Here is a 230,686-nt window from a genome sequence, read left to right as displayed (position 1 = left end):
CCCGTCGAAGCGCGGATCCCAGCCGCGCACCACCACCTGGTACAGCTGCGCGATCGCCGCCTGCGCGTCGCCGCGCGCGGCATAGGCCAGGCCCAGGTCACGAAAGCTCTGTGGCTCCTCCTCGCCCAACCGCAGCACCTGCTCGAACACCGGCACCGCCAGATCGGCACGGCCGGCCTGCAGCAGCCGGTAGCCGAGCACGCGCAGCACGTGGCGGTTCTCCAACTGCAGTTCGGCCAGGTTGGATAGCACGCGTAGGGCCAGGTCGCGCTGGCCGCGCGCAAACAGTACGTCGGCCACATCCAGATAGAACGCCACGCTGTCGGCGTGCGCGGCGCGTTCGCTCAGGTACAACGGATACACCGCGTCAGCGGGGGCCGCACGCAGGCGCCGCGCATACGGCGCATCCGGCTGCCAGGGCTGCAGGGCCAGGGCGATCGCGGGTTCCCCGCTTGCGTCGGTCGCCGGAGCTGAAGCGACCGCGTCGGCAGCAACGGTCATCGCGTCCAGGCCCGCCGGTGCAGCCAGCGTCCGAGCCGGCGCCGGCATCGCAGCAGGAGCCGGCGGCGCTGCCATCGGAAGCGCCAGCGATTCGGACGCCGATGCCATGCGCGCAAGGTTCTGCCCGGTCACCTCGGCGCGGCCTTGCTGCTCCTGCGCGACCAGCTGCGGCGGCGCGCCCTTGGGAAACTGGCGCTGCCACCAGGCGATGCGCTGCGCGAATGCCTCGGCAACCCGGTCGATGCGTTGCTTGCGCGTTTCGACGTGTATCCGCTGCTGTTGCGCCTGCGCACGCGCCACCGCCGCGCGCAGCGCTGGCGGCGCCGGGATGTCGTAGCGGACGTAGTCGTCGACGTTCTCCAGCACCAGCAGCGAGGTCTCGGCGCTGACCAGGCCGAAGCGCGCGGCCAGCGCCTGGCGACGCGCCGCCGAACCCAGCGGATCGGCGGACAGACTGCGCAGCATGGCCCGCGCCCAGGCGCCCGGCACCAGGTCTCCAGGCACGTCATCGACCTGGCGCAACGATAGCCGCACGTGCCGGCGGCTGGCGGCCGTGGCGATCTCCAGGTGCAGCGCCGCATCGGCCCCGAGCAGGCGCCCGGCGATGCGCAGGTAGCCATCGTCGGCGTAGCGCGAATCGGCGACCAGATCGGCGACCTGGCTGCCGTCCATCGCGACCAGTTCGCCGCCACGCTGCAACAGGCGTTCGCTGGCGAGCTTGACTCCCTGCATCCCCTCCAGCGCGATTGCGCGTCCGCCGCGTGCTTCCGCGATCGCCGCCAGGCGTGCGGCATCGGCGTGCACGCCGGCCGAGTCGATCGCATACAGGCGTTGTCCCGGCGCCAGCGGCGGCAGGGTCTGCGTGCCGTAGTTGCCCAGGCCATCGCTGAACAGCAGGTACTCCTGCACCTGCGCCGCCGGTTGCCAGGCGCCCAGCGCGCTGGCGCCGTCGGGCTGCTCGGCCTGCAGCGCCGCCTTCAAGGCGCTCCAGTCGCCGTTGCGCACCTGGAACCTGCGCGGTGCCGCGGCGCGGTCGCGCAGCACGATCAGATCGACCTGGGCCGTGCCGACCGCGGCGAAGTAGCGCTGCAGCAAGGCCAGTTCGGCCGGGATATCGCGCTGCCGCGCAGATCCGGACGCATCCCAGAGCAGGCCGACGCGCTGCGGCAGCGGGCGCGGGGCATGCAGGTCGGCGACCGGCACCAGCGCCTGGAAGTAGCGCTGGCCGTCGTGGATGCCAGTCGCCACGCGCGGCGTCGCACTCGCGCGCAACGATAGCGCCAGTTCCTGCGGCAACTGTGCCGGGGTGCCGGACCAGGTCGCGACATAGCCGTCGTCCGCCGTCGGCAGCAGACGCAGGCCGGGCGCAGCCATCGCAGGCGTGGCGGGCGCTGCCTGCGTGCTCAGCTGCACCTGCAGCGAGCGCGCGCTGGCCGCATACGCCAGCGGCAACCGCCATTGCCAGCCGGCGGCGGTGCGCGGCAGCGATTCGCGATAGACCAGGCGCACATGGCGGCTGCCACGCGCCGGCAGCGGGTAGACGCGCAGCCGGAACTGGTTGCCGGCGGTCTGCTCCAGGAGACCAGGATCCACGCCGCGCCGCTCGACCGCCTCGAACACCTGACGCCCGCGTGCCTTGGGCACCGGCACGGCGTCGCGCATCTGCCCGTCGATGTCCAGGGCGAACCCGCTGAGTTGCTGGCCCTCGCGTAGCGGGAACGTCAGTTGCCCTTCCAGCACCCTGGTATTGGGATTGAAGAATTCCAACTCCACCGTGGTCTCGGCCAGGCCGGCGGCGGCCTGCGCACGCACCGACACCGCGCGCAGTTCGACCGGACGTTCGCCGGCGTCGGTGTGTAGCAGCGGCGCTACCAATTGCCGCTGCGGCACGGACTGCGCTCCGGCCGGGACCGCAGCGAGCACCGACCACGAAAGCAACAACACGCACACGCCTTTGCGCACGATGGACCACATGGATCACTCCTCGATGGGACGGTATGGCTTGAACGTCCGCCGTGGCGCGATGGGGTTGCTTGTGTGCGTCAAGACCTCATGCGATGCGTAACCCCTCTCCCATCAGGAGCGGGGTTAGGGTGAGGGTGCGGCGCACAGCGTGCTGCTTTGGCTGTGCGCGGCTTCGCCCGTACCCTCATCCGCCCCTGCGGGCCACCTTCTCCCGAGGGGAGAAGGGAAAGCAAAGCCCCTCTCCCACCGGGAGAGGGGTTGGGGTGAGGGTACGGCGCGAAGCGGTGCCACACGCGCAAGCAGACCGTAAGGTGCTCAGCTCCCCAGTGGCAGGCAGTGCTCCACCACCAGTTGCACCGCCTCGCCGCCGCGGTAGTCGTCGGCAACCAGCCGATAGGCGATGTGCACGCGGCGGCCAGGTTCGCGACCCTGCCAGCCATTGAAGTGGATCGCGTTCAAGGGCTCCGCGCGGCCGGGGCAGCGCAGGCTCAGCTTGAGATGGCGCTCCTTCAGCACGCGCCACTGCAACACCTCGAATTCGCCGTCGAACAGCGGTTCGGGAAAACCCTGCCCCCACGGCCCGCCCTGTCGCAACGCCTCGGCGTGGCGATGGTCGAGTTCACGCGGATCCAGTGCGCCGTCGCTGAGCAGTTCGGCCTGCAGCAGTTCCGCATCCAGGCTGGCCAGCGCATGCGCGCGGAATACCTGCTCGAACTCGGCCAGCGCGTCCTGGGGCAGGCTCAGGCCCGCGGCCATGGCATGGCCGCCGAACTTCTCCATCAGGCCCGGCCGTTGCGCCTCCACCGCCGCCATCGCGTCGCGGATATGGAAACCGGGAATCGAACGCGCCGAGCCGCGCAACTGGGTGCTGCCCGGCTCGGCCGGAGCGAAGGCGATCACCGGCCGATGCAGACGGTCCTTCATCTTCGAGGCGACCAGGCCGATCACGCCGGGATGCCACTGCGCATCGAACAGGCACACCGCCACCGGCGGCTGCTCGGGCGCGGCCAGCAGCGCCTGCGCCACGACCGCTTCGGCCTCGTCGGTCATCTGCTGCTGCACGGCGCGGCGCTCGGCGTTGATCTCCTCCAGCGTCGCGGCGATCGTGCGCGCCTGCTGCGGGTCTTCGCACAACAGCAGTTCGATGCCCAGGGCCATGTCCTCGAGCCGGCCAGCGGCGTTCAGCCGAGGGGCCAAGGCGAAGCCGATGTCGCTGGCGCTGAGCCGCGCCGGGTCGCGGCCACTGGCTTCGATCAAGGCGCGCAGGCCAAGGCAACCTTCGCCACGCTGCAACCGGCGCAAACCGGCCGAGACCAGCGCGCGGTTGTTCGGGTCCAGCGGTACCAGATCGGCGACGGTGCCGACCGCGACCAGGTCCAGCAGCACGCCCAGGTCCGGCGGCGCCGCCGCGAACGCACCGCACACGCGCAGGTGCCGACGCAGTGCCAGCAGCACGTAGAAGATCACCCCGACGCCGGCCAGCATCTTGCTCGGGAACGCGTCGCCGGCGAGATTCGGATCGACGATGGCGTCGGCCGGCGGCAAGGCCGGCCCCGGCAGGTGATGGTCGGTGACCAGCACCTGCCAGCCCAACGCCTTGGCCGCGGCGACGCCGGCGTGGCAGGCGATACCGTGATCCACCGTGACCAACAAATCCGGCTGCAATGGGGCCAGTTCCGCCACCAGCGCCGGCGACAGCCCGTAGCCGTGGACCATGCGATTGGGCACCGCGTGCAGCACCTGCGCGGCGCCGAGCAGGCGCAGCCCGCGCACTGCCACCGCGCAGGCGGTGGCGCCGTCGCAATCGAAATCGCCGACCACCAGGATGCGCTTGCCCGCGGCGATCGCCTCGGCGAGCAAGGCCACCGCCGCGTCGATGCCGCTCAGCGCGTCCGGCGGCAGCAGTTGCGCCAGCTTGGGCTGCGCCAGGCCACTGTCGTGCGCGCCACGCGCAGCGTAGATGCGCTGCAATAACGGCAACGTGGCCTCGCTCCACGGGCCGCCCGCGGCCGCCACCGGCCGCCGCACGATGCGCGCGAGCGAACTCATGCGTCCAGGCGCGACAGCGGCCGCCGCCACAGGCGCCAGCGTTGCGCGGGGGCGATGCGGAAACAGGTACCGTCCTCGAAATCCAGTTGCAGTTGCTGCAACTCGCCATCGCGCAGCGCCTGCAGCAGCGGCTGCACCACCTCGCCGACGAACTGTTCGGGCGCGCGGAGCTGACGCAGGTCGACCAGCGCATCGACCCGCGGCGCCTGCGCATCGGCCACGCCGGCGGCCTGCGCCAGCGCGCGCAACAGCGGATCGCGGCTGCGCACCTGCGCATGCGCGGTGCCGACCGTGGCCGGCAGGCGGCCGCCGCCCCAGAACCACAGCGAATTGATCGCCGGCTGCCCACGCGCCACGCGCTCGCGGTTCCACGGATGCTGATGCAACACGATCTGCGCCTCGGTCAGCAGCGCACGCCAGCGGCGCGCGTCCTCGCCCTGCGGCAGATGATCGAACAGGTCCGCCCCGAGCACCTGCGCCGGCGCCGCGAATACCGGCAGCACGCTGTCGGCCGGCAGGCGCAGATACCAGCGGGTGGGATCGGGCGCGTGCAGGATCAGCCCGCTCTCGGCGAACACGCCCTGCACCGCTGGCAACAGCGCGTCCAGGTCCACCGCGTCGAGCGGCAGCATGTCGCCATGCGCCATCAGCCGCGCGCCCTGCATGTCCGGCACCACGTAGGCAGGATCGGCGCGCAGCCACAGGCCGTCGCCGGCATCGCCGGCGTCAAGCTGGCGGGTCAGTGCCGCAGCCGGCAGCGATGCCTCCGCCAGTGCGAAATGGCGGCGCAACTGCGCCTCGCCGCCCGGCGTGGCCTGCGTGCGGTCGGCACGGCCGAACGCGCGCGCCACCTCGCCGGCCAGCACGGCGCCGGCCAGGCGCACCCGCTCCGGCAACAGCAAGGTGGCGACCGCCATCGGATCAGCCGACGTAGGCGACGCTGACGATCTCGTACTCGCGGCGTCCGGCCGGGGCGTCGATACTGACGCTGTCGCCTTCCATCTTGCCGATCAGCGCACGCGCCAGCGGCGAGGAGATCGCGATCAGGCCCAGCTTGATGTCCGCTTCCAGATCGCCGACCAGCTGGTAGCGCTTCTCTTCGTCGGTCTCGACATCGGCCAGGGTCACGGTGGCGCCGAACACCACCTTGCTGCCGACCGCCAGCTTGCTGACGTCGATGACCTCGGCGTGCGACAGCTCGCTCTCCAACTGCTTGATGCGGCCTTCGATGAAACCCTGCTGCTCGCGCGCCGCATGGTACTCGGCGTTCTCCTTGAGGTCGCCGTGCGCGCGCGCCTCGGCGATCGCGGTGATGACCTCGGGACGCTTGACCGACTTCAGGTGATCCAGTTCCTCGCGCAACCGCTGCGCGCCTTGCATGGTGATCGGGGCTCTCACGCTTCCAGCTCCTTGTGCAGTTCCTGCAGCGCCCAGACCGGACCGGTGCCGCGGAATTCCAGTGAATGCACCAGCGCACGCGCGCCGGCGACCGTGGTCGAATAGGTGACGCGATGCTGCAAGGCTTCGCGGCGGATCGAGAACGAGTCGGAGATCGCCGCCCGGCCCTCGGTGGTGTTGACGATATACACGATTTCGCCGTTCTTGATCAGATCGACGATGTGCGGGCGGCCCTCGGCGACCTTGTTCACCTGCTCGCACTGCAGGCCGTGCTGCTGCAGCCAGGCGCAGGTGCCGCGGGTGGCGACCAGGGTGTAGCCACGCTCGACCAGCGCCTGCGCCACCGGCAGCACGCGCTGCTTGTCCGGATCGCGCACCGACACGAAGGCCTTGCCCAGCGGCGGCGCCTTGATGCCGCCGGCTTCCTGCGCGCGCGCAAACGCCGCGCCGAAGCTGCGGCCCACGCCCATCACCTCACCGGTGGAACGCATCTCCGGGCCGAGGATCGGATCGACGCCCTGGAACTTGGCGAACGGGAAGATCGCCTCCTTCACCGAGTAGTAGTCGGGCACGATCTCCTTCAGCGCGCCCTGCTCGGCCAGGGTCTTGCCGGCCATGCAGCGCGCGGCGATCTTGGCCAGCGGCACGCCGATCGCCTTGGACACGAACGGCACGGTGCGCGAGGCGCGCGGGTTCACTTCCAGCAGGTAGACGATGTCGTCGCCGGCATCGTTGACCTGCACCGCGAACTGGGTGTTCATCAGCCCGACCACGTTCAGCGCCTTGGCCAGTTCGACCACCTGGCGGCGCAACTCGGCCTGGGTGGCCGGCGACAGCGAGTACGGCGGCAGCGAGCAGGACGAATCGCCCGAATGCACGCCGGCTTCCTCGATGTGCTCCATGACGCCGCCGATCAGCACCTGTCCGTCCTGGTCGGCGATGATGTCCACGTCCACTTCCACCGCGTTGTCGAGGAAGCGGTCCAGCAGCACCGGCGAATCGTTGGAGACCTTGACCGCGTCGCGCACATAGCGCGCCAGGTCGGATTCGCCGTAGACGATCTCCATGGCGCGGCCGCCGAGCACGTAGCTCGGGCGCACCACCAGCGGATAGCCGATCTCGCGCGCCAGCACCAGCGCTTCGTCGGCGTTGCGGGCGATGCGGTTCGGCGGCTGCTTCAGGCCGAGCTTGTCGACCAGCTGCTGGAAACGCTCGCGGTCCTCGGCCAGGTCGATCGAGTCCGGTGAGGTGCCGATCACTGGCACGCCGTTGGCTTCCAGCGCGCGCGCCAGCTTCAGCGGGGTCTGCCCGCCGTACTGCACGATCACGCCCTTGGGCTGCTCCAGCTCGACGATCTCCAGCACGTCTTCCAGGGTCAGCGGCTCGAAGTACAGGCGATCGGAGGTGTCGTAGTCGGTGGACACGGTCTCCGGATTGCAGTTGACCATGATGGTCTCGTAGCCGTCCTCGCGCAGCGCCAGCGCCGCGTGCACGCAGCAGTAGTCGAACTCGATGCCCTGGCCGATGCGGTTGGGACCGCCGCCCAGGATCATGATCTTGTCGCGGTCGCTCGGCGCGGCCTCGCACTCGTCCTCGTAGGTCGAGTACAGGTAGGCGGTGCTGGTGGCGAACTCCGCCGCGCACGAGTCCACCCGCTTGTACACCGGGCGCACCTTGTGCGCGCGGCGCAACGCGCGCACCGCAGCCTCGTTGGTGCCGCACAGCTCGGCCAGGCGCGCGTCGGAGAAACCGGCGCGCTTGAGCGTGCGCAGGCGCGCCGCGTCCAGCGCGCCGAGGCCGTCGGCGGCCAGCTGCGCTTCCTGCGCGATCAGGTCTTCCATCTGGTCGAGGAACCAGGGATCGATGAACGACAGCCCGTGCACCTGCTCCACGCTCATGCCAGCGCGGAAGGCGTCGGCGACGTAGAACAAGCGCTCCGGACCGGGCGCCTTCAACTCACGCTTCAGCGTGGCCAGGTCGTCTTCGCTGCTCAGGTCCAGGCCGGTCGGATCCAGCCCGATCTTGCCGGTCTCCAGGCCGCGCAGCGCCTTCTGCAGCGACTCGGAGAAGGTGCGGCCCATCGCCATCACCTCACCCACCGACTTCATCTGCGTGGTCAGGCGCGCGTCGGCCTGCGGGAACTTCTCGAAGGCGAAGCGCGGAATCTTGGTGACCACGTAGTCGATCGACGGCTCGAACGAGGCCGGGGTCAGCCCGCCGGTGATCTCGTTCTTCAGTTCGTCCAGGGTGTAGCCCACCGCCAGCTTGGCCGCGACCTTGGCGATCGGGAAGCCGGTGGCCTTGGAGGCCAGCGCCGAGGAACGCGACACGCGCGGGTTCATCTCGATCACCACCACGCGGCCGGTCTGCGCGTTGATGCCGAACTGCACGTTGGAGCCGCCGGTGTCCACGCCGATCTTGCGCAGCACCGCGATCGACGCATCACGCAGGCGCTGGTATTCCTTGTCGGTGAGGGTCTGCGCCGGCGCCACGGTGATCGAGTCGCCGGTGTGCACGCCCATCGGGTCCAGGTTCTCGATCGAGCAGACGATGATGCAGTTGTCCGCGGTATCGCGGACCACTTCCATCTCGAACTCCTTCCAGCCCAGCACCGACTCCTCGACCAGCACTTCGCTGGTCGGCGACAGCTCCAGGCCGCGACCGACGATCTCGATCAGTTCCTCGCGGTTGTAGGCGATGCCGCCGCCACTGCCGCCGAGGGTGAAGCTGGGGCGGATGATGGTCGGGTAGCCAACCGTGGCCTGGATCTCCAGCGCCTCTTCCAGGGTGTGCGCCACTGCCGCCTTCGGGCACTCCAGGCCGATCTCGCCCATCGCCACGCGGAACAGTTCGCGGTCCTCGGCCATGCGGATGGCCTCGCGCTTGGCGCCGATCAGTTCGACGCCGTACTTCTCGAGCACGCCGTGGTCGGCCAGGTCCAGCGCGCAGTTCAGCGCGGTCTGCCCGCCCATCGTCGGCAGCAGCGCGTCGGGCTTCTCTTTGGCGATGATCTTCTCGACCGTCTGCCAGTTGATCGGCTCGATGTACACGGCGTCGGCCATGTTCGGGTCGGTCATGATCGTGGCCGGGTTGCTGTTGACCAGCACCACGCGGTAGCCCTCGTCGCGCAGCGCCTTGCACGCCTGCGCGCCGGAGTAGTCGAACTCGCAGGCCTGGCCGATGACGATCGGGCCGGCGCCGATGATGAGGATGGTGTGGAGGTCGGTGCGCTTGGGCATGGGGGGATTCTCAGTAGAGGCGGTCCTGCCACGCCGCGGGGGCGCGCCAGGTGATCTGATCGGACGAACGCGCATCGATCGCGCCATGGTCGACCGCGGCGCGAACCTCGCGCTGCATCGCGGCCCAACTGCTGGCGGTGGCGCCGATGCGCGCGCCGATCCGGTTGTTGTGGGCGTCCATCGCCCGGCTCGCCGTGCCGCGGCCGTCGCGCTCCATGACCGCGGTGACCCAGTCCACGCAGCGCGGCGACAGGGTGTAGGCGACCACGGCGCTGGCCAGGCTGTGGCGGTACGCATCGGCAGGGCCATCGCGTCCGCCCGGCAAGCCGGCGCTGAGCCACTGCGGATACACCGCGCCCAGCACGAAGGCCGGATACGCGGCCAGCACCAGCAACGCCGTGGCCGGCCACCGCCAGCGGCGGGTCGGCGACGGCATGGCCGGCGCTGCGGCCATCAGGCGGCGGCCGCCATCAGCGCGGTGAAGCGATCGAACAGCGGCGCCACGTCGCGCGGACCCGGCGAGGCTTCCGGGTGGCCCTGGAAGCTGAAGGCCGGCGCGTCGGTGAGCGCAATGCCCTGGTTGCTGCCGTCGAACAGCGAGCGATGGGTGACGCGCACATTGGCCGGTAAGGTCGCCTCGTCCACCGCGAAGCCGTGGTTCTGCGAAGTGATCATCACCCGGCCGCTGTCCAGGTCCTGCACAGGATGGTTGGCGCCGTGGTGGCCATGGCCCATCTTCAGGGTCTGCGCGCCGGCGGCCAGCGCCAGCAGCTGGTGGCCCAGGCAGATGCCGAAGGTCGGGATCTTGCGCGCCAGCAGTTCCTTGATCGCGGCGATCGCGTAGTCGCAGGGAGCCGGGTCGCCAGGGCCGTTGGACAGGAACACGCCATGCGGGTTCATCGCCAGTACCTCGGCGACCGGCGTCTGCGCCGGCACCACGGTCACCTCGCAGCCGCGCTCGGCGAGCATGCGCAGGATGTTGTGCTTGACCCCGTAGTCGTAGGCGACGACCTTGAACCTGGGCTCGGCCGTCACGAACGCGTTGCTGTCCAGGTCGAGCTGGCCGTCGCGCCAGGGATAGGCGGTGTCGGTGGAGACCACCTTGGCCAGGTCCATGCCCTTCAGTCCCGGAAACTTGCGCGCTGCTTCCAGTGCGGTGTCCACGTCGACCTCGCCGGCCATCAGCGCGCCGTTCTGCGAGCCTTTCTCGCGCAGGATGCGGGTCAGCTTGCGGGTGTCGATGCCGGCGATGGCGACCACGCCGCGCTGGATCAGCCAGTCCGGCAGCGCCACCTGGTTGCGCCAGTTGCTGGGACGGCGCGGCACGTCGCGCACGATCAGGCCGGCCGACCAGACCTGGGCGGCCTCGTCGTCCTGGTCGGTGCAGCCGGTGTTGCCGATATGCGGATACGTCAGCGTGACCAGTTGGCGGGCGTAGGAGGGATCGGTGAGGATCTCCTGGTAGCCGGTCATGGCGGTGTTGAACACCACTTCGCCGACGGACAGGCCGGCAGCGCCTACGGATTCGCCCTCGAACACGGTGCCGTCTTCAAGGACAAGGATTGCGGGTTGAGTCACGGGGTTCGCCTTGGGGAGAGAGGAACCCTGCCCCACCAACTTGCAGGCTGCAAGAAACCGCGAACTCGGCGCTTCTCCGGGTCCGTGGCGATGGGTAACAGGCGAGCGAGAATTGTACCGGCGCGGGGCGGTCCGCGCCAGCCGTTTATGTGAAAACCACGTTCAGCCGAGCAGGTCGCGCAGCCGGTAGGCCCCGGGCGCACGTCCCGGCAGGCGCGTGGCGGCATGCAGCGCGCCGCGGGCGAAGATGTCGCGGTTGCTGGCGCGGTGCACCAGTTCGACCCGCTCGCCGAGTCCGGCGAACTGCACCAGATGTTCGCCGACGATGTCGCCGGCGCGCAGGCTGGCGTAGCGCGGGGTGGCGCCACCCTGCACTGCCGCGTCGCCGAGGGTCAGCGCGGTGCCGGAGGGTGCGTCCTGCTTGTGCACGTGGTGGGATTCGACGATGTCGCAATCCCAGCCCGGCAGCGCCGCGGCGGCCCGCTCGACCAGATCGTGCAGCACCGCAACGCCCAGGCTGAAGTTCGATGCCCAGATGAAGGGGATGCGCTCGGCGGCCGCAGTCAGCGCCTGCCGCTGCGCCTCCTCCAGCCCGGTGGTGCCCGACACCAGCGCCGCACCGCGCGCCATGCACAGCGCCAACACCGGATCGAAGCCCTGCGGCAGGCTGAAATCGATCGCCACGTCGAAGGCCGGCACCCCGCCCAACTCGGCCGCGGCGAAGTACGGCACCCCGTCGATCACCCGCTGTGCCGGCGCGCGCCGGACCACGGCAGCCACCACCTGCAGCGCCGGGTCCTGCGCGGCCAGCCGCAACAACGCCTGGCCCATCCGGCCGGACGCACCATGGATCAACACACGCAGCGGAGAAGTCGTCATCGGCACAAGGCTAGCGGTTTGCGCGCGGGTGCGACAGAGGGCGCGTGCGCCGGAGACGCACGTGCCCGACGAGGAGCCAGTGCGGCACCTCGGAGGCGGCGATGCTTCACTCGTCGCGGCTGAAGCCGCTCCCACAAGGGGTGGCGACCCTGGAAGTGACCGAAAAGATGGCGGGCGAGGCGCTCAGCACCTGGAACCTAGCACTTGGCACTTGGCACTTGGCACTTGGCGCCAGGAGACATCGCAGCCGATCGGGCATGCCCCTGTCGACGCCACCGCTCCTGCCAAAGAGGAGCGCATACTCGCCGGATCAATCAACCGCCCTACTCGGCCGCCGCCTGGCCCAACAGGCGCTTGTCCCAATCCTCCACCGCGCGCTGTGCCAGGCGCCGCTCGAACAGGGTGCGCCAGTTCGGCACCAGCGGCAGCGCCAGCACCTCCTGCAGTTGCGCCGGGTCGATCTCGCGGCGGTACAGCAGGCCGACCAGGCGTGCCAGCGACCACTGCGGATGCGGGCGCTCCAGCAGGGTCAGACGGTCGCCGGCGGCGACGTTGCCGGGTTGCAGCACGCGGTAGTACCAGCCGGTGCGGCCGCTGTCCTGCACGCGCCGCGCCAACGCGGCCACGCCGAACCGGTCGGACAGCTTCCAGCACGGCTGCCGCGACTGCGACACCTCGACCACGGCCGTGCCCAGGCGCAGACGATCGCCCAGGCACAGGTCGGCTTCGGTCACGCCGCAACTGCTGAGGTTCTCGCCGAACGCGCCCGGCGCGTCCAGCAAGGCATGCGCACCCAGTTCCTCGCGCCAGGCCGGGTAATGATCGCGCGGGTAATGGTGCAAGGCCTAGTCGGGGCCACCATGCACGCGGCGGTCGCCCTGCTCGTCCAGCTCCAGCCCCTCCAGGCCGATGCGCAGGCGCCCGGCCTGCGGCCGCTTGTCGATCGCACTACGGCTGCCTGGGCGGGTGAACGCCTGCGCGCGGCCGACCAGGACCGCATCGATGGTCCACGCCGCAACGGCGGAATCGGACGACGTCATCGACGGAGGCGACGCCGGACTCAGGCCGTCGCGCGCCGATGCGCGGCGACTTCGTCCTGCAACAGCGCACCGAGAATGCGCACGCCGGTCTCGATGCGCTCGGCCGGCACGGTCACGAACGACAGCCGCAGGGTATTGCGCTGCGGCGCGACCGCGAAGAACGGCGCGCCCGGCACGAAGGCGACGTTGCGCTCGATCGCCTTGCTCAGCAGTGCGCTACCGTCCATGCCCTCCGGCAGTTCGACCCAGATGAACATGCCGCCGGCCGGGCGGTTCCAGCGCACCTGCGCCGGGAAATACTTGGCCAGGGCGGCGAGCATCTGCTCACAGCGGCTGGCGTACAGCGCGCGGATGCCGGGAATATGCGCATCCAGGAAGCCGTCCTGCACCGCCTCGTACACGATGCGCTGGCTGAACGATGGCGTGTGCAGATCCGCGGCCTGCTTGGCCTGCACCAGCTTGGCGTGCACCGCTTCCGGCGCCACCAGGTAGCCCAGGCGCAGGCCCGGGGCGAACACCTTGGAGAACGAACCCATGTAGATGGCGCCGTCCGGATTCATCGACAGCAGGCTCGGCAGCGTGTCGCCGCTGTAGCACAGCTCGCCGTAGGGATCGTCCTCGACGATCGGCACCCCGGCCTCGGCCGCACGCGCCACCAGCGCCTGGCGCCGATGCAGCGGCAGGCGCCGCCCGGTCGGATTCTGGAAGTTCGGCAGCACATACATGAAGCGTGCGCCGGCCAGCTGCGCATCGTCCAGCGCGTCCACCACCACGCCGTCGTCGTCCGACTGCATCGCCGCGAACGCCGGCTGGAACAGCGAGAACGCCTGCAGCGCGCCGAGGTAGCTGGGCGTTTCCACCAGCACCTTGCTGCCTTCGTCGATGAACACCTTGCCGAGCAGGTCCAGGCCCTGCTGCGACCCGGTGGTGATCAGCACCTGGCTTGGCCGGATGTGGGCGCCGTCGCGGCTCAGCCGCGCCGCCACCCATTCGCGCAGCAGCAGATAGCCTTCGGTCGGGCCGTACTGCAGCGCCGCCTGCGGCGCATCGCGCAGCACCTTGGCGCAAGCCTCGCGCATACGCTCGACCGGGAAGGTATCCGGCGACGGCAGGCCACCGGCGAAGGAGATCACTTCGGGACGTTCGGTGACCTTGAGGATTTCGCGGATCGCCGAACTGGTCAGCGCCTGCGCACGGCGGGAGAACTGGAATGGGTTGGTCATCGGCATAGGATAGTCGCCGCCCTCGCCGCGCGCATGTGCGGCGCACAAACGGGCGCCGGCCGGCAACGGGTGGCGTGGCTCAGTGCCGCCGCGGCGGCGTCGGCCAGCAGCTGTCGCAACCGCCGCAGGCGCCTGCGCCGGCGGTGGGCGCCGGCGCGATGCGGCGACCGAGGGCCTGCAGCCACGCCGCACGGTTTGGTTTGAGCAGGCGCACGGCGATGGCGCCGCGCAGCGTGCGCGCGGTACCGGGGAACTGCTTCTTCAGCACCACCCAGGCGCTGACCAGCACCGCCAGCGCGATCACCAGGTACTGCAGCAGCAGCGAGGTACTCATCTCAACCGGCTCCCAGCGCCACCGCGACCTGGTAGGTGACCAGCGAAGCCAGATACGCCAGCGCGAACAGGTAGAACGCGGCGAAGCTCATCTGCTTCCAGGAATTGGTCTCGCGCTTGATCGTGGCCAGGGTGGAAATGCACATCGGCGCGTAGATGTACCAGACCAGCAACGACAGCGCGGTGGCCAGCGACCAGCCGTCGTGAATCAGCGGCGACAGCGCCTGCGCGGCGGCATCGTCGTCGGCCGCCGACAGCGCGTAGACCGTCGCCAGCGACGACACCGCCACCTCGCGCGCGGCCAGGCCGGGAATCAGCGCGATGCAGATCTGCCAGTTGAAGCCCAGCGGCGAAAACACCGTGGTCATGGCGTGGCCGATGCGGCCGGCGAAGCTGTAGTCAATCGCCGGCAAGGTGGCGTCGGCCGGCGGCGCCGGGAACGACAGCAGGAACCACAGCAGGATGGTCAGCGCCAGGATGATGCCGCCGACGCGCTTGAGGAAGATCGCCGCACGCTCCCACAGGCCCAGCGCCAGATCGCGCAGGTGCGGCACGCGGTAGGACGGCAGCTCCAGCAACAGCGGATGCTCGCCCTTGTCGCGGCGCCACTTCTTCATCGTCCACGACACCGCCAGCGCACTGGCGATGGCGGCGAAGTACAGGCCGAACAGCACCAGCCCCTGCTGGTTGAACACGCCCCACACCTGCCGCTGCGGAATGAACGCGCCGATCAGCAGCGCGTACACCGGCAGGCGCGCCGAACAGGTCATCAGCGGCGCCACCAGGATGGTGGCCAGGCGGTCGCGCGGGTCCTGGATGCTGCGGGTGGACATGATCCCGGGCACGGCGCAGGCGAAGCTGGACAGCAGCGGGATGAACGACCGCCCGGACAGGCCGGCCGCGGCCATCATGCGGTCGAGCAGGAACGCCGCGCGCGGCAGATAGCCGGATTCCTCCAGCGCCAGGATGAAGGCGAACAGGATCAGGATCTGCGGCAGGAACACCACCACCCCGCCGAGGCCGGCGATGATGCCATCCACCAGCAGGCTGTTCAGCGGCCCCTCCGGCAGGGTTCCGCCGATCCAGGCGCCCAGCGCCTTGGTGCCGCCTTCGATCAGGTCCATCAACGGCGCGGCCCAGGCGTAGACCGCCTGGAAGATCAGGAACATCACCACGGCCAGGGTCAGCAGCCCGGCGACCGGGTGCAGCAGCCAGCGGTCCAGCGCGTCGTCGATGCGCGAGGTGCGGGTCGGCATCGACACCGCCGCCGCCAGGATCGCGCGCACCTGCTGGTGGTAGTCGCCCTGCCCCTCGCTCGGCGCCACCGCCGGCGGCAGTGCCGGCGCCAGCGCGTCCAGCCGCTCGACCAGGGCGCGGGCGCCGTTGCGGCGCACCGCCACGGTCTCGATCACCGGCACGCCCAGCGCCTGCTCCAGCGCCTGGCGGTCGATCTGGATGCCGCGGCGCTGCGCCGCGTCGACCATGTTCAAGGCCACCAGCATCGGCTTGCCCAGCTCGCGCAATTCCAGCGCGAAGCGCAGGTGCAGGCGCAGGTTGGTGGCATCGACCACGCAGACCAGCACGTCCGGCGCCGGCTCGCCCGGGTAGAAGCCGCGGCACAGGTCGCGGGTGATCGCCTCGTCCAGGCTGGCCGGCTGCAGGCTGTAGGCCCCGGGCAGATCCAGCACCGCGAACTCGCGCCCGGACGGCGCGCGGAAGCGGCCCTCCTTGCGCTCGACGGTGACGCCGGCGTAGTTGGCGACCTTCTGCTTGCTGCCGGTCAACTGGTTGAACAGCGCGGTCTTGCCGCAGTTCGGATTGCCGACCAGGGCCAGGCGCAGCGGCGCGGCCACCGCGCTCACGAGCGCACCTCGTCCAGCGCGCCCACCTGCACCCGCGCCGCCTCGCTGCGCCTTAGCGCGAATCGGGTATAGCCCACCTGCACCAGCAGCGGCTCGCCGCCGATCGGCCCGCTGGCCAGCACCTGCACCTGTTCGCCGGCGACGAAGCCCAGCTCGCGCAGACGCCGGGCGATGGCGTCGTTGGGCTGGCGGTCGTGCACGGATTCCACGAGGGCGCTGCTGCGCAACGGCATGTCGGACAACGTCACAGCACGTTCCGTCGATAAGAATGGTTATCAATTGTAGCATCGCCGCGGCGCGTCATGGCGGCGCCGGCACGGCCGGCTATGATCGCCGTATGGCTGCCGTTTTCCCTTTGTACGAGCGTGTTCGATGAGCGATGCCCTGTTGTTGCAACGATCCGGCAAGGTCCTGACCCTGCAGTTGAACCGGCCCGAGGTCCGCAACGCCTTCGACGCCACGCTGATCGCCCAGCTCAGCGACGCCCTGCTGCAGATCGGCGCCGACCGACAAGTGCAGGTGCTGGTCCTGACCGGCGCCGGCGCGGCGTTCTCGGCCGGCGCCGACCTGCAGTGGATGCGCTCGATGGCCGGCGCCGGCGAACAGGAGAACCTGGACGACGCGCTGGCCCTGGCGCGGCTGATGCGCCTGCTCGACGAGTTGCCCAAGCCCACGGTGGCACGGGTGCAGGGTGCCGCGTTCGGCGGCGCGGTGGGCCTGGTCGCCTGCTGCGACATCGCCGTGGCCGCCACCGATGCGCGCTTTGCGCTCAGCGAAAGCCGGCTGGGCCTGCTGCCGGCAGTGATTTCGCCTTACGTCATCGCGGCGATCGGCGCGCGCCAGGCGCGGCGCTGGTTCGCCAGCGCGGAAACCTTCGATGCCGCCACCGCGGCGCAGATCGGTCTGGTCCACCAGGCGGTGGCGCCGGAGGCGCTGGACGCGGCGGTGCAACGCCAGGTCGCCCTGCTCGGCCAGGCCGGGCCGCTGGCCGCCGCGGGCGCCAAGGCCCTGGTGCGGCGGGCCGCCGCCGGTGGCGAGCGTGATGCGCTGGACCAGGCCAACGCCGCCCTGATCGCGCAGTTGCGGGTCTCGGCCGAAGGCCAGGAAGGACTGAATGCGTTCCTGGAGAAACGCGAACCGGCCTGGAGGGCCAGCCCATGAACCCGATCGACCATCTCGGCCTGCGCTGCAGCGACCTCGACCGCAGCCTGGCCTTCTACCGTGCCGCCCTGGCTGCGCTGGACCTGGACGTAGTGATGCAGGTGAGCGCCGAGGAAAGCGGCGGCCAGCGCCACGTCGGTTTCGGCCGCGACGGCAAGCCGAGCTTCTGGATCGCCGACGGCGGCCGCGACGCCGGCGACAACGGCGTGCACGTGGCCTTCGTCGCTTCCAGCCGCGAACAAGTGGACGCGTTCCATCGCGCCGGCCTGGCCGCCGGCGGCCGCGACCACGGCACGCCGGGCCTGCGGCCGCACTACCACCCCGACTACTACGGCGCGTTCCTGCTGGATCCGGACGGCCACAACATCGAAGCGGTCTGCCACCGCCCGGCGTCGGCCTGATCCCGCGCTGCCGCGTTGCGCCGGCCCACATGGCGCCGACCGTTCCTGCCGCTGCTTCACCGCCTCTGCTTATCAGGAATCCCATGACCATCGTCGCTTCCCGCTTCGTGTTCAGTGCACGGTCGACACCGCGCTGCGCGCATCCCCTGCCGCTGCAGGAGCGCTCGCGATGAGCGACAGCGTGCGCATCGTCGAAGTCGGCCCGCGCGACGGCCTGCAGAACGAGAAGGCCTGGGTCGCCACGGAAGACAAGATCGAGCTGATCGCGCGGCTGGGGCGCACCGGCCTGCGCAGCATCGAGGCGACCAGCTTCGTCAGCCCGAAATGGGTCCCGCAGCTGGCCGACGCGGCCGAGGTCTACGGCGGTATCGCGCAGGTGCCTGGCGTGGACTATCCGGTACTGGTGCCGAACCTGCAGGGCTACGAACGCGCCGCCGCGGTCGGCGTGCGCGAGGTGGCGGTGTTCACCGCCGCCTCGGAGACCTTCAACCGCACCAATACCAATGCCGGCATCGACGAATCGCTGGCGCGCTTCGCGCCGGTGCTGGAGCGCGCGGCGGCGGACGGGGTCAAGGTGCGCGGCTACGTGTCCACTGTGCTCGGCTGCCCCTACCAGGGCGACGTCCCGCTGGCCGATGTGGTGCGGGTAGCGCAGCGGTTGCACGCGATGGGCTGCTACGAAATCTCGCTGGGCGACACCATCGGCGTGGGCACGCCGGGCAAGGCGCGGTCGATGCTGCGCGCGGTCGCCGCGGCAGTGCCGATGGCGGCACTGGCGGTGCACTTCCACGATACCTACGGCCAGGCCCTGGCCAACATCGCCGCCTGCCTGGAAGAAGGCGTGCGCGTGGTCGATGCCGCGGTGTCCGGCGCCGGCGGCTGCCCCTACGCCAAGGGCGCCAGCGGCAACGTGGCCAGCGAGGACGTGGTCTATCTGCTGCACGGCAATGGCGTGGACACCGGCATCGACCTGCCGGCGCTGGCCGCGACCGGCCGCTGGCTGGCACAGAAACTGGGCCGGCCGACCGGCAGCAAGGTCGGCCAGGCGCTGGCCGCCGAGACCTGAGCCGCGGCAGTTCCTTACCCGGCGACGGACCCGCGCGCCGCGGCCCGTCACCAATCTCGCCGCGACCGGGCGCCACCCTCTAAACTGGGCGTTTTCCTGGGAGGGAACATCCATGCAGCTTGCCGATCTCAAAGCGGTGGTCACCGGCGGCGTGTCCGGCCTCGGCCTGGCGGTGGCGCAACGCATCGTCGCCGAAGGCGGCAAGGTCGCGCTGTTCGATCTGAACGACGACAAGGGCGCGGCCGCGGTCGCCGCGCTGGGCGCGGACCGTGCCTGCTACCTGCGCACCGACGTCAGCGACGAGGCCCAGGTGGCCGCGCAGCTCGGCGCAGCGCAGGGCTTCCTCGGCGGCCTCAATGCGGCGATCAACTGCGCCGGCATCCTCGGCGCCAGCCGCGTGCTCGGCAAGGAGGCGCCGATGCCGCTGGCCACCTTCCAGGGCACGGTGATAGTCAACCTGGTCGGCAGCTTCAACGTCGCCAAGGCCGCCGCCGACCTGATGCAGCACAACGCCCCGGGCGAGGACGGCGAGCGCGGTGCCATCGTCAACACCGCCAGCGTCGCCGCCTACGAAGGCCAGATCGGCCAGGCCGCCTATGCCGCGTCCAAGGGCGGCGTAGTGGCGATGACCCTGCCGATGGCGCGCGAACTGGCGCGCTTCGGCATCCGCGTCAACACCATCGCCCCGGGCATCTTCTGGACCCCGATGGTCGACGGCATGCCCGAGGCCGTGCAGCAGTCGCTGGCCGCCTCGATCCCGTATCCTTCGCGTCTCGGCCGCCCGGACGAATTCGCCGACACGGTGATGTTCCTGCTGCGCAACCGCTACCTCAACGGCGAAACCATTCGCCTGGACGGCGCGGTGCGGTTGGCGCCCAAGTAGCCGGGATTGGGGATTCGGCATTGGGGATTCGCAAGCGCTCCCCATCCCGCGTCCCTGCCCGGCGCTCTCTAATCCCGACTCCCCAATCCCCAATCCCGGCTCCCAACCCATGAAAGCCAACGAAATCAAGAAAGGCAACGTCGTCGAGTACAACAACGGCGTGTACCAGATCCGCGACATCGAGCGCAGCTCGCCGCAGGGCCGCGGCGGCAACGTGCGCTTCCGCTTCGTGATGTACAGCGTGCCGGGCGGCAACAAGCTCGATGCCAGCTTCGACGGCGACGACGACCTGCGCGAGGTCGAGCTGATGCGCCGCCAGTCCACCTTCTCGTACAAGGACGGCGAGGCCTTCGTGTTCCTCGACGACGAGGACTACACCCCTTACACCCTTGATGCTGACGTGATCGGCGACGCTGCCGGCTACATCACCGACGGCCTCAGCGGCATCTACGTGCAGGTCATCGACGACCAGCCGGTGGCGATCCAGTTGCCGCAGAGCGTGACCCTGGAAGTGATCGAGACGCCGCCGGAACTCAAGGGCGGCACCGCCACCAAACGGCCGAAGCCGGCCAAGCTCAACACCGGCATCGAGATCATGGTGCCCGAGTACATCGGCAACGGCGAGCGCGTGCTGGTCAACACCACCACCGGCGAATTCGCCGGCCGCACCGACTGAGCCCATGCGCGGGCGCCGTGCCAACCACGCCTCCCGCGCCGCGTACGCGCCACGGCGCGCGTGCCTCGGCCTGCTGCTGGCCCTGCCGGCGCTGGCGCTCGCGGCGCCGGTGACGCCGGCCGCGGCGGCCGCGGCCAAGCCCACGTGCACGATTCCGGACGCGGTCGATCCCGAGCACCATGACGGCTTCTGCTCGATGCCCGAGCCGATCCGCGCCTTCGTCGCACGCCAGGACACCTGCAATCACTTCGCCGGCGAAGACGCCTACGACGCGGCGCGGGGGCGCGAACTGGAAAAGGCGATGGCCAAGTATTGCGACGGCAACGAGCAGACCTGGGCGAAGCTGCGCGCGCAGTACCGCCAGGACCCGCCACGCGACGCGTGGCTGCGCCGTTACGGCAAGGATGTCGATCTCGAGGTGCCGTGATGGCGGCTTGCGGGTCGGCGAGGTCATGCCCTCGCGGTAGGACCTCAGCCCTGACGGCCATCGACATCGGTCAATTTCCCCGCTTCGCTCGTCGCGGCCGAAGCCGCTCCTACAGGAGCTGAAGAGACACCGCTTTTCTGTGGGAGGGACTTCAGTCCCGACGACTGGACCTATCGGTCTCCTTTCATTGCGACAAGGCCGTGCCTGCAACCAGCCGATGCAGGGAAATCGACGCCGGCCGCGTCGTAGGAGCGGCTTCAGCCGCGACCGCAGCATCCTCAACCACGCGCGCACTACCTCTCACTTCGCCGCCTCGCTGACCAGCCTGGTAGGCGGCACTACGGCTTCCCACTCCCCTGCTGCAACACCGAAGGCGACCGCAACTGCAGGCCGCCGCCTTCGCGATTGAGCATGCGCAGGCGTGCGCCCAGCGTCGCCAGGTTGGCATCGATCTGCGCCAGTTCCGCCTGCAGCGGCGCCGGCAGCAACCCGCGCAGGCGCGTCTGCAGCGCGGCGCCGTCGACGTGCAGCGCCGCGATCCGTGCCTGTCCCTGCACCTGCAGCCAGGCGCGTTCCTGCGTCTGCGGCAGGCCATAGCCCGGCTGCCCCTGCAGCAGGCTCGCCGGCTGACTGAGCAGGCCTTGCTCGGCCAGCACCGCCCGTACCGCACTGGCGGCATCGCTGGTGTCGGCACCCGCATCGCCCTCGCCCGCACTGGCCATCGCGGTCGGCAGCGGCTTGCCCAGATAGCGCCGCTTCAGCGCATCGCGTCCGCGCTGTTCGGCGCGGCGGCGGGCGGCGTTCTCCAGCAGCAGCAAGGCGGCACTGGCGCGCAGGTCGCCGCGCTGCAGCCACGGCGCGCGCTGCGCGGCCGGCAGGTCCAGCCACGCGTCGACATTGCGGGCCGGCAGCGCCAAGGAACCACGCGCCACGGCAAACATCTCCGCAAAGTGCGCGCTTGCCGCAGGGAAGAAGTAGCCATCGCGCACCGCCGTGTCGGCATCCTCGAAAACCGATGCATCGGCGATGCCGGCGCGGACCAGGCGCCGGCGCAGGCCGGTCGGGCTGATCCCGGACAGGTGCGCGGCCGCCAGCCGCGGCACGCCGTCGTGCAGCAAGGCGTAGGTCTCCACCGCGCAGTTGTTGCTGAGGAAGTAGTAGCGGCCGTCGTAGCTCCAGTGCAGTTGCGCGGCGCGCTCCAGCAGCGCGGCGATCTCTTCGCGCGACAGCCGCAGCGGCAGCGACTGCAGGCCGCGCAGTTGCACCTGGGTGTAGTCGTCCACCACCTGGCGCAGCGGCAGCACGAACAGCCGCGACGGGTAGGAGCCGGTGAGTCCGCGCAGGTTGGAGATCTGCACGTCGTCGACGAAGGCGCGGAACGACAGCACCCGGTGCTCGGCGAGGTCCAGCCGGCATGCCGGCCCCAATGGCCGTCCCGGCGCGCAGATCACCAGGCGCAACATGCTGTGGCCCCAGTGGCTCATCGGCTGTGCATTGCCCTCGGCCAGCAGGTAATCCACCGCGTAGACCCGTGCCGGATCAATCTGCAGCAATGCGTCCGCATCGGCCAGCGCGTCCTGCACGAAGACCTGGCCGGGCGCGCATGCGCTCGTTGGCGGCGTCCACGCCAGGCGCGCGGCGAAGTAGCGGGCCAGCGCCGGGCGGCGGCAGGCGTAGTCCGGATCGAGCAGGAAGTGCTCGAGATTCACCGCCACGAACTCGGCAGGCGACTGCAGTTCGTAGCGATCCGGGCTGCGCTCGGTGAACCGGTTCTCGCCGCGGCGCAGGCCCAGGCGCATCGGGCTCACCTGCCAGCCGGCCAGATCCAGCAGCCGCGGATCGGACGACAGATGCCCGGCCATGGAGCGGTCGTAGAAATGGGCCAGTTCGTGCAGCAAGGCGGCCAGTGTCGGCCGCCGCGCCGGGTCGGCGACCGGATCGGGGTCGCTCCCTGGCGCCGCCATCCAGTCGCGCAGCAGGCGCTTGTTCAACAGCAGGCGCTTGGCCTGCGCGCGCCCGTGCACCTGTGCCGGCAAATCGTCGCGCCATTGCAGCGGCAGCCCTGCGGGCAGGGCCGCGGTCCAGGCCGGCGGCAGCCGCGCCTGCGCCGCGGCCAGCACGGCCTGGCTGGCCATGCGCTCGCCCGGGGTCAGACCGGTGTCATCGACAGAGAGCGGCGCGGCCGCTGCGTGCATCGCAGAGGCCAGCGCCAACAACGTTAGCCACCGCGCGCCCATGGGCCACGGCCGGCGTGCGGTCACAGCGCCAGGATCGCCTGCGCCAGTTCCAGGTCGCTGGCCTGCTGCGCCTGCGGGTTGCGCTCGCGCAGCACGCGCAGCGCCGCTTCCAGTTGCACGCCGCGGATGCGGCCGGCGCTGGCGACGAAGCCGGCCGCATCGTCGCGCGCCTGCAGCACCACCTTGTCGTTGTTGGAACTGCTGTCCGAGGACGCCGAGCTGCCGGCAGAGCCGGCCGAGGCCGAGCCGGCGGAGCTGCCGGCGAAGCTGGACGCCTGCGCGAACGCGGGCAGGATCAGGGCGAACAGCAGGGCGCAGCGCGCGGTCACTCGGGTCATCGCAATCGTTCCAAACAGGATCGTGAAAAGGGGGACGGCCAGCGCCGCGCCGCATAGCCTAGCGGTCCGCCGCGCGCAGCGCCTGAACGCGCCGTGCGGCAGTCGTGCCGCAGGGCTCAGGGATCGAACAGCTTGCCCGGATTGAGCAGCCCGGCCGGATCGAACACACGCTTGACCGCGCGCATCAGCGCGATCTCCTCGGCGCTGCGGGTGCTGTCCAGGTACGGCTTCTTGACCAGGCCGATGCCGTGCTCGGCGGAGATGCTGCCACCGTGCTCGGCCAGCACCTGCGCCAGCAGCTTGGTAACCTGCTCGCAGGCGGCGATGAAATCGGCCGGCGCGGTGGCGTCGGGCTTGAGCACGTTGATGTGCAGGTTGCCGTCGCCGATGTGGCCGAACCACACCACCTCGAACTGCGGGTAGGCCTCGCCGAGCAGCGCCTGGGTGCGCGCCAGGAACGCCGGCATCGCCGAGATCCGCACCGACACGTCGTTCTTGTACGGGGTGTAGCGCGCCACCGCCTCGGTGATGCCTTCGCGCAGGCGCCACAACTGCGCGGCCTGCGCCTCGCTCTGGCTGATCACCCCGTCCAATACCCAGCCCTGCTCCATGCACGCCTCGAACGCCGCCAGCGCCGCGGCCTCCTGCGCCTCGTTGCCGCTGGCGTATTCGGTGACCACGTAATACGGATACACCGTGTCGAACGGCGCCTGCGCGCCGTGCGCCAGCACGTGCTGCAGTGCGCGGTCGGTGAAGAACTCGAACGCCTCCAGCTGCAGCCGGCTACGGAACGCAGCGAACACTTGCATCAGCACCTCGAACGAGGGCAGCGCCAGCAGCATCACGTTGCTCGGCGGCGGCGGATCGGTGAGCCGCAGGGTGGCCTCGACCACGATGCCCAGCGTGCCTTCGGAGCCGATCAGCAACTGGCGGAAATCGTAGCCGCTGGAATTCTTGATCAATCCACGGTTGAGCTCTAGCAGTTCGCCGCTGCCGGTGACCACCTTCAACCCGGCGATCCACTCGCGGGTGTTGCCATAGCGGATCACGCGGATGCCGCCGGCATTGGTGGCGATGTTGCCGCCGATCGAGCACGACCCGCGCGCGGCGAAGTCCACCGGGTACAGCAGGCCATGCTCGCGCGCGGCGTTGTGCACCGCTTCCAGCGGCATGCCCGCCTGCACGGTGAGCGTGCGGTCGACCGGATCGAAGGCCAGCGCCTTGTTCATCCGCTCCAGGCTCAGCACCAGCTCCACGTGTGCGGCCACCGCGCCGCCGGACAGGCCGGTGCGGCCGCCGGAGGGCACCACCGCCACCGCATGGTCGTTGGCCCAGTGCAGCACCGCCTGCACCTCTTCCACCGTCGCCGGCAACGCGATGGCCAGCGGCGCCGGGGTCCAACGCCGGGTCCAGTCGCGACCGTAGTGCTCCAGGTCGGCGGGATCGGTCTTCAGGCGCAGGCCGGGAACGGCAAGGGCCAGGGCATCCAGGCGCGGGTCGGTCATGGGCGGAAAGGTCGAAGCGTAGATAAGCGTTCAAGCGTGCCAGCGTTGTGCGATGCCGTCCAGTTGCTGAGGACGCTGCCTGCTCTTGCGAATCCCCACTCCCGACTCCCGAATCCCGCGCCGCGGCTGCGGCGATCGATACACCTGAAACCTTCCACCGGCGTTGCATCCACGGCCTCCCGGCATCCTATTGCGGCGCACCAAAGCGCGGAGCCATCTGGCATAGTGACCGGCCCGTTGGCCATCGCTCCCTCACTGCAATGTCGCCCAAGAAGACCTCGTTTCCGAAGCAGGATATCCGCGTGCTGCTGCTCGAAGGCATCAGCCAGACCGCCGTCGACGTGTTCCGCGCGGCCGGTTACTCGCAGATCGAGCTGCACGCCAAGTCGCTGCCGGAAGACGAGCTCAAGCAGCGCATCGCCGAGGCGCACATCGTCGGCATCCGCTCGCGCACCCAGCTCAGCGCCGAGGTGCTGGCCCAGGCCAAGCGCCTGATCGCGGTCGGCTGCTTCTGCATCGGCACCAACCAAGTCGACCTGGACGCCGCCGAACTGGCCGGCATCCCCGTGTTCAATGCGCCCTACTCCAACACCCGCAGCGTCGCCGAGCTGGTGATCGCCGAGGCCATCCTGCTGTTGCGCGGCATTCCGCAGAAGAACGCCGAATGCCACCGCGGCGGCTGGTCGAAGTCGGCCGCCGGCAGTCACGAGACGCGCGGCAAGGTGCTGGGCATCGTCGGCTACGGCCACATCGGCACCCAGGTTGGCGTGCTGGCCGAGGCGCTGGGCATGCAGGTGATCTTCCACGACATCGAGACCAAGCTGTCGCTGGGCAACGCCCGCACCGCCACCGATCTGGACGACCTGCTGGCGCGCGCCGACGTGGTCACCCTGCACGTGCCGGAAACCGCGGCCACCCGCAACATGATCGGGGCGGCACAACTGGCGCAGATGAAGCCGGGCGCACACCTGATCAACGCCTCGCGCGGCACGGTGATCGACATCGATGCGCTGGACGCGGCGCTGCGCAGCGGCCACATCGGCGGCGCCGCGGTGGACGTGTTCCCGATCGAACCCAAGGGCAACGGCGACCTGTTCGAATCGCCACTGGCCGCGCACGACAACGTGATCCTGACCCCGCATGTGGGCGGCAGCACGCTGGAAGCGCAGGACAACATCGGCGTGGAAGTGGCGGCCAAGCTGGTGCGCTACAGCGACAACGGCAGCACCCTGTCGGCGGTGAACTTCCCCGAGGTGACCCTGCCCGAGCACGCCGAAAGCCTGCGCCTGTTGCACATCCACCGCAACGTGCCGGGCGTGCTGTCGCAGATCAACGAACTGTTCTCGCGCCACAACGTCAACATCGACGGCCAGTTCCTGCGCACCGACCCCAAGGTCGGCTACGTGGTGATCGACGTCGCCGCCAGCGAGGAACTGGCCGCGGTGCTGAAGGACGAACTGGCGCAGGTGGCGGGGACGTTGCGGACGCGCATTCTTTACTAGCGGGGAATGGGGATTGGGGATTCGTGGGTGCGCTGCGCGCCCGTACCCTCACCCCAACCCCTCTCCCGGGGGGAGAGGGGCTTAGCCATCCGACCGGAGCCGGCTTTTCCTTCTCCCGCCGGGAGAAGGTGCCCCGCAGGGGCGGATGAGGGTACGGGCGCAGCCTTGTGCAGCTAAACACCGCGTGCGCTGCGCGCCCGACCCTCACCCCAACCCCTCTCCCGAGGGGAGAGGGGCTCAGCCATCCGACCGGAGCCGGCTTTTCCTTCTCCCGCCGGGAGAAGGTGCCCCGCAGGGGCGGATGAGGGTACGGGCCCAGCCTCGTGCAGCTAACATCGCGGATGAGGGTCCGCGCGCAGCCTCGTGCAGCTAAACACCGCGTGCGCTGCGCGCTCCGTACCCTCACCCCAACCCCTCTCCCGAGGGGAGAGGGGCTCAGCCATCCAGCCGGAGCCGGCGCTTCCTTCTCCCGCCGGGAGAAGGTGCCCCGCAGGGGCGGATGAGGGTACGGGCGCAGCCTCGTGCAGCTGAAACACCACATGCGCTGCGCGCCCCGCACCCTCACCCCAACCCCTCTCCCGAGGGGAGAGGGGCTAATGCACCGCGTTGCAGCCACTTGCGCGCCATGCGCCGCAGCGACGGATCCAGGTCCGCTTCGTCCAGCAATTCGGTGATTGGGCGCCAGGCCAGGGCCAGCGATTCTTCGCTGACCGCGAACGCCTCGTCGACGCCGGCGCGGACCACGTAGCGCGCGTCGTAATGCCAGTGTCCTGATACCTCGCCGCGGGCGGGAATCCAGTGGCGGTCCAGGTCGAAGATCGCACCATCCTCCAGTGCCAGGCCGGGCAGCCCGGATTCTTCCTCGGCCTCCTTCAGTGCCACCCGCGCCAGATCGCGGTCGCCGTCGGCGTGCCCGCCCAGTTGCAGCCAGCGCTGCAGCTTGCGGTGGTGGGTCAGCAGGGTGCGCGTGCCGTCGGCGCTGACCAGCCAGGCCGAGCCGGTGAGATGGCCATCCAGGCGGTCGCGCACGAACGGATCGGCGGTGTCGTCGAGCAAGGCCAGGAACTGCGCGGCGACCTCGGCCTGGTCCGGGCATTGCCGGGCATGGACCTGCAACTGCTGGCGTAGGGACGGCTCCGGCATCGGCGTTCTCGCGTTCGGGGGCGGCCATTATCGCCGTCCACGGTGCAGCGCGGCTTGTGGCGGCCGGCCGGCTTTGGCATGGTACGACGCTTGCGTCGCCCGCTGCGGGCCCGGCGCTTCGCCATTGCCGGGGCCGCTTGCCCCGTACCGCCACCTGGGGATGCACCGAATGCTCAAGTCTCTGTTGAGGGTCAAGCCGATCGAACCCGCCGGTCACGTCGATGCCGGCGAACCGTTCGAAGGCAGTCTGGAGGGCGAAGGCACCCTCAAACGCACCCTCACCGCCCGGCACCTGATCCTGCTCGGCATCGGCGCGGTGATCGGCGCCGGCATCTTCGTGCTCACCGGCCAGGCCGCGGCCAATCACGCCGGCCCGGCGGTGATGCTGTCGTTCGTGTTCGCCGGCCTGGCCTGCGCCTTCGCCGGCCTGTGCTACGCCGAGTTCGCGGCGATGCTGCCGGTCTCCGGCAGCGCCTACTCGTATTCCTACGCCACGCTCGGCGAAGGCGTGGCCTGGTTCATCGGCTGGTGCCTGGTGCTGGAATACCTGTTCGCCGGCTCCAGCGTCGCGGTCGGCTGGTCGGCCTACCTCATCAGCTTCGTCACCGGCACCCTCGGCCTGCCCTTCCCCGCGGAACTGGCCAGCGCGCCACTGACCTGGACCGGCCACGCGTTCGTGGCCTCGGGCAACATCGTCAACCTGCCGGCGGTGCTGATCGTGGCCGCGGTCAGCACGCTGTGCTACGTCGGCGTCACCCAGTCGGCCTTCGTCAACGCCATCGTGGTGGCGATCAAGGTGTTGGTGATCTGCCTGTTCGTCGGCGTCGGCGTCTTCTACATCAACCCGGACAACTGGCATCCGTTCATCCCGGAAAATACCGGCCCGGGCGAGTTCGGCTGGAGCGGCATCTTCCGCGCGGCCTCCATCGTGTTCTTCTCCTACATCGGCTTCGATGCGGTCTCCACTTCCGCCGGCGAGACCAAGGACCCACAGAAGAACATGCCGATCGGCATCCTGGTGTCGCTGGCCATCTGCACCGTCATCTACATCATCGTCTGCGCGGTGCTGACCGGCCTGCTGCCCTACACCCAACTGGGCACCGCCAAGCCGGTGGCCACCGCGCTGGAGCATTACCCGCAGCTGGCCTGGCTGAAGACCTTCGTCGAGATCGGCGCCATCGCCGGCCTGTCCTCGGTGGTGCTGGTGATGCTGATGGCGCAGCCGCGCATCTTCTACACGATGGCGCGCGATGGCTTGCTGCCGAAGCTGTTCGGCAAGGTCCATCGCCGCTTCCACACCCCGTACGTCGGCACCGTGGTGGTCGGCGTGCTGGCCGCGCTGCTGGCCGGGCTGATCCCGCTGGACGTGCTCGGCGAACTGGTGTCGATGGGCACCCTGCTGGCCTTCGCCACGGTCTGCGTCGGCGTGATGGTGCTGCGCTTCACCCGTCCCGATCTGCCGCGTCCGTTCCGGGTGCCGCTGTTCTGGGCGGTGTGCCCGCTGGGCGCGCTGTTCTGCGTCGGCCTGTTCTTCCAGGCATTCCAGGAGCACTGGAAGGTGTTCGTCGGCTGGACCCTGATCGGCCTGTGCATCTACTTCTTCTACGGCATCCGCAACAGCCGCCTGGCCGCCAAGGCCTGATCCGCTCCCCCGAAGACCGGCGTCCGCGCCGGTCTTCGCGTTCGCCCCCTCTTCCTCGCACGCCGCGTCCGGCTGGAACCGCTCCATGCTCAAACAACTCTTGGCCACCAAACACCCCCATGCCAGCCACGAGGACGCCGGCGGGCTGGGCCTGCAACGCGCGCTCGGCCCCTGGGGCCTGACCGCGCTGGGCATCGGCGCGGTGATCGGCGGCGGCATCTTCGTCATCACCGGGCAGGCCGCGGCCAACCACGCCGGGCCGGCGATCATGCTCTCGTTCGTGCTGGCCGCGGTGTGCTGTGCGTTCTGCGCGCTGGCCTACGCCGAGTTCGCGGCGATGGTGCCGGTCTCCGGCAGCGCCTACACCTACACCTACGCCACCTTCGGCGAGTTGGCGGCCTGGTTCATCGGCTGGATGCTGGTGCTGGAGTACGGCGTGTCGGCCTCGGCGGTGGCGGTCAGCTGGACCGGCTATTTCCTCAGCCTGCTCGACCACTTCGACATCCATCTGCCCGCGGCCCTGGTCAACGCGCCGCTGGACGGCAAGCTGCAGCCCACCGGCGCGATCGCCAACCTGCCCGCCGCCGGCATCGTGCTGCTGCTGACCTGGCTGTGCTACGTCGGCATCCGCAAGTCCTCGGCGATGAACATGGCGATGGTGGTGCTGAAGAGCGGCCTGATCGTGCTGGTCATCGCCGCCGGCTGGAAGTACGTGGACCCGGCCAACTGGCACCCGTTCATCCCGGCCAACGAAGGCCCGGGCAAGTACGGCCTGGACGGCGTGCTGCGCGGCGCGGCGATGGTGTTCTTCGCCTACATCGGCTTCGAGGCGGTGTCGGTGGCGGCGCAGGAATCGCATCGGCCGCAGCGCGACCTGCCGATCGGCATGATCCTGTCGCTGGTGATCTGCACGGTGCTGTACATCGCCATGGCCGCGGTGATGACCGGGCTGCTGCCGTATACGCAACTGGGCACCGACGAACCGGTGGTGACCGCGGTGGCGGCGCATCCGCAGCTGGCCTGGCTGCGCGTGGTGGTGGAGATCGGCGCGCTGATCGGCCTGTCCTCGGTGGTGCTGGTGATGATCATCGGCCAGCCGCGCATCTTCATGATCATCGCCCGCGACGGCCTGCTGCCGCCGGTGTTCACCAAGATCCACCCGACCTACCGCACCCCGCACGTCAACACGGTGATCACCGGCATCGGCATCGCGCTGCTGGCGGCGCTGTTCCCGCTGGACGTGCTGGGCGAACTGACCTCGATGGGCACGCTGATCGCCTTCGCCGCGGTCTGCGCCGGCGTGCTGATCCTGCGCCGTACCCAGCCGGACCTGCCGCGCCCGTTCCGCATCCCCTTTGCCTGGCCGATCTGCATCGCCGGCGTGCTCAGCTGCCTGGCGCTGCTGTCGGCGATGACCGCGCACAACTGGATGCTGATGGCCGGCTGGACGGTGATCGGCCTGGCGATCTACTTCGGCTACGGCTACCGCCACAGCCGCCTGCGCCGCACCGGCCAAGGCTGAGCCATAGCGCCCCTCTGCTTCCGGTAGAGGGTACGGACGCGAAACGCACGCGGCGTTTTGGCTGCACGAGGCTTCGCCCGGACCCTCATCCGCCCCTGCGGGGCACCTTCTCCCGGCGGGAGAAGGGAAAAACAGAGCCCCTCTCCCTCCGGGAGAGGGGTTGGGGTGAGGGTACGGGCGCGAAGCGCATGCGGCGTTTTGGCTGCACGAGGCTTCGCCCGGACCCTCATCCGCCCCTGCGGGGCACCTTCTCCCGACGGGAGAAGGGAAGCGCCAGAGCCCCTCTCCCCCCGGGAGAGGGGTTGGGGTGAGGGTACGGGTGCGAAGCGCACGCGGCGTTTTGGCTGCACGAGGCTTCGCCCGGACCCTCATCCGCCCCTGCGGGGCACCTTCTCCCGGCGGGAGAAGGGAAAAACAGAGCCCCTCTCCCTCCGGGAGAGGGGTTGGGGTGAGGGTACGGCGCGAACAGGTGCTACTGGGTGCACCATCACCTGTCATCCCAATCCAGCCATCAAGCCCTAAACTACGCGCATGAACGCACTGCCTTACGATTCCGAGCGCCTGCGCACGCTGGCGCACCTGCTGATCGACAACATCCGCGAGCTCTCGCAGTCCGGCTGGACGCCCGCCACCAGCAGCAACTTCTCGCACCGCCTGGACGATCGCCATGCGGCGATCACCGTCTCCGGCCGCGACAAGGGCCGGCTGGTGGAGGACGACATCATGGTGGTGGACTTCGACGGCCAGGCCGTCGGCCGGCCGCTGCGCCCGTCCGCCGAAACCTTGCTGCACACCCAGCTGTACCGGCGCTTCCCGGAGGTCGGCTGCATTCTGCACACGCATTCGCCGGTGCAGACCATCGCCTCGCGGCTGTATGCGCCGCAGGGCCACATCCGCCTGGAAGGCTACGAGCTGCTGAAGGCGCTGCACGGCAACCAGACCCACGAGACCGCGGTGGACCTGCCGGTGTTCGCCAACACCCAGGACATGACCGTGCTGGCGGCGCAGGTCGACGCCCTGCTCGACCGCACGCCGCTGTGGGGCTACCTGATCGACGGCCACGGCCTGTACGCCTGGGGCCGCGACATGGCCGAGGCGCGCCGCCACCTCGAAGCCTTCGAATTCCTGCTGCACTGCGAGCTGGAGCTGCGCAAGCTGCGCGCCGCCGGCTGATCCGCCGCGGCGCGACAGCGTTCCAGCGCCGCAACGGCCGCCGGCCGCGCACCTGCTACCCTTTTCATCCCCACTGCCGCTTTCGCCCGCCGCCATGAGCCGACTCCGCATCTTCGCCGACACCACTCCCGACACGCCGCTGTTCGACAGCCGCGAGGGCGACGCGATCGCCGCCGAACTGCGCAAGATCGGCGTCACCTTCGAGCGCTGGCAGGCCAACCAACCGATCGAGGCCGGCGCCACGCCAGAGGCGGTGATGGCCGCCTACAAGGCCGACATCGACCGCCTGGTGGCCGCCAACGGCTTCAAGACCGTGGACGTGGTCAGCATCGCCCCGGACAACCCGCAGCGCGAGGAGATGCGCAAGAAGTTCCTCGACGAGCACTTCCACAAGGAAGACGAGGTGCGCTTCTTCGTCGCCGGCTCCGGCCTGTTCACCCTGCACGTGGATGGCAAGGTCTACGAGATCGAGTGCGTGCAGAACGACCTGATCGCGGTGCCGGACGGCACCCACCACTGGTTCGACATGGGGCCGGAACCGCGCTTCGTCGCGATCCGCTTCTTCACCGAGCCGGATGGCTGGGTCGGCCACTTCACCGGCACCGACATCGCCCAGCGCTTCCCGCGCTACGAGGCGAAGCTGCGCGGCGAGGCGCACTGAGCGATGACCGATCCACGCGTCGTTCTCACCGACATCGAAGGCACCACCAGCAGCATCTCCTTCGTCAAGGATGTGCTGTTCCCTTACGCGCGCCGCGCCCTGCCCGGCTTCGTGCGCGAGCATGGCCAGCAACCGCAGGTGCGGCAGTGGCTGGACGCGGTCGCCACCGAATGCGGCGGCATCTGCACCGATGCGGTGATCGTGGAGACCCTGCAGGGCTGGATCGACCAGGACCGCAAGCACACCGCGCTGAAGGCGCTGCAGGGCATGATCTGGGACGCCGGCTACCGCGATGCCGACTTCACCGCGCACATCTATCCCGATGCCGCGCCGGCGCTGCGCCGCTGGCATGCCGACGGCCGCGCGCTGTACGTGTACTCGTCCGGCTCGGTGCCGGCGCAGAAGCTGTTCTTCGGCCACAGCGATGCTGGCGACCTGCGCGCGCTGTTCTCCGGCTGGTTCGATACCGAGATCGGCGGCAAGCGCGAGCAGCCCAGCTACGCGCGCATCGCCGAGGCGATCGGCGTGGCACCGGCGCAGATCGTGTTCCTGTCCGACGTGGTCGCCGAACTGGATGCGGCCCGCGCCGCCGGGCTGGACACGGTGCTGATCGATCGCCGCGACGATTACCCGCAACCGCGCCAGGGCGAGGCCTGCAACGGCCACCGCCGCGCGGAGAGCTTCGCCGACCTGGGCTTCTGAGCCCGCGCATGCGCAGGCCCGTCGCTGTCTTGATGGCCGCTTTGGCGGCATTGCAGCGCCCGCTCGCCGTGGTGCGCGGCCGGCTGCTGCTGGCCGCCCTGCTGGCGCTGGCGCTGCCCGCCTGCCATTCCGACGCCGGCGCCATGCCGGCCGGCGCGGCCGACACCGCGCAGGACGAGGCGGCGCAGGACCCGGTCGACCAGGCGCAACTGCGGCAGGCGCTGGGGTCGCTGCAGCCACAGCGCCCCGGCATTCCCGACCTGTACGTGGTCGGCTTCGCCGGCGACGCCAGCGAGGACGTGTTCCGCAACGAGGTGCTGTACCTGCGGCAGCTGTTCGCGCAGCGCTTCGGCGCCGCCGGCCGCATCGCCACCCTGATCAACCACGGCGACAATCTCGGCGCGCATGCCTACGCACCGCAGGCGTCCTACGACAACCTGGCCGATACGCTGGAACGCGTCGGCAAGCTGATGGACAAGCGCGAGGACGCGTTGCTGCTGTTCCTGACCAGCCACGGCACCGACCAGCACGAGCTGTATCTGCAGTTCGGTCCCGGCGAGGATGCCGAGTACGACACCATCACCCCGCAGGAACTGCGCCGCCTGCTCGACGACGCCGGCATCCGCAACCGCATCATCGTGATCTCGGCCTGCTACTCCGGTGGCTTCGTGCCGGCGCTGAAGACCGCCGACACCCTGGTGATCACCGCCGCGCGCCGCGACCGGCCCTCGTTCGGCTGCGGCAACACCGCCAGCGCCACCTATTTCGGCCGCGCCTGGCTGATCGATGCGCTGGCGCACACCACCGATCTGGTCGACAGCTATCGCCTGGCCAGTGCCGAGATCAGCGCACGCGAGCAGGCCGAAGGCGAGGCGCCGTCGTATCCGCAGCTCTACGTGGGTGCGCGCATCGGGCAGTGGCTGCAGCGCTGGCGCGCGCAGTTCCCGAACGCCGCCGCACCGCCCTATCCGTATCCGGAGCCCGAGGCGGACGACACAGCGACTGCGACCGATGACGAACCGGACCTTGCGCCCGGGGCCACGCAAGCCACTGCTCCCCCGACGCCCGCAAGACAGGCGCTACCGCCACCGACCGCCACTCCCCCACGCAGTGAGCCACCCTGATCGGTCGAGCAGCGCCGGTACGGCCCCATCCGCGGCGGCCCCGACGATCGGTGTGCCTGACAGGGCCTAGAGCAGGCGTCCGTAGCGAACAATAGATGAGAGTGATTCGCGTTCGATCGTCGATCGCATACGGCCGCTACACTGCGCCCCGCAGCAAGCCCGCCAGCCTTTCGCCAGCCAGCTGCGCACCGATCCGCCCGCCAGCCTTCGCTCGCCAGCCAGGATCCTCTCGTTTCATCGGCCTCCTTCATGGAGGTTTTTTTGTTTCATGCCGACTCCGGACAGGCAGCCGCCGGACCGTGCCGCAGCGATGGTTCACAGCCGTCTCAACAGGTCGATGAGGTGGGTGTTCGGAGCAATCGCCGGGCCTGGGGCGTGTCAAGAACCTGGAGTTCACGCGGCTATCTATCGTAGGCGGATGAGGCCGCCACGCCCCTCTGCAACCCCCGTCTCCGATGAAGAATGGGCCTTCGCCGCGCCCTACCTGGTACTGATGCATCCGCAGGCACGGCAGCGTGCGCTTGATGTTCAACGCATTGCGCTGGATGACACGCGCTGGGGCGCCCTGGCGCTTGATGCCCGATGAGTTTCCGCCGTGGGAGATGGTCTACGAGCAAACCCAGCGGCGGTTGCAGGCTGGCCGCTTTTGAGGCCATGGTCAGCGACTCGCGTTCGATCCTGCGGGTGGCGCAAGGCAAGCAAGGACAGCGCTGCGCCGTGATCCTGGATGGCCGAACGCTGCAGTCCACCTGCGAAAGCGGATCAGCGCCGGCTACGATGGGTGCAACCACAAGAAAGGCTGCAAGGTCCCTATGGCGGTGGCCACTTGTTGGCAGCAGGAGCGCGCGCAGGTGCGATCGCTGGCGCAGGACGTTCAACATGTCGCGGGCAAGACGGTGAAACCCGCTTTCGTCGATCAAGACTACACGGGGCAAAGCCCGGCCGAAGCGGCACAGGAGGAAGGCAGCGAACTGCATGTGCTAAAGCTGGCGGAGGCCAAGAAGGGCGTTGTGCTGCTGTCGCGTCGCCGGGTTTTGGAGCCCAGTTTCGGTTGGGTCGATCGGTTCCGGCGCCTGGCCCGTGACGACGAACGCCTGCCGGAAACCCTTGCAGGACTCCACGTCGTCGTCCTCACCATCCTCATGCTCGGAAACGCTGCTTCTCTACTCCCGAGTTCATAACACGCTCCAACGCTGTCGGCCGAAGCATTCTGCGATGGGGCGCCCATGGCAACTCAAACAATGGAAACGACTTCTATGTCATTGAGCAAGCAAATTGCCGCGCTTCTCCTTTGCCTATTGGGCTGCAGCAGTGTGCTCGCCGCGCCTTCCGTCTGCCCCATGCGACAGAATCAGCCACTTCGCTACATCGATGCATTCGATGGAGAACCACAGGACCTCGCAACGCTCGAACCTGACGTGGCAAAGGAACGATACGGCCACTGGGTTCTCGGCCACATCTACGATGAGGGCCGGTTCGTCACCCTACGCTGCAAGTACGCGGACAAACAAACGCATGATGTAACGCTGACGAAACGCGTGGAGCAGTGCAGCTATTCGATCAATACAAAAAATGTCCTTCGCGTAACGTGCAAATGAGAGTCGGCTCGGCTCTTGGCACGGTGCGCCGGACTGGCGTTCGCCAATGCCATCGCCGATCAGCTCACCGGCTTCATCGCCGACTACACGGCCGGTTCCACTTCGACTTCTGCGCGCAGTGCGCGGCGCCCAGCGCACGCGCATGCCGGGCACCGCCCAGATAGCGGTCGAAAGAACCTGGATCGCGATCGGGCTGGTGTCGCCAGGCCGCGACGCCAGTGCCGCGATCAGGGAGAGGCGTCCTGCAAGCGGTAGCGACCGCTGGCGTGCTGCTCGCCACGCCAGCGGTCGAACGCGCGGACCTCGATGCGGTGCGCGCCCACGTTCAGGTCGGTCGGCAAGGCACCGCGCCACAGGTGCTGCGAAGGAGTCGCTTCCGGCGACCGATCGTAGCCGCGCAGCGCGTCGGCGGCATCGTCGCGCGCGTTCTCGGCGAGCAGCGCCGGGTCGGGCTGTTCGACGCGCTGCATCGGCTTCCAGGCGCCGTCGTCCACGCGGTACTCGACGCGACTGTCGTCCTCGCCCATGTACACGTTCGCGTACACGCCCCAGGCCGGATAGGCGCCGCGGCGCAACACCTTCGGCGCATGCAGGCCGATCTGCGTGTCGTCGGCGGCTCGCGCGGCGTGGTAGGCCAGCGCATAGTCGCCGTCGCGGCGCACGGTCAGCAACGCATAGCCGTTCGGGGTGCCGTCGGCCATGGTCGCGGCGGGAATGCCCTCTGCATCCTTGACCCCGGACCAGAACGCGCCGCAGGCCGCGCCGACGTTGTATTCGTGCAACGGCTGCGCGCCGTGCCAGCCCTCGTCGGCACCGTGGTAGTAGTGACGCTGGGTGTGGCTGTGGCCGCTGAGCACCAGCACGTGCGGGAAGGCCTGCAGCAGCGCGAACAGCCGCGCCCGGTCGACATGCCGGAAGGTCTCCTTGCCGGGCGCCGCGTCGAACAGCGGGATGTGCAGGCCCAGCACCACCAGGCGGTCCTTGGGCACGCCGGCCAGGTAGGCCTGCAGGAATGCGAACTGGTCCGCGCGCAGGCCGCCGATGTACTTGGGCTGCTGCGTCGGCTGGTAGACCACGTCGTCCAGGAACACGAAGCTGGCGCCGCCCTCTTCCACCGCGTAGGTATCGGGGCCGTAGACCGCGCGCCAGCTCGACAGCGAATCGACGTCGTCGGTCGCATCGAAGTTGAGGTCGTGGTTGCCGGGCACGTGGAACCACGGCACGCCGAGCTTGGCGGTTTCCGCATTCAGCGCCGGATACAGCGACAGGTCGTCGCTGACCACGTCGCCCAGGGTGGTGCCGATGCGCGCATGGGTCTTGCCGCGCAGCGGCTCGACGATGTCGCGGGCGTAGTAGCCGACGTCGGTCATCGATGCGGTCTGGGTATCGGCGAACACCAGCACCTCGGTGCTGTCGGCCTTAGGTTGCGCGCGCAGCGCGAAATCCCAGTGGTCGGTGGCACCGCTGGTCGGCGCGATGCCCGGGTACTTGAGCTTGGGCGAGCCGGCCGGTGCGTAGTGCCGCCAGTAGTCCGGCAGCCCGTTGCCGGCGCTGGCGAAGCTGTAGCCGTCGGGCTTGATCACGAACACCGTGCGGCCGGGTTCCACCTGCAGGTGGTAGCGACCCTGCGCATCGGTGCGGACGATGTGCACGCCATCGGAGACCTGCACGCCGGCGATGCCGATATCGCCCGCGCCGCGGCCCGGGGCGTTGTCGCGTTCCTGGTAGACGCTGCCGCTGATCGTCGTGGTCTGCGCCAAGGCGGGAGCAGCGGCAGCCAACAGGCAGGCGAGGACGACGGTGCGCAACATGCGGAACATCCGGGGAAGCCGAGGACCCCCGATTGTAGCCAGCTATGCCGACGCAGCGATGACCGCGTCGGGTCGGCTCAGCGGTGCCGCGCTTCCAGCACCGCCACCGCATCGGCCAGGCCCAGGCCGCGCGCGCGCAGCAGCACGGTCAGGTGGTAGAGCAGATCGGCGGACTCGCCGAGCAGTTCGTCGTCGCCCTGGGCGACGCCGGCCAGCGCGGTCTCCACGCCCTCCTCGCCCACCTTCTGCGCGATGCGCCGCGTGCCTTTCTCGAACAGCTGCGTGGTGTAGCTGCCGGCCGGCCGTTCGCGCTCGCGTTGCGCGACCAGGCGATCGAGCGCGCCAAGGAACTGGCCCGGTGCCTGCGGGAAGCAGCTGTCGCGGCCGAGGTGGCAGGTCGGCCCCTTCGGATGCGCCAGCACCAGCAGGGTGTCGCGGTCGCAATCGGTGTCGATCGCCACCACCTCCAGGACGTGGCCGGAGCTTTCGCCCTTGGTCCACAGCCGCTGCTTGCTGCGGCTGTAGAAGGTGACCTGGCCGCTGCGGCGCGTGGCCGCCAGCGCCTCCTGATTCATGTAGCCCAGCATCAACACGCGCAGGGTCGCGGCGTCCTGCACGACCACCGGCAGCAGGCCGTCGCCCTTGCCCCAATCCAGCGCCGCGTCGGCGACGTTTGCGTCGTCGGAGTGTTCATGCGCCATCGCGCACCTCGATCTGTTGTTGGCGCAGGAAGCGCTTGAGTTCGGGAATGGCGATCGCGCCGCTGTGGAACACGCTGGCGGCCAGTGCGCCGTCGACGTCGGCGCGCTCGAACACGTCGGCGAAGTGCTGCATTTCGCCGGCGCCGCCGGAGGCCACCAACGGCACCTTGCACAGGGCGCGCACTTCGTGCAGTTGGGCGATGTCGTAGCCGCGGCGCACGCCGTCGCTGTCCATGCAGTTGAGCACGATCTCGCCGGCACCCAGGCGCTGCGCCTCCACCACCCAGTCCAGGGTGCGCATGCGCAGCGCCTGGGTCTTGCTCGGGTCGCCGGTGAAGCGGCGCACGCGCCACTGGCCGTCGTCCTCGCGGATCGAATCGATACCGACCACCACGCACTGCACGCCGAACGCCTCGGCCAGCTCGGCGATCAGCGCCGGCCGCTCCAGCGCCGGCGAATTGATCGAGATCTTGTCGGCGCCGGCGTGCAGCACCGCGCGCGCGGTGGCGACTTCGCGGATGCCGCCGGCCACGCAGAACGGGATGTCCAGCAACCGCGCCACCTTCTCGACCCAGGCGTAGTCCACCGAGCGCCCTTCCGGGCTGGCGCCGATGTCGTAGAACACCAGTTCGTCGGCGCCCTGGTCGCGGTAGCGCAGCGCCAGTTCGGCGATGTCGCCCATGTCCACGTGGTCGCGGAACTTGACGCCCTTGACCACGCGCCCCTCGCGCACGTCCAGGCACGGGATGATGCGCCGGCTCAGCATGCCAGCGCCTCGTCCAGGCGCAGCCGCCCTTCCAGCAAGGCCTTGCCGAGGACGGCACCGGCGCAGCCGGCCTCGCGCGCGCCGCGCACGTCGGCGGCGTTGCGGATGCCGCCGGAGGCCTGCACCGCCAACGCCGGCGCGAGCTGGCGCAGGTGCGCGTACAGCGCCAGGTTCGGCCCGGACAGCATGCCGTCGCGGGCGATGTCGGTGCACAGCAGGTGGACCAGCCCGGCCGCGGCGTACTCGCCGGCCAGCGCGTCCAGGCTCAGCGACGAGGTCTCGGTCCAGCCGTGCACCGGCAAGCGCCACACGCCGTGCGCGTCCTGGCGGCTGTCCAGCGCGACGGTGATGCGGTCGGGCCCGAACTCGGCCAGCCATTCCAGCACCGAGTCGCGATCGCGCACCGCCAGCGAGCCGATCAATACGCGGCTGGCGCCGGCATCCAGCAGGTGCTGCACGTCGGCGCGCGAGCGCACGCCACCACCGGTCTGCACCTGCAGCCCGGTCTCGCTGCGGATCCGCTGCAGCAGCGGCGTCAGGGTGTAGCCGCCGGCACGGGCCGCGTCCAGGTCGACCAGGTGCATCCACTGCGCGCCGGCCTCGGCGAAGGCCTGCGCACGGCGCAGCGGATCGTCGCCGTAGTGGGTCTCGCGGGCGTAGTCGCCCTGCGCCAGCCGCACCACGCGGCCGTCGCGGATGTCCAGGGCGGGATAGACGACGAAGCTCATGGGAAATCGGTCTCGAGGAAGTTGCGCAGGATGCGCGCGCCGGTGTCGGCCGAGCGCTCGGGATGGAATTGCGCGCCGCAGCGGCGGCCATGCTGCACCACCGCGGTGAACAGGCCGCCATGGTCGCAGGCGGCGACGGTGTCGGCGGTGACCGGCGCGGCATAGCCGTGCACGAAATAGGCGCTGGCGCCGTCCGGCACGCCCGCCAGCAGCGGCGAGGGCTGCAGCGGCAGCAGTCGGTTCCAGCCCATGTGCGGCACGCGGATGCCCAGCGCCGGCGGCATCCGCCGGACCACGCCGGTCAGCAGGCCCAGGCAATCGACATCGCCCTCCTCCGAGCGCTCGAACAGCAACTGCATGCCCAGGCAGATGCCGAGCAGCGGCACTTGCAGTGCGCGCAACGGCTCCACCAACCCCTGCTCGCGCAGCCGCGCCATCGCATGCGGCGCGGCGCCGACGCCAGGCAGGATCACCCGCTCCGCGCCCTGCAGGCCGGTCGCGTCGCGGACCAGCCGCGCCTCCACGCCCAGCCGCTCCAGCGCATAGCGCACCGAACCGAGGTTGGCGCCGCCGGCGTCGATCAGCGCGACCGTGCTCATCGCGGCCTCCGCACGCAGGCGCCGTCCCGCTGCGCGCCGCCAGCCGGCACGCGCCCGCTCACAGCACGCCCTTGGTCGACGGCAACGCCGCGCCCTCGCGGCGCAGCGCCTGGCGCAGGGCACGCGCCAGCGCCTTGAAGCAGGCCTCGACCTTGTGGTGGTCGTTGTCGCCACGCACGCTCAGATGCAGGTTCAGCCCGGCCGCGTCGCACAGCGAGCGGAAGAAGTGCGGCACCAGCTCGGTGGGCATGTCGCCGACCCGCTCGCGCTTGAACTCGCCTTCGAACACGAAATACGGACGCCCGCTGAAATCCAGCGCCGCGCTGGCCAGGGTCTCGTCCATCGGCAGGGTGAAGCCGTAGCGGCCGATGCCGCGCTTGTCGCCCAACGCCTGGCGCAGCGCCTGCCCAAGGGCCAGGCCAGTGTCTTCGATGGTGTGGTGTTCGTCGATATGCAGGTCGCCCTCGGCGCGCACGTCCAGCGCGAAACCGCCGTGCTTGCCGATCTGCTCGAGCATGTGGTCGAAGAACGGCAGGCCGGTGGCGCAGTGCGGATCGCGCGCCAAGTCCAGGTCGAGTTCCACCGCGATGCGGGTTTCCTTGGTGTCGCGCTGCACCCGCGCGCGCCGCGGCGCATCGGCCAGTGCATGGGCGATGCCGGCCCAGTCCCACTCGCCGCCGAACTGCGCGGTGCGCAACTGGAAGCCGCGGATGCGCAGGTTCTCGGCGAACTGGATGTCGGTGACGCGGTCGCCGACCATCGCCGAGCGCGCCCAGTCGATGCTGCGGTCCTGCAGGTAGGGCAGCATCAGGCCGATGCCGGGCTTGCGCGTGGGCGCGTTGTCGGCCGGCCAGCTGCGGTCGATCAGGACTTCGCGGAACACGATGCCCTGGCTGGCAAAGATCTGCAGCATCAGGTCGTTGGGGCCGTCGAAGGCGGCCTGCGGGTAGGCCTCGCTGCCCAGGCCATCCTGGTTGGTGACGATGACGAACTGGTAGCCGGCATCGCGCAGCTTGAGCATCGCCGGGATCACGCCCTGCACGAAGCGCAGCTTCTCGTAGGCGTCAATCTGGAAGTCGGCCGGCTCCTCGATCAGGGTGCCGTCGCGGTCCACGAACAGGATTGGGGTCATGCCGCCGCCCTCCACGCCTGCAGCGCACCGAGCACGCGCTGGTTCTGCGCCGGCGTGCCCAGGGTGATGCGCAGCGCATCGCCCAGTCCCGGCGCGGCGCGCTGATCGCGCACCACCACCCCGGCCGCCAGCAGCGCCTGGAACGCGCCCTCGGCGTCGTCGAAGCGCAGCAGCAGGAAATTGCCCTGCGACGGATACACCTGGCGCACGCCCGGCATTGCCGCCAGCGCCGCCTGCATGCGCGTGCGCTCGGCGCGCACTTCCTGCACCCGCGCCGCGGTCTGCCGCAGCGGTTCGGGCTGCAGCGCGGCCAGCGCCAACTGCGTGCACGGCGCCGGAATCGGATACGGGGCCTGGCAGCGCCGCAGCACTGCGATCAGCGCCGGGTCGGCGATCACGCAGCCGATCCGCGCCGCCGCCAACGCGTGCGCCTTGGACAGCGTGCGCAGCACCGCCAGGTTGGCGTGGCGCGCCAGCAAGGTCGTGGCCGATGCCTCGTCGGAGAACTCGCCATAGGCTTCGTCCACCACCAGCACCGCACGGCCCTGCAGGCGCTCGGCGGCGCGATCGATGTCGGCCAGCGCGATGGCCGCGCCGCCGGGATTGCCCGGCGAACACAGGAACACCAGCTTGGCCATCTGGCTCAGCGCAGCCTCCACCACCGCGTCCACGTCGGTGAGCAGCCCCTCGGTCGTATCGCGCAATGGCACCTCGACCACGCGTGCATTCTGCAGCCGCGCGCACACCGCGTACATGCCGAACACTGGCGGGGTGATGACGATGGCGTCGCGGCCCGGCTCGCACAGGGCGCGCAGCAACAGATCGATCGCCTCGTCGCTGCCGCGGCCGAGCAGCAGCTGTTCCGGGGTGCAGGCGTACAGCTGCGCCAGTGCGGCGCGCAGCAACGGCGGCTGCGGATCGGGATAGCGGCGATTGCCGGCGTCGCCATCGGCGACATTGGCCCAGGCCGATTCGTTGGCGTTGAGCCAGACTTCGCCCTGCAGCGCACTGCTGCGCGCGGACGAGTAGCCGGCGAAGTCGCGCAGGTCCGGGCGGACCAGCGCCAACACGGCGCGCACGTCGGAGGTCGCGCTCATGCCGCCTTCTCCATGCGCAGCGCCACCGCATTGGCGTGCGCGTCCAGACCCTCGGCACGTGCCATCAGCACCGCGCAACCGCCGATCGTGGCGATGCCGTCGGCGCTGGCGCTCTGCACGCTGACGAAATTCTGGAAGCTGGCCACGCTCACGCCGCTGTAGGCACGCGCGGCGCCGCTGGTCGGCAGCACGTGGTTGGTGCCGCTGCAGTAGTCGCCCAGCGCCTCGGGGGTGTAGTCGCCGAGGAACACCGAGCCGGCGGCCTCGACCCGGTCCAGCCAATCGCGCGGCGCGCGCAGCGCCAGGATCAGGTGTTCCGGCGCATAGCGGTTGCTGATGGCGAACGCGTCTTCCAGTGTGTCCACGCGGATCAGCCGCGACGCGGCCAGCGCCTGCCGGGCGATCGCTGCGCGCGGCAGCGTCGCCAGCTGCCGCTCCAGTTCGCTCTCCTCGGCCTCGATCAGCGCGGCGCTGTCGGACAGCAGCAGCACCTGCGAATCCGGGCCGTGCTCGGCCTGCGACAACAGGTCGGCGGCAACGAAGGCGGCGTTGGCGCCGGCGTCGGCGATCACCAGCACCTCGGACGGACCGGCCGGCATGTCGATCGCCGCCGCGCCGGCCTGCGCCACCTGCTGCTTGGCCTCGGTGACATAGCTGTTGCCGGGGCCGAACAGCTTGTCGCAGGACGGCACGGACTCGGTGCCGAAGCCCATCGCCGCGATCGCCTGGGCGCCGCCGAGCTTGAACACCCGGTCGACCCCGCACAACGTCGCGGCGACCAGCACCGCCGGATCGGCCGAGCCGTCGGCGCGCGGCGGTGTGCACAGCACCACTTCGCGGCAACCGGCCAGCGCCGCCGGCACGCACAGCATCAATGCGGTCGACGGCAGCGGTGCGCTGCCGGCCGGCACGTACAGGCCGACCCGGCCGATCGGCCGCACCACGCGCTCGCAGACCACGCCCGGCGCGGTCTCGACCGCGTACGGCTGCGCCATGCCGGCGCGGTGGAAGGTGTCGATCCGCGCCGCCGCCTCGGCCATCGCTGCGCGCAACGGCGCCGGCACCGCCGCCTCGGCGGCGGTGAACTCGGCGGCGCTCACTTCGAAGGTGTCCAGGACCACGCCGTCGAAGCGCGCGGTGAGTTCGCGCAGGGCGACGTCGCCGCGGTTGTGCACCGCGTTCAACACCTGCGCCACCGCGTTGCGGGTCTGCTCGGCGACGCGCTGCACCGGCCGGGTCAGCGCCTGGGTCCGCTCCTGCGCGTCGAGCGCGCTCCATTCCAATCGATTCATGCCAGCGACCGCTCCACCGTCAACACCATCAATCCCTGCGCGCCCGCGCGCTCCAGTTCCTCCATGCGCTGCCAGGTGATCGCACCGTGGCACATGGTCTGCAATTGCAGCGGGCCATCGGCGTCGCTGGGCAGTTGCACCAGGGGTTCGGCATCGGGCAGCAGCCGCGCCAGGTCGGCGACGCGCTCGCGCGCGGCGCGGAACATCAGCAGCTTGCTGTCGCGCAGCTTGAGCACGCCGTCGAGCCGGCGCAGCAGCATCGCCGCCAGGCCGGCGCGGGCGTCGGCCGGTTCGCGCACCGGACCGGCCAGCACCGCCTCGCTCTCCAGCAGCGTCTCCACCGGCTTGAGCTGGTTGGCGGCCAGGGTGGCGCCGCTGGAGACCAGATCGCAGATCAGGTCGGCGGTACCCAGGCGCGGCGCGATCTCCACCGAACCGGACAGTTCCACCACCTGCGCGGCGATGCCACGCGCGTCCAGCCAGTCGGCCAGCACCGCCGGGTAGCTGGTGGCGATGCGCAGTCCCTGCACCTGCTGCGGGCCGCTCCACTCCCAACTGTCCGGCACCGCCAACATCAGCCGGCACTGCCCGAAGTTGAGCCCGCGCAGGGCGCGATACGCCTCGGGCAGGCCATTGCGACGGCGCTCGCCGGCCTGCTCTTCGAGTTCGTTGCGGCCGACGATGCCGAAGTCGCACACGCCATCGGCGATCAGGCCGGGAATGTCGTCGTCGCGGACCAGCAACAGGTCCACCGGCAACGATTCGCCATAGCAGAACAGCTTGTCGCGGCTCTCGCGCCAGCTCAGCCCGCAGGCGGCCAGCACCGCGCGGGCCGGCTCGGCCAGGCGGCCACTCTTCTGGATCGCGATACGCAGCCGGTCGCGGGCCGGTGCTGCCAGGGAAGCACTCATCAGGACATCTCAGTGGGAATCGGAGGGGCGCGCCGTCTGCCGGCGCAGCGCCGCGGCATAGCCGCCGGCGCCGTATTCCAGGGTCCGTGCGACACGGCCAATGGTGGTGACGCTGACCTGGGTCAGGTCGTGGATCTCGCGATACGGCACACCCTTGAGCAGCAGCGGTACCACCCGCCAGCGGTCGGCCATCGCCTCCAGCTCAGCCGGCGTGCACAGGTCCTGCAGGAACGCCGCCACTTCCTGCGGCTTGCCGAGCTGGGCCAGGGTGCGCGCCAACGCCTTGAACGAGGCGTCGCTGGCGCGGTCTTCTGCGGGGGCGGGACGTTGTTTCATTGCGCTAATGTAATAGCACGCTATTACAAGGTCAAGTTCGTCCGGGTGGTGCCGTCCTACCGTTCAGCCGACAGGTCGCCTGCCGGCCGTTCCGGCGCCCCACCCTGTGCGGCGCGCTCCGAGCCTTCGCGGACGCTACAGCTCGCACAGTTGGAAGGACCACCCGGCGACCGCTAGGATCGGCAACACGACCACCGCCCCTGGAACGCCGCATGCGCCATGCATGTTTTGCCAGCCTCGCCCTGTGCCTGGCGACGCACGCACTGGCGCAACCGCCGCCTCCGACACCTACGGCCGAGATGGCGACAAGCGGCGGCAGCGCGGTCGCCGCGGAAGACTTGCCGATCCGCTCCAGGGCCCAGCTCGAGACCTACCTGCGCGCCCACGCCGACCAGCGCACGCCACTGGACGCGCTCACGCCCGGCGCCCGCGAACGCTTTCTGGATAGCCTCGTCTTCGGTCGTAACGGCCTGGGCGGATTCGCGACGCAGGACCTGCCGAAGTTGACCCGCGCACAGGGCCGCGCATTACTGGCCCTGTTTGGGGTCGAACGCTACGCGGAGACTTTGCCGCGTTGGGCGACGCAGCCGCGCGTTGGCGATCCCGCCGGCCGGATCGGCGACCTGGAGCGCCGCTACAACCGCTACAACCGGAACCTGGACGGCATGGGCCATAGCGGGCGCGATCCCTGGCCCGCGTTGCGCAGCGCCCTGCCCGAGGCCTCCGACCGCGACGCCACCGCGCGGCTGGACGACGACGCGCTGGAGTTGCTGTATCGGGCGGTGGTCGCCACCTATGCGCTGCGCCCCACCCCGGCGGGACTGGATGCCCAACTGCAGGTACTGGCGCAGCTGCGCCGCCGTGGCCAGGCCAGTGCCGAGCAGGTGGATGCCGCCGGCAACGCGCTGCTGCTGGCGCATCGCGTGAAGGAAGCGCAAGACCTGCTGGCCGATGGCGGCAGCGCCGACTGGCCGCAGTGGCTGCGCTTCGACGACCGCCTGGGCGCATCGGCACAGGGGCCGACGCTATGGTCGCTGGACGCCGATGGCCGCACCCTGCGCCGGCAGCGGATCGATCTGCGGCCGCCGCAGATTCTGGTCACCGCCGGCTGCCATTTCGCCGCCGACGCCGCACGCGCCATCGCCGCCGATCCCGAGCTGGGGCCGGCGTTTCGCCGCCATGCGCTGTGGCTGACGCTGCCGCCCGGCCGCGAGGACATGGGCGCGCTGCGCGCCTGGAACCGCGCGCAGCCGCAGACGCCGCTGCACCCGCTCTACGACGTGGAGGAATGGCCGCTGCTGCCGCGCGAAGGCGCATGCCGACGTTCTTCGTGGTGCGCGACGGCAAGGTCGTCGCGCAATTGCAGGGCTGGCCGGCGGACGCTGGTGCGCAGCGCAGGGCACTGAAGGCAATGCTGCAGGATGCGGGCCTGCTGTAGGAGCGGCTTCAGCCGCGACAGGCGTTCCCGGTGATGCGTCGCGGCTGAAGCCGCTCCTACGACATCACCTGCACGCCGGCCGCCGCGACCGGCTCAGGCCATCACCTTGGCCTGCTCCAGTTCCACCTGCAGGGTACTGGCCAGTTCGTCGCGGGCGACCTCGAACTGCTGTTCGCGCAGCAGGTCCTTGACCGCGACCACGCCGCGCGCCAGTTCGTCGTCGCCGGCCAGCACCACGAAGCGGATGCCGGCGCGGGCCGCGTACTGGAACTGCTTGCCGATCTTCTTCGGCTCCATCTGCACTTCGGTGTTGATGCCGCCGGCACGCAGGCGCCGCGCGATGTCCAGCGCGTCGTCCAGCTTGGCCTCGTCCATCAGCGCCACCATCGCCTGCACGCTGCTGGAGGCGATGCCGTCGATCAGCCCGGCCTCGCGCAGCTGCCAGAACAGCCGGGTCAAGCCGATGGAGATGCCCACGCCGGGCAGCTTGGACTTGCTGTAGTGGCTGGCCAGGTCCTCGTAGCGCCCGCCCGAACAGATCGAGCCGATCTGCGGGTAGTCGGTCAGCAGGGTCTCGTAGACGGTGCCGGTGTAGTAGTCCAGGCCGCGGGCGATGGAGAAGTTGAGGCAGTACGCGGTCTCCGGCACGCCCAGCGCCTTGACCAGGGCCAGCACCTCGCGCAGCTCGGCCACGCCCTCGCGCAGGATCGCACTGGACGCCGCATCGGCTTCCAGCGCCTGCAGCCGTGCCAGCGCATCGTCGTGGCCGCTGGAGCGCACCGCGACGAAGTCGAGGATGCGCTGCACCTGCTCGGCCGGGATGCCGAAGCCTTCGCCGGCCAGCGTCTCGCGCACGTAGTCGGCGCCGCGCTTGTCCAGCTTGTCGACCTCGCGCAGCACCGCGAGCTGGCGCTCGCCCTCGGCCACGCCCAGGCTCTCGAAGAAGCCGCGCATCAGCTTGCGGTTGTTCAACTGCACGGCGAAGTCGCCGATGCCCAGTTCGGCAAACACCGCGTGGATCACCGCCAGCACCTCGGCGTCGTAGCGGATGCTCAGCGCGTCCTTGCCGATCACGTCGATGTCGCACTGGTAGAACTCGCGGAAGCGGCCGCGCTGGGCGCGCTCGCCGCGGTACACGCGCTGCATCTGGTAGCGGCGGAACGGGAAGCTCAGCTCGTGCTCGTGCTCGGCCACGTAGCGGGCCAGCGGCACGGTCAGGTCGAAGCGCAGCGCCAGCTCCGGCAGCCCGCCCTCGCCGCCCTCGGCGGCGGCATTGGCCAGCGCGCCGGTGGATTGCACGAAGTACACCTGGCGCTCGGTCTCGCCGCCGGACTTGGTCAGCAGTACGTCGGACAACTCGAACACCGGCGTTTCCACCGGCAGGAACCCGAACCGCTCGTAGTTGCGGCGGATGACGTCCAGCATGCGCTGGAACGCGATCTGCTCGCGCGGCAGCAATTCCATGATGCCGGGCGGCGTACGGGGCTTGATCACGTGCGGAACTCCTGCGATTCGGGGGCGAGCGGGACGCCAATTCTAGCCGCACCGGCCACGCCCGGCCGCATCGGCGTATCATTCGCCGGTGCCGAAGCCGCTGCCACGCCCATGAACAGGCCTCCTTCCGGATTCGCCCTGCCCTACGCCGAACCGGCCGCCCCGCGCGCGCCGCACGGCAACGAATGCCTGCATTGCGCGGTCCGCCACCTGGCGATCTGTTCGGCGCTGGCCTGCGACGAGGTGCAGGCGCTGGAGCGGGTCACCACTTCGCTGACCTACTCCGCCGGCGCTACCCTGGCGCGTACCGGCGAGGCGCGGCAGGCGGTCTATACCGTCACCGCCGGTGCGCTGCGCCTGGTCCGCACCCTCGCCGACGGCCGTCGCCAGGTGGCCGGTTTCGTGCTGCCCGGCGACTACGTGGGCCTGAGCGAATCGGCCAGGCACCGCCACGACATCGAAGCCATCGCCGACAGCCGGGTGTGCCGGGTGTCGGTGGCGCAGATGCAGCAGTTGCGCACCCAGTTCCCGCACCTGGAGCGCAAGCTGCTGCAGCGCGCCTGCCTGGAACTGGACGCGGCACAGGACGCGGCGCTGTCGCTGGCGCGACTGCAGCCGGCGGAGAAACTGGCCGATTTCCTGCTCAAGCTCGCTGCCCGCGCCGCGCGCCAGGGCGACGCCGGCAACAAGGTGGTGCTGCCGATGGGCCGCGGCGACATCGCCGACCATCTCGGCCTGACCATGGAGACGGTCAGCCGCACCTTCACCAAGTTGCGCCAGCAAGGCCTGATCGCGCTGCCGCAACTGCATGTGGTGGAGATCCGCGACTTCGCCGCGCTGCATCGGCTGGCGTCCGACGAAGACTGAGCGGACCGGCGTGGCGATTTTTTCGCCACGCCACCCCAGGCACTGACGCCACGCGGCGCACGGCCACTTATCCACAGGATTCCAGAGGAACGCTCCACATCGCGTGTGGACAACCGCGTTGTGCCCGCTGGCGGCCGACCGATCGCCTGTCTGCTGCCGCGTGCAGCACTGCCGCCGCGCCACCTCTGAACGCTTCAGCCGGCCTTCGCGGCGGCGGCGGCCGAGCGGCATAGACTGCGTGCGCAAGACACCTGCGGCGCCGCCGCGGTGCCGGTGGGGGGGACCACTCGGAGGGCCACTATGGCCGTCGCCATCGAGATGCAACACGCCTCGCGCGCCTGCGTGATGCTTGACCGCGAGCGCGAACTGGAGTTCTGGAAGGCGCATTTCGCACACAGCCCATTCCATCAGCCCGGTTACACGTTCCACGACTACGAGCCGGCGCTCAAGCTGGCCTACGACGCCTACCTCAAGTACCACGGCCAGCGCGTGGAGGACGTGGTCGCGCAACTGCGCGACGTGTTCCTGCGCGACCATCCGCGCTCGCGCCTGGACTGGCTGCAGGTGCGCGGCATCGTCCTGGCCGCCTGGCAGCGGCTGCAGCCCACCGATTGAGCCGGCAGGTGCGCAGCCGCCGCCCGCGCCCCACTCAACCAGCGAGCAGGCGCGCGCGCAGGGCCGCGTAGTCCGGCGCGATCGGCTCGGCCTGCGCCGGCCGCTGCAGCAGCGCCGCCAGGGCCGGCGGCACCGGCACCGGCTGCCCGATCAGCGGCTCCACCACCCCTTCGAACTTGGCCGGATGCGCGGTCGCCGCCACCGCCCAGTCGCCGGCATCGGCCTCGGCGCCCTCGGCGCGCAGTTGCTGCAGCACGTGCAGCGCGGTGGCGGTATGCGGGCAATGCACCTCGCCGTAGCGGCGGAACCGCTCGCCGATGGTCTGGCGGATCTGCGCATCGTCCACCGAGTACGCCTGGAACTGGGTGCGCAAGGTGGCGTCGTCGCCCTGGTACAGCCAGCGCAGGCGCTCGACGTTGCTCGGCGCGCCGACGTCCATCGCATTGGCCAGGGTCGCCACGCTGGGCTGCGGCGCGTAGTCCGCGCCGGCGAAGAAGTCCGGCAGCACGCGGTTGGCATTGGTCGCCAGCACGATCCGGCCCAGCGGCACGCCCAGCGCACGCGCCAGGATCGCGGCCAGCGCATTGCCCAGGTTGCCGGTGGGCACCACCAGATTCAGCGGCTGCGCATGCGCGGCATGGTGCTGCAGTGCTGCGTGCGCGTAGTAGCTCATCTGCGGCAGCAGGCGCCCCAGGCTGATGCTGTTGGCCGAACTCAACGGTGCCTGCGCCTGCAGGTCGGCGTCGTTCAGCGCCTGCTTGACCAGCGTCTGGCAGTCGTCGAAGGAGCCAGCCACGCGCAGCGCATGGATGTTGTCGCCGAAGCAGCCCAGCTGATGCGCCTGGCGCGGCGACACGCGCCCGTCCGGATACAGCACCACCACGCGCAATCCGGGCTGGCGATGGAACGCCGCCGCGACCGCGGCGCCGGTATCGCCGGAGGTGGCGACCAGGATGGTCAGCGGGGTCGCCGCATCGCGCCGCAGCCGCGCCAGGCAGGCGGCCAGGAAGCGCGCGCCGAAGTCCTTGAACGCCGCGGTCGGGCCGTGGAACAGCTCCAGCGCATGGTCGCCGGGCGTGGCCAGCGGCTGCAGCGGTGCGGCAAAGTCGAAGGCTTCGGCGCAGATCGCGGGCAGTTCCGTGGCCAGTGCATCGCCGGCGAAGAACGGCGCCAGCAGCTCCGCGGCGGTCTCGGCGAGGCTGGCGCCGGCACGCAGGTCGCGGGCGGCGGGCATGCGCTCGGGCACGTACAGGCCACCATCGGGGGCGAGGCCGGCAGCGATGGCCTGGCTGAGCGAGACGGGGGGTGCGGCGTGACGGGTGGAGATGAAGTTCATGTTGGTTCCGGTGGCAGGGGAATTCGGTCGCACTGGCATTCTCGGCTTTGGCTGTTGCTTTGGCTGTTGCTCTAGCTGTTGCTGTTGCTTTCGCTGTTGCGCTTCTGCTTCACCCGGGGCCCCCTCGGCGCGGCAGCCGCGGCGGGCGAGTACCCGAAGGGCGACGCGCAGGATGCGCGTCGTTTTTCGCCGGCACATGGATGTGCCGTCGAAAAATGCCCGTCGTGGCTGCGGACCCGGAGCGCGTAGCGCGGAGGGCGCGCTGCGGGGTGTGCTTTCTTTTGGTTACTTTTCTTTGCACAAGCAAAGAAAAGTGACTCGCCGCCAGGCGAAAGCTGTTGCTGCTGATGCTTTTTCCCTATCGGACGAGCGGAACTTGTAGGAGCGGCTTCAACCGCGACCTAGCCGATGGACGAGCACCTGTCGCGGCTGAAGCCGCTCCTACATGGTCTTAAGCAACAACAACAGCAACGGCTTTCGCCCTTGCGGGCGAGTTACTTTTCTTTGCTCGCGCAAAGAAAAGGTAACCAAAAGAAGCGCTTTACCACAGCCGAAGGCTGGTCAAGCGCGCCCTGCCTTCGCGCCCTCCGCGCTGCGCGCTCCGGGTCCGCGTCCATCACGGGGATCCGCGGAAGGGGCATCCTGCCCCTGCCGCGGACGGCGTACATCCATGTACGCCGCCCTTCGGGTGTTTCCCCGCGATGGCCGCCGCTTCGGAAGGGAACCCGGTACGGCAACAGCAACAGCAACAACAAGAGCAACGACCAGAGCAACAGCAACGACAACAGCTACTGCGACAGCAAAAGCAAAAGCAGATTCGAAATCAGCAACAGCAACAGCAACAATAGCGGCAGCGGCAGTAACGACAACAACAAAGGCGTCGACGCGCCGCGCCAACACTCCACTACAGCAACGTCGCGCCCGGACACTGCAACGGCGACACCCAGTGCTGGCTGCCAAAACCGACATCAGCGAAGGCCGCCTGGACCGCCGGGGCCGCGGCCTCGGCCTCGGCACGGCTGGCGAACCAGGCGAATACGCTCGGGCCGGCGCCGGAAATGCCCGCACCCATCGCCCCCGCGGCCAGCGCCGCCGCCTTGGCCGCGTCGAAGCCGACAATCAGCGGCGCGCGCCGTGGCTCGATCAGCACGTCGCGCAAGCCGGCGCGTACCAGTGCCTCATCGCCGGCATGGCAGCCCGCCAGCACCAATGCCAGGTTCGCGCTCTGCGCCACGAACTCGCCAAGCCGGTACTCGCCGGCCAGCGCCGCGCGCGCGTGGCGGGTCTCCAACGTCGCGTCCGGATGCACCAGCAGGCTGTGCCAGCCGCTCGGCACCGGTACCGGCACCATCCGCTCCAGGGTCGACAGCACCAGCCCGCCGAGCAGCATCGGCCCGAGATTGTCGCCATGGCGGCTGCCACTGGCCACCGCCTCGCCGTCCAGCGCGTAGCGATACAGCTGATCGCGCGACAGCGGCGCCTCGAGCAAGGCGTTGGCCGCCACCAGCGCGGCCACGCACGACGCGGCCGAGCCGCCCATGCCGGAGCTGAGCGGGATGCCCTTGTCGATCTCCAGTTCGAAGCCGAACGGCAGCGCCAAGGCCTCGCGCAGCGACATCAGGGCGGCGCCGGCGGTGTTGCGCGCGGCCTCCAGCGGCAAGGCCACGGTGGTGCCGCGGATCGCGACGATGCGCACCTCGGGCGCATCGATGCGGCGCACCGTCACCGTGTCGCCGACGCCCTCCACTGCATAGCCCAGCAGGTCGAAGCCCACCGCCACGTTGGCCACCGAGGCCGGTGCGAACGCACGTGCCTGCGCCGGCAGCGCGGCGGTGCCGATAGCAGCGGCCGGCAGCGTCTGCATCCGGCTCACAGGCGCGCGCCCTCGCCCGCCGCCACCCGCAGCAGGTCGGCGAACACGCCGGCGGCGGTCACTTCCGGGCCAGCGCCCGGCCCCTGCACCACCAGAGGATTGGCGCAGTAGCGGCGGGTGGTGAACTGCACCACGTTGTCGGTGAGGCGCAGGTTGGCGAAGGCATGGTCGGCCGGCAGCTCCACCAGGCCGACGCTGGGCGCATGCCCCGGCACCAGCCGCGCCACGTAGCGCAGCACGCAGCCGCGCGCCTTGGCCGCCTGCAGGCGTTGCGCGAAGGCGGCATCGACTTCGTGCAGGCGCGCCATGAAATCGTCCACGCTGGCCTGGCGCAGCGCTTCCGGCACCAGGCTTTCCACCGCCACGTCCTCCAGGCTCAGTTCGTGCCCGGCCTCGCGCGCCAGGATCACCAGCTTGCGCGCCACGTCGGTACCGGACAGGTCGTCGCGCGGGTCCGGTTCGGTGTAGCCCATGCCGCGCGCCTCGGCGACCAGTTGCGCGAACGGCACGCTGCCGTCGTACTTGTTGAACAACCAGGCCAGGGTGCCGGAGAAGATGCCTTCGATCGCGGTGACGGCGTCGCCGGTATCGACCAGGTCGCGCAAGGTGGTGATCACCGGCAGGCCGGCGCCGACCGTGGCCTCGTAGCGGAAGCGCGCGCCGCTGGCGGCGGCCGCGGCGCGGATGGCGTGGAAGCGCGGCAACGGCCCGGCGCCGGCCTGCTTGTTCGGGGTCACCACATGGATGCCGGCGGCCAGCCAGCCGGCGTAGCGGTCGGCGACGTCGGCGCTGCCGCTGCAGTCGATGATCACCGCATGCGGCAGATGCGCCGACAACAGGTGCGCAGTGAACGCGTCCAGATCGGTCGGCTGCTGTCCGGCCGCCAGCGCCTGCCGCCAGTCGCCGGCGAAGGCACGCGGCTCCAGGCGCATCGTGCTGCGCGAGGCCACCGCGCGCAGGCGCAGGTCGAGGTTGGCCTTGGCCAGCAGCTGCGGCTGCGCCGCACGCAACTGGTCCAGCAGCGCCGCGCCGACGTTGCCCGGCCCGATCACGCCGACCGAGAAGGTCTGCGGCGACAGCCAGAAGCCGGCATGTGCGGCGCGCAGCGCCTTGGTCGCATGCGCGCTGTCGATGGCCACCGAGATGTTGCGCTCGGACGAGCCCTGCGCGATCGCCAGGATGTTGACCTGGGCGCGGCCCAGCGACTCGAACAGGCGCGCGGCCACGCCGGGCTGCCCGGCCATGCCGTCGCCGACCGCGGCCAGCACGCTGATGCCGGTGGTCAGCTGCACGCGCTGCACCTGGCCCACCACCAGCTCGTGGGCGAAGGCCGAGAGCACCGCGTCGCGGGCGCGCTCGGCCTCGTTCTGCCGCACCACGCAGCAGATGGAATGTTCGGACGAGCCCTGCGAAATCATCACCACCGACACCCGCGCATTGCGCAGCGCGGCGAACACGCGCTCGGCGGTGCCGGGCACGCCGATCAGGCCGGTGCCTTCGAGGTTGAGCACGGCCAGATCCGGGCTCAGCGTCAGCCCCTTGATCGGCCCGCTGGTGGCGCTGCTGGCGGTGATGCGGGTGCCCGGATGCTCGGGCTGGAAGGTGTTGCGGATGATGATCGGCAGGCCGCGCTCGATCGCCGGCGACATGGTCTGCGGGTGCACCACCTTGGCGCCGAAGTACGCCAGTTCGCAAGCCTCGTCGTAGCTGAGCGTCTCCAGTTGCACCGCTTCGGGCACCACCCGCGGGTCGGCCGAGAGCACGCCGTCGACGTCGGTCCAGATGTGCAGCTCGGCGGCGTCGAACAGCGCGGCGAAGATCGCGCCGGAGTAGTCGCTGCCGTTGCGGCCGAGGGTGGTGATGCGGCCGGCGCGGTCGCGGGCGACGAAGCCGGTGACCACGATGCGTTGCTGCGGATGCTCCGCGCGCCATTGCGCCAGGCGCTGCGCGCTGGCGGACCAGTCCACGTCCACGCCCAATTCGCCGCGGTCGACCACCAGCACCTCGCGCGCGTCCAGCACCGCGCAGTCCTCGCCCAGCGCACGCAGGTGGTCGCCGAGCAGCTGCGCCGAATACACCTCGCCCAGCCCCTGCACGCGGTCCAGCACTTCGCGCGGCAACTCGCCGATCACCGCAAGTGCGGCAAGGATCTCGGCCAAGTGTTCGAAGCGCGCGTCCAGCCATTCCACCGTGGAGCCGGCATGCTCGCCGAGCAGGGCCACCGCCGCGGCGCGATGGCGGGCGCGGGTCTCGTGCCAGCGCTCGCGCCAGTCGCCGTGGCCGCGCGCAGCGAGCTCGGCCAGGCCGATCAAGGCATCGGTGACGCCCTTCATCGCCGAGACGACGGTGACCTGGAGACGTTCCGGGCGCGCCAGCAGCAGTTGCGCCACATGGCGATAGCGTTCGGCATCGGCCACCGAGGTGCCGCCGAACTTGTGCACGACAGTGGCGGCGGCGAGCGCGGGATCTACAGCGGATTCAAGCGAAGCGGCGACAGCAGGGGGCGACATGGGAGACCTCGGAGTGGAGGCCCCGCTCGCATCAGGCCGAGGGATTCCCCCGCATCCTGATCCGGGTGCGGGGCCGTGGTGTTCGACGATCAGGCGAAGACGACGGGCCGCACCGGGCGAATGGTGAGGGTGGTAATACCGGTGGTAATGCCCGCAGCCACTGCCGCCGCGTGCCGAGGCGAACGCGAAAGCGAGAGGGCGGTGTGGGCAAGGACCTGAGGCATGGACGCAAGAGGACATCATGCGCCGGGGCGCTGTCAAGCGCCGCGTGTGCAAGCGCAGCATCGACCTGCTGGCCGAAGAAAACGGTTGCAAAAGTGACTATCGCGAAAGGCCGGAAAACCCAGCGTTGCGCCGGATCGCGGCGCTTGCGCCTACGCGAAAAACGCCGCGCTCGGCATGTGCGCGAAGACCCTGGCAACCAAGCGCGCGACGCCGTGGCGCCGCGCGCTTGCGCAAGCCTTACTGCTGCTTCTGATCTGCCGGCGGCGTCTGCGGCGGCTGCTGCGGATCCGGATTGGCGGGATCCTGCGGGTTGGTCGGCGGCGGCGTGGTCGGCGAGGTGCCGTCCTGCCCCTGCATCGTGCCTTGGCTGGCATCGGTGCCGGTGGTGCCCGTGGCGGTGCCGCTGGCATCACCGCTGGTGCTGCCGGCCGGTGCGGTGCTGCCGCCCGCCGGGCTGCCGTCGGCGGCGGCGGGCGGGTTGGCCGCATTCGGATCGGTGGTGGGTTGCTCATCGCGCTTGCACGCTGCCAGCGCTGCCATCATCGAACCGACCAAGACCATCTTCATTGCGGTGTTCATGAGTCACTCCTGCTTCGCATAGGGGGTGGAAATCGCCACGTGCGCGCCGACTAGCCGGCGGTCACGCCAAGGCGACCAGGACCGCCGATGCGCGGCGGCGATCGCCCCGCCGCAGTGGGCGGGCGGGGCGCTTGTCGCGGACGTGGCGGATGACTTCGCCATCGACCGTCGCCGCTGCGGCAACGCGGGATCGCGGAGCGAGCCGTCGCGCGCCGCAGTAGCGGACGTACGCAGCCTACGCAGGGCGATGCTCAGGCCGCGTCGGCACAAGGTGTAGAGGACGTTATTGCAAGCCAGGGCGACAACGCGCGATTCAGCGTCGTAGAATCCCCGGCAGGCCAATGGCCCCGTAGCTCAGCTGGATAGAGCGGTCCCCTCCTAAGGGACAGGTCGTGCGTTCGAATCGCGCCGGGGTCACCATTCTTCGTTCATGCCCGCGGCCGCCATGTCGCCAGTGGCCTCCCCCTTAGCTTCCCGATGCAAGCCGCGCCGCGCGGCGGGATGCCTGTGCGTTTTTGCGCTCGCCAGCCGCTTCAGGCCGGCGGCGGCGGCCGGCGGCGTCCGGTCTGCTAAAATTGTCGGCTGCGCGCGCCGCGTCCCCCGCCTGCGGTCGCCTTCCCTGTCGCAACGAACCCAGGAGATTCCATGTCCGCTGACCTGCTCAAGGCGCTCGGCCTTGCCGCCACCAACTCCGGCACCTACCTCGGCAACGGCGAGTGGTCCAGCGCCACCGGCGCCGGCGTGCTGCAGCCGCTGAACCCGTCCAGCAACGCCGTCATCGCCGAGGTGCAGGCCACCACCGAGCAGGACTACGAAACGGTGATGGCCCGCGCCCAGGCCGCGTTCAAGGTCTGGCGCACCACTCCGGCGCCGCGCCGCGGCGAAGCGGTGCGCCTGTGCGGCGAAGCGCTGCGCAAGCACAAGGACGCGCTGGGTTCGCTGGTCGCGCTGGAAATGGGCAAGAGCAAGCCGGAAGGCGACGGCGAAGTGCAGGAGATGATCGACATCGCCGATTTCGCGGTCGGCCAGAGCCGCATGTTGTACGGCTACACCCTGCATTCGGAGCGCCCCGGCCACCGCATGTACGAGCAGTACCAGCCGCTGGGCCTGGTCGGCATCATCAGCGCGTTCAACTTCCCGGTCGCGGTGTGGAGCTGGAACGCGTTCCTGGCGGCGATCTGCGGCGACATCTGCATCTGGAAGCCGTCCAACAAGACCCCGCTGACCGCGATCGCATCGATGAAGATCTGCAACGAGGCGCTGCGCGACGCCGGCTTCCCGGACATCTTCTTCCTGATCAACGACGCCGGCGTGGCCCTGTCCGAGCGCCTGGTCGAGGACACCCGCATCCCGCTGATCAGCTTCACCGGCTCCACCCAGGTCGGCCGCAACGTCGCCGAGAAGTGCGCGCGCCGCCTGGGCCGCTGCCTGCTGGAACTGGGCGGCAACAACGCCATCATCCTCGACGAGAGCGCCGACCTGAAACTGGCGGTGCCCGGCATCGTGTTCGGCGCGGTCGGCACCGCCGGCCAGCGCTGCACCACCACGCGCCGGCTGATCGTGCACGAATCGATCTACGACACCGTGCTGGCGACCCTGGTCAAGGCCTACAGGCAGGTCGAAGGCAAGATCGGCGATCCCACCGACCCGGCCAACCTGATGGGCCCGCTGAACAGCCGCGGCGCGGTCGAGCAGTTCCTGGACTCGATCGCCAAGGCCAAGGCCGCCGGCGGCACCGTCGAGACCGGCGGCACCGCGCTGGACCGTCCGGGCAACTTCGTGCTGCCGGCCATCGTCACCGGGCTGAAGAACAGCGATGAGGTCGTCCAGCACGAGACCTTCGCCCCGATCCTGTACGTGATGAAGTACAGCACCCTGGACGAGGCCATCGACATGCAGAACGGCGTGCCGCAGGGACTGTCCTCGTCGATCTTCACCCAGAACCTGAAGGCGGCGGAGAAGTTCCTGTCCGCGGCCGGCAGCGACTGCGGCATCGCCAACGTCAACATCGGCACCTCCGGCGCCGAGATCGGCGGCGCCTTCGGCGGCGAGAAGGACACCGGCGGCGGCCGCGAGTCCGGCTCGGACGCGTGGAAGGTGTACATGCGCCGGCAGACCAACACGATCAACTACTCCGACTCGCTGCCGCTGGCGCAGGGCATCAAGTTCGATCTGTGACGCGGTGAGTGCGGCGTCCGCACCCTGCGGCCGCCGCCCCCTTTCCTTGTGCAAGGAGCGACAGCGATGAGTCAGGTGCGCGAAACCAATTCCCTGGCGGTGGTCAGCCTGGTCGCCGGCATTCTCGGCTGGACCCTGATGCCGGTGCTGGGCAGCCTCGGCGCGATCGTCACCGGGCACCTGGCCCGGGCGGAGATCCGCCGCCAGCCGCAGCGCTTCCAGGGCGATGGCCTGGCAGTCGGCGGGCTGATCCTGGGCTGGACCGCGGTGGTGCTGGCGGTCCTGGCGGTGCTGGCCTTCGTGGTGTTCTTCGGCGGGCTGGCCTGGTTCGCCAGCACCCAGTCGTGAGCCGGGACGCCGCCGCGCCGCGCGAGCGCTTCAGCGACCGCGTCGCCGACTACGTGCGCTACCGCCCCAGCTATCCGCCGGCGCTGCTGGACTGGGTGCACGGCGAGCTGGGCGTGGCGCGCGTGGCGCTGGTCGCCGACATCGGCGCCGGCACCGGCATCTCCACGCGCCTGTTCCTGCAGGCCGGGCACCCGACCCTGGCGGTGGAGCCGAACGCAGCGATGCGCGAGGCCGCGGTGGCGCTGCTGCAGGACCTGCCAGGCTTCCGCGCCATCGACGGCAGCGCCGAGGCCACCACCCTGGCCGACGCCAGCGTCGATGTGATCAGCGCCGCGCAGGCCTTCCACTGGTTCGACCTGGAGGCGGTGCGCCGCGAATGGGCGCGGGTGCTGCGTCCCGGCGGGCTTGCGCTGGTGTACTGGAACTCGCGCCTGCTCGACGCCACACCGTTCCTGGAAGGCTACGAGCAGTTGCTGCTGGAGTACGGCACCGACTACAGCGCGGTGGCCGAGCGCTACCACGACGATGCCACCATGCAGCGCTGGTTCGGTGCCGGCCTGCGCGGCACCGCGCAGTTCCCCAACGAACAGCGCATGGACTTCGAGGCCCTGCGCGGACGCCTGCTCTCGTCCTCCTACGCGCCGCTGCCCGGCCACCCGCGCCATGCGTCGATGCTGGAAGCGCTGCGCGCGCTGTTCGACCGGCACCAGCGCGACGGCGTCGTCGCGTTCCATTACCGCACCCGCGCCTTCGCCGGGACGCTGAACTGAGCCACACGCCATGTATTCCCTCGCCCGACCGTTCCTGTTCGCCTTCGACGCCGAGCGCGCGCATGCCCTGGGCCTGCGCGCGATCGAGCTGGCCTACCGCACCGGCACCAATCCGCTGCTGGCGCGCACGATCGCGCCGATGCCCACGCGCGCCTTCGGCCTGGACTTCCCCAATCCGGTCGGGCTGGCCGCGGGCCTGGACAAGAACGGCGAGCACATCGACGCGCTGCTGGCGCTGGGCTTCGGCTTCGTCGAGATCGGCACCGTCACCCCGCGCGCGCAGGCCGGCAATCCGCAGCCGCGCATGTTCCGGCTGCCGCGGCAGCAGGCGGTGATCAACCGCATGGGCTTCAACAATCTGGGCGTGGATGCGCTGGTGCGCAACGTCGAGCGCGCGCGGCGCCGGCGCGGCCTGCTCGGCATCAACATCGGCAAGAACAAGGACACCCCGAACGAGGACGCCGCGTCCGACTACCTGCATTGCCTGGAAAAGGTCTACGCGCTGGCCGACTACGTCGTCGTCAACATCTCCTCGCCCAACACCGCCGGCCTGCGCGAACTGCAGGAGGAGCAGGCGCTGCGGCAGTTGATCGCGCGCCTGCGCGAGGCGCAGGAAGCGCTGGCCGCGCGCCACGGCAAGCGCGTGCCGATGCTGGTCAAGGTGGCGCCGGACCTGAGCGACAGCGACATCGACGCGGCGGCGCGGGTGCTGTCGGACTTGCAGGTGGACGGGGTGATCGCCACCAACACCACCGTCGCCCGCCCTGGCCTGGAGCACGAGCCGCTGGGCGCCGAGAGCGGCGGCCTGTCCGGCGCGCCGCTGCTGGGCCAGTCCACCCTGGTGCTGCGCCGGCTGCGCGCGCGCCTGCCCGAGAGCATCCCGCTGATCGGCGTCGGCGGCATCCTCTCCGGCGCCGACGCGGTGGCGAAGATGGCCGCCGGCGCGGCGCTGGTGCAGTGCTACAGCGGGCTGGTGTTCCGCGGGCCGGAGCTGATCGGCGAGTGCGTCGAGGCGATGCGCCGGCGCCGCGAAGCGCCCAGCCGCGGGGACGTGGTCGTCTCATGAGCACCACGGCCTGGTCGCTCACCGCGCAGGCGCCGCTGCAGGCGCTCAACACCTTCCACGTCGCCGCGCAGGCGCCGTGGCTGCTGCAGATCTTCGCGCCCGAGGCGCTGCCCGAGGCACTGCTGGCGCCGGAGCTGGCCGGCGCTGCGCTGTTGCCGCTGGGCAGCGGCAGCAACCTGCTGTTCGCCGGCGATGCGCCCGGCGTGGTGCTGTGCTTCGCCAACCGCAGCATCGACACCCTGGAGCACCGCGCCGACTACGCCATCGTCCGCGCCGGCGCCGGCGTGGGCTGGCACGACCTGGTGATGTGGTCGCTGGCGCAGGGCCTGTCCGGCCTGGAGAACCTGGCGCTGATCCCGGGCACGGTCGGCGCCGCGCCGATCCAGAACATCGGCGCCTACGGCGTGCAGATGGGCGAGTTCGTGCACGTGGTCGAGGCCTACGACCGCGCCGACGCGCGCTTCGTGCGGCTGGACGCGGCCGCCTGCGAGTTCGGCTACCGCGACAGCCTGTTCAAGCGCCAGCCCGACCGTTACCTGATCGCCGCGGTGGAGTTCAACCTGCCGCGGCTGCACGCGCTGCGCCTGGACTATGCCGGCATCGGCGAGGAGCTGCAGGCGATGGGCATCGCCACGCCCGGCGCGCCCGACGTGGCCCAGGCGGTGATCAACATCCGCCGGCGCAAGCTGCCCGACCCGGACGTGCTCGGCAACGCCGGCAGTTTCTTCAAGAACCCGCTGCTGCCGCTGGAACAGGCATTGGCGCTGCAGCACGAACACCCAGCCTTGCCGGTGTTTCCCGGCGACGACGACAGCCAACGCAAGCTGTCGGCGGCGTGGCTGATCGAGGCCTGCGGCTGGAAGGGCTACCGCGAGGGCGACGCCGGCGTCTCCGCCGCGCACGCATTGGTGCTGGTCAACCACGGCCAGGCCAGCGGTGCCGAACTGCTGGCACTGGCGCGGCGCATCACCGCCTCGGTACGCGAGCGCTTCGGCGTGGTCCTGGAACCGGAACCGCGCATCGTCGGCGCGCAGTGGTAGCCGCCGCCACGCCGCTGCGCGCGGCGCTGCTGATGCTGGCCAGCACCATGGCCTTCGGGCTGATGGTGGTGGCGATCCGGTTGGCCTCGGCGCAGTTGTCGACGCTGCAGATCGCCTTCTTCCGCAACCTGTTCGGCCTGCTGTTCCTGCTGCCGATGCTGCTGCGCCCGGGCCGGCCGTGGCCGCGCACCGCGCAGCTGCCGCGCTACCTGCTGCGTACCGCGATCGGCCTGGTGTCGATGCTGGCCGGGTTCTGGGCGATCGGCCACCTGCCGCTGTCGCAGGCGATCGCGCTGTCCTACTCCACCCCGCTGTTCGCGACCCTGGCCGCGGCGCTGTGGCTGGGCGAGACGGTGCGCCTGCGGCGCTGGCTGGCGGTGCTGTGCGGCTTCGTCGGGGTGTTGCTGATCGTGCGCCCCGGCGCCGCCGCGTTCAGCCCCGGCACCCTGGTGGCGGTGCTGGCCGCAGTGATGAGCGCCCTGGTCGCGATCCAGATCAAGCAACTGGCACGCGTGGACGCGGCCAATACGGTGGTGTTCTACACCTACGTGTTCTGGGTGCCGATGTCGCTGCTGCCGGCGCTGTTCGTGTGGCGCTGGCCGCATGGCATCGAATGGCTGTGGCTGCTGGCCACCGGCCTGTTCGGCACCCTCGGGCAGTTGCTGTGGACGCACGCGCTGCGTCTGGGCGAGGTCTCCGCGCTGACCCCGATCAGCTTCACCCAATTGCCGCTGGTGGCGCTGTTCGGCTGGTGGTTGTTCGACGAGACCCCGGACGGCGGCACCGTGCTGGGCGCGCTGGTGATCCTCGGCGCCAACGCCTACATCGCCCATCGCGAGGCCGTGCTGGCGCGGCGCGCGGCGCGCGTCGGTGTCGGTACGCCGCCGACGCTCGACGCCTAGGGGCGCATGACGCCGCGACGCGCTCCGACTTCGCTGCAATCGCCGACACAGGCACAGCGCGCGTTCGCTGCACGCGGCCGATGCCGCTACCATCCTCGCGCACACGCAACCACGGCACGCGGCGCAGGATGAAGACCATCGGCATGATCGGCGGCATGAGCTGGGAATCCACCCTGCCCTACTACCGGCACATCAACGAGACGGTGCGCGCACAGTTGGGCGGCCTGCATTCGGCCAAGCTGCTGCTGCACAGCGTGGACTTCCACGAGATCGCGCAGTATCAGCGCACCGGCGACTGGGATGCGGCCGGCGCCGTATTGGCGGCCTCGGCGCGCGCACTGCAGGCCGGCGGTGCCGATTTCCTGGTGTTGTGCACCAACACCATGCACTGCGTCGCCGACGCGATCGCCGCCGCGGTCCCCTTGCCGCTGCTGCACATCGCCGATGCCACCGCCGACGCGCTGCAGGCCGCCGGCATCGTCCGCGTCGGCCTGCTCGGCACCCGCTTCACCATGGAGCAGGCGTTCTACCGCGAACGGCTGCAGCGGCGCGGCTTCGAGGTGCTGATCCCGGATGCGCCGGCACGCGAGGACGTGCACCGCATCATCTACGAAGAGCTGTGCCAGGGCCTGGTGCAGGCGCCGTCGCGGCTGCGCTACCGCGAAGTGATCGCCGGGCTGCAGGCGCAAGGCGCGGAGGCGGTGATCCTGGGCTGCACCGAGATCGGATTGCTGGTCGGACCTGCCGACGCGGCAGTGCCGCTGTTCGATACGACCGCGCTGCATGCGCGCGCCGCGGCCTTGTATAGCCTGGCCTAGCGATGCGCAGGAACGCCCAGCGATCCGCGGCCATCACCTGCCGCCGCCAAGCCGGCGCCTCGCACGTGCGAACTCCGGTTCGGCTCGGCGCCCTGCTGGTCCTGGCCCTGCTGCTGTGGCCGGTACGCGGCATCGGCGCCGTCGCCATTCCGCCCTACACGCCCAACGTGGTCGATCCCGCCGGCACGCTCAGCGCGGACGACACCCAGCGGATCAACGCGGCACTGCAGCGTCTGCGCGAACGCCAGCACATCTGGGGCGCGGTCTACCTCGTGCCGTCGCTGCAGGACGAACCGATCGAACGCCTGGCCGAACGCGCCTTCCGCACCTGGCGGCTCGGCCGGCAGGGCAGCGACAACGGCCTGCTGCTGGTGCTGGCGATGCAGGACCGGCGTTCGCGCTTCGAAGTCGGCTACGGCCTGGAAGGCGTGCTGCCCGACGTGGTCGCCCGCCACGCGCTGGACGACTACCTGGCCCCGCGCCTGCGCCAGGGCGACACCGCCGACGCCATCGTGGCGGCATTCGACTTCATGGGCCGCGCCGCTGCACAGGATCCCGACGCCATCGCCGAACTGGCGCAACCGGCCGACGAAGAGATGAACTGGCGGCGCGGCGCCATCGCCTGGGCCGGCCTGCTGGTGCTGGTGTGGCTGCTGTTGCCGCTGCGCCAGGCCTGGACCGGCTATCTGGGCGGGCGCCTGCTGCGGCGGCATCCGCGCCTGTCGGCCAAGCCCGAGGAGCTGGTCCAAGACACCACACGCGGCGGTTTCTGGGCGTGGTTCATCCGCCTGTTCCTGAGCGCCAATCCCGGCATCTTCGTGATACTGCTGTCGGCCAGGTCGATGACGATGACGGTGATCTTCCTGGCGCTGGAACTGTTGGTCCTGGTGCTGACCCTGGCCATCGCCGCGCAGCGCTACCGCTCGCCGCAGCGCTACAGCCGCTTCCTGCAGGCGCTCACACGGCGACGCAATGCGCTGATCCGCAAGGGCCATATCGCCGAGACCGCGCCCGGCGTGTTCGCCTACACCGCCGGCTACCATGCTGCGCAAGCCGCCAGGGAACGCGCCGCGGCCGAATCCACAGGATCGTCCTCGTCCTCCTCATCTTCGTCCTCCAGCAGCGACTCGTCCTCCGGCGGCGGCAGCTCCGGTGGCGGCGGCGCGAGTTCGAGCTGGTAGCGTGCGGCGACGCCCCCGCGTCGGCGTCAGCGCGCGTCGGTAGCGGCCAGTGCGCGGCGCGCGCGCCAGCGCGGCCGGCGCTCGCCGCGGAACAGCAGCAGGTACAGCCCCACCACCCACACCAGCGCCGCGCTCCAGCCGCCGAGGATGTCGGAGGGGTAATGCACCCCCAGGTACACCCGCGACACCCCGACCAGCAGGGTGAAGCTGCCGGCCAGCCACAGCACCGGCCAGCGCCAGCGGGTGCGCCAGCTCAGCGCGATCAGCACCGCCGCCAGGGTCATCGAGCCCATCGCGTGGCCGCTGGGAAAACTGAAGGTGTGGTGCTCGGGCGCGATCGACTCCCACAGGCTGGGCCGGTCGCGCTGGAAGAACTGCTTGGCACCCATGTTCAGCAGCGCCGAGCCGATGAAGGACAGTGCGGCGAACAGCGCCTCGCGCCAACGACGCAGGCCCAGCAGCACCAGCACGATCAGCGTGTCCAGCGGAATTACGCCGTACTGGTAGCCGGCCTCGGTGACCACGGTGAAGAAGCGGTCCCAGCCGGGGCTGGTCAGCCCACGCATGCTCCACAGCAGCGGCTCGTCGAAATACAGGTCTTCGAGTGCGTGCACGTCCTCGGCCAGCATCACGAACACGCCCAGCGGCAGCAACACCCCGGCGAACAGCAGTACCACGCGCCACGCGTTCAGCCGCAGCCAGCGGCGCAGGCCGGCCGCCTCGGCGGCGGATTCACCCGGTGCGGCGGACATAGGTACGTTCGACGTAGTCGTCGATCAGTGCGACGAACTCGTGGGCGATGTTCTCGCCGCGCAGGGTCACCTTTTTCTCGCCATCGATGAACACCGGCGCGGCCGGCGCCTCGCCGGTGCCCGGCAGCGAGATGCCGATGTTGGCGTGGCGCGACTCGCCCGGCCCGTTGACCACGCAGCCCATCACCGCCAGGGTCATGCTCTCGGCGCCGGGATGGGTCACCTTCCACTCCGGCATCTTGGCGCGGACGTGGTTCTGCACCACCTTGGCCAGCTCCTGGAAGAACTCGGAGGTGGTGCGGCCGCAGCCCGGGCAGGCGGTGACCAGGGGGGTGAAGGCGCGCTGGCCGGTGGTCTGCAGCAGTTCCTGGGCGACGATCACCTCCTGCGTGCGCGATTGCCCCGGCTCGGGGGTCAGCGAGATACGGATGGTGTCGCCGATGCCTTCCTGCAGCAACACCGCCAACGCCGCGCTGGAGGCGACGATGCCCTTGCTGCCGATGCCGGCCTCGGTCAGGCCCAGGTGCAGGGCGAAGTCCGAGCGCTGCGCCAGGTCGCGGTACACCGCGATCAGCTCCTGCACGCCGCTGACCTTGCAACTGAGCACGATGCGGTCGCGGCCCAGGCCCAGTTCCACCGCACGCTCGGCCGAGTCCAGCGCCGAACGGATCAGCGCTTCGCGCAACACCCGGCCGGCATCCCACGGCACCTCGCGCCGCGAGTTCTCGTCCATCAGCTGCGCGGCCAGCGCCTGGTCCAGCGAACCCCAGTTGGCGCCGATGCGCACCGGCTTGTCGTACTTCAGCGCGAACTCGATCAGCTGCGCGAACTGGGTGTCCTTCTTCTTGCCGAAGCCGACGTTGCCGGGATTGATCCGGTACTTGGCCAGCGCCTCGGCACAGGCCGGCTCGGCGGCCAGCAGCTGATGGCCGTTGTAGTGGAAGTCGCCGATCAGCGGCACCTCGATGCCCATCATCCGCAGCTTGTCGACGATGCGCGGGATCGCCGCCGCCGACTCGGGATTGTTGACGGTCAGGCGCACCAGTTCCGAGCCGGCGCGCCACAGTTCGGCCACCTGCTTGACCGAGGAGGCGACGTCGGCGGTGTCGGTGTTGGTCATCGACTGCACCACCACCGGCTTGCCGCCGCCCATGGTGACGCCGCCGATGCGGACCGGCTGGGTGAGACGGCGCGCCCAGGGCGCGGCATCGGCGGGAGGCGTGGGGCGGCTGACGGCGTCGTACATCTGCCCATTTTAGCCTGCGCGGCGCCTCCTGCCGCATGCACCGGCACCGGCGATTCAGCGAGGCGGCACCGCTGCGACGGTTTGTCGCAGGCAGGCCCCCGGTCCAGCGCATACGATGCGCAGCATGGATTCCACCGACGCCTCCTTCCTGCGCACCCTGTGCAGCCTGCGCTGGCTGGCCACCGCCGGCCAGGCCGCGACGATCCTGGTGGCGACCTGGCCGCTGCAGTTGCCGCTGCCGCAGGCGCCGCTATGGGCCGGCGTGGCGGTGCTGGCGCTGTTCAACCTGTACGCGCAGCTGCGCCTGCGTCATGCCGACTCGGCCGCGCCGGCCACCGCCTTCGGCCACATCCTAGTCGACGTGACGGTGCTGACCTGGATGGTCGGCTGGAGCGGCGGCATCGGCAACGCCTTCGGCTCGCTGTTCCTGGTGCTGATCGCGCTGGCGGTGCTGGCGCTGCCGCTGCGCTGGGCGCTGGCGGTGGCGCTGGCCTGCGTGGCCGGCTATGCGGTCAGCGCGCTGTTCGGCTTGCCCCTGCCGCACGGCCCCTACCAGGCGCTGGACCTGCAGCGCTGGGGCATGGCCGCCAACTTCCTGCTGTCCACCGTGGTGGTGCTGGTGTTCTCCACCCGCCTGGCGATGGCCATGCGCGAACGCGAGCGCGAGCTGGCGCTACTGCGCGAGCGCTTCACCCGCAACGAGGGCATCGTCGCCCTGGCCACCCATGCCGCCTCGGTGGCCCACGAACTGAACACGCCGCTGGCGACGATGACCCTGCTCACCGACGACATCGCCGAGCAGAGCACCCAGCCGGAACTGCGCGAGGACCTGGACACCCTGCGCGAACTGCTGGTGCAGTGCCGCGAACGGGTGCTGGCACTGGCCGCCCCGGCGCAGCGCGCCGGCGGGCGGACCGTGTCGCTGGCGCAGGTGCTGCACCAATGGCAGTTGGTGCGGCCCACCGTGCGCCTGCGCCGCAACGACGACGCGCCGCTGCAACTGCGCATGGAAAGCGCCATCGGCCACCTGCTGCAGGTGCTGCTGAACAACGCCGCCGACGCCGGCGAACGCGCGGGCCATCCGCAGGTGGACCTGAGCGTGCGCGTCACCGGCAGCGAGCTGGTCGGCGAGGTCCGCGACTACGGCGGCGGCTTCGACGCCAACCAGGTCGGCCTGCCGGCCACTCTGTTCCGCAGCGGCAAGCCCGAGAGCATGGGCGTGGGCCTGGCGCTGTCGCATGCGACCATCGAACGCCTGGGCGGCGAGCTGTGGACCGAGCCGGCGCCGGACCATGGCGCCCGGGTCGGCTTCCGCCTGCCGCTGCTCGCCCTGGAGACCTCCGCATGAACACCGACTCCCCGCTGGGCCTGCTGGTCGACGACGATCCGCTGTACCTGCGCACCCTGCAGCGCACCCTCGCCCGCCGCGGCCTGGAGACGCGCACCGCCGACAGCGCCGCCGCCGCGCTGGCGCTGGCCGCCGCCGCGCCGCCGGACTACGCGCTGATCGACCTCAAGCTCGGCGACGAATCCGGCCTGGCGCTGATCCAGCCGCTGCGCGCGATCCGCGCCGACATGCGCATCCTGCTGGTCACCGGCTACGCCAGCATCGCCACCGCGGTGGAGGCGATCAAGCTCGGCGCCGACGACTACCTGCCCAAGCCGGCCACCGTGCCGATGATCCTGCGCGCGATCGGCCTGGAAGCCGAGGAGGAGGAGGACGAGGACGGCAGCGACGTGCCGGACGCGATGACCCCGCTCAGCCGCCTGCAGTGGGAGCACATCCAGCAGGCCATGCACGAGACCGGCGGCAACGTCTCCGCGGCCGCGCGCCTGCTCGGCATGCACCGCCGCTCGCTGCAGCGCAAGCTGGCCAAGCGGCCCAGCCCGCAGCGCGACCCGCCACGCTGAGCCGCGCGGCGGCGGCGTGAACCGCGCCTGGGCCCGGCGCTCAAGTCCCCTGGCGCCGGGCCGCTAACCCGGCATGTTGAAATCTCCCCCACCCGCCTTGCTGGACGAGCCGCAACGGCTCAGCGCCCTGCGCCAGCTGTGCCTGCTGGACACGCCCGCCGACCAGGTGTTCGACCTGGTCACGCAGCTGGCGTCCCGCTACCTGCGGGTGCCGATCGCGCTGGTCTCGCTGATCGACGAACAGCGCCAGTGGTTCAAGTCCCGGGTCGGCCTGGAGGTTGCGCAGACGCCGCGCAGCCAGGCGTTCTGCGCACATGCGATCCACAGCCCGGAACTGATGGTGGTGGCCGACGCGCGCCAGGATCCGCGCTTCCGCGACAACCCGCTGGTCACCGGCCCGCCGTTCATCCGCTTCTACGCAGGTGCCCCGCTGCTGATGGCCGACGGCGCCAGCCTCGGCACGCTGTGCGTGATCGATACCGAGCCGCGCCACGAGTTCGACGAGGTCGCGCGCCGCACCCTGCAGGACCTGCGCGACCTGCTGATGGTCCGCATCGACACGCTGCGCAACAGCGGTTTCGTCGATGCGCTGACCGGCCTGCCCAACCGCAGCCGCTTCAACGACGACCTGACCATGTGGCTGTCGCTGCAGAGCGCGGATCAGCACGACACCGCGGTGGCGATCGACGTGTGCGGCATCGACTATTTCCGCGACATGGTCAAGGCGCTGGGCTGGGAGTACGCCGAGGGCTACCTGCTGGCCACGCGCGACCGCCTGCGCAAGGCGCTGGGCAGCCTGCCGCTGTACCGCATCGACACCACCACCTTCGTGTTCATCATGGAAGGCAGCGACACGGCGCATCTGGAGTACTGGTGCGAGCACGTCTGCGACGCCTTCGCCGCGGCGATCGACCACCAGGGCATTCCGCATGCGGCCAGCCCCTCGCTGGGCGCGGTGCGCCTGGACGGGGCGCTCAGCGCCAATCACACGGTCCGCTCGCTGACCACCGCGGTGGACATGGCGCGCCAGCGCGGGCAGCGCTGGAGCCTGTACGAGCGCAACCACGACGCCAACCAGCGCAATGCCTTCCGGATCCTGGCCGCGTTGCCGGAGGCGCTGGAGACCCGGGGCCAGCTGAGCCTGCACTACCAGCCGCGGGTGAGCCTGCGCAGCGGCGCCTGCGTCGGCGTGGAAGCGCTGCTGCGCTGGCAGCATCCGTTGCTGGGCACGGTGGCGCCGAACGACTTCATCCCGCTGGCCGAAAAGACCGCGCTGATGAGCCGGATCACCGCCTGGGTGCTGCGCGCCGGCATCGCCCAGGCGGCGCTGTGGCGACAGCGCGGTTACACCTTCAGCGTCGCGCTGAACGTGTCGGCGGTGGACCTGGAACAGGCCGACTTCATCACCCGGCTGCAGGCGCTGCTGCAGCAGCATGCGCTGGCGCCCGGCGCGCTGGAGATCGAATTCACCGAGAGCGCGATGATTCGCGATCCGCAGCGCGTGGGCGAAAAGCTGCAGCAGATCAGCGCGCTCGGGGTAAAGATCGCCATCGACGACTTCGGCACCGGCTACAGCAACCTCGGCTATCTGAAGAACATCCCGGCCAGCGCGCTGAAGATCGACCAGTCGTTCATCCGCGCCCTGCCCGGCAGCCGCAGCGACGGCATGCTGGTGCCGTCGATGATCCATCTCGGCCACGACTTCGGCCAGCAAGTGGTGGCCGAGGGCATCGAGAGCGAAACCGTGTACAAGATGCTGCGCGACTGGGGCTGCGACGAAGGCCAGGGCTACTGGATCGCGCGGCCGATGCCGGCCGAGGCGCTCGACGCCTGGCTGGCCGAGCCGTGGCAGAACGGCGACGCCTGAGCGCACCGCGCCACGGCCCGCGCGTGGCTCACCAGAACACCGCGTACAACGCCACCAGGATCGCGATCACCGCCGCGGCGCCGAGCTTGAAGCCCAGCGTGGTGCCGTAGCGCACGTCGTCGGTGCGGATCAGGTCGCGCGCCGGCGCCTGCGGGGTCAGCAGCGACACCAGCACCGCCGCCACCAGCGACAGCACGAACACCAGGCCGATGCGGTCCATGAACGGCAGTTCCGGCCACAGCTTCTTCAGCGCGAACGACAGCAGCACCGAGCCGATCGCCGCGGTCAGCGCGCCGGCCTCGTTGGCGCGCTTCCAGAACAGGCCGAGCATGAAGATCACCACCACGCCCGGGGTGAAGAAGCCGGTGAATTCCTGGATGAACTGGAAGCCCTGGTCGAAGTTGCCCAGCAGCGGCCGCGCGGTGAGGATGCCGATCAGCACCGAGGTCACCGCGGCCACGCGGCCCACCCGCACCAGCTGCGGCTGATCGGCCTGCGGGCGGAACTTGGCGTAGAAGTCCAGGGTGAAGATGGTCGCCACCGAATTGATCTTGGACGCCAGCGAGGCCACGATCGCCGCCACCAGCGCGGCGAACACCAGGCCGAGGATGCCGCTGGGCAACAGCTGCATCATGGTCGGATAGGCCTGGTCCGGCTTGGCCAGGTCCGGCGCCAGCACCACCGCGGCGATGCCCGGCACCACCACCACCACCGGCATCAGCAGCTTCAGGAACGCGGCGAACACCATGCCCTTCTGCGCCTCGCCGATGTCCTTGGCCGCCAGCGCGCGCTGGATGATGTACTGGTTGAAGCCCCAGTAGCTGATGTTCATCACCCACAGGCCGCCGAGCAGAACGCTCAGACCCGGCAGGTCCTTGTAGAACGGGTTGTCCTTGGACAGGATCATGTGGAAGTGCTCCGGGTGCATATTCCACAGGTGGCGGAAGCCGGCGAGCACGCCGGCGCCGTCGCCGATCCGCGACAGGGTCAGGCCGGCGACCAGCAGGCCGCCCAGCACCAGCAAGGTGACCTGCACGATGTCGGTCAGCGCCACCGCCTTCAGTCCGCCGTACAACTGGTAGACCAGCGCGAACACGCCGATCAGCGCCAGCGCCAGGGTCTGGTCCATGCCGGTGACCTGGCTCACCGCGATCGAACCCAGCCACAGGATCGAGGTCAGGTTGACGAACACGTACAGCAGCAGCCAGAACACCGCCATCAGCGTGCGGATCCACTTGCCGTAGCGCTGCTCCAGGAACTGCGGCATGGTGTAGATGCCGTTGCGCAGGAAGATCGGCAGGAAGAACTTGCCGACGATCAGCAACGTCAGCGCCGCCATCCATTCGTAGGAAGCGATCGCCAGGCCGATCGCGTAGCCGGAGCCGGCCATGCCGATGATCTGCTCGGCGGAGATGTTCGCCGCGATCAGCGAGGCGCCGATCGCCCACCACGGCAGGGTCTTGCTGGCCAGGAAGTAGTCCTCGGCGCTCTTGCTGTGCCCGGCCTTCTCCCGCGACACCCATTGCGCAAGCAGGAAGATGCCCGCCAGGTAGACCACCACAATCGCCACATCCAACGTCGCCAACCCCACTGCCTTCTCCTACGGGCCGCAGCCCTGTCGCACCGTTGTCCATGACGCCGCCCGGGTGGGCGGCGCCGCTCGTTCAAGAAAAACGTTTGCCACCGCTCAATGCAGCGGGCAGTCGACCACGCTCTGCGCGTCGTTGCTGCTGCCCAGCGCGATCCGCGACAGCGAAAGATCCAGCGCGCCGTTGCTCTCGATCACCGGCAGGCGCTCGAGCCGGGTCAGGTCGGCGCCGGCCGCCGCGAAGCACTTCAACGGCACGCCGAGCGTGCGCCACTCACCCTTCGGCAGCGCGGCCAGCGCCTTGCCCAGGTCCAGGCGCACGCCGCAGTCATGGCCGCAGGCCACGCCGATGCGGGCGGCAGCGCTGGGCGCCACGTCCACCTTCATGGTCAGGATCAGTTGCACATCGCCATTGCTCTCGCGCGAGACGTCCAGCGGCTTGGGCAACACCAGCGCCACCCCCGACGTGCCGCTGCCAGACCAGACGAAGCGACGCGCATCCTCCTGCGCCTTGTCGTCGATCGCGGTGACCTTCAGCGAGCCGTCGGCCAGCGCGGCCGGAAAGGTCGGCGCCGGCAGGTTGGCCTGAGCGCCGCCGAACAGGATCAGGTTGATGCCCGTCGCCGGCTTGCCACGGTCCAGATACACCCCGCCCACCGCCTGTGCACCGGACACGCCCGAGACCTCGGACAGGCGGCTCAGATCGCCCTTGTCTTCGTAGGTGAGGCCGTAGCCGAAGGCGAACTGCGGGCTGTAGTTCTTCTGCCCGACGTTGTTGGCGAACTGCATCGCATTGCGCGGCCAGGAGAAGCTCAGCTTGCCGTGGCAGTCGTACTGCACGCTGCCGTCGGGCTTGCGCAGCAGCACGTCGGCGACGCCGGCGCCTTCCGAGCCCGGCAACCAGGCCGCGACAAAGGCGTCGGCCGCGTTGATCTCGCGGTTCACCCACAGCGGCCGCCCGCTCAGGAACACCGCCACCACCGGGATGCCTTGCGCCTTCAGCGACTTGATCAGGTCCAGGTCGCTGTCGTCGCCGGGCTTGTACAGCAGCGTGGCGATGTCGCCCTGGAACTCGGCGTAGGGATGTTCGCCGAACACCACCACCGCCACGTCCGGCTTGGTGGTGAACTTGCCGTCCACCGCCAGTTCGGCGCTGCCGCCAGCGGCGCCGACCTGCTGCTGCAGGCCCTCCCAGATGGTGGTGCCGTTGGGGTAATCGGCGCGCTTGGTGCCGGTGCCCTGCCAATTCAGGGTCCAGCCGCCGGCTTGCTTGCCCATGTCGTTGGCGCCGTCGCCGGCCACCAGCAGCTTGAGCTGCGGCTTCAGCGGCAGCAGTTGCTGCTGGTTCTTCAGCAGCACCAGCGATTCGCGCACCGCCTGCCGCGCCACCGCGCGGTGTTCGGACGCGCCGAGCAGCGCGAACTTGCCGCCGAGTGGACGCTGCGACGGCTTGCCGGCCTCGAACAGGCCCAGGCGCAGCTTCACCCGCAGGATGCGCCGCACCGCATCGTCCAGCCGCGCCATCGGGATCTCGCCCGACTTCACCGCCTTCAGTGCGTTCTCGTAGACGCCCTTCCAGCTGTCCGGGGCCATCAGCATGTCCACGCCGGCGTTGAACGCGGCCGGGCAGTCGTCCTTGCGGCAGCCGGGGACCTGGGCGTGGCCGTTCCAGTCACCGACCACGAAGCCGCCGAAATGCATCTGCCCCTTCAGCACGTCGGTCAGCATGACTTTGTTGCCATGCATCTTGACCCCGTTGACGCTGTTGAAAGAGGCCATCACCGTTTGCGCGCCGGCGGCGATCGCCGGCGGATAGCCGGCGCCGTGGATGTCACGCAGTTGCTGTTCGTTGATCCGGGTATCGCCCTGGTCCTTGCCGTCGGTGGTGCCACCGTCGCCGAGGAAGTGCTTGACCGAGGAGATCACGTGCGAGCCGTCCAGGAAACCGGGCGTGCCGGGCACCCCCTGCAGGCCCTCGACCATCTGGCCGGCGTAGCTCGCCACCACCTCGGGCGACTCGGAATAGCCTTCGTAGGTGCGGCCCCAACGGTCGTCCTGCGGCACCGCCACGGTCGGGGCGAAGGTCCACTCCATGCCGGTGGTGCGGGTCTCGGCGGCGGTGATCTCGCCGATCTTGCGCATCAGCGCCGGGTCGCGGGTCGCGCCCAGGCCGATGTTGTGCGGGAACAGCGTGGCGCCGACGATGTTGCTCTGCCCGTGCACCGCGTCGATGCCGAAGATGATCGGGATCGCCGGGCCGGCACCGTCTTTTTGCATGGACGCCGCGTAATACGCATCGGCCAGCGCCAGCCATTGCGCCGGGCTGGCGTCGTACTTGCCGCCGGGATCGGAATTGCCACCGGCCAGCACCGAACCGATGTGGTACTTGCGCACGTCCTCCGGGGTCATGCTGCCGATGTCGCCCTGCACGGTCTGCCCGACCTTCTGCTCCACCGACATCTGCGCCATCAGCGTGGTGATGCGCGCCTCCAGCGCCGGATCCTCCTGCAGCGGCCAGGCCGGGGACGGCCACCGGTCCGGATGGATCGGCGGCGGCGGCGCGGCCGCCGGTGCGACCGGAACGGAGCGACCGGGACCGGCGGCGGCCAACGCCAGCAGGCCAAGCGCAGCGGCCGCGGCCAGCGCAGTGCGAAGCGGCGCGCGCGCGCCAGCAGGCTGTGTATGCAAGAGACTCCCTCCCAGGAACGGCGAACGCATGCCATGTCGCGGCCGGACCGCACACGCCGAGGTACGGCCGGCGCCTACGCTTCCCGAATCGCCCCAAGCCTGTCAACCGCGCCGCGAGGTATGCCCCTATGCCGCAGGGATATCGGCTGACGCTATAGCGATGGAATACCGGGTTTGCTTGTGCGGGGCTGCGTCCGGGTCGTTGACCGCGCTCCCCCACGCCATCGGCCGCCACGGCGTTTGCTGCGCCGCAATATCGCCCGAAGTGCGCACTGCGCAAGGCGGCGTCGCATTTGGCGCAATCGCTGCCGGCCGCGACCGCTCGCAGGTTTCAAACAAATGTCACCAAGCGCGCCTAGGTTGGACCGCGCCGGCGCCGAGGGGGAGTGACCGGTATCCCGCCCGTTCTGGAGAGTCCCCCGATGTCGCACCTCCCTGATTCCGGTCGCCGCCGCGCCCTGCGCCTGCTGGCCGGCACCTCCCTGCTGCCGCTGGGCAGTCTCTCCGCCGCGGCGTTGGCGAGCGCCCCTGCGGCCGCGCGTGGGCCGGACCAGCCCGCGCCGCGGCCAGTCCGCCCGCCACGGTCGCGCCTACGCGCGGTCAGCTTCGACGGCATGGCGGCGCCGTCGCTGGCCGAGCCGGCGGCGATGGCCACCACCAGCGTGCGCTCGCATGTCGACGTGATCCTGCACGACGGCAGCCGCCAGCGGTACGCCCTGGCCTACCGCCCGTTCTTCATGACCGGCGACCAGGTGCCCGACGGCACCGGCGGCACCGTGCTGGCCGGCGGCTACTACGACATCCACAACCGGCCGATCCTGGACCGCTCTGTCCCCGGCAGCGAACGGCCGTTCTTCTCGGATTGTCCGGATGGCTCGTCGCTGCTGACCCTACCGCATGCGCATGTGCCCGGCGTACGCGGCAACACGGTGTTCGCGGTGGTGCAGTTCGAGTACACCACGCGCGATCTTGCCGGCAACGGCACCTATCGCCAGCTGCCGGCGCCGATCGCGGTGCTGACCCTGGACCAGGATCCGCGCAGCGGCCACCTGCGCCTGGTCAAGTACCACAACGTCGACACCTCGGCGGTGCACGGCCTATGGACCACCTGCGGCGCCAGCCTCTCGCCCTGGAACACGCACCTGTCCAGCGAGGAATACGAACCCGATGCCGCCAGCATCGCCGGCAACACCCAGTTCCAGCGTTTCAGCGAACACCTCTACGGCGATCCCACGCGCGCCAATCCGTATCACTACGGGCACCTGCCGGAAGTGACCGTGCACGCCGACGGCAGCGGCAGCATCCGCAAGCACTATTGCCTGGGCCGCATCTCGCATGAACTGGTGCAGGTCATGCCGGACCGGCGCACCGTGTTGATGGGCGACGATGCTAGCAACGGCGGCCTGTTCCTGTTCGTCGCCGATCGCGAGTGCGACCTGGCCAGCGGCACCCTGTACGTGGCGAAGTGGCGACAGCGCTCGGCCAGCGGCCCCGGCGCGGCCACGCTGGAGTGGATCCGCCTGGGCAGCGCCTGCAGCGACGAGATCGAAGCGATGGCCGACGTGCTGCGCATCGGCGACATCATGGACGTGGCCACGCGCGATCCGGGCGACTCCAGCTACACCCGCATTCCCTACAGCGGCGGCTTCAACTGGGTGCGGCTGCGCCCAGGCATGGAGCAGGCCGCCGCCTTCCTGGAAACCCACCGCTATGCCGCACTGTGCGGCGGCAGCTTGGGCTTCACCAAGATGGAAGGCACCACGGTCGATGCCCACGACCGCATCGCCTACTCGGCGATGTCCTACATCCAGGGCAGCATGCTCGACGGCTCCGGCGACATCCGCGTGGAAGGCCCGACCGCCGGCGCGATCTATGCGCTGCCACTGCGCGGCGGCCAGCGCGACCATCTCGGCCAGCCGATCCGCAGCGACTGGGTGCCTGTGTCGATGAGCGCGCCGCCCGCGCTGGTCGGGCGTGATCTGCCTGTGGCCGACGCGCTGGGCAATCTGGCCGACCCGGAGCGCATCGCCAATCCGGATAACATCAAGTTCTCGCAACGCCTGCGCACGCTGTTCATCGGCGAGGACAGCGCCATGCACGTGAACAACTTCCTGTGGGCCTACAACGTCGACACCGGCAAGCTGTCGCGCCTGCTGTCGGTGCCGGCCGGCGCCGAATCCACCGGTCTGCACGCGGTCGACGAGATCCACGGCTGGACCTACGTGATGAGCAACTTCCAGCATCCCGGGGACTGGGAAAGCCCGCTGCACGACAAGGTCAAGGCGCAGCTGGATCCGCTGATCCGCGCCAACTACAAGGACCGCTACGGCGCCGCGGTGGGCTATCTCACCGGCGACCCGGTCGGGCTGCGCCTGGACGAGGTCTAGGGCGCGGTATGCAGCGTGATGACCGATCGCGCGAGCCGCTCGGGCTCGCGCGATCGGATGCTTTATCGCTCAGCCCTGCAACCGCGCCAGCACCGCGCGCGTCACCGGATCGGCGACCTCGGTGGACTGGCCCTGCAGCGCCGGCAGCAACTGGCTGGCCAACTGCTTGCCCAGTTCGACGCCGAACTGGTCGAAGGCGTTGATGCCCCAGACCACCGACTGCACGTACACGCTGTGCTCGTACATCGCGATGAGCGCGCCCAGCGCCTGCGGGGTCAGCGCGTCGAGCAGGATCAGCGTGCTCGGGCGGCCGCCCGGGTAGTCGCGGGCCGGATCGTCGCTGCCCTGCCCGTTCGCCAGCGCCTCGGTCTGCGCCAGCAGGTTGGCCAGCAGTGCCTGGTGGTTGACGGTGTACGGATCGTCGTTGCGGATGCAGCCGATGAAGTCGGCCGGCACGATGCTGGTGCCCTGGTGCAGCGCCTGGAAGAAGCTGTGCTGCACGTCGGTGCCGGCGCCGCCCCACCACACCGGCACGGTGTCGGCCTCGACCGGGCTGCCGTCCAGGCGCACGCGCTTGCCCAGGCTCTCCATCACCAACTGCTGCAGGTAGGCCGGCAGCAGCGCCAGGCGCTGGTCGTAGGTCATCACCGCCTGCGTGGCGTAGCCGAGCAGGTTGCGGTTCCACAGCGTGGTCAGGCCATGCAGCATGGACACGTTGCGCTCTAGCGGCGCGTTCAGGGCGTGGTCGTCGAACTGTGCGGCGCCCTCCAGCAATTGCTCGAAGGCATCGGCACCGATCGCCAGGGCGATCGGGAAGCCCACCGCCGACCACAGCGAATAGCGGCCGCCCACCCAGTCCCACATCGGCAGCACGCGGCCGGCGGCGATGTCGAAGGCCTTGGCGGCGCGCTCGGGGTTGGCGCTGACCGCGTACAGGCGCTCGCTGCCGCCCAGCCAGTCGCGCAGGATCTGGCCGTTGAGCAGGGTTTCCTGGGTACCGAAGGTCTTGGAGATCAGCACGCCGGCGGTACGCGCCGGGTCCAGCGTGGCCAGGGTGCGCTGCATCGCCGCGCCGTCCACGTTGGAGACGAAGTGCACGCGGAAGCGCGCGCCGGCGACCGGACGCAGCGCGTCGGCGACCAGGCGCGGGCCGAGATCGGAGCCGCCGATGCCGACGCTGACGATGTCGGTGACCTCGGTCTGCGCCAAGGCGTCGATCAGCGCGCGCATGCGCTGCTGCACCTCGCGCGCGCTGGCATGGGCCTGGCTGGCCACCGGCGCGCCGGTGAGGTCGCCGCGCAGCGCGGTGTGCAATGCGGCGCGGCCTTCGGTGACGTTGACCGTCTCGCCGCGGAACAGGCGCTGGAAGGCGCCGGCCAGGTCGTGTTCGGCGGCCAGCGCGAGCAGCGCGTCGAGCGCGGCGCGGTCGTACTTCTGCCGGGCGAAATTGAAGTACAGCGGTCCGACCTGCAGCGCCAACGTCTCGGCACGGCCGGGTTCGGCCGCCAGCAGGTCGGGAAGGCGCGCCCCGCGCAAGCGCTGGGCGTGGGAATGCAGTGCGTCGAAACCGGTGGACTGTGTCATGCGGCCTGCTTTGGGATGCTGTGGTTGGTGTGGGTGATCGTGTTGTTGCCGTCCACGTAGACCAGGGTCGGCTGGAAGCGCGCGGCTTCCTCTTCGCTCATGCCGGCGAAGGCGGCGATGATGATCAGGTCGCCGACCTGCACGTGGCGCGCGGCGCCGCCGTTGAGCGAGATGATGCCGCTGCCTTCGTCGGCGCGGATCGCGTAGGTACTGAAGCGCGCGCCGTTGGTGACGTCCCAGATGTGTACCTGCTCGAACTCGCGGATGCCGGTCGCGTCCAGCAGCAGCCCGTCGATGGCGATCGAGCCTTCGTAGTTCAGCTCGGAATGGGTGACGGTGGCGCGGTGGATCTTGGTCTTCAACAGGCTCAGTTGCATGGCACGGGACTGCGGTCAGGAAAGACGTGCAGTTTAGCAGCCGGGCGGTGAAACGGCGGTGGCAGGCGGCGCCCGCCGTAAGCGTCGTAGGAGCGGCTTTAGCCGCGACCGGGCCTGACCGATGAAGGCCCGGTCGCGGCTAAAGCCGCTGCTACGACGGGATCAGGCGACCGCCCTCAGAATTCCAGGTTGTCGATCAGCCGGGTGCGGCCCAGGCGCGCGGCGATCAACGCCACACGCGGGCCGTTGCCGTCCTGCGGCTCGCTCAGGTCTGGCGTGCGCAGCACGCTGTAGTCGACCTCGAAGCCGGCGTCCTGCAACTGCGCGGTCGCCGCCGCCTCCACCTGCGCACGCGGGCGCCCGGCCAGGTGCGCCTCGCGCATCGCCAGCAAGGTGCGGTGGATGTGCGCGGCACGCGGCCGCTCCTCCGCCGACAGATACTGGTTGCGCGAACTCATCGCCAGGCCGTCGGCCTCGCGCACGATGCCGCCGCCCAGGATCTCGATCGGGAACGCCAGGTCGGCCACCATCTGCCGGATCACCGCCAGCTGCTGGTAGTCCTTCTTGCCGATCGCGGCCAGGTCCGGCTGCACCTGGTTGAACAGGCGCGCGACCACGGTGCACACGCCGTCGAAATGGCCCGGCCGGCAGGCGCCTTCCAGCACCTCGCTGACGCCCGGGGTGTGCATGCGCAGCGCCAGTTCCACGCCCAGCGGATACATGCTTTCCACCGTCGGCAGCCACAGCACGTCGCAGCCGGCGCCTTCCAGGCCGCTGGTGTCGGCTTCCGGGGTGCGCGGGTAGCGGGTGAAATCCTCGTTCGGGCCGAACTGCGTCGGATTGACGAACACGCTGGAGACCACGCGGTCGGCGTACTGCCGCGCCAGCATCACCAGCGAGAAATGTCCGGCATGCAGGTTGCCCATGGTCGGCACGAAGGCCACGCGCAGGCCCTGCCGCTTCCAGCCGGAGACGGTGGCGCGCAGTCGCGCCAGGTCGGTGATGGTCTCGATCATTTGGCGTAGGCGTGTTCGGCGTCGGGGAAGGTGCCGGCGCGCACCGCGTCGGCGTAGGCGCGAGCGGCACCGGCGATGGAGCCGCCTTCGGCCAGGAAATCCTTGACGAAGCGCGGGCGGCGATGGCCGCTGTCCAGGCCGAGGAAGTCGTGCATCACCAGCACCTGGCCGTCGCAACCGGGGCCGGCACCGATGCCGATGGTGGGGATGTCGATCTCGGCGGTGATCCGCGCGGCCAGCGGCGACGGCACGCACTCCAGCACCAGCAGCGCGGCGCCGGCCGCGGCGACCGCCTTGGCGTCGGCGAGCAGCCTGGCCGCGGCGGCCTCTTCGCGGCCCTGGATCTTGTAGCCGCCGAAGGTCAGCACCGACTGCGGGGTCAGGCCCAGGTGCGAGCACACCGGGATGTCGCGTTCGCTGAGGAAGCGGATCACCTCCAGCTTGTGCCCGGCGCCCTCCAGCTTGACCATCTCCGCACCGGCCTGCAGCAGCCGGGTCGACGCGTCCAGCGCGCGCTCGGGGGTGGCATCGGACTGGAACGGCAGGTCGGCCACCAGCAGCGCGCGCTGCAGCACCCGCGCCACCGCGGCGGTGTGGTAGGCGATGTCGTCCACGGTCACCGGCAGGGTCGAATCGTGGCCCTGCACCACCATGCCCAGCGAATCGCCGATCAGGATCAGGTCCACGCCGTTGGCGTCGAAGGTCCGCGCGAAGCCGGCGTCGTAGGCGGTCAGCATCACCAGCTTCTGCTGGCGGCGCTTGGCCTCGGCCAGGGCGGGAACGGTCCAGGGCTTGCTGTCGGCGTGACTGCTCATAAGCTCATGTGCTGCGGTAATGAGCCGAGCATTATCTACCGATTGGTGCGATCCCGCCGGTTTCGATGCGGTCGCGTACGTCACGCACCGTTCCATGTCCCGGAATGACCGCGTCCGCGGCGATCTCGACCAGCGGCAGCAGCACGAAGGCGCGCACGTGCAGGAACGGATGCGGCACCTGCAGCAGCCCGGGCAGATCGATCACCGCCTCGGCGTACAGCAGCAGGTCCAGGTCCAGGGTGCGGGGGCCCCAGCGTTCGCCGGGCTGGCGCTGGCGGCCGTGGCGGTGTTCCAGGTCCAGCAGCGCCTGCAGCAGCGCCGGCGCCGGCAGCGTGGTGGTCACCAGCGCCGCGGCGTTGATGAAGTCGGGCTGGTCCTCGCGGCCCCAGGCCGGGCTGCGGTACAGCTGCGAGGCCCGCAGCAGGCAGGTCTGCGGCAGGGTGTCGAGCGCGGCCAGGGCCGCGCGTAGGGTCGCCGCGGCATCGCCGAGGTTGCCACCCAGGCCGATGCAGGCCTGGACCGGCGTCTCCACCACGGCACTCACTCGACGGGCGCGGTGGCGTCCGGACGGCGGCGCCGGCGCCGGCGGCGCTTGGGGGTCTCTTCGCTGTCGGCCGGCGGCGCGAACGCCAGCTCGTCGCCGGCGTAGTCCACCTCCGGATCGAAGCCGCGCGGCGGCGGTGCGTAGCCGGGCTGCTGCTGCAGCTCGCGCCAGTAGGCGATGTCGGCCGCATGCTCGTCCGAGGCCGACTGGCGCACGATCAGGAAATCGAACGCGGCGCGGAAGCGCGGATGCGACAGCGTGCGCATCACCCGCTTGCGCTGGCGCGAGGTGAAGCGCGACTGCAGCAGCCAGATCTCCTGCATCGGCAGCGAGAAGCGCCGCGGCAGCGCCACGGTGCTCAATTGGTGCAGGGTCACCCGGTCGGCGGCGCGGCGTTGCGCCTCCTCCATCTGCATGCCCTGCTTCTGCAGGGTCATCAGCGCGCGGCAGTAGGCCGGCCACAGCAACAGCGCGAACAGGAACGCCGGCGACACCGGCTCGTCGTTGGCGACGCGATTGTCGGTGTTGCGCAGGCCTTCGATCAGCATCCGCCGCAGCGCGCCGCTGCGGTTGGAGCGCAGCGCCGCCGCGCTTTCCGGGAACAGCGCGGCGAGCAGACCGTGCCGCTCCAGCCCCTCGAAGCTGGCCACGCCATGGCCGGACAGGAACAGCTTGAGCACTTCCTCGAACTGCTGCGCCGGCGCGGCCTCGGCCAGCAACCCGGCCAGGCGCGGGATCGGCTCGGCGGTGCCGGCCTCGATCTCGAAGCCGAGCTTGGCCGCCAGGCGCACCGCGCGCAGCATGCGCACCGGATCCTCGCGGTAGCGCTGCTCCGGGTCGCCGATCAGCTTCATCAGCCGTGCCTGCACGTCCTCGAAGCCGCCGGTGTAGTCGCGCACCGAGAAGTCCTCGATGGCGTAGTACAAGGCGTTGCAGGTGAAGTCGCGGCGCACCGCATCGTCCTCGATGCTGCCGTAGACGTTGTCGCGGACCAGGCGGCCGTTGTCCACCTCGCGGTCGCCGCTGCCGTCGTCGACATTGGCGCGGAAGGTGGCGACCTCGATGATCTCGCGGCCGTAGACCACGTGCGCCAGGCGGAAGCGGCGGCCGATCAGGCGGCAGTTGCGGAACAGTTGCTTGACCTGCTCGGGGGTGGCGTCGGTGGCGACGTCGAAGTCCTTGGGCTGCACCTGGACCAGCAGGTCGCGGACCGCGCCGCCGACCAGGTAGGCGCCGAAGCCGGCCTCGCGCAGCCGGTACAGCACGCGCAGGGCGTTGGGGCTGATGTCCTTGCGCGAGATGGGGTGCTGATCGCGCGGGATCGCGCGCAGGGTGAATGGCGATGGAACTGGCGGATTGATGATGGCGCTTCCGTATCGGGTTGCGGGATTGCCGAAGGGCGGCGAGACCCATATACTAGCGCGCTGCAATCGACGCGACCAACGCTCCCTTCGTCTAGTGGTTAGGACGTGGCCCTCTCAAGGCTAAAACAGGGGTTCGAGTCCCCTAGGGAGCGCCATCCTCGCCTCGCCTGCAGCGCGACACAGCAAAAACCCCGCCTTGGCGGGGTTTTTTGCGTTCTGGGGTCGGCGTCTGCGCGCCTCACCCGGGGAGCGCAGGCGCCGAGTCGCCCGCGAACGGGCCGATTCGGGCATCGGCCAGCGCAATCATGCAACCGGCGCGCGACGCGACCGGTCGACGCAGGTCAACGCACCGGCCGGGTGGGTCGTCGCCTGGCCCGCACGGCGTCAGTCGCCAGCCTCGCCGGCGGCGACGGCCACCGGCGCCGACGCGGTCTCTGCCACCGCATCGTGCGCATGCAGGCTTTCCAGATGCCGTACCTGCACCTGTACGTCGGCGTAGCGCGCGCCCAGCGCCTGCTGCAGACGCCGCGCGGCGTCTTCCACGTACATCAGGTTCTCGCCATTGCGACGCGCGAAGGCCTGTTCGTCGGCACGCCGCACCGCCGCCTGCACCGGCGTGGCCAGGGCCTGCTCGGCCAGCGCGATCACGCCCTCCGCGTCGAAGCGCACCGCGCGCGCCGACACGCCGACCCGGACCGAGGCCACGCTGCGCTGGCTATGCGGGGTGGCGTGACTGCCGTGCTGGAGCAGCCAGTCCGCGACCGCCTCGCGCGGGACCGAGACCTGGTCCGCATGCTGCTGCACGAAGGCCTCGCTGAGCAGCTGCCGCGCCAATGCTGCCGAACACGGACAGGTCGAGGAATACAGCACATCCACGCCGAGCCCGAGCCGGACCACGCCGCCGCGCAGTTCGGCGTCGATCCGCAGCGGATACGCCCGCCATCCGGCCAGCCCCGGGCTGCGCAACGCCGGGCGGCGACGCAGCAGCTCCAGGCGCAGCGACACCCGCGCCGCGGTCGAGGCGCAATCGGCATGGCTGTGCACCATCGCCCGCAGCAACTGCGACAGCCGCGACGGCGACAGCGGCTGCTGCGCACACTCGTCGAGGAGGCGGTACAGCCGCGACATATGAATACCCTTGACCTGCGCCGACGGCAGGTCCACGGCGAGCGCGGCCTGCGCCGGCACATGCGCCGCATTCCCGCCCTCGCCCACCTCCAGGCAGATCGGCAACGCGATGCCGTCCATGCCGACCCAATTCAGCGGGGCGGCGATCTGCGAGGGTTCATCGGCGGCGACATCGGGCAACGGCGGGGGGGATGGCAGGTTCATCGGCTGGGCAACGGAACGAAGGAAGGACAGCGGGAAGGCATCGCAATTGTTATAAAGTAACACATCGAACCATCGCGGCGGCGTGCGTCACTCTCGGCACGCTCATGCCCCGGCCGTGCCGTAGACAACGTTGCAACGGGCTGAACCATTCGGCTTCCGTCCGTGTCCACTTGACGCCTTTCCCCTTCCCCCGCAGCGAGTGATGCCATGTCCCACCCGAGGTTCCGTACCGCCCTGCTCACCGGCGCCCTGTGTGCCGCACTCGTCACCACCGCCCACGCCGCGCCCGCGGCAGGCTGGGTCGCCACCGATACCGCCAGCCAGGTCGCCGCGGGCCGCGCCCTCGCCCGCCCCGAGCAAGCGCTGAGCCCGGCGCCGCTGGACGCCACCCTGGACATCAGCATCGTGCTGCGCCCGGCCGATCCGGCCGCGCTGCAGCAGGCCACCGCGGCGCTGACCGCCCAGTCCTCCGCCGATCCGGCGCTGCAGGCCCGGGCCAAGGCCCTGGCCCAGCCGAACGCCGCCGCCCTGCGCCGGGTCCAGGACTACCTGCTCGGCAAGGGCATCGGCGACGTGCGCGTGGCCGGCAACGGCACCCTGCTGCGGGCCCGGGCCAGCGTCGCCGCGATCCAGGCCGCGTTCGACACGGCGATCCGCAGCTACAGCGAGAATGGCCGCCGCTACTACGTCAACGAGGGCGCGGCCAAGGTGCCGGCGGCACTGGCCGGCAGCGTGGCCGGCGTGCTCGGCCTGGACACCGTGCGCAGCGCAGCGGCGCCACAGATCGTCACCCGTCAGGCAGCGCAGGCCATCGCCTCGCCCCAGGCGACGGCGCAGGCCACGCCGGACCTGGTCGCCGTGATGCACCGGGTGGAAGACCTGCCGGTGCTGTACGACGCCGCCAGTCTGCCGGCCGCCACCAACACCACCGCGGCGATCATCGCGGTCGGCAACATGGGCGAGACCCTGCGGCACCTGGCCAGCTTCCAGGCGCAGCACAACCTGCACACGATGGTGCGCGTGGTGCAGACCGCCGATCCGGCCTCGCCCGGCTACCGGCCGACCAACGATCCCTCGGCCGACGTCGAGTGGGACATGGACACGCAGTTGCTGCTCGGCACGTCCGGCGGCCTGAAGACACTGATCATCTACGACATTCCCGACTTTTCATGGAAGAGCATCATCGACGGCATGCAGCGGGCGGCCGACGACAACCTGGCGCGGGTGATCAGCGTCTCGATCTACGGATCGGAAGCGCAGGTGTACCGGGATACCCTGCAGGCGGCCAATGCGGCGCTGAACCAGGCGGTGAGCAACGGCCAGAACTTCGTGTTCTGCAGCGGCGACGACGGGGTCTACCTGCCGCTGAGCGCCAATGCCAACGCGCCGTACTATCCCGACCTGAGCGCCCATCCGGAACAGCGCGAAGTCGCCTTCCCCGCCTCGAGCCCATACGTGATCGCCGTCGGCGCGACCGAATTGCGCACGCCGGCCGGCGCGCCCACCACCTACGGCGAGGAAGTGGTCTGGAACGCGCACCGCGGCCACGGCATCACCCAGGGCGGGCTCAGCAAGATGTACGCCGCGCCCAGCTGGCAGCAGAGCGCGATCCCGAGCATGCTCGGCAACGGCTACCGCGCGGTGCCCGACGTCAGCTTCAACGGCTCCGGCGACAGCAGCGCCTACATCCTGCAGACCGGCAGCACCATCGGCACCGAGGTCAGCGGCTACGTCTACGGCACCAGCGCGGCGGCGCCGACCTTCGCCGGCCTGCTCGCCCGCGTGCTGCAGGCCAACGGCAACCGGGTCGGCTTCGTCGGCCCAGCCCTGTATGCCTATGCCAGGACCGCGGGCAATACGTACGACGTGCTGCTAGGCGACAACGGCCTGTATCGCGACGGCTACCGCGCCGGTCCCGGTTGGGACTATGCGTCCGGCTGGGGCAGCGTGGACATGCTCGCCTTCAGCCGCTACCTGCAGACGCACTGAGCCGGACGCGACGCGCACGACGCGCAGCTTTGACGATGCCGGCGCGCCGCGTGCGCGCCGGCCTTCGCCTCAGCCCTGCATCTGCTCCAGTTCCTTGCCCTTGGTCTCGTACACGTAGCGCAGCACGAAGAACACCGACAGGAACGCGGCCACGGTGTAGATGCCGTAGGCGCCGGCCAGGCCGATGCTGCCGAGCAGGATCGGGAACGTCACGGTGATGGCGAAGTTGGACATCCACTGCGCCGCACCGGCCACCGCCAGCCCGGAACCGCGGATCTGGTTGGGGAACATCTCGCCCAGCATCACCCACATCACCGGGCCCCAGGACATGTTGAAGAAGACCACGTAGACGTTGGCGGCGATCAGCGCCAGCCGGCCCATGCCCGGCGACAGCGCGAGCTTGCCCGCCGCATCCAGCGAGGCGCTGGCGAACGCGAGGGTGACCAGCGCCAGCGACACCGCCATGCCGGCCGAGCCGATCCACAGCAGCGGCTTGCGCCCGATCCGGTCGATCAGCACCACCGTGACCAGGCAGGCGCCGATGCTCAACGCGCCGGACAGCACGTTGATCAACAACGCATCGCTCTCGGCGAAGCCGACCGCCTGCCACAGCACCGCGCCGTAGTAGAACACCACGTTGATGCCCACCAGTTGCTGGAAGGTGGCCAGGCCGATGCCGATCCACACGATCGGACGGATCTTGCCGGTGACCTTGCTGACCAGGTCCGACAACCGCGGCTTGTGCTGGTCGGCCGACAGCGACCCGGAGATCTCGGTCAGCTTGGTCTGCGCGGCACCGGCGCCGTACAGCCGGGTCAGCACCGCCAGCGCCTGTTCGCGGCGTCCCTTCACCACCAGGAAGCGCGGGCTTTCCGGAATCGCCAGCAACAGCAGCAGGAACGCCGTGGACGGCAACGCCTGCATCCAGAACATCCAGCGCCAGGCCGGCTGGCCCAGCCACAACGCCTCGGTGGAGGCGCCGGCGGCCTTGGCCAGCAGGTAGTTGCTGAGGAAGGCGCAGAACAGCCCGCCGATGATGGCGATCTGCTGCACCGTGGCCAGGCGCCCGCGGTAGCGCGCCGAAGCGACCTCGGCGATGTAGGCCGGCGACATCACGCTGGCCGCGCCCACCGCGAAACCGCCCATCATCCGCGCCAGCACGAACACCGCCGAGTTGTGCGCCGCGCCGGCGCCCAGCGCCGACAGCAGGAACAGCGCTGCCGAGACGATCAGCACCGTGCGCCGCCCCCAGCGGTCGGCCAGCGAGCCGGCCAGGAACGCGCCGACCGCACAGCCCAGCAACATCGAGGCGACCTCGAAGCCGGTGCCGGCGGAACTGGACTGGAAGGCCGCCTTGAGGCCATCGACGGTGCCGTTGATGACGCCGCTGTCGAAGCCGAACAGGAAGCCGCCGATGGTGGCGACGCAGCTGATCAGGATGATGAGGCGGGTGTTCTCGCCGGCGTCGGCGTGGCGATCGATCGGAACACTGGACATGGGTTCACCTGGTGGCGTGCAAGAGGAGACGGCTGGCGCGCGGGAAGACGCGTGCGCGGCGGCGGCACCGGGCCGCCGCCGCGCACCGGTTCAGCGCAGCAGGTACTGGTTGATCAGGTTCTCGTAGGCTTCCTGGCGGCCGCTGCGCTGGGTCGGCTCGCCGGCCTGCGCGGCGTGCGCGGCGAGGTCGGCCAGCGTGCTCTTGCCGGCGGCGAAGGCCGCACCGGCGCCGCCGTCGAAGCTGGCGTAGCGCTCGCGGCGCCATTGCTCCAGCGGCGACGTCGTGAGCAACGCGTGCGCGACTTCCAGGCCGCGCGCGAACGCGTCCATGCCGCCGATGTGGGCGATGAACAGGTCCTGCGGATCGGACGACTCGCGGCGCACCTTGGCGTCGAAGTTGAGCCCGCCCGGGGCCAGCCCGCCCTGCCGCAGCACCACCAGCATCGCGCCGACCGTGTCGTACAGGTCGACCGGGAACTGGTCGGTGTCCCAGCCGTTCTGCGGATTGCCGCGGTTGGCGTCGATGCTGCCGAGCAGGCCGGCGTCGCTGGCCACCTGCAGGTCGTGCTCGAAGCTGTGCCCGGACAGCGTGGCGTGGTTGGCCTCGATGTTGAGCTTGAAGTCCTGGTCCAGCCCATGCTGGCGCAGGAAGCCGACCACGGTGGCGCTGTCGAAGTCGTACTGGTGCTTCATCGGCTCCATCGGCTTGGGCTCGATCAGGAAATTGCCCTTGAAGCCGATGCTGCGACCGTAGTCGCGGGCCAGGGTCAAAAACCGCGCCAGGTGCTCCTGCTCGCGCCGCATCTGCGTGTTGTGCAGGCAGGCGTAGCCTTCGCGGCCGCCCCAGAACACGTAGTTCTCCCCGCCCAGTTCCACCGTCGCCTCCAGCGCGGCCTTGACCTGCACCGCCGCGCGCGCGACCACGTCGAAGTCCGGGTTGGTCGCCGCGCCGTTCATGTAGCGCGGGTGCGAGAACAGGTTGGCGGTGCCCCACAGCAGTTTGACGCCCGTGTCGGCCTGGCGCTGCCTGGCGATGCCGACCATGTGCTTGAGATTGTTTTCGTACTGGCCCACGTCCTCGGCGTCCGGCGCCAGGTCCACGTCGTGGAAGCAGTAGTACGGCACGCCGAGCTTGGTGAAGAACTCGAATGCCGCATCGGCCTTGGCCTCGGCCCGGCCCAGCGCGTCGCTGCCGGCGTCCCAGGGATAGGCGCGGGTACCCGGGCCGAACGGATCGGCGCCGTTGCCGCAGAAGCTGTGCCAGTAGGCCACGGCGAAGCGCAGGTGCTCGGCCATGGTCTTGTCGCCGATGCGCTTGCCGGCGTCGTAGACCTTGAACGCCAGCGGATTGTCCGAGGCCTTGCCTTCGAACGGAATGCGACCGATGCCCGGAAAGTAGTCCTTGGCGCCGGTGTAGACGGAAGTGCTCATCACGAAGTCCTGGTGCGTTGCGGGGGAAAGGAAATCACGCGGCGTACAGCGGGCCGATGGCCTGCAGATGCCGCTGGAAGGTCTGGTAGTGCGCCCGGTACTGCGCGCCACGCTGCGCGTCCGGCTGCGCGGACCGTGCCGGGTCGTCCTGCTGGTGCTGCAGCACCACCTCGGCCAGGCTCGCGCGCTCGCCCTGCGCCCAGCCGTCGGCCCACAGCGCCTGCAGCGCGGCGCCGAACGCCGCGCCCTCCGGTTGCGCCGGCACGTGCACCGGCAGCTCGAACAAGTCGGCGATGAGCTGGCGCCAGCCGGCGCTGTTGCTGCCGCCGCCGGTGAGGGAGATCGCATCGAACTGCAGGCCGGCATCGACGAACGCGTCGAAGCCGTTGCGCAGGCTGTAGCTGGCGCCCTCCATCGCCGCGCGATAGAAATGCGCCGGCGTGGTGTTGTGCAGGTCCATGCCGGTCAGGCAGCCACGCGCTGCCGGCAGGTTCGGGGTGCGTTCGCCGTTGAAGAACGGCAGCAGCACCAGTCCGTCGGCACCGGGCTCGGTGGCGGCGAGCAATGCTTCGCCCTGCCCGGTCTTGATGCCGAACAGGCGCGCGATGGTCTCGGTGGCGACCGTGCAGTTCATGGTGCAGATCAGCGGCAGCCAGCCGCCGCTGGAGGAGCAGAACGCGGCCCAGCGTGCGTCGGGGTCCACCACCGGCCGCTCCGCGTAGGCGAACAGCGTGCCGGAGGTGCCCAGGCTCATGCTCAGGCGTCCGGGCACCACATTGCCGGTGCCGATCGCCGCCGTCATGTTGTCGCCGCCGCCGGTGGCCACGCGCACCTCGCGCGGCAGGCCGAGCGTCTGCGCCGCGGCGGCGGAGAGGACGAAACTGGTTTCGGTCGGCACCAGCGGCGGCAGCGCCGCGGCCAGGTCGCGCTGCGGATCGATCGCCTGCAGCAGCGGCGCCGACCACTGCCGCGTGCGCACGTCCAGCCAGCCGCTGCCGGACGCGTCGCCGACCTCGGCGTAGCGCTCGCCGGTGAGCCAGAAATTGACGTAGTCGTGCGGCAGCAGCACCGAGGTCATCGCGGCGTACGCCTCTGGGCGATGCTTGCGCGTCCACGGCAGCTTGGAGGCGGTGTAGCCGGCCAGGATCGGATTGCCGGCCAGCGCCACGCAGCGCTGCGCGCCGCCGACCGCATCCATGATCTCCTCGCACTCGCGCTGGGTGCTGGTGTCGCACCACAGCTTGACCGGCGCGGTGACCTGGCCGTGCGCGTCCAGCGGCACGAAGCCGTGCTGCTGCCCGGACACCGCGATGGCCCGCACCTGCGCCCGCTGCGCGGCGCTCAGCGCGGCGAAGCAGGCGACGATGCCGTCGATCCACCACTGCGCCTGCTGCTCGCGGGTGCCGTCGTCGCGGCTGATCAGTTCCAGCGCATGACCGTGGGTGGCCACCACCTGCCGGCTGTCGGCATCGTAGGCGAGCAGCTTGACGCTCTGCGTGCCCACGTCCAGACCGATGTACAGACTCATTGCCGCACCTGCCACATCTTGCACACACCCACGTCCATCATCGCTCCAGGAGAAAGGCCGGCGTGCGGGGGCCACCCGCCGTGACGCCGAGTGTAGTGCGCACCGCACGCATCACGCAGCGGCGCATGATGACGCCGAGTGCCCCCGCCCTGCCAGCGCGGCTCGCGCGATGGCGCACGCACGCCGTGCATCCGGCTGTCCTGCAGCCAATTCGCGGTCAACGCATGCAGAAGCAGGACACCGATCGAGCCAATGGATGTCACTGCATGCCGTGATGGCGCGTCGCATGCGCGACACGATGGCGAATGGCGCGGTCTCGACTCTGCGCAGGATATGTCTACACACGGCACCGTCTTGATGCGCTGCAGCAGATATAGGAGCACACGCTGCTGCCGCGTCTGCCTCTCCATGCGGACGACGCGCGTGCATGCAGCCCGCCGCGATGATGGCGGCGCAAGGACGATGGCCGTCGCTTCGCTGGCCTCGCGCCACACTCATCCGGCGCCGGCCACACCGGCGCGCCCGGCGCTGACATGCGGCACATCGACGCCCTCACCGCGGTAGTCCACCGTGGCATCGGCCTTGGGCTCCAGCGCACCGGCATCGTCGCGCGGACCATCGACGAAGCGCACGTGGATAGTGCGCCGTTCCTGCATGCCCGGCCAGCGGCCTTCGCGCGCACCGATGCGCAGCACGCCCCTGGCCTGGTCCCATTGCAGCGGGATGCGACTGAACTCGCCCTTTTCGTAGCCGTAGCCGGTGCCGTCGTCCTCGTACAGCGAGAAGCGGCCGTCGGCACCGGTATAGACCACCACGGTCAGCGGTGCGTCCGGGATCTGGTCGACGTACTGCTGCACGCGGGTCATCGGCACGATGGCGCCGGCGCGCACGAACAGCGGCATGCGCTGCAGCGGTGCGGCGGCGTCGATGGTCTGGCCGCCTGCGTGGCGCGCGCCGCTGTTGAAGTCGATCCAGTCGGTACCGGCCGGCAGGTACACCTTGCGCGAGGTCGCACCGAAGCGGGTCACCGGCGCCACCAGGAACGCCGGGCCGAACAGATACTCGTCGTCGATGTCGGCGACCTTCGGGTCGTGCGGGAAGTCCATCGGCAGGCCGCGCATCATCACCCCGTCGTGATGATAGGTGTCGCCGGCGAGCGTGTAGATGTAGGGCAGCAGCGCGTAGCGCAGGCGGCTGTAGTAGGCCATGCTGGCGTAGTACGGCGTGCCTTCCGGCGCGATGTTCCAGATCTCGCGGTACGGGAACTGGCCGTGCGAGCGGAACAGCGGCACGAAGGCGCCGAACTGGAACCAGCGCGTGTTGAGTTCGCGCCACTCGGGCAGATGCGCAGGATCCTGGCTTTCGTAGCGCTTCTCCACGGCGAAGCCGCCGATGTCGAAGGTCCAGTTCGGCAGGCCCGACATCGACAGGTTGACGCCGGCGGAGATCTGCTCGCGCATGTCCTCCCAGCGCGAGGCGATGTCGCCGCTCCACACCGCCACGGCGTTGCGCTGGATGCCGGCGTAACCCTTGCGCGAGAGGATGAACACGCGCTTGCCATCGGCGGCGCGATCGCCGGCGTAGACGCCGTGGGTGTGCGGCAACGGATAGGCATTGAAGAACTCGGTGGACGGCCCCAGCGCGGTCGGGGTGGTGCGCGCCTTGCGCTCGGCGATGTCCAGGTTGGAATGCACGTCGGGCTCGTCGGCGTCCAGCCACCAGGCATCGATGCCCTTGCGGTTGAGCGTCTCGTCGATCTGCCGCCAGTAGATCGCCTGCGCGTCGGCCGCATACGGGTCGTAGAACGCGTTGGTGTAGCCCTTGCCGATCCAGTCCAGTTCGCCCACCTCGACGTTGCGCCGGTAGATGTGTCCGGCCGCGTCCAGCTCCTTGTAGTGGGCGGTGGCCGAATAGAACTTCGGCCAGACCGAGATCATCAGCTGCGCGTGGCTGTCGTGCACCGCCTTGACCATGCCGTCCGGGTCGGGAAAGCGCTCGCGATCGAACGCGTGCGAGCCCCAGGCGTTCTCCGGCCAGTACGACCAGTCGAGCACGATGTTGTCGATCGGCAGTTGCCGCCGGCGGTACTCGGCCAGCGCGCCGAGCAGTTCGTCCTGGGTCTTGTAGCGCTCGCGGCTCTGCCAGAAGCCGTAGGCCCACTTCGGCAGCAACACGGCCTTGCCGGTAAGCGTACGGTAGCCGGCGATGACCTGGTCGGCGTTGTCGCCGGCAACGACGTAGTAGTCGATCATCTGCCCGGCTTCGGACCACAGCGACAGGTCGCCGGCCTCGGCCGCCGGCAGCGGGTCGCGATGCAGCAGCGCGATGTAGCTGGGATCGATCAGGTCCCACTCGACCTTGAGGGTATGCCGCTGGCCGGGCTGCAGCTGCAGCGCGAACTCGTGGTGCCAGGGGTTCCAGTTCTGCCGCCAGCGGTCGACGAGCAGCTTGCCGTCGACCCACAGCCGGGCGTATTCGCTGGCGTAGAGCGAGAAGGTGTGCGTGCCGCCACGCTCGGCCTCGATCTGGCCTTCCCAGCGCACCTGCATGCGGCGCTTGTCGCCGGGCTTGGCGGCAGCAGGAAACTTCGCCAGGTCCTTGATGTACTGGTAGTCGATGTCAGGCTCGCGGCGCTCCAGCACCGGCTTGCCGTCGATCGCGTAGTGCGCGGTGAGCGCGCCCGGCCTGCCTTGCGCGTCGTACAGGCGCAGCGTCGCCGGCAGCGGCTGCAGCCCGCGCGGATCGCCGAAGCGGGTGATCGCGTTGTTGTCCCAGAGGATGCCGTAGTTGCGGCTGGACACCAGGTACGGCACCGCCATGTCCAGGTTGCTCTGCAGCAGCTCGATGTCGCGGCCCTTCTGGTTCATCCAGCCCTGCTGGTGCTGCCCGAATCCGTAGAAGGCCTCGTCGGGCGGCGAGACGAAACGCTGGCGCACACTCAGATAATTGCGCCCCTCGACCTGCAGCGGCACGAAGCTGCGCCCGCCCGCCACTTCCGCCAGCAAGTGCGTGCCCTGCGCATCGGTGAAGCCGACATGGCCGTCGACGGTGGAGACCTGCGCGGTCATCCGGGCGGTCTTGAGCTGCACCGTCTGGCCGTGTTGCTCCAGCGTAAAGCCGGTCTCGCCCTGCACCGGCACCCGCATCAGGCTGGGCGTGCGCTGGAACGCGCCGGTCGGATCGGCGCTGACCCGGACGATGCCGCGGTCGATCACCTGCAGTCGCACCGGCGCTGCGCCCTTGGCGCTGGGATGCACGGTGACGCCGTCGGCATCGCGGGTCACCTCCTGCGCTGCGGCGGACGCGGTGGCCACGCACAACGCCAGCGCCAGCAGGCGCGGCAACGACGGTGGCAGATGAAGGTTCGCGTTGTGCATGGTCACTCCTTGGAGGGTCGCGCAAGACGGCGCCGCAGGCGCCGCCCGGCGTCAGTAGGTCGCCAGCGTGACCCGCAGCAACTGCGGCACGTCGGAGAAGTTGAGCCCGTAATCGGTCTGATCGCCGTTCCAGTTGCGCCGGAACCGCCACTGCTCGCCCTCGTACACGCCCTCCTCGACCCGGTCGTAGAGCATGTTGGCGGTGGCCGCGCTGGCCGGATGCAGGGTCACCCGCGCGTGCTGGGCGGTGATCAGAAAGGTGTCCGGCCCGAGTTCGGCGATCAGCGCCGCGCCGATCGGCGTGGCGTTACCTGGCGGCTCGCCCTGGAACCAGAACTGCGGCACGCCGTAGGTGACGGTGGCGCTCCAACGCGCGTTGAGCGGCAGCTCCTGCACCGCCTGACCCGGCGCCTCGGCGGTACCGTGCAATTTGCCCGCGGCCGCGGCCCGGGCGAACACGCGCATGCCCATGCCCACCGCGCGGTAACCCAGCGTGAACGGCGCCAGCGCCTGCGCGTCCACGCGCTTGGCGCCGAGCGGATAATTGGAGTAGCCGCTGTAATCGATGCCGAAGGTCGACCAGCCGATGCCGTCGTGGCCCAGCGCCGGATACAGATAACGTGCGTACTCGGGGCGGTTGCCGGTCTCGGCGACGAACAGCGCGTTGTCCGCCCGCGCGTAGCGCTGCAGCACCGTGGTGTACAGCGGGTACTCGGGCATGTAGATGTCCGGCGCCAGCAGATCGATGTGCGGCGCCGCCGCCTTCCACACGTCCAGCACGTTGTCGGTGGGGCCGCCGCTGGCGTACTGCCCGGGCTGGCCGGGATTGAACGGGCCGCGCAACGCCGCGTTGACGTAAACCGGCAACGGATACGCGGCCTTGCCGGCCTCGGCGACGCGGTCGATGAAGCGCGCGATGTGCCAGGCATGAAAGATCTCGTCGGCATCGGCGCCGAACACCTGCGCCCAGCTGCCCGGCGGCTTGCCGAGCCGCTGCAGCAGCACCTGCGGCACCGGGCCATCGAACACGCGCTGCGCCATCGGCGAAAAGTCGCGCGCGCTGCCGTAGGTGCCCGGCTCGTTCTCCGCCTGCACCATGATCACCGTGCGCTGCGGATCGGCCTGGCGCAGATGCCGCATGAAGGCGACGAAGGCCTTGCGATCGGCCTCGAGCGTGGCCGGGGCCAGCGGCGACAGCGAGCCCAGGCGTCGTCCATCGTGCGTGACCACGCGCGGGAAGCGCGCGTCGTCGGTCTTGACCCAGTGCGGCGCGTAGTTGGGGCCGTTGTTCTTCCAGGTGCCGAACCACAGCAGCACCAGCCGCACCCGCTGCGTGCGCGCCTGCGCCAACAGCGTGTCGACGAAGGAGAAATCGAAACGCCCCTCCTCCGGCTCCACCTGCTCCCAGGCGATCGGTACCTGCACCGTATTCGGCCCCAGCGCGCGGATTGCCGGCCACACCTGCGCCAGCGCTGCCGGATAGTTGCTGGAATTGTTGACCTGCGCGCCGAGGATCAGGAACGGCGCACCGTCGACCAGCAGCGCGTGGCGGCCGTCGCTGCTGACCAGGCGCGGGATCGGCGCTGGCGCCGATGGCGCAGCGGTGCCGGCAGCGCGCGCATGGGACGGCGGTACATCCGGCGCGGCCTGGCAGGCCGCCAGCAGCAGCGACAGCAGGATCGGCAGCCACCATCCACAACGCGCGCCGCACGGCTGCGATTCAGTGCCTCGCATGCGGCGCGCAGCCTGCCTCACCAGCTGTCGGTGCGGAACGGGCCCACCGGCAACTGCTCGCGGTTGACCAGGTTGGCGTCCTCGGGGTTCTCGCTCCAGGCGTAGCGCAGTGCCTGCGGCTGCGGCACCGCGTCGCTGCGGACCACCACCTGGTCGCCCTCGATGCGCGCCTGCGCCGGATGGAAGCGACGATCGGCACCGGCCAGGGCGAAGCCGCGCACCACGCTGCCGCCGCCACGCACCGCCAGCGCGCTGCCCATCATGTCGAACATCGCGCGTGCCTGGCCATCGGCGAACGTGGCGCGCGCGAACACCGGCGCGCTGTAGACCAGCGTTTCGCCGTAGGCCACGTGCCGCGCGACCAGCGCCAGGCGATGCCCCACGTCCTGCTTGTTGGTGGGATGGATGTTGTCCGGCATGCCGATGTCGATGGTCACCGCCTGTCCGGTCGCCGGCAGCGCCAGCGTCCTGGTCTGCGATTCGCGCAGTTGCGCCCACGGGCTCAGGTCGCCCTGGTCGTTGCCGGCCTTCCAGTTGGCCAGCTGCACCCACAGGAACGGCAGTTGCGGCTGTCCGCGCTCCTGCCGCCATCGCCTGATCATCGCCGCGAACTGCTCGCGGTAGCGCAGCGCGCCATAGGGGTAGGCGTTGCTCTCGCCCTGGTACCAGATCACGCCCTTGACCGGGAACGGCTGCAGCGGATGGATCATCGCGTTGTACAGCAGCGTCGGGATCTGGTTCTTGTCGTCGTTGGCGGCCAGCGTCACCTTGCCCGGCCGGAACTGCCAGTCGCCGGCCAGCGAACGCGGCTGGCCGCCGTCCGGCTGCACGAAGAACGCCGACGCATCGCCGGGAATGCCGCCGAAGCCGCCCGTGTCCAGGATCCGGATCGCGACATGGTTGATGCCGGCACGCAGCGCCGTCGGCGGCACGCGATAGCGGCGCGGCTCGGTGTAGCGTCCTTCGGTATGGCCGACCTCCACGCCGTTGACGTAGGTGGTGTCGGCATCGTCGGCCGGGCCGATGCCTACGACGGCGCCGGCCTTGGCTTCGGCCGCGCTCAAAGTGAAGGTGGTGCGGTACCAGGCGACGCCGTCCATGCCGACGTAGCCGTGCTGCTCCCACAGCCCCGGCAGCGGCTGGCGGTCCCAGTCGCGGTCGTCCAGATCGGCGGCGGCCCAAGTCGTGTCCGTCTGTGCATCCGTGACCTGCGGCCAGCGCGCCAGGCGTCGCTTGGTCTCGCCAAGCTCCTTTGCGTCCTTGGCCTGCATCTGTGCGATGCGCGTGCGCACCTGCGCCGTGTCCACGCCGGGCGAGGCCGCGTCCATCCAGGCTTCGATCGCGCTGCCACCCCAGCTGCTGTCGATGATGCCGATCGGCACCCCGGTATGCTGGCGCAGGTCGCGGGCGAAGAAGTACGCCACCGCCGAAAACGCGCCGGCAGTGGCCGGCGTCGCCGCGACCCAGCTACCGCCGGGCAGCCGCGGCTGCGGCTGCGCCGCCCAGGCCTTGGGTACCTTGAAGTTGCGCAGTTGCGGATCCGTCGCCGCCGCCACTTCGCGCGCGCCGTCGCGCGCCTGCGCCAGCGGCCACTCCATGTTGGACTGGCCACTGGCCAACCACACGTCGCCGATCAGCACGTCGCCGATGCGGCGCTGGCTGCCGTCGCCCTGCACCTCCAGCACGTACGGGCCGCCGGCCGCATGCGCCGGCAACTGCAGTTGCCAGCGACCATCGGCGCCAGCGACCGTGCTGGCACTGGCGCCGTCCAGGCGCACCTGGATACGTGCGCCGGGCGTCGCCCAGCCCCACACCGGAATCGGCGCATCGCGCTGCAGCACCGCGCCGTCGGCGACCAGCAAGGGCAGTTCCAGTGCGGCGGCCGCCGGCCATGACGCGGCGGCCAAGGCCAGCAAGGCAAGGCGGCGAACGGTGCGGAGCAAGGGGACGGCCATGCGTGGATCCTGCATCGGGGAAGGGCCGGCGGCGGCCGGCATCGAGCAGGCAAACCGCGCACCGGATGCTGCGTAGCGCTTACCAGGTGGCGCGCAACACCAGCGAATAGCGGCGATCGTTGACGAACCAACTGCGCGTGTACAGACGGCGGTCGACCTCACCGTCGCTGTACGAGGTCGGCCCCATCAGCACCTTGGTGAGCGAATTGGTGATGTTGTTGGCCTGCACGCCCAACTGCAGGTGCGGCGTGAAGCGGTAGAACACCGAGCCGTCGAGCTGGCCGTAGTCGTCCGACCAGGTCGGCAGCTTGGTCGACACGTCGCTGGCGGTCAGCAGGTAGCGCGAGCGCCAGTTGTAGGCCAGGCGCACCGACAGCGGCCCCTTCTCGTAGATGCCGGCGAGGTTGTAGCTGCGCCGCGACAGGCCTTCCAGCGGCAGCGCCACGCCGGTGACGGTGGTCTTGGTGTAGGGATCGGTGGCCGTGTTCACGCCGCCGCTGCTGTCGACGAAGGTGAAGTTGGCATTGACCCCGAAGCCGCTCATCCAGCCCGGCAGCGAATCGAAGAACTGGGTGTAACCGTACTCGAAGCCGCGGATGCGGCCCTTGTCCATGTTGTACGGGCGCGTCACCAGGAAATCCTGGCCGTTGTAGTTCTCGGTGACGGTCTGGTTGGAGAAGTAGTCCTTGACGCTCTTGTAGAACAGCGTCACATACATCATGTCGCTGCTGTCGAAGTACCACTCCAGCGCCGCGTCGTACTGGTCGGCCTTCATCGGCTTGAGATTGGGATTGCCGGCGGTGCCTGTCCAGTCCTTCAACGAGCCGTCGTCGTTGACGGTCGCGGTCAACAACAGGTACGGCTGCAGTTGAGTGTAGTCCGGCCGCGCCATCGCCTTGGAGGCGGCCAGGCGCAACTGCAGCGCATCGGAGAACTTGAAGCGCAGGTTCAGGCTCGGCAGCACGTCGGTGTAGCTGCCCTGCGCGTTGTTCGGGAAGTACTGCCCGTAGTACTGCGCCTTGAGCGCGTCCGAGGCCGAGGTGCCGGACAGGTTCGGATACTGGCCATAGCCGGAGGCCTCGGTCCTGGTCTGTACCACGCGCACGCCGATGTTGCCGTCCACCGGCACCCCCAGCGCCTCGTCGTTGCCGAAGTACATCACCATGTAGGCCGCCTGGGTGCGCTCGAACTGGCGGTTGGTGTCCTGCAACTGATACTGGTCTGGTGCCCAGCCCCAGCCGCGCAGCGCGACGATCTGCTCGATCAGCGCCGAGGTGCCGGTGTAGTCCTTGACGGTGCTGTTGCGCGGGAAATACAGGTTGTTGGGCACGCGCGCATTGCCGCGCAGCAGGTTCGAAAAGGAATACAGCGACGAGGACGCGGTCATGTAGCTGGCCAGGTCGGCCAGGCCGGTGGCGGTGCCGGGGATGGTGGCCCAGTTGTCGCTGATCACGCCCCAGTTGTAGCCGGAGTTCTTGTTGGTCTGGGTGCGGTCGGTGGCGCGGATGCCGGCACGGAACGTGCGCAGCCACGGGTTGTCGTCGTAGCTGTACTCCAGGTCGAAGCGCGTGGCCAGTTCGCGACCACGGTTCTTCGCCAGGTGATCCATGGCCGCGCTCCAGAAATAGTTGGAGGGGTCGGCGGTGTAGCTGGGGTCGGCGAGGGTCACCGCCGGGTACTTGCCGCTGAGATCGAAGGTCAGCCCCGGCAGATAGATCGAGCTGAACAGGGTGAAGTCCAACGTGTCGCTCTGCGACTGCACCAGTTGCATGTCGCCGCGCACGGTCAGCCGGTCGGTCAGGCGATGGGTGAAGCCGCCGGACAGATCCGAGGTGGTGGTGCTCTGCCGGGCGTAACGGTTGTCGGTGTAGAAACGCACGCCGTCGTTGCCGGTGACGTTGCCGCGCCAGGAACTCGACGCCGGCGAACCGCTGACGAAGCGGCCTGCGTCGTCGTAGGTGAAGGTGGTGCCGGGCGCCGGCGCGATCGCGTTGGTGTCGTCGTTGAAGAACGCCGCGCGCTCCTGCCAGTTCATGTCGTAGGACGAGCGCAGGTATTGCACGTAGAGGTCGGTGGCGTCGCTGGGTCGCCACTGGAAGGCGGCCGCCACGCCCTTGCGTTTGCGTTCGAATTCCAGCTGGCGCCAGTTGACGCCACCGGGCACGTAGACCTTGTCGAAGCGGGTGCCCGCCAGCAATGCGGGATCGGTGCGGCGCACGAACGGTTCCACCTGGATACCGTCGCTGCGCGTGGATAGTTCCGAGTGCGCGACATCGAGCATGAAGCCCATTTCGCCCAGCCCGGTGTTCCAGCGATCGCTGAACAGGAACGAGCCCGACGGCTTGTAGGTCTTGCTCAGATCGCCGTAGTTGACGTCGGCGGTGGCGCCGATCACCCGACCGGGCTGGTCGAACGGCATGCGCGTGCGCAGGTTGACCGTGCCGCCGAGGCCGCCCTCGATGATCTCCGCTGAAGGATTCTTGTACACGTCCACCCCGGCCATCAGTTCGGCCGGCACATCCTCGAAGCTGAGACCGCGCCCGCTGGCGGCACTGAAGCTGTCGCGGCCGTTGAGTTCGCCGCGCACCTGGGTCATGCCGCGGATCATCACCCCGCTGCCTTCGGCCGAGAAGTGGTCCGGATCGTTGCGCGCCATGAAGTGATCGATGGTCACGCCGCTGACCCGCTGCAGGGTCTCGGTGACGCTGCGGTCCGGCAATGCGCCGATGTCCTCGGCGCTGACCGCGTCGACGATCTGCTCGGCGTCGTGCTTGATCGACTGCGACTTGATCAGGCTCGCGCGCACGCCCTTGACCTCGATCGCGTCGAGTTGGACCGGGTCGCCCTTCTTGGCGGCAGGCTGCTTGGCGGCAGGTTCCGCCTCCTGCGCCAGCGCCTGTGCGCTGAGCAACACGCCGATGCTCAGCGCGATGAGGGAACGCGGCAAAACGCGGGGACGACGTGACGCTGCGGTCGGCTTGGCCGGACCACGAGGATGCTGCGATGCCATGCTGTTTCCCTCCCAGGAGACATGCACACAGACACGGGCGACGGTCGCGCCAGGGCGCCGTCCTGCGAGTTGTGACGGCACTGGCCGAGGCCGTTGCCGTATCGGGTGGCGCCGCTGCGCGGATCGGCAGGCCGGTCGTTACCGCGATCGGCCGAGACTAGGAATGCACTTCGCGTGACGCAAATGAAAATTTCACGCCCAGCTATGCCAGTTGCGACTAGCGGGACGCGCACCACGGCATGTCTACGAAATCGTCCATTCGCGGCACCAGGACGCCAGCGACGAGGGTCAGAGGCTCGCTGCGCGTTCGGGATACAGCCGCTTTGCGGCGTTACGCAGCGCCAACAACACGCGTTCGGCACCCGGCGGCAGCAGATAATCGCGGCGACGCACAATGCCGAACGATTCCATGCGCACTCCCAGCGTGATCGGCAACACCGTCAGCAACTTGGCCTGCACGTAGGGCGCCACTGCCTCCGCCGGCAGTGCGGCCAGCAGGTCGCTGCCACGCAGCAGGCTGGTCATCACCGGCAGCGACGAGGTCTCGATGACGTTCTGCGGCGCCGGCACCGCATGCTCCAGGAACATCGCGTCCAGGCGCGCGCGCAGCACGCTGTCGGCCGGCGGCAATACCCAGCCGTAGCGGGCCAGGTCGGCATGGCGCAGGTCGGCGCGGGTGGACAGCGGGTGGCCGGCGCGGGCGATCACCGAATGCGGCTCGTCGGCCAGCGGCTCGAACTCCAGCGCCTCGGCGCCGTAGGGGCCGAGGATGCGCCCGATCACGATGTCGAGCTGGCCGTCGAGCAGCTTGGCCACCAATGGCCGGCTGTAGTCCATCTCCACCCGCACCAGGATCCCGGGAAACTCGCGCTTGACCTCGGCGATCGCCTGCGGCACCAGGTTGGTGCCCGGATTGACCACGGTGCCGATCGAGACCTGGCCCATGCGCCCCTCGCACAGCGCCGCGATCTCTTCCTGGGCGCGGCCGATCTCCGACATCGCCGCACGCGCGCGGCGGATCAGCACCTGCCCGTACCAGGTCGGCTCGACCCCGCGCGCGTGGCGCTCGAACAGCTTCACGCCCAGCAGGTCCTCCATTTCCGCCAGCAGCTTGGACGCCGCCGGCTGGGTCATGCTGGCCGCCTCGGCCGCGCGCAGCACCGAGCGGTGCTCGTGCAACTGCAGCAGCAGCAACAGATGCCGGGTCTTCAGGCGCGCGGCATTGAACCAGGGATTGGCGGAAGCATTCATCGTGGGCAGGCGTCCTGGGGAGCGAAGCCGCCTATTCGGCGGCGGAATAGAATATGCCTAAAATTTCATTTGCAGAGCATATCTCACGCGCGCAGGCTACTGCCCATCGCGCCCCCTGCTGGCGTCGCTGCCACCGCCCCTGCTTGCGCAGGCAGGCCGATTCAGCCGGGTTCGCGCCAGCGTCGATGCAGCGGGCGCGGACCGCGGCCTTGCCGCCCGGCCCCACCGCGGCACCGTGCTGACCGCGCGTCTCCTTCACCGCCGCTTCCCGCCAGGTACCCCGATGTCCGCCGCTTCCCCGTTCCGACTCCCGCTGATCGCGATCCTGCGCGGCCTAACCCCCGAGGACGCGCTGGCGCACGTCGGGGCGCTGGCCGATGCCGGCTACGACGCGATCGAGATCCCGCTCAATTCGCCGCGCTGGGCCGACAGCATCGGCCCGGCCGCGCAGGCATTCGGGCAGCGCTGCTGGATCGGCGGCGGCACCGTACTGCAGATCGGCGACGTCGACGCGCTGGCCGATCTCGGCGCGCGCTTCATCGTCACCCCCAACACGCGTCCGCCGGTGATCCGCCACGCGGTCGCGCGCGGCCTGCAGGTGGTGGCCGGCTTCGCCACCGCCACCGAGGCGTTCGACGCGCTGGATGCCGGCGCGCAGATGCTCAAGCTGTTCCCCGCCGCCACCTACGGGCCTGGCCACGTGCGCGCCCTGCGCGCGGTGCTGCCGGCGCAGGTGCCGCTGTTCGTGGTCGGCGGCGTCAATACCGAGACCCTGCACGACTACCTGGCCGCCGGCGCGATCGGTGCCGGCATCGGCGGCGAGCTGTACCGCCCCGGCCAGTCGCTCGCACAGACCCAGGCGCACGCCGCCGCCTTCCGCCACGCCTATCTGGACCGCGCATGAAGATCGTCCGCCTCACCACCTACCACGCCGCGCCGCGCTGGCTGTTCCTGAAGGTCGAGACCGACGAGGGCATCACCGGCTGGGGCGAGCCGGTCATCGAAGGCCGCGCGCGCAGCGTCGAGGCCGCGGTGCGCGAACTCGGCGACAGCCTGATCGGCAAGGACCCGGCGCGGATCAACGACATCTGGCAGATGCTCTACCGCGGCGGCTTCTACCGCGGCGGCCCGATCCTGATGAGCGCCATCGCCGGCATCGACCAGGCGCTGTGGGACATCAAGGGCAAGGCGCTGGGCGTGCCGGTGTACGAACTGCTCGGCGGGCGTGTGCGCGACCGCATGAAGACCTATCGCTGGGTCGGCGGCGACCGCCCCGCGGCGACCATCGCGCAGATCCAGGGCTACCGCGACCTCGGCTTCGACACCTTCAAGTTCAACGGCACCGAGGAAATGAAGCTGATCGACGGCCCGCGCGCGGTGGACGCGGCGGTGGCCAAGGTGGCGCAGATCCGCGAGGCGTTCGGCACCGCCATCGATTTCGGCATCGACTTCCACGGCCGCGTCGCCGCGCCGATGGCGCGCGTGCTGCTGCGCGAACTGGAGCCGTTCAAGCCGCTGTTCGTCGAGGAACCGGTTCTGCCCGAGCAGGCCGAGTACTACCCGCGGCTGGCCGCGTCCACGCCGATCCCGCTGGCGGCCGGCGAGCGCATGTTCTCGCGCTTCGACTTCAAGCCGGTGCTGCAGGCCGGCCGCCTGTCGCTGCTGCAGCCGGACCTCTCGCACGCCGGCGGCATCACCGAATGCCTGAAGATCGCCAGCATGGCCGAGGCCTACGAGGTCGGCCTGGCGCCGCACTGCCCGCTCGGCCCCGTGGCGCTGGCCGCCTGCCTGCAGGTGGATTTCGTCTCGCACAACGCAGTGCTGCAGGAACAGAGCATCGGCATCCATTACAACGAAGGCGCCGACCTGCTCGACTACGTGCTCAACAAGGACGACTTCGCCTGCGACAATGGCGGCAGCATCGCCGCATTGCCCAAACCGGGCCTCGGCGTGGAAATCGACGAGGAGCGCCTGCGCCATGCCAACGCCAACCCACCCGACTGGCACAACCCCATCTGGCGTCACGCCGACGGCAGCATCGCCGAATGGTGAGCCAATGAACGTTGCCACTCCGCCCCGCCACACCGCCACGCTGGCGGTGGACAGCCGCTGTGCGCATGGCGAAGGCATGCTGTGGTGCGAGCGCCGCGGCGTGCTGTTCTGGGTCGACATCAGCGGCCGCCGCCTGTGGCGCCACGATCCGGCCAGCGATGCCACCCGATACTGGGACCTGCCCGATCGCCCGGGCTGCCTGGGCCTGTTCGACGACGGCCGCCTGCTGCTGGTACTGGCCAAGGGCGTGTACGCCGCCGATCCGGATGCCGCCGCCGAAGGCGACAGCGCGCTGCCGCTGCAGCACCTGGCGGACGTGGAACCGGAGCGCGACGACACCCGCAGCAACGACGGCCGCGCCGACCGCCACGGCAACTTCGTGTTCGGCACCATGAGCGAACGCGACGACCAGGCGCCGGTCGGCAGCTTCTACCAATGGTCCGCGCGCCACGGCCTGCGCCGCCTGCCGCTGCCGGGCGTGGCCATTCCCAACGCGATCTGCTTCAGCGCCGACGGCCGCACCCTGTACTACTGCGATTCGGTGCAGCCGCGCATCCTGTGCTGCGACTACGACCCGGACACCGCGCACACCGCCAACAGCCGCGTGTTCGCCGAACTGGACCATGCCGGTGCCGAGCCGGACGGCGCCATCGTCGACGCCGAAGGCCACCTGTGGAACGCGCAATGGCGCGCCTGGCAGGTGGTGCGCTACCGCCCCGACGGCAGCGTCGAGCGCCGCGTCGCCCTGCCGGTCAAGCATCCCACCTGCCCCGCCCTCGGCGGCGCCGACGGCGGCACCCTGTTCCTGAGCACGTCGCGGCAGGATCACAGCGAAGACGAACTGGCGCGCACGCCGCAGGCAGGCGGCGTGTACGTCGCCGCAGTCGGCATCGCCGGCCTGCCCGAAGGACGCATCGCCAGCGCATGATCGTCGTCGATTGGGGCACCAGCAGCCTGCGCGGCTATCGGCTCGCCGCCGATGGCGGCATTCTCGAACAGCGTCGCAGCGACCAGGGCATCGCCGCCTGCCAGGGCCGCTTCGCCGCGACCCTGGCCAGCTTGATCGACGGCTGGGACGGCGACGTTGTCCTGTGCGGGATGATCGGCAGCCGCAACGGCTGGATCGAACTGCCGTATGCGCCCTGCCCGGCCGACGCCGCCGCGCTGGCCGCGGCGATGCAGCCACTGCAGGATCCGGCCCTGCCCGGCCGCACGCTGTGGTTCGTACCCGGCGTGGCCAGCGACGCCGACGCCGTGCCGGACGTGATGCGCGGCGAGGAGACCCAGCTGATCGGCCTGCTCGCGGTGCTTGCGGCCGAATCGCCAGCCGCTGAATCCCACCACGTCTGCCTGCCCGGCACCCACAGCAAGTGGGTGACGCTGCAGCATGGGCGCATTGTCTCGGTGGCGACGATGATGACCGGCGAGCTGTATGCGCTGCTGCGCACGCACAGCCTGCTGGCGCGGTTGATGGACGCCGACGACGGCGCCTTCGATGCGGCCGCATTCGATGCCGGCGTGCAGCGCAGCGGCGACGACGGCGGCCTGCTGCATCATCTGTTCGGCGTGCGCAGCCTGGGCCTGTTCGAACGCCTGAGCGCGGCCGCGGCGCCGTCGTATCTGTCCGGCCTGCTGATCGGCCACGAACTGCGCGGGCGCCCCGCCTTGCCGCCGGTGGTGCACCTGGTCGGCGGCAGTGGCCTGCTGGCGCGCTATGCGCATGCGCTCGCCGCGCTCGGCAGCGCCGTGCGCACCCATCCGGAAGATCTGGCCGCGCGCGGCCTGTATCGGCTGGCGCAGCAGCACGGCGGCCTCGCCGGCTGAGCCGCACGCCGCGCCCCGCCGTCCGGCCGGCCCGCACACACGGCGGCGACCGCCGCTTTGCATTAGAATCACCGGGTTAATCGCCGGACCGAGCCATGCCTTTCGTCGTCACCGAAAACTGCATCAAGTGCAAATACACCGACTGCGTGGAAGTGTGCCCCGTGGATTGCTTCCACGCCGGCCCGAACTTCCTGGTGATCGATCCGGACGAGTGCATCGACTGCACCCTGTGCGAGCCGGAATGCCCGGCCAACGCCATCTACCCCGAAGACGACGTGCCGGCCGGCCAGGAAGGCTTCGTCGCGCTCAACGCGGAACTGGCCAAGGCCTGGCCGGTGCTCACCACGCGCCAGGAACCGCTGCCCGATGCCGCCGAGTGGGACGGCAAGCCGAACAAGTTGCCGTTGCTGCAGAAGTAATCCGCCGCGGATTCCGCCCAGGCGCCGCCCGCCAAACAGTCGATACAAGCGGCGGCTTCAGGGCGCCTCCAACAACTCGCGTTGCCTCAGTGCAACCGGACACGTGGTCACACCCTGGTAGGACGTGAGGCTTCGCCCGTACCCTCATCCGCCCCTTCGGGGCACCTTCTCCCGAGGGGAGAAGGAAGAAGAAGCCGAAGCCCTCTCCCCTCGGGAGAGGGGTTGGGGTGAGGGTACGGCGCGCAGCATCGCGCTGACGCAGGGAACGGCTCTGTCAACGTTCTTGATCAGCCGCGAGGGATATCCCGGTAAAGCCCATCGCGGCCAAAGCCGCTCCTTGCATCCACAAAGAAACCGCGCAGCTTTCTAGCCGAACGAAAACGGGCGCACTGCGGCGCCCGTTTCGCGTCCTGCAACAGCTCCGGCGCACGCGCCGGACCCGCACCGGCTCAATGACCCAGCTTGGCCTTCAGCGCGGCGATCAGCTTGACCGGCGCTTCGCCGGTGGCCGGCAGGCCGCGCGGGTCCACCGCCGAGACGTACACGCCGGCATCCACCGCCACCACCCGGACCAGGAAGTTGCTGCCTTCGTAGGCCACGTCGTAGGAGCCCAGCAGCTGCGCGCGGCTGGCGATGGTGACGCCTTCGATGCCACCCAGCGCGTCGCCGACCTGGCCGAACACCTGGTCGCGCGCACCCGGCACCACGAAGCCGCTGTTCGACGCCGCCGGGGCCTGGCCGGCCGGGGCCGCAGGCCGCTGCGCCGAGGCCAGCGCCGGCACCTTCATCGCCGCCGAGGTGTCGGGCGAGGTCAGATCCGGCGGCACTTCCAGCGGGCGCATGTCGGGCGCCAGCGCATAGTCGCCGCGCGGCTTGCCCTTGTGGAACCAGCTGCAACCGCTGGTGGCCGCGACCAGGGTGGTCGCCAGGACGGCGGCCGACAGCACGCGGACGTAGGGAACGGAAGCACGCATCAATCAATCTCCTGGAGTCAGGCCGCGAGCGTTTCACGGCTGGATAGGTCTTCCAACGCGGCAGCGTCGGCGGCAAGTCGGTCGGCCGTGGCGTGGTGCGCCGCGGACAGCGGCAACAGCGGCAGCCGCAGGCCCTGGCCGATCCCGGCGCGCTGCAGCAGCGCCTTGACCGGGATCGGGTTGGATTCGATGCCGCAGAACGCATGGAACGGCTGCAGCCGCGCGTCCCAGGCCTGCGCGGGTTCGGCGTGGCGCGCGCGCGCCAGATCGCACAGGCGCCGGTAGGCGCGCGGCAAGGCATTGGAGGCGACCGAGATCAGCCCATCGAAGCCGGCCAGCATCGCCTGCGCGGCGCTGCCGTCGTCGCCGCTGAACACCGCGAAATCGTCGCTGCGCAGAGCGGCGAGCGCGGCGATGCGCTGCGGGTCGCTGCTGGCGTCCTTGATGCCGACGATGTTCGGATGCTGCGCCAGCTGCGCCACGGTCTCCGGCAGCAGGTCGCAGCCGGTGCGGCCGGGCACGTTGTACAGCACCACCGGCAGGCCGCCGTGTTCGGCGACCTGGGTGTAATGCGCGATCAGCCCGGCCTGGGTCGGACGCACGTACGGCGGCGTCACCACCAGTGCGTACTGCGCGCCGTTGGCGGCGGCGCGGCGGGTCAGGGCCACGGTCTTGGCGGTGCCGGACAGGCCGGTCCCGGCCAGCACCGGCACGCGGCCACCGATCGTCTGCACCGCCTCGCGCAGGATCCGGTCGTATTCCTCGTCCAGCAGCGTCGCGGCCTCGCCGGTCGATCCCGCCACCACCAGCCCCTGCACGCCGCCGTCGAGCTGGCGTTTGAGCAGCCGCTGCCAGGCGTCGAGGTCGAGGTCGCCATTGCCCTGGAAGGGCGTGGCCAGGGCGGTGATGATGCCGGAGAGGGACAAGATGCCGGGTGCTCGCTGGGAGAGGAGGGCCGCGCAGGTTGCGCGGACGGATCGGCCCCGCACGCGGGGCAAGGTCGCCCCGCATGTTACTTGCGGCCCGAAAGCGCGGGCAAGTATGCTGCACACCATGCCGGGCGACCGCCCGGATGCCGTTCAGCCTTACGCAATGCCGGAAGCCCCTTTGACCGACACCACGCCCCGGCCCGCGCCGACCGAAAACCACCTCCTGATCAACGCCTACACGACGCATCCGGAGTCGCCCTTGTTGCCGGTGACGCGTCGCATCGCCGACAGCGGCTGCAATCTCGTCGATGCGCGCCTGGCCACGGTCGGCCGCGACGTGTCGGTGACCGCACTGGCGACCGGCTCGTGGGACTCGGTGGCCAAGCTCGAAGCCATGCTGACCCGCCTCGACCGCGAGGAAGGCATGAAGCTGGTGTGGTACCGCACCGGCGCCAAGCAGGCGCAGTCGAACCTGCTGCCGTACATCGTCGAAGTCATCGCCGCCGACAAACCGGGCATCCTGTTCCAGTTGGCCGACTTCTTCGACCGCCAGGGCATCACCATCGAGAACCTGCAGAGCACGCGCTACCGCGCCATGCAGACCGGCGCGGAGATGTTCTCGGCGCAGGTGACGATCGGGGTGCCGGCGAACATGCACATCGCCGCCCTGCGCGACGACTTCCTCGAGTTCTGCGACCACCTCAACCTGGACGCGATCATGGACCCGATGAAGTTCTGAGTGCGCCGCGCTGGACACCGACGCAATCGAACGCGGATGATGGCGATGCACGCGGAGGACACCCCATGAAGGACGGCGACACCCTGGACCGCAGCACGCTGGCCTTGCCGCTGGCGCTGTCCGGCGGCGCCAGCGCCACGCTCGGCGATTACGCCGGCCGCTGGCTGGTGCTGTATTTCTACCCGAAGGACAGCACGCCCGGCTGCACCACCGAGGGCATCGAGTTCAACGCGCTGCTGCCGCAGTTCGAACAGGCCGGCGCCACCGTGCTGGGCGTGTCGCGCGACTCGGTGAAGTCGCACGACAACTTCTGCGCCAAGCAGGGCTTCCGCTTCCCGCTGATCAGCGATGCCGACGAGGCGCTGTGCCGCGCCTTCGACGTGATAAAGGAAAAGAACATGTACGGCCGCCAGGTGCTGGGCATCGAGCGCAGCACCTTCCTGCTCTCGCCCACCGGCCAGCTGGTCCGCAGCTGGCGCAAGGTCAAGGTTCCCGGCCACGCCCAGGCCGTGCTCGACGCGCTGCAGGCCGCCGCCCAGCAGTGACCACCGCCGTTTCCCGCACCCCGCATCGCCCTGCCCTGCAGGCAGCGATGGCTCGTCCCTGCCCCTCTTCCAGGAATCCATGATGACCCGAGGCAAGCGCATCTACGTGCTGGATACCAACGTGCTGATGCACGATCCGACCGCGCTGTTCAAGTTCGAGGAACACGATGTGTTCCTGCCGATGCAGGTGATCGAGGAACTGGACAATGCCAAGAAGGGCATGTCCGAAGTCAGCCGCAACGCGCGCCAGGTCAGTCGTTTCCTCAACGAGCTGATCGAGGGCGCCGGCGCCGAGCAGATCGAATCCGGCATCCCGCTCAGCCACCCGCAGGGCATCCAGCTCAAGAGCACCGGCAGCATCGGCCGGCTGTACTTCCAGATCCGCCCGGTCGAGCCGGGGCGCAGCTTCGGCAGCGTCGCCCCGGACAACAAGATCCTGGCCGCGGTGCTGGCGCTGCGCGAGGAGCACCCGGAAACCCCGGTGATCCTGGTGTCCAAGGACATCAACCTGCGCATCAAGGCGGCGATCAGCGGCCTGGTCGCCGAGGACTACGAGAACGACCGCGCGCTCGACGATTTCAGCCTGCTCTACACCGGCGCGATCGAGCTGCCGGAGGATTTCTGGCAGAAGCACAACCAGGACCTGCGCAGCTGGAGCGACAAGGGCCGCACCTGCTACGAGATCGCCCTGGCCGCCGACGAGGACTGGTACCCGAACCAGTACCTGTACCTGCCCGGCGAGGACGAAGTGGAACTGCGCGTGGTCAAGGTCAACGCCGAGCGCAAGGCGACGTTGGCGCTGGTCGACGACTTCCGCAGCGGCCAGCACGCGGTGTGGGGCATCGCCGCGCGCAACCGCGAGCAGAATTTCGCGCTCAACGCGCTGATGGACCCGGAAATCGACTTCGTCACCCTGCTCGGCACCGCCGGCACCGGCAAGACCTTGCTGGCGCTGGCCGCGGGCCTGGCGCAGACCATGGACCAGCAGCGCTACCGCGAGATCATCATGACCCGCGCCACGGTCAGCGTCGGCGAGGACATCGGCTTCCTGCCCGGCACCGAGGAAGAGAAGATGACGCCGTGGATGGGCGCGCTCACCGACAACCTGGAAGTGCTCACCCACACCCAGGAAGGCGGCACCTGGGGCCGCCAGGCCACCAACGACCTGCTCGCCAGCCGCATCAAGATCCGCTCGATGAACTTCATGCGCGGGCGCACCTTCCTGTCGCGCTACCTGATCCTGGACGAAGCGCAGAACCTGACCCCCAAGCAGATGAAGACGCTGATCACCCGTGCCGGCCCCGGCACCAAGATCGTGTGCCTGGGCAACGTCGAACAGATCGACACGCCGTACCTGACCGAGACCACCTCCGGCCTGACCTATGCGGTGGACCGTTTCAAGGCCTGGCCGCACAGCGCGCACATCACCCTGCGCCGCGGCGAGCGTTCGCGCCTGGCCGACTACGCCTCGGAGGTCCTGTGAACGCGGCGGCCGGCGTGCGCCTGGCCGGCGCGGCGCTGGCCATGGCCCTGCTCGGCGCCTGTGCCACCGCGCGCGGGCCGGCCATGGTGCCGACCGCGGTCAAGGCCGGGCAGTCGTGGATCGTCACCCGCAACAGCACCGCGGCGCAGGTGCTCGCCACCTGCTCGCGCGACAGCCCCGCGCGCCACGACGGCGACGTCACCGGCTACTGGATCCCGACCCCGGAGCAGATCGCGCAACTGGAGGCGCACCTGGCGCAACTGCAGCCGCAGATCGCCGATCCCACCGCGTCCGATCGCCAGTACGTCGGCATCCTGTACCGCGGCAAGCAAGCGATCTACGTCAACGCCTTCGCGCCGGATGACACCAGCGAGCGCGACCCCACCGTCGACGCGGTCGGTGTCTGCGGCGGCGGCAGCCGCTTCTGGGGCGCGGTCTACGACCCGGCCAGCGCCAGCTTCTCCGAGATCGCGGTCAACGGCGCACGCTGAGATGGTGGCAGGCAGGCGCCAGCGGCGGAGCGCTGACGCCGCCCCACACCGCGGCCGTCGCGCCGCGGCTGCACTGCGCGCGGCATGAACCTGGAACTGCCACGCTGGGCCTGGGCCTTCGCCGGCGCGCTGGCCGCGGTCGCCGGCATGGTCAACGTGGTCGGCTATCTGGGCTTCGAACACCAGGCGGTCACCCATCTCACCGGCACCACCACCCTGCTCGGCGCGGCGCTGGCCGATGGCGACGCTCGCGCGATCGCACAACTGGCCGGCGTGGTCCTGGCCTTCCTCGGCGGATCGATGCTCGGCGGCTTCATCGTGCAGGACAGCCGCCTGCGCCTGGGACGCAGCTACGGCGTGGCGCTGGCGCTGGAAGCGCTGCTGCTGCTGGCGGCGATGCAGGCGTTCAAGCAGCAGCAACTCGCCGGCGCCGTGCTCGCCGCGATCGCCTGCGGCCTGCAGAACGCCACCACCACCATCTACAGCGGCGCGGTGGTGCGCACCACCCACCTGACCGGCATGTTCACCGACCTGGGCATCGGCCTGGGCCAGGCGATGCGCGGCCTGCCGCTGCCGCGCCGGCGCATCCGCCTGAGCCTGCTGATCATCGGCGGCTTCCTGTGCGGCGGCGTGCTCGGCGCCTGGGCCTACCGCCGTGTCGGCTTCGACGCCCTGCTCGGCCCCGCCCTGCTGACCGGCACGGTCGGCATTCTGTACGCGCTGCAGGCGCACTACCGCCGCCGCGAGCGCTAAGGGCTCAGTTGAAGGTGACGCATCGGCGCCGCGCAGTCCCGACGTAGCAGCAGTTGCAACATGCAAACGCACGCACTCCCGCGCATCACGCGCGATCAGCGCCAACGCCTGCGGTGCCGCTCGCCAGCGCCGCCCTGACCGATGCTTGCTACCCGCCACGCGCACCCACGGCATGCGGTGACTGCCCCTACCTGTCGGCGCTGACCTTCACCGCACAGCCGCGAGTGCAGAACCCGCGCCGGCGCTGCACAATCGGCGCATGAGCGCACCCACCGTCGTCTCCGCACTGAGCATCGCCGGCACCGATTCCGGCGGCGGTGCCGGCCTCCAGGCCGATCTCAAGACCTTCGCCGCGCACCGCGTGCATGGGCTGGCTGCCGCGGCCGCGCTGACCGCGCAGCACACCCGCGGCGTCACCGCGGTACACGTGCCGCCACTGTCGTTCCTGCGCGCGCAGATCGACGCCTGCTTCGCCGACTTCGACATCGCCGCGGTCAAGCTCGGCATGCTCGCCAACGCCGAGGTGATCCACCTGGTCGCCGATGCACTGGAAGAATATCGCCCGCCCTGGGTGGTGCTGGACCCGGTGATGGTCGCCACCAGCGGCGCCAAGCTGCTGCAGGACGACGCCCTGGACGCACTGCGCGGCCGCCTGTTGCCGTTGGCGACGCTGGTGACGCCGAACGTGCCGGAAGCGCAGTTGCTGCTCGGCCGCCCGATCGACACCGCCGACGACGCCGAGCACGCCACTGCAGCGCTGCTCGAGGCCGGTGCGCAGGCGGTGCTGCTCAAGGGCGGCCACCTGCAGGAAGGCCAGCGGGTGATCGACCGCTACGACGACGGCGTCAGCCGCAGCGAATTCAGCCATGCGCGGCTGCCACTGGATGCGCACGGCACCGGCTGCACCCTGGCCGCGGCGATCGCCGCGCAGTTGTGCCAGGGCCTGACCCTGCCCGCCGCCTGCGAGGCGGCGATCGACTACGTCGCGCGCGCCTTGCGCGGCAGCTACCGGCCCGGCCGCAGCGACGTGGCAGTGCTGGACCATTTCGGCGCGGCACGCGGCCCATGAGCGCAGCCCCCCTCGGCGCGGCGATCGCCGAGCACGCCCTGCCCGTCGCCGCGGCCGACGGCCATCGCTGGACCTTGCTGGCGCGCATTCCCGACGCGCCGCGGCAGGCGCTGCTGTGGCTGCCGGCGCTGGGCGTGGCCGCGCGCCATTACCTGCCGTTCGCCGAAGCGCTGGCCGCGCACGGCGTCGCGGTGCTCCTGCACGAATGGCGCGGCAACGGCAGCAGCACGCTGCGGCCGTCGCGGCAGTGCGACTGGGGCTATCGCGCCCTGCTGCAACTGGATTTGCCCGCCAGCCAGGCGGCGATCGCCGGGTGCGGGATCGCGGCGCCGCTGGTCGTCGGCGGCCACAGCCTCGGCGGACAGCTCGCCTGCTGCTACGCCAGCCTGCAGCCGCAGGCCTTCGCCGCGCTGTGGCTGGTCGCCAGCGGCACGCCGTACTGGCGCCGTTTTCCCGCACCGCGCGGCTATCTGCTGCCGCTGGCCTACCGCCTGCTGCCGTGGCTGGCGCAGCGCCAAGGCGTGCTGCACGGCCGCCGCCTGGGCTTCGGCGGCACCGAAGCGCGCGGCCTGATCGCCGACTGGGCGCGCGTGGGCCGCAGTGGCCGCTACGCCGCGGCTGGCCTGGCGATCGACCTGGAGGGGCAACTGGCGCAGCTCACGCTGCCGGCGCGTGGCGTGGTGCTGCAGGACGACTGGCTGGCACCGGAGACCTCGCTGCGCGGCTTGCTGGACAAGCTGGCCACGCCTGCAGCGCAAATCCGCTGCCTGGATGCCGCACAGCTGGGCGTGGCCGCCGACCATTTCGCCTGGATGAAGCGCCCAGCGACCGTGGTCGAGGCGCTGCTGCGCGGGGATCGGTGAAATTTTCGGAAAGAGCATTGACGGACCCGATCGACTCCCGCATAATTCCGCTCCTGACGACGCGCCCGTAGCTCAGTTGGATAGAGTACCTGGCTACGAACCAGGCGGTCGGGAGTTCGAATCTCTCCGGGCGCACCAGTCAGATGAAAAACGACAAGCCACCGCTTGTCGTTTTTTTTTGCCCTGCCGCGGCGATCCCGTCGCATCGAAGCAGCCCACAGCGGCGCACTCGCCCACGACCGTCATGCCGACGACACACAGGTGTAGACGAATCGCCGCAAGTCGTGAATAATCCCGCGCCTGACAACGCGCCCGTAGCTCAGTTGGATAGAGTACCTGGCTACGAACCAGGCGGTCGGGAGTTCGAATCTCTCCGGGCGCACCAGTCAGATCACAAACGACAAGCCAGTGCTTGTCGTTTTTTTTGCCTGCGCGGCGGCGATTGCATGTCGCGCACTGCAACCAGCGGCGCATCCGCGTCAGGGCGATGCGCCGATCGCTGCACTCGCCGCGCGGGCAGGCTTTCGCAACACCGCTGCGCTGCGCAGGTCGAGCGCAGTGGCAGACGATGCGCACCGCCGGCCCAGCCTGCGCGACCAACGAGGCCTCGCCCGCTCAGGCGATGGTGTCCACCACGCCCCCATCGACGCGCAGTGCCGCACCGGTGGTGGCGGATGCCTGCGGCGATGCGACGTAGACGCAGAGATTGGCGACCTCCTCCACCGTGGCGGCGCGGCGGATGATCGAGCTGGCGCGATGCGCCTTGACGAAATCAGCGGCGACCTCGTCCAGCGGCTTGCCCGACTGTTGCACCTGGTCGGACAGCATGGCGGCGACGCCTTCCGTCAGCGTCGGCCCCGGCAGGATGGCATTCACGGTAACGCCGGTGCCGGCCATGCGCTTGGCCAGCCCGCGCGACAGGGCAAGATCGGCCGTCTTGGTCACCCCGTAGTGGATCATCTCGACCGGGATGTTGAGTCCGGACTCCGACGAGACGAAGAGCACGCGCCCCCAGCCCTTGTCCGCCATCCCCGGCAGATACGCGCGCGACAGGCGCACGCCGGACATCACGTTGACGGCCAGGAAGCGCTCCCACTCCGCGTCGGGCGTGTCGAAGAAGTCCTGCATCCCGAAGATGCCGGCGTTGTTGACCAGGATATCGACCGCAGGAAGCGCTGCGACGATCGCATCGCAGCCAGCAGCGGTCGCCACATCACCGACGACGGCACGCACGCGGGCAGCGGCGACATCGCGCTTGAGGGCCGCAACGGCGGCCTCGGTGCGCGCCTTGTCGCGACCGTTCAGCACGACCTCGGCACCCGCCGCGGCCAGGCCCTTGGCGATGCCGAAACCGATGCCGGCGGTGGAGCCGGTGACGAGGGCGGTTTTACCGGATAGATCGATGTGCATGGCTGTCTCCAAGAATGAGGGTGAGGATCCGCTTTGGCGCCCGCCCTGCGAGGTCGTCGCTGCCGACACGCGTTGGCCGCGCCGGTCGTTCTGTCCATTCGTTCTGTCGATTCATCATGTGCGCATCCAACCGCAAGGCAAGGAACGGCAAGTGAACGGCGCGATGTGGATCTCGCCCATTGCAGCAGGGTGCCGCATCAGCGAGGCGCAGACGGCACAGGCAAGAGGATCAAGCGCATGACCGCAGAACTTGCCCCGCCGTGCACAGCACGCCCGCGCGCCTGCGGACAACACACCCGCCGCATCAGCCGGGGCGCACGCTCGGCCTGTGCCTCGTAGGCGCCATCGGCACGCGTGACGCCTCCGCCACGCCGACTCACGCCGCGATCGTATTGCCCTTCGGTGCCGGCGCCACTGCAACTGCAGCGTCCAGCGCGACCAGCGGATGGCCTGCCGCACGCCACGCATCCAGGCCGCCGCGCAGCGGCAGCACGTCCTCGAAGCCGTGATGGCGCAGGCGCTTGGCCAGTATCGCGGCCGACACCTCGTTCGGGCAGGCGCAATAGATGACGATCCTGCGGTCGCGCGGCAAGCGGGCGACGAGCGCATCGACCTGGCGATCGTCCACTTCCAGCGCACTGGGAATGGCATACGGCTCCAGCGTGCGATAACCCGGGGCGCGAATGTCCAGCAGCAGCGGCGGCGTCTCGCCCTGCAGCAGCGCATGCAGTTCGTCGACATCGATGCGGAGGGTTTCCATCGCCTTGCGCAACGTATGCCGGCGCCAGGCGCGGTAACCGACATACAGCGCCAGCAGGCCGACCAGCAGCAGTGCCGCGCGCCTGCCAAGCAGGCTCAGCCAGTCCAACAGGTCCTGCACCTGGTCGGCGAAGCACAGGCCCAGCAACAACCCGCCACCGGCCCACAGTGCCGCGCCCAGCGCGTCGTAGCGCAGGAAGGCACCAGCGCGCACGCGCATCGCGCCGGCCATCGGCACCGACACCATCGACAGGCCGGGCACGAACTTGGCCACCGCCAGCACGCGCACGCCCCAGCGCGCATAGAAGCGCTCGGTGCGCTTCATGCAGGTGTCGCGCGACAGCGACAGCCGGCACAGCGACTGCAACGTGCGATTGCCATAGCGGCGCCCGGCGCCGAACCACAGCAGGTCACCGAGCAGGCTGGCCGCGATCGATACCGACAAGGCGCCGAGCAACGCACTCCACATCGCCGATCCATCGAGCAGCGCATAGGTCGCGCCGACCAGGATCAGCGTGGGCAGCGCGGGCACCGGCAGGCCCAGCGACAAGGCCAGGACGTTGACGAAGACCAGCCCGAGTCCGTAGCGCGCAATCAGGTCCTGCATGGCTTGCCGGGCGGAGAGAAGAAGATGCCGCGCATTATCCTCCCGGCATTCGCCAGGTGCGCGGGCGCCACGGCATCACCGGCGGAACAGACCCATCCATCGTCGCGCTGGAGCATGCGCCGCGCGCCGAGGCCAGACGCGCTGGCCGCCTGCGCTGGGGAGCGGGTTACGGGGCGCAGCCATGACCGGCGCCAACGCAGAGTGCGCGATGCCTAGGCGGCGACGCGGACGCCGAACCCAAAGGGAAGCGGCGTCCGCTTGATTGGGCCAGGGCGATCACCTTGCCCTGGCCGGTCCGCCGGAGCATGGCGCGCAACGCGGCCTCAACGCGCCATGGAACTGACCGCATGCGCGCCGACGAAGCTCACCCGCCCTCATCCAGCCGCACCGCCATCTGCGCCAGCCATGCCGCGAACACGCCCGGCTGGCGCATGCGTGCGCGCCACCAGGCCAGCGCCGCGCCCTCCTCGCCGCTGCGCCAGGCCAGCTGGAACACCTCGTCCGGCTTCGGCTCCTCCACCGCCTTGCGCACAAGGGTGCCACGCGCCAATGCCGCGCGCGCATACGGCTCGGGCAGGAAGCCGAAGCCGAGCCCGGCCAACTGCAGCCGATACTTGCTGCGCATGTCCGGCACGGTCAGCGCGTCCTGGCCGAACAACAGCCCGACCGTGCGCGGGAGCAGGCGCCGTGCCGAGTCCGCCACCGCGATCGCGCGATGCGCGCTCAACTGGCTGCGGCTGAGCGGTTCCGACGCCTGCGCCAACGGGTGCCCGGGCGCGACCGCGAACACGAACGGCAGCGTGCCGAGCGGCTCGGCCACGTAGCCGCCACCGCTCGGCCCTTCGCCGGCCGCCCCGACCAACAGATCCACCCGCCGGTCCAGCAGCGCCTCCCAGGTGCCGGACAGCGATTCCTGCACCACCCGCAGCCGGGTCTGGTCGGCGACCGCGTAGAACGCCGCCATGTCCTGCGCCAGGCATTCGGGCGCGAACACCGCATCCAGGCCCAGCGCGAATTCGGTCTCCCAGCCGGAGGCGACGCGACGCACGCGCAGTTCCAGATCGCCGGCCGCGCGCAGCAGGTGGCGGCCTTCGCGCAGCAGTTCGGCCCCCGCGGAGGTCGGCACCGCCTTCGGCCCCAGCCGCTCAAACAGTTGCACGCCCAGGTCCTCCTCGAGCTTGGCGACGGTGTAGGAGATGGTCGACGGCACCTTGTGCAGCGCCTTGCCGGCGGCCGAAAACGAGCCGCGACGGTCGATGGCGTCGAGGATCTGCAGGGCATCGAGGCTGAGCTTGAGCATTCGAATTTTTCGATGATGGATGCCGAATCTATCCGTTTTTCAAATCCGGCGACAGCGCGGATACTTGTTTTCAAGCCGGAACCCACGCGAAACCAACGCGACCGGCGCTTTCGATTCCCTTGCACATCAACGCCACCAGGAGCCTCCCATGCTGCAGATCCGCCCCGCCAACACCCGTGGCCGCGCCGAACACGGCTGGCTGTCCTCGCGCCACACCTTCTCCTTCGGCCACTACCACGACCCGCGCCACATGGGCTTCGGCCCGCTGCGAGTGATCAACGAAGACCGCGTGCAGCCGGGCCAGGGCTTCGGCACCCACGCTCATCGCGACATGGAGATCCTGTCCTACGTGGTCGAGGGCGCACTGGAGCACAAGGACAGCATGGGCAACGGCTCGGTGCTGCGCTACGGCGACGTGCAGCGCATGAGCGCCGGCTCCGGCGTCACCCATAGCGAGTTCAACCACTCCGCCAGTGCGCCGGTGCACTTCCTGCAGATCTGGGTGATGCCCGAGCGCGCCGGGATCGATCCGGGCTACGAGGAGAAGCACTTCGCCCCGGACAGCAAGCGCGGCCAGCTGCGCCTGATCGCCGCTCCGCAGGGCGAGGACGGCGCGGTGCGCATCCACCAGGACGCGCGCATCTATGCCTCGATCCTTGATGGCGACGCACACCTGGACTACCCGCTGGCGGCCGGGCGCGGCGCCTACGTGCAGGTGATCCGCGGCACGCTGAGCGTCAACGGCCAGACCCTGCAGGCCGGCGACGCGGCCCAGGCGATCGACGAGGCGAGCCTGCGGTTCGCCGACGCCCAGGACAGCGAGTTCCTGTTGTTCGACCTGCCGCGCTGAGCAGGTCTGGTCGCGCCCGGGACCCACTGGACCGGGCCGCGACGGCCTCGCGAAATCCGCCCACGCAGCGGCGCCATGGCGTCGCCGCGTGGGTCGCTGCATCCGCTGCGATGCCCACATCCTCACGCCATCCTCGGCACCCCGTAACGCGTCCTGCACGGCCTCCGCGGCAATGCTTCCGCTCTCCCTCCCCTACTGCCGGCGTGCCGGCCGAGAGCCTGCCCGATGCGCCACCCCACCAGCGCCGCCTATGCCACCCCCTCGCGCATTCGCGAAGGGCGTCCCTTCCCCCGCGGCGCCGTGTTCGACGGCCAGGGCACCAACTTCGCACTGTTCTCGGCACACGCCACCCGCGTGGAGCTGTGCCTGTTCGACGAGGCCGGCAACGAGACGCGCCTGGACCTGCCCGAATACACCAACGAAATCTGGCACGGCTACCTGCCCGACGTGAAGCCCGGCCAGCGCTACGGCTATCGCGTGTACGGCCCCTATGAACCCAGCGAAGGCCACCGCTTCAATCCCAACAAGCTGCTGCTCGATCCGTACGCGCGCGAACTCGAGGGCGACCTGATCTGGGCCGACGAACTGTACGGCTACACGGTCGGCCATCCGGACGGCGACCTCAGTTTCGACGAGCGCGACAGCGCGCCGTTCATGCCCAAGTGCGTGGTGGTGGAAGACACCTACGATTGGGAGGACGACCAGCGCCTGTTGACGCCATGGAGCGAGACCCTGGTCTACGAGACCCACGTGCGCGGCTACACCATGCGCCACCCGCAGGTGCCGGACGAGTTGCGCGGCTCCTGCGCTGGGCTGGCCCAGGAGCCGGTGCTGCGTTACATCAAGGAACTGGGCGTCAGCGCGGTGGAGCTGCTGCCGGTGCACGCCTACCTCGACGATCAGCACCTGCTCGACAAGGATCTGCGCAACTACTGGGGCTACAACACGCTCGGCTTCTTCGCGATCAAGTCGCGCTACCTGGCCAGCGGCCACCGCGACGAGTTCCGCGACATGGTCAAGGCGCTGCACCGCCAGGGCCTGGAGGTGATCCTCGACGTGGTCTACAACCACACCGCCGAAGGCAGCGAACTGGGTCCCACCCTCTCCTTCCGTGGCATCGACAACGCCAGCTACTACCGCCTGGCCGAGGACAAGCGCTACTACATCAACGACACCGGCACCGGCAACACGCTCAACCTGAGCAACTCGCGGGTGATCCAGTTCGTCAACGACTCGCTGCGCTACTGGGCCGGCGAGATGCACGTGGACGGCTTCCGCTTCGACCTGGCCACCATCCTCGGCCGCGAGCCCACCGGCTTCGACCAGCGCGGCGGTTTCCTCGATGCCTGCAACCAGGATCCGCTGCTGTCGCAGGTCAAGCTCATCGCCGAACCCTGGGACTGCGGCCCGGGCGGCTACCAGGTCGGCCACTTCCCGCCGGGCTGGTCGGAGTGGAACGACAAGTTCCGCGACAACGCCCGCGCGTTCTGGAAAGGCGACGAGGGCAAGCTGGCCGAATTCGCCACGCGCTTCACCGGCTCGGCCGATCTGTTCGACCGGCGCGGGCGCCGGCCGTGGGCCTCGGTGAACTTCATCACCGCGCACGACGGCTTCACCCTGCACGACCTGGTCAGCTACAACGGCAAGCACAACGACGCCAATGGCGAGGACAACCGCGACGGCTCCGACCATGACAGCTCCTGCAACTACGGCGCCGAAGGCGAGACCGACGACGTCGAGATCCTGCAACTGCGCGAGCGGCAGATGAAGAACCTGCTGGCGACCCTGCTGCTGTCGCAGGGCACACCGATGCTGCTGGCCGGCGACGAGCGCGCGCAGACCCAGGGCGGCAACAACAACACCTACTGCCAGGACAACGAGATCACCTGGATCGATTGGGAGCGCGACCCGACCGAAGGCCGCCTTACCGACTTCGTCAAGGCACTGAGCGCGCTGCGCCGTCGCTATCCCATCCTGACCCGCGGCCGCTTCCTCAACGGCCAGTACAACGAAGAAGCCGGGGTGCGCGACCTCACCTGGCTCAACCCCGGCGGCACCGAAATGGATGAGGCACATTGGACCGACGCGGGCGCGCGCTCGGTCGGCCTGCTATTGGAAGGCAAGGCACAGACCTCCGGGGTCAAGGAGCTGGCCAGCGACCACACCCTGCTGATCGTCATCAACGCCTACCACGAGGGCGTGAGCTTCATGCTGCCGTCCTCCGAAGAGCAATTGCACTGGAAGCTGGTGCTGTCCACCGACGACGCGCTGCAGGTCGACAGCATGCCCGCCGGTGCCAGCGAGTTCCTGGCGCCGCCGCGCAGCGTCAGCGTGTTCGAGTGCCAGGTGCCGAACGCATAGTCGCGCCACACTGCTTTCGAATTGCCCGCGGACCACAACGTCCGCACCTGCATGGCGTCGCCGGCACCGGTTGCCGGCGACGCGCCACACGTGAGCATCTGTGCGTTCCCAAGACGCACGCTCCCAAGACGCACAGTGTTGCACCGATATCCATTGGCCTGCATGGCCTTTGGCACAGTGCCCGACGGCGTAGGCTCGCTAGGCTGAGTGCTCGCTTCTTCCCAGGTTCGGCATGCAGCACTCCATCCAAGGCAACGTCCACACCACGTCCGACACCTCCTTCATGCGTCACCCGCTGCTGCGCATCGCGCTGAGCGCCGCGATTCTCGCACTGGCGTCCTTTCCATGGCTGCCGTTCCCGCTGCGGATGCCGGTGGTCGGCCTGCTCGGCCTGGCCTTGGTGTGGATCGAGACGCGCTCGCGCGAAGCTTGCGGCGTGGCGCGCCCCCGCCTGGTGTCCGTGATCGGCTGGACGCTGCTGCTGATGCTGCTGACCGTCGGCTTGATCACGCCGGTGCTGCAACCGCTGATCGACTCCATCACCGGGCACAAGACCGACTACAGCGCCTATGGCGCGCTCAAGGGCAACGTCGACGCCACGCTCCGCTTGATCGGCGCGGCTTGGCTGAGCGCGGCGCTTGGCGAAGAACTGGTATTCCGTACCTTCCTCATGCACCAACTCGATGCGCTGCTGGGGCGCCTGCGCGGCAGCCGCTGGATCGCCGCACTGGCCGGTGGCGTGATATTCGGCCTGATGCACGCCGCGCAAGGCGCCTCGGGCATCCTGCTGACCGGCATGGTCGGCATGCTGTTCGGCTATGCCTATCTGCGCTCCAGGCGCAACCTGTGGGCAACGATCCTCGCGCACGGACTGATCGACACGTGGGGCGTGACCACCCTGTATCTCGGTTGGTATTGAGCGCCCGGTGCGGGCCCAAACCGCCGACGATCGACCTGCCGATGCTGACGAACTACGTCCATCCAAGGGGAAGATAATGGATCCTACCGCTGTGCTGGCGCGCCCATCGTCTGGCGCTGAGTACGGCATCGCAGGGAATGCGCACCGACAAGCGCGATGAATGGCTCGAGCGTCGGCACACAACCCATCCGCCGCCTAAATGGCGCGCGCGAACCCGCTCGATTTTCACTCGAGCGCTACCGGCCGACGCGCAGTTTGGCGATGCCCACTTGCGGGCATCCTACTGCGGAGTCAACGATGGACAAGAATCGCACCGAAGGCGCCAAGAACCAGATCAAAGGCACCATCAAGGAAGTCGCCGGCAAGGTGACCGGCAACAAGGTGAAGGAAGTCGAAGGCAAGATGCAGAAGAACGCCGGCAAGGTACAGAGCGAAGTGGGCAAGGCGCGCGACCACGCGCGCGGCTGAGCTCCAGGCCTTCATGCTCCCCTGCCGGTATGGCTGGGGAGCTTCTGGGAGCGGCCTATCCTTTCCCACCAATCCCACCAATCCCGCCAAGCTGATCCGCTGATGCACTTGGCACCGCATTAGCGTCCAGGACTTACACAGGCCTCCAGGATGTCGGCATATCGACAGAAGCAGCGAAAGTCGCTGATGTATTAAGTAATACAGAACGCCTCACCTAGTCGGCGCGCGTGATGATCGAGCATCAGCACCCTGCAGCTGATTGCTGCCACCATGTTGGCGGGAAGCATCGACAACGATGTGCGATGACGTTGCTACGCGCAAGCCGTATGTTGTTCACTAGCTCACGCACAATGGCGCCTGCCGCTGGCCGCTGCGCACCAACTTGGTCGAGGGCATCACAACAAGATCAAGGCCATCAAACTCATGGTCCAAGGTTATCGCGAAGCTCCCTTCTTCCTGAAGATCCGCGGCGCCTTCCCCGGACTTGGGTGAAGAACCAAAAATTCAGTCAACCATGCCGGCGATGACATTTAACTAGCCAATTTTGCGCAGTGCTTGCAGCGCCAGATCAGGCATAAAAGCCTGGTGACTAAGTGACGCCACCCAATGAACCGCTTGCCATCTGCAGCGTCGAAGTCCACCCAAAACGGTGAACCAACCTTTATTTAACTCGAAAACAAGTCGATACCATGAAGCATTCCGGAATACTCGAATGCATCGCCAATGCGCAACAGCAATGCTGGCGACATGAAGCTTGCACCAGATTTTAGCTTCGCATCAACCCACCCCGATTACCGCATCTGAAAAATCGATAATTTCTGCATACCGCCACAAGTGAAGACCCATATCGAATTTCATCTGGAGCGCCACCAAATGCAACGGCGCAACACAAATTTCAAGATGTCCTAATAAACTCAAAATCCATTTTTTCATGTGAAGTCAATGACTTCCATTTCCAGATGAAAATCCTTGGCGTTACTGCACGATCAACATCGGCACAAAGCGCCAATAGATGATGCTGTGCAGGTCTACATTGCCAGAATCGCCATCGGTGCGGGTCGTCATCCAAACCCGGATCGGCTACCAACCGTACAGATCGCTCCATCGTCAAATCGAATCCGAAACGATCAAGTGGAAGCGCCATTCCAAAACCCCTAGCCTTTGCGTATGCCTCTTTGAACGTCCAATACTCGAAAAATCGTTCCTGTCGTAGATGTGCTGGCAGACGCATAAGCTCCGCCATTTCCTCATGAGTGAAACTACTTCTTGCCGCCTCCAATGAAATACGACGCAACGCAAAATGCTCAACATCCACGCCTACTGCACGCTTCAAAGTAACGGCGATTGCGATCAAACCACGCGTGTGTGAGATGTTGAATGACAGCGCACACACATCGACGCCATGTCTATCGGAGATACCGGGACGCCCAAAGCGACCCTTTTGGAATCTCCAGTCTCTTGGAGCCACCTCCGCATATCCGGACAATACCGAACGCACCATACCTCGCGTGACAAGGTAGCGCTTACGATCATCTTCAAGCAAAAAACGCGCCTGCTTCTTGCGTTCATCGGAGTCAAGCAGCGGATAAATTTCCACAAGCGGACCTTCGCCAATGCCCTCATAGAATGCGAGCCAAATATCGATATCGCATTCACCAAGCTTTACTAAAGGAACGAACATGTAGTTTTTTCTTAATACATATTGTTTATTCAACAGCATCACTAAAATCGATTATTACACCTACTACCAGACGCCTTCATAGAATTAAGCCACACCCGGAACAGCTACCTGCGCCTTAGACACGAATTTCCTAGCCATCCAAAGCTCGACATCATGAACGAAGCTGAATAACAGCGGGACCAGAATCAAACTTAGAATCGTGGAAGAAATCAGACCACCAATCACTGCGATCGCCATGGGTGCTCGAAATGCGGAATCCAAAGATACACCGAATGCCAGCGGCAACATGCCCGCAGTCATCGCCACCGAGGTCATTACGATTGGGCGAGCGCGTGCGCGACAAGCGAGCATGATGGCATCGAACCTGAGCATACCTTTGCGGAGGTTTTCCAAGATCGCATCCACGAGGAGGATCGAATTCTTATCTGCGATGCCCATCAGCATCAGCATTCCCAGCAGAGCCGGTAGGCTCAACTCCATGCCCGTCGCGAAAAGCAGCAGGAATGCGCCGCCAATCGACAGCGGCAAGGCCATCATTCGAGCCAATGGCTGCAACCAGTCGCGGTACAGTAGAACCTGAATCGCATAGACCAAGAACAGACCGGTACCAAGCGCTTTCAGGAAGCTCACCAGCAATTCGTTTACAAACTCAGCATCGCCAGTATCGAGCACACGCACGCCGTGCGGCAGGCGCTTGATCGATGGCAAGGCCTTGATAGCCGCCATGGCGGTGCCCAGGGCAACGCCGTCGAGATTGGCCTGCAGATCGATGCGGCGCTCCCTGTCATAGCGTTCGATGGTCGCCGGCCCCTTGGCAAATCGCAAGGTGGCTACAGATGCCAACGGCACACTTCCACCTGAGGCTGTACGTAGCTTGAGATTCTCCAAGACGCCAAGATCCGTCCCGTATTCGCGCGGCAGGAGAACGCGCACGGGAATCTCGCGACTCATGTAATTGAACTTGGACAAGCGCGGAATATCGTCTCCGATCGTCGACGTACTGATAGCATCTCCGACCTGCTGTGCGGTAACTCCAAAATCGGCCGCCTTGAGCGGATCCATTTGCACGACGATTTCCGGCTGTTCCTGACCGACACTGGTGTCGACGCCAATCAAGCCGGGAATCTTCTGCATGTCGCGCTTGACTGCATCGGCTGCGCGAGTGAGCGCACGATCATCTTCGCTCACGAGCGCGATGGAAACGTCTTTTCGACCTGACAGACTATCGAAGTTGACTCGCATGTCGGGCAACTTGGCGATCTCCGGGTAGACACGCGAAGTAAACTCGCGCTCGCTGATATCACGCTTTTCCGGAGGAACCAGCTTGACGTAGATGCGCGACTTGTTGACCGCGCCATCGGCGCCCCCGGAAAGCGTGAGCACATACTCGACCTCCGCGTGCTTGCTCACTACAGCGGCCACTTGCTGCGCCGCCTGATCGGTCTGCTCGATGGTGCTACCGCGAGGAACTTCCAGTGTGATGCTGGAGACCGAATAATCATCGTACGGCATGAAGCCCAGCGGCAACAAAGGCACCAGTCCGAACGACATCACGACACCAATCAGCGCCATCACCAACGTCTTGATGCGGTGCTTAAGCGTCCATCGGACGATCGCAAGATATCGGATCATCAAGGCACTGTCCTGCGGATGATCCGTCGTTGGAACCTTCATCAGTCGCGACGCCAGCATCGGCGTCAGCAAGCGCGCTACAACCAGCGAAAAGAACGCGGCGACCGCAACCGTCAGGCCGAACTGGCGGAAGTACAAGCCCGGCAAGCCATCCATGAAACTGACAGGAATGAACACCACACAGATCACCAGGGTCGTCGCGATCACCGACAATCCGATCTCTTCGGACGCTTCAATCGCTGCCTGCATGACCGACTTTCCGGACCGCATATGCCGATCGATATTCTCGACCTCAACGATCGCATCATCGACCAGCACGCCGGTGACCAGTGTAATCGCCAGCAAGCTGATCATGTTCAGGCTGAAGTCCAGCCACTGCATGACCAAAAATGTGGGAATGATCGACAACGGGATCGTCAGCGCCGCAATCAGCGTCGCACGCCGATTGCGTAGGAACCAGAACACCACCAGCACGGTCAGGATGGCGCCTTCCAGGAAGTTGAACATCGTCGCGCGATATCCAATCTCAACGAAATCGATATCCGAAAACGCTACACGGAACAGCACTGCATGCGTCTTCGACAGTGCCTCCAGACGCTCGCGCACCGCCTTGGCGACCGAAACCTCGCTGACAGTGGGATCCTTGTAGACCATGAAGGTCACCGCCGGGCGGCCATCGACCTTGGTGATGTTGCGCACGTCCGACGGGCCGTAGGAAACGACACCGATGTCCGACAGCTTCACCGTGCGTCCGCCAGGCACCGAGATGCGCGTTCCCGCCAAGGCGTCAAGACTGTCGGCACGGCCGATCGTGCGCAGCGCATACTCGGTCGCGCCCAGAGTCAAGCGCCCGCCCGGCGAGTTGGCATTGCTGGCCAGCAGTTGCTGGCTGACATCGGCGGCACTGATTCCGAGTGAAGCCAGGGTCGCCGGGTCCAGCACAATGGAGATCTCCTGATCGCTGCCGCCGCTGCGGTCCACGCGCGATACGCCCTTGACCGTTAGCAGTTCGCGCGCGACCGTCTGATCGACGAAGCGGCTAAGGTCTTCCATCGGCATTTCCGGCGCTTCGGCGATATAGATACCGACTGGCCGGCCAGTATCGCTGGCGCGGCGGACGATCGGCTCGCGTACCGTCGCCGGCAGGTTCTGCCGGATCGCGGCCACCGCGTTGCGTACGTCATTGGTCGCGCGATCCACGCCTACATCGAGGTTGAATTCGATCTGCGTCGTCGACTGGCCTTCCGTCACAGTCGATACGATGCGCTTGATGCCCGGGATCGACGCCACCGCGTCCTCGACCCTCTGCGTCGTCTCCGTCTCCATCTCGGTAGGGGTCGCGCCGGGTTGCAGAATCAGCACGTCCACCACCGGCGTGACCACATTCGGCATCGCCGTGATCGGCAACTGGATGAAGGCGACGATGCCTGCCAGCGTGAGCATGACGAACAGCAGAATCGGCGGCACCGGATTGCGGATCGCCCAGGTCGAGAAGCCGAAGTTCATTTCGAAAGGTCTCTATCCAATGAGGAAGTGCGGAAGGTGCAACGTCACGATACCTGGATCAGCAACGCACTCAGCGACTCGCGTCGGCGATCAGCACCTTGTCCCTTTCGCGCAGGAACGGGCCGGCCTTGGCCACAATGCGCAGGCCGTCGAGCGATTCCGACACCAGAACTTCGTCGACAGTCTGCAAGGTCGGCGTGATCGGCATGCGCGACACCAGGCCCTTGCCATCGACACACCAGACGTAGCTGCCAAGCGAATCCTGTTGCATCGCCGTGCGCGGAATCGTCCAGCCTTGCACCTTCGCCAGATCGATGCGCGCCTGAGCGAAGATGCCCACCGGAACGACATCTTGTGCGTGCAGACGGATCCGCACTTCGCTCGAACGAGTGGCGCTGTCCACGTTCGGCGTGATCAAGCGAATCTCGCCAGGAATAGGCTCGGCGCGCCCGGCCAGCTTGATGCTCGCGCTCATGCCCGGCTTAAGGCGCCCGACCACCGCTTCGGGCACGCTGGCATCCACCTCCATCTCGCCGTCCTTGGCGATCTCGAACAAGGCGACGCTATCGCTGGTGAGGTTGCCGATCTCCGCGGTACGCCGATAGACGAAACCTGCGGCCGGAGCAACCACGTTGGTGCGCTGCACACTCAGTCGCGCGTTGTCGTAGCGCGCGCGTGCACCCTCGAAATCCGCCTGTTTCTGTTTGAACGACTCCACGCTGACCAGTTGCTGCGGCAGCAATAGACGCATGCGCTCGTAGTCGCCCCGTGCGCGCTCGAAGTCGGATCGCAGCTCGTTGCTGGAGATCCCCATGCCCTTGCCATCCAGTACTGCCAATACCTGCCCGGCCTTGACATAGTCGCCGACCTCGGCTTCCACGCGTTGCACCTGCAGTCCAGACAGTTGCGGGATCACCGGCACATTCTCGCGACTGCGCGTGGCGCCGACCACGGAGACCGCCTCGGCCAGCGCCTTGCGTTGTGACTTGACCACGCTGACCGTCAGCGGTGGCGTGGTTTGATTGGTGGTGACGGCAGACTTGGCGGACCGACCGCTGAGCAAAAAACCAAACAACAGACCGGTGCCCAGCAAGGTTGCGGCGTAGATCATTGGACGCATTTTCATAGCGAAACCACTTCGGTGCTTGAACGGTGGAAACTGGCCAGCGACGAGTGCCTATCGGACCGCAGCGGCAATTCGGCCTGCCCCGGTGCGGTAGCTACCATCGCCGGCGCGGCCAGCTGTGTCAGCGATGACGGAACGAACAACACTGCAGGTGAGTGGTCGAGCGTGCGGTCAATCGCATCTCGCCGACGAAGACATATGGTGCTGTAGGTAACCGTAACACCAACACGGACGATAGCGGCGCACTTGTCTACCATTTGGACCCAACTGATGGCATGGATGGATCGAGATTCGAGACCGCTCCTCGTGTCTGGATGCGGTGATCGCCGCCGCCGTCCGCGCTGTACCGCGCATCTCCTTTCCATTCCGCCTCACGCATGTCGCGGCCGCCTGGGAAGACGTCGACAAGATCGCCCACGTCCAGCACGGCGGCGCATGCGCGCATCGGCCCCACGGACGCGGCAATCACCATCGGAATCTCCAGCGCGCCAGCAAGAGAATCACCACCATCCAGACCGACATGGTGATCAGCGACGGGTACAGCTGCGAGACGTCTTGCAAACCGACCCCGCCGAACATCAGTTCGCGCAGGATCGAGGTGAATGGCGCCAGCGGCGAATGCTGGGCGATCGGCTGCAACCAAGATGGAAACAGTTTGATCGAGAAGAACGCGCCACCGAGCAGCAAGATCGGCACCTGGATGAAGCTGACGATGCCACTGAACGCCATCACCGAACGGCTGAACAGGAACACGATCAGGCCGATGCCCAGATAGGTCGCCGCGCCCATGGTCACCGCCAGCAACAGCAACAGATAGTTGATGTCGGCCGATACGCCGAGTCCGAACACCGAGACGGCGAGCATGCCGGCGACCACGCTGTAGGCGACCAAGACGCGAGAGAGAAACAATCCGGCAAAGAACGGCGTCGGCGAAACGTCGATGGCTTTCAGATTCTTGAACAGCCCCGCGCTTTCCTCGCCGATCAGCACCGAGCCGAAACCGCTCAAGCCGATCACCAGCATCGTCATCCCGATCAGGCCCGGCAACAAGGTGGCCAGATAGGAGGAGCGCCGGCTTACCTCTACGTTCTGCAGGCGGACTTCGGTCCCCGACGCGCCATAAACGTTGGTTTTCAGGATCGACGCCAGCGCGATCGCCGCGATGCGGTTCTCCTCCAGCGAATTGCTTTCGATCGTCAGGTTCGCCGGCCCGTCCGCAGACGCCCCGGAGACGCTCAGCAAGTGCTGGATCTCGTTGTTCTTGAGCGCGGTTTCGGCCTGCGCGCGCTCGCCCACGAAGGGCACGACGTGGACGAGGTCTTGCTTGCCGAGCGCATCGATCAGGGACTTGCCGGCCGGCGCGACCTCCGCTTCCAGGTAAGAGACCTTGATCCTGTGATTGCCGGACAACTCCAAGGGATAGCCGATGCCCAGCAGCAGCACCACCGGGAAGACGTAGCAGAACACCAGCGCCACTTTGTCGTAGCGGAGCTGGCGCATGCGCAACTTGAAGAACACCCACACCGTTCTCATGACTGCAATTCCTTCCCTGTCTTGTTCAAGAACACGTCTTCCAGATTCAAGCGGTCCACCTGGATGCCGGCCACCGCAACGCCGCGCGCTTCGGCGATGGAGAGGATCTGGCGGATCGCGCCGGTCACGTCGTCGGTAGGGATGCGCAGCGAATCGGTGAACCCGTCCCAGCTCGCGACGAACGTCGGCGCCATGTCCACAGCGATCTCCTCACCCGGCGCACCGACGTCGAGCTTGACCACGACCTGCTGGGTTGCGTTCAACTGCGCCACCAAGGACCTGGGATCGCCGCGATCGACGATCGTTCCTTTACTCATGATCATGATCTCGTCGCACAGGCGCTCGGCCTCTTCCATGTAATGCGTGGTCAGCACAATGGTGCGAGTACGTTCATGTTTGAGCTCTTCGATGAACTCCCACAGGTGGCGACGGCTGTGCGGATCGAGGGCAGCGCTGGGTTCGTCGAGAAACAGGATGTCCGGATCGCCAAGCAGCGCGATCGCGATCGACAGGCGCTGCTTCTGCCCGCCGGACAGATCGTCGACCTTGAACCTCATCTTGTCGGCCAGATCCAGGCGATCGAGCAAGCGCGCCGTCGTGTCGAGCCTACGTTTGCCGCTCGCCGCGGCTCGGTATTGCGAATAGAACTCCAGCAGCTCCTTGACGGTCAGGAACTGGAAGTAGTTGCTGCTCTGCAACTGCACGCCGAGCCGCGGCTGGATCTTGCGGATCTGCGTGCCCACGTCCATGCCGAGCATGGTGATGCGGCCGGAGGTGATCGGAACGATGCCTTCGATCATGCCCAGGAGCGAGGTCTTGCCGGCGCCATTGGGGCCCAGGATGCCGAAGCAAGCCCCCTTGGGCACACTGAAGTTCAGACCCTTGACCACCTCGACATCGCCATAGCGCTTGTACAAGTCCTGCACGACGATCGCAGGTTCTGCGACTGCGACCGACGGCGCCACCACCGCGAGGATCGGTGCCGCCGCCAGGACCGGCGCCGGTGCAGGGTCGGACCCGGCGATGTCGCCGCCATTGCGGACGGCCCCTCCCGCCGACGCGATCAAGGCGTTCACTTTTTCGACCATGGCACTACTTCCTTTGAAGACGAACATCGCGTCGAGTCTTGAGGTTCCGGCATAGGCATCGAACACGACACCCCGCACGGCTTCGATGTTGGCGCACAGGGCCTGGAAGTCGACATGCGCGTGGTCGAGCCCTTCGCCGGCAGCACGCTGGAAATTGAAGGTAACTTCGCCCTTTGCCGAGGCCAGCGTCGTCACGGCGCGGGCGTCGCCGGAGCGACACCAGTCGAGGAAGCGAACGCCCTGGCGATGCAGCAGCTCGGCGCGCTTGATCGCGTCTTCGAGCACGCTCTCCGGTCCGACCGCGACCGGTATCTTGTCGAGGAACAGGCCGAACTGACCGACGAAGCTTCGGTTGCCCAACTGTCTGCCGTGATGGGTCATCGTCATCGCGAAGCGATCCAAACCGGTGACCGTTGCGACCAGGGTCCGGAAAAGATCGAAGGCTCGCCTGGCCGAGCCATCGGAGGACGCCGCAGGCAGTTCGATCACCAGCATGCGTGCGGGTTGATCCGCATTCGCTGCGAGCGCCTCGGCAGTGGCGCGCGTGACCTGTGCCATGCCTGCGTTGTCCAGCTCGATCGCCAGCCGGTCGAGCAAGGATGGATCGTGCTCTTGCCCGCATGCCGCGACGAAATCGCCATAGCGGCCCGGGAGCGGCTCTCTGTCTTCGACCAGGATCCGGCGCATCCCTTCGGCGATGGCTTCGAAGGAGCGGCCGTCGCTGATCAGGTGATCGTTCACCATCAGCAACAGATGGTCGGTGTCGCTGCGCGACAGCAATACGCCGACATGGCATAGGCGGGATGTCGCCTGCGCCCGATGCAGCGCGGCGACGATCGCCGACCAGGCCACATCCGCGTCACTGGACGGCAGCTGGCGCAGATCGAGCCACGGCACATCGTCCGCGCGGAACGCTGCCGGATCCAGCACATCCCAGCGCGATGCATCGAAGTCAGCGGCCGCACGCAGCATGTCCTGGCTGCGCACCATCACGGCGAACGCACTGCGCAATTCATCCGCCGACCACCAGCCGTTGACCGGGACGACGTGCTGGGACACGCGATCGTGCCACTCGATGCCGGACTTCTGCACTTCGCTGAAGGGATACCGCTCGACGACGTCCGCCGCGCGGACGGCGCGCTCGCCTTGCGCAAGCGAGGCTTCCAGGCCCGCGAGGAAGGCCCGCTGATCGAATTTGGCATCGCTGATCGGTAGCGGTTCCTCGCCAATCACGATACGGCTCGGTTTCCCAGCGCCGTCCAGCCAAGCACTGAACTTTTTCAATGCGGCAATGTCGGCCGGCGTGGCCGGCGAAAGGCGCAGAATCCGACGCTCGCCGATGGTTTCGGTGCAGTAACTCCAGCCGCGGCGATCCAACCACGCTTCCATCGTGGGCTCGGCGGCGGCCGTATCGCCATCGGCCTCGATCGCGGCCGCGATGGCCTGCACGGTGCCGAGTCGGTAGATGTCGGCTAGCTTCAGCTCGATGCCAACAGCGGCGAGCTTGTCGATTACCACCAACACCATCAGCGAGTGACCGCCAAGCTCGAAGAAATCGTCGAAGCGGCCGACCCGGTCCACGTGCAACAACTCGGCCCAGATCGTCGCCAGCGCGGTTTCCACGCGCCCTTGCGGGGCTGCGTAATCGCGCCGCGCATAAGCGGTATCGTCCGGTGCAGGCAACGCCTTGCGATCGAGCTTGCCGTTGGGGGTGAGCGGCAGCGACAGCAACACCACGAACGCCGCCGGGACCATGTACTCGGGCAACTGTGCCAGCAGCTGCGTGCGCAGGTCGGCGATCGACGAGGTCGTCCCGGACTGCAGCGTCACGTAAGCGACCAGCCGCTTCTCGCCCGACGCGTCTTCGCGCGCCACGACCGCCGCTGCATCTACACCAGTGCACGCGGCGAGCTTGGCCTCAATCTCGCCCAGCTCGATGCGGAAGCCGCGGATCTTCACCTGGAAGTCGTTGCGGCCCAGATATTCGAGTTCGCCGTTGGCGGTCCAGCGTGCGAGGTCGCCGGTCTTGTACATGCGCGCATCGGCGTGCGCCGCGAACGGATCGCGCAGGAAACGCTGGCCGGTCAATTCCGCACGATCCAGATAGCCGCGCGCAACCTGCACGCCGCCGAGGAACATCTCTCCGGGCACACCGACCGGCGACGGCTCGCCGTAGGCGTCGAGCACATACACCGGCGTATTGAGGATCGGCTTACCAATGACCGGACCGCCGAGCGACTCGCGAATGCTGCCGATGGTCGCATCAACCGTGCACTCGGTCGGGCCGTACATATTGTGGAAGTGTATCTTCGGAGAGGCTTTCAGGCGCTCCCACATGCGGCGGCTCACCGGCTCGCCGCCCAGATAGATACTGGTCGGACGATGCCCGCCGGATTCGATCAAGCCGGCCGACAGCAACACCTGCAACTGCGACGGTGTGCTGTCCATTGCCTCGATCCGGTAGCGCTCGAAGAAGGCCAGCATGGCCGGGCCGTTGGCGCGGATCGCCTGCGGCACCAGCACCACGCAGTGACCCGACAGCAGCTGCAGAATGCCCTTCAGCGACATGTCGAAGGAGAACGCCGCGTTCAAGGCAACGCGCGAATTCGGCGCGAGTTCGCGATGGGTGGTTTGGCACATCGCCCGCCAGAAATTGACCGGCGAGCGATGTTCGACCATCACCCCCTTGGGCTGGCCGGTCGAACCGGAGGTATAGATCACGTAGGCCAAGTGGCGCGAGGTAAGACCCGCGATGTTCGGATCGTGCGTGTCCACGGCATCCAGGCTGCTGTCATCCAGCACCAGCAGCGGCGCTTGTGCAGCCTGCAGCGATGGCAGGCGCGCGTACACCTGCGCTTGCGTCAGCAACGCCTTGGGCCGGCTGTCCTCAAGCATGTAGGCCAGCCGATCTACCGGATAGCTCGGATCCAAAGGCACGTAGGCTGCGCCGGCTTTGAGAATGCCGAGCAGACCCACGATCATCGACGCGCTGCGCTCGACGCAGATCGCCACCCGGTCGTCGGGCTGCAGACCCAGGCCGATCAAGCGATGCGCCACTTGATTGGCGCGGCGGTTCAGTTCGGCGTAGCTGAGGGTAAGGTCTTCACAGATCAGCGCCTGCGCATCGGGCGTGCGCCGTGCCTGCGCTTCGAACAACGCATGCACGGTCGACTCCGGATGGATCTCGCTGACCGCATTCCATTCATGCAGCAGGCGCATACGCTCGGCTTCGTCGAGCAATGGCAGGCGCGCCACGGCCATCGCCTCGTCCTGCGCCATGCCGGTCAGCAGGCGCTGCCAGTAGCCCGCATAGCGGACCACGGTCGGCTCATCGAATAGCGCAGTCATGTAGGTCAGCACACCGACGATGCCTCCATCGCGTTCGGCCAGGTCCAAGGCCAGGTCGAACCGCGCCTTGCTGGTTTCCTGGGGCAGACCTTCGGTCGTAATGCCAGGCATGGACAGACCTGCCTGCTCCTGGTTCTGCCACGCCAGCATGACCTGGAAGATCGGCGTGTGCGCGGTACTGCGCGCCGGCTTGGTCACTTCGACCACGTGGTCGAACGGCAGGTCTTGGTGCGCCTGCGCATCGAGGACCTGCCGGCGCGTACGCGTCAGCAACTCGGCCACCGTCGGTGCATCGCCCAAGTCGATCCGCAGCGCGAGCGTGTTGACGAAGAAACCGATCAACGGTTCGATCTCGGCCCGGGTGCGGCCGGCCATCGGGCTGCCGATCACCACCTCCTCCTGCCCCGACAGGCGGCTCAGCAGCGCCGCCCAACTCGCCAGCAAGGTCATGTAGAGCGTCACGCCGTGGCGCTGACTCAGCGCTTTCAGTCTCGCAGTGAGTGCGGCATCCAGATCGATTGCGAGCGCGGCGCCTGCGAAGTCCTGATGCGCCGGACGCGGACGATCGGTCGGCAATTCGATCAGGGTCGGCGCGCCGGCGAGGGTCTCGCGCCAGTACGCGGCCTGTCGTTCCAGCTGGCCGTCGGCCAACCACTGCCGCTGCCATTGCGCATAATCGATGTACTGGATGGGCAGTGGCGGCAGAGGATCGGCTACGTGCTCCAGCTCGGCGGTATACAGCTGGCTGATCTCACTGAGCATCACCCCGATCGACCAGCCGTCGGAGACGATGTGATGCATCACCACATACAGCGCGTACTCCTCGTCCTCCAGTTGCGCCAGCAATACCCGCAGCGGCGGATCGACGCTCAGATCGAAGGGCTGCGCGTACAGCGCTTCGCCTTGCGCGACGCGCAAGGCGTCGCGATTGTGTTCGCCGCGCAGGTCCTCGAAGCGCAGCCGCAGCGTCGCATCTGCATCCACTCGCTGCATCGGCTGACCCTCGATCAGCACGAAGCGCGTGCGCAGCGATTCATGCCGCGCGACGACACGCTGCAGGGAACGCTCCAACGCGTCCACGTCCAGGCGACCGGTCAAGCGCAACGTGCCAGCAGTATGATAGGCGGCACTGGCGCCATCGATCTGGGTCAGGAACCACAGGCGCTGCTGCGCAAGCGACAGCGGCATGTGCGGACAACGCTCGGCCACCGCGATCGCACTCAGTTGCGCGGCGTCGCCGCTCGCCAGACGCTGCGCCAGCTGTGACAGCACCGGCGCTTCGAACACCCAACGCAACGGCAGTTCCACGCCCAGGCTCTGGCGCACGCGCGAACTCAGCTGCACCGCCAGCAACGAATGCCCGCCCAGTTCGAAGAAGCCATCGTGGCGGCCGACCTGATCGACCTTCAGCAATTGGCTCCACAACTGCGCCAGGCGCTGTTCGATCTCGCCCTCTGGCGCCTCGTACGCACGCCGCGCATAGGCACTGTCGTCCGGCGCGGGCAGCGCCTTGCGGTCGAGCTTGCCATGCGCGGTCAGCGGCCAGGCCTGCAACTGCACGAACGCCGCCGGCACCATGTACTCGGGCAACTGGCTGGCCAACCGCTCGCGCAACGCACCAGCATCCAGCGCCTCGTCCGCGACGCCGTCGGTCAGGCAGTACGCCACCAGCCGCGGCTCGCCCCCCTCCCCGCGCGCGACCACCACCGCCTCGCGCACCCCAGGGCATTCGAGCAGCTTGGCTTCGATCTCGCCCAATTCGATGCGGAAGCCGCGGATCTTCACCTGGAAGTCGTTGCGACCCGCGAACTCCAGGCTGCCGTCCGACGACCAACGGCCGAGGTCGCCGGTGCGGTACATGCGCGCGTCAGGCTCGCTGCAGAACGGATCGGCGACATAGCGCTCCGCGGTCAGCGCGTCGCGGTTCAGATAGCCCGGCGTGACGCCGTCGCCGCCGATCCACAACTCTCCGGTCACCCCGACCGGAACCGGCTGACGGTGCGCGTCCAGCACGTACACCCGGGTATTGGCGATCGGACGGCCGATGCTGATGCGCGCTTCCTCCGCGCTCAGCGCCGTCGTGGTCGACAGGATCGTCGTCTCGGTCGGGCCGTAGCCGTTGACGTACTCGCCACGACCGGCCCAACGCCGCACCAGCTCCGGCGTCGGTGCCGAACCGGCGGTCAGCAGCTTCATGCTGCTCGGTGCCAGCCCCGGATCCAGCTGTTGCAGATAGGCCGGCGGCAAGGCCGCAAAGCCGATCTGCTGCTCCAGTAGATATGCCTGCAGGCGCTGCGGGCTATGAATCGTCTCCTCGTCCAGCAGGTGCAACTCGGCGCCGCCGAGCAGGCCGGCGAAGATTTCCCCTGCCGATGCGTCGAAGGTATACGGCGCGAACTGGGTCATGCGCACGCCCGCCGCCAGCAAGCCGGCATCGCGGCACCAGCAACAGAAGTTCACCACGTTGCGGTGCGAGACCTGCACGCCCTTGGGCGTGCCGGTCGTGCCGGAGGTGTAGATCACGTACGCCAGCTGCGTCGCCTCCATCCCCGCGACCGCCGGCGCGTGATCGGCATGCGCCGACAGCGCGTCGGCCATTGCCTCCAGGCGCGCCACCGGCACCCCCGGCGCGTCCGGCAGCTGCGCGCTCGCATCCGCGATCAACAGCGCTGGCTGCGCGTCCTCCAGCATGAACGCCACCCGCGTCCACGGCAGATCCGGCGCCATCGGCACATAGGCAGCGCCGGCCTTCAACACGCCGAGTAGCGTCTCCACCATCGCCACGCCGCGCGACAGCGACAAGGCCACTCGCGCCCCGCGCCCGATGCCCTGCGCGCCCAGCCACTGCGCGATCTGGTTGGTCCGGCGATCCAACGCCGCGTAGCTGACCCGCCGCTCGCCCCACACCAGGGCCACCGCATCCGGGTGCGCCGTGGCCTGCGCAGCGAACAACGCACCGATGCAGCTGTCGCGCGGATAGGGCTGCGCCGTCGCGTTCCACTGCTGCAGCACCTGCGCGCGTTCAGCGTCGCCCAGCACCGGCAGCGCCGAGACAGGCACCGTGTCGTCGGCGGCCATCGCTGTCAGCAAGCGCTGCCAGTAGCCGACGAAGCGCTCGATCGTCTCGCGATCGAACAACGCGGTCATGTAGTTCAGGAAGCCGCTGATGGAGCCGTCCTTCTCACGCAGATCCATCAGCAGATCAAGCTGCGCGGTCTTCATCGCCTTCGGTGCGCGCACGACTTCGACGCCCGGCAGCGCCAATTCACCTTCATCCTGACTCTGCCAGGCCAACATCACCTGGAACATCTGGTTGTAGGCGCTGTTGCGCGGCGGCTTGAGCGCCTCAATCACGCGATCTAGCAGTACATCCCCGTGCGCCTGCGCATCCAGCAGCCGCTGGCGCGTACGCGCGAGCAGCTCGCCGGTGGAAGGGTTGCCATCCAGGTCGATCCGCAGCGCAAGGGTATTGATGAAGAAGCCGATCAGCGGTTCGACCTCCTCGCGGTCGCGACTGGCCATCGGACTGCCGATCACAACCTCCGACTGCCCCGACAGGCGCGAGAATACCGCCGCCCAACTGGCCAGGATCGTCATGTAGAGGGTGACGCCATGACGCCGACTCAAGGACTTCAACCGTGCAGTCAAGGCTTCGTCCAGATGCAGATCGATCGCTGCGCCAGCAAAATCCTGCTGCGGCGCTCGCGGACGGTCGGTCGGCAACTCGAGCAACAACGGCGCACCCGCCAGCGTGTCGCGCCAGTAGCCGATCTGCCGATCCAGCTCGGCAGCCGGCAGATGTTCACCCTTCCAGAATGCGTAATCGATGTACTGCACCGGCAGCGCAGGCAATGACGCCTGCGCCCGGCCGGTTTCGGCAGCATAGAACTCGCTCAGCTCCTTGAGCATGACGCCGATCGACCAACCATCGGAAACAATATGGTGGGTCACCCATTGCAGCTCGAACGCATGCTCGTCCAGTTGCAGCACTTGCGCGCGCAATGGCACGTCGCGACTGAGATCGAAGGGTTCCGCGTACAACTGCGAATAGAGCGTGTCGCAACGAGTGACCGCGTCCTCAACGCCACGGATATCCTGAAAGCGCAGATCGAATGGCGCGCTGTCGCCAATGCTCAGCATGGGCTCGCCGTCGATCTGAACGAAACGGGTACGCAGGATTTCATGCCGCGCGACGATGGCGCGCCAACTGCGCTCCAGCGCCGGGCGATCGAGGTCGCCAGCGAGGCGATAGGCACCACCGATATGATGCGCCGAGGTCGCCTGGCCGAGCTGGGTCATGACCCAGAAGCCGCGTACGATCTGCGGCATCTGCAGGAACGGCCGTCGCGCCACCGGCTCGATCGGGCTCAGGCTGGAGGCGGCGATGCGCGGCAGGCGCTCGCCCAGCTCGCACAGTTCCGAGGCATCGAACACATCGCGGAACGTCAACTCGACATCGAGCGCCTTGCGTACGCGCGACACCAGCTGCACGGCGAGCAACGAATGCCCGCCTAGTTCGAAGAAGTCGTCGTTGCGTCCGACCTTATCGAGCCGCAGCAGATCGGACCAGATGGAGGCCAGCGTAGTCTCGATCTCGCCCTGCGGCGCTGCATAGGCGCGGCGGGTATATGCCGCGTCGTCGGGCACTGGCAGCGCCTTGCGGTCGAGCTTGCCGTTGGCGGTCAGCGGCCAGGCTTCCAAGCGCACGAATGCCGACGGCATCATGTAATCGGGCAGAGCGCTGGCGACATGCTCGCGAATCGCGGCAATGTCCAGCGCCTCGTCGGCCAGGCAATACGCGACCAGGCGCTTGCCGCCGTTGTCGTCGTCGCGCGCAACCACTACCGCTTCGCGCACGCCTGTGCATTCGCCAAGCCTGGCTTCGATCTCGCCCAGCTCGATGCGGAAGCCGCGGATCTTCACCTGGAAGTCGTTGCGGCCCAGCAGGGTGATCGTACCGTCGTTCGACCAACGCCCGAGGTCGCCGGTCTTGTACATGCGCGCGCCGGGCTCGGCGCTGAACGGATCGTCGAGAAAGCGATCGGCGGTCAGGTCCGCCTTGCCGAGATAGCCGCGGGCGACACCGTGGCCTCCGATGAAGATCTCGCCAGCCACGCCGATCGCCACAGGAGCGCCAACTTCATCCAGGATATAGACCTGCGTGTTGCCGATCGGGCGGCCGACGTCGGCGAGGAAACCAGTACTGCGATCCATCCGCGTCCATGTCGAATAGGTCGTGGTTTCCGACGGGCCATAGAGATTGCACAGCTGCTCGACCTGTGGAGTCGCGATGATGCGCTCGGCGAGCGCGCGCTTGAGCGGCTCGCCAGCGACATTCACCACCCGCACGCTGGCCGGAATCGCCTCGGCACGGGTCAGCTCCATCATCACCGAGGGCACGGTGTTGATCAGGGTGACCGGCAATGCCGTGTTCAACAGTGCCAGCGCGTTGTCGACCAAGGTCACACAACCGCCGCAGGACAAGGGCACGCCGTATTCGTAGATCGACAGATCGAAATTGATCGAAGTCGAGAACAGGCAATTGCGCAGCGTCTCGGCCGAAAATTCCTGCAAGGCCCAGCAGATGAAATTGACGCCATTGCGATGTTCGATGGCCACGCCCTTGGGCCGACCGGTCGAACCGGACGTATAGATCAGATAGGCCAGGTGGCGCGAATTCAGGCCGACCGCTTGCGCCGACGGATTCTCGCTGGACGCGTTCGCCCATGCGGCCGCATCGGCCTGCAGGTCGAGCACGGTCAACGACTGCGTCTGTTCGGCCAGGGACAGCGCTTGCGCCAGCACGGGGCCGCCGACGGCATCGGTGAGCACCACGCGCGGCACGGCATCGTCGAGCATGTAACCCAGACGGTCCGCCGGATAGGCCGGATCCAGCGGCACATAGGCGGCGCCGGATTTCAGCGAGGCCAGCAGCGCAACCAGCATCTCTGCGTTGCGCTGCACACAGATGCCGACGCGCTCGTCCGGGCCAAGGCCGAGCGCACGCAAATGATGCGCGAGGCGGTTGGCGCGTTCGTTGAGTTGCGCATAGCTCAGCGTGCGGGCGCCAGCGACCAGCGCCACCGCCTCCGGCGAGCGCGCGACCTGCGCTTCGAACAACTCGTGCATGCAGGCGTCGCGCGGATATTCGATCGCCGTCGCATTCCAGGTCTGCAGAACCGAGCGGCGCTCTTCTTCGCCCAGAATCGGCAGGTGCGAAACCGCCTGCGTCTCGTCCAGGGCCATCGCACGCAACAAGCGCCGCCAGTGGCCGAGGTAGCGCCCGATGCTTTCGGCTTCGAACAACGCGATCGCGTAGCGCAATTCACCATAGACGCCGTCCCGGGACTGGCGTAGATCCAACGCCAGATCCACGCCCGCCAACTGCACCTGCGCCGGCGTATCTGCCTCGCGCAAGGCCAGCGCGCTCTGGAAAACAGGCGCCGACAGCACGCCGTCCAGCGATGCGGTGGATGCGACGATGCCTTCGAAGCTGGGCACCGCATGCGCGAATGCGTCGCGCAGGCGACGATCCACCCGCGCCAGCAGTTCGGCAACGCTGGGCTGGCCGCTGAGATCGACGCGCAGCGGCAGCACATCGCCGATCGAACCGGCCGGCGCACCGCCCTCGGTCGGCACGCCGATCACGACATCGTGCTGGCTCGACAAGCGCGCCAGCGTCGCCGCCCACGCCGCCAACAGGGCGGTTTGCAGGGTCGTGCCGCAACGTGCGGCGAGCGCGTCCAGGAGCGCGGTCGACTCGGAATCGATGGCGACACCGATGCTGGCGGTAGCGGCACCCTGTTGCCCGGTGCGCGGACGATCGGTCGGCAATTCCAGCATGGCAGGCGCGCCTGCAAGCGCGTCGCGCCAATAGGCAACGTGACGATCGAAATCGTTGCCGATTGCAGGGTTGACGGGTGACGTACCCGCATCGGCATCGGTACGGATCGAAGCGTCCAAGAAATTTCCGTTTGACATCCCTAATCCCTGTCCTTGCTGCATCGAACCGGCTTTTCAGCCGATCCTGTCCATGGTGCGGACCGAGCGGTCCGATACGCTTCAGGCCGCAAGCTTGTCGATCGCGCCGGCGACGGTTTCCGCATTGCGTCCGAACTGATTGATCGTGACGATCTGTTCCAGGCGATCGCCATAACCGTACTTGATGAACCCCGACAACGTCCCGGTAGGGCCGAGATCGACGAAGCGGCATGGCCCTTCGTCGGCAATGGCGGCAATGGCGGCGCGGAAATCCACCACTTGGCTGGTCACCTTCCAGTAATGCGACGGCTCGACCCGTTCCAGGCGACCGCCGGTCGCGGAGGAATACTGTGCGATGGATGGCGGCGAAATCGGCACGCCATCGAACATGCGTAAGAACGTCCCCTCGATCGGCGCGAGCAAGGGCGAATGGAACGGATACTCGACCGGCAGGCTCATCGAGACGACGGCGCGAGCATCCAGCCCGCGTCGGGTGTCGTCGATGGCCGCACGGCTGCCGCTGACGACGAAGTTGCCGTCGAAATTGACGCTGCCGATCACGGTATCCCGGTAGAGTTCAGGATGGCTATGGAAGTGCCCGACCGGCGCCATCACGGTCAGCATGCCACCGCCGGCAGCCTCGCTCCTGAATACCCCGGCCTGGCGGATCACCGTACGCATCGCATGCTCGTGCGACAAGGTTCCGGCGGCGACCGAGGCGGCGTATTCGCCCAGGCTGTAGCCGAGCACGGCATCCGGACGAATGCCGGCATGCGCCATGGCTTGGGTGAGGCCGTAACCGATGCTGAAGATGGCCGGATGCGACAGGCCGATGTCGGTCATCTCGCGGCGCTTGTTCGCTTCGTCGTAGAGCTCGGCGACCAAGTCGCGCGATGTCATTTGCCGATAAATGGCATTGCAAGCGTCCATCGCTTCCCGGAACGCCGCGTTCGTCGCGTACAGCTCTCGGCCCATGCCGTAGTACTGGGAGCCTTGCCCCGAGTACATGAAAACGATACGCGACTTCGCCGCGATGGGCGCCGGCTGCGCCGGGGCGCTCAATATCATCGGTGCCTTGCGGATCTTCGAGAACAAGCCGCTCAGCACATCGCCCGGTCCGACTTCCCGCAGCGCGACCTCGCCCTGCGCGAGCAACCACGACATCGATTCGTACCAGTTCACCGGATGACTGATCTGCTCGATCAACTTCGGCAGCCAAGCGTCGCGCGCATGCGGGCGGGCGGTGCGATTGGAGACGACATCGGCGCGCAGCGGATGCAGGCGCCCCTCTGCGGATAGCCGTCCGACGAACTCGGCGTAGGCGCTCTCGACCTCGCGCATGTAGCGTGAATGGAAGGCCGCGCTGACTCTCAGGCGCACGAAGCGCGCCCCTGCTTCGGCAAACACCGGTTCGCAGCGATCGATGTCCTCGTGCAGCCCCGAAATGACGTGCTGGCTGTCGGAATTGACGTTCGCGATATCGACGTCGCTCAATCCGGATTGATCCAGGATCGTCCGCACCCGCGCCAGATCCGGCCCGATGATCGCCGCCATCGCGCCGTGTGGCGCTTGCGCCATCAGTGCGCCGCGCTTGGCGACCAATTCGATTCCGGTCGCGAAATCGAACGCGCCGGCGGCGAACAGCGCGGCGAATTCGCCGAGACTGTGGCCGGCGAAGACCGCCGGGACTGCCGCACCATCATCGCGCGCCTGCATAAACGCCAGCGCCGATACCGCGAACAGCGCCGGCTGGGTGTACTCGGTCTGGTTGAGCAAGCCGCTCGGATCCTCCAGGCACAGCTCGCGCAGGGAGTAACCCAGCACCGCATCGGCCTGCGCAACCAGTTCCGGATAGCGCCCGAACAGGTCCTCGCCCATGCCCTTGTGTTGCGATCCCTGTCCGGGAAACACCCACACCGTCGTCATCGAAGCCGTCCTCTTCCGTCTCAGGCGACGAGCGCGCGGGCGCTCAACTGCGCACTCAGCACGTCGACGACATCCTGCAGCGTATAGCGATCGCGCTTGTCCGAATCGGCGATACGCACGCTCAGGCGTTGTTCCAGTTCGTACCAGATCTCCAGCATCTCCCTCGAATCCACGCCCAGATCGCCTCCCAGATAGAAATCCGGCTCCACCGTATCGATGGTGAACCCGGTGCGCTTGATCTCGTTGATGGCGGACAACACTTCTGCGTACACGTTCATGACCTTCTCCTGAGCTGACATTGCAGTCCGGCACAAGACAGCGCTCACCCGGACCTGGTTGGCGCGTCGCGGCGCGCGAATGCCCAAACTGGCGCTAGAGCAACCCCATCTCGCGCGCGGTCGAGGTGATCAGATCGACGGCGGCATCGATTTCTTCTCGCGTATGCGTGGCCATCACCGACAAACGCAGGCGTTCGGCGCCCGGTGGAACCATCGGGTATTCCATGATGTTGGCGAACAGCCCGCGACGGTACAGTTCCTTGTTCAATCGCCTGACCGCGCCGTCCTCGCCGAAGAACACCGGCACGATTCCGGATTCGCCGCGTGCGATACGCATGCCGGCCGCTTCCAGACGATCCTGGATGTAGCGGACATTGGCATGCAGGTTCTCGATGCGCTGCGGCTCGCGCTCCATCACGTCGAGCGCGGCCGAGATCGCGGCGATGGTCGGTTGCGCCAGACCCGAAGTGAACAGGTACGGATAGGAGAAATTACGCAGCAGGAAGATATGCTCGTTGCTGCCCGACACAAACGCGCCCTGCGCACCAATCGCCTTGCTGCAGGTAGACATGCGCAGGTCGACCTGGCCGAGCAGATCCAGATGCTCCAGCGTGCCGCGCCCGTTGCGCCCGACCGTGCCCAGACCGTGCGCGTCGTCGAGGATGGTGATCACATCGTGGCGCTTGCAGATCTCGACATACTTCTTCAAGTCGATGATCAGACCGTCGACCGAGCGCACGCCTTCGACCGTGGAGAAGATCTGCGCGCCCGGCTTGGCCTTGGACTTGATCCGCTCGAGAATTCTCTCGAAGCCATCGAGTTCGTCCGGATCGAAGGTATAGAACGGAACGCCAGCCATCTTGATCGCGTTGATCACGCTGGCGTGGCTGTTCTTGTCGTAGACGATGACGTCGTTGCGGTTCATCAGGCCAGCGACCCAGCACAGATTGGCCATGTAGCCGCCCGGCAACAGCACAGCATCTTCGTGTTCAGCCAGCTTGGCCAGACGCAGCTCCAAGTCGCGATGCTGCTTGGTGTAACCGGAGAACGCCGGCGACCCGCCACTGCCGATACCGTACAGTTCGACCGCCTCGATCACCTTGCGCTTCACATAGGGATCGTTTGACAGGCCCAGATAGCTGTTGGAACCGAACACCAGCACGTCATTGAAGACGTCGCTGTTGAGGTCCTTGTACTTCATGCGGCGATCGACCGGACCGAAGCCCTGGCGGCCGACCATGTACCCCGCCTCCAACTCTTTCACATAGGTTTCGTACTGGTGCGCGAGCCGTTCCTTGAAAGGCTTGCGTTCGAGTTCGATCAAAGCTCTTGAGTCCATGCTCTTCCATTCCTTCCTGTTAAGTATCCCTGCCGCTACCAGGGCATCGTCCACGCAAGGGCTTAGCCGAAAAACCCGTTGCGCCTGTACCACTCCGCGCTGTCGCGCACCATCGCTTCGATCGGCGCGGAACGATAGCCGAGCTCGCGCTGGGCCTTGCTCGAATCGAAGTAATACGTACATCCCATCACGCGCATCCGGTACGCCTCGACCGCAGGCCGGCCCGGTACGAACGGGAACCGGCGCTCCTGCAGCGTGGTCTTTAGCCGCAACCAGCGATAATTCGTTCTCGGAATGCGCAGCGGCTTTTCCAACACGTCGCCAATCACGTTCAGGAAGCGAGCGATGCGGATATTCTCCCCTCCCAACAGATAACGCTGTCCGGGCCTTCCATGGGACAACGCGCTGACATGCGCACGCCCCACATCGGCCGCGGAACAATAGCTCGCACCGCCAGGTGGACTGAATGGGAGCTGGTCGTAATACGCGGCGATCAGCAACCGTCCCCACTGCAGATTGTGATCGTAGGCCCCGACCACTTCCGCCGGATTCAGCACGATCGTCTCCAGGCCGCGGGCATTGGCCTCGAATACGACGCGTTCGGCCTGCTGTTTGGTCGCCGCGTACGGACTGCGCCTGCGGTAGCCGGTGAGCGGTACGCTTTCATCGGCCACGCGCGATGCGTCGTCGAAGGCGCCCACCGTCGATGTGGTACTGGTGTAGACCAGCCGGCGCACGCCGTTGCGTAAAGCCGCATCGACGACATTGCGCGTGCTGTAGACGTTGGCTGCCTGCAAGAGCGGCAGATCGCTCCACTTGCAACTGGTGTTGCCAGCCGTATGAATCACCGCCTCCGCGCCGCGCATGGCCTGCGACAACGCATCCACATCGCCCAGATCGCCACGAACGATCCGCACGCCGAACGGCTCCAGGTACTTCGTGTTCGAGTCCGGCCGCACGATGGCGGTGACGCGGTGCCCGGCGTCGACCAGCGCAGAGACGATGTTGAGACCGACGAACCCATTGCCGCCGGTGACGAAGACAGTCATTCAGGAACCTTCCGTGGTGATGGCTTTGGCTTCCATGGTCTTCCAGAAGCGTTCCCGGCTCTCGGATTTGGTGCGCATGCCTAGCGCGGACGGCATGCGATCGGGATTGGAGACAATGCCTTCGAGCAGCACGGCGATCTGTTCGAGCAACATTGCCGCGCTGGCATGATCGGGTTCGACCGCGCGATACATCAAGCTCAGTTCCAACGAATCGACATCGATCGCCGCAGCCAGTTCCATGCGCGGCCGCAGACCGCAGGGATACGCTTCCGAGGTCAAGTGGCGTTCGCCATCCTCGCCCGGCGCGACCGGCGAAGCGAAGCTCACGACGCAATCGAACAACTGCTCGCGCCCGACCCATTCGCCGATCCGTTCGATCGTCGTACAGGCATGGCGATGCTTGCGCAGCAGAGTGGCCTGCAACTCGTCCAGCCATTCGAGCACCTTCTTCCGACCGACGGTGTGCACCCGAACCGGCAGCAGGACCGGCTCGCCGGCCTGATCGGCACCGAGCAGGCCGAACTGGGAATAACGGGCGTTGCTGTAGCGATTGAGCAACACGGCCCAAGCCCCGGCAAGCAAGGTTTCCAGGGCAATGCTGTGGCGCGAACCGAAGGCTTGCAGCAACTGCGTCAGTGCTGGATCGACCACCTCGGACACGACGTGCACCGTGCCTGCCCTGTCGCCACCGGGTGCGGCGGATTCCAGCGACATGCGCTCGCCCAAGGCGACCACGGTATCGGTCGCGTCGCCCAGGTGCTCGATCCAGTAACGGCGCACCCACCCATCGTCGGGCATATCGGCCGCGGTTGGGCCAGATGCATCCTCGACGTCGGCGGACGGGACATCCGACAGGCGGCACCATTCCACAGAGTCTTCCGCCGTCGCGGCGAAGGCGTCGGCTTGGCCGATGTGCAGGCCGTGGTCGGCCTGGGCGTCGCTCGACGTCGATTGTGCAGAGGAGGCGCGGTCCGAGACGATCACATTGCGTAAATCGCAATGCACCTGTTCGAAAGGCGTGCCCGGGAAAGAGGCGCGACGGCGCGGTTGGCCATGGTGAATTTCAGACCAATCGATCGCCGCGCCGCGAACCCACAATTCGGCGAGTTTGTCGAGGTCTCGCGCCCGCAGCAGGGTGTCGACAAAGCCATCTCCTGCATCGCCGCTCAACAAACGCAGCACGTCCAGCGAACCATGGGCTTCAATGTCGCCAGAGAACAGTCCGCGATGGCCGTCGGCCTCGCTCGGCTGCTCCAGCGCCGCAATCAGCGCCTGCGCGTCGGCGGCAACCACTGCCAGACGATAGCGATAGGCGATACGCCCGACCTGCGACGCGTACGCGAGGTCGGCGAAGGCCGCATGGGTCAGCCCTTGCGCAGTCTGCTCGCGTATGAAGGCGGCAAGCGAGCCCGCATAGGCCTTCAATCCATCCTGGCTGCGCGCTGACAATACGAACAAGACCGGGGACGCGTCGCTCGGAACGCCCCCCGGCGCAGGCGCATGCGATTCCACGATCACGAATGCATTGGAACCGCCCATGCCGAACGAGTTGATGCCGGCGATACGCGTGCCCTTGGCGTTGCGCGGCCAGACGGTCGCCGCATCGGGAAACCGTAGCGCCGAACCGGCATGATCGAAATTGCTGTTGATTCGGCGCAGCCCCGCGCAAGGTGCGAATTCGCCGTGACGCATGCTCAACAATACCTTGATCAGCGAACCGACGCCGGACGCGGCCTCCATGTGTCCGATACCCGCCTTGCTGCCGATCATGCACTGACCGACAGCACTGGACGTGCGCCGCAGCGCGTTATCGAGCGCCTTCAATTCGATCGGATCGCCCAATTCGGTACCGGTGCCATGCGCTTCGATGCAGCCGATGTCGTCGGCGACCAGACCGGCATCGCGAATGCACTCGGCGACGGTGTCCTCCATCACCTGCAGATTGGGCATGAACTGTCCCGGCCCGGTGCCGAAGTGGCCGATGCGCGAGGACCGAATGACGCCGTGGATATGATCGCCATCGGCAATCGCACGACTGAGCGGCTTCAGCACCACCACGCCTGCGCCCTCGCTCGGTACAAGGCCATTGGCAATGTCATCGAAGGTGCGTTCCTTGCCGTCCGGCGACAAGACCTTCATGTCGTGCAACAGCTGGTACTTGCTCTGATGCAGCGACAGATTGATGCCACCGACCAGGGCCACTTCGCAATCGTTCGCAAGAATCGATTGTCGGGCCAGATGCAGTGCCGTTAGCCCGCCCGAGCACGCGGTCGAGACGGTCAGGCTGGGTCCATGGAAGTTCATCACGAACGACAAACGGTTCGACAGTTCGCTGGTCACCGACCCCGGACCGATGTACTCGCGGCTACCCCGCTGCAGGTCGGCGGCGACACGGCTGAAGTCGTCGTTCATCGCGCCGACGAACACGCCAACGCTGGAGAGGGCCAAGGTCTGCGGCGTATACGCGGCATCCTCGACCGCGCGCCATGCGGTGCGCAGCAGCACGCGCAGTTGCGGATCGGCCTTGTCGGCCTCGGCCTGCGACATGCGGAACAGCTTCGGATCGAACAGCTCGACATCGGACAGGAAACCTCCGGCGTCGGCGATCGATTGGCCCGAACGCGAGCGATATTCGTTGAGCGAAGGCGCGAACCCACGCGTTGCCGGAACGCGCGTCAGGCAATCACGGCCCTCGCGCAGATTGCGCCAGAACCGATCCAGGTCGGGCGAGGACGGAAACTCGCCGGCCATGCCGATGATCGCGATGGCCTCGGCCGCGGCGGCAGGCGCACGTCCGGCCGGCGGGCGCTTGGAGTGCAGCGGCGCAACCGTCCTCTCGCGAGCCGCAGTCGGCATGGCCGGGGTTGCGCCGGCATCGCGAGCCGGGACGACGGTAGCCACCGCGTCGGCAACAGGGAAGAGCCGGCGCACCGCCTCCGGATAGCGCGCTAGCAGATAGTGGGCGAGCTGCGCGGCACTGTCGTATTCGAACAGCGCGGTCTTCGGCAGTTCGGTGAAGTCTGCGCGCAGCGCTGTATGCAATTCGAGCATCAACACCGAATCCATCCCACACTGCTCGAAGCTGGTGCGCGAGCCGATGGCCGAGGCCTGGGTCTTGGTGACCGCGGCCATGCGTTGCTTGATCAGATGTTCGACCTCGCTACCCAGCGCGTCATCGACGGTGTGTGCGACTGCGCTGTACTTGGCTGGCGGCACTTGCGGCTCGGAATGCACAGTCGGCGGGGCTGCAATCGACGCAACGTCGTGCATCACCGGCTTGGCATCGATGATGCGCATCGCTACGGCACGCTCGATGGCGATCGGCGTGTCCGCTCGTGGCTCGCCCCCCTCTGCCAACCGCAAGGTCTTTGCAATGCGCTTCGGGTCGCCGACCGTCACCAGCACGCGGCCCTGTGCCGAACGCAGCAGCGTGCCGAGGATCTCCAACCCTTCTGCCTCGCTCAGCGCCTGCATGCCGGAGTACCCGAACACCACCGAGTCGCCGCCGGTGATTTCCATACCGCCGGTCGCCCACAATGGCCATCCGATCGACAGGCTGCGACCATGACGCAGTCCGCGGACGCGCTGCGCGTCGCGCCACAGCGCATAGCCGTCCATGAAACGGTTGGCGGCCGCATACGCGCCGGACCCCAGATCGCCGATCAGCGCCGAGACCGACGAGAACGCGACGAAGAAATCCAGCGGCAGCGATGCCGTCGCACGGTCGAGCGCAATCAAACCGTCGACCTTGGGCGCGAGCAGCGCGTTGAAACCTGCATCGTCGAGTTCGAGAATGGAGCGATCGCTGGCGGAGCCGGCACAGTGAATGACACCGCTCAGGCCGCCAAACTCGCGTTCGGCCACCGCTACAAATGCCGCTATCGCCGCGGCATCGGCGATATCGACGCTGCGATACTCGACTTGTGTGCCAAGCGCACGGATCGTGTCCAAGGCGTCGTGCGCGCTCGCCGGCACTTCGGCCGAGCGGCCACAGAGAAGCAGCTGCGCCCGGCACTTCGTCGCCAACCATTGGGCTACCGCCAGACCAAGCTTGCCCGCGCCGCCGGTGATCAGATACGCCCCCCCATCACGCAAGGGTAATGCGGCATTTGCATCATGCGCGGCCATCGGCAAAGCGCGCAGCGTACGGCGATGCCGCCGACCGCCGCGCCAGGCGATCTCGTTGGCGCCGAAACTGCCATCCACGTCCAGCTCGTCGACGATCGCCCGTGCACGCACCTCGATCCCGTCTCGATCGTCGCTGAGCGTGGACAGTTCGAAACGATGATTGGCCATCAACAGCGAACGCGCGTATCCGATGATCGCCTCGTGTTGCGGATGGACACCGCCGTCGTCACGATAGGCATAGAGCAACCGCACCGCAGCGCCGGGATTGACCCGCTCCGAGGCGACGAACAATTGGCGTACCGACTGCAGTCCACGATGCAAAACGCTCGTGCCGGTATCACCGGCCGACCACGCGGCATCGGGCGTACCGTTCAAAATCACGATGCGCTCCGGCAGCAGATCCCGGTCACGCAGGGAGTCGAACAAGGCCGACCCACTCGCGGCACTAAACGGATCGAACCGGTCCGATGCGGATGCATCGTCTCCATTCGCGGCGAACGCGACCGCGATGCCGCGATCGCCATCGGGCAACGCGCGAACCAGGCCTTGCGCAAGGTCGAGGTCGTCTGCGACCACCAGCACCGTCCGTGCGGCGCGGCCTGCGGTTGCAGCCTGTGCCGGAGGCGCAGCAGGCAACCAGTGATCGTCGAAGAACTGCACCGCGCGAGCCTGCGCCTCTTGTCGCACAAGCGCGCGGCCACTGAAACCGTGCAACTTCACCAGCACACGGCCGTCTGCATCGGTCACCAAGATGTCGTATTTGTACGCGGTCGCGTCGGTGATGGGCATCAATCCGGACGGCAGCGCGGCGGCCAGCGCCTCGCGACTGCGCACGACATGCGCATAGCAAGTTTCGCTGAGCGGGTGGCGAATCTCCATTTCGTCCAACGCGAACGGCACGATCGGCACGACCGGATCGCCGCTACCGGCCACTTCGACCGCCAGCCCAGCGCGCAACGCCGCATCGAGCAAGGAAGGGTGCAGACCGAACTGACTCATGCCCGAGCGCAGATGCGCAGGCAGGCGCAGTTCGCATAGCGCGCCTTCGGCCAGTCGATAGCGAGCCTGGGTGACCTGGAAGGATGGGCCGAAATGGAACCCCATGCGACGGAATGCCGAGTAGATCTCTTCCGAATCGCGTTCGATGCGGACCCCGCGTGCGACGATGGCTTGAATATCCAGCCATTCGTCGGCGACCTCGTCGTCGGCACCCTGGAATACCAGTTCGCCGTCCGCGCAGATCGCAGCATCGGACTCACGCAGGATGTCGAACTGCAATCCGGTCTCGTCGCTGTGCATGCGGATCGTCAGCGCATCGGGCATGCCGACGATTTCGAACGGCTGCCGCCAGGCGAAATTGCGGATACGTGACACGCGCCAGCCTTCTCCCGCGGAGAGATCGCCGGCCGCACGCGCCATTTCCAGATAGGCCACGCCAGGCAGAATCTTGCGGTCGCGATCGGTATGGACGATATGGTCGCGCAGATAGAATTCCTGGCCATCGAAGCGCTTGCGGTAGATCTGCGCGGCGAGAGTGGAATGGTTGCGGTCGATCAGCGGATGTGGAGCATCGGCAACCGCATCGCTGCGCCTCTCGTCGACCCAGTAACGCTGCGTGACAAAGGGCATGGTCGGGAACGGCATGCGATACGGTCGGGCGCCCCCATCAGCGAGCGGATACAAGAGGTCGACATAGCGCGCCCAATCCACGTCGAGCATCGACACCCAGGCGCGCGCCAACTGCGGCAAGCGGCCGCCAGCGATCAAGCCACGGATGATCGCGTCGCGCTCGCCTTCCCCGACGATGGCTTCGAGCTTCTCGCCTTGACGGCGTGGCGACCCGCGCAGAACGCCCTCGGCGCTGGAGCCAGCGCGACAAGCGCGCAGCGCATCCAGCAAATCGGCAACGCTGGTCGCGACGACCGCGAGGCGCTCGTCCATCGCCTCGCGGCCGATCTGCGAGGAATAGGCGAGCGAACGAAGGTCCAGGCCGACATCCGGATCGCCGCCGCGCTCCAGGAATGCGATCATGCGATCGACGTAGCGCATCAGGCGCTCTTCCCCATCGGCCGACAGCACGAACAGCACCGGCCGGCCGTCGGCGGCCGCCGGCAAGGTTCGTGGATGATCCTCGATCAGGCAATGCGCGTTGGCGCCGCCCGCACCGAAGGAGCTCAAGCCGGCGCGGCGCGGGCTGCGCGAGCCGATCGCGATCCAGGGCTCTTGTTGTTGAACTACGCGGAAAGGCGCCTGGGCGAAGTCGATGTTCGGATTCGCCGGCGAAGCGTGCAATGACGGCGCGATGGCATCGTGGCGGAACTGCAGCAGGATCTTGGTCAATCCGGCGATCGCCGCGGCCGACTCCAGATGGCCGACGTTGGACTTGACCGAACCGATGCGGCATTTCTGGCGACCCGATTCCGCACCGCGGCCGAAGGATGCGGATGCCGTATCGAATGCGCGGGTCAGCCCGGCGATCTCGATCGGATCGCCCAAGGACGTGCCGGTACCGTGCGCTTCGATGTAATCGATGCTTTGTGGGTCCCAACCGGCCTGGCTGAGCGCCTTGCCGATCACATTGGTCTGCCCGACCTGATTCGGCACGGTGTAGCCGTTGGTCTTTCCGCCGTGGTTGAGGCTGGTCGCCTTGATCACGCCGTAGACGTGGTCGCCGTCCTGGATCGCCTGACTCAAGCGCTTGAGCATTATCGCGCCGACGCCCTCCCCCGGCACGTAACCGTCGCCGTTGGCGCCGAACGCGCGGCAGCGGCCGTCGCTGGACAGGAACTGCGCGGCGGACAACGTCTGATACTTGTTAGGATGCACGATCACGTTGACGCCACCGGCGATCGCCATCTCGCAATCGCCATTGCGGATAGCGCGGCATGCCAAATGGATCGCGGTCAGCGACGAGGAGCACATCGTATCGACGGCCATGCTCGGGCCGTTGAAATTCATGAAGTACGAAACGCGGTTGGCGATCGAGGAAAACGGCGGATTCGGCCGACCCGACTTGAGCTGCTCGTCGGTGACGTCGATCTGAGCGTAGTAGCCCCACATCACCCCAACGTACACGCCGACCGACCGGCCCTTGAGCGACTGCCGGGTCTGGCAGGCGTCCTCGACGCACTCCCACGCGGTCTGCAGGAACAAGCGTTCCTGCGGATCGATCAGTTCGGCCTCGCGCGCGGAAATATTGAAGAAGCGCGCATCGAACTGATCCACGCCGTCGATGAATCCGCCCCACTTGCTGTAGACCGCGCCCTTGAGCGTGCGATCGGGGTGGAAGTAACGGCCATGGTCCCATCGCGATAGCGGAATCTCGCTGATGCTGTCGCAGCCGGACGAGAGGTTCTGCCAGAACGCGTGCAGATCGTTCGCACCGGGATAGCGGCCGCTGAGGCCGACGATGGCGATGTCTTCCGGCTCGACGCGATCCGAACCGCCGCGCAGACGGCGGAATTCGCCGGAAGCGGTGAGCGCGCGCCCTCGCACGGGCATCGGATTCGGTGCGCTTGTCTGCGCATGGAGTTCCGCGCGGATCTGCTCAGCGCGTCCGTCCCGCCAATGCAGTTCGGCAGCCCAATCGGCCAGCGTGTCGTGGCGGTAGGGAGCGGACGCGTCCACGCCTTCGAAATCCTGCGCCAAGGCATGCAGCACCATGAGAATATTGACCGCATCCAGCGGCCAATGCGCGATGGGCGTGCCGATGCCGCAGTTCGCGGCTTCCGCGCCGAGAATCCGCCGCAGTTGCCGGAACAGATGGTCCTGCACGCCCATATCGTCGCCTTCCGCGGCCGACGGCACTTCGCCGCTCGGGCTGGCGGACGCGATCGATGCGGTCGGCGCGGCCGCGGAGCCGGCTCCGGCCAAGGACTGAGCGGCCTCCGGGAAGGTCTCGGCCAAATGCTCAGCCAAACTGGCGACGTCCTGGTATTCGAAGAACAGCGTTTTGGAGACCGCGCCGAAGGCCGCCTCTAGACGCCCTGTCAGTTTGACGATCATCACCGAATCGATGCCGTAGTGCTCCAGCGGTGCATGCGGATCGATGTCGTGTGGACCCAGGCCAACCGTTTCCCCCAGGATGCGGCGCAAGAACTCCTGCGCGGCGAGTCTCGGGGCACCTGCAGAGATAAGCGGTACTTGCGCTACAGCGACGGCTTGCGTCGTTGGCACCTGTATCTCCACGGCCGGCGCCATCGCGCTCAATATCTCGGCGTGATTTTCCGCAAGGTAGCCGGCGATGCCGGACAGTTCCTGGTACTCGAAGAACAGCGTCTTGGGCACTTCTCCGAAACGCAGCTCCAACTCGCGGTTCAAGCCCGCGATCATGACCGAATCGATGCCGTAGTTTTCCAGCGGCGCATGCGGATCGATCTGCGCTGGCGCAAGCTTGGTGACGTTGGCAAGCAATTCGACCAGGCGCGCGGTCGCGGTCGCCTGCAGCGCTTGCGGCACAAGCGTGGTGGCCGCCGACGTGACCGCGGGCGACTGCATCGTCGCCGGCAGGACCTTGGTCGTCATCGGTTTCGGCGCCGTACGCGCACGTGCGAGCAGCGACAGCTGCGGCGCAGACTGAATGGTGAGCTGTTCGATGCGCACCATGACCCGCCCCTGCGCATCGCATACGCTCAGGTCGAAGTGCGACTGCTCAGGCGTCGTTGTCCCCTGCACGACCCCGCTCCTGCGCGCATGCACGAACACCTGTTCGCCCGGGACCGCGAGGATCTCGATCCGGCGTAACCGTACCGGTACGCGGATACCACCGGTGCTCGCGCTGAACCCGCCGACACCGAGACTGACCCGGATGGCGCCGTCGATCAGCGCCGGATGCAGCACGAAATCGCCCGCCTCCACGCCGACAATACGCGGCAGGCGCATCACGCCCAGTGCCTCGTCGGCATTGTGACGCAGACTTTCGAAGACCCGGAAGCTTTCGCCGAAGGAGAAGCCCATGGCCGAGAACACCGCCTCCACGTCGACGCCGTCGAGTGCGGCCGTTCGAGCCGAAATCGCGGCCAAATCCACGCCTGCGACCTCGCCAGCCACGAAAGCATCGCCGAGCACGATCGCGCCATCGGCATACGGTTGCTGCGCATCACCGCCGAAGGCATCGATAGCGAAAGCCACCGTTCCACGCTCAGGCAGCAGCGAAATCCGCACGGTCTGTGGCAAATCGTTGACGATGATCGGCCTATACCAATGCACGTCCTCGATCGCCATCACCACCCGGCCGGGCGCGGCCAGACGTGCCGCCTGCAAGGCCTGTTCGAGATACACCACACCCGGCAGGACACGGTTATCGCCCAAACGGTGATCGCGCAGATAGAACGCGTCGGAACGAAACGTCTTCAGGAAGGCCTGTTCTTCCAGGGTGGACACATTGGCGTCGATCAACGGATGCAATGCGGCGACACCACCCTCACCGCTGGCATCGGCGTCCGATGTCTCGACCCAGTAACGTTGGCGTTGGAATGCATATCCCGGCAATGGCACGCGACGCCGGCTGCCGGCGACATGCAACGCACGCCAATCGATCGATACGCCGTCCACCCAGGCCTGCGCCAGAGCGGCCAGATCGCGAGCGGCCAGCGATTCCGACAGCCGCGCCGCAGCGGCGGCGCCGCGCGCGGCTACCGCAGGGTCGCGTTTGGCGGCATCGCGATGACCGGACCAGGCTTGCGTGGCCAGCAGCCCCTTCTCCGCATACAGGCGCAGCGCATCCAGCAACTCGCGCCGCGATGCCGCGACGAAAGCAACGCGGACTTCCATCGCGATGCGGCCGATCTGCAAGGTATACGCCGCATCCTGCAAACCGATGGTCGGATCGTCCTGCAAACGCTGGGCCAACCCCCCGGCCATTTCGCGCAAGGCAGCGTCGCGACGCGCGGACAGCACGACGACGACCGGTGCATCGGCGCCGGAGTCGCCGCGAGCCTCCTCGACGTATTCTTCGACGATCAGATGGCCGTTGCTGCCGCCGGCACCGAACGAGCTGATGCCCGCCAGTCGCGGCAGTTCCCTGCGCGTTCCGGCCTGTTCGACGACCGGACGCAACCACGGCTGCAAGCTGCGCTGCACGCGGAACGGACTATGCGCGAAGTCGATGTAGGGATTGGGGGTATCGGAATGTATCGATGGCACCAGACTGCGATGCCGCATCTGCAGCAGCACCTTGGTCAAGCCGGCGATGCCGGCCGCTGCCTCGAGATGGCCCAGATTGGACTTGGCCGAACCGATCGCACAGTACTGATGCTCGTTTTGGGCGAAGGCCCTGGTCAAGCCTGCGACCTCGATCGGATCGCCCAGGCTCGTGCCGGTGCCATGCGCCTCGACATAGCTGACATGGCGCGGATCCACGCCCGCCGCATCCAGCGCCTCTTGCACCAGCGCCGCTTGACGCTTGGGATTTGGCACGGTGAAACCTGAGGCCTTGCCACCGTGGTTGATCGACGAGCCGCGGATGATGCCGTAGATGTGGTCGCCGTCGCGACGCGCCTGAGCCAGGGATTTCAACACCACCGCGCCGACACCTTCGCCGGGCACATAGCCGTTGCCACCCTCGCCGAAAGCGCGGCAGCGGCCGTCACTGGACAGGAAATGCATGTCCGAGAGCAGGTTGTACTTGTTCGGATGCAGCGACAGGTTGACCGCACCGGCGATGGCAACGTCGATCTCGCCCACGCCGATCGCCTGGCAGGCGAGATGGATCGCGGTCAACGAGGACGAACAGGCGGTGTCGATGGTCAGACTCGGACCGGAAAAATTGAACTGATACGAAACCCGATTGGCGACAGCCCAATAGAAGCTGTGCGGCACAACCCAGCTGTCGCGTGGACGATCCACGCCATGCAGCTGGTAATCGCCCCACATCAGACCGGCATACACGCCGACCGGGTTTTCGCGATGGCCACGCGCCTGCGCCAGCGTGTCCGGCGTATAGCCGGCATCCTCGATCGCCTGCGAGGCGATCTCCAGGAAAAGGCGTTCGTTTGGATCGATGTTCTCTGCTTCTTTGGGCGAGATATTGAAGAACAGCGGATCGAACTGGTCGACGCCGCGCAGGAAACCGCCCCAACGGCTGTAGCTGTTGGCGCGCGTCGCTTCGCCCGGCTGGAAACGGAACTTCGCCGCCAGATCCGGCCTCTCGGCAGGAATCTCCTCGACGCAGTCGCGGCCCAGCCGCAGGTTGTCCCAGAACGCCTCCAGCGTTTCCGCCTGCGGATAGCGGCCTGCCAGACCGATGATCGCGATGTCGTCGCGGTGTGGCGGGGCTGCCGGCTCTGTGGCACGGCTGCGGCTTGGCGACGACACCGCGTAGGCGGCAGCGCGCCCTGAGTCGTGCGCGACGACCGGCGCAGGCGGCGCGTTAGAGGCCGCGTATGCACTCGTTGCCACGCCGATGTCGACGACGGCTTGCGTGGGGCGCGCGATCGCGCGGCACCGGTCCGGATGGTGTTCGATGAAGTAACCGCTGAGTTCACCCAGCGTCTGGTATTCGAAGAACAGGGTCTTCGGCAGCGTGCCGAAGGATTTTTCCAGATCGGCGATGAGATCGATCATCACCACCGAATCGAAGCCGTACTCCTTGAACGAGCGCTCGGGCTCGAAGTCGGCGGAAATTCCAAGCTGCGAGGCGAACAGATTCGCGAGAAAACTCGATGTCAGCGCATGCCAGTTGGAAGGAGCGTCATCGGCATGCCCCTCGCCGGGGGACGCAGCGATGGCGATCGAAGGGGCCGCTGGCTGGCGATCCTCGGCGATCACGCCGAGCACTTCACGCACCTTATGGATATCGCCAGCCGGCATCACCACGACTTGCGGCTGCGCCTGCGCGATCGCGTAGTCCAGCACCTCGATACCGCGCTGAGTCGTCAACGGCACGATCCCGAAACTGCGCTGCAAGGCTTCCTCTTCCTTTTCGCCAAGGCGCATGCCGCCGTCCTGCCAGTACGGCCAGTTGATCGACACCGACTTGCCGCTGCGTTGGCCGTCTGCGACCAGCGTCTCGCGCATCGCCGAAAACGCATCCTCGAACGCATTGCCGAACGCATAGTCGCTCTGCCCGACATTGCCCAGCACGCCGGTAACGGATGAAAACAACACGAACAGATCCAGCGGATCGTGCTGCGTTTCCTGATCCAGGCACCAGACGCCCAGGGTCTTGGGTGCAATGACCCGCGCGAACGCTTCGGCGGGCTTGCGCAGCAGGAAATCGTCTTCGATGACCCCGGCCGAGTGCAGCACGCCATTCAGCACTTGATCGTGCTGACGCAGATCCTCGCGGATCGTCGCAAAGACCTGCCGCACCGCATCGCGATCGGTGATATCGCAGGCGAAATACATCGCGCGACCGCCCAGGCCGGCCAATGCCTCGAGCGTCGGCCGCTGCGCCTCGGACAGCGGCTTGCGACCGGTCAGGTATACCGTGGCCCGATAGCGCTCGCACAGATGGCGGGCGACGATCAGGCCAAGCGCCCCCAATCCGCCGGTAATGAGATACGCGCCCTCCGTTCGAAAGTCCGTGCTGCCCGTATGCACCGCGGCCGGCAACAGGCTCGAATGCACGGACGCGAACCGGCGCGTCTCGCGCAGGCCGTTGCGATAGCGCACGTCGGTGACTTTATCGTCGGCGAGCAATTCGTCGGCGACCAGGTCGGCCCAGCTAGCGCTATCGGTCGGGCATTGCACGACGCGTCCGCTGAAACTCGGCTTTTCGATCGCCAGCGTCTTGTAGAACCCGGCCAGCGCGATGACGTCGGTGGCGCCGAGGCCGTTGCGGTCGGGCGCGCCATCGATGTCCCAGTGGTTCAGATGCACAAAGCGTGCGCGCTTTGGACCGCGCAGCATCGCCTTGACCAGCGCGAACACGGTACGCGCGCCAGCGTCGATGCGCGCCTGCACGGACAGGTTCTCGCTAGGCTTCGGCGCGACCCAAACGAAGTATTCCAATTGTGCGCCGCGGGCTTTCCAGGCCCCGATCGCGGCCTCGGCATCGGCGAGCGATCCGGCGCGAAGGGCGTTGCCCTGCTCCTCCGGTGCCAGTCCGGCGCCCGCGGCCAGAACCGGCAAGCGTTCGAAACTCGTGCCGGCGAACCGCGGAGATCGCGCGAGCACCGTATGCAGGCTGTCCAGATCCTCCCGCTCGCCGATCATCACCACCATCGCAGGCGCCTGCGCCGCGCTCGGTATCGCCGCCCGCACCCACAACGGCGCGTACAGATCACCGGCAATCGATTCGGATGGAAGACGCATCGCAGATGCCTTGGGAGCCTGCACCGGCGAGGTTTGCGCCATGCGCGGGCGCAAGCTCAACCCACGGAACGCCAGTCGCACGCGGCCGACGGACTGGCCAGGCACGCACTCGATCAGATCGATATCGAGACGGGAAACTCGCTCGCCGCTGGATGAGGTCGGCGCGAATCGCGCCCAAGCGTACAGTTCGGTTGCACTCGGATTGCAACCCTTCCCCGCATCCACAACATCCAGGCGATCCAAGGCGAACGGCAGGCACGGCGCATGCGCGCGCGGTGCGCTGGTCGCGTCGATGGCGGACGCGAGTACCACTGCCGCCTGCAGCGCCGCATCGGCTGTACTCGGATGCACGACGAACGCCGCGTCGCCGCCCGAACGCTGTGTGGGCGACACGATCCGCGCCAGGCACTGACCGGCGCCGAGGCGCACATCGACGATCGCCTGGTGCATCGGTCCGTATTGCAATTGCAAGCCGGCCAGGCCACGGTAGCAGGCGACCGAGTCGACAAGGCCGGCCATGCAGTCGTTGCCGATCGCTTCGACATCCACCAGCATTTCGCCGGCATCCCGATCGACATGCAGGCGACCCTGGCAGTACACATGCGCCGATTCCCGCGTTTGCGTGTCAACGACGCGAAACCGCAGATGGGCCGGGGCGGCGCTCTGTGCCATACCGTCGTCGGATGCGTCCAACTCCAACTCGACCGACACCTCGGCGTCCTTCACTTCGAGCGGCCGCTGCCAGACCACATCGTGCAAGCTGACAGTGGATCCGGCCCCCGCATCGGCAGCATTGGCCAGCGCAAGATTCGCGCCGGCACGCGCCATTTCCAGGTATGCCACGCCAGGCAGGATCGAGCGGCCATCGACGACGTGATCGGCAAGGAAGAATTCGCGACCGCCGAAGGTCGAGCGGAAGCGCTGCTGACCGAGGACGGACACGTTCCGGTGCAGCAGCGGATGCAGGCGAGCTTCGGCCTGGGCCTCGCCGCGCAAATCCGCTGTGATCGACGCGGGCGTCCAGAAGGTCGCGCCCTTGAAAGGGTAGCCGGGCAGTCGCACGGACTGCGCCGACACGCCAGCGAACAACGGCGACCACGACAGCTTCGCGCCGCCACGGAAAGCGTTCGCCAGAGCACTCATCGCGTCGATGCGCGCCTGCTTCTTCAGCTTTGGCCATTTCGACAGCAGCGCCTGCAGCGCTTCGGCGTCCGCACTATCTGGCGTGGCGGCGCCATGGGTATCCACATCCATCGCTTGATTCAGTGCATCCAGCAATGCCGCCGGGCTATCCACCACGCAAGCGAACCGGCAAGCCAACGCGTCGCGACCCATTAGCAAGGTCTGGCTGACATCGGTCAGCCGCGTCCGTCCTGCATCGTCACGCGCCCAATCGCGCAGCGTCGCGATGCGACGCTGCAGGGCCGGGGCGGTCTTGGCCGACAAGGCGATCAACACGGGTTCATCGCTGCGAAGACGGCCGACGCCGCGCCGGACCGGCACCGCCGGCGCCTCCTCCAGAATCACGTGAGCATTGGTGCCGCCGAATCCGAACGAACTCACACCGGCGCGTAGCGGCTGTCCTGGCGCAAGTGGCAGCCAGGGGCGGCTGGCATCGAGGACATAGAACGGCGTGCCATCCATAGCAATACGGTGGTTGAGCCGGGCGAAATTCTGGAACGGCGGCAGACGACGATGCCGCATCGCCAGCAACACCTTAATCACGCCGGCCACGCCGGCGGCCGCTTCGAGATGGCCGATATTGGTTTTCACCGAGCTCACGCCGCAGTATGCGGACGGCAGTTCGATGCCCTGCTTGCGCGCCAAGCCACCGAAAGCCTGCAGCAGACCTTCGAATTCGATCGGGTCACCCTTCGGCGTGCCAGTGCCGTGCAGTTCGACGAATCCAAGACTGTCGACGGCCACGCCGGCGCGCTGGTGCGCGGCCATGATGACCTCGGCCTGCGCCTGCGGACTCGGGTAAGTCAAGGTATAGGTGCTACCGCAGTGATTGACCGCGGAGCCCTTGATTACGCCATGGATCGCGTCGCCGTCGGCGATAGCGCGCTCCAGCGGCTTGAGCAGCAAAAACGCCGCGCCTTCGCCGCGCACGTAACCGTCAGCAGCATCGTCGAAGGTGTTACAGATGCCGCTCGGCGAGAGCATGCCCATCTTCGAGAAAGAAATATGTCGGGTGGGCGTCAACATCAGATTAATGCCACCGGCGAGCGCCATCTCGCAATTGTCGTACTGCAAGGCCTGGATGGCGCTGTGGATCGCATTGAGCGAACTTGAACACGCCGTATCGATCGGAACGCTAGGTCCGCGCAAGTCGAAGTAATGCGACACGCGATTGGCGATCACTGCCGTCGCGGTACCGGTGGAATGATGCGCTTCGATCGAAATTTCGTCGCGCTCCTGCAACTCCTTGTAGTCGTGATTGAAGACCCCGACGACAACGGCGATCTTGCGCCCGCGCACGCTCGAAGGCGCTACACCAGCGTCTTCCATGCAATTCCAGGCAAGCTCGAGCATGATCCGCTGCTGCGGATCCATGGACTGCACAACCTTGGGCAGGAAACCGAAGAATTCATGATCGAACGCGTCGACCGCGTCGATGAATCCGCCCCATTTGCTATCAGTCTTGTTGATAGTGCTCTTTGGATCGCCCCATACACTACGCCAATCCCAGCGTTGCGATGGAATCTCGGTCACACTCGATTTACGGTCAATCAAATTTTTCCAGAACGTCGCAGTGTCGTTCGCCCCTGGAAATCGGAATGCCATTCCAATAATCGCGGTATCCATATCGCCCCAAACTTCTTCTGTATCGCGATGGTGCCGGCGTCATTCCTTTAGAGAATGACGACATCCTTCTGTCCCCACAGAGGATCATCTGAACTTGAGCGGATCACCCATCAATACTCTGCTTGATAGCACACCCACCGGGAAAATCCGTAGACAGATGAGAAATCAAGCAAGGCCGACGCTACGGATGGACTCATTTCTTGTCCAATCGCACATGGAGCCCGCCTGGACTACCTAGTTCGAAAGAATCCACTTGCCACGTAGGCGATGATGCCGTGAGCAGTTGTTCGGGTTGTTAACCTCGCGAATGAATGATACGCGCAATAGAGTTGCTTAGGCTTCTACGAAAAGACATCGCAGAAGTTGTGCGACGCCACCAAATCACGCCCCACAAAATTTTGAATATCGTAGAAAAGTTATTTTTAAATAAGAAAAACATGCAACAAAGTAAATAAAATTACAATATGCATCCTAGGTCAGACCTCAGGACACCACTTCATTACGCCACTAGATAATTATCCAAGCAGCAATCAGCACCAGACCTGGCTACTGCACCTGCACAACCACGTGATACTTCGGCCGCATCGTTGCGCCTCATTTCATCCTCGCAACTTGGTTGGCACGAGACTCTGGATATCCCTACGCAACTCTCCAGCAGACCAATGCCCCTTCCTCGCTCAGCTTGACTGGCATTGCATAGATCAGCGCGCACCAACCGTAAGGGTTTCCCTATTCGTTTCGGCTCGAACATCCATTGCAGACATCAATAGCGATGCTGGCGAGTCCTGTCGCTTGAGCCAGGATGCTCGGCCGTTGCGCTAGGAGACGGGCCTGGAACCGAGGTGGCACATCCGACTGTCAGCGGACCACGGCAAAGCACCGGTGGCTCACCAGCTCGGCTGACGACTACTCCTGCAACGTCGCTGAGATTTCCCAGCTCAATCAGCAGCACCAATGTTCGCTTTGCACCGCGCCAGCCCAAGTCTCCAGACACCCCAAGATCCGAACCTTCACTACCAGCATTGAGCGGCGATGCTGAGCATTCTCAACTTGGGCGTATGCGACAGACAGGGATTGAGAGCATGGAAGGTCAGCAGAGCGGGGATTCGTCGGCATCAGCTATCGTGCGGCCACACGGCGCACAGCTTCGCACCATCCGCCCCCAGCACAGCAGACGCCGCCCGGCGGCTTCATGCCTTGGATATCAACCGGGATGAGGAAACCCTGTTCCGGACTCCTCAGGAGCGACTCCAGCCGCTGAGCCCGCATTGCCGTTCCTGATGCCAGCGAGCGCTGCAGCAGCGCGTTGCCAAGCGCGGGCGCGATCACACCTCGTGCGTGTAGTGCGCTTTCCCAACTTGCGCCGAAGCGCGACCGAGGCGCGACCGAGCATCGTAGCGGCCGACCTCCCCGCGCACGGGAGAGTGCGCGACTCGCACGAAAGTGCAAAGGTCGCCCAAAAGAAAAACGCCCGCAAATCGTTGATTTGCGGGCGTTTCTTGACACTGGCGGAGTGAGAGGGATTCGAACCCTCGATAGAGCTTTTGACCCTATACTCCCTTAGCAGGGGAGCCCCTTCAGCCACTCGGGCATCACTCCGGATTTCTGCGCTGCGGGCTGCGGATATTTCCGCGACCGGGCGCGAAGAATACCGGGTTGTGGGGTCTCAGGTAAACCCTTTCGACGCATCAATCGGCAGATTGATCGCCGTGACCGCCGCCATGGGAGTTCGGCTCGTCGCCGCGCTGGATGCGCTGGTAGATCTCTTCGCGATGCACCGCCACGTCCTTGGGCGCGGTGATGCCGATACGCACTTGATTGCCCTTGACCCCAAGCACCGTCACGGTGACCGAATCGCCGATCATCAAGGTTTCGCCTACCCGGCGAGTCAGGATCAACATTTTTAAAATTCTCCAGGGAACCAGTGGGTCTCACCGGCACGGCGCCCGCGCTGCGGCACGCCCCATAATGAAAGTGAAAAGAGGGGTGATGTTACGGGAAGCCGCGCCCTGCCAGCAAGGCGCGCCGCTCGTATGTTCAGGGGAGATGTTGCTTGACCCAGGCGGGGACGCCGGCGAGTGCAGGGGCAAGGGCGGGCCCGTCCTCGCCACCACCCTGGGCGAGGTCCGGGCGGCCGCCGCCCTTGCCCGAGATCTGACCGGCGATGTGGCTCAACAGTTCCCCGGCCTTGACCCGTCCCATTGGGCTGCCGTTCACGCCAGCGACCAAGGCGACCTTGCCCTCGCTGGCACCGGCCAGCACGATCACGCTGTCGCCCAACTGCTGCTTCAGGCGATCCATCGCCTCGCGCAGGGCCTTGGCATCGAAGCCTTCCAGCCGCACGGCGAGGACCTTCACGCCGGCGACGTCGACCGCCGACCCGGCCAGGTCGGCGGTGGCGCCGGACGCCAGCTTGGCCTTCAGCGCTTCCAGCTCGCGCTCCATGCGCTTGTAGCGCTCGCCGAGCTGGCGAATCTTGTCGACCACGTCGTGGCTGTTGCCGCCGACCAGGTCGGCCGCCTCGCGCAGCCGGGCCTCCTCGGACGCAACATAGTCCAGCGCGCCCTGCCCGGTCACCGCCTCGATGCGGCGCACGCCGGCGGAGACGCCGCCTTCGCTGGTGATCTTGAACAGGCCGATGTCGCCGGTGCGGCCGACGTGCGTGCCGCCGCACAGTTCGGTGGAGTAGTCGCCCATCTTCAGCACGCGCACGCGCTCGCCGTACTTCTCGCCGAACAGCGCCATCGCGCCGAAATCCAGCGCTTCCTGCATGCCCATCTGATGCACTTCGGCCGCGTTGTTGGCGCGGACCTGCTGGTTGACCTTGCGCTCGATCAGCGCCAGTTCCTCGGCCCCGATCGGCTGGAAGTGCGAGAAGTCGAAGCGCAGGCGGTCCGGCGCCACCAAGGAGCCCTTCTGCTGGACATGGGTGCCCAACACTTCGCGCAGGGCCGCGTGCAGGAGGTGCGTCGCGGAATGGTTGAGGATGGTGGCGCTGCGGCGCTCGACATCGACCTGGCCGGCGAGCACGTCGCCAAGCTTCAGGCTGCCTTCTTCCAAGGTGCCGACGTGGCCATGGAACTGGCCGGCGAACTTCTGCGTGTCGGTGACCGTCAGGCGGGTACCCGCGGCGGTCAATATGCCGAGATCACCAACCTGGCCGCCGGATTCTGCATAGAACGGCGTCTTGTCGGTCAGCACGATCACCGCGTCGCCGGCCTGGGCCGACTGCACCGGGCGGCCGTCCTTGAGCAGCGCGACCACGCGCAGGCCGTCGGCCTGCAGACTGTCGTAACCCAGGAACACGGTCGGGGCCAGGGTCGCCACCAAGTCCGCCGGCAGTTGCACGCCGCCGCCGAACTTGCCGGCTTCACGCGCACGCCGGCGCTGCTCGTCCATCGCCGTCTCGAAGCCCTGCTCGTCCACGCGCAGGTCGCGCTCGCGGGCGATATCCTGGGTCAGGTCCAGCGGGAAGCCGTAGGTGTCGTACAGGCGGAAGGCATCCTCGCCGGCGATCACCCCGCCCTGCGCCTTGGCGGCGACGTCCTCGAAGATCTTCATGCCGGCATCGAGCGTCTCGGCGAAGCGCTCCTCCTCGGCCTGGAGGGCACGCAGCACGGTGTCCTGGGTTGCTGCCAGTTCCGGATAGGCCTCGCCCATCAGCTCCACCAGGGTCGGCACCAGCTTGCTGAAGAACGGCTGGCGCACGCCGAGCATCCAGCCATGGCGCAGGGCACGGCGGATGATCCGGCGCAGCACGTAGCCGCGGCCTTCGTTGGACGGCAGCACGCCGTCGACGATCAGGAACGCGCAGGCACGGATGTGATCGGCGATCACGCGCAGCGACTTGTTCTCCAGGTCGGCGGTGCCGGTCAGCTCGGAGGCCTTGCGGATCAGCGTCTGGAACAGGTCGATCTCGTAGTTGGTGTGCACGTGCTGCAGGATCGCCGCCAGGCGCTCCAGGCCCATGCCGGTGTCCACGCAGGGCGCCGGAAGCGGCACCAGGGTGCCGTCGGGCTGGCGGTCGAACTGCATGAACACCAGGTTCCAGATCTCGATGAAGCGGTCGCCATCCTCGTCGGGCGAGCCCGGCGGACCACCGGCGATGTGCGCGCCGTGGTCGTAGAAGATCTCGGTGCACGGGCCGCAGGGACCGGTGTCGGCCATCTGCCAGAAGTTGTCCGAGGCGTAGGGCGCGCCCTTGTTGTCGCCGATGCGCACGATGCGCTCGGCAGGCACGCCGATCATGTCGCGCCACAGGCCGTAGGCCTCGTCGTCGGTGTGGTAGACGGTGACCAGCAGGCGCTCGGCCGGCAGTTTCCAGACCTGGGTCAGCAGCTCCCAGGCCCAGGCGATGGCGTCCTTCTTGAAGTAGTCGCCGAACGACCAGTTGCCGAGCATTTCGAAGAAGGTGTGATGGCGCGCGGTGTAGCCGACCGAATCGAGGTCGTTGTGCTTGCCGCCGGCGCGCAGGCAGCGCTGCACGTCCGCCGCGCGCACGTAGCTGCGCTTCTCGGCACCCAGGAACACGTCCTTGAACTGCACCATGCCGGAATTGGTGAACAGCAGCGTCGGATCGTTGCCGGGCACCAGCGGCGCGGACGGCACGATGGTATGACCCTTGCCCTTGAAGAAGTCGAGGAAGTCGCTGCGGATCTGGGAGGTGGAGAATTTGGCGGGTGCGTTCATGGGCTGGCTATAGACGAGCGGACGGGCTTCCTGGAACTCCCTCGTAGATGAGGGCGCCACGGAAACCGGACAAGACAACTCGCCAAGGGTAGCAGGCCCGGCCCGCTCAGTCCTCCGCAGCGTCACGCACCGCGGCGCGGATGCTGTCGCCATCGAAACCGCGCCGCGCCAGCAGATCGGCAGCCTTGCGCCGCTGCGGCAGGTCCATCGCCCCGGCAGCGCCGAAGCGGCGCCTGACCAGATCGCGGGCGTTTTCGGTCCAGTCGCCCTCGAAGGCAGCCATCGCAGTGGCGACGGCCTCGCTGTCCAGGCCGTGGGTGCCAAGCTCGGCACGGATATGCAGCGGGCCATACCCTGCCCCGGCGCGGCTGCGCACCAGCAGTTCGGCGAAGCGGCCATCGTCCTGCCAGCCCTCGCCGCTCAGGCGTTCCACCGCTTCCGCGGCAGCGTCCGCTTCCACCCCACGCGCACGCAGCTTGCGGGTCAATTCCTTACGCGAATGCTCCCGCCGCACCAGCAAGCCCAGCGCTTTCTGCAGCGGAGTCTGCTCCTGCTGCCGGCGGCGCCGACGTGGCGCTTCTTCGTGTGCCTGTTCGTCGCTCATGGGCGATGCACCCCATTCAGTTGCGCCGTCCCTGGCGCGCGTCCTCCTGGCTTGCTCAAGACTGCCGAGGGAGACGAGCGGCACTGACTCCACCGCTCCCCCGGCAGAAAACCATTACGCGTCGTCGTCTTCCGCCTCGGCCTCGCTCGGGGCGATTTCCGTGGGCTGGAACTTCTCGCGCAGCTCGCTTTCCAGCTTGGCCGCAACCTGCGGGTTATCACGCAGGTAACCGCGGGCGTTGTCCTTGCCCTGGCCGATGCGCTCGCTGCCGTAGCTGTACCAGGCGCCGGCCTTCTCGACCAGCTTGGCTTCCACACCCATGTCGATCAGTTCGCCCTCACGGCTGATGCCTTCGCCGTAGAGGATTTCGGTGATGACCTGCTTGAACGGAGGCGCCAGCTTGTTCTTGACGACCTTGATCTTGGTCTGGTTGCCGATGATCTCGTCGCCCTTCTTGATCGCGCCGATGCGGCGGATGTCCAGGCGCACCGAGGCGTAGAACTTCAGCGCATTGCCGCCGGTGGTGGTTTCCGGGCTCTGGCCCGGCATCATCACGCCGATCTTCATGCGCAACTGGTTGATGAACACCACGAGGGTGTTGGAGCGCTTGATGTTGCCGGTGAGCTTGCGCAGCGCCTGGCTCATCAGGCGAGCCTGCAGGCCCGGCAGCTGATCGCCCATCTCGCCTTCGATTTCGGCCTTCGGGGTCAGCGCGGCGACCGAGTCGACCACCACGATGTCCACCGACCCCGAGCGCACCAGCATGTCGGCGATTTCCAGCGCCTGCTCGCCGGTGTCCGGCTGCGACAGCAGCAGTTCGTCGACGTTGACGCCCAGCTTGGCGGCGTAGATCGGGTCCAGCGCGTGCTCGGCGTCGATGAACGCGGCGGTGCCGCCGTTCTTCTGGCACTGCGCGATGGCCTGCAGGGTCAGGGTGGTCTTGCCCGAGGATTCCGGACCGTAGATCTCGACCACGCGGCCCTTCGGCAGGCCGCCGATGCCCAGCGCGATGTCCAGCATCAGCGAACCGGTCGGAATCACTTCCACCGCTTCGATGACGCGATCGCCCATCCGCATCACCGAACCCTTGCCGAACTGCTTCTCGATCTGGCTCAGGGCGGCGGCGAGCGCGCGCTTCTTGTTCTCGTCCATTGTGGTGTCCTTGGAAGGTGAGGAGGATTTGCGGAGTGAGGTCAATGTAAGGGCCTGGTATCGCACGGACTGAGACAGTGCGTGGCGAGATGAAAATAATTCGTCCGGACCGGGCTGCGGCAGCGGCGAATGGCGATGTCTGGGGTCGGGAAAGTCCGGCCGGCACTGTAGTGCATGCCCTGCTCCACGCGCGGCATCAGCGGTTGGGGCGCAGCAGGCCGCAATACAGGCCTTCGATGGCGAACTCCTGGTCCGGCAACACCTCGATCGGCGCATAGTCCGGATTGCGCGGCAGCAGGCGGATGCGGTCCTTGCCGATCTTCAGCAGCTTGACCGTGATCTCCTCGTCGATGCGCGCCACCACGATCTGCCCGGAGCGGGCATCGCGGGTGCGGTGCACGCCGATCAGGTCGCCATCGAAGATGCCTTCGTCGCGCATGGAGTCGCCCTGCACCTTCAGCAGGTAGTCCGGCGCGGGCGAGAAGAACACCCGGTCCAGCACCACGAAGTCGTCGGAGCCGATGTCCGCGCCGATCGGCAGGCCGGCCGCGACGCGTCCCAGTACCGGCAGGCGCAACACGTCGGCGCTGTCCACCTGCGGCACAGGGGCCGGCGCGGCCGCCCCACCGAGCAGGCGGATGCCGCGCGCCTGCCCGGGCACGCGGCGGATCGCCCCGGCCTGTTCCAGCGCTTCCAGGTGGTACTGAGCCGCGCGCACGCCTTTGAAGCCGAAGGCGCGGGCAATCTCGGTCTGCGACGGCGGCACGCCATCGTGTTCGATGCGCTCGGCGATCAGGTCGAGGATCGCCTGCTGGGTTTCGGTCAGGTCCATGGTTAGTAGTAATACTACTAAATCGTTGGGCGAGCAACTGGCGCGTGCGATGCATGGGGCCGCCAAGCGCATCCGCGTCTGCCGCATTGGCTGGTCGGCGCGACGGCTGTTGCGGCGGGAATGCGGCCTATTGGCAGGCACGTCGCAGCCTCTACTTCTTGGGTCCTACGTCCCTCCCGACGCCGAGGCCATGTGCGCCGAGCGATCGGGTGCATCGCGTCGGGGCTGAAGCCCCTCCCACCAGTGGACTAGGTCTGCACTGGGAATTCCTTGCGCGAAAGCGCACCTGCAATCGCGGCGGATTGACGATGAGCCCATCCCGACCTTCGGCGATACAGGCCAAAGAGCGCCGAAGCGCGCCGCGCTCAGCGCCCGCTGCGCCAGATCGAGAACAGGATCCACACGCCCGACAGCGCCGCGCCGACGAAGCCGCAGACGCCGATGGCCAGCAGCCAGCGGCTGGAAATGCCGCCGACGCTGTTCATCACGATCGACGAGCCGATGATCAGCGCGGCGGTGACGATGCCCATGGTCAGGCGGTTGGCGGCACGGTTGACCTGGTCGCCGAAGCCCTTCAGCGAGCCAGTCTCCACGTTCAACTGCAGGCGCCCCCGCCGCGCCGCCTGCAGTAGCCGGCGGGTATCGCGCGGCAGGTCGCCGAGCAGTTCCAGCGCGCCCAGCACGGTGCGGCGGCCGCGCCGGGCCATCGCCCGCGGCGCGAACCGCTGCAGCATCACCCGCTCCAGGTATGGCGCGGCGGCGCCGGCCATGTCGAAGTCCGGATCGAGCTGGCGCCCGACGCCTTCCAGGGTCAGGAAGGTCTTGATCATCAGCGCCAGGTCGGCCGGCAAGGCCAGCGCGTGCTGGCGCAGCAGCGCGGTGACGTCGCCGAGCATGGCGCCGACCCGCAGGTCCTTCAGCGGCACGCCGCGGTACTGGTCGACGAAGGCGGCGATCTCCAGTTGCAGGCGCGCCTCGTCGACCTCGACCTCGCCGTCGGTCCACTCCAGCAGGATGTCGGCCACCGCCTCTGCGTCCTGGGTGACCAACCCGTGCAGCAGCTGCACCACCTGGTAGCGGCGCTGCTCGGAAATGCGCCCGACCATGCCGAAGTCGATCACCGCGATGCGCTCGCCGGGCAGGTAGAAGATGTTGCCCGGATGCGGATCGGCGTGGAAGCAGCCGTCCTCCAGCACCATCTTCAGCACGATGTCGGCACCGGTGCGCGCCAACTGGCGACGGTCCAGGCCAGCGGCCTCGACCCCGGCCAGGTCGCGGCCGCCGATGCCGTCGACGAAGTCCTGCACGTTCAAGGTTTCGCAGGTCCACTGCCAGTGCACCCGCGGGATCACGATCTCGTCGTGTCCCTGGAAGTTGGCCGCGATGCGCTCGGCGTTGCGGCATTCGCCAGCGAAATCGAGCTCGCGGCGCAGCGACAGGGTGAATTGCTGCACCACCGCGGCCGGGTGGTAGCGCTTGAGGTCCGGCGCGCGCGCTTCGACGATCTCCGCCAGTCGCGCCAGCAGCCGCAGGTCGGCCTCGATCACCTCGCGGATGCCGGGGCGACGCACCTTGATCACCACTGCGGTGCCGTCGTGCAGCCAGGCGCGATGGGTCTGCGCCAGCGAGGCGGCGGCCAGCGGGGTTTCCTCGAGCCTGGCGAAGATCGCCGTCGGTTCCTCGCCGAGCGCCTCGATCAGTTGCGGCAGGATCTGCACGTAGTCCAGCGCCGGCGCGGCGTTCTGCAGTTCGCCCAGTTCGTCGATCCACTCCGGCGGCAGCAGGTCCACGCGTGTGGCCAGCACCTGGCCGAGCTTGACGAAGGTCGGGCCGAGGTCCTGCAGCGCGCGCCGCACCCGCTGCGGCGCCGACATGCGCAGCATCTCTTCGGCGTTGTGCCAGTGCAGCAGGCGCCCGGCACGTTCCAGCACGTCGGCCATGCCGATGCGCCGGACCACGTCGCCGAAGCCGTAACGGATCAGGACCGAGGCGATTTCCTGCAGGCGTCCCAGGTCGCGGACGGTGCTCAACGCCTCCCACATCGCGCTCATCCTCGGAGCAGGCGCGCGACCGCAGTCACAGCAGCGCGTCCAAACCGCGCAAGGCCGCCGCCACGGTCTGCCGGCGCACCGCGTCGCGGTCGCCCGGGAAGTGGAACAACTGCGCGCTGGCGTAGCCGCCGCGGCGCTTCCAGCCCAGCCACACGCTGCCGACCGGCTTGTCCGGGGAACCGCCGCCGGGGCCGGCGATGCCGGTCACCGCGACCGCGACGCTGGCGCCGGAATTGACCAGCGCGCCGGACACCATTTCGATCACCGTCTCGCGGCTGACCGCGCCGTGATGCTCCAGCGTCTGCGGGCGCACGCCCAGCAGCGCCTGCTTGGCCTCGTAGCTGTAGGCGACGATGCCGCAGTCGAACCAGGCGGAGGAACCGGCGACATCGGTCATCACCTTGGCGATCCAGCCACCGCTGCAGCTTTCGGCGGTGACCAGGCGCTCGCGCGCGGTGCGCAAGCGGTCGCTGAGCGCGGTGGCCTGTTGCAACAACTCCGAATCGGTGGGAAGCGTCATGGCACAGCTCGGGAAACCAGTGCGCTTTGTAGCCCAATTCGCCGTGGCTGTCGCGCCTGTGCGCGCCGGCGGATGGCCGGCCGTCAGCCAACGTGGCGCATGTGTCGCTGCCACGCGGCCAGACAATCGGCATCGACCTTGTCGACGCCGAGGCGCCGCTCAGCGCTGTTGCCACTCCTCCTGCTCGCGCGGCGGCAGCAGCGCGCGGATCGGCGCGCCGTCGGCCGCGGCGGCCAGGCGCTCGGCCTCGGTGATCGGAATGTCCACCTGCAGCAGCCAGCCCTCCTCGTCGGCCTGCTCGCTGCGGATCACCTGCAACTGGTGCAGTTGCGAACGCAGGCGCCCGGCGCTCGGCGGCAGGCGCAGGCTGCCCTGCACGTGGCGCAGGCCCAGGCGCTGGCCGAGCACCTGCTGCAGCAGGTCCAGGCCGCGTTCGTCGCGTGCGGAGATCCATACCCGCTCGCGCCGCGCGGTGTCCGGCACGCCATCCTGCGCGTCGTGGCGCACCTCGGCGCCTTCGATGCGGTCGATCTTGTTGAACACCAGCAACTGCGGCAGTTCGCCGGCACCGACCGCCTGCAGCACCTCGTCGACCTGGGCGATGCGCTCCTCGCGCAGCGGATCGGCGGCGTCGACCACGTGCAGCAGCAGATCGGCCTCGCGCGCCTCGGACAGGGTCGAGCGGAACGCCGCCACCAGTTCGTGCGGCAGGTTGCGCACGAAACCGACGGTATCGGCCAGCATGGCGTTGCCGCCGGGCAGCGCGATGCGGCGCACGGTCGGGTCCAGGGTCGCGAACAACTGGTCGGCGGCGTAGGCCTCGGCGCCGGTCAGCGCGTTGAACAGGGTCGACTTGCCGGCGTTGGTGTAGCCCACCACCGCGATCCGCGGCAGTTCGCTGCGCACCCGCGCACGGCGCATCTGGGTGTGCTGCACCTCGACCTTCTCCAGCCGCTTCTGCAGCTGCTCCACCCGCTTCTGCAGCAGGCGGCGATCGGTTTCCAGCTGGGTTTCGCCGGGGCCGCGCAGGCCGATCGAACCGCCGCGCTGGCGCTCCAGATGGGTCCAGCCGCGCACCAGCCGCGTAGCCATGTGGCGCAACTGGGCCAGTTCCACCTGCAGCTTGCCTTCGTGGCTGCGCGCACGCTGGGCGAAGATGTCCAGGATCAGCCCGGTGCGGTCGATCACCCGCCGCTCCAGGTACTTCTCCAGGTTGCGCTCCTGGCCCGGGCTGAGCGCGTGGTTGACCAGGACCAGATCGGCGCCGCTGGCGTCGGCGGCGGCCTTGACCTCCTCCAGCTTGCCGCTGCCGATGAAGGTCGACGGACTCGGCTTGTCGATGCGCGCGGTCACGGTGGCGGCGATGCTGGCGCCGGCCGAGCGCGCCAGGTCGGCGAACTCCTCCAGCACATCGTCTTCCAATGGACCGCCCGCGTAGGGCTGGATCAGCAGTGCGTGCTCGCCGCGGCGGGACCGATCAAACACCCGCCGCTCCGCGCTTGGCCACCGAACTACTCGACTTCATCATCACCCGCACTGCCACCTTCGTTCTGCTGCACATAGCCACCGCCCGGCCCCACGCGCACGTTGCGCGCCGGCACCACGGTGGAAATGGCGTGTTTGTAGACCATCTGGCTGACGGTATTGCGCAGCAGGACCACGAACTGATCGAACGACTCGATCGTGCCCTGCAGCTTGATGCCGTTGACCAGATACACCGAGACAGGGACCCGTTCGCGACGCAACGCGTTGAGGAAAGGATCCTGCAAGGATTGCCCCTTGGACATGCTTGACTCCCAGATTATTGTTTTTATTGTCCGGGACGGCACTGCAGCTCCCCTGCCGTGGTCCGGAACGTCGATGTTACACAACCGCGGGCGCCAGCACAGCGCGGCCGCCGGCCGGATCAGCCGAGGAAGGCGTCCAGGGCCGCCTGCAGGCGCCCGGCGTCGCGCGCGGGGTCGAACCAGCGCGCATCCTGCTCGCCGCGCAGCCAGGTGAGCTGGCGCTTGGCCAGTTGCCGGGTGGCGGCGATGGCGCGGGCGCGGAAGTCCGCCGTATCGCCGACGCCGTCCAGGTATTCCCAGGCCTGGCGGTAGCCGACCGCGCGCACCGCCGGCAACGCCAGCGGCTCCGCCACCGCCTGCATCCCGGGCAACGCGCGCAAGGCGCGCACTTCGTCGAGCAAGCCCTGCCCCAGCATCGCGTCGAAGCGGGCCTCGATGCGTCCGTGCAGCACGCTGCGCTCGGCCGGCGCCAGCACCAGCTTCAGCACCCGCAGCGGCAGCCGCGGCGGCCCCGGATCCGCCTGCCAGGCACTGATCGGCCGGCCGCTGAGCCGGTACACCTCCAGCGCACGCTGGATGCGCTGCGCGTCGCCAGGCCGGATCCGCTGCGCGGCCAACGGATCGATCCGCTGCAGTTCCGCGTGCAACGCCGCCCAGCCCTCGGCCTGCGCCTGCGCGGCCAGCGCCGCACGCAGTTGCGGGTCGGCCGCCGGCATCGGCGCCAACCCTTCCAGCAGCGCCTGGAAGTACAGGCCGGTGCCGCCGGCCAGGATCGGCAGGCGGCCGCGGGCGACGATCGCCTCCAGCGCCGCGCGCGCATCGGCGGCGAACTCGGCCGCCGAATACGTCTGCCAGGGATCGCGCAGGTCCAACAGATGGTGGGGCACCCGCGTGCGCTCGGCCGCATCGGGTTTGGCCGCGCCGATGTCCAGGCCGCGGTAGACCAGCGCCGAATCGACGCTGACGATCTCGCCGCCGCAGCGCTCGGCCAAGGCGATCGCCGCGGCGGTCTTGCCCGAGGCGGTCGGGCCCATCAGCGCGATCGCGCGTGGGCGCCGGTCGGCTGCCATCAGTCCTCGTCCGGCCAGCGGATCGTCGCCGCGGCCGACGCTGTGGAAGCGCGCGGCAACGGCACGGCCTGCAGTGCCTGCCAGACCTTGAGCGCGTCGACGGTGGCGGCGACGTCGTGCACGCGCAGCAGCGCGGCACCGCGCTGCGCGGCCAGCAGATGCGCGGCGACCGAGCCCGCCACCCGCTGCTCCGGCACCTCGCGCCCGGTCAGTTCGCCGATGCTGCGCTTGCGCGACAAGCCGGCCAGCACCGGCACGCCCAGCTCGACCAGCCGCGCCAACTGCGCCAGCAACTGCAGGTTGTCGGCGGTGCTCTTGCCGAAGCCGAAGCCCGGATCGACCAGAATGCGCCGCTTGTCGATGCCGGCCATCTCCGCGGCGAAGATGCGCTCTGCCAGGAACCGGTGCACCTCGCCGACCACGTCGTCGTAGCCGGGCGCGCTGCCGGCGGCATAGGCATCGGCGGGCATGTGCATCAGCACCACCGGCACCCGCAGTTCCGCGGCAGCGTCCAGCGCGCCGGGCTGACGCAGGGCCTGCACGTCGTTGATCATGCCGGCGCCGGCGGCGACCGCGGCGCGCATCACCTCCGGCTTGAAGGTGTCCACGCTCAGCGGCAGCGCGGTCTGCGCGGCCAGCCGCTCGATCACCGGGATCACCCGCCGCAGTTCTTCCTCCACCGGCACCGGCGTCGCGCCCGGACGGGTCGACTCGCCGCCGATATCCAGCACATCGGCGCCCTCCGCGGCCAGGCGCAGGCCGTGCGCCACCGCCGCGTCCACGCTGGCGTGCGCGCCGCCGTCGGAGAACGAATCCGGGGTGACGTTGACGATGCCCATCACCCGCGGGCGATCGAGCAGCAGCCGGTGGGCGCCGCACTGCAGGCTGGGCGAGGTGTCGAACATCGGTGAGTCTCCTGGTGGTGGCCGTGGCAGGCGGCGGGACGGCGGCACGGCGCTGGGCAGCGCCATGCGGCATCCGCCGCACGCGCAGGGCGGCAGCGGCGTGCGCGACGTCTACTCGGCACATCGCATCGACGCGGCAACGTGCGGCCAGCGCAGTGCCATTGTCGCCTACGCGCGCGCAGGCGGCGAGTCGGCATCGGACGATGCGACCGGCTCCACACCGCCGCCAACAAAAAAGCCAGGGATCGCTCCCTGGCTTTCGGTGCATGAAGCGCTGTCTAGCACTTACACCTGCTCGGCAGGCCCGGCGATCGGCGGCAGCGGCCGCGAATTGCCCTTGTCGTTGCCGCCGTCCTTGCCGGACCGATTCCAGCCCATCGGCGGCGGCGGATCGCGGCCCTCCATGATCGCGTCGATCTGCGGCGCGTCGATGGTCTCGTACTGCAGCAGCAACTGCGACATGGTGTGCAGCTTGTCCAGATTCTCGGTGAGGATCTGGGTGGTCTTCGCATACGCCTTGTCGAGGATCGACCGCACGACTTCGTCGATGCGCCGCGCGGTGTCGTCGGAGACGCTCTTGTGCTGGGTCACCGAACGGCCCAGGAACACCTCGTCGTCCTCCTCGCCGTAGGCGATCGGGCCGAGCTCGTCGGACAGGCCCCACTTGGTGACCATGTTGCGCGCCATCTTGGTCGCACGCTCGATGTCGTTGGACGCACCGGTGGTGACCTTGTCGGTACCGAAGATCAGTTCCTCGGCCACGCGGCCGCCGTACAGCGAACACAGCTGCGACTCGATCGCCACGCGGTTCATCGAGTACTTGTCGCCTTCGGGCAGGTACATGGTCACGCCCAGCGCGCGGCCGCGCGGGATGATCGTGACCTTGTAGACCGGGTCGTGCTCGGGCACCAGGCGGCCGACGATGGCGTGGCCGGCCTCGTGGTAGGCGGTGAGCGTCTTCTCGTCCTCGCTCATCGCCATCGAACGACGCTCGGCACCCATCAGGATCTTGTCGCGGGCGCGGTCGAAGTGGTCCATGCGCACTTCCTTGACCGACTCGCGCGCGGCGAACAGGGCCGCCTCGTTGCACAGGTTGGCCAGGTCGGCGCCGGAGAAGCCCGGCGTGCCGCGCGCGATCACCATCGGTTCGATGTCGTCGGCCAGCGGCAGCTTGCGCATGTGCACCTTGAGGATCTGCTCGCGGCCGCGCACGTCCGGCAGGCCCACCACGACCTGGCGGTCGAAGCGACCCGGGCGCAACAGCGCCGGATCCAGCACGTCCGGACGGTTGGTCGCGGCGATCACGATCACGCCCTCGCCACCCTCGAAGCCGTCCATCTCCACCAGCAGCTGGTTGAGGGTCTGCTCGCGCTCGTCATGACCGCCACCCAGGCCGGCGCCACGGTGACGGCCGACCGCATCGATTTCGTCGATGAAGATGATGCATGGCGCGTGCTTCTTGGCCTGCTCGAACATGTCGCGCACGCGGCTGGCGCCGACGCCCACGAACATTTCCACGAAGTCCGAACCGGAGATGCTGAAGAACGGCACCTTGGCCTCGCCGGCGATGGCCTTGGCCAGCAGGGTCTTGCCGGTGCCCGGCGGGCCGACCATCAGCACGCCGCGCGGGATCTTGCCGCCGAGCTTGGTGAACTTGGTGGGGTCGCGCAGGAAGTCGACCAGTTCGCCGACCTCCTCCTTGGCCTCGTCGCAGCCGGCGACGTCGGCGAAGGTGATCTTGATCTGGTCCTCGCCCTGCAGCTTGGCCCGCGACTTGCCGAAGGACATGGCGCCCTTGGCGCCACCGCCACCGCCCTGCATCTGGCGCATGATGAACAGCCAGAAGCCGATGATCAGGATGACCGGCAGGAAGTTCAGTACCAACGACCAGAAGCTCGGGCCGTTGTCGGGCTTCTGCCGGGTGATGTCCACGTTCTTGCTGTACAGCACATCGATCAGCTTGTCGTCGCTCGGGCCATAGACCGAACCCTCGCTGCCGTCGGCGCGCTTGAAGCGGATCGCGTTGACCGACAGGTTGGTGGCGTCGGTGAAATCGACCGACTTCACCCGTCCGGCATCCACGTCCTTCAGGAACTGGGAGTAGGTGACGTTGTCGCTGCCCGGGCCGCCCGCGAGGCGCGGCGAAAAGCTATTGAACACCACCATCAGCACGACGGCGACGACTACCCACAACAGCAAATTCTTGGTCAAGTCGTTCATCCTCATTGGCTCCGGTGTCCCTTCAACTCTGTCTCGATGCGTGGCATTTCGGGTTCAGCCTTGCGTTCAGCTTACTTGATCTGGGCGCGCTTGCCCTGTCCAAGGGCGTAGACCTCCGGCGAGCGCTTGCGCGACGCGGCCGGCTTGCGGATGGTCACCTTCTCATAGCGGCGGCGCATGTCGCGGATGTAGTCGTCGAACCCCACGCCCTGGAACAGCTTGATCAGGAACGCGCCGTTCGGCTTCAGGTGGCTGTCGGCGAACGCCATCGCCAGTTCCGCCAGATGCATCATCCGCGGCTGGTCGACCGCATCCATTCCGCTTTTATTGGGGGCCATATCCGACAGCACAAGGTCCACCGGGGTCTCCCCCAGCATGGCCTCGAATTGCGATAGCACCGCGTCCTCCCTGAAGTCACCGTGAAGGAACTCCACGCCAGCCAGCGGCGGCATCTCCAGGATGTCCAGGGCCAGTACCCGGCCGCGGTCGCCCATCGACTTGCGCACCTGCTGTGACCAGCCGCCCGGGGCGGCGCCGAGATCGACCACCACCATGTCCGGCTTGAGCAGTCTGTCGCGCTGCAGCAACTCCTCCAGCTTGTAGGCCGCGCGCGAGCGCATGCCCTCGGCCTGGGCCTTCTTCACGAAGGGATCGGCGAAATGTTCGCGGAGCCAGCGTTGGCTGCTTTTGCTGCGGGTGGCCATGGACGCACGGTCGGAAGGGGCGGCCATGATACCCTGATCGCCCTTGCCAACCCTGCTCCCACCTGCATGTCGATCAGCCTGACCTCGGCCCAGAACCGCTTCCTGCGCGGCCTGGCCCACGACCTCAAACCCCTGTTGCAGATCGGCAGCAAGGGCGTCACCCCGGCCTTCCTGGCCGAACTGGACGAGGTGCTGGAGCGCCACGAACTGGTCAAGGTGAAGGTCGGCGGCGACGACCGCGAGGCCCGCGACGCCGCCATCGGCAGCCTGGTGGAACAGTCGCACAGCGTGCTGGTGCAGCGGATCGGCCATACCGCGATCCTGTATCGCCCGGCCAAGGAAGACCGGCAGATCGTGCTGCCGCGCGCCTGAGCGCGCCTTCGGTGATCCCATGCAACTGACCCAGGACCTGCCCGACTACGCCTACGCCCTGCGCATGGCCGACGGCCGCCAGGCCAAGGTGAACGACCGGCTGCTGACCCGCAGCTTCATCCTCGCGCCGGACACCCTGGTCGAGGACTGGCAGACGCCGCCGGCCGGCGACCTGCAGCCGCAGCACCTGCAGCCGCTGCTGGAGCTCAACCCGGCCCTGGTGATCCTTGGCACCGGCGAGCGCCAGGTGTTCCCCGCCGCGGCGGTGATGGCGCTGTTCCTGACCCGCGGCATCGGCATCGAGGTGATGAACAACGCTGCCGCGGCGCGCACCTACAACGTGCTGGCCGCCGAAGGCCGGCGCGTGGCGGTCGGGTTCCTGCTCGAAGGCTGAGCCAGGGCGGCGTCTCTGCGGACACGTTCCACCCACTCCGCAGACATTCACTCCCGTAGGAGCGGCTTCAGCCGCGACCTGTGACATTCCCTAGAAACGCGGTCGCGGCTGAAGCCGCTCCTACAAAAGCCGTAGATGGAGACCGGCTACACGCTGCGTCAGGGCGGCAGCCCATTGGTCGCGCCGGCTTTACTTCGGCGGCAGGTACAGCAGCGGGTCGACCGGCTTGCCGTTGTAGTGGGTGAGCCGGCGGCGCTTGCGGCCCATTGGGCCGCGCCGATGGCGAACGCCCGGCGCGCTGCGCCGGGCCGGGGATCCGCCCACGCAGCGACGCGACCGGTTACTTCGGCGGCAGGTACAGCAGCGGGTCGACCGGCTTGCCGTTGTAGTGGGTGAGCCGGCGGCGCTTGCGGCCCATTGGGCCGCGCCGATGGCGAACGCCCGGCGCGCTGCGCCGGGCCGGGGATCCGCCCACGCAGCGACGCGACCGGTTACTTCGGCGGCAGGTACAGCAGCGGGTCGACCGGTTTGCCGTTGTAGCGGATCTCGAAGTGCAGCATGTCGCGGGCCGCGCCGCTGTGGCCCATCTCGGCGATCTGCTGGCCGGCCTTGACGTTCTGGCCCTCGTTGACCAGGCGCTTGCGGTTGTGGCCGTAGGCCGACAGCCACTGTTCGTTGTGCTTGACGATGATCAGTTCGCCATAGCCGACCAGGCCGGCGCCGGAATAGACCACCACACCGTCGGCCGCGGCGCGCACCGCTTCGCCGTTGCTGCCGCCGATGTCGATGCCCTGCTTGGTCGCCTCACCGCCGACGAAACGGCTGACCACCACGCCATCGGCCGGCCAACGCCAGGAGAAGCCGCTGCTGACCGGGGCCGGTGCCGGGACGGACGGTGGCCGAGCGGCGGCGCCAGCGCCGGATGCCGGCGGCGGCGTCACCGGACCGCTACCGGGCCGCGCGGCGACCGCCCCACCCGGCGGATACAGCTTCAGCGACTGCCCCGGATAGATGGTGTACGGCGGCTGCAGGCCGTTCCAGCCGGCCAGGTCCTGCGGGGTGATGTTGTTGGCGCGGGCGATCGCGTACAGCGTGTCTCCACGGCGCACGGTGGCACTGACGCCAGGCTTGGGCACGGAGACCCGCGGTGCCGACGCGGCCGCGGTACCGCGCACGGGCGCACCGCCGGGCGTACGGACCACCGTGGCGCTGCTGCAGGCGCCGAGCGCCACTGCGACCAGCATACCCAGGCCGCAACGCAGGCCGTTCCGCACCACCCGATCGACACTCATCCGACCTTCGCTCTCCATATGACCCACACCACCAGCAGCGCCAGGATCGCCGAGGCGACCCAGCCGAGCGGCTCGATCCAGCGGCGCAACGCGGCTTCCGCGCGCGGCCCGCCGAGGCGGATCGCACCGGCCACCAGGTACACGCGCTTGCCGCGCCCCACCAGCATGCTCGCCAGGAACGGTAGCAGCGGCACTCCCACGATGCCTGAGGCCCAGGTGAATATCTTCAGCGGGATTGGGGTGAAGCCGGCCAGCACCAGCAGCCAGAATGCGCGCCACGGCGACTCGGCGATCACCTCGCGCAAGTGGTTCACCTGCGCATCGATCTTCTGCGTCCACCCCAGCCATTCGATCAGTGGCTGCACCGCGGCGAAGGCGAAATGGCCGAGCAGGTAGCCGATCACCGCACCGGCCAGCGAACCGAGCAGGCTCAACGTGGCGAACCACAGCGCGCGCCGCGGCTGCGCCAGCGACATCGGCGCCAGCATCACCTCCGGCGGCACCGGGAACACGATGGCCTCGGCGAAACTGAGCCCGGTCAGCAGGGCCGGCGCGCGGCGATGCCGCGACCAGCCGATGGCGCGTTCGTACAACGGCCCGAAAATCTTCATCCAATGCGGCTCCGAGAGGTCAATCCAGCATGCCCGACAGCAACGGGACGAAGGTCACCGGCGCCAGGACGTCTTGTTCGATCTGGCCATCGGTGGCGCGGCGCAGGCGGATCAGCGATTGCGCGGACGGACCGCCGACCGGCGCCACCAGGCAGCCGCCGGGGGCCAACTGCTCGATCAGGGCATCGACCAGTGCAGGCGCCGCGGCGGTGACCACGATCGCATCGAAGGGGCCGTGTTCGGGCCAGCCGATGCGACCGTCGTCGTGCTTGCTGCGCACGTTCATGCCGAGCTGGCGGAAGCGCTTGCGCGCCTGCCGCAGCAGGTCGCCGATGCGCTCGACGGTATGCACCTCCAGGCCCTGCGCGGCCAGGATCGCTGCCTGGTAGCCGGAGCCGGTGCCGACTTCCAGCACCTTCTTCGGCGCCGCTTCGAGCACCGTCTCGGTCATGCGCGCCACCACCCACGGTTGCGAGATGGTCTGGCCGTGGCCGATCGGCAGCGCGGTGTCCTCGTAGGCGCGCGAGGCCAGCGCCTCGTCGATGAACAGATGCCGCGGCACGGTGCGCACCGCGTTGAGCACGCTCTCGTCGCGGATGCCGGCTTCGCGCAGGCGCTCCACCAGGCGGTCGCGCACGCGCTGCGAGGTCATGCCGATGCCGATCGCTTCCGGCTGCAGGCGCAACCGCGGGGTCATGCCGGGCGGTCCAGCGCGGCGGTCAGGCCGCCGACCCAACTGGCGACCTTTTCCAACGCCTGGTAGCGGGTCAGGTCGACCTGGATCGGGGTGATCGAGATGAAACCGGTGCGCACCGCGTGGAAGTCGGTGCCGGGACCGGCATCCTGTTCGCGCCCGGCCGGGCCGATCCAGTAGACGGTGCCGCCGCGCGGGTCGGTCTGCGGCAGGCACGGTTCGGAGCGATGGCGATTGCCGAGCCGGGTGACTTCGAAGCCCTTGAGCTCCTGCCATGGCAGGTCGGGCACGTTGACGTTGAGGATGGTGTCGGCCGGCAGCGGATCGGCCTTGAGCTGCGCCACGATCTCCACCGCGGCGCGCGCGGCGGTCTGGAAATGCCTGGGTTCGTGGTTGTGGGTGACCAGCGACACCGCCACCGCCGGCAGGCCGAGGAAGCGGCCTTCCATCGCCGCCGACACGGTGCCCGAATAGATCACGTCGTCGCCGAGATTGGCGGAATTGTTGATGCCGGAGACGACGATGTCCGGATCGAACTCCAGCATGCCGGTGAGCGCCAGATGCACGCAGTCGGTCGGCGTGCCGGCGACGCTGCAGGTGTAATGGTCGATGCGCTTGAGCCGGATCGGCAGATCCAGGGTCAGCGAATTGCTGGCGCCGGACCGGTCGCGATCGGGTGCGACCACCGTCACTTCATGGCCGGCGCCGCGCAGCTGCTCGGCCAGCATGCGAATGCCGGGGGCGTCGACGCCATCGTCGTTGCTCACTAATACGCGCATGGTGCTCCTCGAAAACCGGTGCATGATACCGGATGCGTCCGGCCAGGTCGCTGACAGCGGGCCGACGATCGCGATGGTGGCCGTCGCGCGGGACGCCGTGCCGGCGCTGCGCCTGGCGATCGCGCCCCCCCACTGCGCCGTCAGCACCGTGCCCCATCGCGGAACGTTACAAGCCGATGCCGTACCCGCCCTCACCTCAAACCACGCAGCACGCTCTAAGCTGTGCGCATGGCGCATTCCGACGACGAAGATCCCGCCGCGCTGTTCCGCGCGGCCATCGGCAAGGTGGCCCCGCTCAACGCGACGCCGCCGGCCAATGCCAAGCCGCGCCCCAAGCCACGCGCACGCATGGCCGAACGCGACGACGCCGAGGCGCAAGGCGAGTTTCAGCAACTGCTGCGCCAGAGCGCGCCGCTGGAAGCCGGCGATGTCGCCAGCTATCGCCGCGAGCATGTGCCGGCGCGGGTATTCCAGCGCCTGCGCAAGGGCCAGTTCTCGGCCCAGGACGAACTGGACCTGCACGGCGCCACCGCGGCGCAGGCCGAGACGCTGCTGCGCCAGTTCCTGGCCGAAGCGCACGCGCACGAGTTCGGCTGCGTGCGGATCGTGCACGGCAAAGGCCTGCAATCGGGTGGCGTGCCGCTGCTGAAGAACCTGGTGGACCGCCTGCTGCGCCAACGCAACGACGTGCTGGCCTTCCATTCGGCGCCAACCGCGCAAGGCGGCACCGGCGCGATGCTGGTGCTGCTGGCGCGGCGCTGACGGCTCGGCAGCCGCGGGCACCATGACGCTCGCCCCAGAAAGGATCCTTGCAGTGGCCAAGGTCGTGGGCGCCGGATCGTCTCCACGCGAACCCTGCACCGCGCACTGACCTGTAACGCCCGTGTAGGAGCAGCTTCAGCCGCGACCGGCGTGAACGGAAAAGCCCGTCGCGGCTGAAGCCGCTCCTGCGTCAGCGCATGCACGTGATGTCACGCGCACCCACGCCTGGCCCGACCCCAGCCCGGTCGGGCCAGGACGCCGGTTGCACGACCGGCCACTTCGCATGCGGACCCATTTCAATTTTCGCCCGCTGAAACGTCTTGTCAGAGAGTACCGCCCCTCTGCGAGCCGAACGTGACCGAAGCAACCACCGAATTCTTCCTGCAACCCACTGATCTGGTGGACGTTTCCACGAGCGCCGCGGCGTTCGAGACAGCGCCGGCGCGCTTGGCCCGACCGGTGCCGCCGGCGCCGCCCCGGCCAAGCGACAGCGCCGCACCGTCCCGGTGGTGGCCGCTGCTCCTGGCATCGTTCCAGGGGCGGACGGACTGGCACGGCAACCGCCTGCAGCGCGGGATCAAGGCGGCCAAGTATCTGCTGCGTGCGTTGAGCATGCCGACCGAACACGGGCGTTTCCTTGACGCACTGCGCCGCGACCCGCGGATGCGCGGCTACGCCGAACGCGATCCACGCCTGCTCGAGCGCCACCTGCACCGCTTCGTCAACACCCGCTGGAGCCGTGCGGTGCGGCTGCACCATCTCCAGCAACACTATCGACTGATGCTCGAGCGCCTGCCTGCGGCGTTGTTCGACGCCATCTATCGGCAAGGCCAGGCGGACCTCGGGACGCTGCCGCTGCACGATGGCAGCGCGTTGACGCTGTCCCTGCTGCCGCCGGCGCCGATGAGTTGCGAAGGCGAACTGTGGCTGCAGCTGAGCGACGCGGCGGGCCGCCAGCTGTATCGCCTGGTGCTGACCGTGAGCGGTGACGATGTCCACCCGACAGTGCTGATCGGCTGCCTGCAGGGCCCCAGCGGCGGCGATGCGCGGGACGTGGTGCGCATGCTCACCAAGCAGATGCATGGGCTGCGGCCCAAGCAACTGATGCTGACGCTGGCCTGCACCTTTGCCGAGCGCATCGGCGCGCGTGCGATCCATGCCGTCTGCAATGCCGCCCATCCGCTGCAACGCAAGCGGGAGGTGTTCCTGGCCAACTACGACGCGTTCTGGATCGAGCAAGGCGGTACGCCCATCGCCGATGGCTGGTTCGCGTTGCCGCTGACCCCGGCGCGCAAGACCGCGGCCGACGTCCCCAGCCAGCATCGCGCGGCGTTTCGCCGCCGCGAAGCATTGCGCGCACACGCCGAGGGCTTGCTGGCCGCCGCGCTGCCGACGGCGTGCGCCGCCGCGTCGCGTGGCGGCCAGTGAGCCTGGCTATACTGCCGCGGCCGCTTCCCTCCAGGAGCACCAGCAGTCGTGAGTCGGCCCGAGCACACCGAGGGCGCACCGTCGCCGGAGCAGGCGCCTGCGCACCAGGTCGACGCGCTGTTCAAGGAACATCACCGCGCCCTGCTCGCCTTCCTGCACTGCAAGCTCGGCTCGATGGCGGACGCGCAGGACGTGGCGCAGGAGGCGTACATGCGCATCGTGACGCTTGAGCGTCCCGACGCGCTGGCATCGCCGCGCGCCTACCTGTTCCATGTCGCCTCCAACCTGGCGGTGGACCGGCTGCGCATGCGCAAGGTCCGCGAAAACGCCGCGGTGGAGCTGCCGGAGCACGACCTGCCGCTACCGCCGATTCCGGAGCGGCACGCCACGGCCAGCGAACAACTGCGCGCGCTGACCCGGGCATTGAAGGAACTTCCCGCCAAGACCAGCCGCGCATTCGTGCTGCACGTGATCGAAGGCAAGGACTTCGGCATGATCGCCAAGGCGATGAACGTGAGCGAACGGATGGTCCGCTACCATGTGGCCAACGCGCTCGCGCATTGCCGCAAACGCTTCGACGAAGCGGAGATCCCGTAATGGACAGCGGCATCGACCAACACATCCTCGACGACGCCGCGCGCTGGTGGACCCTGCTGCGCGAACCCGACAGCAACGAGGACACCGTGGCGCGCTGGCTGGACTGGACCGCGGCCGACCCGCGGCACCTGCGGGCGTTCGAACGCATCAATGCGCTCGGCGGCGATCTGGCAACGCTGGATGCGGCCGCGCGGGACGAGGTGGTGCGCAGGTTCGCGCCGCCGCGTTCGCGCTGGCGGCCGCTGCAGGTGGCGGCCTGCGCCGGCGTGCTGGCGCTCGGCGGCGCCCTCGCCTGGCGGCAGCTGAGCGCGCCGCCGGTCACCCAGGTCTACAGCAGCGCGACCAACCGCCACCAGGACATCGTGCTGGCGGACGGGTCCAGGATCGCGCTCGGCGGCGCATCGCGGCTGAGCACCCGCTTCAGCGCGGCGCAACGCCACGTGGACCTGATCGCCGGCGAGGCCTTCTTCGAAGTGACACATCACGCCGGGCGTCCATTCGTGGTCGACGCCGGCGGCGTGTCGATCCTGGACGTGGGCACCGCCTTCGATGTCAGCCGCGACGGCGAACGCGTCGAAGTCGCGGTCACCGAGGGCCGGGTCCGCATCTACGGCGCCGGCCAGGTGCCGGCCGACGGCAGCGGCGGGCTGGAAGCGGTGGCCGGACAGCGCGTGTCCTATGACCCGGCCAAGCCCACGCTGCAGGTCAGCCAGGTCGACGTGGCGCGGGCCATCGCCTGGCGCGATCACCGGCTGGAATTCGTCGATACGCCGCTGGACACGGTGATCGCCCGGGTCAACCGCTACAGCGATAGGCCGCTGCGCCTGGCCGATCCGGCGCTTGCGCGGCTGAGTTTCACCGGCACCGTGGACACCCAGGCGACCGCACAGTGGGTCGAAGCCCTGCCGCAGGTGTTCCCGCTGCGGGTGCGCCAGGGCAAGGACGAGATCGTGCTGAGCCGCCGATAGGCGGTATCGCCCTCCACCCCGGTCCCCGCCCAGGCGGCAGTCGCGCGCGCGGCACGCGTGGGCGATGCCGCGCATGGCATAATTCGCGCTTCCGCTGGGGGGCGACGGGCAGTGCGTGGGCTGAGGCGACTGATCATCTGCGGCAGCCTGGCACTGCAGCTCGTACCCTGGAATCGCGCCCTCGCCCTGCCACTCGCGTCCGACGCACGCCGGGTCTCCTTCTCGATCCCGCCACAGGCGCTGTCCACCGCACTGATCGCCTACGGCAAGCAGGCCAACGTGCAGGTGCTCACCGCCAGTCCGACTTTGGCCGGGCTGCGCAGCGACGGGCTGCAAGGCGTGCTCACCCCGGACGCGGCGCTGCAGCGCCTGCTGCAATCGAGTGGCCTGGCGTACAGCGTGCTCGATGCGAACACGGTGGCCATCACGCCCGCCGCGCCGGCGCCGGTCGATCCTGCGGCTGCCGCCGATGACCATCGCGCCGGCACGCCGCCCAAGCTGCTGGAACAGGTCGACGCCGCGGTGCTGACCGAGCACGCCATGGGCGACGTCCCCGCCTATGCCAGCGACGCGCTGCGCTATGCCGCCGACTCCATCGCGGTGCCGCAGTCGGTCAACGTCGTCGCCCCGCACCTGATGGCAACGCAGCAGGTCCGCACCGTCGCCGACGCGCTGCGCAACGTGGCCAGCGTGCAGCACATCGAAAACCCGTTGCGGGCGCCGCTGTTCAAGATCCGCGGCATCTACACCGGCAACGGCATGACCGACGGGATGCCGAACAGTTTTGTCGGGCTCGGCGGCTATCCGCCGATGATCGGCGTGGAGCGGGTCGAGGTGCTCAAGGGCCCGGAATCGATCCTCGGCGACAGCAACGGCGGCGACATGAGCGGACTGATCAACGTCGTCACCAAGCAGCCGCTGCGCAGGCCGCAGCGCGAACTGAGCTACGCCCTCGGCGAACGCGGCGACATGCAGGCCGGGCTCGATGCGACCGGACCGATCGGCACCACGCCGCTGAGTTACCGGCTCGTCGTCTCCGGCCAGCATGCCGATGCCACGGCGCAGGGCTACGGCCCGCGCAACGCGGCCTACCTGGCGCCCTCGATCGCCTGGCAGAGCGAGGACACCCGTCTGGTGCTCGGCGTGCAGCGCGTGACCGACCGCCAGCCGGCCGCCGATCACGCGCTGCTGCTGCGCAATCACGTGTCGGCGATGACGCCCAGGTCCCTGCGCCTCGGCAACCCGCAGGACCACACCGCCTACCGGACCCAACGCGCCTACTACCTGCTCGATCAGCGGCTCAGCGACCGCTGGCAGTTGCGCAGCCGCGGGCAGTACGTGACCCAGGCGGTCGACGCGCGCAACTGGGGCATGCTGTCGCCTTCGCCCAAGGGCGTTGTGCGCGCCTATGCCGAGGCCTATCGCAATACGACGGCGTACTACACCATCCAGAACGACCTGGTCGGCAGCTTCGGCGACGGGCCGCTGCAGCAGACCGTGACCCTGGGCCTGGATTACACGCGTGCGCGCCTGGGCAGCAGCGACTACTTCATCCGCATGCACCGCAACCGCTACGACGTGTTCGGCGACGCGCAGCTGGGACCGGTGCACTGGCCGCATTCGCGGCGCGGCATCCTGCATTACCCCGGCAGTCCCTGGTCGAGCCGCAGCGGCATCCTGCTGCAGGACCAGATCAGCGTGGGCGAACGCTGGGACGTGTCGCTGGCGCTGCGCCGCTCCGCGTACGAGATCTCCAACTACGACGCCAGGGGCAAGCTACGCCAGTTGCGCCGGCGCCGCTGGGTGCCCAACATGGGCGTGGTCTACAAGCTGAGTCCGGATGCGGCGCTGTACGCCAGCACCATGAACGGCTTCGCGCCGAGCGCCGTGCTCGGCAAGAACGGCCGGCCACTGCCGCCCGCGCTGTCGCAGCAGGTGGAGGTGGGGGCGAAGATCGATCTGTTCGACCACCGGGCGCGGCTCAACGTCGCGTACTACCAGATCACTGTCGATCGCAGTTTCGACCTGGTACTGGCGCATCCGTCGTATTTCGCCAGGCCGATCGACAGCCAGAGCAACCGCGGGCTGGACCTGGATTTCGTCGGCGCGCTCGCTCCGGGCCTGGAACTGAGCAGCAGCCTGGCGCTGGCACGCATCGGCCGACGCGACGGCACGCCCACCACCGGCGTGCCGCGCTTGCGCTTCACCCTATGGAGCAGCTATCAGTTCCAGGACAGCCGCTGGAGCGGCTGGGGCGTGGCCGGCGGCATCCTCGCGCGCGATCACACCCTGGGCCGCCGCCTGGCCGGTGGCTACTTCAAGATTCCCGGGCAAGCCAGCGTCGACGCGAACGTGTCGTACCGCACCGACACCTGGGGCGTGACCGTGGGCATGCGCAACGTCTTCGACCGGCGATTGTACGCGGACGATTTCGACGAGACCTTCGTGCCCCTGCCGGACAGCCGCAGCCTGCTGCTGACCGGCACCTACCGGTTCTAGCGCGCGCGGGACGTCCGTCCCGCGCTCATACCTCGGTGGACGCCTGCGGCGCCTCTTCGACCTGGCCGAGCTCGTGCAGAAACGCGGTGGCGTAGCTGCCCGGCGGCAGGGCGAAGCGCAGCTCCAGCGCGTCGCCCTGCCCATCCAGCCAGCGCCACTGCAGGTCGGCCACGCGCAGGCGGGTCGCACGCCGCTCCTGCTTCAACCCCTCGCGCTCCAGGCCTTCGCGCAGGCGCAGCGCGACCGCCTCGTCCAGCGCCGCGAGTTCCAGGGCACGGCACGCCTCGGCGCTACGCAGCTCACCTGCGCCCCACAGCGGTGCGGACGGATGGATATCGAAGCGCTGCAGGCGTTCGGCCAGCGCCGCCGACCAGGACTCCGGACCGAACACGCTGCGGCTGCCGTCGAGCATCCACACCTCGCCGTCCAGCGCGCTGTCCCAGTTGCCGGCGGCCACGCGTGCGGCCAGCACCCGGTTGAACAGCTCCGAACGGGCGGCCGACAACAGCAGCGAGCGCTGTTCGCGCCGCACCCGGCGGCCGCCGAACATCACCAGCGCGGCCGCGACGTTGCCGCCGTCGCGGCCGAAACGTTGCTCGCCGAACCAGTTGGGAATCCCGCGCGCCGCGATCTGCGCCAGCCGCATCTCGATCGCCGCGCGCTCGCCGCGCACCTCGCGCAACACCAGCACGAAGCCGTTGCCGGCCAGCGCGCCGCGCGGCAGCTTGCGGTTGTGCCAATGCGCCTCCAGCACCTGCAGATCGGCATCCTGCAGGCTCTCCAGCGCCGGCGCCACGCGCTTGGGCAGGTGCACAGAGAAGCGCTGGGTGGTGACCGCATGGCGATCCTTCATGCCGGCGTAGCCGATCGCCAGTTCCGCCACCCCGGCCCATTGCGCCAGGCGGCGCGCGGCGAAGGCAGTATTCATGCCGCGCTTGCGCACCGTCAGCAGCAGGTGCTCGCCCTCGCCGGTCGGCGCGAATGCAGGCAGCTCGTCGACCTGGAAATCCTCGGCGCTGCTGCGCATGCGCGCCTGCAACGGCGCGGCACCGAACGCACGCGGCAACTCGCTCACAACGCCACCAGCAGGGCCACGGCCTGCGCCGCGATACCTTCGCCGCGGCCGGTGAAACCGAGCTTTTCGCTGGTGGTGGCCTTGACGCTGACGCAATCCAGTTCGACCTGCAGCAGCGCCGCCAGGCGTTCGCGCATCGCCAGCGCATGCGGGCCGACCTTGGGCCGTTCGCAGATCACGGTGATGTCGGCATTGCCCAGGCGCCAGCCGCGCGTACGCAGCAGGCCAACGCAGTGATCGAGGAACTGCGCGCTGTCGGCGCCCTTCCAGCGCGGATCGGACGGCGGGAAATGCTGGCCGATGTCGCCCAACGCCAGCGCGCCGAGCAGGGCGTCGCACAAGGCGTGAATCACCACGTCGCCATCGCTGTGGGCGAGCACACCGCGCTCGTGCGCCACGCGCATGCCGCCGAGCATGATGTGGTCGCCCTCGCCGAAGGCGTGCACGTCGTAGCCCTGGCCGATGCGGAAGGGAGGAGCGGAAAGGGAATCGTGTGACATGGGAATCCTGTTCTTAAAAGCGGCGACGCCGTCTGGCGGTCAGACGCCGGGGTGCAGCGTGCGCACGTAAACCGGCAGGGCCTCGGACGCCTGCATCGCGTCGTCTTCGGCGTCGGCTGCGCCCCACTGCGGGTTGAGCCAGTCGGCCTGGACGATGCGTTCGACGATCGCCGGCAACGGCGTCTGCTGGATCGGCACGCGGAACGGCAGGCGGCCGTGCACCGACGACACCAGGCTGAAGCGCAACTGCCGCGCCTGCCCGTCGTGCCAGCAATAGAAGGTCATCGCCGGCGCTCCCTGCGCGCGCAGCGTGGCCTGGCGATGGTCGGCGACCGCCTCCACGAACCGCGTCACGCTCGCGACGTCGATGCCCGTGGATTGCGCGTCGCGCGGCGAGAACGCCCATAGGTTGGCATTCGCCTCGTGCTGGATGTCGTCGCCATCGATCACGATCACAGCGTCCGCGACCTGCTGCAGCCAGGCGTGCGCCACCGAGTCCTCGAACCGCATCAGCCGCCCTGCCGCTGGAACAGTTCGAACTCGAAACGCGCCAGGTCGGCAGGCGTGGTGACCTTGAAATTGTCTTCGGCGCCCTCGACCAGCAGCGGCCGTAGCCCCAGCAATTCCATCGCCATCGCGTCGTCGGTGACCTCGACGCCGGCCGCGGCGGCCTGCTCCAGGGCGCGGCTCAGCTGCATGCGCCGGAACAACTGCGGGGTCAGCGCGCGCCACAGGCGCTCGCGCGGTTCGGTGCCGTCGATGCCGCCGTCGTCGCCGGCGCGCTTGAGCGTGTCGCGCACCGGCGCGGCCAGGATCGCGCCGACCGGATCGCCGCGCCCCGCCTCCAGCAGCCGGTCCAGGTCGGCCAGCGCCAGGTTCGGCCGCGCCGCGTCGTGCACCAGCACGAAATCATCGGCCTTTACCGATTCCGGCAATGCATGCAACGCGGCCAGCACCGAGCCGGCGCGGCTGCCGGCGCCCAGGCAGGTCAGCACCGGCTTGCCGGTCAGTTCGGTCCAGCCCGGCCACTGCGTATCGTCGGCGCCCAGCGCGACCATCGCCCCGGCCACCGCCGGATGCGCCAGCAGCGCTTCCAAGGCATGCGCCAGCAACGGGCGCCCGCCCGCCTGCAGATACTGCTTGGGGGTGGCGCCGCCGAAACGGGTGCCGCGGCCGGCCGCCGGGACCACGGCCCAGACGGTGGCCATCAGGGTTGCTCGCCCGGCGCCGGCGTCACAGGCGCCGGCTGCGCGCCGGCTGCCGTACCGGCCGGCGCGGTCGACACCGGCGCGTTCTCGACCACGCGGTAGAACTTTTCGCCCGGTTTGATCATGCCCAGTTCGCTACGCGCGCGCTCCTCGATCGCCGCCTCGCCGTCCTTGAGGTCCTTGACCTCGGCGGCGAGCGCGGCGTTGCGTTGCTGCAGCCCTTCGTTGTCGCGCTTCTGGTGCTCGACCTGGCTTTCGAGCACCAGCACTTCGCCGGAATTGCCCGGGCCGAGCCAGAAACGGTACTGCAGCCACGCCAGCAATCCCGCCAGCACCAGCAGCAGCCAGCGCCAGTTGCGCACGGCTTATCGCTTGAGCGAGACGAAGGCGTCGCGCCCGGCGTAGCGCGCGGCGCTGCCCAGCGCTTCTTCGATGCGCAGCAACTGGTTGTACTTGGCCACGCGATCGCTGCGGCACAGCGAGCCGGTCTTGATCTGGGTGGCGGTGGTGGCCACGGCGATGTCGGCGATGGTGGTGTCCTCGGTCTCGCCGGAGCGATGCGAGACGATGGCCGCATAGCCGGCCTTGTCGGCCATGGTGATGGCTTCCAGGGTCTCGGTCAGGGTGCCGATCTGGTTGACCTTGATCAGGATCGCGTTGGCGGTGCCGGACTCGATGCCCTGCTTGAAGATCTTCGGGTTGGTCACGAACAGGTCGTCGCCGACCAGTTGCACCTTGCTGCCGATGCGGTCGGTGAGCAGCTTCCAGCCGGCCCAGTCGTCCTCGGCCAGGCCGTCCTCGATGCTGACGATCGGGTACTGCGCAGCCCAGTCGGCCAGGAAGTCGACGAACTGCTCGCTGGTCAGGCGCTTGCCCTCGCCCACCAGGTGGTACTTGCCGTTGTCGTAGAACTCGCTGGAGGCCACATCCAGGCCCAGCAGCACGTCTTCGCCGGCGGTGTAGCCGGCCTTGCCGATCGCTTCCAGGATGGTGTCCAGCGCTTCGACGTTGCTGCGAAAGTCCGGGGCGAAGCCGCCTTCGTCGCCGACCGCAGTGGACAGGCCGTGGCCCTTCAGCACCGACTTCAGCGCGTGGAAGATCTCGGTACCGGCGCGCAGCGCCTCGGAGAACGAGGCGGCACCGACCGGCAGCACCATGAATTCCTGGAAATCGACGTTGTTGTCGGCATGCGCGCCGCCGTTGATGATGTTCATCATCGGCACCGGCAGCGCCAGGTTGGCGGTATTGCCCGCGGCCAGCGACTGCCACAGCGGCTGCTTGCGCGAGGCGGCCAGCGCGTGCGCGTTGGCGAGCGAGACGCCGAGCAGCGCGTTGGCGCCGAGGCGACCCTTGTTCTCGGTGCCGTCCAGGTCGATCAGGCGGCGGTCCAGGCCCTGCTGGTCGGCGGCGTCGAAGCCCTGCAGCGCGCTGGCGATGGTGGTGTTGACGTTCTCCACCGCCTTGCGCACGCCCTTGCCCAGGTAACGGGTCTTGTCGCCGTCGCGCAGCTCGACCGCTTCCTTGGTGCCGGTGGACGCGCCCGAGGGCACCGCGGCGCGACCGAACGAACCGTCCTCCAGGATGACATCGGCTTCCAGCGTGGGATTGCCGCGGCTGTCGAGGATTTCACGGGCGTGGATGCTGCGGATCGTACTCATGGGCGGGCCGGTTACCTGTAGGAGGAGGAGGCGGAAACGAATGCCGGCTGATTATCCCCGGCCGCCCGTTCCTTGCCAAATGCCGCCTCAGCCGAGGAGCGGGATCCCGCCGAGGAACAGCAGGATCAGGGACATCATCGCCAGCAGCAGGCCGGCGGCGATGCCGGCCAGGAGGCGGCCGCGCCGCAGCGCCCAGCCCAGCGCGGCGGCGATCAAGGTGCCCAGTGCGGCGACCGCCAGCACCAGCAGGCCGCCGACGATCCAGGGCTGCATGGCCAGGATGCCGTGATCGCCATCGCCGGGCGCACCGATCGCGCGGAGGAAGGCGAACAGCACCACGCCCAACGCCGCCCAGGCCAGCAGCGACAGCAGTAGCGCGCACAGCCCCCAGGCGTGGGCGTGGATCTGGCCACGCGGGCTCATCGCCCGCGGCCCGTCGCGCAGGCAGACGCCCGCCAGGCCACTCCCCGTCAAGCGTCGCGCGGATGCCGCAGATGCAGCCGAGACCTCACGCGAAACGCGAGAACCCGTGCTTCTTGGTGACCGCATCCAGTTCCATCAGCGTTTCCAGCAGCGCTTCCATCTGGTCCAACGGCCACGCATTGGGGCCATCGGACAGCGCCTTGGACGGATCCGGGTGGGTCTCGGCGAACAGGCCGGACACGCCCACCGCGACCGCCGCGCGCGCCAGCACCGGCACGAACTCGCGCTGGCCGCCGGAACTGCCGCCCTGCCCGCCCGGCAACTGCACCGAATGGGTGGCGTCGAACACCACCGGGCAGCCGGTCTCGCGCATCACGCTCAGCGAGCGCATGTCGCTGACCAGATTGTTGTAGCCGAAGCTGGCGCCGCGCTCGCAGACCATGATCTGCTCGTTGCCGGTGGACTTGGCCTTGTCCACCACCGGCTTCATGTCCCACGGCGACAGGAACTGGCCTTTCTTGATGTTGACCGGCTTGCCGGCGGCGCACACGTTCTTGATGAAATCGGTCTGCCGCACCAGGAACGCCGGGGTCTGCAGCACGTCGACCACCGCCGCCACCTCATGCATCGGCGTGTATTCGTGCACGTCGGTCAGCACCGGCACGCCGATCTGGGTCTTCACCGCGTCCAGCACCTTCAGGCCCTCCTCCAGGCCCGGGCCGCGGAAGCTGGTACCGGAGGTGCGGTTGGCCTTGTCGAAGCTGGACTTGAAGATGAAGTTGATGCCAAGCCGGCCAGTGATCTCCTTGAGCCGGCCGGCGACGTCGAGCTGCAGCTGCATCGACTCGATCACGCACGGGCCGGCGATCAGGAACAGCGGCTGGTCCAGGCCGACATCGAAGCCACACAGTTTCATTGCATCACCTATCGGTTGAGCCCCGCGCCGTTGAGGCACGAGATTGGGGCGAGGTTACTCCCCTCTCCCACCGGGAGAGGGGTCGGGGGTGAGGGTCCGGGCGAAGCCTCATGGAATCAAGCCCCTCTTCCACCGGGAGAGGGGTTGGGGTGAGGGTCCGGACGAAGCCTCATGGAATCAAGCCCCTCTCCCACCGGGAGAGGGGTTGGGGTGAGGGTCCGGGCGGAGCCTAGGGAATTCGACTTCGCGAGGCTTCGCCCCGTACCCTCATCCGGCGCTTCGCGCCACCTTCCCCCAAAAAGGGGGCCATGGTCCCGATGGGAGAAGGAACTACGCGCGCGCTTCCTTCAGCAGCTTGCCGCCGGCCTTGCGCTCGCGCGCAGCACGGACGAAACCGATGAACAAGGGATGGCCGTCGCGCGGCGTGGACAGGAACTCCGGGTGCGCCTGGCAGGCCAGGAACCACGGATGCGTCTGGCGCGGCAACTCCACCATTTCCACCAGGGTGTCGTCCATCGACTTGGCGGCAATCACCAGGCCGGCGTCCTCCAACTGGGTGCGATAGCGGTTGTTGAACTCGTAGCGGTGGCGATGGCGCTCGGCCACCACGTCCTTGCCATACAGCTCGCGCGCCAGCGTGCCCGGCTTGAGCCGCTGCTCCTGCAGGCCCAGCCGCATGGTGCCACCGAGGTCGGACTTCTCGTCGCGCTTCTCGACATCGCCGCTGGCGGTGCGCCATTCGGTGATCAGGCCGATCACCGGGTACGGCGACTGCCGGTCATTCTCGGTGCTGTTGGCCGCGTCCAGCCCGGCGACATGCCGCGCATAGTCGACCACCGCGGCCTGCATGCCATAGCAGATGCCGAAGTACGGCACGCCGTGCTGGCGTGCGTAGCGCGAGGTCAGCACCTTGCCTTCGAAGCCGCGGTCGCCGAAGCCACCCGGCACCAGGATGCCGTCCACGTCGGCCAGCGCCGCCATGTCGCTGCCTTCCAGGTCCTGCGCTTCCAGCCACTTGAGATTGACCTTGGTGCGCTGGCGCAGGCCGCGGTGCTTGAGCGCCTCGCCGACCGACTTGTACGCGTCCTGGTGGTCGACGTACTTGCCGACCACGGCGATGGTGACCTCGTCGAGCGGATGCTTGATCGCGTCGACCACGGCTTCCCACTCCGACAGGTTGGCCGCGCCGACCTTGTCGCGCAGCTTGAACTGGTCGATGACGATCTCGTCCAGGCCCTGCCGGTGCAGTTCCAGCGGCATGCCGTAGAGCACGTCGATGTCGGCGGCGCTGATCACCGCGCGCTCGGAGACGTTGGTGAACAGCGCGATCTTGCGCCGCTCCGAATCCGGGATCGCCTGCTCCGAGCGGCACAGCAGCACGTCCGGCTGGATGCCGATCGAGCGCAGTTCCTTGACCGAATGCTGGGTCGGCTTGGTCTTCAGCTCGCCGGCCGCGGCGATGTACGGCACCAGGGTCAGGTGCATGAACATGGCCTTCTCGGCGCCGCGCTCGGTGCGCACCTGGCGGATCGCCTCCAGGAACGGCAGCGACTCGATGTCGCCGACGGTGCCGCCGATCTCGACCAGGGCCACGTCGTAGCCGGCGGTGGCTTCATCCACGCAGCGACGGATCTCGTCGGTGATGTGCGGAATCACCTGCACGGTGGCGCCGAGGTAGTCGCCGCGGCGCTCCTTGCGGATCACGTTCTCGTAGATGCGCCCGGTGGTGACCGAATTCTTGCGCGACAGGCGCGTGCGCACGAAGCGCTCGTAATGCCCCAGGTCCAGGTCGGTCTCGGCGCCGTCGTCGGTGACGTACACCTCGCCGTGCTGGAACGGGCTCATCGTGCCCGGGTCGACGTTGATGTAGGGGTCCAGCTTCATCATCGTGACCGACAGGCCACGTGCTTCGAGAATGGACGCAAGCGAAGCGGCCGCGATGCCCTTGCCAAGCGAGGACACTACGCCGCCGGTAACGAAGATCAGGGGGGTCATGGCTCAAAGGCCTCCCGGAAAGCCATAGTTTAACGGGTGAAGCGGATTTGCCCAAGCGCTTTCGCGCAACAGCCGCCCCACAAAAAAGCGACGCCCCGGGCGACCGGGGCGTCGTATGCAGGAAACCGCGCGAAAGCTCAGGGCTTGCGCGCTTCCTCTTCCTCTTCCTTCTTCGGCGCGGCCGCATCCTTGCCGGCCTTGTGCTCGGCGGCCGCGGCGGCGCGGCGCTTGGCCTTGGCATCGGCCTCGGCCTTTTCCTTGGCGACCTGCGCCTCATAGGCGGCGGCACCGGAGGCGGCCGGATCGGCGCTCTGCGCCTGGGCCATCGCGACCGGCACGGCCACCGCGGCGGCGACCAGGGCGGCCAGGGTCAACAGCTTGCGAACGTTCATGGCGGACTCCTTTGGGACGTGCGACGAAGATGTGGGCGACGTCGCGGTTTTTCCAGGGCCAGCGTAGCGCGGCGCCGCCGCACCTGCCCTGAACACCGGCGACGTGCAAAAAAGCGCCGCAGACCGCACACTTCCGGATCTGCTTCGCGCCACCTGCTGAGACGCATGAATACCCGCTACAACGCCGCCGACATCGAAGTTCTCTCTGGCCTGGACCCGGTCAAGCGCCGGCCCGGCATGTACACCGACACCGCACGGCCGAATCATCTGGCCCAGGAAGTCATCGACAACGCGCTGGACGAGGCGCTGGCCGGCCACGCCCGGCACATCGAGGTGACGCTGTACAAGGACGGCAGTTGCGAGGTGTCCGACGACGGCCGCGGCATGCCGGTGGACATCCACCCGGAAGAGAAGATCTCCGGCGTCGAACTGATCCTCACCCGGCTGCATGCCGGCGGCAAGTTCAGCGACCGCAACTACACCTTCAGCGGCGGCCTGCACGGCGTCGGCGTCAGCGTGGTCAATGCGCTGTCCAATCGGGTGGAACTGTTCATCAAGCGCGAAGGCAACGAGTACCGCATGGCCTTCGCCGACGGACACGCCGCCTCCAAGCTGGAGATCGTCGGCAGCGTCGGCAAGAAGAACACCGGCACGCGTCTGCGCTTCTGGCCGGATCCGAAGTATTTCGACACGCCGAAGTTCGCGGTGCGCGCACTGCGCCACCTGCTGCGCGCCAAGGCGGTGCTGTGTCCCGGCCTGACCGTCAAGCTGCACGACGAAGCCACCGGCGAGCAGGATACCTGGTACTTCGAGGACGGCCTGCGCGACTACCTGCGCGGCGAGCTGGCCGAGCGCGAGCTGCTGCCGGCCGAGCTGTTCGTCGGCAGCCTGAAGAAGGATCGCGAGATCGTCGACTGGGCGGTGGCCTGGGTGGTGGGAGGCGAACTGGTGCAGGAGAGCTACGTCAACCTGATCCCCACCGCGCAGCACGGCACCCACGTCAACGGCCTGCGCAGCGGCCTCACCGACGCGCTGCGCGAGTTCTGCGATTTCCGCAATCTGCTGCCGCGCGGCGTGAAGCTCGCGCCGGAAGACGTGTGGGACCGCGTGGCGTTCGTGCTGTCGCTGAAGATGACCGACCCGCAGTTCAGCGGCCAGACCAAGGAACGCCTGTCCTCGCGCCAGGCCGCCGGCTTCATCGAAGGCGCCGCGCACGATGCCTTCAGCCTGTGGCTGAACCAGAACGTGGAGACCGGCACGCGCATCGCGCAGATCGCCATCGACCGCGCCAGCGCGCGGCTGAAGACCGAGAAGCAGATCGTGCGCAAGAAGGTCACCCAGGGTCCGGCGCTGCCGGGCAAACTGGCCGACTGCATCAGCCAGGACCTCTCGCGCACCGAACTGTTCCTGGTCGAGGGCGACTCGGCGGGCGGCAGCGCCAAGCAGGCCCGCGACAAGGATTTCCAGGCGATCCTGCCGCTGCGCGGCAAGATCCTCAACACCTGGGAAGTGGCCTCCGGCAGCGTGCTGGCCTCGGAGGAAGTGCACAACCTGGCGATCGCGATCGGCTGCGACCCGGGCAAGGAAGAGATCGACGGCCTGCGCTACGGCAAGGTGGTGATCCTGGCCGACGCCGACTCCGACGGCCTGCACATCGCGACCCTGCTGACCGCGCTGTTCCTGCGCCACTTCCCCGCCCTGGTGCGCGCCGGCCACGTGTTCGTGGCGATGCCGCCGCTGTTCCGCGTGGACGTGGGCAAGCAGGTGTTCTACGCGCTGGACGAGGAAGAGAAGCGCTCGCTGCTGGACAAGATCGAACGCGAGAAGATCAAGGGCCAGGTCAGCGTCACCCGCTTCAAGGGCCTGGGCGAGATGAATCCGCAGCAGCTGCGCGAATCCACCATCCACCCGGACACCCGGCGCCTGGTGCAGCTGACCGTGGACGACGGCGAGCAGACCCGCTCGCTGATGGACATGCTGCTGGCCAAGAAGCGCGCCGGCGATCGCAAGCAGTGGCTGGAGACCAAGGGCGACCTGGCGTCGCTGGAGGTCTGAGGCGACGCAAGCGCTGCTGCTTGCTGCCGTCGTAGGAGCGGCTTTAGCCGCGACCCGGCGTTGTCGGGAAAGCCCTGTCGCGGCTGAAGCCGCTCCTACGACAGACGACGACAGCATGCCGGGCTTACGCACCGGCATCCCCGTGCGTCACGTCGGCCGTCTGGCGATCGACTGCAGCCCGGAACGTCAGCCGCGCGCAGGCGCCTCCGGCATCACGCCCGTGCAGTCGTGATCCTGCAGTTCTTCCGCACCGACCCCATCGCCAGGAAGTGCCGTAGCGGCCAGCAGCACGAAGCCGGGGCGGCCATCGAACTCCGCGCCGACCACCGCCAGGGTCTGGTGCACCATGCTCTGCTGCGGCGGCAGGCTGCGCGCCAGCAGCGTCAGCGGATTCGCATCCAGTTCTTCGCCCTCCACGCGCATCGCCCGATAGGCGTGGCCGTGCAATGGCTGCGGCAGCGGCGCCCAGGTCGGGCCGATCGACGCCTGCATCGCCTGCAGTTGGTCGCGCACCTGCGGCGCCAGGCAATCGATGTGGACATGCAACTGGTCCTGCGACCGCGCCGAGGGCGGGTTGATCGTCAGGCTGGTCAGCTCGCGCGGCAGCGGCCGGTTCAGCAACCGCTCGACCCGGCTGCGTGCCTGCCAGGCCAGGTCCAGCCAGTTCGGCGCACCGGCGGCGCGCGCGCGCGGATCTTCGATGCCACTCACCGGCACCGTCGGAATCAGCAGGTACTGGTAGTCGCCGCGTAGGTCCTTCATCAAGGCATAGCGTTGGCCGGGCTCGGCATGCACTTCGCTGCAAGGGGCCGGATCGGCACCGGCGCGCGCCTGCGGCAGGCAGCGCGTGCTCAGCAGCCGCCACAGGCGCTGGCGATCATGGGCATGCGGATCGTGCGCCGCCGGCGACTCGGCCACGGGCGGCGGCGATGGCACGCTGGCGCAGCCGGCCAGCAACGCCGCCAGCAACAGGCTTAGCGGCAGGCGGGAACGAAGGACGGGCATGCGCAGCGGACCGGACACGGGACGGACCGGCGATTGTAGCCAGCGCCGATGAACCGGCATGACTAGGGCGCGTCACCCATCCCCGAGCATGCCGCGCCGCGATTGCGCGTGCCTGTGGCAAGGAAGAGCGAGGAAGTGGACGTCCGTCCACGCCCGAGCGATGACGCGGCCATGGGCGCGCGCAACCGCGGCCCTTCGGGTTGGGCCTGGCAGGCGCGCTGCCGGCGCCGCGCGGCTTGACCTGACGGCCAGTCAGGCGCTGCGCCACGCAACGCCGGCAGCGCGCCTGCCAGACCCAACGCGGCATACTCGGGGATGGGTGACACGCCCTAGGCCGCGCCGCCACCGACCATGGCTTTGTGCACATCCGCCGCGCCGGCGCCGCGGCCTAGCATGCCGGCTCCCTCCCTGCGAGCGACCGCCCGTGCCGACCTTTCCTTCCGTGCTGCTGGCCGTGCTGCTGGCGGCGATGCCGATGACCGCGGCGCTGGCCGCCGATGCCGATGCGGGCAATGCCGACAAGGGCGACAAGCCCGCCGCCGCCGAACCGGCACCGCTGCCGGCCGACGCGCAGACCAGCCAATCCACCCAGCTCGATGGCCGCACCCTGCGCTACACGGTCAAGGTCGGCACGCTGCCGGTGAAGGACAAGCAGGGCAAGGTCGTCGCCGACGTGGTCTATACCGCCTACACCATGGACGGCAAGGACCGTCCGGTCACCTTCGCGCTCAACGGCGGTCCCGGCGCAGCCTCGGTGTACCTCAACCTGGGCGCGATCGGACCGAAGGTGGTGGCGTTCGGCAGCGAGGGCGACAGCGCCTCGGCGCCGGCGCAGCTGCGCGACAACCCCGGCACCTGGCTGGACTTCACCGACCTGGTGTTCATCGACCCGGTCGGCACCGGCTTCAGCCGCTCGCGCGTGCCCGACGAGCAGGCCAAGAAGCAGTTCTACAACCCGCAGGCCGACATCGAGTACCTCTCGCGCACCATCTACGACTGGCTGCTGAAGAACCAGCGCCTGCAGTCGCGCAAGTACCTGGTCGGCGAAAGCTACGGCGGCTTCCGCGGCCCGCGCATCACCCACTACCTGCAGACCAAGCTCGGCGTGGCGATGAACGGCGTGGTCCTGGTCTCGCCGTATCTGAACCCGACCCTGGACGACAACGGCGACGTCTCGCCGCTGCCGTGGATGCTGACCCTGCCGTCGATCACCGCCGCACGCCTGGAACGCGAGGGCAAGCTGACTCCGGAAGCGATGCGCCAGGTGATCGACTACACCCGCGGCGACTACGTCACCGCGCTGCTGCGCGGGCGCTCCGACCCGGCCGGCACGACCCGCATGATCCAGCAGGTAACCGCGATGACCGGATTGGATCCGGCCTTCGTGCGCCGCGCCGGCGGCCGCCTGGAGACCCAGGCCTATCTGCGCGAGGTGTTCCGCGACAAGGGCGAACTGGGCAGCCGCTACGACTCCAACGTCACCGCCTTCGACCCGTTCCCCAACGCCCCCGAGCAGCGCGCCAACGACCCGCTGCTGGACAGCATCATCGCCCCCACCACCACCGCGATGGTCGATTTCGTGACCCGCGTGGTCGGTTGGAAGGTCGACGCCCGCTACGAGGCGCTGAACTACGACGTGAACCGGCTGTGGGACTGGGACGACGAACTGCGCAAGGGCTCGGTGACCGAACTGCGCCAGGCGGTGGCGATCGACCCGAAGCTGCGCGTGCTGATCGTGCACGGCTGGAACGACCTGTCGTGCCCGTTCATGGGCTCGGTGCTGACCGTGGAACAGATGCCGGTGATGGGCAACGACCCCACCCGCGTGCAGGTCAAGAACTACCCCGGCGGCCACATGTTCTACAACCGCGCCGACAGCCAGCGCGCGCTGCGGCAGGACGTTTTGGCGATGTATCGGGCGAATTGATGGGAATGGGGAATTGGGAATGGGGAATCGCAAAAGCGGTTCCCCAGTCGTCGAGCCAATACCCCGACCTGCGTGATTCGGGAGTGTTACGCGGTAGCGCTATGCGACTACCCTAGTCCAAAGTTGGCCCTCGTTGCGGCGCGAGGAAAGTGGGACGAACCAACACCGCAACATCGGCACCATTCGCCGGGAAGCCACGCTTTTACGATTCCCTTTTCCCCATTCCCGATTCCCGGCTATCCCTTACACCCACCCAGCCAGCGCAAACCCGCGGAAAATCAGATACGCCACGCCGGCAGCGGCCGGGATCGTCAGGATCCAGGCCCAGACGATGCGTTCGATGACGCCGAAGCGCAGCGAGCGCGGGTTCTTGGCGAAGCCCACGCCCATGATCGCGGTGGAGATGCTGTGGGTGGTGGACACCGGCATGCCGAAGTGCGCGGCCAGGGTCAGGATCGTGGCCGAGCTGGTCTCCGCGGCGAAGCCGTGGATCGGGTGCAGCTTGACCATCTTGTGGCCCAGGGTCTTGATGATCTTCCAGCCGCCGGAGGCGGTGCCGGCGGCCATCACCACCGCGCAGGTCAGCACGATCCAGGTGGCGATGCCCTGCCCCTGGCTGGCGTCGGGATGCAGGAACGCCAGCCACGACGGCAGGTCGTCCAGGGCGCCGGTGCTCTGCGCGCCGATCAGGGTCATGGCGATGATGCCCATGGTCTTCTGCGCGTCGTTGTGGCCGTGCGCATAGCCCATGTACGCGGCCGAGGCGATCTGCGCCTTGCCGAAGAAGGCATTGACCCAGCGCGGCCGCGCCAGCCGCCCGAGCGGCCCGCCCAGCTTGGCCAGGCCGGCGATCGCCGCCCATAGCAGCAGCATCACCGCGATGCCGAGCAGGAAGCCGGCGATCGGCGAGGTGACCATCGGCACGAACACCTTCCACAGCAGGCCCTTGTTCTTGGCCCAGTCGCCGAGGTTCTGCGACCAGATCAGCGCGCCCCAGTTGTTGTGCGCGGCAGCCAGGCCGGCGCCGCACAGGCCGCCGATCAACGCGTGCGAGGACGAGGACGGCAGGCCCTTCCACCAGGTGATCAGGTTCCAGACGATGCCGCCGAGCAGCGCGCACAGCACCACCTGCGGTGTCACCGCGACCACGTCGGTGTTGAGCAGGCCGGAGGCGATGGTCATCGCCACGGCGGTGCCGGTCAGCGCGCCGACCAGGTTCATCGCCGCGGCCAGCATCACCGCCCAGCCGGGGCTGAGCACCTTGGTGGCGACCACCGTGGCGATCGAGTTGGCGGTGTCGTGGAAGCCGTTGATGAATTCGAACACCAGCGCCGCCAGGATCACGATCAGGACCAGGGTCAGCATCGGCGCGCCTCCACGCACGCGGCGGCGGCGGGCGCGCGCAGGGCGCTACGGCCGCGCAGGCAGCAACTCCGCAGCGCGTCCATCAGGAGTTCTTCAGCACGATCTGGTAGACCACCACGCCGGCCTCGCGGCAACGGTCGATGGCCTTCTCCAGGATTTCGAAGAACTCCTTGAGCAGGAACATCTGCAGGTTGTCCAGGCGCCCGGAGTAGATGTCGCGGTACAGCTCCAGCATCAGCCGGTCGGCCTCGTTCTCCAGCGAACGCAGCTTGTCGTTGAGCGCGCTCATCCGGTCCAGGTTCATGTGGCGCAGGTCGTGGACCATCTCCACCACCACCGCCGCGGCCTGCTCCAGCATCGCCGAGCGCGGCGCGAAATCGATGTGCTCCAGGTGCTGGATCGCCAGCGAATAGCGATCGGCGAACTTCTCCACCTGCTTGGGGATCTTGTACAGGGCCGAGCCCAGCGCCTCGATGTCCTCGCGCTCGATCGGGGTCATGAAGCTGTCCACCAGCGCCTGGCCGATCTTGTCGGAGGCCGCGCGCTCGCGCAGGCGCGCCAGCTTGAAGCCGTCCAGCGCCGGCTGCCGGTCGGACTCGCGCATCATCGCGTGCAGGGCCTTGGTGCTGTCGTAGGCGGCCTGTGCCGCCTCGTCGAGCAGGGTGTAGAACTGCTTGCCGGAACCGAAGATGGTCTGCAACGAAAACATGCAACGCGCTTCCCGCCGTCGCGGGAAGGACGGCACTGGGGCGGAATTATGACTGTTTGCTGACACCTGCGGGTAGTCGCGGCCCGGCAGGGCGCCCGCGGGCGTGGGCGCCGCGTGGAAGCGGCCCCCTCCCGGGTTTGTTACCATCCCCGCCGCGCCCTTCGTGGGCGCACCCTATGGACGACCACCCTAGCCCCCCTTCCCCGCGCCGCAACGGCGCCCATGTCCCCGCTTTCCTTGGCGCCAAGGAGCGCGCGCATGCTTGAACTGTTGATCGTGGCAGCCCTGGTGCTGCTGAACGGCTTCTTCGCGATGTCCGAGATGTCGCTGATGACCTCGCGCAAGAGCCGCCTGAAGCAGATGGCGCAGACCAGCACCCGCGCGTCCAAGGCGCTGGCGCTGGCCGAGAACCCCGAGCACTTCCTGTCCACCGTGCAGATCGGCATCACCGCGATCGGCATCCTGACCGGCGTGTTCGGCGGCGAGGCCATCGGCGTGGCGATCGCGGCCAAGCTGCAGGCGCTGTTCCCGGCGCTGGCGGCCAACTTCACCCTGTTCGGCGACCCGCAACCCTGGTCGGCGCTGATCGGCAAGACCCTGGCGATCGTGCTGATCACCTTCCTGACGCTGATCTTCGGCGAACTGGTGCCCAAGCGCCTGGCGCTGACCCGTTCGGAGACCATCGCCAGCTTCGTCGCCATGCCGATGGGCTGGCTGGCCTGGATCGCCGCGCCGTTCGTGTGGGTGCTGTCGCGCTCGACCCGGCTGGTCCTGCGCCTGTTCGGCCTGGGCAAGGAGGAATCGGCGTCGGTGACCGAAGAGGAGATCCGCATGCTGGTGGCCGAGAGCCACGAGGCCGGCGTGATCGACGCGCACGAGCGCGACATGATGAACCGGGTCATGCGCCTGGGCGACCGCACCGCCGACAGCCTGATGACCCCGCGCAACCGCATCGCCTGGCTCGATGCCAACGCCGAGCCGCAGCGCAACCTGCAGGTGATGCGCGAACACGAATTCTCCCGCTACCCGGTGTACCGCGGCAGCGACCAGGACATCGCCGGCGTGCTGGAAGTGAAATCGCTGGTCACGCGCATGGACGGCGACGCCACCCAGCTGTTCCAGAGCCTGCGCGACACCTTGTTCGTGTCCGAGTCTACCCACGCGATGAAGCTGCTGGAGATCTTCCGCGAGGAGCAGCAGTCGATGGCGCTGGTGGTGGACGAGTACGGCGAGATCCAGGGCCTGGTCACGATCAGCGACCTGATGGGCGCGGTGGTCGGACGCCTGCAGTCGGCCGACAACGCCGACGAGGACGCGCTGGTGGTGACCCGCGCCGACGGCTCGCTGCTGATCGACGGCTCGCTGGCGATCGAGGACCTGCGCGAACTGCTGGGCGGCGCCGAGCTGCCCAGCGCCGAGGAGGGCGACTACAACACCCTGGCCGGCCTGTGCATCTATTACTTCGGACGCATCCCGCACGCGGGCGAGTTCTTCGACTGGGCCGGCTGGCGCATCGAGATCGTCGACCTGGACGGTGCGCGCGTGGACAAGCTGCTGCTGCGCAAGCTGCAGGACGAGAACAGCGATGACATCACCGGGTGACGCACCCGGCGGTGCGCCGCACGCGCGCGACCACGGCTACAGCGCCGAGGGCATCCGCACCCTGCTCGATACTTTCGTCCTCGGCGACCCGGAAGAACACCTGCGGCTGCGGCTGATCCTCGCCGATCTGCAGCAGAGCGCGTTCGGCGTGTTCCTGTTCGTGGCGATCCTGCCGGCGTTCCTGCCGGTGCCGGGCCTGGCCGGCGGCATCAGCGGGCCGCTGGTGACGCTGATCGGCCTGCAGATGCTGATCGGCCTGCGCAAGCCATGGCTGCCGCGCTTCATCGGCGAGCGCGGGCCGCGCCGCCGCACCATGCAGCGCTTCGTCGGCCGTATCGCGCCCTGGCTGCGGCGCCTGGACCGGCTACTGAAGCCGCGCCTGTCGGCGTTGGTCGACACCCTGCCGGCGCGCGCGTTCAGCGGCCTGCTGCTGATCGTGCTGGGGATCCTGCTGTCGCTGCCGATCCCGTTCACCAACTACGCGTTCGGCGCGATGTTGCTGCTGTTCGCGCTGGCCTTGCTGGAGCGCGACGGCGGGCTGATGCTGCTGTCCTGGCTGGGCAGCGTCGCGGTGGCGCTGAGCCTGGGATTGGCCTCGGATCAGGTGGTCGACCTGGGCCGGGAATGGATGCAGAAGCTGCGCTGATCGCGCGACCGCAGCGGAACTGCGCCGCTGCCTGCCTCACTTCACCAGATACAGCGCCGCATCGTTGGCGAACACATTGCGCATGTGCGACGGACGCGGCGACGCCGTCTGCGTCGTCCGTTCGGTCGCGCGGCCGCGCACGCGCTCCAGACATTTGCTCATCTGTTGCAAGGCCGCTTCCAGCCCACACTCGTGGGCCGGCGCCATCGGATGCTGTGCGTTCATTGCTGCCCCCTGTTTACATCGTTGTCCGGCCATATCCGGGCCGGGCGCCACGCTGATGCGCGGCGTGAAACGATGACATACCCGGGAAAATCAAGACATCGTGAAAGCAGTGCCTGGTGTGATGCACATCAATACAAATGCGGCGTTCTTCGCGAAAGCGCGTCTGCGCTTGTAGACACGTGCGCAGACGCGTGCATCAGGCCGCTGCAGCGACCTGCATCCATGCGTCCGCCGCGAGTTGGAACGAGCGCAAACGTGCGGCGTGATCGTGGATGTTCGCAGTGAACAGCAACTCGTCCGGACGATGCCGCGCGACGAAATCGGCCAGGCCCTGTGCGACCGTTTCGGGATCGCCGAGCACGGTACAGGCCAGCGCGCGCTCCACGCCCAGCTTCTCGTGCGGCGCCCAGAACGCCTCGATATCGTCGATCGGCGGCGGAATCAGCCCCGGGCGGCCGCGGCGCAGGTTGACGAAGCTCTGCTGCTGGGTGGTGAACAAGCGCCGCGCTTCGGCCGTGGACGCGGCGGCCACCACGTTCAACGCCAGTACCGCATACGGCGCCTGCAGCCGCGACGACGCGCGGAACTCGCGGCGATACACCGCCAGCGCCTCGTCCATCGCGTCCGGCGCGAAATGCGAGGCGAAGGCGAACGGCAGCCCCATCGCCGCGGCCAGGCGCGCACTGAACAGGCTGGAACCGAGCAGCCACACCGGCACCTCGATGCCGGCACCCGGCACGGCGCGCACCAGTTGCCCATCCACCGCCGGCTCGAAGTAGCGGAGCAGTTCGGCCACGTCGTGCGGGAACTGGTCGGCGCTGTCGAAGTAGCGACGCAACGCGCGCGCGGTGGCCTGGTCGGTCCCGGGCGCGCGGCCCAGGCCCAGGTCGATGCGTCCCGGATACAGCGAGGCCAGGGTGCCGAACTGTTCGGCCACCTGCAGCGGCGCATGGTTGGGAAGCATGATGCCGCCGGCGCCGACACGGATGCGCTTGGTGCCGCCGGCCACATGCCCGATCAGCACCGCGGTGGCGGCGCTGGCGATGCCCGGCATGTTGTGGTGCTCGGCCAGCCAGTAACGGTGGTAGCCCCAGCGTTCGGCATGCTGGGCCAGGTCCAGCATGTTGGCGAAGGCACCAGCGGTGTCGCTGCCTTCGCAGACCGGGGCGAGGTCGAGGATGGAGATCGGCATCATGGTAAGGCGGTTTCCTGCAGGCGATGCGATCGAAGTGGGGACATGGGCCGGCGATTGCAGCGGCTGCGACCGGAACGCTGATTTGCGCTGGGTGTGAGTGTGGGTTTGGGTGTAGCTACGAGGCAGGACGCTCGGCTGGCGGTCATACCCTCACCCCAACCCCTCTCCCGGTGGGAGAGGGGCTTTGACTTCCCTTCTCCCACCGGGAGAAGGTGCCCCGAAGGGGCGGATGAGGGTACGGGCGAAGCCTCGCGCAACCAGATCAGTGACAGGTGCTACGCGCCCCCTACCCTCACCCCGCCCCCTCTCCCGGTGGGAGAGGGGCTCCGGCTTTCCCTTCTCCCTCCGGGAGAAGGTGCCCCGCAGGGGCGGATGAGGGTACGGGCGAAGCCTCGCGCAACCAGATGAGTGACAGGCGCTACGCGCCCCTAACCCTCACCCCAACCCCTCTCCCGATGGGAGAGGGGCTTTGGTTGCCTGCACCGCACTACCACGCGGGTTGCACGGCGCGCTGGCTACGCTGGACAGCCCGCACTCGCCTGGTCGTCGCCATGTCGCTGATCCCACCACCTGCCCCGGTTCCCGCGCTGCCCTTGCAAGACCGCGTGGTGCTGGTCACCGGCGGCGCCCAAGGCATCGGCCGCGGTGTGGTGCAGGCGGTGCTGGGCGCTGGCGGCCGGGTTGCCTTCTGCGATCTCGACGCCGATGCCGGCCGTGCCTGCGTGGCCGAGCTGGATGCCGGCGAGCGCCTGCTGTTCCGCCGCGTCGACGTGGCCGCCGAGGCCAGCGTGCACCGCTTCATCGACGCCGCGCTGGCCCGCTTCGGTCGCATAGACGGTCTGGTCAACAATGCCGGCATCGCCGATCCGCATACCGGCCCGCTGGAGCGGCTGTCGCTGCGCGAATGGAACCGACGGCTCGGGGCGAGCCTGGGCGGTGCGTTCCTGTGCAGCAAGCATGCCCTGCCGGCGCTGCGCGAGAGCCGCGACGGCGGTGCCATCGTCAACATCGCCTCCACCCGCGCGCAGCAGTCCGAACCGGACACCGAGGCCTACGCCGCGTCCAAGGGCGGGCTGGTGGCCTTCACCCATGCGCTGGCGATCAGCGCCGGTCCGGCGGTGCGGGTCAACTGCATCAGCCCCGGCTGGATCGCCACCGACGCCTGGCGCAAGCCGAACGCGCGACGCACGCCCACGCTGTCGCGGCAGGACCATGCGCAGCACCCGGCCGGGCGGGTCGGCACGCCGCCGGACATCGGCGCGCTGGCGGTCTATCTGCTGTCGGCGCAGGCCGGCTTCATCACCGGCCAGGAGTTCGTGGTCGATGGCGGGATGACGCGCAAGATGCAGTACGCCTGAGGGCGGGGATTGGGGAGTTGGGATTGGGGATTCGCTAAAGCGCTGGGATTGGGGAGTCGGGATTGGGGAGTCGTTAAAGCGGCTGTTGCCTCATCTGAAGGGCCGAGTGCGCCATCCGGCCACTGGCTCGCTACGCTGGCAAACACCGTACGGCTCGGAGTGCTCAGGCACTTTCCAGGCCAGAACTGCTTCCGAGATTCGCGATGGGGGATTCGCTGGAGCGGATTCCTTTGAAGCTCCGAGGGGACGCGGCGGCATGCAGCGAGCCGAAACCCAACTCATAGGGCGCGAGTCTTCCGGCAGTCGCGAGGCAGCCCGCCTTCGCCAATCCCCAATCCCGACTCCCCAATCCCGCGGCAATCAGCCGCCCACCAGCGGCTCCAACTGCGGATCCAGCGCCACGCGTTCGTCGAAGACGAAACAGCGGCCGTCGTAGCCTTCGCCGCCCACCTCCTCGAAGTAGCCGAGGATGCCGCCGTCCAGTTGCAGCACGTTGTCCATGCCGTCGGCGCGCATCCACAGCGCCGCCTTCTCGCAGCGGATGCCGCCGGTGCAGAAGCTGACCACGGTGGCGTCGGCCAGGGCCGCGCGGTGCGGGGCCAACGCTTCCGGCAGGTCGGTGAACTTGACGATCGGCAGGGTCAGCGCGCCGGCGAAGGTGCCGTAGACCACTTCCTGCGCATTGCGCGTGTCCAGCAGCACCACGCGCCGGCCGGCGTCGTCGTGGCCCTGGCGCAGCCAGCGCTGCAGCGTGGCCGGCGCCACCGCCGGCGCGCGTTCGGCCTCCAGCGGCGACGCCGCATCGCGGCGGAAGCTGATGATCTCCGGCTTGACCTTGACCTTCAGCCGCGCGAATGGCTGCTGCGCACTGGCGCTGGTCTTGATGCGCAGATCGGCGAAGTGCGTGTCCGCGCGCAGCTGCACATAGAAGGCGTCGATCGCCGCTGGCCTACCCGCCAGGAACAGGTTGATGCCCTCGCCCGCCACCAGGATCGTGCCGCGCAGGGCGCCGGCCTGCGCCCAGGCGTGCAATTGCGCGGCGAGCGCGTCGGGGTCGGCGATGGCGACGAAGTGGTAGGCGGCGGTGTTGGCGATCATCGGCGCATTTTAGGGCCTGCGACGCGCGACCGCTGCCGGAACACGCTCCCCCGTTGCGCACCGGCGCCTGGACTCAGCGCACCGAGACACGCACCCAACGCCGGGCCCCTAGCCGCGCAGCAGCAGGAACGGCAGCAGCACCAGCGAGGCAACCAGCAGCATGCCCAGCAGCGTCGCCAGTACGAACAGCGGACGTCGCCGCAGCAGGCTGGCGAAGGTCTCGGCGCTGCCGTCGCGCAGCGCCGCGGCGCGCTCGGCGCGGGCACGCTCGCCGCGTCGGGCCTGGTACTCGGCCAGCAGCGCCTTGGCCCGCGTCTGCTCGGCGTCCTCGCGCAGCCAGATGCCGCCGGCGGAAATGCCGAAGGTCCCGGCGCGGGTTTCGTAGTAGCCGATGCCGGCGGCGTCGAGCAGCGCGCAGACCTCGGCGCGTTCGTCGTCGGGCACGTGGCGCAGGTTGAGCAGCAGTTTGGCCATGCGCCGCATGATAGCCGCTGCGGCGATGCGCTACCCTTGCACGCCCTGCCCGCCTGGACATCCCGCATGCGCCGAATCCTGCTGCTGTTGAGCCTGTCGTTGCCGGCGTGGCTGCTGAGCGGCTGCACGCCGCCGGGCCCGCCACCCGGCGGCAGCATCGCCGCGTTCCAGGCTACCGACGAGCGCGTCGGCGATGGCGCCGAGGCCCGCCCCGGCAGCCGGGTCACCGTGCACTACACCGGCTGGCTGTACGACGAGCACGCCAAGGACAAGCGCGGCGAGAAGTTCGATGCCTCCGCCGACCACGGCCAGCCCTTCAGCTTCTTGCTCGGCGCCGGCCAGGTGATTCGCGGCTGGGACGACGGCGTGGCCGGCATGCGCGTGGGCGGCAAGCGCCTGCTGATGCTGCCCTCGGACTACGGCTACGGCGCCAACGGCGCCGGCGGGGTGATCCCGCCGGGCGCCTCGCTGGTGTTCGAGGTCGAACTGCTCGATGTCCAGCCGCGTTGAGCCGCACCCGCCGATGTCCGCCGTCAAACACGCCGCACCGGTGCGCGGCCGTCTCGCCATCGTCGGCGGCGGCCCGGCCGGGCTGATCGCCGCCGAGACCGCGCGCGCCGCCGGCGCCGAGGTCGATGTGTACGAGGCCAAGGGTTCGGTGGGACGCAAGTTCCTGATCGCCGGCAAGGGCGGTCTCAACCTGACCCACTCCGATCCGTTCGACCGTTTCGTCAGCCGCTATCGCGAACGCGCGACGGCGGTCGGCGACTGGCTGGCCGACTTCGATGCCGACGCGCTGCGCGCCTGGGCGCAGGCGCAGGGCGTGGACACCTATGTCGGCAGCTCCGGGCGGGTGTTCCCACTGGACCGCAAGGCCGCGCCGCTGCTGCGCGGCTGGGTACGGCGATTGAAGGACGCCGGCGTGCGCTTCCACGTGCAGCACCGCTGGCTGGGCTGGAACGCGGACGGTGCGCTGCGCTTCGCCGGTGCCGACGGTGAGCGGCGGGTGCAGGCCGATGCCTGCGTGCTGGCGCTGGGTGGCGGCAGCTGGCCGCAGCTCGGCTCAGACGGCACGTGGCAGGACACGCTGCGCGCCCGCGGCGTAGAGGTGGCGCCGCTGCAGCCGGCCAACTGCGGTTTCGACGTGGACTGGAGCGCGCATTTCCGCGACCGTCACGCCGGCGCGCCGCTGAAGCCGGTGGTCGCGCACTGGCACGATGCGCAGGGCCGGCCGCAGTCGCTGCAGGGCGAATGCGTGGTCGGCGAACACGGTATCGAGGGCAGCCTGATCTATGCGCTGGCCGCGGACCTGCGCGAGGCCACCGCCGCACACGGCCCGACCACGCTGTGGCTGGACCTGGCGCCGGGCCGGGACCTGCCGCGGCTGCAGGCCGAACTCGGCAAGCCGCGCGGCGGCCGCAGCTTCGGCGAGCACCTGCGTCGCCAGGCCGGCATCGACGGGGTCAAGGCGGCCTTGCTGTTCGAGATCCTCGGCAAGCAGGCCGGCCAGGATCCGGCGCTGGCCGCGGCCACGCTCAAGCGCCTGCCGCTGACCCTGCAGCGCCCACGCCCGCTGGCCGAGGCGATCAGCAGCGCCGGCGGCGTGCGCCTGGAGGCGCTGGATGCGCAGTTGATGCTGCGGGCGCTGCCGGGCACGTTCTGCGCCGGCGAAATGCTCGATTGGGAAGCGCCGACCGGCGGCTACTTGCTCACGGCATGCTTCGCCAGCGGCCTGCGCGCCGGACGCGGCGCAGTGGCCTGGCTGCAGGGCCAAGCCGCGCACTGACGTCCGCTGCGCACGGCACGCAGCGCTCAGAGCACCGCGATCTGCACCCGCGCCTGCGGATCGCGCTTGGCCACGTACATGGCCTCGTCGGCGCGCTGGGTGAGCAGCACCGGGTCGAAACCCGGCCCGGTCTGCACGGCGATGCCGATGCTCGGTTGCAGCGGCAGATGCCGGCCGCTGACCTCGCAGCCGACCGCGCACGCTTCCATGATCCGCGCCGCGGCCGCCAGCACTTCGTGCCTGGCGTCGGTCAGCCCCTCCAGCAGGACCACGAACTCATCGCCGCCCAGCCGGGCGATGCTGTCCTGTCCGCGCAGGCAGCGCTGCAGCAACCGCGCGAAGTGCACCAGCAGCGCATCGCCGACGTGATGGCCGAAGCGGTCGTTGACGCTCTTGAAGTCGTTCAGATCCAGGAACATCACCGCCACCTGGCCCTGGCCGCGGCGCTCGTTCATGCGCCGCCGCAGGATCTGGTTCCAGGCCATCCGGTTCGGCAGCCCTGTCAGTTCGTCGCGCAGCGCACGCTCTTCCAGCAGCCGCGCCAGCCGGGTCTGCCCGGTGATGTCGCTGATCATCAGGTGCAGTCCGACCGGCTGCGGCGCCAGCGCCACATCGGGGATCAGGCTGAAGTGCATGATCCGCAGGCTATCGGCGGCATCGCACAACTCGGCGTCGAACTGCGCCGGCACGCCCTGCAGCGCCGTCGGCAGATGCGGTTGCAGCAGCGCCAGTTGCTGCGGGTCCAGCACCTCGTGCAGGCGGCGGCCGACGATGCGCTCCGGCGCCAGCGCGAACCATGCCGCATACGGCCGGTTGACGAACTGGTAGCGCAGGTCGCGGTCGAGGTAGGCGATCAGCGCCGGCGCGTTGTCGGCGATGGTACGCAGTTGCGCCTCGCTATGGCGCAGGCGCAGCTCGGCCAGGTGTTGCTCGTTGATGTCCTGGATATGTGCGACGAAATGCAGTGGGTGCTCCTGTTCGTCGCGCACCAGCGACACCGCCAGACGCGTCCGTACCAGGCCGCCATCGCGCCGGCGATAGCGCTTTTCGATGCGGTAGTCGCTGCATCGACCGGCGATCAGCTCCGCCACCAGGGCCATGTCCTCGGCAAGATCGTCCGGATGGGTCAGGTCCTGGAAACGCAGCTCCAGCAATTCCGCGCGGCTGTAGCCGAGCATCGCGCACAAGGCGTCGTTGACGTCCAGCCAGCGCCCTTCCAGCGACACCAGCGCCATGCCGTGCGCGGCTGCCGAGAACGCGCCGGAAAAGCGCTGCCCGGCCAGCAGTGCCGCGTGCGACGCTGCGCGTTCGGCGCTGACATCGCGCATCACGCAGACCGCGCCCAGGCCGCGTCCATCGCGCCCCTCCAGCCGTTCCGCATTGCACAGCACGCTGCGCGGCGCTTGCCCCTTGGCCGCGATCACGATCTCCGCATCGCGCACCGATTCGCCGCGCCAGGCGCGGACCAGCGGCACTTCCTCGCTGGACAGCAGGCGCTTGCCGCTGGCGTCGAATAGGTCGAAGTACTGCGGCCACTGCTCGGGCGGCAAGGCGCGCGGATCGGCCCCATGCCATTGCCGCGCCACCTGATTGAATTCGCCCAGCGTGCCGTCGGCCAGGCACGACACCACGCCATCGGGCATGGTTTCCAGCAGCAGGCTCAGGGTCTTGGCCTGGTCATGGGCGATGCGCGCGTCGCGGCGCGCTTCCAGTTGCGCGGTGACCTGCCTGGCCAGCCGTTGCAGGCTCTCGCGTTGGCGCGCGTCCAGTTGCCGCGGACGGATGTCGATCACGCACAACGTGCCGTAGCTATAGCCTTGGTCGCCGACCAACGGCATGCCGGCATAGAAGCGCAGGTGCGGCGCACCGCACACCAGCGGGTTGCGGGCGAAGCGCGGGTCCAGCGTGGTATCCGGCACCTCCAGCAGCTGCGGCGACAGCAAGGCATAGGTACAGAAGGCCAGTTCACGCGGATAGCCGGTGGTACCGGCAGGCAGGCCGCAGCTGGCCTTGAGCCATTGCCGGCGTTCGTCGATCAGCGAGATCAGCGCGATCGGCGCATCGCACAGCTGGCTGGTCAGCCAGATCAGATCGTCGAAGTCCGGCTCCTGCGAAGTATCGAGCATGCCCAGTTCGGCCAGCGCGCGCAGGCGCTCCGCTTCATCGGCGGGCAGCGGCGCAGAAACGACGTCGGGGGCCGATGAGTGGTTCATGCGCGGTACGCGGCGGAGGTAACGGCACGATAACGGGCGGCGGGGTCAATGGCGAGTATGCATAAATGCTGCATCGCAAAAACGGCTGACGATCGCCACGTCTGCAGCTGTGTCTATGAGACCGCCGGCGCGGCAACGGAGGGAGACGACTATCCCTGCTCGCCCGGCTGGATCGGTTGCCCGGTCGCGCCGATCTTCTCCATGAACACGCAATCGAGTTCGATTCCGCTGGGATGGGGATAGCGTCCCTCGCGCACCACCGCATAGCCCTGCGCGCGATAGAACGCCACCGCATTCAGCGCAGCGGCGAGATGGATGCGCGGACACGGCGCCAGGCGCTGCTCCAGCGCCTGCAGCAGGCGCCGACCGAGGCCGCTGCCGCGCAACGATGGGTCCACGAACAGGCCGTCGATTTCTGCGCCGGCCACGTCGACGACGCCGAAGCCGAGCACGCGTCCGTCGCCGTCCTCGGCGACGATCGCCGCGCCCACGGCGACCAGATCGCGGTACGAGACCGGCGCCGGTGCCGCGGACCAGCGCGCGATCACGTCCGGCGGGTAGTGGCTGCTGCACACCTCGCGCACGCAGCGGGTGCGCAGCGCCCACAGTACCAGGATGTCCTCAGGCACCGCCTGCCGCAATCGGGCCGACGCTGCTTCGGTCATTGCGATTTGCTGTCGCGCAAGCGGCGGATGCGCTCCGGCGGCTGGAACGAATCGCTGCGCGCGTCGCCCCAGTAATCGTGGAAGACCGCATGGTCAGGCACGGTGCGCAGCAGTTCGCCCGGCTCCAGGTAGCGGTACAGGGAAGCCAGCGAGCGGATCTCCACCTGCGAGATGCGGCGCAGGATGTGCTCCGGCCCCAGTTGCGACGGATGCGCTAAGCCAGCGGCGCTGAGCAGTTCACGCAACGCCTTGAGCGTATTGGCGTGGTAGTGCGCGACCCGGGTGGCCTTGTCGGTGGGATCCAGGTGTTGCCAGCGGCGCCGGTCCTGGGTGGCGATGCCGGTCGGGCAGCGGTCGCTGTGGCAGCTCAGCGACTGGATGCAGCCCAGCGCGAACATGAAGCCGCGCCCGGCATTGCACCAGTCCGCGCCCAGCGCCAGGGTGCGCGCGATGTCGAAGGCGCTGGTGATCTTGCCGGCAGCGCCGAGCTTGATGCGTTCGCGGATGTCCAGCCCGACCAGGGTGTTGTGCACCAGCAGCAGCGCCTCGTGCATCGGCACGCCGACGTGGTCGATGAACTCCGCCGGCGCCGCGCCGGTGCCGCCCTCGGCACCGTCGACGACGATGAAGTCCGGGTACAGGCTGCTTTCCTGCATCGCCTTGGCGATGGCGAACCACTCCCAGGGGTGGCCGATGGCCAACTTGAAGCCGGTGGGCTTGCCGCCGGAGAGTTCGCGCAGCCGCGCCACGAACTGCAGCAACTCCAGCGGCGTGGAGAACGCCGAATGCCGCGATGGCGAGACGCAGTCCTGGCCCATGGCGACGCCGCGGGTAGCGGCGATCTCGGCGCTGACCTTGGCCGCCGGCAGCACCCCGCCGTGACCCGGCTTGGCCCCCTGCGAGAGCTTGATCTCGATCATCTTGACCTGCTCCAGCGTCGCGTTGGCGACGAAACGCTGCGGGTCGAAGCGTCCCTGCTCGTCACGGCAGCCGAAGTAGCCCGAGCCGATCTCCCACACCAGGTCGCCGCCGCACTCGCGGTGATAGGGCGAGATCGAGCCCTCGCCGGTGTCGTGGTAGAAGCCGCCCTGGCGCGCGCCGGCGTTGAGCGCGCGGATGGCGTTGGCCGACAGCGCACCGAAGCTCATCGCCGAGATGTTGAACACGCTGGCCGCGTACGGCTGCGCGCAATCGGGCCCGATGGTGACGCGGAAGTCGTGGTCGGCGATCTCGCTGGTGGCCAGCGAATGGTTGATCCACTCGTAGTCCGGCGCATAGGTGCTGCGCTGGGTGCCGAACGGCACCACGTCCATCACGTTCTTGGCGCGCTGGTAGACCAGGGCGCGCTGCTGCCGCGAGAACGGCGCCTCCTCGATGTCGCTCTGCAGGAAGTACTGGCGCATCTCCGGGCCGACCGATTCCAGGCCATAGCGGAAATGCGCCAGGATCGGATAGTTGCGGCGCAGGGTGCTGCGGGTCTGCAGCAGGTCCACGGTGCCCAGTACCGCCAGCACGGCGAAGGCGGCCACGCCCCAGCCCCACAACGGCCAAATCGCGCACAGGGCGATGGACAGCGCCAGCAGCAGGCAACTGGCGAGATAGGCTAGGTAGCGGTGCATCGCGGTCCTCGCAGGCGTCGGAAGCCGGCGAGTGTAGAGGGTGGCGCGGTCATGGCGGCGCACCCGCCACCGGGTCCGCTCTGCGCAGGTACAGCTTGCGGATGGCAGTCGTGCCAGCCACCTGGGCGGGTGGGCGTGCCCGGGACGGGTCTTACAACCGGTCGTCCACCGCCGCGCGCGGCCACACCGACTTGACGTCGTAGACCACCAGGCCGGGGGTGCCGAGTGCGCGGATCTGCGCCGCGTCCAAGTTGCGATACGCCGCATGCGCCACCGCCAGCACCACCGCGTCGTAGCGGCCGGGCACCGGTTCGGGCAGCAGCTCGACGCCGTGCGCCTGCGCCGCGTGCGGATCGGCCCAGGGATCGCAGGCGTCGACGCGGGCACCGGCCGCCGCCAGCGCCTGCACCAGTTCCAGCGCGCGGCTGTTGCGCAGGTCCGGGCAGTTCTCCTTGAAGGTGACGCCGAGCACCAGCACGGACGCATCGGCCATCGCCACGCCCTTGCCCGCCAGCAACGCCTGCACCCGCGCGGCGACGTGCGCGCCGACCCGGTTGTTGACCTGGCGCGCGGTGTGGATCAGGTCCGGGTGGTAGCCCACGCTCTCTGACTTGTGCAGCAGGTAGTACGGATCCACGCCGATGCAGTGGCCGCCGACCAGGCCGGGCCGGAACGGCAGGAAGTTCCATTTGGTGCCGGCGGCGTCCAGCACGTCCTGGGTGTCAATGCCGAGCCGGTCGAAGATCAGCGCCAGTTCGTTGACCAGGGCGATGTTGACGTCGCGCTGGATGTTCTCCACCACCTTGGCCGCCTCGGCCACGCGGATCGACGGCGCACGCCAGGTGCCGGCGGCGATAATGCCGGCATACAGCGCGTCCACCGCGTCGGCAGCGGCCGGGTTCGAGCCGGAGGTGATCTTGCGGATGTCGGCCAGGCGCCGCTGGCGATCACCGGGATTGACCCGCTCCGGGCTGTAGCCGCAATGGAAGTCGACGTCGCAGCGCAATCCCGAGCCCTGCTCCAGCAGCGGCACACAGACCTCTTCGGTGGTGCCCGGATAGACGGTGGACTCGTAGATCACCAGGTCGCCGCGCTTGAGCACGCCGGCCAGCAGCTCGCTGGCCTGGCGCAGCGGCTGCAGGTCGGGCTGCTCGTGCGCATCGATCGGGGTCGGCACGGTGACGATGTACACGTTACGGTCGCGCAACTGGGCCGCGTCGTCGCTGTAGCGCAAATGCACGCCGGCGCGCAGCTCCTCGGCCTCCAGTTCCAGGGTCTGATCGTGCCCGTCGCGCAGTTGCGCCACCCGCTGCGCATCGATGTCGTAGCCGAGCGTGTCATGGCGGGCGCCGAACGCCACCGCCAGCGGCAGGCCGACATAGCCGAGGCCGATCACGGCGATGCGCGGCGGCGCGGAATCGAACACGGGGGCGACGGACATGCCAATCCTTTACGGGCGCCGGCAACGGCGGCCGTCGGCGCGTGATGGTGGAAACCGGAGTGCCCGCGCATGCGGACGTCGCCCATGGTAAGCCGCTCTGCGGGCGCGGACCAAGCCATCCACGGAACACAGGCATCGCATGCGCGTGCCATGCCTTCACACGCGCGGCGGCGGCCATCTTCACAACACAGCGCGTGAAAGCCGCCACCCGGCGTCACGCTTTGCCATGAAAACGCCTGCGTTTTGCCGCGCAGACGACACCAGCACGACTCCGCCTTTACGCGGCGCGGCCTAGTCTCGGGAAGTGGACGCGTCAGGGGGCGCCTCCGCATCTCCCATTCCTCTCACTCAAGGAGAACTCGCGTGAGTCACGCTCCGAGCCTGCTCGTGGATGTCGAAGCCGAATTGGCGCATTGGAAAGCGCTGCACGCGGCGGGCAAATTGGGGTCGCAGTCTTTCAGCGAACATGCGCGCCTGATCAAGATGGCGTGCGACGTCTTCCTGCAACTGCCGCGCGAATCCAACGACGTGCGGCTGCAGCGCCTGCGTCAGCGCTACGACGCCGAGCACCCCTGGCCGCGCATCGCCTGGAGCGATGCCGAAACCCTGGTCGTCGCCTGCTGGGCACGCCTGGACGGATCCGAGCAGCGCGACCGCAGTCCCGATCCGGCGCACACCCCCGCCTGATCCAGGAGGTCCGTCATGTCCCCGCCCGCCAACCGCGACAACGCCCACGATTCCCAGCAACGCAGTCAGACACCCGACGAGATGCACAACGACGACGCGCAGTGGAAGGCACGCGATCAACCCGACAGCGATCCCAAGCGCAACCACGCCGATCCGGAACACGACTATCCGCGCCCGGACGGCAGCGAGTAAGCGCACCACCCCTCCCGCTGCGGCAGACCACGGTCGCCGCAGCGGCGATCCTCTCTCGCCACCGTATGGCGCCCCGGCAAAATCAGCGCAGGCTCGACCCGCGCACGATGCAGCGGCCGCTGAGCACCACCTTGCGGGTCGGCTGCGTCGGCGCGTTCATCCGCTCCAGCAGCAACGACATCGCGGTGCGGCCCATCTCTTCCACCGGCTGTTCGATCACGGTGATCCCGGGCTCGACCAGGTCGGTCCAACTCTCGTTGTCGAAGCCCGCCAGCGCCAGGTCCTGCGGGATGCGCAGACCGGCGCCGCGCGCGGCCTTCAGCGCCCCCATCAGCAGCAGGCTGTTGCTGGCCACCAGCGCATCCGGCCGGGGCGCCTGTGCCAGCCAGGTCTGGACCTCGGCGATCGCCGCCTCCGCGCTCGGCGCCACCTCGCGATAGTCCGGCGTCAGCCCGTGCCCGCGCATCGCCTCCAGATAGCCATCGCGGCGTTCGGCAGCGGTGCTGCTGGTCTTGCCGAACAGGCCGCCGATGCGGCGTACGCCTTGGCCGACCAAGTGATCGACCAGGGCGGCCATGGCCGCGGCATTGTCCAGGACCACGCTGTCGTGCGTGCCGCCCTTGCCGGCACGGTCGAGCAGCACCACCGGATGGTCGAAGGTCAACTTGCCCAGTTGGCTCTGGGTGGTGCGGGTCGGGGCGAAGATCAGCCCGCTGACCCGCTCCTCCTGCATCAATTGCAGATACAGCGCCTCGCGCTGCGGATCCTCGTCGGTATTGCACAGGATCACCCGCATGCCGGCGCGGTAGGCGACGTCCTCGACCGCGCGGATCGCGGCGGTGAAGAACGGATTGCGGATGTCGGCGACGATCAGGCCCACCACCCCGGAGTGCTGCGAGCGTAGCCGCCGCGCCATCAGGTTGGGGCGGTAGCCGGTCTCACGTACCGCCGCTTCCACCCGCGCCCGCACCTCTTCGCTGACCGGCCCCTGCCCCAGCGCGCGCGACACCGTGGACGTGGAGACGCCGGCGACTCGGGCCACGTCGTGAATGCTGACGCTCACTGGCAACGTTCCCGCATCGTTTTCATTCCAACCCCCTGTCGCCTGGCGTTTCGAGATAGTAACACCAGGCTTTTCCGACGGATTTGTGCACTGCACATTGACGATTCACTGGGAACGTTCCCACACTGCGCCCACTTGCCGCCCACCCCAAGGATTCCGCGTGTCCCAGACGCCCTCCCCTCTCCTGGTTTCCAGCGACCTGGTCCGGGTCGATGTCCAGGTCCGCGACAAGGCCGACGCGATCGCCCAGGCGGCGCAGTTGCTGTTCGCCGCCGGCTGCGTGCCGCCGGCCTACGAGGCCAGCATGCTGCGCCGCGAAGCACTGGCCAACACCTTCCTGGGCCACGGCGTGGCGATCCCGCACTGCACCGGCGAAGACCGCCACCTGGTGCGCCGCGACGGCATCGCGGTGCTGCAGCTGCGCGACGGCGTGGAGTGGAACCCGGGCCAGACCACGCGCCTGGTGGTCGCCATCGCCGCCCAGTCCGATACCCACATCGCCGTGTTGCGGCGGCTGACCCGCTTGATCCAGGACCCGCCGCGGCTGGAGGCGCTGTTCGCCAGCGACGATCCGCAGGCGATCGTCGCCGCGCTCAGCGAGGATGCGGCCCCGGCCGCGCCCACCGCGCCGGCCAGCGATCTGGCCGAGCGCTTCGACTGGACCGTGCGCTACCCCACCGGCCTGCATGCGCGCCCGGCCACACGCTGGGTGGAAACCGCGCGCGGCTTCGCCGCCCGCATCCAGGTGCGTGCCGGCGACCAGGTCGGCGACGCCAAGAACCTGGTGTCGCTGCTGCAGTTGGGCCTGCACGCCGGCGACACCGTGACCATCTCGGCCGAGGGCCAGGACGCCGCCGCGGCGCTGGCGCGGCTGCGCAGCGTGATCGACGGCCTGACCGCACAGGAGCAGGCCGACGCCGAGGCCGCCGCGCAGCGCCGTGCCGCGCCGGTCGCCGGCTGGATCCCGCCGCAGGCGCAGCCGGCCATCGTCGGCATCGGCGCCAGCCCCGGCCTGGCAATCGGCGTGGTGCACAAGCTGGCCGGTCACGACGTCGCGGTGGCGGACACGCCGGTGCCGCTGAGCGACGGCGGCGCCTTGCTGCACGACGCCCTGCAGCGCACCCGCACGCAATTGCAGGCGATCGAAGAGGACACCCGGCGCCGGCTCGGCGCGGGCGATGCGGCGATCTTCCGCGCCCAGGCCGAACTGCTCAACGACACCGATCTGATCACCCTGGCCTGCCAGCTGATGGTCGAGGGCCACGGCGTCGCCTGGTCCTGGCAGCAGTCGGTCGAGCGCCTGGCCAACAAGCTCTCGGCGCTGGGCAATGCGGTGCTCGCCGGCCGCGCCAGCGACCTGCGCGACGTCGGCCGGCGGGTGCTGGCGCAGCTGGATCCGAGCCTGGCCGGCGGCAGCCTGGCGCAGTTGCCGGCCGCCCCGTGCATCCTGCTCGCCCACGACCTGTCGCCGTCGGACACCGCCAACCTCGATACCGGTCGCGTGCTCGGCCTGGCCACCGCGGTGGGCGGGCCGACCTCGCACACCGCGATCCTCTCGCGCACCCTCGGCCTGCCGGCGCTGGTCGCCGGCGGTGCCGACCTGCTGGACCTGGAGGATGGCGCCACCGTCATCGTCGACGGCAGCAGCGGCCGCCTGTACCTGGCGCCATCGGACGCCGACCTGGCCTCGGCCCGCGCCTACATCGACCAACAGCAACAGCTGCGCGCGCGCGAGGCCGAGCAGCGCAACCAGCCGGCGCAGACCGAGGACGGCCACCGCCTTGAGATCGGCGCCAACGTCAACCTGCCCGAGCAGGTCGCCACGGCGCTGGCGCAAGGCGCCGAGAGCGTGGGCCTGATGCGCACCGAATTCCTGTTCCTGGAGCGCGGCAGCACGCCCAGCGAAGACGAGCAGTACGCCACCTACACCGCGATGGCGCAGGCGCTGGACGGCCGCGCGCTGATCGTGCGCGCGCTGGACATCGGCGGCGACAAGCAGGTCGCACACCTGAACCTGCCGCGCGAGGACAACCCGTTCCTGGGCGTGCGCGGCGCGCGCCTGCTGCTGCGCCGCGCCGACCTGCTGCAACCGCAGCTGCGCGCGCTGTACCGCGCGGCCAAGGATGGCGCGCGCCTGGCGATCATGTTCCCGATGATCACCTCGGCGGCGGAACTGCTGACGCTGCGCGCCGAATGCGAGCGCCTGCGCGCCGAGCTGCAGGCGCCGGAGGTGCCGCTGGGCATCATGATCGAAGTGCCGGCGGCGGCGATCCAGGCCGATGCGCTGGCCAAACACGCGGATTTCTTCTCGATCGGCACCAACGACCTGACCCAGTACACCCTGGCCATCGACCGGCAGAACCCGGACCTGGCCGCCGAGGCCGACAGCCTGCACCCGGCCGTGCTGCGCCTGATCCGCACCACCGTCGAGGGCGCGGCGCGCCACGGCCGCTGGGTCGGCGTGTGCGGCGGCCTGGCCGGCGATGCGTTCGGCGCAGCGCTGCTGGCCGGGCTGGGCGTGCACGAGCTGTCGATGACCCCCAACGACATCCCCGCAGTGAAGGCGCGCCTGCGCGGCAGCCGCCTGGACGCGCTGCAGGCGCTGGCGCAGCGCGCGCTGGATTGCGAGAGCGCGGCGGACGTACGCGCGCTCGACGGCGGAGCCGGCGCATGAGCATCGATGCCGTCACCGTCACCCTGAACCCGGCGATCGACCTGACTGTGGCGATCGACCGGCTGCAGCCGGGCCAGGTGCACCGCGCGCGCAGCGCCCACGCCATCGCCGGCGGCAAGGGCATCAACGTCGCCGCCTGCCTGGCCGATGCCGGCCTGCGCTGCGCCGCGCTCGGCGTGCTCGGCGCCGGCAATGCGCCGGTGTTCGAAACGCTGTTCGCCGAACGCGGCATCGACGACCGTTGCCTGCGCGTGCCCGGCGACACCCGCAGCAATCTCAAACTGGTCGCCGCCGACAGCGGCGCCACCACCGACATCAACCTGCCCGGCCTGGCGCTGGATCAGGCCCAGCTCGACAGCATCGGCGCGCGCCTGGCCGAGGTGCTGCGCCCCGGCCTGCCGGTGGTGCTCAGCGGCAGCCTGCCGGCCGGCCTGGCCGAGGACACCTGGCGACACCTGCAGGCGCAGGCCGCCGCGGCCGGCGCGCGGGTGCTGCTGGACACCAGCGGCGCGCCGCTGCACGCCGCCCTGGACGCGCCACGCGCGCAACTGCCGTTCGCAATCAAGCCCAACCGCCACGAACTGGAGGAATGGGCCGGCGCGCCGCTCGCCACCACCGCCGACCTGCTCGGCGCCGCACGCGCGCTGCTGGCGCGCGGCATCGGCCTGGCCGTGGTGTCGCTGGGCAGCGACGGCGCGCTGTTCGTGCGCGGCGAGCAGGCGTTGCTGGCACAGCCGCCGCAGCTGACCGGCGGCAGCAGCGTCGGCGCCGGCGATGCGATGGTCGCCGGCCTGGTCGCGGCATTGCGCGCCGACGCCGACCTGGCGACCTGCGCGCGACAGGCCACTGCCTTCGCCGTGGCCACGCTGGGCAGCGGCGTCGCCCGCCGCCTGCCGCGCGAGCGCCTGCCGGACCTGGCCGCCGCCGTCCGCATCGAGACCCTGTCATGACCTCCGCCGCGTCGCCCTGCCGCGCCGCGTCCTCTTGCGCTCATCGGGAGCCCGCATGAATCCGATCCTCGTGGTGATCGCCGCCGGCGATCGCAGTACCGAAGCCGTCCTCGCCGCCGAGGCGCTGCGCCATGCCGCCACGCTGCGGGGCGCCGTCCTGCAGGCCGAGGTGCGCGCGCCGCAGGGCGTGATCGCGCCGCTGGACCTGGCCGCGGCCTCCGCCACCGCGCCGCTGCTGCTGGTCGGCGATGGCGAGGCCGATGCCGCCCGCTTCGGCGGGCGCAGCGTGCAGCGCAGCAGCCTGGACGCGGTGCTGGCCGATGCCGGCGCGGTGCTGGCGCCGCTGCTGGCGGGCGCCGCGGCGACCGCTGCCAGTGTTCCGGCCGCTGCCGGCAACACCCAGGACGCCGGCAAGCGCATCGTCGCCATCACCTCCTGCCCCACCGGCATCGCCCACACCTTCATGGCCGCCGAGGGCCTGCAGCAGGCGGCCAGGCTGCTGGGCCACCAGATCCGGGTGGAAACCCAGGGCTCGGTCGGCGCGCAGGACGCGCTCAGCGCCGAGGAGATCGCCGCCGCCGACCTGGTGCTGATCGCCGCCGACCGCGAGGTCGACCTGGGCCGCTTCGGCGGCAAGCGCCTGTTCAAGAGCGGCACCAAGCCGGCGATCAACGACGGCCCGGCACTGATCCGCAAGGCCCTGGCCGAGGCCGGCGTGCACGCCGCCGGCAACGGCGGCAGCGCCCCGGCCAAGGCCCAGGGCGGCCGCTCCGCCGGCCCGTACAAGCACCTGATGACCGGCGTGTCGTTCATGCTGCCCTTCGTCACCGCCGGCGGCCTGCTGATCGCGCTGGCGTTCGCGCTCGGCGGCATCTACGCCTTCGACGACGCGCACAAGGGCACCCTGGCCTGGTCGCTGTTCCAGATCGGCGCCAAGGCCGGCTTCACCCTGATGGTGCCCGCCCTGGCCGGCTACATCGCCTACTCCATCGCCGACCGCCCCGGCATCGCCCCGGGCATGATCGGCGGCATGGTCGCGGCCAACCTCGGCGCCGGCTTCATCGGCGGCATCCTCGCGGGCTTCATCGCCGGCTACGGCGTGGCCGCACTGAACCGGGCGATCAAGCTGCCGCGCACCCTGGAAGGCCTGAAGCCGGTGCTGATCCTGCCGGTGCTGGGCACCCTGCTGGTCGGCCTGGCGCTGCTGTACGTGGTCGGCCAGCCGGTGGCCGAGCTGCTGGCCTGGCTCACCGAATGGCTGCGCGGCATGCAGGGCAGCAGCGCGGTGCTGCTGGGCCTGCTGCTGGGCGCGATGATGGCCTTCGACATGGGCGGGCCGGTCAACAAGGCCGCCTATGCCTTCTCCACCGGCCTGATCGCCAGCCAGGTGTACACGCCGATGGCCGCAGCGATGGTCGCCGGCATGACCCCGCCACTGGGCATCGCCCTGGCCACATGGGTGTTCCGCAGCCGCTTCACCCAGGACGAGCGCGGCAGCAGCGCCGCCACCGGCGTGCTCGGCCTGGCCTTCGTCACCGAAGGCGCGATCCCCTACGCCGCGCGCGACCCGCTGCGCACCATCCCGGCGCTGATGCTCGGCTCGGCGCTGGCCGGCGCGATCTCGATGGCCGCCGGCGCCGAGCTGAAAGTGCCGCACGGCGGCGTGTTCGTGCTGCCGATCCCCAATGCGGTCAGCCACCTGGGCATGTACCTGGTGGCGCTGCTCGCCGGCACCTTGGTCACCGCCGTGGCGCTGCGGGTGCTGAAGAAACCGGTCGCCGCCTGATCCCGTCCATGCGCCGGCGCGTCGCCCAGGCGATGCCCCTCCCCCGTCGCCGCTGGCGGCGCGCCGGCCTTTTCCTGCTGAGGAGTTCCGCCATGTCCCGTCCACTCATCTCGTCCCTGCCCCTGGCCACCCTGGCGCTGGCGCTCGCCGCACCGCTGGCCCACGCCCAGGACGCCAGCGACGCATTCAAGCTCAAGCTCGCCTACACCGGCGAAGGCGCCGTGTCGCTGGACGGCGGCAAGCATGAGGGCAGCGCCTACGCCGGGCAGCTGATGTTCGGCACCGACGTGGACCTGCAAAGGCTGATGGGCTGGAACGGCGCCACGCTGAAGGTCTACGGCATCAATCGCCACGGCACCAACCTGGCCAACGGCAACATCGGCAACAGCACCTCGGTGCAGGAAATCTACGGCGGCCAGGGCACCCGCCTGGCCAATTTCACCATCGACCAGAAGCTGTTCGACGACCGCCTGGAGCTGGAGGCCGGCCGCAGCGTGGCCAACATCCACTTCCTGGGCTCGGAGCTGTGCGGCTACTTCCAGGGCAACTCGGCCTGCGGCAACCCGACCTTCGTGTTCCGCACCAGCAACTTCACCTATTGGCCGGTGTCGAGCTGGGCCGCGCACGCCAAGGCCTGGGTGACCCCGAACGTCTACTTCCACGTCGGCGCCTACGAGGTCAACCCGATTCAGGCCGAACGCGGCCAGCACGGCCTGAACTGGAGCACCAACGACCGCACCGGGGTGATCGTGCCCTACGCGATCGGCTACACCACCCAGGCCAGCGGCGCGCGCCTGCCGGCGATGTACGAGATCGGCGGCTGGCAGGACAACTCCGACTACCGCGACCCGCTCAACGACCGCAACGGCAACCCGGCGCGGCTGAGCGGGCTGGACTACGCCACCCGCAACGGCCGCTCCGGCGCGTTCGTCCGCTTCGAACAGCAGGTCACCCGCCCCGACCCGGACAGCAACCGCGGCCTGGTGCTGTTCGGCTCGGTGCTCAAGGGCACCTCCGGGCAATTGATCGAAGACCATTTCCTGGAACTGGGCCTGGTCCAGCGCGGCACCTTCGCCAGCCGCCCGCAGGACAACATCGCCTTCGTCGTCACCCAGCAGCACTACAGCGACGACGCCCTGGAAGACCTGCGCCTGGCCCGCGCCGCGGCCGGCGGCAGCGGCACCCCGCACCGTTCGCAGACCATGATGGAACTGAGCTACGGCATCCAGGTGACCCCGCAGCTGCGCATCGCCCCGAACCTGCACTACATCGTGCACCCGGACCAGTTCAACGAACCGGCGCGCACCCGCGACCTGCCCAATGCCCTGGTGGCCGGGTTGCGACTGGACTGGGCGCTCTGAGGGGCCGGGATTCGGGAGCCGGGATGGGGGATTCGCCGAAGCGGGTGCGGCGGCTGCGGTGATCGGGCCGGCTGAGGCGAGTATGTCGGCGAACGCGATGGTTTGCCGAGGACCCGCCTGAAGTCCGGCCGGCGACGTTTGCCCGCCATGTCGCCGCTGGTCCGCCGGCGGCTGACAGCTGGGAACTGGCGCCAACGCATGCGGACCTGACGCCAGGCCGCACCTGCCCATAAGGCACGACCCGGTTCGCCTGGGTCGACAAAGGCACGGAACACCGCGCCGTCGCCAGCCAGGTCGAGCGAGCATGGCGGCGGCAGATGCGCCACGCCCACGGCTGGCCGATCGCGCAACCGACCCCAAAAGCCGCCGACGGCAGGCGCGGACAGCGGCCGCACGCCAGCCATCGACCACCGCACGCCATCGCAGCAAGCACTGAACGCAGAAGGCCCCGGCATGCCGGGGCCTTCTGCGTTTCCTTCCCTGTGATTCCGATCGCAGTGACCATGCGCCGGTCCGTCGGCGCCTGCGGGGGCGAAAAAGTGGCCGGCGAATCGAGATCCGTTCGATTCCGTGCGAACCCGTCTCCCTGGCGCGGGAGCGGTGACGTTGCCGGCGTATGCATGATGCCGGCGCCGCGGGGCTGTGAGGATCGGCGGATGCCGCGCCTTCTTATAGGATTTTCCCTACCCGGCGGAGGTCGGGCCAGGAAACCGTGCAAAAGATGTCATGGGTGACAATCATCATCACCCCATCGCACAATCTGCATGCAGGCTCCATCGAAGCTACATCGACTTATGTGAACGTAGTGACTTCGCCGCCGCCGATTACGACGGTTTTCCCACATCCCCGTTGCAAGCATTTCGCGTCATGCGCATCCTGGTCGCCGAAGACGATACGTCCATTGCCGTTGCATTGCGCGACTCGCTCGCCGAGTGCGGCCACGTGGTGGACCATGTCAGCGACGGTGCCGCCGCCGAACGCGCACTCGGTAGCGAAAGCTATCAACTGTTGGTTCTGGACCTGGGCCTGCCGCGCCGCGACGGGCTGCAGGTGCTGCAGCGCCTGCGGGCGCGCCGCGACGAGATCCCGGTCCTGGTGGTGACCGCACGCGACGCGGTGGAAGACCGCATCCGCGCGCTCGACCAGGGTGCCGACGACTACCTGATCAAGCCCTTCGAACTGTCCGAGTTCCTCGCCCGCACCCGCGCGCTCCTGCGCCGCACCAGCAGCGGCGGCGTGCCGGAACTGGTGCTGGGGCAACTGCGCATCAACCTGGCCGGGCGCCGGGTGTGGCTGCAGGACCAGCCCCTGGACCTGACCGCACGCGAGTTCGCGCTGCTGGAGACCCTGTTGCTACGCAGCGGGCGCGTGGTCAGCCGCAGCCAGCTGACCGAGGCGCTGTGCGACTGGCAACACGAAATCACCGACAACGGGCTGGACATTTCCATGCACCGCCTGCGGCGCAAGCTGCATGGCGCCGGCGTCGGTATCCGTACCATCCGCGGCCTGGGCTATCTGCTGGAGGAGTCGCGCGCCGCCTCACCGGCCGCCGACCACGCACAGATCCCGCAGTGAGCGCGACCGCGGCCGCGCAGTCGCCGGCATACCGCCATCCCAGCCTGCGCCAGCGACTGCTGGCGTTCCTGCTGATTCCGACCATGCTGCTGATGCTGGTGGTGTCGGCGCTGTTCTACCTGTTGATGCTCAAGTACACCAATCACGTCCACGACATGGACCTGAAGGAGGACACCCAGGGCCTGGCCAACGCGGTCAACGACCCTGGCGAGCGCATGCCGCTGACCCTGCAGGCGCGGCAACTGCTGGAATACAGCAGCGACGGCCGGGTGTTCTTCAAGCTGGACAGCCGCCGCCACGGGGTGATCAGCGGCAGCACCCAGCCGATTCCCGCGCATCCGGATCCAGCCGAGATCGGCCGGGTGATGCTGTACGACGACCACATGGACAACGGCGTGCCGGTGCGCGTGGCCAGCCTGTTGCTGCCCTCGGCGCTGGAGCCGGGCGACTGGCTCACCGTGTCGGTGGCCGAGACCCTGGACGACCGCCATCGCCGCGCCCGCGAGATCCTGGTGCTGATGCTGCCGACCGAACTGCTGCTCACCTGTTCCCTGCTGGTGCTGGTCTGGCACGGCGTGCGGGTCGGCCTGCGCATGCTGGAGCCGGCGGTGCGCCGGCTCGACGACAGCCAGCGCGACCTCAGCCCGGTGTCTGGCCCGGACATCCCGGTGGAGATCCTGCCGCTGACCCAGGCCATCGACGGCCTGCTCGGCCGCCTCAAGCACATGATGGCGCTGCAGGAGCGCTTCCTCGCCGACGCCGCGCACCAGCTGCGCACGCCGCTGGCCGGGCTGAGCATGCACGTGCAACGCGCCCAGGCCAGCCAGCGCCCGGAGGACACCGCGCAGGCACTGCAGCACATCCGCCAGTTGACCGACCGCGCCACCCGCACCTCCACCCAGCTGCTGGCGCTGACCCGTACCCAGGCGCCGCGCGAGAGCATCCGCGAGCTGCTGCCGCTGGACCTGGCGCAATGGCTGCCGCAGGCCCTGTCCGACCGCATCCCCGATGCGCTGCACGCCGGCGTGGACCTGGGCTACGACGCCGGCGACGACGACGCGCCCGCCTGGGTGGCCGCCGACACCTATGCGCTGCGCGAACTGCTCGACAACCTGCTGGACAACGCCTTCCGCCATGCCGCCGGCCGCGTGGTCACGGTCAGCCTGCGGCGCGATCCGCAGGCCGTGCGCCTGGCCGTGGACGACGCCGGCAACGGCATCGACGAGGCCCTGCTGCCGCGCCTGGGAGAGCGCTTCTTCCGTGCCCCGGACGCGCCCGAGGGCGGCACCGGCCTGGGCCTGGCGATCGTCGCCAACATCGCCGCGCGCCACCACGCCACGCTGCGCTACCGGCGTTCGGCGCTGGGCGGCTTGCGCGCGGAACTGGACCTGCCGGCCGGCGCGGAGCCGCAGGCATGACCCGCGTCCGCTTTCGCCCGGCCAGCCTGCTGGCGCTGGCCGCCGCGTGCGCGCTGGCCGGCTGCGCCAGCACGCCGATGCCCGACCTGCCGCAGCAATCGTTGCCGGCGCACTGGAGCAGCCCGACGCCGCAGGCCGCGGTCGCCCGCCCGCCCGGCACGGCCTGGTGGCAGGACTTCCATGATCCGCAGCTCGACGCGCTGGTCGCGCAGGCGCTGCGCGAGGACCTCAACGTCGGCCAGGCACTGGCCAAGCTGCGGGCGGCGCGACGCCTGGATGCGGTGGCCGGCGCCTCGCAGCGCCCGCAGTTGCGCGCGCGCACC

At 68.6% G+C, this 230,686-nt stretch carries 176 protein-coding genes, 5 tRNA genes and 3 pseudogenes (2 of these 184 cut by a window edge); 75 read left to right on the top strand and 109 right to left on the bottom strand.

The window, feature by feature from the left end:
* The 13 genes and pseudogenes from ACP93_RS01630 to ACP93_RS01570 form a co-directional block, all read right to left on the bottom strand.
* Positions 1–2,475, bottom strand: partial view of a VIT domain-containing protein gene (locus tag ACP93_RS01630; RefSeq protein ID WP_048489095.1) — the 5' portion only. 468 nt of this gene lie to the left of the window's left edge; only the first 2,475 of its 2,943 coding nucleotides appear in the window; it begins with the start codon at positions 2,473–2,475; its stop codon lies beyond the left edge, outside the window.
* A 306-nt stretch (positions 2,476–2,781) separates the two neighbouring features.
* Entirely contained in the window at positions 2,782–4,515 is a 1,734-nt protein-coding gene (gene recJ, locus ACP93_RS01625; RefSeq protein ID WP_048489094.1) for a single-stranded-DNA-specific exonuclease RecJ, read from the bottom strand.
* Positions 4,512–5,432: a phosphoglycerate mutase gene (locus ACP93_RS01620; RefSeq protein ID WP_048489093.1), complete on the bottom strand. Its 921-nt coding sequence runs from the start codon at positions 5,430–5,432 to the stop codon at positions 4,512–4,514. The genes recJ and ACP93_RS01620 overlap by 4 nt, the downstream gene beginning before the upstream one ends.
* Positions 5,433–5,436: 4 nt before the next feature.
* Complete coding sequence (gene greA / locus ACP93_RS01615; RefSeq protein WP_026143501.1) at positions 5,437–5,901, bottom strand: transcription elongation factor GreA; 465 nt, start codon at positions 5,899–5,901, stop codon at positions 5,437–5,439.
* An 8-nt stretch (positions 5,902–5,909) separates the two neighbouring features.
* Positions 5,910–9,152, bottom strand: coding sequence for a carbamoyl-phosphate synthase large subunit (carB, locus tag ACP93_RS01610; protein WP_048489092.1), 3,243 nt, complete (start codon positions 9,150–9,152; stop codon positions 5,910–5,912).
* Positions 9,153–9,162: 10 nt separating this feature from the next.
* Positions 9,163–9,606 carry a DUF6973 domain-containing protein gene (locus ACP93_RS01605; RefSeq protein WP_048489091.1) on the bottom strand — a complete coding sequence of 148 codons (444 nt, stop codon included), beginning with the start codon at positions 9,604–9,606 and terminating at the stop codon, positions 9,163–9,165.
* A complete protein-coding gene (gene carA, locus ACP93_RS01600) occupies positions 9,606–10,730 on the bottom strand; it encodes a glutamine-hydrolyzing carbamoyl-phosphate synthase small subunit (protein WP_048489090.1) in 1,125 nt (374 codons plus the stop codon). The genes ACP93_RS01605 and carA overlap by 1 nt, the downstream gene beginning before the upstream one ends.
* 162 nt (positions 10,731–10,892) lie before the next feature.
* Positions 10,893–11,609, bottom strand: coding sequence for a 4-hydroxy-tetrahydrodipicolinate reductase (dapB, locus tag ACP93_RS01595; RefSeq protein WP_048489089.1), 717 nt, complete (start codon positions 11,607–11,609; stop codon positions 10,893–10,895).
* Positions 11,610–11,932: 323 nt separating this feature from the next.
* Positions 11,933–12,649 (bottom strand): annotated as a pseudogene (locus tag ACP93_RS01590) (MOSC domain-containing protein).
* Positions 12,650–12,669: 20 nt separating this feature from the next.
* Entirely contained in the window at positions 12,670–13,878 is a 1,209-nt protein-coding gene (locus tag ACP93_RS01585; protein ID WP_048489088.1) for an aminotransferase-like domain-containing protein, read from the bottom strand.
* 73 nt (positions 13,879–13,951) lie between these two features.
* On the bottom strand, positions 13,952–14,206 hold the full coding sequence (locus ACP93_RS01580) for a DUF6587 family protein (protein ID WP_048489087.1): 255 nt from the start codon (positions 14,204–14,206) through the stop codon (positions 13,952–13,954).
* Between the two features lies 1 nt (position 14,207).
* Positions 14,208–16,067: a ferrous iron transporter B gene (locus tag ACP93_RS01575; RefSeq protein ID WP_048489086.1), complete on the bottom strand. Its 1,860-nt coding sequence runs from the start codon at positions 16,065–16,067 to the stop codon at positions 14,208–14,210.
* Complete coding sequence (locus ACP93_RS01570) at positions 16,064–16,315, bottom strand: FeoA family protein (protein ID WP_053069646.1); 252 nt, start codon at positions 16,313–16,315, stop codon at positions 16,064–16,066. Before ACP93_RS01570 ends, ACP93_RS01575 begins: the two co-directional genes overlap by 4 nt.
* A 124-nt stretch (positions 16,316–16,439) precedes the next feature.
* Here ACP93_RS01570 and ACP93_RS01565 point away from each other — a divergent pair, with 124 nt between their 5' ends.
* From ACP93_RS01565 to ACP93_RS01540, 6 genes are all read left to right on the top strand, one after another.
* A complete protein-coding gene (locus ACP93_RS01565) occupies positions 16,440–17,228 on the top strand; it encodes an enoyl-CoA hydratase-related protein (RefSeq protein ID WP_048489084.1) in 789 nt (262 codons plus the stop codon).
* Entirely contained in the window at positions 17,225–17,629 is a 405-nt protein-coding gene (locus ACP93_RS01560) for a VOC family protein (RefSeq protein ID WP_048489083.1), read from the top strand. Before ACP93_RS01565 ends, ACP93_RS01560 begins: the two co-directional genes overlap by 4 nt.
* Before the next feature lie 169 nt (positions 17,630–17,798).
* Positions 17,799–18,695: a hydroxymethylglutaryl-CoA lyase gene (locus tag ACP93_RS01555; protein ID WP_048489082.1), complete on the top strand. Its 897-nt coding sequence runs from the start codon at positions 17,799–17,801 to the stop codon at positions 18,693–18,695.
* Positions 18,696–18,807: 112 nt separating this feature from the next.
* Positions 18,808–19,578, top strand: a complete 771-nt coding sequence (locus ACP93_RS01550; protein WP_048489081.1) for an SDR family oxidoreductase — start codon at positions 18,808–18,810, stop codon at positions 19,576–19,578.
* A gap of 109 nt (positions 19,579–19,687) precedes the next feature.
* Positions 19,688–20,254, top strand: a complete 567-nt coding sequence (gene yeiP, locus ACP93_RS01545; RefSeq protein ID WP_048489080.1) for an elongation factor P-like protein YeiP — start codon at positions 19,688–19,690, stop codon at positions 20,252–20,254.
* Positions 20,255–20,258: 4 nt separating this feature from the next.
* Positions 20,259–20,681, top strand: coding sequence for a hypothetical protein (locus ACP93_RS01540; RefSeq protein ID WP_053069644.1), 423 nt, complete (start codon positions 20,259–20,261; stop codon positions 20,679–20,681).
* Positions 20,682–21,019: 338 nt separating this feature from the next.
* Here the strand turns inward: ACP93_RS01540 and ACP93_RS01535 are convergent, their stop codons facing one another.
* From ACP93_RS01535 to ACP93_RS01525, 3 genes are all read right to left on the bottom strand, one after another.
* Positions 21,020–22,876, bottom strand: coding sequence for an Lnb N-terminal periplasmic domain-containing protein (locus ACP93_RS01535; RefSeq protein ID WP_228135927.1), 1,857 nt, complete (start codon positions 22,874–22,876; stop codon positions 21,020–21,022).
* A 62-nt stretch (positions 22,877–22,938) separates the two neighbouring features.
* On the bottom strand, positions 22,939–23,256 hold the full coding sequence (locus ACP93_RS01530) for a DUF2388 domain-containing protein (RefSeq protein WP_010341821.1): 318 nt from the start codon (positions 23,254–23,256) through the stop codon (positions 22,939–22,941).
* A gap of 116 nt (positions 23,257–23,372) precedes the next feature.
* A complete protein-coding gene (locus ACP93_RS01525; RefSeq protein ID WP_048489078.1) occupies positions 23,373–24,761 on the bottom strand; it encodes an FAD-binding oxidoreductase in 1,389 nt (462 codons plus the stop codon).
* 260 nt (positions 24,762–25,021) lie between these two features.
* Between ACP93_RS01525 and serA the strand changes: the two genes are divergently transcribed.
* Complete coding sequence (gene serA, locus ACP93_RS01520) at positions 25,022–26,263, top strand: phosphoglycerate dehydrogenase (protein WP_048489077.1); 1,242 nt, start codon at positions 25,022–25,024, stop codon at positions 26,261–26,263.
* Between the two features lie 561 nt (positions 26,264–26,824).
* On the opposite strand, the gene ACP93_RS01515 is transcribed toward serA, so the two are convergent.
* Positions 26,825–27,406 (bottom strand): NUDIX hydrolase, encoded by a 582-nt coding sequence (locus tag ACP93_RS01515; protein WP_048489076.1) that lies wholly within the window; start codon positions 27,404–27,406, stop codon positions 26,825–26,827.
* A gap of 169 nt (positions 27,407–27,575) precedes the next feature.
* On the opposite strand from ACP93_RS01515, the gene ACP93_RS01510 reads away from it, so the two are divergent.
* The 8 genes and pseudogenes from ACP93_RS01510 (at position 27,576) to ACP93_RS22480 (ending at position 35,828) form a co-directional block, all read left to right on the top strand.
* Entirely contained in the window at positions 27,576–29,048 is a 1,473-nt protein-coding gene (locus tag ACP93_RS01510) for an amino acid permease (protein WP_048489075.1), read from the top strand.
* A gap of 85 nt (positions 29,049–29,133) precedes the next feature.
* A complete protein-coding gene (locus tag ACP93_RS01505; RefSeq protein ID WP_048489074.1) occupies positions 29,134–30,570 on the top strand; it encodes an amino acid permease in 1,437 nt (478 codons plus the stop codon).
* A gap of 531 nt (positions 30,571–31,101) precedes the next feature.
* The gene (locus ACP93_RS01500; protein ID WP_048489073.1) at positions 31,102–31,743 is read left to right on the top strand and encodes a methylthioribulose 1-phosphate dehydratase; all 642 of its coding nucleotides are present in this window, start codon (positions 31,102–31,104) and stop codon (positions 31,741–31,743) included.
* A 94-nt stretch (positions 31,744–31,837) separates the two neighbouring features.
* On the top strand, positions 31,838–32,404 hold the full coding sequence (locus ACP93_RS01495; protein ID WP_048489072.1) for a 1,2-dihydroxy-3-keto-5-methylthiopentene dioxygenase: 567 nt from the start codon (positions 31,838–31,840) through the stop codon (positions 32,402–32,404).
* A 3-nt stretch (positions 32,405–32,407) separates the two neighbouring features.
* On the top strand, positions 32,408–33,106 hold the full coding sequence (gene mtnC / locus ACP93_RS01490; RefSeq protein WP_048489071.1) for an acireductone synthase: 699 nt from the start codon (positions 32,408–32,410) through the stop codon (positions 33,104–33,106).
* A 32-nt stretch (positions 33,107–33,138) separates the two neighbouring features.
* Positions 33,139–34,230: a C13 family peptidase gene (locus tag ACP93_RS01485; protein ID WP_048489070.1), complete on the top strand. Its 1,092-nt coding sequence runs from the start codon at positions 33,139–33,141 to the stop codon at positions 34,228–34,230.
* Positions 34,231–34,648: 418 nt separating this feature from the next.
* Positions 34,649–35,411, top strand: a pseudogene (locus ACP93_RS01480) (transposase).
* Positions 35,412–35,456: 45 nt separating this feature from the next.
* Positions 35,457–35,828, top strand: coding sequence for an STY0301 family protein (locus ACP93_RS22480; RefSeq protein ID WP_343123105.1), 372 nt, complete (start codon positions 35,457–35,459; stop codon positions 35,826–35,828).
* 227 nt (positions 35,829–36,055) lie between these two features.
* Here the strand turns inward: ACP93_RS22480 and ACP93_RS01475 are convergent, their stop codons facing one another.
* The 10 genes from ACP93_RS01475 to ACP93_RS01430 all read right to left on the bottom strand — a co-directional run bounded on the left by ACP93_RS01475 (position 36,056) and on the right by ACP93_RS01430 (position 45,201).
* Positions 36,056–37,639 carry a calcineurin-like phosphoesterase C-terminal domain-containing protein gene (locus ACP93_RS01475; protein ID WP_048489155.1) on the bottom strand — a complete coding sequence of 528 codons (1,584 nt, stop codon included), beginning with the start codon at positions 37,637–37,639 and terminating at the stop codon, positions 36,056–36,058.
* A 77-nt stretch (positions 37,640–37,716) separates the two neighbouring features.
* Positions 37,717–38,340, bottom strand: coding sequence for a bifunctional phosphoribosyl-AMP cyclohydrolase/phosphoribosyl-ATP diphosphatase HisIE (gene hisIE / locus ACP93_RS01470; protein ID WP_048489069.1), 624 nt, complete (start codon positions 38,338–38,340; stop codon positions 37,717–37,719).
* Positions 38,330–39,106, bottom strand: a complete 777-nt coding sequence (hisF, locus tag ACP93_RS01465) for an imidazole glycerol phosphate synthase subunit HisF (protein WP_048489068.1) — start codon at positions 39,104–39,106, stop codon at positions 38,330–38,332. The genes hisIE and hisF overlap by 11 nt, the downstream gene beginning before the upstream one ends.
* Positions 39,100–39,834 carry a 1-(5-phosphoribosyl)-5-[(5-phosphoribosylamino)methylideneamino]imidazole-4-carboxamide isomerase gene (gene hisA, locus ACP93_RS01460; RefSeq protein WP_048489067.1) on the bottom strand — a complete coding sequence of 245 codons (735 nt, stop codon included), beginning with the start codon at positions 39,832–39,834 and terminating at the stop codon, positions 39,100–39,102. Before hisA ends, hisF begins: the two co-directional genes overlap by 7 nt.
* Positions 39,831–40,433, bottom strand: coding sequence for an imidazole glycerol phosphate synthase subunit HisH (gene hisH / locus ACP93_RS01455; protein WP_048489066.1), 603 nt, complete (start codon positions 40,431–40,433; stop codon positions 39,831–39,833). Before hisH ends, hisA begins: the two co-directional genes overlap by 4 nt.
* Before the next feature lie 58 nt (positions 40,434–40,491).
* The gene (gene hisB, locus ACP93_RS01450; protein WP_048489154.1) at positions 40,492–41,565 is read right to left on the bottom strand and encodes a bifunctional histidinol-phosphatase/imidazoleglycerol-phosphate dehydratase HisB; all 1,074 of its coding nucleotides are present in this window, start codon (positions 41,563–41,565) and stop codon (positions 40,492–40,494) included.
* The gene (gene hisC, locus ACP93_RS01445) at positions 41,562–42,662 is read right to left on the bottom strand and encodes a histidinol-phosphate transaminase (RefSeq protein WP_048489065.1); all 1,101 of its coding nucleotides are present in this window, start codon (positions 42,660–42,662) and stop codon (positions 41,562–41,564) included. The genes hisB and hisC overlap by 4 nt, the downstream gene beginning before the upstream one ends.
* Positions 42,659–43,954, bottom strand: a complete 1,296-nt coding sequence (gene hisD, locus ACP93_RS01440; protein ID WP_048489064.1) for a histidinol dehydrogenase — start codon at positions 43,952–43,954, stop codon at positions 42,659–42,661. The genes hisC and hisD overlap by 4 nt, the downstream gene beginning before the upstream one ends.
* Positions 43,951–44,865 (bottom strand): ATP phosphoribosyltransferase, encoded by a 915-nt coding sequence (gene hisG, locus ACP93_RS01435; RefSeq protein WP_048489063.1) that lies wholly within the window; start codon positions 44,863–44,865, stop codon positions 43,951–43,953. The genes hisD and hisG overlap by 4 nt, the downstream gene beginning before the upstream one ends.
* Before the next feature lie 9 nt (positions 44,866–44,874).
* A complete protein-coding gene (locus ACP93_RS01430; protein ID WP_048489062.1) occupies positions 44,875–45,201 on the bottom strand; it encodes a YerC/YecD family TrpR-related protein in 327 nt (108 codons plus the stop codon).
* A 212-nt stretch (positions 45,202–45,413) separates the two neighbouring features.
* Here ACP93_RS01430 and ACP93_RS01425 point away from each other — a divergent pair, with 212 nt between their 5' ends.
* Entirely contained in the window at positions 45,414–46,607 is a 1,194-nt protein-coding gene (locus tag ACP93_RS01425; RefSeq protein ID WP_228135926.1) for a hypothetical protein, read from the top strand.
* 125 nt (positions 46,608–46,732) lie between these two features.
* Here ACP93_RS01425 and hisS read toward each other — a convergent pair whose 3' ends face one another.
* On the bottom strand, positions 46,733–48,133 hold the full coding sequence (hisS, locus tag ACP93_RS01420; RefSeq protein WP_048489061.1) for a histidine--tRNA ligase: 1,401 nt from the start codon (positions 48,131–48,133) through the stop codon (positions 46,733–46,735).
* Between the two features lie 111 nt (positions 48,134–48,244).
* On the opposite strand from hisS, the gene ACP93_RS01415 reads away from it, so the two are divergent.
* Together ACP93_RS01415 and ACP93_RS01410 are read left to right on the top strand one after the other, a co-directional pair.
* Positions 48,245–49,000: a Crp/Fnr family transcriptional regulator gene (locus ACP93_RS01415; protein WP_048489060.1), complete on the top strand. Its 756-nt coding sequence runs from the start codon at positions 48,245–48,247 to the stop codon at positions 48,998–49,000.
* 300 nt (positions 49,001–49,300) lie between these two features.
* On the top strand, positions 49,301–49,615 hold the full coding sequence (locus ACP93_RS01410; protein WP_048489059.1) for a hypothetical protein: 315 nt from the start codon (positions 49,301–49,303) through the stop codon (positions 49,613–49,615).
* Positions 49,616–49,649: 34 nt separating this feature from the next.
* Here the strand turns inward: ACP93_RS01410 and thrC are convergent, their stop codons facing one another.
* The 4 genes from thrC to ACP93_RS01385 form a co-directional block, all read right to left on the bottom strand.
* Positions 49,650–50,951, bottom strand: a complete 1,302-nt coding sequence (gene thrC, locus ACP93_RS01405) for a threonine synthase (protein ID WP_048489058.1) — start codon at positions 50,949–50,951, stop codon at positions 49,650–49,652.
* 904 nt (positions 50,952–51,855) lie between these two features.
* Entirely contained in the window at positions 51,856–52,815 is a 960-nt protein-coding gene (locus ACP93_RS01395) for a homoserine kinase (RefSeq protein ID WP_082143337.1), read from the bottom strand.
* Between the two features lie 5 nt (positions 52,816–52,820).
* The gene (gene thrA, locus ACP93_RS01390) at positions 52,821–55,334 is read right to left on the bottom strand and encodes a bifunctional aspartate kinase/homoserine dehydrogenase I (RefSeq protein ID WP_048489056.1); all 2,514 of its coding nucleotides are present in this window, start codon (positions 55,332–55,334) and stop codon (positions 52,821–52,823) included.
* A gap of 462 nt (positions 55,335–55,796) precedes the next feature.
* Entirely contained in the window at positions 55,797–56,138 is a 342-nt protein-coding gene (locus tag ACP93_RS01385) for a hypothetical protein (RefSeq protein WP_228135925.1), read from the bottom strand.
* Between the two features lie 343 nt (positions 56,139–56,481).
* On the opposite strand from ACP93_RS01385, the gene ACP93_RS01380 reads away from it, so the two are divergent.
* From ACP93_RS01380 to ACP93_RS01340, 9 genes are all read left to right on the top strand, one after another.
* Positions 56,482–56,558: transfer RNA gene (locus tag ACP93_RS01380), tRNA-Arg, on the top strand.
* Between the two features lie 225 nt (positions 56,559–56,783).
* On the top strand, positions 56,784–58,316 hold the full coding sequence (locus ACP93_RS01375; RefSeq protein ID WP_048489055.1) for an L-piperidine-6-carboxylate dehydrogenase: 1,533 nt from the start codon (positions 56,784–56,786) through the stop codon (positions 58,314–58,316).
* A 66-nt stretch (positions 58,317–58,382) separates the two neighbouring features.
* The gene (locus ACP93_RS01370; protein ID WP_048489054.1) at positions 58,383–58,664 is read left to right on the top strand and encodes a DUF4190 domain-containing protein; all 282 of its coding nucleotides are present in this window, start codon (positions 58,383–58,385) and stop codon (positions 58,662–58,664) included.
* Positions 58,661–59,434, top strand: a complete 774-nt coding sequence (locus tag ACP93_RS01365) for a class I SAM-dependent methyltransferase (protein WP_048489053.1) — start codon at positions 58,661–58,663, stop codon at positions 59,432–59,434. Before ACP93_RS01370 ends, ACP93_RS01365 begins: the two co-directional genes overlap by 4 nt.
* A 10-nt stretch (positions 59,435–59,444) precedes the next feature.
* Positions 59,445–60,500 carry a quinone-dependent dihydroorotate dehydrogenase gene (locus ACP93_RS01360; RefSeq protein ID WP_048489052.1) on the top strand — a complete coding sequence of 352 codons (1,056 nt, stop codon included), beginning with the start codon at positions 59,445–59,447 and terminating at the stop codon, positions 60,498–60,500.
* Positions 60,497–61,540 carry a UDP-N-acetylmuramate dehydrogenase gene (gene murB, locus ACP93_RS01355; protein WP_048489051.1) on the top strand — a complete coding sequence of 348 codons (1,044 nt, stop codon included), beginning with the start codon at positions 60,497–60,499 and terminating at the stop codon, positions 61,538–61,540. The genes ACP93_RS01360 and murB overlap by 4 nt, the downstream gene beginning before the upstream one ends.
* Before the next feature lie 14 nt (positions 61,541–61,554).
* On the top strand, positions 61,555–62,442 hold the full coding sequence (locus ACP93_RS01350) for a DMT family transporter (RefSeq protein WP_255347921.1): 888 nt from the start codon (positions 61,555–61,557) through the stop codon (positions 62,440–62,442).
* Positions 62,443–62,570: 128 nt separating this feature from the next.
* The gene (locus ACP93_RS01345) at positions 62,571–63,260 is read left to right on the top strand and encodes an aspartate/glutamate racemase family protein (RefSeq protein WP_048489050.1); all 690 of its coding nucleotides are present in this window, start codon (positions 62,571–62,573) and stop codon (positions 63,258–63,260) included.
* A gap of 65 nt (positions 63,261–63,325) precedes the next feature.
* Entirely contained in the window at positions 63,326–64,441 is a 1,116-nt protein-coding gene (locus tag ACP93_RS01340; RefSeq protein ID WP_228135924.1) for a TPM domain-containing protein, read from the top strand.
* Positions 64,442–64,467: 26 nt separating this feature from the next.
* On the opposite strand, the gene ACP93_RS01335 is transcribed toward ACP93_RS01340, so the two are convergent.
* Both ACP93_RS01335 and ispG read right to left on the bottom strand, forming a co-directional pair.
* A complete protein-coding gene (locus tag ACP93_RS01335) occupies positions 64,468–65,193 on the bottom strand; it encodes a phosphatase PAP2 family protein (protein WP_048489048.1) in 726 nt (241 codons plus the stop codon).
* A complete protein-coding gene (ispG, locus tag ACP93_RS01330) occupies positions 65,174–66,439 on the bottom strand; it encodes a flavodoxin-dependent (E)-4-hydroxy-3-methylbut-2-enyl-diphosphate synthase (RefSeq protein WP_017913396.1) in 1,266 nt (421 codons plus the stop codon). The genes ACP93_RS01335 and ispG overlap by 20 nt, the downstream gene beginning before the upstream one ends.
* 124 nt (positions 66,440–66,563) lie before the next feature.
* Between ispG and ACP93_RS01325 the strand changes: the two genes are divergently transcribed.
* The 3 genes from ACP93_RS01325 to ACP93_RS01315 all read left to right on the top strand — a co-directional run bounded on the left by ACP93_RS01325 (position 66,564) and on the right by ACP93_RS01315 (position 70,217).
* Positions 66,564–67,787, top strand: coding sequence for an ATP-binding protein (locus ACP93_RS01325; protein WP_048489151.1), 1,224 nt, complete (start codon positions 66,564–66,566; stop codon positions 67,785–67,787).
* The gene (locus tag ACP93_RS01320; protein WP_048489047.1) at positions 67,784–68,350 is read left to right on the top strand and encodes a response regulator transcription factor; all 567 of its coding nucleotides are present in this window, start codon (positions 67,784–67,786) and stop codon (positions 68,348–68,350) included. Before ACP93_RS01325 ends, ACP93_RS01320 begins: the two co-directional genes overlap by 4 nt.
* A 73-nt stretch (positions 68,351–68,423) precedes the next feature.
* The gene (locus tag ACP93_RS01315) at positions 68,424–70,217 is read left to right on the top strand and encodes a putative bifunctional diguanylate cyclase/phosphodiesterase (protein ID WP_048489046.1); all 1,794 of its coding nucleotides are present in this window, start codon (positions 68,424–68,426) and stop codon (positions 70,215–70,217) included.
* Between the two features lie 28 nt (positions 70,218–70,245).
* Here ACP93_RS01315 and ACP93_RS01310 read toward each other — a convergent pair whose 3' ends face one another.
* Together ACP93_RS01310 and ACP93_RS01305 are read right to left on the bottom strand one after the other, a co-directional pair.
* A complete protein-coding gene (locus ACP93_RS01310; RefSeq protein WP_048489045.1) occupies positions 70,246–71,808 on the bottom strand; it encodes a sodium/sugar symporter in 1,563 nt (520 codons plus the stop codon).
* Between the two features lie 96 nt (positions 71,809–71,904).
* A complete protein-coding gene (locus tag ACP93_RS01305) occupies positions 71,905–74,523 on the bottom strand; it encodes a glycoside hydrolase family 3 protein (RefSeq protein WP_048489044.1) in 2,619 nt (872 codons plus the stop codon).
* Positions 74,524–74,915: 392 nt separating this feature from the next.
* Here ACP93_RS01305 and ACP93_RS01300 point away from each other — a divergent pair, with 392 nt between their 5' ends.
* Positions 74,916–76,880 (top strand): PhoX family protein, encoded by a 1,965-nt coding sequence (locus tag ACP93_RS01300; RefSeq protein ID WP_048489043.1) that lies wholly within the window; start codon positions 74,916–74,918, stop codon positions 76,878–76,880.
* Positions 76,881–76,949: 69 nt separating this feature from the next.
* Here ACP93_RS01300 and pgi read toward each other — a convergent pair whose 3' ends face one another.
* The 6 genes from pgi to pcnB form a co-directional block, all read right to left on the bottom strand.
* On the bottom strand, positions 76,950–78,464 hold the full coding sequence (gene pgi, locus ACP93_RS01295) for a glucose-6-phosphate isomerase (RefSeq protein WP_048489042.1): 1,515 nt from the start codon (positions 78,462–78,464) through the stop codon (positions 76,950–76,952).
* Entirely contained in the window at positions 78,461–78,841 is a 381-nt protein-coding gene (gene panD, locus ACP93_RS01290; RefSeq protein ID WP_048489041.1) for an aspartate 1-decarboxylase, read from the bottom strand. The genes pgi and panD overlap by 4 nt, the downstream gene beginning before the upstream one ends.
* Before the next feature lie 176 nt (positions 78,842–79,017).
* Positions 79,018–79,857, bottom strand: a complete 840-nt coding sequence (gene panC / locus ACP93_RS01285) for a pantoate--beta-alanine ligase (protein WP_048489040.1) — start codon at positions 79,855–79,857, stop codon at positions 79,018–79,020.
* Complete coding sequence (panB, locus tag ACP93_RS01280) at positions 79,854–80,672, bottom strand: 3-methyl-2-oxobutanoate hydroxymethyltransferase (protein ID WP_048489039.1); 819 nt, start codon at positions 80,670–80,672, stop codon at positions 79,854–79,856. Before panB ends, panC begins: the two co-directional genes overlap by 4 nt.
* 31 nt (positions 80,673–80,703) lie before the next feature.
* The gene (gene folK, locus ACP93_RS01275; RefSeq protein ID WP_204243618.1) at positions 80,704–81,204 is read right to left on the bottom strand and encodes a 2-amino-4-hydroxy-6-hydroxymethyldihydropteridine diphosphokinase; all 501 of its coding nucleotides are present in this window, start codon (positions 81,202–81,204) and stop codon (positions 80,704–80,706) included.
* Between the two features lie 8 nt (positions 81,205–81,212).
* Positions 81,213–82,631, bottom strand: a complete 1,419-nt coding sequence (gene pcnB / locus ACP93_RS01270; RefSeq protein ID WP_048489150.1) for a polynucleotide adenylyltransferase PcnB — start codon at positions 82,629–82,631, stop codon at positions 81,213–81,215.
* Between the two features lie 29 nt (positions 82,632–82,660).
* Here pcnB and ACP93_RS01265 point away from each other — a divergent pair.
* Positions 82,661–82,735, top strand: a tRNA-Glu gene (locus ACP93_RS01265).
* A 229-nt stretch (positions 82,736–82,964) separates the two neighbouring features.
* Here ACP93_RS01265 and folE2 read toward each other — a convergent pair.
* Positions 82,965–83,912: a GTP cyclohydrolase FolE2 gene (folE2, locus tag ACP93_RS01260; protein ID WP_048489037.1), complete on the bottom strand. Its 948-nt coding sequence runs from the start codon at positions 83,910–83,912 to the stop codon at positions 82,965–82,967.
* Between the two features lie 207 nt (positions 83,913–84,119).
* Between folE2 and ACP93_RS01255 the strand changes: the two genes are divergently transcribed.
* Complete coding sequence (locus ACP93_RS01255) at positions 84,120–85,901, top strand: S53 family peptidase (protein ID WP_053069640.1); 1,782 nt, start codon at positions 84,120–84,122, stop codon at positions 85,899–85,901.
* Between the two features lie 69 nt (positions 85,902–85,970).
* Here the strand turns inward: ACP93_RS01255 and ACP93_RS01250 are convergent, their stop codons facing one another.
* The 8 genes from ACP93_RS01250 to ACP93_RS01215 form a co-directional block, all read right to left on the bottom strand.
* Positions 85,971–87,398, bottom strand: a complete 1,428-nt coding sequence (locus tag ACP93_RS01250; protein ID WP_048489036.1) for a sugar porter family MFS transporter — start codon at positions 87,396–87,398, stop codon at positions 85,971–85,973.
* A 90-nt stretch (positions 87,399–87,488) separates the two neighbouring features.
* Positions 87,489–88,829 (bottom strand): xylose isomerase, encoded by a 1,341-nt coding sequence (xylA, locus tag ACP93_RS01245; protein WP_048489035.1) that lies wholly within the window; start codon positions 88,827–88,829, stop codon positions 87,489–87,491.
* Positions 88,830–88,863: 34 nt separating this feature from the next.
* Positions 88,864–90,357, bottom strand: a complete 1,494-nt coding sequence (xylB, locus tag ACP93_RS01240; RefSeq protein WP_048489034.1) for a xylulokinase — start codon at positions 90,355–90,357, stop codon at positions 88,864–88,866.
* Between the two features lie 494 nt (positions 90,358–90,851).
* Positions 90,852–93,734, bottom strand: coding sequence for a TIM-barrel domain-containing protein (locus ACP93_RS01235; RefSeq protein ID WP_048489033.1), 2,883 nt, complete (start codon positions 93,732–93,734; stop codon positions 90,852–90,854).
* Positions 93,735–93,785: 51 nt separating this feature from the next.
* Positions 93,786–95,468, bottom strand: coding sequence for a DUF5597 domain-containing protein (locus tag ACP93_RS01230; RefSeq protein WP_048489032.1), 1,683 nt, complete (start codon positions 95,466–95,468; stop codon positions 93,786–93,788).
* Positions 95,469–95,485: 17 nt separating this feature from the next.
* Entirely contained in the window at positions 95,486–97,423 is a 1,938-nt protein-coding gene (locus ACP93_RS01225; protein ID WP_048489148.1) for a sialate O-acetylesterase, read from the bottom strand.
* A gap of 79 nt (positions 97,424–97,502) precedes the next feature.
* Positions 97,503–100,433 (bottom strand): TonB-dependent receptor, encoded by a 2,931-nt coding sequence (locus tag ACP93_RS01220; RefSeq protein WP_048489031.1) that lies wholly within the window; start codon positions 100,431–100,433, stop codon positions 97,503–97,505.
* Positions 100,434–100,721: 288 nt separating this feature from the next.
* Positions 100,722–101,684, bottom strand: coding sequence for a LysR substrate-binding domain-containing protein (locus ACP93_RS01215; protein WP_010343903.1), 963 nt, complete (start codon positions 101,682–101,684; stop codon positions 100,722–100,724).
* A 283-nt stretch (positions 101,685–101,967) separates the two neighbouring features.
* Between ACP93_RS01215 and ACP93_RS01210 the strand changes: the two genes are divergently transcribed.
* The 5 genes from ACP93_RS01210 to fdxA all read left to right on the top strand — a co-directional run bounded on the left by ACP93_RS01210 (position 101,968) and on the right by fdxA (position 105,979).
* A complete protein-coding gene (locus tag ACP93_RS01210; RefSeq protein WP_048489030.1) occupies positions 101,968–102,588 on the top strand; it encodes a 2-dehydro-3-deoxy-6-phosphogalactonate aldolase in 621 nt (206 codons plus the stop codon).
* A complete protein-coding gene (dgoD, locus tag ACP93_RS01205) occupies positions 102,585–103,736 on the top strand; it encodes a galactonate dehydratase (protein ID WP_048489029.1) in 1,152 nt (383 codons plus the stop codon). Before ACP93_RS01210 ends, dgoD begins: the two co-directional genes overlap by 4 nt.
* 4 nt (positions 103,737–103,740) lie before the next feature.
* Positions 103,741–104,664, top strand: coding sequence for an SMP-30/gluconolactonase/LRE family protein (locus ACP93_RS01200; protein ID WP_048489028.1), 924 nt, complete (start codon positions 103,741–103,743; stop codon positions 104,662–104,664).
* Positions 104,661–105,560, top strand: a complete 900-nt coding sequence (locus ACP93_RS01195) for a 2-dehydro-3-deoxygalactonokinase (RefSeq protein ID WP_048489027.1) — start codon at positions 104,661–104,663, stop codon at positions 105,558–105,560. Before ACP93_RS01200 ends, ACP93_RS01195 begins: the two co-directional genes overlap by 4 nt.
* 95 nt (positions 105,561–105,655) lie before the next feature.
* A complete protein-coding gene (gene fdxA / locus ACP93_RS01190; protein WP_017909525.1) occupies positions 105,656–105,979 on the top strand; it encodes a ferredoxin FdxA in 324 nt (107 codons plus the stop codon).
* Between the two features lie 449 nt (positions 105,980–106,428).
* Here fdxA and ACP93_RS01185 read toward each other — a convergent pair whose 3' ends face one another.
* The gene (locus ACP93_RS01185; protein WP_048489026.1) at positions 106,429–106,953 is read right to left on the bottom strand and encodes a hypothetical protein; all 525 of its coding nucleotides are present in this window, start codon (positions 106,951–106,953) and stop codon (positions 106,429–106,431) included.
* Between the two features lie 17 nt (positions 106,954–106,970).
* Positions 106,971–107,879 carry a 4-hydroxy-tetrahydrodipicolinate synthase gene (dapA, locus tag ACP93_RS01180; RefSeq protein WP_048489025.1) on the bottom strand — a complete coding sequence of 303 codons (909 nt, stop codon included), beginning with the start codon at positions 107,877–107,879 and terminating at the stop codon, positions 106,971–106,973.
* Positions 107,880–108,045: 166 nt separating this feature from the next.
* Between dapA and ACP93_RS01175 the strand changes: the two genes are divergently transcribed.
* From ACP93_RS01175 to ACP93_RS01135, 9 genes are all read left to right on the top strand, one after another.
* On the top strand, positions 108,046–108,621 hold the full coding sequence (locus ACP93_RS01175; protein WP_087943489.1) for a glycine cleavage system transcriptional repressor: 576 nt from the start codon (positions 108,046–108,048) through the stop codon (positions 108,619–108,621).
* Between the two features lie 65 nt (positions 108,622–108,686).
* Positions 108,687–109,166: a peroxiredoxin gene (locus ACP93_RS01170; protein WP_048489024.1), complete on the top strand. Its 480-nt coding sequence runs from the start codon at positions 108,687–108,689 to the stop codon at positions 109,164–109,166.
* Between the two features lie 82 nt (positions 109,167–109,248).
* Positions 109,249–110,649: a PhoH family protein gene (locus ACP93_RS01165; RefSeq protein WP_048489023.1), complete on the top strand. Its 1,401-nt coding sequence runs from the start codon at positions 109,249–109,251 to the stop codon at positions 110,647–110,649.
* Between the two features lie 41 nt (positions 110,650–110,690).
* A complete protein-coding gene (locus tag ACP93_RS01160; protein WP_204243622.1) occupies positions 110,691–111,140 on the top strand; it encodes a hypothetical protein in 450 nt (149 codons plus the stop codon).
* Positions 111,141–111,224: 84 nt separating this feature from the next.
* On the top strand, positions 111,225–111,893 hold the full coding sequence (locus ACP93_RS01155; RefSeq protein ID WP_048489021.1) for a YoaK family protein: 669 nt from the start codon (positions 111,225–111,227) through the stop codon (positions 111,891–111,893).
* A 259-nt stretch (positions 111,894–112,152) separates the two neighbouring features.
* Positions 112,153–112,962 (top strand): bifunctional hydroxymethylpyrimidine kinase/phosphomethylpyrimidine kinase, encoded by an 810-nt coding sequence (gene thiD / locus ACP93_RS01150; RefSeq protein WP_048489020.1) that lies wholly within the window; start codon positions 112,153–112,155, stop codon positions 112,960–112,962.
* Complete coding sequence (locus tag ACP93_RS01145; protein ID WP_048489019.1) at positions 112,959–113,825, top strand: alpha/beta hydrolase family protein; 867 nt, start codon at positions 112,959–112,961, stop codon at positions 113,823–113,825. Before thiD ends, ACP93_RS01145 begins: the two co-directional genes overlap by 4 nt.
* A gap of 61 nt (positions 113,826–113,886) precedes the next feature.
* Positions 113,887–113,963, top strand: a tRNA-Arg gene (locus ACP93_RS01140).
* 170 nt (positions 113,964–114,133) lie between these two features.
* Positions 114,134–114,210: transfer RNA gene (locus ACP93_RS01135), tRNA-Arg, on the top strand.
* A 230-nt stretch (positions 114,211–114,440) separates the two neighbouring features.
* Here the strand turns inward: ACP93_RS01135 and ACP93_RS01130 are convergent.
* From ACP93_RS01130 to ACP93_RS01120, 3 genes are all read right to left on the bottom strand, one after another.
* Positions 114,441–115,235, bottom strand: a complete 795-nt coding sequence (locus tag ACP93_RS01130) for an SDR family NAD(P)-dependent oxidoreductase (protein ID WP_048489018.1) — start codon at positions 115,233–115,235, stop codon at positions 114,441–114,443.
* A gap of 376 nt (positions 115,236–115,611) precedes the next feature.
* Positions 115,612–116,601: a DedA family protein/thiosulfate sulfurtransferase GlpE gene (locus ACP93_RS01125; protein ID WP_048489017.1), complete on the bottom strand. Its 990-nt coding sequence runs from the start codon at positions 116,599–116,601 to the stop codon at positions 115,612–115,614.
* A gap of 364 nt (positions 116,602–116,965) precedes the next feature.
* Positions 116,966–117,901 (bottom strand): LysR substrate-binding domain-containing protein, encoded by a 936-nt coding sequence (locus ACP93_RS01120; RefSeq protein ID WP_048489016.1) that lies wholly within the window; start codon positions 117,899–117,901, stop codon positions 116,966–116,968.
* A 148-nt stretch (positions 117,902–118,049) separates the two neighbouring features.
* Here ACP93_RS01120 and ACP93_RS01115 point away from each other — a divergent pair, with 148 nt between their 5' ends.
* The 5 genes and pseudogenes from ACP93_RS01115 to ACP93_RS22170 all read left to right on the top strand — a co-directional run.
* The gene (locus ACP93_RS01115) at positions 118,050–118,751 is read left to right on the top strand and encodes a pirin family protein (RefSeq protein WP_048489015.1); all 702 of its coding nucleotides are present in this window, start codon (positions 118,050–118,052) and stop codon (positions 118,749–118,751) included.
* Between the two features lie 225 nt (positions 118,752–118,976).
* Positions 118,977–121,112 (top strand): glycogen debranching protein GlgX, encoded by a 2,136-nt coding sequence (gene glgX, locus ACP93_RS01110; RefSeq protein ID WP_048489014.1) that lies wholly within the window; start codon positions 118,977–118,979, stop codon positions 121,110–121,112.
* Positions 121,113–121,479: 367 nt separating this feature from the next.
* Positions 121,480–122,031, top strand: a complete 552-nt coding sequence (locus ACP93_RS01105; RefSeq protein WP_048489147.1) for a CPBP family intramembrane glutamic endopeptidase — start codon at positions 121,480–121,482, stop codon at positions 122,029–122,031.
* A gap of 297 nt (positions 122,032–122,328) precedes the next feature.
* Positions 122,329–122,499, top strand: coding sequence for a CsbD family protein (locus ACP93_RS20960; protein ID WP_082143334.1), 171 nt, complete (start codon positions 122,329–122,331; stop codon positions 122,497–122,499).
* Between the two features lie 358 nt (positions 122,500–122,857).
* Positions 122,858–122,991: pseudogene (locus ACP93_RS22170) on the top strand (ISL3 family transposase); the annotation flags it as partial.
* A 403-nt stretch (positions 122,992–123,394) separates the two neighbouring features.
* On the opposite strand, the gene ACP93_RS20955 reads toward ACP93_RS22170, so the two are convergent.
* From ACP93_RS20955 to rlmE, 25 genes are all read right to left on the bottom strand, one after another.
* Complete coding sequence (locus tag ACP93_RS20955; protein WP_082143333.1) at positions 123,395–124,219, bottom strand: 4'-phosphopantetheinyl transferase family protein; 825 nt, start codon at positions 124,217–124,219, stop codon at positions 123,395–123,397.
* A 45-nt stretch (positions 124,220–124,264) separates the two neighbouring features.
* Positions 124,265–127,318: an efflux RND transporter permease subunit gene (locus tag ACP93_RS01100; protein WP_048489013.1), complete on the bottom strand. Its 3,054-nt coding sequence runs from the start codon at positions 127,316–127,318 to the stop codon at positions 124,265–124,267.
* Between the two features lie 70 nt (positions 127,319–127,388).
* On the bottom strand, positions 127,389–128,429 hold the full coding sequence (locus tag ACP93_RS01095; RefSeq protein WP_048489012.1) for an efflux RND transporter periplasmic adaptor subunit: 1,041 nt from the start codon (positions 128,427–128,429) through the stop codon (positions 127,389–127,391).
* 265 nt (positions 128,430–128,694) lie between these two features.
* A complete protein-coding gene (locus tag ACP93_RS21620) occupies positions 128,695–128,916 on the bottom strand; it encodes a hypothetical protein (RefSeq protein WP_131721564.1) in 222 nt (73 codons plus the stop codon).
* On the bottom strand, positions 128,910–129,977 hold the full coding sequence (locus ACP93_RS01090) for an ABC transporter permease (RefSeq protein ID WP_048489011.1): 1,068 nt from the start codon (positions 129,975–129,977) through the stop codon (positions 128,910–128,912). The genes ACP93_RS21620 and ACP93_RS01090 overlap by 7 nt, the downstream gene beginning before the upstream one ends.
* Positions 129,974–141,376: a non-ribosomal peptide synthetase gene (locus ACP93_RS01085; protein WP_162208491.1), complete on the bottom strand. Its 11,403-nt coding sequence runs from the start codon at positions 141,374–141,376 to the stop codon at positions 129,974–129,976. The genes ACP93_RS01090 and ACP93_RS01085 overlap by 4 nt, the downstream gene beginning before the upstream one ends.
* A 99-nt stretch (positions 141,377–141,475) precedes the next feature.
* The gene (gene fabD / locus ACP93_RS01080; protein ID WP_048489010.1) at positions 141,476–143,320 is read right to left on the bottom strand and encodes an ACP S-malonyltransferase; all 1,845 of its coding nucleotides are present in this window, start codon (positions 143,318–143,320) and stop codon (positions 141,476–141,478) included.
* A 20-nt stretch (positions 143,321–143,340) separates the two neighbouring features.
* The gene (locus tag ACP93_RS01075) at positions 143,341–143,598 is read right to left on the bottom strand and encodes an acyl carrier protein (RefSeq protein ID WP_204243617.1); all 258 of its coding nucleotides are present in this window, start codon (positions 143,596–143,598) and stop codon (positions 143,341–143,343) included.
* Positions 143,599–143,692: 94 nt separating this feature from the next.
* Entirely contained in the window at positions 143,693–144,922 is a 1,230-nt protein-coding gene (locus tag ACP93_RS01070) for an aminotransferase class I/II-fold pyridoxal phosphate-dependent enzyme (protein WP_204243616.1), read from the bottom strand.
* A gap of 77 nt (positions 144,923–144,999) precedes the next feature.
* Positions 145,000–145,986 (bottom strand): NAD-dependent epimerase/dehydratase family protein, encoded by a 987-nt coding sequence (locus ACP93_RS01065; protein ID WP_048489007.1) that lies wholly within the window; start codon positions 145,984–145,986, stop codon positions 145,000–145,002.
* On the bottom strand, positions 145,987–162,177 hold the full coding sequence (locus ACP93_RS21405; protein ID WP_048489006.1) for an SDR family NAD(P)-dependent oxidoreductase: 16,191 nt from the start codon (positions 162,175–162,177) through the stop codon (positions 145,987–145,989).
* Positions 162,178–163,683: 1,506 nt separating this feature from the next.
* Positions 163,684–163,776: transfer RNA gene (locus tag ACP93_RS01055), tRNA-Ser, on the bottom strand.
* A gap of 89 nt (positions 163,777–163,865) precedes the next feature.
* Positions 163,866–164,078, bottom strand: coding sequence for a carbon storage regulator CsrA (gene csrA, locus ACP93_RS01050; RefSeq protein WP_010341308.1), 213 nt, complete (start codon positions 164,076–164,078; stop codon positions 163,866–163,868).
* Positions 164,079–164,214: 136 nt separating this feature from the next.
* Entirely contained in the window at positions 164,215–166,866 is a 2,652-nt protein-coding gene (gene alaS, locus ACP93_RS01045) for an alanine--tRNA ligase (protein ID WP_048489005.1), read from the bottom strand.
* 106 nt (positions 166,867–166,972) lie between these two features.
* Positions 166,973–167,470: a recombination regulator RecX gene (gene recX, locus ACP93_RS01040; protein WP_048489004.1), complete on the bottom strand. Its 498-nt coding sequence runs from the start codon at positions 167,468–167,470 to the stop codon at positions 166,973–166,975.
* A gap of 114 nt (positions 167,471–167,584) precedes the next feature.
* Positions 167,585–168,622 carry a recombinase RecA gene (gene recA, locus ACP93_RS01035; RefSeq protein ID WP_048489003.1) on the bottom strand — a complete coding sequence of 346 codons (1,038 nt, stop codon included), beginning with the start codon at positions 168,620–168,622 and terminating at the stop codon, positions 167,585–167,587.
* A gap of 196 nt (positions 168,623–168,818) precedes the next feature.
* Entirely contained in the window at positions 168,819–169,454 is a 636-nt protein-coding gene (gene lexA, locus ACP93_RS01030; protein WP_048489002.1) for a transcriptional repressor LexA, read from the bottom strand.
* 365 nt (positions 169,455–169,819) lie between these two features.
* The gene (gene ubiB / locus ACP93_RS01025) at positions 169,820–171,496 is read right to left on the bottom strand and encodes a 2-polyprenylphenol 6-hydroxylase (protein WP_048489145.1); all 1,677 of its coding nucleotides are present in this window, start codon (positions 171,494–171,496) and stop codon (positions 169,820–169,822) included.
* Between the two features lie 34 nt (positions 171,497–171,530).
* On the bottom strand, positions 171,531–172,025 hold the full coding sequence (locus tag ACP93_RS01020) for a CinA family protein (protein ID WP_048489001.1): 495 nt from the start codon (positions 172,023–172,025) through the stop codon (positions 171,531–171,533).
* Positions 172,026–172,184: 159 nt separating this feature from the next.
* Positions 172,185–173,510: a ribosome rescue GTPase HflX gene (gene hflX / locus ACP93_RS01015; RefSeq protein ID WP_048489000.1), complete on the bottom strand. Its 1,326-nt coding sequence runs from the start codon at positions 173,508–173,510 to the stop codon at positions 172,185–172,187.
* A gap of 26 nt (positions 173,511–173,536) precedes the next feature.
* The gene (gene hfq, locus ACP93_RS01010) at positions 173,537–173,812 is read right to left on the bottom strand and encodes an RNA chaperone Hfq (RefSeq protein WP_010341316.1); all 276 of its coding nucleotides are present in this window, start codon (positions 173,810–173,812) and stop codon (positions 173,537–173,539) included.
* A 119-nt stretch (positions 173,813–173,931) separates the two neighbouring features.
* Entirely contained in the window at positions 173,932–174,882 is a 951-nt protein-coding gene (miaA, locus tag ACP93_RS01005) for a tRNA (adenosine(37)-N6)-dimethylallyltransferase MiaA (RefSeq protein WP_048488999.1), read from the bottom strand.
* Positions 174,882–175,787 (bottom strand): dihydropteroate synthase, encoded by a 906-nt coding sequence (folP, locus tag ACP93_RS01000; protein ID WP_048488998.1) that lies wholly within the window; start codon positions 175,785–175,787, stop codon positions 174,882–174,884. The genes miaA and folP overlap by 1 nt, the downstream gene beginning before the upstream one ends.
* Positions 175,788–176,072: 285 nt before the next feature.
* Positions 176,073–178,007, bottom strand: coding sequence for an ATP-dependent zinc metalloprotease FtsH (ftsH, locus tag ACP93_RS00995; protein WP_048488997.1), 1,935 nt, complete (start codon positions 178,005–178,007; stop codon positions 176,073–176,075).
* A 71-nt stretch (positions 178,008–178,078) separates the two neighbouring features.
* On the bottom strand, positions 178,079–178,711 hold the full coding sequence (gene rlmE, locus ACP93_RS00990) for a 23S rRNA (uridine(2552)-2'-O)-methyltransferase RlmE (RefSeq protein ID WP_048488996.1): 633 nt from the start codon (positions 178,709–178,711) through the stop codon (positions 178,079–178,081).
* Between the two features lie 66 nt (positions 178,712–178,777).
* On the opposite strand from rlmE, the gene yhbY reads away from it, so the two are divergent.
* Positions 178,778–179,083, top strand: coding sequence for a ribosome assembly RNA-binding protein YhbY (gene yhbY / locus ACP93_RS00985; RefSeq protein ID WP_010341321.1), 306 nt, complete (start codon positions 178,778–178,780; stop codon positions 179,081–179,083).
* 19 nt (positions 179,084–179,102) lie between these two features.
* Complete coding sequence (locus tag ACP93_RS00980; RefSeq protein WP_048488995.1) at positions 179,103–179,477, top strand: Mth938-like domain-containing protein; 375 nt, start codon at positions 179,103–179,105, stop codon at positions 179,475–179,477.
* 189 nt (positions 179,478–179,666) lie between these two features.
* On the opposite strand, the gene ACP93_RS22415 is transcribed toward ACP93_RS00980, so the two are convergent.
* Genes ACP93_RS22415 through surE form a run of 6 tightly spaced genes read right to left on the bottom strand, consistent with a single transcriptional unit; the run spans position 179,667 to position 182,853 of the window.
* Complete coding sequence (locus tag ACP93_RS22415; protein WP_255347919.1) at positions 179,667–179,801, bottom strand: hypothetical protein; 135 nt, start codon at positions 179,799–179,801, stop codon at positions 179,667–179,669.
* A gap of 16 nt (positions 179,802–179,817) precedes the next feature.
* Entirely contained in the window at positions 179,818–179,952 is a 135-nt protein-coding gene (locus ACP93_RS22410) for a hypothetical protein (RefSeq protein WP_255347919.1), read from the bottom strand.
* A gap of 16 nt (positions 179,953–179,968) precedes the next feature.
* Positions 179,969–180,769 carry a peptidoglycan DD-metalloendopeptidase family protein gene (locus ACP93_RS00975; protein ID WP_048488994.1) on the bottom strand — a complete coding sequence of 267 codons (801 nt, stop codon included), beginning with the start codon at positions 180,767–180,769 and terminating at the stop codon, positions 179,969–179,971.
* Positions 180,766–181,380, bottom strand: a complete 615-nt coding sequence (locus ACP93_RS00970) for a YqaA family protein (RefSeq protein ID WP_048488993.1) — start codon at positions 181,378–181,380, stop codon at positions 180,766–180,768. The genes ACP93_RS00975 and ACP93_RS00970 overlap by 4 nt, the downstream gene beginning before the upstream one ends.
* A gap of 19 nt (positions 181,381–181,399) precedes the next feature.
* Positions 181,400–182,077: a protein-L-isoaspartate(D-aspartate) O-methyltransferase gene (locus tag ACP93_RS00965; RefSeq protein ID WP_048488992.1), complete on the bottom strand. Its 678-nt coding sequence runs from the start codon at positions 182,075–182,077 to the stop codon at positions 181,400–181,402.
* A complete protein-coding gene (gene surE / locus ACP93_RS00960) occupies positions 182,074–182,853 on the bottom strand; it encodes a 5'/3'-nucleotidase SurE (protein ID WP_048488991.1) in 780 nt (259 codons plus the stop codon). The genes ACP93_RS00965 and surE overlap by 4 nt, the downstream gene beginning before the upstream one ends.
* A gap of 228 nt (positions 182,854–183,081) precedes the next feature.
* Here surE and ACP93_RS00955 point away from each other — a divergent pair, with 228 nt between their 5' ends.
* The 5 genes from ACP93_RS00955 to ACP93_RS00935 all read left to right on the top strand — a co-directional run bounded on the left by ACP93_RS00955 (position 183,082) and on the right by ACP93_RS00935 (position 189,107).
* Positions 183,082–183,615: a Smr/MutS family protein gene (locus ACP93_RS00955; protein ID WP_048488990.1), complete on the top strand. Its 534-nt coding sequence runs from the start codon at positions 183,082–183,084 to the stop codon at positions 183,613–183,615.
* A gap of 354 nt (positions 183,616–183,969) precedes the next feature.
* Positions 183,970–185,043, top strand: coding sequence for a VirK/YbjX family protein (locus tag ACP93_RS00950; protein WP_048488989.1), 1,074 nt, complete (start codon positions 183,970–183,972; stop codon positions 185,041–185,043).
* Positions 185,044–185,091: 48 nt separating this feature from the next.
* Positions 185,092–185,640, top strand: coding sequence for an RNA polymerase sigma factor (locus tag ACP93_RS00945; protein ID WP_048488988.1), 549 nt, complete (start codon positions 185,092–185,094; stop codon positions 185,638–185,640).
* A complete protein-coding gene (locus tag ACP93_RS00940) occupies positions 185,640–186,608 on the top strand; it encodes a FecR family protein (RefSeq protein WP_048488987.1) in 969 nt (322 codons plus the stop codon). The genes ACP93_RS00945 and ACP93_RS00940 overlap by 1 nt, the downstream gene beginning before the upstream one ends.
* A gap of 111 nt (positions 186,609–186,719) precedes the next feature.
* Complete coding sequence (locus ACP93_RS00935; protein WP_228135923.1) at positions 186,720–189,107, top strand: TonB-dependent siderophore receptor; 2,388 nt, start codon at positions 186,720–186,722, stop codon at positions 189,105–189,107.
* Positions 189,108–189,132: 25 nt separating this feature from the next.
* Here ACP93_RS00935 and truD read toward each other — a convergent pair whose 3' ends face one another.
* The 10 genes from truD to ACP93_RS00885 form a co-directional block, all read right to left on the bottom strand.
* A complete protein-coding gene (truD, locus tag ACP93_RS00930; protein ID WP_048488986.1) occupies positions 189,133–190,182 on the bottom strand; it encodes a tRNA pseudouridine(13) synthase TruD in 1,050 nt (349 codons plus the stop codon).
* Entirely contained in the window at positions 190,179–190,682 is a 504-nt protein-coding gene (ispF, locus tag ACP93_RS00925) for a 2-C-methyl-D-erythritol 2,4-cyclodiphosphate synthase (RefSeq protein ID WP_048488985.1), read from the bottom strand. Before ispF ends, truD begins: the two co-directional genes overlap by 4 nt.
* A 39-nt stretch (positions 190,683–190,721) precedes the next feature.
* Complete coding sequence (locus ACP93_RS00920; RefSeq protein ID WP_048488984.1) at positions 190,722–191,192, bottom strand: hypothetical protein; 471 nt, start codon at positions 191,190–191,192, stop codon at positions 190,722–190,724.
* Positions 191,192–191,893 carry a 2-C-methyl-D-erythritol 4-phosphate cytidylyltransferase gene (gene ispD, locus ACP93_RS00915; protein ID WP_204243621.1) on the bottom strand — a complete coding sequence of 234 codons (702 nt, stop codon included), beginning with the start codon at positions 191,891–191,893 and terminating at the stop codon, positions 191,192–191,194. The genes ACP93_RS00920 and ispD overlap by 1 nt, the downstream gene beginning before the upstream one ends.
* Entirely contained in the window at positions 191,890–192,252 is a 363-nt protein-coding gene (gene ftsB / locus ACP93_RS00910) for a cell division protein FtsB (protein WP_043095785.1), read from the bottom strand. The genes ispD and ftsB overlap by 4 nt, the downstream gene beginning before the upstream one ends.
* 3 nt (positions 192,253–192,255) lie before the next feature.
* Positions 192,256–193,548 carry a phosphopyruvate hydratase gene (gene eno / locus ACP93_RS00905; RefSeq protein WP_048488982.1) on the bottom strand — a complete coding sequence of 431 codons (1,293 nt, stop codon included), beginning with the start codon at positions 193,546–193,548 and terminating at the stop codon, positions 192,256–192,258.
* Positions 193,549–193,635: 87 nt separating this feature from the next.
* Entirely contained in the window at positions 193,636–193,971 is a 336-nt protein-coding gene (locus ACP93_RS00900; RefSeq protein ID WP_228135922.1) for a hypothetical protein, read from the bottom strand.
* Between the two features lie 85 nt (positions 193,972–194,056).
* Complete coding sequence (gene kdsA, locus ACP93_RS00895) at positions 194,057–194,887, bottom strand: 3-deoxy-8-phosphooctulonate synthase (protein ID WP_048488981.1); 831 nt, start codon at positions 194,885–194,887, stop codon at positions 194,057–194,059.
* Positions 194,888–195,217: 330 nt separating this feature from the next.
* Complete coding sequence (locus ACP93_RS00890; RefSeq protein WP_048488980.1) at positions 195,218–196,882, bottom strand: CTP synthase; 1,665 nt, start codon at positions 196,880–196,882, stop codon at positions 195,218–195,220.
* 137 nt (positions 196,883–197,019) lie between these two features.
* Positions 197,020–197,274: a hypothetical protein gene (locus tag ACP93_RS00885; RefSeq protein ID WP_010343426.1), complete on the bottom strand. Its 255-nt coding sequence runs from the start codon at positions 197,272–197,274 to the stop codon at positions 197,020–197,022.
* Between the two features lie 165 nt (positions 197,275–197,439).
* Here ACP93_RS00885 and parE point away from each other — a divergent pair, with 165 nt between their 5' ends.
* On the top strand, positions 197,440–199,329 hold the full coding sequence (gene parE, locus ACP93_RS00880; protein WP_048488979.1) for a DNA topoisomerase IV subunit B: 1,890 nt from the start codon (positions 197,440–197,442) through the stop codon (positions 199,327–199,329).
* Between the two features lie 186 nt (positions 199,330–199,515).
* Here parE and ACP93_RS00875 read toward each other — a convergent pair whose 3' ends face one another.
* Positions 199,516–200,334, bottom strand: a complete 819-nt coding sequence (locus ACP93_RS00875) for a CDP-diacylglycerol diphosphatase (RefSeq protein ID WP_048489142.1) — start codon at positions 200,332–200,334, stop codon at positions 199,516–199,518.
* 424 nt (positions 200,335–200,758) lie between these two features.
* Here ACP93_RS00875 and ACP93_RS00870 point away from each other — a divergent pair, with 424 nt between their 5' ends.
* Positions 200,759–202,261, top strand: coding sequence for a S10 family peptidase (locus ACP93_RS00870; RefSeq protein WP_048488978.1), 1,503 nt, complete (start codon positions 200,759–200,761; stop codon positions 202,259–202,261).
* Positions 202,262–202,504: 243 nt separating this feature from the next.
* Here ACP93_RS00870 and ACP93_RS00865 read toward each other — a convergent pair whose 3' ends face one another.
* Positions 202,505–203,626: an inorganic phosphate transporter gene (locus ACP93_RS00865; RefSeq protein ID WP_048488977.1), complete on the bottom strand. Its 1,122-nt coding sequence runs from the start codon at positions 203,624–203,626 to the stop codon at positions 202,505–202,507.
* 82 nt (positions 203,627–203,708) lie between these two features.
* Positions 203,709–204,335, bottom strand: a complete 627-nt coding sequence (locus tag ACP93_RS00860; RefSeq protein WP_017911076.1) for a DUF47 domain-containing protein — start codon at positions 204,333–204,335, stop codon at positions 203,709–203,711.
* 258 nt (positions 204,336–204,593) lie between these two features.
* Between ACP93_RS00860 and ACP93_RS00855 the strand changes: the two genes are divergently transcribed.
* Entirely contained in the window at positions 204,594–205,937 is a 1,344-nt protein-coding gene (locus tag ACP93_RS00855) for a hemolysin family protein (RefSeq protein ID WP_048488976.1), read from the top strand.
* The gene (locus ACP93_RS00850; RefSeq protein ID WP_048488975.1) at positions 205,921–206,583 is read left to right on the top strand and encodes an exopolysaccharide biosynthesis protein; all 663 of its coding nucleotides are present in this window, start codon (positions 205,921–205,923) and stop codon (positions 206,581–206,583) included. The genes ACP93_RS00855 and ACP93_RS00850 overlap by 17 nt, the downstream gene beginning before the upstream one ends.
* Before the next feature lie 36 nt (positions 206,584–206,619).
* On the opposite strand, the gene ACP93_RS00845 is transcribed toward ACP93_RS00850, so the two are convergent.
* Together ACP93_RS00845 and ACP93_RS00840 are read right to left on the bottom strand one after the other, a co-directional pair.
* Positions 206,620–206,790 (bottom strand): hypothetical protein, encoded by a 171-nt coding sequence (locus ACP93_RS00845; RefSeq protein WP_228135921.1) that lies wholly within the window; start codon positions 206,788–206,790, stop codon positions 206,620–206,622.
* 214 nt (positions 206,791–207,004) lie between these two features.
* Positions 207,005–208,003 (bottom strand): LLM class flavin-dependent oxidoreductase, encoded by a 999-nt coding sequence (locus tag ACP93_RS00840; protein ID WP_048488973.1) that lies wholly within the window; start codon positions 208,001–208,003, stop codon positions 207,005–207,007.
* 551 nt (positions 208,004–208,554) lie between these two features.
* On the opposite strand from ACP93_RS00840, the gene ACP93_RS00835 reads away from it, so the two are divergent.
* Complete coding sequence (locus ACP93_RS00835) at positions 208,555–209,361, top strand: SDR family oxidoreductase (RefSeq protein ID WP_048488972.1); 807 nt, start codon at positions 208,555–208,557, stop codon at positions 209,359–209,361.
* A gap of 360 nt (positions 209,362–209,721) precedes the next feature.
* Here the strand turns inward: ACP93_RS00835 and ACP93_RS00830 are convergent, their stop codons facing one another.
* Positions 209,722–210,459: a sulfurtransferase gene (locus ACP93_RS00830; protein ID WP_048488971.1), complete on the bottom strand. Its 738-nt coding sequence runs from the start codon at positions 210,457–210,459 to the stop codon at positions 209,722–209,724.
* Between the two features lie 108 nt (positions 210,460–210,567).
* A complete protein-coding gene (locus ACP93_RS00825; RefSeq protein ID WP_048488970.1) occupies positions 210,568–210,933 on the bottom strand; it encodes a DUF6164 family protein in 366 nt (121 codons plus the stop codon).
* A gap of 66 nt (positions 210,934–210,999) precedes the next feature.
* Between ACP93_RS00825 and ACP93_RS00820 the strand changes: the two genes are divergently transcribed.
* Complete coding sequence (locus ACP93_RS00820; protein WP_048488969.1) at positions 211,000–211,443, top strand: FKBP-type peptidyl-prolyl cis-trans isomerase; 444 nt, start codon at positions 211,000–211,002, stop codon at positions 211,441–211,443.
* Between the two features lie 13 nt (positions 211,444–211,456).
* Positions 211,457–212,719, top strand: coding sequence for a TIGR03862 family flavoprotein (locus ACP93_RS00815; RefSeq protein ID WP_048488968.1), 1,263 nt, complete (start codon positions 211,457–211,459; stop codon positions 212,717–212,719).
* Between the two features lie 26 nt (positions 212,720–212,745).
* Here ACP93_RS00815 and ACP93_RS00810 read toward each other — a convergent pair whose 3' ends face one another.
* From ACP93_RS00810 to ACP93_RS00795, 4 genes are all read right to left on the bottom strand, one after another.
* Complete coding sequence (locus tag ACP93_RS00810; protein ID WP_048488967.1) at positions 212,746–214,932, bottom strand: diguanylate cyclase domain-containing protein; 2,187 nt, start codon at positions 214,930–214,932, stop codon at positions 212,746–212,748.
* 149 nt (positions 214,933–215,081) lie between these two features.
* The gene (locus tag ACP93_RS00805; RefSeq protein ID WP_048488966.1) at positions 215,082–215,597 is read right to left on the bottom strand and encodes a GNAT family N-acetyltransferase; all 516 of its coding nucleotides are present in this window, start codon (positions 215,595–215,597) and stop codon (positions 215,082–215,084) included.
* The gene (locus ACP93_RS00800; RefSeq protein WP_048488965.1) at positions 215,594–217,216 is read right to left on the bottom strand and encodes an FMN-binding glutamate synthase family protein; all 1,623 of its coding nucleotides are present in this window, start codon (positions 217,214–217,216) and stop codon (positions 215,594–215,596) included. The genes ACP93_RS00805 and ACP93_RS00800 overlap by 4 nt, the downstream gene beginning before the upstream one ends.
* Before the next feature lie 151 nt (positions 217,217–217,367).
* Positions 217,368–218,657: a nucleotide sugar dehydrogenase gene (locus ACP93_RS00795; protein ID WP_048488964.1), complete on the bottom strand. Its 1,290-nt coding sequence runs from the start codon at positions 218,655–218,657 to the stop codon at positions 217,368–217,370.
* A 363-nt stretch (positions 218,658–219,020) separates the two neighbouring features.
* Here ACP93_RS00795 and ACP93_RS00790 point away from each other — a divergent pair, with 363 nt between their 5' ends.
* Together ACP93_RS00790 and ACP93_RS22080 are read left to right on the top strand one after the other, a co-directional pair.
* Positions 219,021–219,344, top strand: a complete 324-nt coding sequence (locus ACP93_RS00790) for a hypothetical protein (protein ID WP_048488963.1) — start codon at positions 219,021–219,023, stop codon at positions 219,342–219,344.
* Positions 219,345–219,359: 15 nt separating this feature from the next.
* Positions 219,360–219,536, top strand: coding sequence for a hypothetical protein (locus tag ACP93_RS22080; protein WP_204243615.1), 177 nt, complete (start codon positions 219,360–219,362; stop codon positions 219,534–219,536).
* An 82-nt stretch (positions 219,537–219,618) separates the two neighbouring features.
* On the opposite strand, the gene ACP93_RS00785 is transcribed toward ACP93_RS22080, so the two are convergent.
* Positions 219,619–220,599 (bottom strand): LacI family DNA-binding transcriptional regulator, encoded by a 981-nt coding sequence (locus tag ACP93_RS00785; RefSeq protein ID WP_048488962.1) that lies wholly within the window; start codon positions 220,597–220,599, stop codon positions 219,619–219,621.
* Positions 220,600–220,759: 160 nt separating this feature from the next.
* Here ACP93_RS00785 and ptsP point away from each other — a divergent pair, with 160 nt between their 5' ends.
* The 7 genes from ptsP to ACP93_RS00750 form a co-directional block, all read left to right on the top strand.
* Positions 220,760–223,273, top strand: a complete 2,514-nt coding sequence (gene ptsP / locus ACP93_RS00780) for a phosphoenolpyruvate--protein phosphotransferase (protein ID WP_048488961.1) — start codon at positions 220,760–220,762, stop codon at positions 223,271–223,273.
* Positions 223,270–224,223: a 1-phosphofructokinase gene (gene pfkB, locus ACP93_RS00775; RefSeq protein WP_048488960.1), complete on the top strand. Its 954-nt coding sequence runs from the start codon at positions 223,270–223,272 to the stop codon at positions 224,221–224,223. Before ptsP ends, pfkB begins: the two co-directional genes overlap by 4 nt.
* 55 nt (positions 224,224–224,278) lie before the next feature.
* Positions 224,279–226,009, top strand: coding sequence for a PTS fructose transporter subunit IIC (locus tag ACP93_RS00770; protein ID WP_048488959.1), 1,731 nt, complete (start codon positions 224,279–224,281; stop codon positions 226,007–226,009).
* Positions 226,010–226,101: 92 nt separating this feature from the next.
* On the top strand, positions 226,102–227,370 hold the full coding sequence (locus ACP93_RS00765) for a carbohydrate porin (RefSeq protein WP_048488958.1): 1,269 nt from the start codon (positions 226,102–226,104) through the stop codon (positions 227,368–227,370).
* 867 nt (positions 227,371–228,237) lie between these two features.
* Positions 228,238–228,945 carry a response regulator gene (locus tag ACP93_RS00760; RefSeq protein WP_048488957.1) on the top strand — a complete coding sequence of 236 codons (708 nt, stop codon included), beginning with the start codon at positions 228,238–228,240 and terminating at the stop codon, positions 228,943–228,945.
* Positions 228,942–230,363 carry a sensor histidine kinase gene (locus tag ACP93_RS00755; RefSeq protein ID WP_048488956.1) on the top strand — a complete coding sequence of 474 codons (1,422 nt, stop codon included), beginning with the start codon at positions 228,942–228,944 and terminating at the stop codon, positions 230,361–230,363. The genes ACP93_RS00760 and ACP93_RS00755 overlap by 4 nt, the downstream gene beginning before the upstream one ends.
* Positions 230,360–230,686 carry the start of an efflux transporter outer membrane subunit gene (locus ACP93_RS00750; RefSeq protein WP_048488955.1) on the top strand. Its footprint extends 1,098 nt past the window's final position, so the window shows 327 of its 1,425 coding nt (coding positions 1–327); its start codon is at positions 230,360–230,362; the stop codon falls past the right edge of the window. The genes ACP93_RS00755 and ACP93_RS00750 overlap by 4 nt, the downstream gene beginning before the upstream one ends.

The organism is Xanthomonas sp. NCPPB 1128 (assembly GCF_001043115.1).
GTDB lineage: Bacteria > Pseudomonadota > Gammaproteobacteria > Xanthomonadales > Xanthomonadaceae > Xanthomonas_A.
Note: the sequence above shows the minus strand (reverse complement) of the source record. Positions and strands in the feature narration are given on the sequence as shown.

Coding starts and splice junctions, on each gene's coding strand:
- ACP93_RS01315 (WP_048489046.1), top strand. CDS start 68,424: ATGTTGAAATCTCCCCCACCCGCCTTGCTGGACGAGCCGCAACGGCTC.
- ACP93_RS00820 (WP_048488969.1), top strand. CDS start 211,000: ATGCGCCGAATCCTGCTGCTGTTGAGCCTGTCGTTGCCGGCGTGGCTG.
- ACP93_RS01485 (WP_048489070.1), top strand. CDS start 33,139: ATGGCCGCTTTGGCGGCATTGCAGCGCCCGCTCGCCGTGGTGCGCGGC.
- thrA (WP_048489056.1), bottom strand. CDS start 55,334: ATGTCGCCCCCTGCTGTCGCCGCTTCGCTTGAATCCGCTGTAGATCCC.
- recA (WP_048489003.1), bottom strand. CDS start 168,622: ATGGACGAGAACAAGAAGCGCGCGCTCGCCGCCGCCCTGAGCCAGATC.
- ACP93_RS00890 (WP_048488980.1), bottom strand. CDS start 196,882: ATGACCCCCCTGATCTTCGTTACCGGCGGCGTAGTGTCCTCGCTTGGC.
- ACP93_RS01095 (WP_048489012.1), bottom strand. CDS start 128,429: ATGATCTACGCCGCAACCTTGCTGGGCACCGGTCTGTTGTTTGGTTTT.
- hisB (WP_048489154.1), bottom strand. CDS start 41,565: ATGACCCCAATCCTGTTCGTGGACCGCGACGGCACCCTGATCGAGGAG.
- ispF (WP_048488985.1), bottom strand. CDS start 190,682: ATGTCACACGATTCCCTTTCCGCTCCTCCCTTCCGCATCGGCCAGGGC.
- ACP93_RS01305 (WP_048489044.1), bottom strand. CDS start 74,523: ATGCGTTCGCCGTTCCTGGGAGGGAGTCTCTTGCATACACAGCCTGCT.
- murB (WP_048489051.1), top strand. CDS start 60,497: ATGAGCACCACGGCCTGGTCGCTCACCGCGCAGGCGCCGCTGCAGGCG.
- ACP93_RS01475 (WP_048489155.1), bottom strand. CDS start 37,639: ATGTTGCGCACCGTCGTCCTCGCCTGCCTGTTGGCTGCCGCTGCTCCC.
- fabD (WP_048489010.1), bottom strand. CDS start 143,320: ATGACGACGGTGTGGGTGTTTCCCGGACAGGGATCGCAACACAAGGGC.
- ACP93_RS00850 (WP_048488975.1), top strand. CDS start 205,921: ATGACATCACCGGGTGACGCACCCGGCGGTGCGCCGCACGCGCGCGAC.
- ACP93_RS01360 (WP_048489052.1), top strand. CDS start 59,445: ATGTATTCCCTCGCCCGACCGTTCCTGTTCGCCTTCGACGCCGAGCGC.
- ACP93_RS01500 (WP_048489073.1), top strand. CDS start 31,102: ATGAACGCACTGCCTTACGATTCCGAGCGCCTGCGCACGCTGGCGCAC.
- hisIE (WP_048489069.1), bottom strand. CDS start 38,340: ATGGCGCATGAACACTCCGACGACGCAAACGTCGCCGACGCGGCGCTG.
- ACP93_RS01620 (WP_048489093.1), bottom strand. CDS start 5,432: ATGGCGGTCGCCACCTTGCTGTTGCCGGAGCGGGTGCGCCTGGCCGGC.
- surE (WP_048488991.1), bottom strand. CDS start 182,853: ATGCGCGTATTAGTGAGCAACGACGATGGCGTCGACGCCCCCGGCATT.
- recJ (WP_048489094.1), bottom strand. CDS start 4,515: ATGAGTTCGCTCGCGCGCATCGTGCGGCGGCCGGTGGCGGCCGCGGGC.
- ACP93_RS01100 (WP_048489013.1), bottom strand. CDS start 127,318: ATGAACTTCGGCTTCTCGACCTGGGCGATCCGCAATCCGGTGCCGCCG.
- yhbY (WP_010341321.1), top strand. CDS start 178,778: ATGTCGATCAGCCTGACCTCGGCCCAGAACCGCTTCCTGCGCGGCCTG.
- panB (WP_048489039.1), bottom strand. CDS start 80,672: ATGAGCAGTCACGCCGACAGCAAGCCCTGGACCGTTCCCGCCCTGGCC.
- ACP93_RS00805 (WP_048488966.1), bottom strand. CDS start 215,597: ATGACCGAAGCAGCGTCGGCCCGATTGCGGCAGGCGGTGCCTGAGGAC.
- ACP93_RS20960 (WP_082143334.1), top strand. CDS start 122,329: ATGGACAAGAATCGCACCGAAGGCGCCAAGAACCAGATCAAAGGCACC.
- mtnC (WP_048489071.1), top strand. CDS start 32,408: ATGACCGATCCACGCGTCGTTCTCACCGACATCGAAGGCACCACCAGC.
- ACP93_RS01540 (WP_053069644.1), top strand. CDS start 20,259: ATGCGCGGGCGCCGTGCCAACCACGCCTCCCGCGCCGCGTACGCGCCA.
- ACP93_RS01090 (WP_048489011.1), bottom strand. CDS start 129,977: ATGAGAACGGTGTGGGTGTTCTTCAAGTTGCGCATGCGCCAGCTCCGC.
- ACP93_RS01020 (WP_048489001.1), bottom strand. CDS start 172,025: ATGACGCTTCCCACCGATTCGGAGTTGTTGCAACAGGCCACCGCGCTC.
- ACP93_RS01220 (WP_048489031.1), bottom strand. CDS start 100,433: ATGGCATCGCAGCATCCTCGTGGTCCGGCCAAGCCGACCGCAGCGTCA.
- ACP93_RS00865 (WP_048488977.1), bottom strand. CDS start 203,626: ATGCTGACCCTGGTCCTGATCGTGATCCTGGCGGCGCTGGTGTTCGAA.
- serA (WP_048489077.1), top strand. CDS start 25,022: ATGTCGCCCAAGAAGACCTCGTTTCCGAAGCAGGATATCCGCGTGCTG.
- ACP93_RS01385 (WP_228135925.1), bottom strand. CDS start 56,138: ATGAACACCGCAATGAAGATGGTCTTGGTCGGTTCGATGATGGCAGCG.
- ubiB (WP_048489145.1), bottom strand. CDS start 171,496: ATGTGGGAGGCGTTGAGCACCGTCCGCGACCTGGGACGCCTGCAGGAA.
- ACP93_RS01415 (WP_048489060.1), top strand. CDS start 48,245: ATGAACAGGCCTCCTTCCGGATTCGCCCTGCCCTACGCCGAACCGGCC.
- ACP93_RS01195 (WP_048489027.1), top strand. CDS start 104,661: ATGATCGTCGTCGATTGGGGCACCAGCAGCCTGCGCGGCTATCGGCTC.
- ACP93_RS01565 (WP_048489084.1), top strand. CDS start 16,440: ATGAGCGATGCCCTGTTGTTGCAACGATCCGGCAAGGTCCTGACCCTG.
- xylA (WP_048489035.1), bottom strand. CDS start 88,829: ATGAGCACTTCCGTCTACACCGGCGCCAAGGACTACTTTCCGGGCATC.
- ACP93_RS21620 (WP_131721564.1), bottom strand. CDS start 128,916: ATGGTGATTGCCGCGTCCGTGGGGCCGATGCGCGCATGCGCCGCCGTG.
- ACP93_RS21405 (WP_048489006.1), bottom strand. CDS start 162,177: ATGGATACCGCGATTATTGGAATGGCATTCCGATTTCCAGGGGCGAAC.
- ACP93_RS00920 (WP_048488984.1), bottom strand. CDS start 191,192: ATGCGGTTCGAGGACTCGGTGGCGCACGCCTGGCTGCAGCAGGTCGCG.
- ACP93_RS01550 (WP_048489081.1), top strand. CDS start 18,808: ATGCAGCTTGCCGATCTCAAAGCGGTGGTCACCGGCGGCGTGTCCGGC.
- ACP93_RS01605 (WP_048489091.1), bottom strand. CDS start 9,606: ATGGCCGCAGCGCCGGCCATGCCGTCGCCGACCCGCCGCTGGCGGTGG.
- lexA (WP_048489002.1), bottom strand. CDS start 169,454: ATGGACCTGACCGAAACCCAGCAGGCGATCCTCGACCTGATCGCCGAG.
- ACP93_RS01345 (WP_048489050.1), top strand. CDS start 62,571: ATGAAGACCATCGGCATGATCGGCGGCATGAGCTGGGAATCCACCCTG.
- ACP93_RS00860 (WP_017911076.1), bottom strand. CDS start 204,335: ATGTTTTCGTTGCAGACCATCTTCGGTTCCGGCAAGCAGTTCTACACC.
- ACP93_RS01225 (WP_048489148.1), bottom strand. CDS start 97,423: ATGGCCGTCCCCTTGCTCCGCACCGTTCGCCGCCTTGCCTTGCTGGCC.
- ACP93_RS00795 (WP_048488964.1), bottom strand. CDS start 218,657: ATGTCCGTCGCCCCCGTGTTCGATTCCGCGCCGCCGCGCATCGCCGTG.
- ACP93_RS01525 (WP_048489078.1), bottom strand. CDS start 24,761: ATGACCGACCCGCGCCTGGATGCCCTGGCCCTTGCCGTTCCCGGCCTG.
- ACP93_RS01580 (WP_048489087.1), bottom strand. CDS start 14,206: ATGAGTACCTCGCTGCTGCTGCAGTACCTGGTGATCGCGCTGGCGGTG.
- thrC (WP_048489058.1), bottom strand. CDS start 50,951: ATGAACTTCATCTCCACCCGTCACGCCGCACCCCCCGTCTCGCTCAGC.
- hisG (WP_048489063.1), bottom strand. CDS start 44,865: ATGAGTGCTTCCCTGGCAGCACCGGCCCGCGACCGGCTGCGTATCGCG.
- thiD (WP_048489020.1), top strand. CDS start 112,153: ATGAGCGCACCCACCGTCGTCTCCGCACTGAGCATCGCCGGCACCGAT.
- ACP93_RS00885 (WP_010343426.1), bottom strand. CDS start 197,274: ATGAACGTTCGCAAGCTGTTGACCCTGGCCGCCCTGGTCGCCGCCGCG.
- eno (WP_048488982.1), bottom strand. CDS start 193,548: ATGAGTACGATCCGCAGCATCCACGCCCGTGAAATCCTCGACAGCCGC.
- pgi (WP_048489042.1), bottom strand. CDS start 78,464: ATGACACAGTCCACCGGTTTCGACGCACTGCATTCCCACGCCCAGCGC.
- ACP93_RS01560 (WP_048489083.1), top strand. CDS start 17,225: ATGAACCCGATCGACCATCTCGGCCTGCGCTGCAGCGACCTCGACCGC.
- alaS (WP_048489005.1), bottom strand. CDS start 166,866: ATGAACGCACCCGCCAAATTCTCCACCTCCCAGATCCGCAGCGACTTC.
- yeiP (WP_048489080.1), top strand. CDS start 19,688: ATGAAAGCCAACGAAATCAAGAAAGGCAACGTCGTCGAGTACAACAAC.
- ACP93_RS00830 (WP_048488971.1), bottom strand. CDS start 210,459: ATGATCGCCAACACCGCCGCCTACCACTTCGTCGCCATCGCCGACCCC.
- ACP93_RS00875 (WP_048489142.1), bottom strand. CDS start 200,334: ATGCCCGTCCTTCGTTCCCGCCTGCCGCTAAGCCTGTTGCTGGCGGCG.
- ACP93_RS01130 (WP_048489018.1), bottom strand. CDS start 115,235: ATGCACATCGATCTATCCGGTAAAACCGCCCTCGTCACCGGCTCCACC.
- ACP93_RS00835 (WP_048488972.1), top strand. CDS start 208,555: ATGTCGCTGATCCCACCACCTGCCCCGGTTCCCGCGCTGCCCTTGCAA.
- hisD (WP_048489064.1), bottom strand. CDS start 43,954: ATGAATCGATTGGAATGGAGCGCGCTCGACGCGCAGGAGCGGACCCAG.
- parE (WP_048488979.1), top strand. CDS start 197,440: ATGAATACCCGCTACAACGCCGCCGACATCGAAGTTCTCTCTGGCCTG.
- ACP93_RS01300 (WP_048489043.1), top strand. CDS start 74,916: ATGTCGCACCTCCCTGATTCCGGTCGCCGCCGCGCCCTGCGCCTGCTG.
- recX (WP_048489004.1), bottom strand. CDS start 167,470: ATGAGCGACGAACAGGCACACGAAGAAGCGCCACGTCGGCGCCGCCGG.
- ACP93_RS01585 (WP_048489088.1), bottom strand. CDS start 13,878: ATGCCGATGACCAACCCATTCCAGTTCTCCCGCCGTGCGCAGGCGCTG.
- ACP93_RS01115 (WP_048489015.1), top strand. CDS start 118,050: ATGCTGCAGATCCGCCCCGCCAACACCCGTGGCCGCGCCGAACACGGC.
- rlmE (WP_048488996.1), bottom strand. CDS start 178,711: ATGGCCACCCGCAGCAAAAGCAGCCAACGCTGGCTCCGCGAACATTTC.
- ACP93_RS01325 (WP_048489151.1), top strand. CDS start 66,564: ATGGATTCCACCGACGCCTCCTTCCTGCGCACCCTGTGCAGCCTGCGC.
- ACP93_RS00800 (WP_048488965.1), bottom strand. CDS start 217,216: ATGCACCGCTACCTAGCCTATCTCGCCAGTTGCCTGCTGCTGGCGCTG.
- ACP93_RS01120 (WP_048489016.1), bottom strand. CDS start 117,901: ATGCTCAAGCTCAGCCTCGATGCCCTGCAGATCCTCGACGCCATCGAC.
- ACP93_RS00940 (WP_048488987.1), top strand. CDS start 185,640: ATGGACAGCGGCATCGACCAACACATCCTCGACGACGCCGCGCGCTGG.
- ACP93_RS01320 (WP_048489047.1), top strand. CDS start 67,784: ATGAACACCGACTCCCCGCTGGGCCTGCTGGTCGACGACGATCCGCTG.
- hisC (WP_048489065.1), bottom strand. CDS start 42,662: ATGAGCGCGACCTCCGACGTGCGCGCCGTGTTGGCGCTGGTCCGCCCG.
- ACP93_RS01235 (WP_048489033.1), bottom strand. CDS start 93,734: ATGCACAACGCGAACCTTCATCTGCCACCGTCGTTGCCGCGCCTGCTG.
- hisH (WP_048489066.1), bottom strand. CDS start 40,433: ATGAGCACGGTCGCGCTGATCGACGCCGGCGGCGCCAACCTCGGTTCG.
- dgoD (WP_048489029.1), top strand. CDS start 102,585: ATGAAGATCGTCCGCCTCACCACCTACCACGCCGCGCCGCGCTGGCTG.
- folE2 (WP_048489037.1), bottom strand. CDS start 83,912: ATGAACCTGCCATCCCCCCCGCCGTTGCCCGATGTCGCCGCCGATGAA.
- ACP93_RS00970 (WP_048488993.1), bottom strand. CDS start 181,380: ATGAAGATTTTCGGGCCGTTGTACGAACGCGCCATCGGCTGGTCGCGG.
- ACP93_RS01160 (WP_204243622.1), top strand. CDS start 110,691: ATGGCCCTGCTCGGCGCCTGTGCCACCGCGCGCGGGCCGGCCATGGTG.
- ACP93_RS00980 (WP_048488995.1), top strand. CDS start 179,103: ATGCAACTGACCCAGGACCTGCCCGACTACGCCTACGCCCTGCGCATG.
- ACP93_RS01535 (WP_228135927.1), bottom strand. CDS start 22,876: ATGCACGCAGCGGCCGCGCCGCTCTCTGTCGATGACACCGGTCTGACC.
- kdsA (WP_048488981.1), bottom strand. CDS start 194,887: ATGAAACTGTGTGGCTTCGATGTCGGCCTGGACCAGCCGCTGTTCCTG.
- ACP93_RS00975 (WP_048488994.1), bottom strand. CDS start 180,769: ATGAGTGTCGATCGGGTGGTGCGGAACGGCCTGCGTTGCGGCCTGGGT.
- csrA (WP_010341308.1), bottom strand. CDS start 164,078: ATGTTGATCCTGACTCGCCGGGTAGGCGAAACCTTGATGATCGGCGAT.
- ACP93_RS00810 (WP_048488967.1), bottom strand. CDS start 214,932: ATGAACCACTCATCGGCCCCCGACGTCGTTTCTGCGCCGCTGCCCGCC.
- ACP93_RS01375 (WP_048489055.1), top strand. CDS start 56,784: ATGTCCGCTGACCTGCTCAAGGCGCTCGGCCTTGCCGCCACCAACTCC.
- ACP93_RS00760 (WP_048488957.1), top strand. CDS start 228,238: ATGCGCATCCTGGTCGCCGAAGACGATACGTCCATTGCCGTTGCATTG.
- ACP93_RS01510 (WP_048489075.1), top strand. CDS start 27,576: ATGCTCAAGTCTCTGTTGAGGGTCAAGCCGATCGAACCCGCCGGTCAC.
- pfkB (WP_048488960.1), top strand. CDS start 223,270: ATGAGCATCGATGCCGTCACCGTCACCCTGAACCCGGCGATCGACCTG.
- ACP93_RS01125 (WP_048489017.1), bottom strand. CDS start 116,601: ATGCAGGACCTGATTGCGCGCTACGGACTCGGGCTGGTCTTCGTCAAC.
- ACP93_RS01370 (WP_048489054.1), top strand. CDS start 58,383: ATGAGTCAGGTGCGCGAAACCAATTCCCTGGCGGTGGTCAGCCTGGTC.
- hisF (WP_048489068.1), bottom strand. CDS start 39,106: ATGCTGAGCCGGCGCATCATCCCGTGCCTGGACGTGCGCGAGGGGCGC.
- ACP93_RS01255 (WP_053069640.1), top strand. CDS start 84,120: ATGTCCCACCCGAGGTTCCGTACCGCCCTGCTCACCGGCGCCCTGTGT.
- ACP93_RS01395 (WP_082143337.1), bottom strand. CDS start 52,815: ATGCAGACGCTGCCGGCCGCTGCTATCGGCACCGCCGCGCTGCCGGCG.
- panC (WP_048489040.1), bottom strand. CDS start 79,857: ATGATCGAGACCATCACCGACCTGGCGCGACTGCGCGCCACCGTCTCC.
- ispG (WP_017913396.1), bottom strand. CDS start 66,439: ATGTACGACGCCGTCAGCCGCCCCACGCCTCCCGCCGATGCCGCGCCC.
- ftsH (WP_048488997.1), bottom strand. CDS start 178,007: ATGAACGACTTGACCAAGAATTTGCTGTTGTGGGTAGTCGTCGCCGTC.
- ACP93_RS01410 (WP_048489059.1), top strand. CDS start 49,301: ATGGCCGTCGCCATCGAGATGCAACACGCCTCGCGCGCCTGCGTGATG.
- folP (WP_048488998.1), bottom strand. CDS start 175,787: ATGTTCGACACCTCGCCCAGCCTGCAGTGCGGCGCCCACCGGCTGCTG.
- miaA (WP_048488999.1), bottom strand. CDS start 174,882: ATGGCAGCCGACCGGCGCCCACGCGCGATCGCGCTGATGGGCCCGACC.
- ACP93_RS00900 (WP_228135922.1), bottom strand. CDS start 193,971: ATGAGCCCGCGTGGCCAGATCCACGCCCACGCCTGGGGGCTGTGCGCG.
- ACP93_RS01495 (WP_048489072.1), top strand. CDS start 31,838: ATGAGCCGACTCCGCATCTTCGCCGACACCACTCCCGACACGCCGCTG.
- ACP93_RS01075 (WP_204243617.1), bottom strand. CDS start 143,598: ATGAACGTGTACGCAGAAGTGTTGTCCGCCATCAACGAGATCAAGCGC.
- dapB (WP_048489089.1), bottom strand. CDS start 11,609: ATGACGACTTCTCCGCTGCGTGTGTTGATCCATGGTGCGTCCGGCCGG.
- ACP93_RS01210 (WP_048489030.1), top strand. CDS start 101,968: ATGTCCGCCGCTTCCCCGTTCCGACTCCCGCTGATCGCGATCCTGCGC.
- ACP93_RS01175 (WP_087943489.1), top strand. CDS start 108,046: ATGCCGGAAGCCCCTTTGACCGACACCACGCCCCGGCCCGCGCCGACC.
- xylB (WP_048489034.1), bottom strand. CDS start 90,357: ATGAGTCTGTACATCGGTCTGGACGTGGGCACGCAGAGCGTCAAGCTG.
- ACP93_RS01230 (WP_048489032.1), bottom strand. CDS start 95,468: ATGCGAGGCACTGAATCGCAGCCGTGCGGCGCGCGTTGTGGATGGTGG.
- hfq (WP_010341316.1), bottom strand. CDS start 173,812: ATGTCCAAGGGGCAATCCTTGCAGGATCCTTTCCTCAACGCGTTGCGT.
- ACP93_RS01065 (WP_048489007.1), bottom strand. CDS start 145,986: ATGACTGTCTTCGTCACCGGCGGCAATGGGTTCGTCGGTCTCAACATC.
- ACP93_RS01105 (WP_048489147.1), top strand. CDS start 121,480: ATGCCGGTGGTCGGCCTGCTCGGCCTGGCCTTGGTGTGGATCGAGACG.
- ACP93_RS01145 (WP_048489019.1), top strand. CDS start 112,959: ATGAGCGCAGCCCCCCTCGGCGCGGCGATCGCCGAGCACGCCCTGCCC.
- glgX (WP_048489014.1), top strand. CDS start 118,977: ATGCGCCACCCCACCAGCGCCGCCTATGCCACCCCCTCGCGCATTCGC.
- fdxA (WP_017909525.1), top strand. CDS start 105,656: ATGCCTTTCGTCGTCACCGAAAACTGCATCAAGTGCAAATACACCGAC.
- ACP93_RS01185 (WP_048489026.1), bottom strand. CDS start 106,953: ATGCGTGCTTCCGTTCCCTACGTCCGCGTGCTGTCGGCCGCCGTCCTG.
- ACP93_RS00965 (WP_048488992.1), bottom strand. CDS start 182,077: ATGACCCCGCGGTTGCGCCTGCAGCCGGAAGCGATCGGCATCGGCATG.
- ACP93_RS00765 (WP_048488958.1), top strand. CDS start 226,102: ATGTCCCGTCCACTCATCTCGTCCCTGCCCCTGGCCACCCTGGCGCTG.
- ACP93_RS01155 (WP_048489021.1), top strand. CDS start 111,225: ATGAACCTGGAACTGCCACGCTGGGCCTGGGCCTTCGCCGGCGCGCTG.
- ACP93_RS01165 (WP_048489023.1), top strand. CDS start 109,249: ATGACCCGAGGCAAGCGCATCTACGTGCTGGATACCAACGTGCTGATG.
- ACP93_RS01430 (WP_048489062.1), bottom strand. CDS start 45,201: ATGAAACAACGTCCCGCCCCCGCAGAAGACCGCGCCAGCGACGCCTCG.
- ACP93_RS00815 (WP_048488968.1), top strand. CDS start 211,457: ATGTCCGCCGTCAAACACGCCGCACCGGTGCGCGGCCGTCTCGCCATC.
- carB (WP_048489092.1), bottom strand. CDS start 9,152: ATGCCCAAGCGCACCGACCTCCACACCATCCTCATCATCGGCGCCGGC.
- ACP93_RS00855 (WP_048488976.1), top strand. CDS start 204,594: ATGCTTGAACTGTTGATCGTGGCAGCCCTGGTGCTGCTGAACGGCTTC.
- ACP93_RS01170 (WP_048489024.1), top strand. CDS start 108,687: ATGAAGGACGGCGACACCCTGGACCGCAGCACGCTGGCCTTGCCGCTG.
- ACP93_RS01335 (WP_048489048.1), bottom strand. CDS start 65,193: ATGTCCGCCGCACCGGGTGAATCCGCCGCCGAGGCGGCCGGCCTGCGC.
- ACP93_RS01505 (WP_048489074.1), top strand. CDS start 29,134: ATGCTCAAACAACTCTTGGCCACCAAACACCCCCATGCCAGCCACGAG.
- ACP93_RS01200 (WP_048489028.1), top strand. CDS start 103,741: ATGAACGTTGCCACTCCGCCCCGCCACACCGCCACGCTGGCGGTGGAC.
- ACP93_RS00770 (WP_048488959.1), top strand. CDS start 224,279: ATGAATCCGATCCTCGTGGTGATCGCCGCCGGCGATCGCAGTACCGAA.
- ACP93_RS01425 (WP_228135926.1), top strand. CDS start 45,414: ATGCGCCATGCATGTTTTGCCAGCCTCGCCCTGTGCCTGGCGACGCAC.
- ACP93_RS00845 (WP_228135921.1), bottom strand. CDS start 206,790: ATGGCGCCGGCCCACGAGTGTGGGCTGGAAGCGGCCTTGCAACAGATG.
- ACP93_RS01515 (WP_048489076.1), bottom strand. CDS start 27,406: ATGCCGGAGCCGTCCCTACGCCAGCAGTTGCAGGTCCATGCCCGGCAA.
- ACP93_RS01215 (WP_010343903.1), bottom strand. CDS start 101,684: ATGAATGCTTCCGCCAATCCCTGGTTCAATGCCGCGCGCCTGAAGACC.
- hisA (WP_048489067.1), bottom strand. CDS start 39,834: ATGAGCTTCGTCGTCTATCCCGCCCTGGACATCCGCGACGGCCGCGTG.
- ACP93_RS20955 (WP_082143333.1), bottom strand. CDS start 124,219: ATGCTGTTGAATAAACAATATGTATTAAGAAAAAACTACATGTTCGTT.
- ACP93_RS22080 (WP_204243615.1), top strand. CDS start 219,360: ATGTCCCCGCCCGCCAACCGCGACAACGCCCACGATTCCCAGCAACGC.
- ACP93_RS00825 (WP_048488970.1), bottom strand. CDS start 210,933: ATGGCCAAACTGCTGCTCAACCTGCGCCACGTGCCCGACGACGAACGC.
- ACP93_RS01250 (WP_048489036.1), bottom strand. CDS start 87,398: ATGTCCAGTGTTCCGATCGATCGCCACGCCGACGCCGGCGAGAACACC.
- ACP93_RS00955 (WP_048488990.1), top strand. CDS start 183,082: ATGGCGCATTCCGACGACGAAGATCCCGCCGCGCTGTTCCGCGCGGCC.
- ACP93_RS01530 (WP_010341821.1), bottom strand. CDS start 23,256: ATGACCCGAGTGACCGCGCGCTGCGCCCTGCTGTTCGCCCTGATCCTG.
- panD (WP_048489041.1), bottom strand. CDS start 78,841: ATGCAACTGAGCCTGTTGAAGACCAAGATCCACCGCGCCACCGTCACC.
- ACP93_RS01555 (WP_048489082.1), top strand. CDS start 17,799: ATGAGCGACAGCGTGCGCATCGTCGAAGTCGGCCCGCGCGACGGCCTG.
- ACP93_RS00840 (WP_048488973.1), bottom strand. CDS start 208,003: ATGATGCCGATCTCCATCCTCGACCTCGCCCCGGTCTGCGAAGGCAGC.
- ACP93_RS22480 (WP_343123105.1), top strand. CDS start 35,457: ATGGCAACTCAAACAATGGAAACGACTTCTATGTCATTGAGCAAGCAA.